The 230,686-nt window shown below is 42.8% G+C and carries 220 protein-coding genes, 3 tRNA genes and 8 pseudogenes (2 of these 231 running past the window's edge); 111 read left to right on the top strand and 120 right to left on the bottom strand.

Annotated features, from left to right (window positions below; translation table 11 throughout):
* The 4 genes in view from RAM70_RS01445 to RAM70_RS01430 are tightly spaced (at most 47 nt apart) and all read left to right on the top strand, a layout consistent with a single transcriptional unit that may run on beyond the window.
* Positions 1–784, top strand: the 3' portion of a protein-coding gene (locus tag RAM70_RS01445) for an ABC transporter ATP-binding protein (protein WP_288002173.1). It extends 158 nt beyond the left edge of the window; only the last 784 of its 942 coding nucleotides appear in the window; its start codon lies beyond the left edge, outside the window; it ends in the stop codon at positions 782–784.
* Positions 774–1,604 (top strand): ABC transporter permease, encoded by an 831-nt coding sequence (locus tag RAM70_RS01440; RefSeq protein WP_045360060.1) that lies wholly within the window; start codon positions 774–776, stop codon positions 1,602–1,604. Before RAM70_RS01445 ends, RAM70_RS01440 begins: the two co-directional genes overlap by 11 nt.
* 2 nt (positions 1,605–1,606) lie before the next feature.
* Positions 1,607–3,133, top strand: coding sequence for a GldG family protein (locus tag RAM70_RS01435; protein WP_312671994.1), 1,527 nt, complete (start codon positions 1,607–1,609; stop codon positions 3,131–3,133).
* 47 nt (positions 3,134–3,180) lie between these two features.
* Positions 3,181–3,801 (top strand): Uma2 family endonuclease, encoded by a 621-nt coding sequence (locus RAM70_RS01430; RefSeq protein ID WP_312671993.1) that lies wholly within the window; start codon positions 3,181–3,183, stop codon positions 3,799–3,801.
* A 21-nt stretch (positions 3,802–3,822) separates the two neighbouring features.
* Here the strand turns inward: RAM70_RS01430 and RAM70_RS01425 are convergent, their stop codons facing one another.
* Both RAM70_RS01425 and RAM70_RS01420 read right to left on the bottom strand, forming a co-directional pair.
* On the bottom strand, positions 3,823–5,301 hold the full coding sequence (locus RAM70_RS01425) for a protein kinase domain-containing protein (RefSeq protein ID WP_312671992.1): 1,479 nt from the start codon (positions 5,299–5,301) through the stop codon (positions 3,823–3,825).
* A gap of 90 nt (positions 5,302–5,391) precedes the next feature.
* On the bottom strand, positions 5,392–6,291 hold the full coding sequence (locus RAM70_RS01420; protein WP_045360066.1) for a J domain-containing protein: 900 nt from the start codon (positions 6,289–6,291) through the stop codon (positions 5,392–5,394).
* A gap of 346 nt (positions 6,292–6,637) precedes the next feature.
* Here RAM70_RS01420 and RAM70_RS01415 point away from each other — a divergent pair, with 346 nt between their 5' ends.
* The 3 genes from RAM70_RS01415 (at position 6,638) to RAM70_RS01405 (ending at position 8,018) form a co-directional block, all read left to right on the top strand.
* Positions 6,638–7,387 carry an NYN domain-containing protein gene (locus RAM70_RS01415; protein WP_012265277.1) on the top strand — a complete coding sequence of 250 codons (750 nt, stop codon included), beginning with the start codon at positions 6,638–6,640 and terminating at the stop codon, positions 7,385–7,387.
* 142 nt (positions 7,388–7,529) lie between these two features.
* Entirely contained in the window at positions 7,530–7,754 is a 225-nt protein-coding gene (locus RAM70_RS01410) for a DUF433 domain-containing protein (protein ID WP_125732512.1), read from the top strand.
* Positions 7,755–8,018 carry a DUF5615 family PIN-like protein gene (locus RAM70_RS01405; RefSeq protein WP_308417752.1) on the top strand — a complete coding sequence of 88 codons (264 nt, stop codon included), beginning with the start codon at positions 7,755–7,757 and terminating at the stop codon, positions 8,016–8,018. It begins immediately after the preceding gene.
* Between the two features lie 112 nt (positions 8,019–8,130).
* Here RAM70_RS01405 and RAM70_RS01400 read toward each other — a convergent pair whose 3' ends face one another.
* Together RAM70_RS01400 and RAM70_RS01395 are read right to left on the bottom strand one after the other, a co-directional pair.
* Complete coding sequence (locus RAM70_RS01400) at positions 8,131–8,433, bottom strand: element excision factor XisI family protein (protein WP_002784929.1); 303 nt, start codon at positions 8,431–8,433, stop codon at positions 8,131–8,133.
* On the bottom strand, positions 8,418–8,837 hold the full coding sequence (locus tag RAM70_RS01395) for a XisH family protein (protein WP_288002165.1): 420 nt from the start codon (positions 8,835–8,837) through the stop codon (positions 8,418–8,420). The genes RAM70_RS01400 and RAM70_RS01395 overlap by 16 nt, the downstream gene beginning before the upstream one ends.
* Before the next feature lie 525 nt (positions 8,838–9,362).
* Between RAM70_RS01395 and RAM70_RS01390 the strand changes: the two genes are divergently transcribed.
* The 8 genes and pseudogenes from RAM70_RS01390 (at position 9,363) to RAM70_RS01355 (ending at position 15,645) form a co-directional block, all read left to right on the top strand.
* Positions 9,363–9,977 (top strand): DUF1349 domain-containing protein, encoded by a 615-nt coding sequence (locus RAM70_RS01390; RefSeq protein WP_002734072.1) that lies wholly within the window; start codon positions 9,363–9,365, stop codon positions 9,975–9,977.
* Positions 9,978–10,092: 115 nt separating this feature from the next.
* Positions 10,093–10,491: a hypothetical protein gene (locus tag RAM70_RS01385; RefSeq protein WP_079209156.1), complete on the top strand. Its 399-nt coding sequence runs from the start codon at positions 10,093–10,095 to the stop codon at positions 10,489–10,491.
* A gap of 2 nt (positions 10,492–10,493) precedes the next feature.
* The gene (locus RAM70_RS01380) at positions 10,494–10,901 is read left to right on the top strand and encodes a hypothetical protein (RefSeq protein ID WP_002774524.1); all 408 of its coding nucleotides are present in this window, start codon (positions 10,494–10,496) and stop codon (positions 10,899–10,901) included.
* Positions 10,902–11,143: 242 nt separating this feature from the next.
* A pseudogene (locus RAM70_RS01375) lies at positions 11,144–12,378 on the top strand (RNA-guided endonuclease InsQ/TnpB family protein).
* Positions 12,379–12,478: 100 nt separating this feature from the next.
* Complete coding sequence (locus tag RAM70_RS01370) at positions 12,479–13,243, top strand: PD-(D/E)XK nuclease family protein (RefSeq protein ID WP_045360074.1); 765 nt, start codon at positions 12,479–12,481, stop codon at positions 13,241–13,243.
* Between the two features lie 688 nt (positions 13,244–13,931).
* On the top strand, positions 13,932–14,615 hold the full coding sequence (locus RAM70_RS01365) for a J domain-containing protein (RefSeq protein WP_045360078.1): 684 nt from the start codon (positions 13,932–13,934) through the stop codon (positions 14,613–14,615).
* Between the two features lie 74 nt (positions 14,616–14,689).
* The gene (locus RAM70_RS01360) at positions 14,690–15,301 is read left to right on the top strand and encodes a DUF3611 family protein (RefSeq protein ID WP_044000031.1); all 612 of its coding nucleotides are present in this window, start codon (positions 14,690–14,692) and stop codon (positions 15,299–15,301) included.
* Positions 15,302–15,303: 2 nt separating this feature from the next.
* Complete coding sequence (locus tag RAM70_RS01355; protein ID WP_080754312.1) at positions 15,304–15,645, top strand: DUF565 domain-containing protein; 342 nt, start codon at positions 15,304–15,306, stop codon at positions 15,643–15,645.
* Positions 15,646–15,720: 75 nt separating this feature from the next.
* Here RAM70_RS01355 and RAM70_RS01350 read toward each other — a convergent pair whose 3' ends face one another.
* From RAM70_RS01350 to RAM70_RS01325, 6 genes are all read right to left on the bottom strand, one after another.
* Positions 15,721–16,470: a Uma2 family endonuclease gene (locus RAM70_RS01350; RefSeq protein ID WP_045360080.1), complete on the bottom strand. Its 750-nt coding sequence runs from the start codon at positions 16,468–16,470 to the stop codon at positions 15,721–15,723.
* A gap of 145 nt (positions 16,471–16,615) precedes the next feature.
* Complete coding sequence (locus tag RAM70_RS01345; RefSeq protein ID WP_045360082.1) at positions 16,616–16,903, bottom strand: ssl2009 family thylakoid membrane protein; 288 nt, start codon at positions 16,901–16,903, stop codon at positions 16,616–16,618.
* A gap of 14 nt (positions 16,904–16,917) precedes the next feature.
* Positions 16,918–17,571, bottom strand: a complete 654-nt coding sequence (gene upp / locus RAM70_RS01340) for a uracil phosphoribosyltransferase (RefSeq protein ID WP_045360084.1) — start codon at positions 17,569–17,571, stop codon at positions 16,918–16,920.
* Between the two features lie 230 nt (positions 17,572–17,801).
* Positions 17,802–17,984 carry a 30S ribosomal protein S21 gene (gene rpsU / locus RAM70_RS01335; RefSeq protein ID WP_002738938.1) on the bottom strand — a complete coding sequence of 61 codons (183 nt, stop codon included), beginning with the start codon at positions 17,982–17,984 and terminating at the stop codon, positions 17,802–17,804.
* A 66-nt stretch (positions 17,985–18,050) separates the two neighbouring features.
* The gene (locus RAM70_RS01330) at positions 18,051–18,404 is read right to left on the bottom strand and encodes a metal-sensing transcriptional repressor (RefSeq protein WP_002781887.1); all 354 of its coding nucleotides are present in this window, start codon (positions 18,402–18,404) and stop codon (positions 18,051–18,053) included.
* A gap of 90 nt (positions 18,405–18,494) precedes the next feature.
* On the bottom strand, positions 18,495–18,758 hold the full coding sequence (locus RAM70_RS01325) for a hypothetical protein (RefSeq protein WP_045360085.1): 264 nt from the start codon (positions 18,756–18,758) through the stop codon (positions 18,495–18,497).
* A 345-nt stretch (positions 18,759–19,103) separates the two neighbouring features.
* Here RAM70_RS01325 and RAM70_RS01320 point away from each other — a divergent pair, with 345 nt between their 5' ends.
* Entirely contained in the window at positions 19,104–19,574 is a 471-nt protein-coding gene (locus RAM70_RS01320; RefSeq protein WP_045360086.1) for a hypothetical protein, read from the top strand.
* Positions 19,575–19,603: 29 nt separating this feature from the next.
* On the opposite strand, the gene RAM70_RS01315 is transcribed toward RAM70_RS01320, so the two are convergent.
* From RAM70_RS01315 to RAM70_RS01305, 3 genes are all read right to left on the bottom strand, one after another.
* The gene (locus RAM70_RS01315) at positions 19,604–21,493 is read right to left on the bottom strand and encodes an ABC-F family ATP-binding cassette domain-containing protein (protein WP_190381222.1); all 1,890 of its coding nucleotides are present in this window, start codon (positions 21,491–21,493) and stop codon (positions 19,604–19,606) included.
* A gap of 755 nt (positions 21,494–22,248) precedes the next feature.
* Positions 22,249–23,118: a bile acid:sodium symporter family protein gene (locus tag RAM70_RS01310; protein ID WP_045360089.1), complete on the bottom strand. Its 870-nt coding sequence runs from the start codon at positions 23,116–23,118 to the stop codon at positions 22,249–22,251.
* 255 nt (positions 23,119–23,373) lie between these two features.
* Positions 23,374–23,571, bottom strand: coding sequence for a hypothetical protein (locus RAM70_RS01305; protein WP_312671991.1), 198 nt, complete (start codon positions 23,569–23,571; stop codon positions 23,374–23,376).
* Positions 23,572–23,691: 120 nt separating this feature from the next.
* Between RAM70_RS01305 and RAM70_RS01300 the strand changes: the two genes are divergently transcribed.
* The 3 genes from RAM70_RS01300 to RAM70_RS01290 all read left to right on the top strand — a co-directional run bounded on the left by RAM70_RS01300 (position 23,692) and on the right by RAM70_RS01290 (position 26,107).
* The gene (locus tag RAM70_RS01300) at positions 23,692–23,820 is read left to right on the top strand and encodes a hypothetical protein (protein ID WP_312671990.1); all 129 of its coding nucleotides are present in this window, start codon (positions 23,692–23,694) and stop codon (positions 23,818–23,820) included.
* Positions 23,821–24,330: 510 nt separating this feature from the next.
* On the top strand, positions 24,331–24,804 hold the full coding sequence (locus RAM70_RS01295) for a CRR6 family NdhI maturation factor (protein ID WP_045360095.1): 474 nt from the start codon (positions 24,331–24,333) through the stop codon (positions 24,802–24,804).
* 94 nt (positions 24,805–24,898) lie between these two features.
* A complete protein-coding gene (locus tag RAM70_RS01290; RefSeq protein WP_312671989.1) occupies positions 24,899–26,107 on the top strand; it encodes a 4-hydroxy-3-methylbut-2-enyl diphosphate reductase in 1,209 nt (402 codons plus the stop codon).
* Between the two features lie 579 nt (positions 26,108–26,686).
* On the opposite strand, the gene RAM70_RS01285 is transcribed toward RAM70_RS01290, so the two are convergent.
* Both RAM70_RS01285 and RAM70_RS01280 read right to left on the bottom strand, forming a co-directional pair.
* Entirely contained in the window at positions 26,687–26,872 is a 186-nt protein-coding gene (locus RAM70_RS01285; protein ID WP_002798718.1) for a hypothetical protein, read from the bottom strand.
* Between the two features lie 16 nt (positions 26,873–26,888).
* A complete protein-coding gene (locus RAM70_RS01280; protein WP_045360099.1) occupies positions 26,889–27,722 on the bottom strand; it encodes a hypothetical protein in 834 nt (277 codons plus the stop codon).
* A gap of 459 nt (positions 27,723–28,181) precedes the next feature.
* On the opposite strand from RAM70_RS01280, the gene bchL reads away from it, so the two are divergent.
* The 6 genes from bchL to RAM70_RS01250 all read left to right on the top strand — a co-directional run bounded on the left by bchL (position 28,182) and on the right by RAM70_RS01250 (position 34,385).
* Positions 28,182–29,051 carry a ferredoxin:protochlorophyllide reductase (ATP-dependent) iron-sulfur ATP-binding protein gene (gene bchL, locus RAM70_RS01275; RefSeq protein ID WP_045360101.1) on the top strand — a complete coding sequence of 290 codons (870 nt, stop codon included), beginning with the start codon at positions 28,182–28,184 and terminating at the stop codon, positions 29,049–29,051.
* Between the two features lie 128 nt (positions 29,052–29,179).
* Complete coding sequence (locus RAM70_RS01270; protein ID WP_190380267.1) at positions 29,180–29,944, top strand: DUF5331 domain-containing protein; 765 nt, start codon at positions 29,180–29,182, stop codon at positions 29,942–29,944.
* 16 nt (positions 29,945–29,960) lie between these two features.
* Positions 29,961–31,361: a ferredoxin:protochlorophyllide reductase (ATP-dependent) subunit N gene (locus tag RAM70_RS01265; RefSeq protein ID WP_190380266.1), complete on the top strand. Its 1,401-nt coding sequence runs from the start codon at positions 29,961–29,963 to the stop codon at positions 31,359–31,361.
* A 170-nt stretch (positions 31,362–31,531) separates the two neighbouring features.
* The gene (locus tag RAM70_RS01260) at positions 31,532–32,824 is read left to right on the top strand and encodes an AAA family ATPase (RefSeq protein ID WP_045360106.1); all 1,293 of its coding nucleotides are present in this window, start codon (positions 31,532–31,534) and stop codon (positions 32,822–32,824) included.
* A gap of 1 nt (position 32,825) precedes the next feature.
* Positions 32,826–33,470 (top strand): RloB family protein, encoded by a 645-nt coding sequence (locus RAM70_RS01255; protein WP_190380265.1) that lies wholly within the window; start codon positions 32,826–32,828, stop codon positions 33,468–33,470.
* A 111-nt stretch (positions 33,471–33,581) separates the two neighbouring features.
* Positions 33,582–34,385 (top strand): nucleoside phosphorylase, encoded by an 804-nt coding sequence (locus RAM70_RS01250; protein WP_190380264.1) that lies wholly within the window; start codon positions 33,582–33,584, stop codon positions 34,383–34,385.
* Here RAM70_RS01250 and RAM70_RS01245 read toward each other — a convergent pair.
* From RAM70_RS01245 to RAM70_RS01230, 4 genes are all read right to left on the bottom strand, one after another.
* A complete protein-coding gene (locus tag RAM70_RS01245; protein WP_190380263.1) occupies positions 34,382–35,311 on the bottom strand; it encodes a DUF1350 family protein in 930 nt (309 codons plus the stop codon). The genes RAM70_RS01250 and RAM70_RS01245 overlap by 4 nt on opposite strands.
* Positions 35,312–35,531: 220 nt before the next feature.
* A complete protein-coding gene (locus RAM70_RS01240; protein WP_045360111.1) occupies positions 35,532–38,051 on the bottom strand; it encodes a glycogen/starch/alpha-glucan phosphorylase in 2,520 nt (839 codons plus the stop codon).
* 303 nt (positions 38,052–38,354) lie between these two features.
* Entirely contained in the window at positions 38,355–38,648 is a 294-nt protein-coding gene (gene rbp / locus RAM70_RS01235) for an RNA-binding regulator (RefSeq protein ID WP_045360113.1), read from the bottom strand.
* A 221-nt stretch (positions 38,649–38,869) separates the two neighbouring features.
* Positions 38,870–39,124, bottom strand: a complete 255-nt coding sequence (locus tag RAM70_RS01230) for a DUF3493 domain-containing protein (protein ID WP_008198594.1) — start codon at positions 39,122–39,124, stop codon at positions 38,870–38,872.
* A gap of 59 nt (positions 39,125–39,183) precedes the next feature.
* Between RAM70_RS01230 and RAM70_RS01225 the strand changes: the two genes are divergently transcribed.
* Positions 39,184–39,255 (top strand) — tRNA-Thr (locus RAM70_RS01225).
* 72 nt (positions 39,256–39,327) lie between these two features.
* The gene (locus RAM70_RS01220; RefSeq protein WP_190380454.1) at positions 39,328–39,495 is read left to right on the top strand and encodes a hypothetical protein; all 168 of its coding nucleotides are present in this window, start codon (positions 39,328–39,330) and stop codon (positions 39,493–39,495) included.
* On the opposite strand, the gene RAM70_RS01215 is transcribed toward RAM70_RS01220, so the two are convergent.
* Complete coding sequence (locus RAM70_RS01215) at positions 39,473–39,976, bottom strand: sll1618 family protein (RefSeq protein WP_190380455.1); 504 nt, start codon at positions 39,974–39,976, stop codon at positions 39,473–39,475. The two genes, RAM70_RS01220 and RAM70_RS01215, sit on opposite strands and share 23 nt — an antisense overlap.
* 39 nt (positions 39,977–40,015) lie before the next feature.
* A pseudogene (locus RAM70_RS01210) lies at positions 40,016–40,972 on the bottom strand (Rpn family recombination-promoting nuclease/putative transposase).
* Between the two features lie 248 nt (positions 40,973–41,220).
* Here RAM70_RS01210 and RAM70_RS01205 point away from each other — a divergent pair.
* The 5 genes from RAM70_RS01205 to RAM70_RS01185 all read left to right on the top strand — a co-directional run bounded on the left by RAM70_RS01205 (position 41,221) and on the right by RAM70_RS01185 (position 45,124).
* The gene (locus tag RAM70_RS01205; RefSeq protein WP_312671988.1) at positions 41,221–42,726 is read left to right on the top strand and encodes a Ycf46 family AAA ATPase; all 1,506 of its coding nucleotides are present in this window, start codon (positions 41,221–41,223) and stop codon (positions 42,724–42,726) included.
* A 12-nt stretch (positions 42,727–42,738) separates the two neighbouring features.
* Positions 42,739–43,257, top strand: coding sequence for an SH3 domain-containing protein (locus RAM70_RS01200; RefSeq protein WP_190380457.1), 519 nt, complete (start codon positions 42,739–42,741; stop codon positions 43,255–43,257).
* A gap of 209 nt (positions 43,258–43,466) precedes the next feature.
* The gene (gene ndhC, locus RAM70_RS01195) at positions 43,467–43,829 is read left to right on the top strand and encodes a photosynthetic/respiratory NAD(P)H-quinone oxidoreductase subunit C (RefSeq protein WP_002739390.1); all 363 of its coding nucleotides are present in this window, start codon (positions 43,467–43,469) and stop codon (positions 43,827–43,829) included.
* 47 nt (positions 43,830–43,876) lie between these two features.
* Positions 43,877–44,620 carry a photosynthetic/respiratory NAD(P)H-quinone oxidoreductase subunit K gene (gene ndhK / locus RAM70_RS01190; RefSeq protein ID WP_312671987.1) on the top strand — a complete coding sequence of 248 codons (744 nt, stop codon included), beginning with the start codon at positions 43,877–43,879 and terminating at the stop codon, positions 44,618–44,620.
* Complete coding sequence (locus RAM70_RS01185) at positions 44,621–45,124, top strand: NAD(P)H-quinone oxidoreductase subunit J (RefSeq protein WP_002738424.1); 504 nt, start codon at positions 44,621–44,623, stop codon at positions 45,122–45,124. It begins immediately after the preceding gene.
* Between the two features lie 347 nt (positions 45,125–45,471).
* Here RAM70_RS01185 and RAM70_RS01180 read toward each other — a convergent pair whose 3' ends face one another.
* Positions 45,472–46,977, bottom strand: a complete 1,506-nt coding sequence (locus RAM70_RS01180) for a UbiD family decarboxylase (RefSeq protein ID WP_312671986.1) — start codon at positions 46,975–46,977, stop codon at positions 45,472–45,474.
* Between the two features lie 180 nt (positions 46,978–47,157).
* Here RAM70_RS01180 and RAM70_RS01175 point away from each other — a divergent pair, with 180 nt between their 5' ends.
* Both RAM70_RS01175 and RAM70_RS01170 read left to right on the top strand, forming a co-directional pair.
* Positions 47,158–48,249, top strand: coding sequence for an AAA family ATPase (locus RAM70_RS01175; protein ID WP_190380459.1), 1,092 nt, complete (start codon positions 47,158–47,160; stop codon positions 48,247–48,249).
* Positions 48,227–48,931, top strand: a complete 705-nt coding sequence (locus tag RAM70_RS01170; protein WP_312671985.1) for a DUF3226 domain-containing protein — start codon at positions 48,227–48,229, stop codon at positions 48,929–48,931. The genes RAM70_RS01175 and RAM70_RS01170 overlap by 23 nt, the downstream gene beginning before the upstream one ends.
* Before the next feature lie 52 nt (positions 48,932–48,983).
* On the opposite strand, the gene psbV is transcribed toward RAM70_RS01170, so the two are convergent.
* Positions 48,984–49,469: a photosystem II cytochrome c-550 gene (psbV, locus tag RAM70_RS01165; protein ID WP_002785283.1), complete on the bottom strand. Its 486-nt coding sequence runs from the start codon at positions 49,467–49,469 to the stop codon at positions 48,984–48,986.
* Between the two features lie 128 nt (positions 49,470–49,597).
* Positions 49,598–49,804 carry a hypothetical protein gene (locus RAM70_RS01160; protein WP_002735525.1) on the bottom strand — a complete coding sequence of 69 codons (207 nt, stop codon included), beginning with the start codon at positions 49,802–49,804 and terminating at the stop codon, positions 49,598–49,600.
* Between the two features lie 495 nt (positions 49,805–50,299).
* On the opposite strand from RAM70_RS01160, the gene remA reads away from it, so the two are divergent.
* From remA to clpP, 3 genes are all read left to right on the top strand, one after another.
* Positions 50,300–50,569 (top strand): extracellular matrix/biofilm regulator RemA, encoded by a 270-nt coding sequence (gene remA / locus RAM70_RS01155; RefSeq protein ID WP_002737924.1) that lies wholly within the window; start codon positions 50,300–50,302, stop codon positions 50,567–50,569.
* A 12-nt stretch (positions 50,570–50,581) separates the two neighbouring features.
* On the top strand, positions 50,582–51,136 hold the full coding sequence (gene gmk, locus RAM70_RS01150) for a guanylate kinase (RefSeq protein WP_045360127.1): 555 nt from the start codon (positions 50,582–50,584) through the stop codon (positions 51,134–51,136).
* Between the two features lie 133 nt (positions 51,137–51,269).
* The gene (gene clpP / locus RAM70_RS01145) at positions 51,270–51,908 is read left to right on the top strand and encodes an ATP-dependent Clp endopeptidase proteolytic subunit ClpP (RefSeq protein WP_223210071.1); all 639 of its coding nucleotides are present in this window, start codon (positions 51,270–51,272) and stop codon (positions 51,906–51,908) included.
* 57 nt (positions 51,909–51,965) lie between these two features.
* Here the strand turns inward: clpP and RAM70_RS01140 are convergent.
* A pseudogene (locus tag RAM70_RS01140) lies at positions 51,966–53,240 on the bottom strand (RNA-guided endonuclease InsQ/TnpB family protein).
* Between the two features lie 451 nt (positions 53,241–53,691).
* On the opposite strand from RAM70_RS01140, the gene RAM70_RS01135 reads away from it, so the two are divergent.
* The 3 genes from RAM70_RS01135 to RAM70_RS01125 all read left to right on the top strand — a co-directional run bounded on the left by RAM70_RS01135 (position 53,692) and on the right by RAM70_RS01125 (position 55,609).
* On the top strand, positions 53,692–54,153 hold the full coding sequence (locus tag RAM70_RS01135; RefSeq protein ID WP_312671984.1) for a hypothetical protein: 462 nt from the start codon (positions 53,692–53,694) through the stop codon (positions 54,151–54,153).
* A gap of 143 nt (positions 54,154–54,296) precedes the next feature.
* Positions 54,297–55,421, top strand: a complete 1,125-nt coding sequence (gene tgt, locus RAM70_RS01130) for a tRNA guanosine(34) transglycosylase Tgt (RefSeq protein ID WP_045360131.1) — start codon at positions 54,297–54,299, stop codon at positions 55,419–55,421.
* A 50-nt stretch (positions 55,422–55,471) separates the two neighbouring features.
* Complete coding sequence (locus RAM70_RS01125) at positions 55,472–55,609, top strand: photosystem II reaction center protein K (RefSeq protein ID WP_002739211.1); 138 nt, start codon at positions 55,472–55,474, stop codon at positions 55,607–55,609.
* Between the two features lie 90 nt (positions 55,610–55,699).
* Here RAM70_RS01125 and RAM70_RS01120 read toward each other — a convergent pair whose 3' ends face one another.
* The 5 genes and pseudogenes from RAM70_RS01120 to RAM70_RS23050 form a co-directional block, all read right to left on the bottom strand.
* Positions 55,700–56,320 carry a PEP-CTERM sorting domain-containing protein gene (locus RAM70_RS01120; protein ID WP_045360133.1) on the bottom strand — a complete coding sequence of 207 codons (621 nt, stop codon included), beginning with the start codon at positions 56,318–56,320 and terminating at the stop codon, positions 55,700–55,702.
* Between the two features lie 137 nt (positions 56,321–56,457).
* Entirely contained in the window at positions 56,458–57,858 is a 1,401-nt protein-coding gene (locus tag RAM70_RS01115) for a DNA methyltransferase (RefSeq protein ID WP_312671983.1), read from the bottom strand.
* Between the two features lie 277 nt (positions 57,859–58,135).
* On the bottom strand, positions 58,136–58,798 hold the full coding sequence (gene hetL / locus RAM70_RS01110; RefSeq protein WP_045360136.1) for a heterocyst differentiation pentapeptide repeat protein HetL: 663 nt from the start codon (positions 58,796–58,798) through the stop codon (positions 58,136–58,138).
* Positions 58,799–58,853: 55 nt separating this feature from the next.
* Positions 58,854–59,216 (bottom strand): ArsR/SmtB family transcription factor, encoded by a 363-nt coding sequence (locus RAM70_RS01105; RefSeq protein ID WP_002784230.1) that lies wholly within the window; start codon positions 59,214–59,216, stop codon positions 58,854–58,856.
* Positions 59,217–59,322: 106 nt separating this feature from the next.
* Positions 59,323–59,476 (bottom strand): annotated as a pseudogene (locus RAM70_RS23050) (DUF6398 domain-containing protein); the annotation flags it as partial.
* 135 nt (positions 59,477–59,611) lie between these two features.
* On the opposite strand from RAM70_RS23050, the gene gatA reads away from it, so the two are divergent.
* Positions 59,612–61,063, top strand: a complete 1,452-nt coding sequence (gene gatA / locus RAM70_RS01100; RefSeq protein ID WP_045360138.1) for an Asp-tRNA(Asn)/Glu-tRNA(Gln) amidotransferase subunit GatA — start codon at positions 59,612–59,614, stop codon at positions 61,061–61,063.
* A gap of 302 nt (positions 61,064–61,365) precedes the next feature.
* Here the strand turns inward: gatA and RAM70_RS01095 are convergent, their stop codons facing one another.
* Together RAM70_RS01095 and RAM70_RS01090 are read right to left on the bottom strand one after the other, a co-directional pair.
* Positions 61,366–61,731, bottom strand: coding sequence for a type II toxin-antitoxin system death-on-curing family toxin (locus RAM70_RS01095; protein WP_238567844.1), 366 nt, complete (start codon positions 61,729–61,731; stop codon positions 61,366–61,368).
* Positions 61,732–61,748: 17 nt separating this feature from the next.
* Entirely contained in the window at positions 61,749–61,946 is a 198-nt protein-coding gene (locus RAM70_RS01090; protein ID WP_002739031.1) for a hypothetical protein, read from the bottom strand.
* A 596-nt stretch (positions 61,947–62,542) separates the two neighbouring features.
* On the opposite strand from RAM70_RS01090, the gene RAM70_RS01085 reads away from it, so the two are divergent.
* Together RAM70_RS01085 and RAM70_RS01080 are read left to right on the top strand one after the other, a co-directional pair.
* Positions 62,543–63,034, top strand: coding sequence for a helix-turn-helix domain-containing protein (locus RAM70_RS01085; protein ID WP_045359021.1), 492 nt, complete (start codon positions 62,543–62,545; stop codon positions 63,032–63,034).
* An 11-nt stretch (positions 63,035–63,045) separates the two neighbouring features.
* The gene (locus RAM70_RS01080; RefSeq protein WP_080754277.1) at positions 63,046–63,612 is read left to right on the top strand and encodes an IS630 family transposase; all 567 of its coding nucleotides are present in this window, start codon (positions 63,046–63,048) and stop codon (positions 63,610–63,612) included.
* On the opposite strand, the gene RAM70_RS01075 is transcribed toward RAM70_RS01080, so the two are convergent.
* The 4 genes and pseudogenes from RAM70_RS01075 to asnS form a co-directional block, all read right to left on the bottom strand.
* Positions 63,592–64,041, bottom strand: coding sequence for a hypothetical protein (locus RAM70_RS01075; RefSeq protein ID WP_312671982.1), 450 nt, complete (start codon positions 64,039–64,041; stop codon positions 63,592–63,594). The two genes, RAM70_RS01080 and RAM70_RS01075, sit on opposite strands and share 21 nt — an antisense overlap.
* A gap of 65 nt (positions 64,042–64,106) precedes the next feature.
* Positions 64,107–65,321: pseudogene (locus tag RAM70_RS01070) on the bottom strand (ISL3 family transposase).
* Between the two features lie 149 nt (positions 65,322–65,470).
* Positions 65,471–66,055, bottom strand: a complete 585-nt coding sequence (locus tag RAM70_RS01065; RefSeq protein WP_288001204.1) for a hypothetical protein — start codon at positions 66,053–66,055, stop codon at positions 65,471–65,473.
* Positions 66,056–66,396: 341 nt separating this feature from the next.
* Entirely contained in the window at positions 66,397–67,761 is a 1,365-nt protein-coding gene (asnS, locus tag RAM70_RS01060) for an asparagine--tRNA ligase (protein WP_045360148.1), read from the bottom strand.
* 142 nt (positions 67,762–67,903) lie between these two features.
* On the opposite strand from asnS, the gene RAM70_RS01055 reads away from it, so the two are divergent.
* From RAM70_RS01055 to RAM70_RS01045, 3 genes are all read left to right on the top strand, one after another.
* Positions 67,904–69,127: an RNA-guided endonuclease InsQ/TnpB family protein gene (locus RAM70_RS01055; protein ID WP_312675766.1), complete on the top strand. Its 1,224-nt coding sequence runs from the start codon at positions 67,904–67,906 to the stop codon at positions 69,125–69,127.
* A 76-nt stretch (positions 69,128–69,203) separates the two neighbouring features.
* Complete coding sequence (locus tag RAM70_RS01050) at positions 69,204–69,602, top strand: NINE protein (protein ID WP_002788179.1); 399 nt, start codon at positions 69,204–69,206, stop codon at positions 69,600–69,602.
* Positions 69,599–70,129, top strand: coding sequence for a ComEA family DNA-binding protein (locus RAM70_RS01045; RefSeq protein WP_312671981.1), 531 nt, complete (start codon positions 69,599–69,601; stop codon positions 70,127–70,129). The genes RAM70_RS01050 and RAM70_RS01045 overlap by 4 nt, the downstream gene beginning before the upstream one ends.
* 290 nt (positions 70,130–70,419) lie before the next feature.
* Here RAM70_RS01045 and gyrA read toward each other — a convergent pair whose 3' ends face one another.
* The 3 genes from gyrA to RAM70_RS01030 form a co-directional block, all read right to left on the bottom strand.
* Positions 70,420–72,972, bottom strand: a complete 2,553-nt coding sequence (gyrA, locus tag RAM70_RS01040) for a DNA gyrase subunit A (protein ID WP_312671980.1) — start codon at positions 72,970–72,972, stop codon at positions 70,420–70,422.
* Positions 72,973–73,178: 206 nt separating this feature from the next.
* A complete protein-coding gene (locus tag RAM70_RS01035; RefSeq protein ID WP_002777835.1) occupies positions 73,179–73,763 on the bottom strand; it encodes a DUF4276 family protein in 585 nt (194 codons plus the stop codon).
* On the bottom strand, positions 73,756–74,970 hold the full coding sequence (locus tag RAM70_RS01030) for an AAA family ATPase (RefSeq protein WP_312671979.1): 1,215 nt from the start codon (positions 74,968–74,970) through the stop codon (positions 73,756–73,758). The genes RAM70_RS01035 and RAM70_RS01030 overlap by 8 nt, the downstream gene beginning before the upstream one ends.
* 285 nt (positions 74,971–75,255) lie before the next feature.
* Between RAM70_RS01030 and RAM70_RS01025 the strand changes: the two genes are divergently transcribed.
* Positions 75,256–75,780, top strand: a complete 525-nt coding sequence (locus RAM70_RS01025; protein WP_190380706.1) for a hypothetical protein — start codon at positions 75,256–75,258, stop codon at positions 75,778–75,780.
* Entirely contained in the window at positions 75,780–76,592 is an 813-nt protein-coding gene (locus RAM70_RS01020; RefSeq protein ID WP_288001193.1) for an urease accessory protein UreD, read from the top strand. Before RAM70_RS01025 ends, RAM70_RS01020 begins: the two co-directional genes overlap by 1 nt.
* Positions 76,593–76,796: 204 nt before the next feature.
* Here RAM70_RS01020 and ispE read toward each other — a convergent pair whose 3' ends face one another.
* Both ispE and rsmA read right to left on the bottom strand, forming a co-directional pair.
* Positions 76,797–77,738: a 4-(cytidine 5'-diphospho)-2-C-methyl-D-erythritol kinase gene (ispE, locus tag RAM70_RS01015; RefSeq protein ID WP_190380708.1), complete on the bottom strand. Its 942-nt coding sequence runs from the start codon at positions 77,736–77,738 to the stop codon at positions 76,797–76,799.
* 17 nt (positions 77,739–77,755) lie between these two features.
* Positions 77,756–78,562: a 16S rRNA (adenine(1518)-N(6)/adenine(1519)-N(6))-dimethyltransferase RsmA gene (gene rsmA / locus RAM70_RS01010; protein ID WP_190380709.1), complete on the bottom strand. Its 807-nt coding sequence runs from the start codon at positions 78,560–78,562 to the stop codon at positions 77,756–77,758.
* Between the two features lie 124 nt (positions 78,563–78,686).
* On the opposite strand from rsmA, the gene crcB (RAM70_RS01005) reads away from it, so the two are divergent.
* The 3 genes from crcB (RAM70_RS01005) to RAM70_RS00995 all read left to right on the top strand — a co-directional run bounded on the left by crcB (RAM70_RS01005) (position 78,687) and on the right by RAM70_RS00995 (position 82,680).
* A complete protein-coding gene (crcB, locus tag RAM70_RS01005) occupies positions 78,687–79,076 on the top strand; it encodes a fluoride efflux transporter CrcB (protein WP_045360165.1) in 390 nt (129 codons plus the stop codon).
* Positions 79,077–79,234: 158 nt separating this feature from the next.
* Positions 79,235–79,639 (top strand): fluoride efflux transporter CrcB, encoded by a 405-nt coding sequence (crcB, locus tag RAM70_RS01000; protein WP_045360167.1) that lies wholly within the window; start codon positions 79,235–79,237, stop codon positions 79,637–79,639.
* A gap of 506 nt (positions 79,640–80,145) precedes the next feature.
* On the top strand, positions 80,146–82,680 hold the full coding sequence (locus RAM70_RS00995) for a glycogen/starch/alpha-glucan phosphorylase (RefSeq protein ID WP_312671978.1): 2,535 nt from the start codon (positions 80,146–80,148) through the stop codon (positions 82,678–82,680).
* Between the two features lie 85 nt (positions 82,681–82,765).
* On the opposite strand, the gene RAM70_RS00990 is transcribed toward RAM70_RS00995, so the two are convergent.
* Positions 82,766–82,839, bottom strand: a tRNA-Asp gene (locus tag RAM70_RS00990).
* A gap of 218 nt (positions 82,840–83,057) precedes the next feature.
* Here RAM70_RS00990 and RAM70_RS00985 point away from each other — a divergent pair.
* Both RAM70_RS00985 and RAM70_RS00980 read left to right on the top strand, forming a co-directional pair.
* Positions 83,058–83,273 carry a hypothetical protein gene (locus RAM70_RS00985; RefSeq protein ID WP_002761575.1) on the top strand — a complete coding sequence of 72 codons (216 nt, stop codon included), beginning with the start codon at positions 83,058–83,060 and terminating at the stop codon, positions 83,271–83,273.
* 23 nt (positions 83,274–83,296) lie between these two features.
* Positions 83,297–83,809, top strand: coding sequence for a TolB family protein (locus RAM70_RS00980; protein WP_002782737.1), 513 nt, complete (start codon positions 83,297–83,299; stop codon positions 83,807–83,809).
* A 7-nt stretch (positions 83,810–83,816) separates the two neighbouring features.
* Here RAM70_RS00980 and RAM70_RS00975 read toward each other — a convergent pair whose 3' ends face one another.
* Positions 83,817–85,160 (bottom strand): DUF3370 domain-containing protein, encoded by a 1,344-nt coding sequence (locus RAM70_RS00975; protein ID WP_312671977.1) that lies wholly within the window; start codon positions 85,158–85,160, stop codon positions 83,817–83,819.
* A gap of 435 nt (positions 85,161–85,595) precedes the next feature.
* Between RAM70_RS00975 and moaA the strand changes: the two genes are divergently transcribed.
* On the top strand, positions 85,596–86,585 hold the full coding sequence (moaA, locus tag RAM70_RS00970; protein ID WP_045360174.1) for a GTP 3',8-cyclase MoaA: 990 nt from the start codon (positions 85,596–85,598) through the stop codon (positions 86,583–86,585).
* A 4-nt stretch (positions 86,586–86,589) separates the two neighbouring features.
* Here moaA and RAM70_RS00965 read toward each other — a convergent pair whose 3' ends face one another.
* From RAM70_RS00965 to RAM70_RS00950, 4 genes are all read right to left on the bottom strand, one after another.
* Complete coding sequence (locus RAM70_RS00965) at positions 86,590–86,775, bottom strand: PCP reductase family protein (RefSeq protein WP_002771508.1); 186 nt, start codon at positions 86,773–86,775, stop codon at positions 86,590–86,592.
* 101 nt (positions 86,776–86,876) lie between these two features.
* Positions 86,877–87,464: a Uma2 family endonuclease gene (locus RAM70_RS00960; RefSeq protein WP_312671976.1), complete on the bottom strand. Its 588-nt coding sequence runs from the start codon at positions 87,462–87,464 to the stop codon at positions 86,877–86,879.
* Positions 87,465–87,544: 80 nt separating this feature from the next.
* A complete protein-coding gene (locus tag RAM70_RS00955) occupies positions 87,545–87,691 on the bottom strand; it encodes a PCP reductase family protein (protein WP_072925897.1) in 147 nt (48 codons plus the stop codon).
* 75 nt (positions 87,692–87,766) lie between these two features.
* A complete protein-coding gene (locus tag RAM70_RS00950; protein ID WP_312671975.1) occupies positions 87,767–88,354 on the bottom strand; it encodes a Uma2 family endonuclease in 588 nt (195 codons plus the stop codon).
* Positions 88,355–88,579: 225 nt separating this feature from the next.
* Between RAM70_RS00950 and ftsY the strand changes: the two genes are divergently transcribed.
* From ftsY to RAM70_RS00930, 4 genes are all read left to right on the top strand, one after another.
* A complete protein-coding gene (gene ftsY, locus RAM70_RS00945; RefSeq protein ID WP_288001181.1) occupies positions 88,580–89,935 on the top strand; it encodes a signal recognition particle-docking protein FtsY in 1,356 nt (451 codons plus the stop codon).
* Positions 89,936–90,029: 94 nt separating this feature from the next.
* Positions 90,030–90,830 (top strand): metal ABC transporter ATP-binding protein, encoded by an 801-nt coding sequence (locus tag RAM70_RS00940; RefSeq protein WP_045360179.1) that lies wholly within the window; start codon positions 90,030–90,032, stop codon positions 90,828–90,830.
* A 39-nt stretch (positions 90,831–90,869) separates the two neighbouring features.
* Positions 90,870–91,286 (top strand): DUF3119 family protein, encoded by a 417-nt coding sequence (locus RAM70_RS00935; protein WP_002751775.1) that lies wholly within the window; start codon positions 90,870–90,872, stop codon positions 91,284–91,286.
* A 201-nt stretch (positions 91,287–91,487) separates the two neighbouring features.
* Entirely contained in the window at positions 91,488–92,771 is a 1,284-nt protein-coding gene (locus tag RAM70_RS00930) for a DUF3086 domain-containing protein (protein ID WP_312671974.1), read from the top strand.
* A 4-nt stretch (positions 92,772–92,775) separates the two neighbouring features.
* Here the strand turns inward: RAM70_RS00930 and RAM70_RS00925 are convergent, their stop codons facing one another.
* Positions 92,776–93,861 (bottom strand): class I SAM-dependent methyltransferase, encoded by a 1,086-nt coding sequence (locus RAM70_RS00925; protein ID WP_190380955.1) that lies wholly within the window; start codon positions 93,859–93,861, stop codon positions 92,776–92,778.
* A gap of 269 nt (positions 93,862–94,130) precedes the next feature.
* Between RAM70_RS00925 and aqpZ the strand changes: the two genes are divergently transcribed.
* Positions 94,131–94,892, top strand: coding sequence for an aquaporin Z (gene aqpZ, locus RAM70_RS00920; RefSeq protein ID WP_238707244.1), 762 nt, complete (start codon positions 94,131–94,133; stop codon positions 94,890–94,892).
* 37 nt (positions 94,893–94,929) lie between these two features.
* Here aqpZ and tsaE read toward each other — a convergent pair whose 3' ends face one another.
* Positions 94,930–95,400, bottom strand: coding sequence for a tRNA (adenosine(37)-N6)-threonylcarbamoyltransferase complex ATPase subunit type 1 TsaE (gene tsaE / locus RAM70_RS00915; protein WP_190380953.1), 471 nt, complete (start codon positions 95,398–95,400; stop codon positions 94,930–94,932).
* Between the two features lie 476 nt (positions 95,401–95,876).
* Here tsaE and RAM70_RS00910 point away from each other — a divergent pair, with 476 nt between their 5' ends.
* Positions 95,877–97,076 carry a lipid-A-disaccharide synthase-related protein gene (locus RAM70_RS00910; RefSeq protein ID WP_312671973.1) on the top strand — a complete coding sequence of 400 codons (1,200 nt, stop codon included), beginning with the start codon at positions 95,877–95,879 and terminating at the stop codon, positions 97,074–97,076.
* Here RAM70_RS00910 and RAM70_RS00905 read toward each other — a convergent pair.
* From RAM70_RS00905 to RAM70_RS00885, 5 genes are all read right to left on the bottom strand, one after another.
* Complete coding sequence (locus RAM70_RS00905; protein ID WP_190380951.1) at positions 97,073–98,653, bottom strand: glycoside hydrolase family 3 N-terminal domain-containing protein; 1,581 nt, start codon at positions 98,651–98,653, stop codon at positions 97,073–97,075. The genes RAM70_RS00910 and RAM70_RS00905 overlap by 4 nt on opposite strands.
* Before the next feature lie 232 nt (positions 98,654–98,885).
* Entirely contained in the window at positions 98,886–99,278 is a 393-nt protein-coding gene (gene rbfA, locus RAM70_RS00900; protein ID WP_002751761.1) for a 30S ribosome-binding factor RbfA, read from the bottom strand.
* Between the two features lie 41 nt (positions 99,279–99,319).
* Positions 99,320–99,517, bottom strand: coding sequence for a DUF751 family protein (locus RAM70_RS00895; RefSeq protein WP_002737592.1), 198 nt, complete (start codon positions 99,515–99,517; stop codon positions 99,320–99,322).
* Positions 99,518–99,659: 142 nt separating this feature from the next.
* Complete coding sequence (locus RAM70_RS00890; protein WP_045360186.1) at positions 99,660–100,865, bottom strand: FtsW/RodA/SpoVE family cell cycle protein; 1,206 nt, start codon at positions 100,863–100,865, stop codon at positions 99,660–99,662.
* 71 nt (positions 100,866–100,936) lie between these two features.
* On the bottom strand, positions 100,937–101,881 hold the full coding sequence (locus RAM70_RS00885; protein ID WP_002783758.1) for an isoaspartyl peptidase/L-asparaginase: 945 nt from the start codon (positions 101,879–101,881) through the stop codon (positions 100,937–100,939).
* 1,183 nt (positions 101,882–103,064) lie between these two features.
* Here RAM70_RS00885 and RAM70_RS00880 point away from each other — a divergent pair.
* On the top strand, positions 103,065–103,445 hold the full coding sequence (locus RAM70_RS00880) for a DUF1830 domain-containing protein (protein ID WP_312671972.1): 381 nt from the start codon (positions 103,065–103,067) through the stop codon (positions 103,443–103,445).
* Between the two features lie 8 nt (positions 103,446–103,453).
* Here RAM70_RS00880 and RAM70_RS00875 read toward each other — a convergent pair whose 3' ends face one another.
* The gene (locus RAM70_RS00875; protein WP_312671971.1) at positions 103,454–106,081 is read right to left on the bottom strand and encodes a chloride channel protein; all 2,628 of its coding nucleotides are present in this window, start codon (positions 106,079–106,081) and stop codon (positions 103,454–103,456) included.
* Between the two features lie 824 nt (positions 106,082–106,905).
* Between RAM70_RS00875 and RAM70_RS00870 the strand changes: the two genes are divergently transcribed.
* Together RAM70_RS00870 and folK are read left to right on the top strand one after the other, a co-directional pair.
* Entirely contained in the window at positions 106,906–107,676 is a 771-nt protein-coding gene (locus RAM70_RS00870) for a sirohydrochlorin chelatase (protein ID WP_045360194.1), read from the top strand.
* Positions 107,673–108,137 (top strand): 2-amino-4-hydroxy-6-hydroxymethyldihydropteridine diphosphokinase, encoded by a 465-nt coding sequence (gene folK, locus RAM70_RS00865; protein ID WP_312675765.1) that lies wholly within the window; start codon positions 107,673–107,675, stop codon positions 108,135–108,137. Before RAM70_RS00870 ends, folK begins: the two co-directional genes overlap by 4 nt.
* A gap of 139 nt (positions 108,138–108,276) precedes the next feature.
* On the opposite strand, the gene RAM70_RS00860 is transcribed toward folK, so the two are convergent.
* Positions 108,277–109,464: an RNA-guided endonuclease InsQ/TnpB family protein gene (locus tag RAM70_RS00860; RefSeq protein ID WP_312671970.1), complete on the bottom strand. Its 1,188-nt coding sequence runs from the start codon at positions 109,462–109,464 to the stop codon at positions 108,277–108,279.
* A 315-nt stretch (positions 109,465–109,779) separates the two neighbouring features.
* Here RAM70_RS00860 and RAM70_RS00855 point away from each other — a divergent pair, with 315 nt between their 5' ends.
* Positions 109,780–111,093 (top strand): cytosine deaminase, encoded by a 1,314-nt coding sequence (locus RAM70_RS00855; RefSeq protein ID WP_312671969.1) that lies wholly within the window; start codon positions 109,780–109,782, stop codon positions 111,091–111,093.
* Here the strand turns inward: RAM70_RS00855 and RAM70_RS00850 are convergent.
* On the bottom strand, positions 111,070–111,411 hold the full coding sequence (locus RAM70_RS00850; RefSeq protein ID WP_045360200.1) for a DUF952 domain-containing protein: 342 nt from the start codon (positions 111,409–111,411) through the stop codon (positions 111,070–111,072). The genes RAM70_RS00855 and RAM70_RS00850 overlap by 24 nt on opposite strands.
* A gap of 235 nt (positions 111,412–111,646) precedes the next feature.
* Here RAM70_RS00850 and RAM70_RS00845 point away from each other — a divergent pair, with 235 nt between their 5' ends.
* Positions 111,647–112,642, top strand: a complete 996-nt coding sequence (locus tag RAM70_RS00845) for an L-lactate dehydrogenase (protein ID WP_045360202.1) — start codon at positions 111,647–111,649, stop codon at positions 112,640–112,642.
* A 371-nt stretch (positions 112,643–113,013) separates the two neighbouring features.
* The gene (locus RAM70_RS00840) at positions 113,014–113,373 is read left to right on the top strand and encodes a hypothetical protein (RefSeq protein WP_312671968.1); all 360 of its coding nucleotides are present in this window, start codon (positions 113,014–113,016) and stop codon (positions 113,371–113,373) included.
* Between the two features lie 126 nt (positions 113,374–113,499).
* Here RAM70_RS00840 and RAM70_RS00835 read toward each other — a convergent pair whose 3' ends face one another.
* Together RAM70_RS00835 and RAM70_RS00830 are read right to left on the bottom strand one after the other, a co-directional pair.
* A complete protein-coding gene (locus RAM70_RS00835) occupies positions 113,500–113,913 on the bottom strand; it encodes a pepsin/retropepsin-like aspartic protease family protein (RefSeq protein ID WP_045360206.1) in 414 nt (137 codons plus the stop codon).
* Positions 113,906–114,127, bottom strand: a complete 222-nt coding sequence (locus tag RAM70_RS00830) for a hypothetical protein (RefSeq protein WP_002755098.1) — start codon at positions 114,125–114,127, stop codon at positions 113,906–113,908. Before RAM70_RS00830 ends, RAM70_RS00835 begins: the two co-directional genes overlap by 8 nt.
* A 232-nt stretch (positions 114,128–114,359) precedes the next feature.
* Here RAM70_RS00830 and RAM70_RS00825 point away from each other — a divergent pair, with 232 nt between their 5' ends.
* Positions 114,360–115,115, top strand: coding sequence for a hypothetical protein (locus RAM70_RS00825; RefSeq protein WP_045360207.1), 756 nt, complete (start codon positions 114,360–114,362; stop codon positions 115,113–115,115).
* 147 nt (positions 115,116–115,262) lie between these two features.
* Here RAM70_RS00825 and RAM70_RS00820 read toward each other — a convergent pair whose 3' ends face one another.
* From RAM70_RS00820 to RAM70_RS00800, 5 genes and pseudogenes are all read right to left on the bottom strand, one after another.
* Complete coding sequence (locus tag RAM70_RS00820; RefSeq protein ID WP_045360209.1) at positions 115,263–116,531, bottom strand: glycosyltransferase; 1,269 nt, start codon at positions 116,529–116,531, stop codon at positions 115,263–115,265.
* On the bottom strand, positions 116,531–118,273 hold the full coding sequence (locus RAM70_RS00815) for an ABC transporter substrate-binding protein (RefSeq protein WP_190381183.1): 1,743 nt from the start codon (positions 118,271–118,273) through the stop codon (positions 116,531–116,533). The genes RAM70_RS00820 and RAM70_RS00815 overlap by 1 nt, the downstream gene beginning before the upstream one ends.
* 198 nt (positions 118,274–118,471) lie before the next feature.
* Positions 118,472–119,611 (bottom strand): citrate synthase, encoded by a 1,140-nt coding sequence (locus tag RAM70_RS00810; protein ID WP_045360212.1) that lies wholly within the window; start codon positions 119,609–119,611, stop codon positions 118,472–118,474.
* A gap of 444 nt (positions 119,612–120,055) precedes the next feature.
* Positions 120,056–120,559: pseudogene (locus tag RAM70_RS00805) on the bottom strand (Uma2 family endonuclease); the annotation flags it as partial.
* Between the two features lie 104 nt (positions 120,560–120,663).
* Positions 120,664–120,879, bottom strand: a pseudogene (locus RAM70_RS00800) (Uma2 family endonuclease); the annotation flags it as partial.
* Positions 120,880–121,437: 558 nt separating this feature from the next.
* On the opposite strand from RAM70_RS00800, the gene RAM70_RS00795 reads away from it, so the two are divergent.
* The gene (locus tag RAM70_RS00795; protein WP_190381682.1) at positions 121,438–121,833 is read left to right on the top strand and encodes a helix-turn-helix domain-containing protein; all 396 of its coding nucleotides are present in this window, start codon (positions 121,438–121,440) and stop codon (positions 121,831–121,833) included.
* Between the two features lie 378 nt (positions 121,834–122,211).
* Here RAM70_RS00795 and RAM70_RS00790 read toward each other — a convergent pair.
* From RAM70_RS00790 to sufB, 6 genes are all read right to left on the bottom strand, one after another.
* Positions 122,212–122,284 (bottom strand) — tRNA-Phe (locus RAM70_RS00790).
* A 296-nt stretch (positions 122,285–122,580) separates the two neighbouring features.
* Complete coding sequence (locus RAM70_RS00785) at positions 122,581–124,077, bottom strand: RluA family pseudouridine synthase (RefSeq protein WP_312671967.1); 1,497 nt, start codon at positions 124,075–124,077, stop codon at positions 122,581–122,583.
* A 157-nt stretch (positions 124,078–124,234) separates the two neighbouring features.
* Positions 124,235–125,497 carry a SufS family cysteine desulfurase gene (locus RAM70_RS00780; protein ID WP_312671966.1) on the bottom strand — a complete coding sequence of 421 codons (1,263 nt, stop codon included), beginning with the start codon at positions 125,495–125,497 and terminating at the stop codon, positions 124,235–124,237.
* A gap of 55 nt (positions 125,498–125,552) precedes the next feature.
* Complete coding sequence (gene sufD, locus RAM70_RS00775) at positions 125,553–126,878, bottom strand: Fe-S cluster assembly protein SufD (RefSeq protein ID WP_312671965.1); 1,326 nt, start codon at positions 126,876–126,878, stop codon at positions 125,553–125,555.
* A gap of 203 nt (positions 126,879–127,081) precedes the next feature.
* Positions 127,082–127,852 carry a Fe-S cluster assembly ATPase SufC gene (gene sufC, locus RAM70_RS00770; RefSeq protein WP_002778368.1) on the bottom strand — a complete coding sequence of 257 codons (771 nt, stop codon included), beginning with the start codon at positions 127,850–127,852 and terminating at the stop codon, positions 127,082–127,084.
* Positions 127,853–127,952: 100 nt separating this feature from the next.
* Positions 127,953–129,395 carry a Fe-S cluster assembly protein SufB gene (gene sufB / locus RAM70_RS00765; RefSeq protein WP_002758413.1) on the bottom strand — a complete coding sequence of 481 codons (1,443 nt, stop codon included), beginning with the start codon at positions 129,393–129,395 and terminating at the stop codon, positions 127,953–127,955.
* Positions 129,396–129,618: 223 nt separating this feature from the next.
* On the opposite strand from sufB, the gene sufR reads away from it, so the two are divergent.
* Positions 129,619–130,257, top strand: coding sequence for an iron-sulfur cluster biosynthesis transcriptional regulator SufR (gene sufR / locus RAM70_RS00760; RefSeq protein ID WP_002804342.1), 639 nt, complete (start codon positions 129,619–129,621; stop codon positions 130,255–130,257).
* A gap of 46 nt (positions 130,258–130,303) precedes the next feature.
* On the opposite strand, the gene RAM70_RS00755 is transcribed toward sufR, so the two are convergent.
* The 4 genes from RAM70_RS00755 to RAM70_RS00740 form a co-directional block, all read right to left on the bottom strand.
* On the bottom strand, positions 130,304–131,860 hold the full coding sequence (locus tag RAM70_RS00755) for a CPBP family intramembrane glutamic endopeptidase (RefSeq protein ID WP_312671964.1): 1,557 nt from the start codon (positions 131,858–131,860) through the stop codon (positions 130,304–130,306).
* A gap of 101 nt (positions 131,861–131,961) precedes the next feature.
* Positions 131,962–133,191 (bottom strand): glycosyltransferase family 4 protein, encoded by a 1,230-nt coding sequence (locus tag RAM70_RS00750; RefSeq protein WP_312671963.1) that lies wholly within the window; start codon positions 133,189–133,191, stop codon positions 131,962–131,964.
* 198 nt (positions 133,192–133,389) lie between these two features.
* Positions 133,390–134,655 carry a phosphoribosylamine--glycine ligase gene (gene purD, locus RAM70_RS00745; protein ID WP_312671962.1) on the bottom strand — a complete coding sequence of 422 codons (1,266 nt, stop codon included), beginning with the start codon at positions 134,653–134,655 and terminating at the stop codon, positions 133,390–133,392.
* A gap of 99 nt (positions 134,656–134,754) precedes the next feature.
* The gene (locus RAM70_RS00740; protein WP_312671961.1) at positions 134,755–136,023 is read right to left on the bottom strand and encodes a Sll1247 family protein; all 1,269 of its coding nucleotides are present in this window, start codon (positions 136,021–136,023) and stop codon (positions 134,755–134,757) included.
* 568 nt (positions 136,024–136,591) lie between these two features.
* Between RAM70_RS00740 and RAM70_RS00735 the strand changes: the two genes are divergently transcribed.
* Both RAM70_RS00735 and RAM70_RS00730 read left to right on the top strand, forming a co-directional pair.
* The gene (locus RAM70_RS00735) at positions 136,592–137,962 is read left to right on the top strand and encodes a UDP-N-acetylmuramoyl-tripeptide--D-alanyl-D-alanine ligase (protein WP_045360229.1); all 1,371 of its coding nucleotides are present in this window, start codon (positions 136,592–136,594) and stop codon (positions 137,960–137,962) included.
* Positions 137,963–138,108: 146 nt separating this feature from the next.
* Positions 138,109–139,059 (top strand): hypothetical protein, encoded by a 951-nt coding sequence (locus tag RAM70_RS00730; RefSeq protein ID WP_045360232.1) that lies wholly within the window; start codon positions 138,109–138,111, stop codon positions 139,057–139,059.
* A gap of 54 nt (positions 139,060–139,113) precedes the next feature.
* Here RAM70_RS00730 and RAM70_RS00725 read toward each other — a convergent pair whose 3' ends face one another.
* Entirely contained in the window at positions 139,114–139,704 is a 591-nt protein-coding gene (locus RAM70_RS00725) for a PAP/fibrillin family protein (RefSeq protein ID WP_045360233.1), read from the bottom strand.
* A gap of 180 nt (positions 139,705–139,884) precedes the next feature.
* Entirely contained in the window at positions 139,885–140,448 is a 564-nt protein-coding gene (locus RAM70_RS00720; protein ID WP_045360234.1) for a bilin-binding protein, read from the bottom strand.
* Positions 140,449–140,597: 149 nt separating this feature from the next.
* Here RAM70_RS00720 and rseP point away from each other — a divergent pair, with 149 nt between their 5' ends.
* The 3 genes from rseP to RAM70_RS00705 all read left to right on the top strand — a co-directional run bounded on the left by rseP (position 140,598) and on the right by RAM70_RS00705 (position 143,023).
* Positions 140,598–141,689, top strand: coding sequence for an RIP metalloprotease RseP (gene rseP / locus RAM70_RS00715; RefSeq protein ID WP_045360236.1), 1,092 nt, complete (start codon positions 140,598–140,600; stop codon positions 141,687–141,689).
* A complete protein-coding gene (gene nth / locus RAM70_RS00710) occupies positions 141,689–142,345 on the top strand; it encodes an endonuclease III (RefSeq protein ID WP_043997297.1) in 657 nt (218 codons plus the stop codon). The genes rseP and nth overlap by 1 nt, the downstream gene beginning before the upstream one ends.
* Before the next feature lie 69 nt (positions 142,346–142,414).
* On the top strand, positions 142,415–143,023 hold the full coding sequence (locus RAM70_RS00705; protein WP_002759790.1) for a rhomboid family intramembrane serine protease: 609 nt from the start codon (positions 142,415–142,417) through the stop codon (positions 143,021–143,023).
* Here RAM70_RS00705 and RAM70_RS00700 read toward each other — a convergent pair.
* Complete coding sequence (locus RAM70_RS00700; RefSeq protein ID WP_002759792.1) at positions 143,020–143,346, bottom strand: antibiotic biosynthesis monooxygenase family protein; 327 nt, start codon at positions 143,344–143,346, stop codon at positions 143,020–143,022. The two genes, RAM70_RS00705 and RAM70_RS00700, sit on opposite strands and share 4 nt — an antisense overlap.
* Positions 143,347–143,506: 160 nt before the next feature.
* On the opposite strand from RAM70_RS00700, the gene RAM70_RS00695 reads away from it, so the two are divergent.
* The gene (locus RAM70_RS00695; protein WP_312671960.1) at positions 143,507–144,049 is read left to right on the top strand and encodes an NADPH-dependent FMN reductase; all 543 of its coding nucleotides are present in this window, start codon (positions 143,507–143,509) and stop codon (positions 144,047–144,049) included.
* Here RAM70_RS00695 and folB read toward each other — a convergent pair.
* Complete coding sequence (folB, locus tag RAM70_RS00690) at positions 144,036–144,392, bottom strand: dihydroneopterin aldolase (protein WP_045360240.1); 357 nt, start codon at positions 144,390–144,392, stop codon at positions 144,036–144,038. The genes RAM70_RS00695 and folB overlap by 14 nt on opposite strands.
* Before the next feature lie 224 nt (positions 144,393–144,616).
* Complete coding sequence (locus RAM70_RS00685; protein ID WP_045360242.1) at positions 144,617–145,600, bottom strand: glycosyltransferase family 2 protein; 984 nt, start codon at positions 145,598–145,600, stop codon at positions 144,617–144,619.
* A gap of 245 nt (positions 145,601–145,845) precedes the next feature.
* Here RAM70_RS00685 and RAM70_RS00680 point away from each other — a divergent pair, with 245 nt between their 5' ends.
* The 10 genes from RAM70_RS00680 (at position 145,846) to RAM70_RS00635 (ending at position 153,911) form a co-directional block, all read left to right on the top strand.
* Positions 145,846–146,766, top strand: a complete 921-nt coding sequence (locus tag RAM70_RS00680; RefSeq protein ID WP_045360244.1) for a glycosyltransferase family 2 protein — start codon at positions 145,846–145,848, stop codon at positions 146,764–146,766.
* Between the two features lie 14 nt (positions 146,767–146,780).
* Positions 146,781–147,740: a GDP-mannose 4,6-dehydratase gene (locus RAM70_RS00675; RefSeq protein ID WP_045360246.1), complete on the top strand. Its 960-nt coding sequence runs from the start codon at positions 146,781–146,783 to the stop codon at positions 147,738–147,740.
* Positions 147,741–147,742: 2 nt separating this feature from the next.
* On the top strand, positions 147,743–148,960 hold the full coding sequence (locus RAM70_RS00670) for a glycosyltransferase family 4 protein (protein ID WP_312671959.1): 1,218 nt from the start codon (positions 147,743–147,745) through the stop codon (positions 148,958–148,960).
* A gap of 30 nt (positions 148,961–148,990) precedes the next feature.
* Complete coding sequence (locus RAM70_RS00665; protein ID WP_312671958.1) at positions 148,991–149,974, top strand: glycosyltransferase family 2 protein; 984 nt, start codon at positions 148,991–148,993, stop codon at positions 149,972–149,974.
* A gap of 27 nt (positions 149,975–150,001) precedes the next feature.
* The gene (locus tag RAM70_RS00660; protein WP_312671957.1) at positions 150,002–150,556 is read left to right on the top strand and encodes a phycobiliprotein lyase; all 555 of its coding nucleotides are present in this window, start codon (positions 150,002–150,004) and stop codon (positions 150,554–150,556) included.
* An 86-nt stretch (positions 150,557–150,642) separates the two neighbouring features.
* On the top strand, positions 150,643–151,035 hold the full coding sequence (locus RAM70_RS00655; RefSeq protein ID WP_045360250.1) for a heavy metal-responsive transcriptional regulator: 393 nt from the start codon (positions 150,643–150,645) through the stop codon (positions 151,033–151,035).
* Between the two features lie 5 nt (positions 151,036–151,040).
* Positions 151,041–152,261 (top strand): hypothetical protein, encoded by a 1,221-nt coding sequence (locus tag RAM70_RS00650; protein WP_045360251.1) that lies wholly within the window; start codon positions 151,041–151,043, stop codon positions 152,259–152,261.
* Positions 152,258–153,040, top strand: coding sequence for a hypothetical protein (locus tag RAM70_RS00645; protein ID WP_312671956.1), 783 nt, complete (start codon positions 152,258–152,260; stop codon positions 153,038–153,040). The genes RAM70_RS00650 and RAM70_RS00645 overlap by 4 nt, the downstream gene beginning before the upstream one ends.
* 230 nt (positions 153,041–153,270) lie before the next feature.
* A complete protein-coding gene (locus tag RAM70_RS00640) occupies positions 153,271–153,495 on the top strand; it encodes an AbrB/MazE/SpoVT family DNA-binding domain-containing protein (RefSeq protein ID WP_045360254.1) in 225 nt (74 codons plus the stop codon).
* Positions 153,495–153,911 carry a type II toxin-antitoxin system death-on-curing family toxin gene (locus tag RAM70_RS00635; protein ID WP_190357611.1) on the top strand — a complete coding sequence of 139 codons (417 nt, stop codon included), beginning with the start codon at positions 153,495–153,497 and terminating at the stop codon, positions 153,909–153,911. The genes RAM70_RS00640 and RAM70_RS00635 overlap by 1 nt, the downstream gene beginning before the upstream one ends.
* Before the next feature lie 185 nt (positions 153,912–154,096).
* Here the strand turns inward: RAM70_RS00635 and RAM70_RS00630 are convergent, their stop codons facing one another.
* Positions 154,097–154,276: a hypothetical protein gene (locus RAM70_RS00630; protein ID WP_045360426.1), complete on the bottom strand. Its 180-nt coding sequence runs from the start codon at positions 154,274–154,276 to the stop codon at positions 154,097–154,099.
* Between the two features lie 266 nt (positions 154,277–154,542).
* Between RAM70_RS00630 and RAM70_RS00625 the strand changes: the two genes are divergently transcribed.
* Entirely contained in the window at positions 154,543–156,783 is a 2,241-nt protein-coding gene (locus RAM70_RS00625; protein WP_312671955.1) for a glycoside hydrolase, read from the top strand.
* Positions 156,784–157,004: 221 nt separating this feature from the next.
* On the top strand, positions 157,005–157,181 hold the full coding sequence (locus tag RAM70_RS00620; protein ID WP_190380242.1) for a hypothetical protein: 177 nt from the start codon (positions 157,005–157,007) through the stop codon (positions 157,179–157,181).
* On the opposite strand, the gene RAM70_RS00615 is transcribed toward RAM70_RS00620, so the two are convergent.
* The 5 genes from RAM70_RS00615 to RAM70_RS00595 all read right to left on the bottom strand — a co-directional run bounded on the left by RAM70_RS00615 (position 157,182) and on the right by RAM70_RS00595 (position 161,459).
* Positions 157,182–158,372: a HEAT repeat domain-containing protein gene (locus RAM70_RS00615; RefSeq protein ID WP_045360260.1), complete on the bottom strand. Its 1,191-nt coding sequence runs from the start codon at positions 158,370–158,372 to the stop codon at positions 157,182–157,184.
* A 111-nt stretch (positions 158,373–158,483) separates the two neighbouring features.
* A complete protein-coding gene (locus RAM70_RS00610) occupies positions 158,484–159,260 on the bottom strand; it encodes an energy-coupling factor ABC transporter ATP-binding protein (RefSeq protein WP_045360262.1) in 777 nt (258 codons plus the stop codon).
* A 14-nt stretch (positions 159,261–159,274) separates the two neighbouring features.
* Entirely contained in the window at positions 159,275–160,048 is a 774-nt protein-coding gene (cbiQ, locus tag RAM70_RS00605; protein WP_312671954.1) for a cobalt ECF transporter T component CbiQ, read from the bottom strand.
* Between the two features lie 150 nt (positions 160,049–160,198).
* The gene (locus RAM70_RS00600; RefSeq protein WP_045360266.1) at positions 160,199–160,522 is read right to left on the bottom strand and encodes a PDGLE domain-containing protein; all 324 of its coding nucleotides are present in this window, start codon (positions 160,520–160,522) and stop codon (positions 160,199–160,201) included.
* A 193-nt stretch (positions 160,523–160,715) separates the two neighbouring features.
* Positions 160,716–161,459: an energy-coupling factor ABC transporter permease gene (locus tag RAM70_RS00595; RefSeq protein WP_312671953.1), complete on the bottom strand. Its 744-nt coding sequence runs from the start codon at positions 161,457–161,459 to the stop codon at positions 160,716–160,718.
* 453 nt (positions 161,460–161,912) lie between these two features.
* Here RAM70_RS00595 and RAM70_RS00590 point away from each other — a divergent pair, with 453 nt between their 5' ends.
* From RAM70_RS00590 to RAM70_RS00580, 3 genes are all read left to right on the top strand, one after another.
* A complete protein-coding gene (locus tag RAM70_RS00590) occupies positions 161,913–162,764 on the top strand; it encodes a zinc metalloprotease HtpX (RefSeq protein ID WP_288000551.1) in 852 nt (283 codons plus the stop codon).
* Between the two features lie 88 nt (positions 162,765–162,852).
* Entirely contained in the window at positions 162,853–163,389 is a 537-nt protein-coding gene (locus tag RAM70_RS00585; protein ID WP_043995593.1) for a deoxycytidylate deaminase, read from the top strand.
* Positions 163,390–163,468: 79 nt separating this feature from the next.
* The gene (locus tag RAM70_RS00580; protein WP_045360273.1) at positions 163,469–163,798 is read left to right on the top strand and encodes a BrnT family toxin; all 330 of its coding nucleotides are present in this window, start codon (positions 163,469–163,471) and stop codon (positions 163,796–163,798) included.
* A 196-nt stretch (positions 163,799–163,994) separates the two neighbouring features.
* Here RAM70_RS00580 and gyrB read toward each other — a convergent pair whose 3' ends face one another.
* From gyrB to RAM70_RS00540, 7 genes are all read right to left on the bottom strand, one after another.
* Entirely contained in the window at positions 163,995–165,917 is a 1,923-nt protein-coding gene (gene gyrB / locus RAM70_RS00570) for a DNA topoisomerase (ATP-hydrolyzing) subunit B (RefSeq protein WP_002781027.1), read from the bottom strand.
* 503 nt (positions 165,918–166,420) lie between these two features.
* Positions 166,421–167,131, bottom strand: coding sequence for a response regulator transcription factor (locus RAM70_RS00565; protein WP_190380733.1), 711 nt, complete (start codon positions 167,129–167,131; stop codon positions 166,421–166,423).
* Positions 167,132–167,394: 263 nt separating this feature from the next.
* The gene (locus RAM70_RS00560; protein ID WP_312671952.1) at positions 167,395–168,744 is read right to left on the bottom strand and encodes an ABC transporter substrate-binding protein; all 1,350 of its coding nucleotides are present in this window, start codon (positions 168,742–168,744) and stop codon (positions 167,395–167,397) included.
* Between the two features lie 11 nt (positions 168,745–168,755).
* Positions 168,756–169,475: a PspA/IM30 family protein gene (locus RAM70_RS00555; RefSeq protein WP_312671951.1), complete on the bottom strand. Its 720-nt coding sequence runs from the start codon at positions 169,473–169,475 to the stop codon at positions 168,756–168,758.
* Between the two features lie 107 nt (positions 169,476–169,582).
* Positions 169,583–172,192, bottom strand: coding sequence for an ABC transporter substrate-binding protein (locus tag RAM70_RS00550; RefSeq protein WP_312671950.1), 2,610 nt, complete (start codon positions 172,190–172,192; stop codon positions 169,583–169,585).
* Positions 172,193–172,224: 32 nt separating this feature from the next.
* Positions 172,225–173,589 (bottom strand): DUF1822 family protein, encoded by a 1,365-nt coding sequence (locus RAM70_RS00545; protein ID WP_190380729.1) that lies wholly within the window; start codon positions 173,587–173,589, stop codon positions 172,225–172,227.
* 16 nt (positions 173,590–173,605) lie between these two features.
* Positions 173,606–174,739 (bottom strand): sigma factor-like helix-turn-helix DNA-binding protein, encoded by a 1,134-nt coding sequence (locus tag RAM70_RS00540; RefSeq protein WP_190380728.1) that lies wholly within the window; start codon positions 174,737–174,739, stop codon positions 173,606–173,608.
* A 245-nt stretch (positions 174,740–174,984) separates the two neighbouring features.
* On the opposite strand from RAM70_RS00540, the gene RAM70_RS00535 reads away from it, so the two are divergent.
* The 3 genes from RAM70_RS00535 to RAM70_RS00525 all read left to right on the top strand — a co-directional run bounded on the left by RAM70_RS00535 (position 174,985) and on the right by RAM70_RS00525 (position 177,893).
* Entirely contained in the window at positions 174,985–176,079 is a 1,095-nt protein-coding gene (locus tag RAM70_RS00535) for a fatty acid desaturase family protein (protein ID WP_312675761.1), read from the top strand.
* A gap of 122 nt (positions 176,080–176,201) precedes the next feature.
* Positions 176,202–176,735, top strand: coding sequence for a CDP-diacylglycerol--glycerol-3-phosphate 3-phosphatidyltransferase (gene pgsA, locus RAM70_RS00530; protein ID WP_045360290.1), 534 nt, complete (start codon positions 176,202–176,204; stop codon positions 176,733–176,735).
* A gap of 135 nt (positions 176,736–176,870) precedes the next feature.
* Complete coding sequence (locus tag RAM70_RS00525; RefSeq protein ID WP_312671949.1) at positions 176,871–177,893, top strand: calcium-binding protein; 1,023 nt, start codon at positions 176,871–176,873, stop codon at positions 177,891–177,893.
* Positions 177,894–177,920: 27 nt separating this feature from the next.
* Here RAM70_RS00525 and RAM70_RS00520 read toward each other — a convergent pair whose 3' ends face one another.
* Positions 177,921–179,180 (bottom strand): RNA-guided endonuclease InsQ/TnpB family protein, encoded by a 1,260-nt coding sequence (locus tag RAM70_RS00520; protein ID WP_045360293.1) that lies wholly within the window; start codon positions 179,178–179,180, stop codon positions 177,921–177,923.
* A gap of 50 nt (positions 179,181–179,230) precedes the next feature.
* On the opposite strand from RAM70_RS00520, the gene tnpA reads away from it, so the two are divergent.
* Positions 179,231–179,662, top strand: coding sequence for an IS200/IS605 family transposase (gene tnpA / locus RAM70_RS00515; RefSeq protein WP_190381759.1), 432 nt, complete (start codon positions 179,231–179,233; stop codon positions 179,660–179,662).
* Positions 179,663–179,913: 251 nt separating this feature from the next.
* Here tnpA and RAM70_RS00510 read toward each other — a convergent pair whose 3' ends face one another.
* The 9 genes from RAM70_RS00510 to glpX all read right to left on the bottom strand — a co-directional run bounded on the left by RAM70_RS00510 (position 179,914) and on the right by glpX (position 192,731).
* Positions 179,914–182,166 (bottom strand): PBP1A family penicillin-binding protein, encoded by a 2,253-nt coding sequence (locus RAM70_RS00510; RefSeq protein WP_045360296.1) that lies wholly within the window; start codon positions 182,164–182,166, stop codon positions 179,914–179,916.
* A gap of 196 nt (positions 182,167–182,362) precedes the next feature.
* A complete protein-coding gene (gene ilvN / locus RAM70_RS00505; protein ID WP_045360298.1) occupies positions 182,363–182,887 on the bottom strand; it encodes an acetolactate synthase small subunit in 525 nt (174 codons plus the stop codon).
* 49 nt (positions 182,888–182,936) lie between these two features.
* Positions 182,937–184,148 carry an RNA-guided endonuclease InsQ/TnpB family protein gene (locus tag RAM70_RS00500; protein WP_045360299.1) on the bottom strand — a complete coding sequence of 404 codons (1,212 nt, stop codon included), beginning with the start codon at positions 184,146–184,148 and terminating at the stop codon, positions 182,937–182,939.
* Positions 184,149–184,381: 233 nt separating this feature from the next.
* Positions 184,382–185,044: a LapA family protein gene (locus RAM70_RS00495; RefSeq protein ID WP_045360301.1), complete on the bottom strand. Its 663-nt coding sequence runs from the start codon at positions 185,042–185,044 to the stop codon at positions 184,382–184,384.
* Positions 185,045–185,343: 299 nt separating this feature from the next.
* Positions 185,344–185,961, bottom strand: coding sequence for a flavin prenyltransferase UbiX (locus RAM70_RS00490; protein ID WP_149973923.1), 618 nt, complete (start codon positions 185,959–185,961; stop codon positions 185,344–185,346).
* Positions 185,945–186,688: a HEAT repeat domain-containing protein gene (locus RAM70_RS00485; RefSeq protein WP_312671948.1), complete on the bottom strand. Its 744-nt coding sequence runs from the start codon at positions 186,686–186,688 to the stop codon at positions 185,945–185,947. The genes RAM70_RS00490 and RAM70_RS00485 overlap by 17 nt, the downstream gene beginning before the upstream one ends.
* An 807-nt stretch (positions 186,689–187,495) precedes the next feature.
* Entirely contained in the window at positions 187,496–189,841 is a 2,346-nt protein-coding gene (locus RAM70_RS00480; RefSeq protein WP_312671947.1) for a BsuBI/PstI family type II restriction endonuclease, read from the bottom strand.
* 381 nt (positions 189,842–190,222) lie between these two features.
* Positions 190,223–191,509: a glutamyl-tRNA reductase gene (locus RAM70_RS00475; protein ID WP_288000209.1), complete on the bottom strand. Its 1,287-nt coding sequence runs from the start codon at positions 191,507–191,509 to the stop codon at positions 190,223–190,225.
* Positions 191,510–191,693: 184 nt separating this feature from the next.
* Complete coding sequence (gene glpX, locus RAM70_RS00470) at positions 191,694–192,731, bottom strand: class II fructose-bisphosphatase (protein ID WP_159297184.1); 1,038 nt, start codon at positions 192,729–192,731, stop codon at positions 191,694–191,696.
* Positions 192,732–192,832: 101 nt separating this feature from the next.
* Between glpX and RAM70_RS00465 the strand changes: the two genes are divergently transcribed.
* The gene (locus tag RAM70_RS00465; protein WP_312671946.1) at positions 192,833–193,003 is read left to right on the top strand and encodes a hypothetical protein; all 171 of its coding nucleotides are present in this window, start codon (positions 192,833–192,835) and stop codon (positions 193,001–193,003) included.
* Between the two features lie 206 nt (positions 193,004–193,209).
* On the opposite strand, the gene RAM70_RS00460 is transcribed toward RAM70_RS00465, so the two are convergent.
* From RAM70_RS00460 to RAM70_RS00435, 6 genes are all read right to left on the bottom strand, one after another.
* Positions 193,210–193,959 carry a DUF2272 domain-containing protein gene (locus RAM70_RS00460; RefSeq protein ID WP_045360310.1) on the bottom strand — a complete coding sequence of 250 codons (750 nt, stop codon included), beginning with the start codon at positions 193,957–193,959 and terminating at the stop codon, positions 193,210–193,212.
* A gap of 43 nt (positions 193,960–194,002) precedes the next feature.
* Positions 194,003–195,019, bottom strand: coding sequence for a hypothetical protein (locus RAM70_RS00455; RefSeq protein ID WP_045360312.1), 1,017 nt, complete (start codon positions 195,017–195,019; stop codon positions 194,003–194,005).
* Between the two features lie 36 nt (positions 195,020–195,055).
* Positions 195,056–196,729 (bottom strand): DUF4127 family protein, encoded by a 1,674-nt coding sequence (locus tag RAM70_RS00450; protein ID WP_312671945.1) that lies wholly within the window; start codon positions 196,727–196,729, stop codon positions 195,056–195,058.
* Between the two features lie 83 nt (positions 196,730–196,812).
* Entirely contained in the window at positions 196,813–197,235 is a 423-nt protein-coding gene (locus tag RAM70_RS00445; RefSeq protein ID WP_312671944.1) for a hypothetical protein, read from the bottom strand.
* 84 nt (positions 197,236–197,319) lie between these two features.
* Complete coding sequence (locus RAM70_RS00440) at positions 197,320–198,837, bottom strand: glycoside hydrolase family protein (RefSeq protein ID WP_288000199.1); 1,518 nt, start codon at positions 198,835–198,837, stop codon at positions 197,320–197,322.
* Positions 198,838–198,916: 79 nt separating this feature from the next.
* On the bottom strand, positions 198,917–200,026 hold the full coding sequence (locus tag RAM70_RS00435; RefSeq protein WP_045360316.1) for a T6SS phospholipase effector Tle1-like catalytic domain-containing protein: 1,110 nt from the start codon (positions 200,024–200,026) through the stop codon (positions 198,917–198,919).
* A gap of 520 nt (positions 200,027–200,546) precedes the next feature.
* Between RAM70_RS00435 and RAM70_RS00430 the strand changes: the two genes are divergently transcribed.
* Positions 200,547–201,260 (top strand): hypothetical protein, encoded by a 714-nt coding sequence (locus RAM70_RS00430; protein ID WP_045360319.1) that lies wholly within the window; start codon positions 200,547–200,549, stop codon positions 201,258–201,260.
* A gap of 73 nt (positions 201,261–201,333) precedes the next feature.
* Here RAM70_RS00430 and cysK read toward each other — a convergent pair whose 3' ends face one another.
* Both cysK and RAM70_RS00420 read right to left on the bottom strand, forming a co-directional pair.
* Positions 201,334–202,293 (bottom strand): cysteine synthase A, encoded by a 960-nt coding sequence (gene cysK, locus RAM70_RS00425; protein WP_008202905.1) that lies wholly within the window; start codon positions 202,291–202,293, stop codon positions 201,334–201,336.
* 57 nt (positions 202,294–202,350) lie between these two features.
* The gene (locus RAM70_RS00420) at positions 202,351–202,497 is read right to left on the bottom strand and encodes a hypothetical protein (RefSeq protein ID WP_002796632.1); all 147 of its coding nucleotides are present in this window, start codon (positions 202,495–202,497) and stop codon (positions 202,351–202,353) included.
* Positions 202,498–202,580: 83 nt separating this feature from the next.
* Between RAM70_RS00420 and RAM70_RS00415 the strand changes: the two genes are divergently transcribed.
* The 6 genes from RAM70_RS00415 (at position 202,581) to RAM70_RS00390 (ending at position 207,602) form a co-directional block, all read left to right on the top strand.
* On the top strand, positions 202,581–203,276 hold the full coding sequence (locus tag RAM70_RS00415; RefSeq protein WP_312671943.1) for a hypothetical protein: 696 nt from the start codon (positions 202,581–202,583) through the stop codon (positions 203,274–203,276).
* Positions 203,273–203,635: a hypothetical protein gene (locus RAM70_RS00410; protein WP_190381277.1), complete on the top strand. Its 363-nt coding sequence runs from the start codon at positions 203,273–203,275 to the stop codon at positions 203,633–203,635. The genes RAM70_RS00415 and RAM70_RS00410 overlap by 4 nt, the downstream gene beginning before the upstream one ends.
* A gap of 15 nt (positions 203,636–203,650) precedes the next feature.
* Positions 203,651–204,181, top strand: a complete 531-nt coding sequence (locus RAM70_RS00405) for an HNH endonuclease (protein ID WP_045360323.1) — start codon at positions 203,651–203,653, stop codon at positions 204,179–204,181.
* Between the two features lie 604 nt (positions 204,182–204,785).
* The gene (locus tag RAM70_RS00400) at positions 204,786–204,908 is read left to right on the top strand and encodes a DUF8629 family protein (protein ID WP_002737208.1); all 123 of its coding nucleotides are present in this window, start codon (positions 204,786–204,788) and stop codon (positions 204,906–204,908) included.
* Positions 204,909–204,932: 24 nt separating this feature from the next.
* Entirely contained in the window at positions 204,933–206,573 is a 1,641-nt protein-coding gene (locus RAM70_RS00395) for an MBL fold metallo-hydrolase (protein WP_045360429.1), read from the top strand.
* Positions 206,574–206,747: 174 nt separating this feature from the next.
* Positions 206,748–207,602 carry an Rpn family recombination-promoting nuclease/putative transposase gene (locus tag RAM70_RS00390; RefSeq protein ID WP_045360324.1) on the top strand — a complete coding sequence of 285 codons (855 nt, stop codon included), beginning with the start codon at positions 206,748–206,750 and terminating at the stop codon, positions 207,600–207,602.
* Between the two features lie 192 nt (positions 207,603–207,794).
* Here RAM70_RS00390 and RAM70_RS00385 read toward each other — a convergent pair whose 3' ends face one another.
* The 3 genes from RAM70_RS00385 to RAM70_RS00375 all read right to left on the bottom strand — a co-directional run bounded on the left by RAM70_RS00385 (position 207,795) and on the right by RAM70_RS00375 (position 213,118).
* Positions 207,795–208,796: a pentapeptide repeat-containing protein gene (locus tag RAM70_RS00385; protein ID WP_045360326.1), complete on the bottom strand. Its 1,002-nt coding sequence runs from the start codon at positions 208,794–208,796 to the stop codon at positions 207,795–207,797.
* 549 nt (positions 208,797–209,345) lie between these two features.
* Positions 209,346–210,857 (bottom strand): glycosyltransferase family 39 protein, encoded by a 1,512-nt coding sequence (locus RAM70_RS00380; RefSeq protein WP_312671942.1) that lies wholly within the window; start codon positions 210,855–210,857, stop codon positions 209,346–209,348.
* 23 nt (positions 210,858–210,880) lie between these two features.
* The gene (locus RAM70_RS00375) at positions 210,881–213,118 is read right to left on the bottom strand and encodes a sensor histidine kinase (protein ID WP_312671941.1); all 2,238 of its coding nucleotides are present in this window, start codon (positions 213,116–213,118) and stop codon (positions 210,881–210,883) included.
* A gap of 294 nt (positions 213,119–213,412) precedes the next feature.
* Here RAM70_RS00375 and RAM70_RS00370 point away from each other — a divergent pair, with 294 nt between their 5' ends.
* Positions 213,413–214,045 carry a response regulator gene (locus tag RAM70_RS00370; protein WP_002737320.1) on the top strand — a complete coding sequence of 211 codons (633 nt, stop codon included), beginning with the start codon at positions 213,413–213,415 and terminating at the stop codon, positions 214,043–214,045.
* A 19-nt stretch (positions 214,046–214,064) separates the two neighbouring features.
* Here the strand turns inward: RAM70_RS00370 and RAM70_RS00365 are convergent, their stop codons facing one another.
* A complete protein-coding gene (locus RAM70_RS00365) occupies positions 214,065–214,742 on the bottom strand; it encodes an alpha/beta fold hydrolase (protein ID WP_045360331.1) in 678 nt (225 codons plus the stop codon).
* Positions 214,743–214,948: 206 nt separating this feature from the next.
* Here RAM70_RS00365 and RAM70_RS00360 point away from each other — a divergent pair, with 206 nt between their 5' ends.
* Positions 214,949–215,701, top strand: a complete 753-nt coding sequence (locus tag RAM70_RS00360) for a Uma2 family endonuclease (protein ID WP_288002043.1) — start codon at positions 214,949–214,951, stop codon at positions 215,699–215,701.
* Positions 215,702–215,797: 96 nt separating this feature from the next.
* Here the strand turns inward: RAM70_RS00360 and RAM70_RS00355 are convergent.
* The 4 genes and pseudogenes from RAM70_RS00355 to RAM70_RS00340 form a co-directional block, all read right to left on the bottom strand.
* Positions 215,798–216,409, bottom strand: a pseudogene (locus RAM70_RS00355) (FkbM family methyltransferase); the annotation flags it as partial.
* Positions 216,410–216,466: 57 nt separating this feature from the next.
* Complete coding sequence (locus RAM70_RS00350; RefSeq protein ID WP_288002046.1) at positions 216,467–216,796, bottom strand: hypothetical protein; 330 nt, start codon at positions 216,794–216,796, stop codon at positions 216,467–216,469.
* A gap of 71 nt (positions 216,797–216,867) precedes the next feature.
* A complete protein-coding gene (locus tag RAM70_RS00345; protein ID WP_190381270.1) occupies positions 216,868–217,932 on the bottom strand; it encodes a pentapeptide repeat-containing protein in 1,065 nt (354 codons plus the stop codon).
* A 163-nt stretch (positions 217,933–218,095) separates the two neighbouring features.
* Positions 218,096–218,989 carry a ferritin-like domain-containing protein gene (locus RAM70_RS00340; RefSeq protein WP_045360336.1) on the bottom strand — a complete coding sequence of 298 codons (894 nt, stop codon included), beginning with the start codon at positions 218,987–218,989 and terminating at the stop codon, positions 218,096–218,098.
* A 174-nt stretch (positions 218,990–219,163) separates the two neighbouring features.
* Between RAM70_RS00340 and RAM70_RS00335 the strand changes: the two genes are divergently transcribed.
* The 4 genes from RAM70_RS00335 (at position 219,164) to ppsA (ending at position 225,596) form a co-directional block, all read left to right on the top strand.
* Positions 219,164–220,720, top strand: coding sequence for a M16 family metallopeptidase (locus RAM70_RS00335; protein ID WP_312671940.1), 1,557 nt, complete (start codon positions 219,164–219,166; stop codon positions 220,718–220,720).
* A 64-nt stretch (positions 220,721–220,784) separates the two neighbouring features.
* On the top strand, positions 220,785–222,233 hold the full coding sequence (locus RAM70_RS00330; RefSeq protein WP_312671939.1) for a M16 family metallopeptidase: 1,449 nt from the start codon (positions 220,785–220,787) through the stop codon (positions 222,231–222,233).
* Positions 222,234–222,532: 299 nt separating this feature from the next.
* Positions 222,533–222,787 (top strand): UPF0175 family protein, encoded by a 255-nt coding sequence (locus RAM70_RS00325; RefSeq protein ID WP_045360338.1) that lies wholly within the window; start codon positions 222,533–222,535, stop codon positions 222,785–222,787.
* A 367-nt stretch (positions 222,788–223,154) separates the two neighbouring features.
* On the top strand, positions 223,155–225,596 hold the full coding sequence (gene ppsA, locus RAM70_RS00320; RefSeq protein WP_190380685.1) for a phosphoenolpyruvate synthase: 2,442 nt from the start codon (positions 223,155–223,157) through the stop codon (positions 225,594–225,596).
* Between the two features lie 146 nt (positions 225,597–225,742).
* Here the strand turns inward: ppsA and RAM70_RS00315 are convergent, their stop codons facing one another.
* Positions 225,743–226,375 carry a Uma2 family endonuclease gene (locus RAM70_RS00315; protein WP_190380686.1) on the bottom strand — a complete coding sequence of 211 codons (633 nt, stop codon included), beginning with the start codon at positions 226,373–226,375 and terminating at the stop codon, positions 225,743–225,745.
* A 470-nt stretch (positions 226,376–226,845) separates the two neighbouring features.
* Positions 226,846–228,078 (bottom strand): bifunctional cobalt-precorrin-7 (C(5))-methyltransferase/cobalt-precorrin-6B (C(15))-methyltransferase, encoded by a 1,233-nt coding sequence (locus RAM70_RS00310; RefSeq protein ID WP_045360343.1) that lies wholly within the window; start codon positions 228,076–228,078, stop codon positions 226,846–226,848.
* A 224-nt stretch (positions 228,079–228,302) separates the two neighbouring features.
* Here RAM70_RS00310 and cobG point away from each other — a divergent pair, with 224 nt between their 5' ends.
* The 3 genes in view from cobG to cobI are tightly spaced (at most 1 nt apart) and all read left to right on the top strand, a layout consistent with a single transcriptional unit that may run on beyond the window.
* The gene (gene cobG, locus RAM70_RS00305; protein WP_312671938.1) at positions 228,303–229,727 is read left to right on the top strand and encodes a precorrin-3B synthase; all 1,425 of its coding nucleotides are present in this window, start codon (positions 228,303–228,305) and stop codon (positions 229,725–229,727) included.
* A 1-nt stretch (position 229,728) separates the two neighbouring features.
* The gene (locus RAM70_RS00300; protein ID WP_045360347.1) at positions 229,729–230,355 is read left to right on the top strand and encodes a precorrin-8X methylmutase; all 627 of its coding nucleotides are present in this window, start codon (positions 229,729–229,731) and stop codon (positions 230,353–230,355) included.
* Positions 230,352–230,686: the 5' portion of a precorrin-2 C(20)-methyltransferase gene (cobI, locus tag RAM70_RS00295; RefSeq protein ID WP_045360348.1), read on the top strand. 370 nt of this gene lie beyond the right edge of the window; the window shows 335 of its 705 coding nt (coding positions 1–335); it begins with the start codon at positions 230,352–230,354; its stop codon lies off the right edge, out of view. Before RAM70_RS00300 ends, cobI begins: the two co-directional genes overlap by 4 nt.

Raw genomic sequence — 230,686 nt, 5'->3', positions numbered from 1 at the left:
CACGACAGGAACAGCAAGGATAGCAGGATACGATGTGCATCAACAATCCTTAGAAGTGCGTCGTCGCATTGGTTATCTTCCCGAAAATCCCCCCTTGTATCCAGAGATGACCGTGGAAAGTTTTCTCGATTTTGTGGCACGGATTAAAGGTATCTCATCGGGGGATAGAAAAGCGCGGGTAGATTTAGTTTTAAGCAAATGTCAGTTACTAGAAAAAAGAAAAGTTATTATCCGCAAGTTATCCAAAGGTTATAAACAGCGTGTAGGAATTGCCCAAGCGATCATACACGATCCACCGGTAATTATTTTAGATGAACCGACAGTAGGATTGGATCCGAAACAGATTATCGAGGTGAGAAATCTGATTAAAAGTTTAGCGGGAGAACATACAATTATTCTCTCCACTCATATTTTACCAGAAGTGAGTATTACCTGCGATCGAGCGACAATTATTAATCGGGGTCGCATCGTGGCCAATAATATTACTACCGCTACCCCTGCCGGTTCCAGTTATGAAATTGAGATTGATGGTGATAGGGATTCCCTGCTAGAAATCCTTCAACAACTGCCGCAAGTCGAACAAGCAGCAAAAGTCGGCGATAACCTGCTCAAAATTGTTGGTCAAGCGGGGACAAACCTAGGGGCAGAAATTGCTAGAATAGTTGTCAACAATGGTTATAACCTATTAGAAATGCGTCGCACCCGTAAAACCCTAGAAGATATCTTTCTGGAAGTAATCGGCAGCGGGGAAAGTAATCACCAAGAGGAGAGGCATGATCAATAATATCTGGGCGATTTTTCGCAAGGAATTTCAAAGCTATTTTACCGCCGCCAATGCCTATATAATTATGGGCATATTTTGGTTAGTAGCGGGATTTTTCTTTAACTCCCTTCTCTACGGCATTATTCTCGATGTTAGTATCCAGGAACAATCGGGATTTCTGGTAGCCAGAGATGTGGTATCTGAATTTATGACCACTTTCATCGGCATGATTTTATCCTCTTTATTGTTGGTAATTTTGCCAGCCCTATCCATGGGATTATACGCAGAGGAAAAAAAACAGGGAACCCTAGAACTTTTAGCCACTTCCCCCCTGACCAATTGGAGTATAGCCATCGGTAAATTATTGGGAGTGCTGGCCTTTTTTACCGTGATGATTACCCCCCTCTGGATTTATGAAATAGTAGTTTTTAGTAGCGCAGTTCCCCCAGTGAATATAGCCAGTGTTTTAATGGCTCATCTAGGATTAATTTTACTGGCAGCGGCCATCCTAGCCATCGGGATGTTTATTTCTTCCCTTACCAATAGTTCTATCCTTGCTTACATCATCACCTTTATCACCATCTTATTTATCTGGATACTGGATGTAATTGCTAACAATGCCGAAACCTTTTTTCGAGATCGCATCGGAGGAGAAGTGGGAGAACAGATCGGATTTTTCCTGAAAGAATTGCTCTCCCATCTATCTTGGTATCAACCCTTTAACAATTTCGTGCGGGGAATTTTTGACAGTAGTAGTTTAGTCATTCTCCTCAGTTATATTCTGCTGGGAATCTTCCTAACTACTCAAGCGATCGAAGCGGACCGTTATCAAAGAAACTAACTATGATATCCTGGCAAAAATACAGTAAATTTCTCTATATACCCGCCCTATTTCTGGGTAGTGCCGGTCTAACCGTGGGGTTAATCTCCGGTCAATGGTCATCCCTCTCTCTGGGGTTATTAATTGCCGGGTCTATTCTGTTTCTAGGGTGGCTGTTGTTATTAGTAATCACCCAGAAAGAATTTTGGCAAAAAAGAAGTACCCGCACCGGCACTCAAACCCTTATTACTACTATTATTGTCCTCGGTGTTATCGGTTTAATTAACTTTCTTGCCCTCCGTTATCCCTATCGAGTTGATTTAACCGAAAACCAAATCTTTAGTTTATCCCCCCAAACCGAAAGACTATTAACCAATCTGTCAAAACCAGTCAAAGTCTGGATTTTTTCAACCCGGGGAATCAGTGCCAGCGAACAGGAACTTTTAGCCAATTATCAACGCAAAAATCCCCAATTTCAGTACGAGATAGTTAACCCAGAGAAAAAACCCAATATTGTCCAAGAATTCAAAAAACTAGCCAATGATAATCTAGCCAGAGTTTATGTACAGTATGGTGACAAAAAACAACCCCTGAAAACTATTAGTGAAGAGGAAAGTCTCACCGAAGCGAAACTGAGTAACGCCATCGAAACCGCTAAAACTGATCGCACTTTAACCGCTTACTTTCTGCAAGGTCATGGAGAAAATGCCATCAAAGAACCTCAAGGGGGTTTAGGACAAGCAGTCAATAGTTTAGAAGCAAAAGGTTATCAAGTAAAACCACTTAATCTAGTAGAACGTTCCACCATTCCCAGTAATGCCGATGTCATTATTATTGCCAGTCCCAAAAGAAAAATATTTCCCCAGGAAGTCACCGCTTTAAAAAACTATCTTGAGCAGGGGGGCAAAATTTTATTACTGATTGACCCCCAAACCGAAACCGGATTAGAACCCTTATTAACCCCTTGGGGTGTGAAACTAGATAATCGGATTATTATTGATGCTTCTGGTGCTGGGGAAATCATTGGTTTAGGTCCGGCTAGTCCCATTATTACCAATTACGGTAATCATCCCATTACTCGCGATTTTGCTAACGGTATTTCTATCTTTCCCTTTGCTCGTCCCATCGCCACCGTTCCCGTGGAAGGAATTGAAGCCGTATCTTTAATGATTACTAATGATAAAATGTGGGCTGAGAGTGATTTAAATGATCAGAATCTCCAGTTTAACCCTGAAAAAGATTTAGCCGGACCTTTTGATCTGGGAGTTGCTCTGACGGGAAAAAAAGGTAAATTAATCGTGATTGGTAATGCCAGCTTTGCCAGCGATGGACTGTTTGAACAACAGTTAAACGGAGATATATTTTTAAATTCTGTGCAGTGGTTAGCCAGTGGTGACACAGCCACCTTATCTATCCGGGCCAAGGAACCAGAAAATAGAAGAATTAATTTAAATCCCCTGCAAGCTAACGCTATTTTTTGGATAGCGATGGTAGTGATGCCTTTAGTAGGATTTACCCTAGCTGGATTGACTTGGTGGCAACGTCGTTAATCGAGTTAGAATCTAGAAAAATCATCTCTCTTATTCCCCTAACTGCCATGACCACAACCCAAACTATCCCCCAATTGTTGACTTTTGATGACTATATCAATCAATATCCCGATGATGGACAACAATACGAATTAATCGCAGGAAAATTATTGCCCATGATGCGACTGATCGGAAAACATGAAGAAATTGGCGGATTTATAAGCATGGAGTTAGGATTGGAGATTAGAAGACGGCAATTGCCCTATTTTATCCCCAATACTGCGGCAGTAAAACCCCTTCGCCCCCATACGGGTTATCTACCCGATATTATCGTCTTAGACAGAGAAAATCTAGTTAACGATCCCTATTGGGAAACCGCTTCCTCAATTTCTCTGGCAACATCAGCTAAATTAATTATTGAAATTGTCAGTTCCAATTGGCGAGATGATTATCGGAAAAAATTCGACGACTACGAACAATTAGGAATTGCCGAATATTGGATTATCGATTATTTAGCCAAAGGTTCGGCCCGATATATCGGCAGCCCCAAAGAACCCACCATTTCTATCTATCAATTAATCGATGGAGAATATCAAGGTAATTTATTTAAACAGGATCAACGTCTTATTTCAGGGATTTTTCCAGAGTTAAACCTGACGGCTAATCAAATTTTTCGTGCTAGAGCTTAAAGAAAAACCCGTATTTTTAGATTAATTACTATTTTCCACCGTGGGAAGAGGAGAAGGTGATAAAACGGGAGGAGCGATCGGTTCAATTTTATCCTCATTAACTGGGGGATTAATCACCTCTGGAACAGGGGAAGGAGAAGGAGAAGGAGAAGGAGAAGGGGAAGGAGAAGGGGAAGGAGAAGGAAGGGGAGAAACTTGAGGACTCGGCTCCGTTTCAGGAAGGGGAACAGGAATAGGAATTACTTCTTCTGGGGTGGGACTAGGAGTTAATTCTGGAGTCGCTTCTGGACTAGGAATCACCTCTGGGGTAGGAGTCGGGGATGGGGTAGGAGTCGGGGAATAAATAGGAATCCGTTGACGAGAAGGTCGTCGGATAGGGGGAAAATCTTGGGAGGGAGGAGGAATGATTTCAGGACTAGGAGAAGGTTCGGGGGTTGGTGATGGTTTAATTTCCTCATTTTTGGGTAAAAGAGCCATAAATCCCCGATATCCTAGGGCAAAAGCCCCAATTGTCACCGCAAAAATCAGCAAAATCCACAGCCAAGGATTCTTTTTTTTCCCGGAATTGGGTTGAATAACCACAGTGGGGGAGACGGTTGGTTTTGGGGGTGTAGAGGACTTTAATCGGGGACTATGGGGAGAAACCGCGATAGTCGGTTGGGTGGACAAATCGGGGGATATTTCTGCCAAAGCTGCCAACATTTCCCTGGCAGTAGCAAACCGATCGCGGGGATGAAAACGGATCGCTCGATCGATTACCATAGCTAAATTAGGATTAACATTTTCTGCCTCCTGTCGCCAGAGAATTTCCCCCGTGCGCGAGTCAGTTTCTAGATATTGGGGAGTTTTTCCCGTTAATAAAAAAATCGCCGTTAAGCCTAGGCTGTAAAGGTCACTAGAAAAGACTGGTCTCCCGGCGGCCTGTTCTGAAGCCATATAACCGGGGGTGCCAAGGGCGATCGAATAGGCACTTTTTCCCGTAGGATCGAGTAAGGTGGCCACTGCCTCTTTCATTACCCCAAAATCGATTAAAACGGGCAAATTATCACTATTTCTTAAGATAATATTATCGGGTTTCACATCCCGGTGAATAATGCGGCGACTGTGAATAAAATCAATAACAGGCAGTAAATTCTCCAAAATCGTCCGCACTGCTGAGGAGGATAAATTTCCCTGACGTTGCTGTTTTTGGGTTAGTGTCTCCCCTTCAATCCATTCCTGCACCAGATAGAAGTGATTATCTTGGGCAAAATAGCCGTACAAACGGGGTATTTGGCGATTTTGCTCCCCCAATTCCTCTAAAACACTTGCTTCTTTCTGAAAACGTTCTTTTAACCATTCTGGCATCTCCTCACTTTGAATAGCCGGCTGCAATTTTTTAATCACACAGCGCCGTTGAGAAGGCATATTCGTATCGATAGCGATATAAGTTTCCCCAAATCCCCCCCTAGCAAGGATACTAACAATTTGGTAGCGATTGTTTAAAAGCACTAGATTCATTACCCTGAGAGTGCAAGCGTGGTCATAAATTGTTCCTAGACTAACATTCTTTCGTTAAGGAAAAAGTCAAGGGAAAAACTAGAGTCAAGTCTAAGGAATCCAGCGACGGATTTTCGTCCACAAAGGTGCATTATCTTGACTACTCATCTCCAGAAAACTTTGATAACAATCGTAGGCGCGATTAAGATGGGCGGTGATTTCTGTAGCATTGGGATGAGAATTGCGATCGGGATGCCAATAACACAAGAGAGTTTTATAATTGTTCTCAATCCGGCTAGTCGTGCTAAAAGGAGTAATCCCCAAAACTCGCCACCAAGCGGGATTAGCCGACTCCATAATCATCACGGCCAAGGAACGGGGCGAAGGATAGAGAATTTGGGCGATTAATGACCAATCTGCCCCATAACACCGCCGATAAACCGCTTTAACCCGCTCTTTTCCCAACTGTTCACAAGCTTGTAAATGCCATTGACGAAAATCCCTCCGCATCTGCTGATGAGTTCGCAAATCTCGCCTGGCAAATCTGCCCTCAGCTAGTTTATTAGTGCCAATAGTGTTAAAGTTACCATTAGCGATCGCTTTTAGATCCCAGTAGAGATGATAAAAAGGATCTTGACCCAAGGCGAGACTTTCCAGAATTTCCTTAGCGTAACCTCTAGCCGGATTTAATTGCAATAATTCCCCTAATTCCCGACAAAACTGCTCATTTTCGGGCATACCGCGCCATTGCCAATAGTTAACATCCGGTTTTGCCAGAGACTGCCTATATACACTGCGCCACCCCTGGGGAACAGTACAGGCGATCGGGGTAGCCAAAGGAGTAGCCAGGGGACAAAATTGACCATTTAAAGAGCTTTCAGGAGCATCTTCTAGTAAACAGGCAAGATGATAGGCGGGATGACTACGGGGCGTTTTTTGGGGGCTAATAAACCAAAAAGCCGTTAAAATGAGAATTAGGTACAAGAGTAGAGAAAGAATTTGCTCCGCCATCGCCACTTTTAGTTAGTCTGCTCAGTTACCCGAAGAATTATAATTGGTGCTATGGTCGCTGAAAAGTTCTTTGTATCTCGGCTGATTGTCAGGAATCTGCCTAAAGGAGGTTGTTTGCAGTAGGTTAATCTGGCTAACAGGCTTCTGGGTTTGATATACGGAAAAGTTCGGCGCAATTCCGCTAAAACGGGGTGATATGCCGAAAGTTTTCCCATATCCTTACTCTGGTTATTCGGAAAGTTTCTGTATAATTAATAGTTGGATGGCTTAGGTTATCGGTTGGGGCATACTTGAAGAGTGTCTGTTCGAGTTCAAAAATTAAAGTGATCAGCACACCTGGAGCAATATGCGGCAATCAGAATCAAAAATTGCGCTGCTGATTGATGCAGACAACGCCCCTGCATCAAAAATTGAGGCGATCGTCTCTGAAATTGCAAAGTATGGAGTTGCCAATATTCGTAAGGCTTACGGAAACTGGAAAAGTCCTGCGCTGAAAGCCTGGGAGGAGTGTTTGCATGAATACGCTATTCGCCCCGTCCAACAGTTCGACTATACGAAGGGCAAAAATGCTACTGATGCTGCAATGATTATTGATGCAATGGATTTGCTGTATACACAACAGTTGGATGCTTTTGCAATCGTGTCGAGCGATTGTGACTTTACTCCTTTAGTGATGCGAATTTTGACAAATGGCTTAAAAGTCTATGGATTTGGCGAGAAGAAAACACCATTGCCTTTTGTTTATGCGTGTTCAACATTTTTATACCTAGAAACTATTGATCAAGCAGTAAATTCTGAGGAGACTTCCAAAGTTTCTGCAAGTGTGAAGAAAACTGGTAAAGAGTTGAAGCAAGACACCAAATTAATCAGTTTATTGAGGGGCGCTGTTTCTAGCACTCTAGACGATGATGGTTGGTCGAATTTGGCAGAGATTGGCGGACACATAGCAAATCAGACATCTTTTGACCCACGCAACTACGGATATGCAAAGTTGAGTGGCCTGTTCGAGGCTATTGACTTATTCGAGATTCAGCGAAAAAATAAGGCAGTCTTCGTGAGGAGCAAGCAAAAGAATGGCACTACTCCAAAAACGTAGTGCAGATCTGGTAGGGTGCGTTCCCTCATGCGAGTCCTACTGCTGCAGCGATCAATTTTAAGGAAACCCAACATCCTCACCTACTACCATGAAAGGATATAATAAGTTTACTTAAGGTCATCAAAGAGGTAACAAAACCTTAATGGAAAGTCGTATCCATATCCATCCAGATATTTGTAATGGAAGACCTGTTATAGCTGGAACCCGAATTCCGGTGCAAACAGTTATGGAATTTTTGGGAGCAGGGGATTCTATTGAAGAATTCCTTGAAGAATATCCTTCTCTGAATCGAGAAGATATTTATGCCTGTATGCAATTTGCAGCAAGATTGATGGCGAATCACTATGAAGTCAGAAAAATTGCATGAATGGTTTTTTCTTTGATGAAAATTTACCAGCTAAAATCCTCTTCACTCCATCTTTACCGATCATTTTTAGGGAGAAGTCCAAGGGATACGGAAATTTGGCAATATGCAAAGGATAAAAAACTGGTTATTGTTACGAAAGATACAGACTTTTCCGATCAACTAATGCTTAATTTTTTTTGCACCCAAAGTAGTACATCTCCGTTTTGGCAATATACGAAAACGAGAATTTCATCAGTTTTTAGCTCCTATTTGGCCAGAAGTTGAAGCTTTGGTTATTGAACATAAATTAGTTAATGTCTATTTAGATAGAATTGAAGCATTTAGATAATTTTTCCTAACATTCATTGCGATATCGCTAAGGTGGGTAATGCCTGCCTTACTCTAGGGAAAGTCCAGTAATAATATCTTCTGGGGGAATCCCAGCTTGAATTAAATTGGTTGTTAATCCTTCTTCAAGATTATCATCTTCAATGACAATTTTATTTTTCAATAAACGAGCGTGAAATAAAATTGTATTAATCCATGCTTCTTTTTCCCAACCAGTCATAATTATTAAAAAGTTGCCTGATTCTGGATCACAAACTGGGGTAATTTTAAGGGTTTGTAATCGAGGTTGCATCGCCGACTCTTTTCTGATAACTTGAGTCAGAATATCGGCATAATTTACTGTGTTATCCATTCGCAAATTATCTCCTTTTGAGGATTATAAATAATTAAATTGATTCTATTACGTTTAATAACCAGTTGGAAAATAGCTTTTTTGAAGTGTTTTAAATAAACCGCTTGACTAATGCCCAAAAAAAGTTTTCTTTCAGGTTCTTGTGAATCTAAAGCCCATTGGTATAATTGAAGTTGTCCTATTGTTTTTTCTAATTCACTGATAACTGAAGGCGTATCAAAGTCTTTGATTTCTACGGCAATTTTACGTTCTTCTTTTTCCGCAGCAAAAAACTTTTCTGCTCCTAAATCAGCTTTAAGCAAGGTTTGTTCTAAGGTTAGAATTAAAGGATCATCAGTGATTTTCCAACCCTCTTTTTCTAAAGTATGACGTAATGATAAATGTAGATCGTCTCGTCTGGACATCCTTATAAACCCTGCTTAAGAGGTTCGATTTCTATTCTACTACAGTTCGCCCTAATTCGGATTTATTATGACCGAAAAAGCGGTAAGGTGGGCAATGCTCACCCTACTATTTCTATTTTCGCTTGGTCAGGCTAGAGACTAACCCTAATCCTCCTAATCCTAACAAGGCAACAACGGAACTCAGTGCAGATCTGGTAGGGTGTGTTCCCTCATGCAAGTCCTACCGCTGCAGCGATAGATTTGAATGATTATAAGCTAAAAACGTCTAGGCACAGCGACGGACGGGAGTGCGAGTGCCGTCGAATAATTGTAAATTTTTGTTACGAAGTGCAGTCAGATTGAAGAATTAGTGATAGGGTCGCTGAAAAGTTCTTTGTATCTCAGCTGATTGTCAGAAATCCACAAAACGGGGTGATATGCCGAAAGTTTCCCCATATCCTTACTCTGGTTATTCGGAAAGTTTCTGTATAATCAATGGTTAGCTGGCCTCGTAATATCACGATGTATCTGATTAGGAGCGATATTATGCGACTTAGTGAAAATTTTTTACAGCCAGCATTGTCAGATGATTTTTACTGGCTCAACGAGCCGACGCATTATCGTTTGGGTAATGGCTTGGAAATTTCTACAGATGAAAAAACTGATTTTTGGCAAAACACGCACTATGGTTTTCAAAGAGATGATGGGCATTGCTTATTGATGCGACAAGTTGGGGATTTTTCCCTAATGACCCAAGTAGAATTTCAGCCTCGGGAAAAATATGATCAATGTGGCCTAATGGTGCGGATTGACAGTCAGAATTGGATAAAAGTTTCCACGGAATATGAAAGCGAACAAGCTAGTCGGCTTGGTTCTGTGGTGACCAATTTGGGATATTCTGATTGGGCAACGCAAGACATTTCTTCACGATACCGCGAAATGTGGTATCGCATCAGTAAACGGGGGAGCGATTTTCTGCTAGAGAATTCTTATGATGGGCAGGCTTGGCTGCAAATGCGGATCACACACTTACACAAGATAGCCGACGATTGCCAAATCGGAGTGTATGCCTGCAGCCCGATAGGCAAAGCGTTTCGCTGTTGTTTCAAAACCTTGGAAATCTCAGACAATCAGTGGCTGGCAATACCGGAAGCCAGCTAATAACTGTATGCACCTGACTGGCACTTATGCGCCTTAACGCCTGGCTTGTTGTGGTTGACGGCTTGTCTGTCTTATGCTAGAGTTTCATAATTACCCAAAGCTAATGAGGCCAAAAATAATGGACAAAAATAAGCCAGAAGAAGTTCAAGAGGCAATGATTTCAGTGGGAGTGGGTACAGCGATTGGAGCTAGTGCATCGGCAGTAGTTGGCGGTATGGGACTGGCTGTAGGAGGAACTGCTCTAGGCGTCGGCATGGCTCCAGTAGCAGCAGCAGGAGCAGTGGTCGGCACGGCAGTTTACGGAACCAAAAAAGCAATAGAAGAACAAGACGCAACGGCAATTGGAGCAGCAGCAATTGGTGCGGGTGCTGGAGCCGGTATATCAGCATTAGTTGGAGGTATGGGATTAGCAGTAGGGGGGACGGCAGTTGCAGTGACAATGGCTCCCGTCGCGGCAGTAGGAGCAGTAATTGGTTTAGCTGGATATGGTATCTCTAAATTATTCACTGAGTAAGAATGGCTAAACGGAAAAGACAGTCTCCCAATGCTGCTCAAAAATTAGTAAGAGGAGCAATTCGGGACTTTATTAATCAGGTTAATGGCATAGTTATTGAGCCGGAGATAAATACTCCTGTAAAGGGTACAGAGGCTTGGTATCGGGACAAACTGGCTAGAGAATTAGGAGGAAAAACCGAGGTTTACATTGATAAGGTAGGTAGAATAGATGTCTTAACTAATACGGAAATAATTGAAGTTAAAAATACAAAAGGCTGGAAATCAGCGATCGGGCAAATAAAGAGTTATGGACAGTATTATCCCAAGCATAAAATGAGAGTTCACCTATTTGGGAAATTGACTGAGAGTAAACTAGAAACTATTCAGAGAGTATGTAACCTAGAAGGTATCACTCTAACTTGGGAATAGTATGATCGCCGATCTGGCAGCACCCTGCTCATTGATTCAAGCAAATGATTACAAGTTAAAAACGTCTATGCACAGCGATCGATGGGAGTGCGATTGGCTGGTGAGCGTTCTCCGTCTCAAACAGATTTTACCGAAATTTTGGGTTAAAGCCCCGTCCTTTTAGGACGGCTTTTTAAACTATATCTTGTTAACTTAACTTTTATTGTGCTATACTGATTTTGTCTAAGTCCCCCCTGCGTAAAATGTTTGTCTTAGAGTTTAAAGTTAAAGCTAAAACTCAACAGTATCAAGCCATAGACGATGCTATTCGTACTGCTCAATTCATCCGTCACAAATGTGTAAGGTTATGGATGGATACAAAAGGTACGGGTAAGAACGATTTATACCGATATTCTAAAGAATTAGCTCAGGACTTTAAATTTGCCGATGAACTTAATTCAACTGCTAGACAGGCAAGTGCTGAACGTGCTTGGAGTTCAATTAGTCGTTTTTACGACAACTGTAAACGTAAAGTATCAGGCAAAAAGGGGTATCCTCAATTTAAAAAATCTCGCTCTGTTGAATACAAACAATCAGGATGGAAGCTTCTTAGCCCTAAAACTGTTAAGTTCACTGACAAGAAAAACATTGGTGTTCTTAAGTTGGTAGGAACTTGGGATTTAGGGTACTTTCAAGAATCCGATATTAAACGGGTTAGGTTGATTCGGAGAGCGGACGGTTATTATTGTCAATTTGTCCTTTCTTGTGACGTTAAAGAAGATGTTAAACCATCAGGTAAGTGTATTGGCTTAGATGTAGGTTTGGCTTCTTTCTATACAGATCACAATGGCGACAAGGTTGATAATCCTCAATTCTTGAGAAAGTCTGAGAAACGATTAAAACGACTTCAAAGGCGATTATCTAAAAAGAAAAAGGGAAGTAAAAATCGTCAAAAAGCTAGACAAAGATTAGCTAAAGCTCACCTTAAAGTAAGTAGGCAACGTAAAGACTTTGCTGTGAAATTAGCAAGGCTTCGGCCGTGAGCTCAGCCGAACGGTGCGTAGTTCACTCTAGCGATGTGATAGCCTACGAGGATTTAAGAGTTAAGAACTTAGTCAAGAATCATTGTCTAGCTAAATCGATCAATGATGCGGCCTGGTATCAGTTTCGGGAATGGATAGAGTATTTTGGGGTTAAATTCGGCAAGATAACGATTGCTGTCTCACCGAATTATACAAGCCAAAACTGTTCAAACTGTGGTGAAATTGTTAAGAAATCTTTATCGACTAGAACCCATCAGTGTAAATGTGGGTGTGTTTTAGATAGGGATGAAAACGCCGCTATCAATATCCTTAAAAAAGGGTTAAGTACCGTAGGGCATACGGGAACTTTCGGGCTAGATCCGATAAACGCTTGGGGAGAGAATACCTCTACTTTTTCAGAAGCGATTCTGTCTAAGCAAGTAATCTCTTTGAACCAAGAATCCCCGTCGCTTTAGCGCGGGGAGTGTCAAACCATCCACTTAGGGCTGATGGGTTAATCTATTCTCAATAAGCCCTGCTTGTTACTGTGACTAATCACATTAACGATAACCTATCATGTCTGAGATCTATCGTCTTGCCCAAGGCCATTTAAACCTATTGGAAACCTGTCCACCGAGGTTTCAAAAAGTCTATCTAGAGCAACTTAACACACCGGCTGATCCCGGGCAATTGCAGCGGCAAGAATGGGGCAGTCAGTTTCACCTATTATTACAGCAGCGGGAATTAGGGCTGCCGATCGCGTCTCTGTTACGGGAAAATGAACAGTTAGAACATTGTTTAACAGCCCTATTAAAGGCTGCCCCGGCAATTGCCCAAAATCCAGGAGAAACCAATCGAGAAGCGGAACATTGTCGCAGTTTAACTGTGGGTAATTATTTATTAACGGTTATCTATGATTTAATTTTATTAGAGAGCGATCGAGCGGTAATTTTTGACTGGAAAACCTACTTAAAACCGATCGATGCCGACAAACTAGCCAAAAATTGGCAGACGAGACTTTACCTGTATGTGTTGGCAGAAACTTCTGCTTATCCTCTGGATAGTTTATCGATGACCTATTGGTTTGTGCAGTTACCCCACAGCCCCGAACAAATTACTTTTAACTATAATCAGAAACTACACCAACGGACAGGGCGCGATTTACGCCGTTTATTGAAGGCTCTCGATCGCTATCTATCAGCATACCAAAATGATTTAGTTAATTTTCCCCATCGTCCCGATTGTCAGCTTCATTGTCCCTATTATCTTAGACAGGAGCGATCGGGCCAAATAGAGTTACCCTCGATCGATGATATCCCTGAAATCAATCCTTTTGTCTAATTATTGCCAATTTCGTCAGAACTCAGAATTCTGAATTCTGAAGATTATTGTTATTTATTCTCCCTTCTCCCCTCTCCCCACTTCCCCACTTCCTAATCCATACTTTGTGCTTTTTGTCAAAAAAACTTTTTCTTTGCAATAAAACTACACAAAAAAAAGATCATCGTTGTGGGTGAAATTGACTGATTTACCCGTCTTAATTAGGATCACTTTCTAGGTGTGGCAAGGGTTTCAACTATTGCTGCCCAAAAAAGCACAGAATAACCCATTATGAAATTGTATCAAATCGCTGTAACCATTGTAACATCGTTGTTAAATAAAAATCTTTCTCAATTAATTCTTAAGAATTTATAAATATTGCGAAATATTAATTTAAATATTCTCAAGTTTTTGGAGTTAATAGATAATTTTTGATTATCCTTGACCAACATTGGGTTAGAAGTCAGTATTCTCCGAGTCGGGAGACAGTATTCAGGAGATAGGAGACAGGTTTTAGGTGTTGGGGTGTTGGGGTGTTGGGGTTTTGGTTCAATTTCCCCACTTCCCCACCTCCCCAATTCATAATTCATAATTCCCACTTCCCACTTCCCACACCCCACTTCCCCCCACCCCATTCTCGACAATTCTCCTTCTCCGCCGCGTTAACCATGGTCGATAATAATAAAAGACAGATCGATCGCTTGCGCTCATGACCGGCAACCACTACCAAACCTTAGAAATCAGCCATAAATCGACCCCTGACGAGATTAAACAGGCCTATCGGCGTTTAGCCAGACAATTCCATCCCGACAGTCAAAACGATAGTGCCAGTCACGATAAAATCGTCGCTATTAACGCCGCCTACGAGATTTTAAGCGATCCGAGACTAAGAAAAGACTACGATAACCAACTAATCGGCAATTCTCCCCGCAGCCAACGTACTGCCACCGCTCAAGCAAATTACCATCGTTACAAAGAAGCGGTCAAGGAAGACGAGGTCTTGGTCAAACAGTGGTACAACCAGACCTATAGCCCGATTAATCGTCTGATTGGTCAAATTATCCGGCCCCTCAAACGTCAGATCGATCACCTCTCCGCCGATCCCTTCGATGATCAGTTAATGGCTGTTTTTCAAGACTATCTAGAAACCTGTCGCCAAAATCTCGATCGAGCCAAAACCCTCTTTTCTCAACGGCCCAACCCTGCCAAAATGGCCAAAGTGGCCGCTTCTCTTTACTACTGTCTCAATCATCTCACTGATGGACTAGAAGAATTAGAAACCTTTACCCTTAACTACGATGATCGCTCTCTCCACACCGGTCAAGAAATGTTTCGCATAGCCCAGGGTTTACAGGTGGAAGCTAAACAGATAGCCAGTCAGTGCCAAAATTAAATCTCTAGCCATGGGCAAAAAAAAAGACGAAAATAGATCAAGACCAAATTTACCCAATCCCTAGCTTAACCCCGATGAGAGACAAACAATCAGAAATTACCAATATATCCACCACTAGAGATTCTGATCTTTATTCCTTGCCTCCAGCCGTCCAACGGGCTGCTAATATCCTTTTACGTCAGGGAAGAATCGGTTTTTGGACGCAGATTGTCCTAGGCGTGATTTCAGGGGTTTTATTACTCATTGCTACCGCTAGTTTATTAGGGACGAGACAACGCACTTCTGGCATTGAAATCGGTGTTTTATGTGCCATTGGTGGGGCTGGTTTCTTGGTGGTCGCCATTTTCTTTTCTTCTCGTTACATGAAAATTGCCCGTCAAATGTTGAGGGGTGATCAAGATAGTCGCCCGAAAAAATCCGATACTATTCAGTTAATCCGTCAGGGTTTAATCGCTAATATTATCGGGATGTTTTTAACGATTTTGGGGGCGCAAGCGTTAGCGGGAATCGTCTTAATTAAATCCCTCAATGTTCCCCAAGGTACTTTTAATGTTGCCTCTAACCCCAGTCAATTTGTTAATTCTGTTGACCTGTTAATTGTGCAGGCCAATACTAATACAATTCTCGCTCACTTTACCGGTATCGTTACTTCTTTGTGGCTTCTTAATCGTATTACTTCTAAATAAATATGGCCATGCAACGCACCCGTTTAAGTACGCTGGCTAATGTCACCAGCAGTCGATTTAATAGCTTTTTTAGTAATCCTTGGCGGCGGATTTCCCTACAGATAATTTGTGTTTTATTTGGAATTTTTTCTGGTCAAGCAATTGTCACCACTGCCGGCCAAACTGCCCAATGGGATGTCACCGCTGCCGGTTTATTGCTGCTGTTTACGGAGACGATTAGCCGGATTGTTTACCGAAAAAGTTCTCAGGCTAAACCCGCACCGATTCTGCGAGAATCTTTCAATTTACTAAAAATTGGTATCACCTATAGTTTATTTCTAGAAGCCTTTAAAATTGGCTCTTAAATGTTTAATGATCGCTGCCGTTTTCCTGTACCAGTCCTAACTGTTATTTTTGTGCTATTTCTAACAGCACTTTTCTTACATTTCATCGGGGTTAATTCCAAGCAATCTCAGCCTTTCGGCCAGCCGTGTCGCTCTTTGTTCAGCCTCTTGTTTAGCCAGCCGTTCTCGAGCAGCGCTCGCCTCAGCCTGGTTCGCTCTTTCCTCCGCCGTTAGATAGCGATTTCCTGACTGGTCATACCAGTATAACCATTCCCGATACCAAGCAATATGTTCTCCTTTTTCATAACCCAGCGCCAAGCCAATTTCAGGCAACCAAACTCGATTATTCTCACTTTCTAGAAGTTCATATTTCCCTGAGATTAATTTATATACCTCTAATCTTTGTCGGTTTTTAAATCTTCCCCTTCTGCCACTCAAAGGATTGTAAATTACATAATACAGAATCCCCAGGTTTTGGTAATTTAAGAATTTTTCCTCATACTCACTATTATATTTCTCGGAAATTACCTCTAAAAACAAAATCGGCAAGATATACTTTTCTCCCCACAAAACATAGCTTAACCGACCTCTTTCTCCTGTATCATGGTTGACTCCAACTGCTAAGAAACCATCGGGGACAAAAGCTGATTCGTCTGGATTATAATAAACAGCCATATCTACCCCAAAATACCAATCATCTCGACCAGACCAAATTAAAGCTAATAAACTTAGCAGTAGGTTGGGCATATCATTCTGTAACTGATTGTCCACTGGAGTTTCGTCGGAAGAGGGCAATTCTTCGGCGCTGGGAAGAGGGCGATTTTTGTTATAGGTGAGGTTAACCATAGCTCCCGCAAGCGTGGTGTTTGATTACTGCTAATTCTAACGGAGAATCTTGTGCCTTGCTTTTTGCCTCATCTCCACAAGCAATTTAAATGCGCGGGCATAGCTTATCCAAAAAGGTTTTTAGATTTATTCAGCCAGCCCAATTTTAATGATCGCTGCCGTTTTCCTGTACCGATCCTAACTGTTGACGCACATCATCGATCGCTAGATTTAACTGGGCAATTTTATCTTCTAAACTGCGGCGGGCCATTTCCATGCCTTCCTCTGGAGTCAAGCGCCCATTGCGGATGCCCTCCAAAAAAGACTGATTGTCAGCAGCTGCTAAACTGCGACGGCTGCGATTAGCCAACACTGTCCCCAAAACACCGCCCACTAAACCACCGACAATCGCACCGGCTAAAAAACCGCCCGTAAACCCATCTCGCTGACTCATAATCCCTTTTTCTCCTAATAGGTTCCAAAAGCTCGATCGCCGGCATCGCCCAACCCCGGCACGATATAACCGCGGCTATTTAATCCTTCATCGATAATAGCCGTATAGATGTTCAAGCTGGGATAATTTTGACTCAATTTCTGTAAAGCCGGCGGGGCAGCCACGACAGAAATCAGGCGAATCAGGGCAGGATCAACGCCTCTGCCGGTAATTTCTGCCATTGCCATTGAAATTGATCCCCCCGTGGCTAACATCGGTTCAAGAATTAAGACTCTCGTGGCTGGATCAAAACTGGCCGGTAATTTATTTAAATAACAACTCACCTCTAGGGTTTCCTCATTTCTGGCTAAACCGAGGTGATAGGTACTAGCTAGGGGTAAAAGGCTTTGGGCCCCTTCCAACAGGGCTAATCCTGCCCGTAAAATCGGGACTACGGCGATCGGTACCCTAGGATCGATAAAAGTAGCCGGACATTCCGCTAGAGGGGTTTTAACGCTAGTTTCCAGGGTCGGCAACCATTGCCGCGCCGCTTCGTAGGTTAACCAGCGGCCTAGTTCCGTCATCGCTGTTTTAAACAGTACCGAGGGGGTATTTTGATCCCGTGCGATCGCCAACCAATGCTTAACCAGAGGATGTTCGGGAACATAGACGCGCAGTTGTAAAACCATGAAAACACTAGAACTCGATCGAGGGCTAAACTTTATCTTAAGCGAAAAAGCCTTCAGTAATCAGTGATCAGTAATCAGTAATCAGTGATCAGTAATCAGCTTTTTTCTCCCTATCTCCCCATCCCCTAACCCCACTTACCACTCCCCACTTCCCGCTTCCCAACCCCCAAAACAGAGGTTAAAATAAAAGCAAGCCAGAAGCTTGCGAGCGGCTTCTGACTTGGGTAATTTTAACGACGACGGGTTCTTTGTCGTCTCCGGGCTACTGCTTTACGCTTTCTCTTTTCTTGAGGGGTTTCAAAAAATTGATGCTTTTTGATATCCGCATAAATTCCCGCTTTCGCTACCTGTCGCTTAAAACGACGCAGGGCTGATTCGATCGCCTCGTTCTGACCAACTACCACTTGGGTCATTAACCTAATTCACCTCCTGTAATCGCTCTCTGCCTAAAAAATGCCAACTTCTCATTATAGCACAATCTAGGGTAAAAAGCGATCCAAGGCGGCCTTTAATTCTTCTATTTCTGTCTCGATACTACCTTCTTGGGCAGCCCGGGCAATACATTCGCTCAGATGTTCGTCGAGGATCATTCTGGCCACACGATCAATCGCCCCGCGAATAGCGGCAATTTGCATCAAAACTTCGGGACAGGGACGATTTTCCGATACCATCGTCTTGATGCCGCGAATATGTCCTTCGATCCGCGAGAGACGGTTAATAATTTGCTTCAGGGAAGCTTCGCTATGGACGTGGGGGGTCCCTTTTGACTCGTGGTCATGGCCCGTCTCGTCGTGGTTGTGAAGGGGGTCGAAAGGGGTAATTTGATTAGTCAAGGGCTTACTGTCAATTCAGTTATACTCTCTAGTGTGCCACAGTTGCGGACCCCGGCCCCTGGGATGGTTTTGTCCGGTTTAAATTTGCGTTCAGGGGTCTTCCCTTTGCCAATCGGGGCAATTTTCCTCTTGATTCCAACCGGAGGGATGAAATCCACAAATTAGACGCTGACGGGTTTCTCGACTCTGACCGTAGGATTGGCCGTGGTAGTGACGACAACCGATGCAGGTTTGGGGACGGGAGGAAGGCACTTGATTAAAACCAAGTTGCGATCGCAAAATCTGACACCGCGATTGATAATTGTGCCAGTTTTTGTAAATCGCTCTTTGTCGGATAAAATTAGCCCTATTCATGATGATCAGTGATACTAAATCCTGTTTAAAAGGTATAGTAAAGTGGGGAGAAGGGAGAGGGGTGTGGGGAGAAAAAAGCCGAAGTCTGATAACTGATCACTGATAACTGAAATAACCTACTAAGTAGTCGTGCAAAATTAATTTCCTAGTCGAGACAGGAGACGGTCGTCAGGAGACGGTCGTCAGGAGACGGGAGACGGGAGACGGGAGACGGGAGACGGGAGACAGCTATTAGGGATCGGATTTGAGTTTTCAGTTCACTGTTTCCTCACACCAGAAGTCTGACGGAGTAGTGGCTTAGATGTGTAATTAATTTTGCTTAGGTACTTATAGTTCAGATTGACCATGAAAAAGATGATATTGACTTTACTATTAGCTTGGCTTTTAGTTGCTAACATGAATAGCCAAGGGGTTTTAGCGGTGACGATCGATTTTCAATGGTCGGGGGAAGGGGGCTATACAGCTAAAGGTTCTTTTAGTTATGATGAAAAAACGGCCCCGACTATCTTTTCGGAAAAAGGTTCGGGAAAAACGCAAGTTTTAGAAGATTTTCAGGTATCTTTTTATGATAACAGTGGTCAAGAGATCGCTAAATACGATAATGTCAGCGAGGGAATTTCCTCGGCTAATTATTTTCAGTTTAATTTTAATACCAAAACCGGTCAAGTTTTCGGCTCGATCGATCTAGGGGGTGAAGGGATGGGGGAAATCTATCTTCAAGGGGTGGTTAACGATAATTTGGCACTCTTGCGGGTGGAGTCGGCAGATCTGATCATGGATGAGGATGATTCACCGGAAATTATCACTCGGTTTTAACTAAATTGATCGGGAAAATAGGGATTATCCTAGCCTAATTTTTCCGCTAATTCTAACCAGCGATCGGTTAAATTATCAATTTTTTGACTCAATTGAGCTAATTCTTCGGTCAGAGCGGTTATTTTGGTAAAATCTTCTAGGGGTTCTCCATAAAGTACCTGTTCAATTTCAGCTTTTTTTGCTTCTAAAATTGGTATTTGTTTCTCGATATCTTCGTATTCTTTTTTCTCTTTAAAAGAGATTTTCTTATTGACGGGTGACGGAGAAGCTTTAACAGTTTTTGGGGTGACTTTTTTTTCTTTTGGTTCCTCCTCCTCTTTTTTCTGATCGAGATAAAGGGAATAATTACCCGGATATTGACGGATATTCCCCCCGGTTTCAAAGGCAAAAATAGTATCAACTACTCGATCGAGAAAATAGCGATCATGGGAAACGACAATCACACAACCGTTAAAGTCCTCTAAATATTCTTCTAAAATTGCTAACGTCTGCACATCGAGATCATTGGTGGGTTCATCTAAGATTAAAACATTAGGCGCACTCATCAAAACTCGTAGTAAAAATAAGCGTCTTCTTTCCCCTCCAGAAAGTTTATAAATTGGTGCATACTGTTGATCGGGAGGAAAGAGAAATTTTTCTAACATCTGGGAAGCGGTGATCACGCTGCCGTCTAGGGTTTTGACTAATTCGGCCACACTTTTCAGATATTCGATCACTCTTTGATTTTCGTTGATATTGAGATCATCGGATTGTTGATCGAAGTAACCAATATGAATAGTGGAACCGATGTCAACCGTGCCTGAATCGGGGAGAATTTTCCCGGTAATAATATCCATGAGAGTAGATTTTCCTACCCCGTTACTGCCAATAATACCGATGCGATCTTCGGGAGTAAAAATATAGGTAAAATCTTTAATTAAAGTATGATCGCCGTAAGCTTTCGATATCTTTTCTACTTCAATAACTTTTTTGCCGATGCGTCTTCCTGCGGTGGCAATATCGACTTTTCCCTCCACCTGTTTAAATTCCTTATTACCCATTGCTTGAATGCGATCGATCCGCGCTTTTTGTTTGGTACTGCGCGCTTTTGGTCCCCGGGATAACCATTCTAATTCCCGTCGTAAAACTCCCGCGTGTTTGCGTTGACTACTGGCGATCGATTCTTCCGCTAAAGCTTTTTTTTCTAGATAATAGGCATAATTACCAGAATAAGTAGATAAATCTCCCCGATCGATTTCAATGATGCGATTAGTCACTCGATCGAGAAAATAGCGATCATGAGTAATTAATAATAATCCTCCTCGAAAACGGGACAAATAACTCTGTAACCACTCCACGGAAAGCGCGTCTAAATGGTTTGTGGGTTCATCCATCAATAAACAGTCAGGATCGGCTAAAAGTGCGGTAGCGATGGCGATTCTTTTGCGATATCCCCCCGATAAATCGCCCACGCGAGCATTAAAATTATCGATGCCCAGTTTACTTAAAATAACTTTAGCATTGGTTTCTAAATCCCAGGCGGCAAGTTGATCAATTTGTTGCGAAACCCTTGACAAACGTTCCATAATAGTATCCAGATTTTCTGGCTCATGGACAAGGCGATCGGACAATTCCTCGTATTCCTTGATTAAAGTCATACTTTCGCCACTATCGGCGAAAACCTGCTCTAAAACCGTTTTATCGTCGTCTAGATCGGGTTGCTGGGGTAAATAGACGATTTTCATCCCCGAATTGATTTGAATTTCGCCGCCATCGATCGCTTCTAATCCGGCGATCATTTTCAACAGGGTCGATTTTCCCGATCCATTCGTACCAATCAGGCCGACTTTATCGCGATCATCGAGACTAAAACTCGCATCTTTGAGAATTTCCTTGATACCGAAGTCTTTTTTGAGCGATCGAACCGTCAGCAGTGTCATGATTTCTGGGAATAATCCTTCTTTTCTATTGTAATGTCTAGACTAATGCAAGCGCTAGATTACGGCGTTTCCGATCAGTGGGAAATGTTCAGGCATCAAATAGGGTTGTCATACCTGAAATAAGCGCCTAGTAAAGTTTTTAGCACCTCGGCTGCCTAGAAAAGGTCAATCCCGACCAATCTTATAACTGTTTATGTGTGCCGATCTTTTGTACTAATGTAGTAGCAAACTCGGCTATTGAAGCGGGGAAGGGAAGGCTGCGAGGTGTAACCTATCCCTCTTCTGTTACTCTCGGGAACGGGAAAACAGAAATGACAAGTAAAAACGGATGACAACAGAGAATTTATCGATCGATTAAGTTGAGTATATAGAAAAGAAAAGTAATAAACCTCTTGCATAATTAATGTTTCAGGGTTCAAAAACGGCAAAAATAAGGATTAAATGGCATAAAATCTGTAAATAGATTATTTAATTGATTATTATTTATTCTTAATTCTCCTGACTACTGACTACTGGCTACTGACTCCGTTCGGCTGAGCTCACGGCCGAAGCCTAACCCTAACAACAATTTTTGATTTTCACAAGAGGTCTAATGAATTAATCGAGGAGTAAAGAAAACACAGAGCCAAGCTTTTAAGCGATTCAAGTAACCGAAAAACTCGGCCAATAATCGAATATTATTACTGAGTAATGTTTACTAATAACGGAAAAAGTATCCCGCTCCCTTCTCCCCATCACCCTATCACCCCATTTACCTATTTTACCAAAGCTGCTTTTTTGCGACCATAATAAACAGCAATAAAAGCGCTGACATACATCCATAAACTATAGACCATTGCGGGAATGGCTAGATCGGGATTCTTTAATAAACCGGCAGTGATAGCAATAGCTAAAGTGCCGCTTTGAATACCTACTTCAATTGCGATACAAATTCTTTGGGGAATAGTTAATTGAAATAAACGACCACTGAAAAACCCAATTAGGGAAGCAGTCGTGTTTAAAATGATCACTGCCAGGCCAGTTTGAGCGATAAATAAAGGTAAACGTTGCCATTCTCTCAGGATTAATAAGCAGATAATAACCGCTAGAAAAATCACGGCTAAACGATTAGTTATCGGTTCCAGACTTTTGGCCAGTAAAGGGAAGTAATGGCGGATAGTCATACCGATAATCATGGGTAAAACTATAATCAAAAATATCTGCGCCATAGTGGAACCAATGGGTAGGGAGATGGCGGCACTTTCACCCATAAAATGCTGGAGAATTAAACTAGCTAAAAAAGGTATTGTGAAAATGGTGATGATGCTACTAAAAGCCGTTAAAGTAACACAAAGGACCACATCTCCCTTAGCTAAATAGGTTAAAACATTGCAGGAAGGACTGCTGGGGCAAATAGCGATAATCATTAAACCGACGGCAATTTCTGGCTGGAGAGGCAAAAGAGAAGCAATAATAAAGCCGACGATCGGTAGAATAATAATTTGATTGACTAAACCGATCAGGACTGCTTTGGGATAACGGGTGATACGCTGAAAATCGGCGGGAATTAATCCTAATCCCATGCCTAACATTAAAACGCCTAGGGCAACGGGTAAGAGGATATTAGTAAAAAAGTCGGCCTGCATGGGATAAAAGCGGAGAAGATGCGCTTATTTTCCCATAAATTGACTAATTTATTCGTGTCCCTAGTTACCGATTTTGCCGACTAAAAAACCCCCAGTGTGCAGAGGGGGTTAAATTGTAGGAGAAATCCAATCATGAGGATTTTAGTCCAGTTCCCCTTGCCGCTCCGGGATGATATCCTAGTCATACTTCAGTTGCTTGGTGGCAACCATGGGATCACAGCCAGGGAACTGCTGATGCGACTGCCACTTTCGACATCAGCAATGCCTAGGAAATGTTGCCGCAGGACTTGCATCAAGAATAACGAGGGCAAATTTTCCTTCTAAATCCCACAATCCTTGAATTCCCTTCCATTGATAAATTGCTAGGGCGATCAAGGTGGTAGATTTTTGGTGGACGATAGGTGAATTTTCGCAGTGTTTTCCCTTCTCGATCGAGGGACAGTTTTTTGTCATCTAAGTTGTGTGTAAACATAGCAACCCTCCAGATCTCTACAGTTCTATTGTACCTTTATTCCTGGTTCGAGTGCCGGGGACTGTAATAATGTGTATTATTCGTCAGAGAAGACTCAACCGTTGTTTGTTTTAAAGGTAGTCGCAAGTGTGAGCGGATTAATTTTCCTGAGCTTGTTCACCGATTCCCTCACCACGATTACCGGTTTACTCTTTGCTTCTTTGCGCGATCGAGTTCGAGGATTTCTCTAGGGTAAAGTAATTGATAAAGTAGCTAATTTCCCCGATATCACTCTCTTTGATAATCCCGATGGATTGAACTTAATTAAGTTAAGGGAAAAAGGGTTAAATCCTCTAAAATAATTATCCTGAGAATTGGTCATTTTTGAGAAACCGACTGCCTCCCCTGCTGCTAATGCAGAATAGGAAATCTAGCAAATGTTTCGCACTTTAGCCACCGATAAAATAACCATAGTAATTAGTCATCGATTAGCTCTTTGTCAAGCGGAACTGATGAGCAAACGAGGACAATATCACCCTAATAGTTATCAATCTAAAAAACCCGGTGTGCAAGGGAGGTTAAATTGTGGGAGAAATCCAACCTTGGGGATTTTAGTCCAGTTTCCCTCTCTCACTCCGGAGTGAGAGAATAGTCATACTTAGTTTTTTTGTCCCGATCGAGAGTATTTTCTGAGATAGATCATTGCCGATCTGGGGATAAAAAACCGTAATTTCGCCCGATATAACCTTTTATTTGCCCCTATGACTGTCAAAATCGCTCTTAACCCCAATCAGATTCAAAATCTCGATCTCTCATCCTTAGAGACTATTATTCAAGATTATCAGTCCCGATCAGCGATCGCCGAACTAGAACAAGCTCTACAATTAGAGATAGATTATCCTCGCGCAGAGGGTGATATGCGGGAATTATCGGAGATACCAGAAGTCAGGCTGTGGTTTCTGCGTTTAGATGCGGTTTATCCCTGGTTAATCTTTATTCTTGACCCAAAAAAGGGAGAAATCGCCCGTTATGCTGCTATGTTGGTCCCCCATCAATTCCATCGCGGGGAAGGAATTCAATATAACCCCGAAGCTTTAGAGATTTTTGTGATGCAAAAACTCTTTATTTTGTCTGATTGGCTGAAAAGTCAGCAAATTCCTGCTTTATCTCGCTTAAAATTTTTCGCTCAACAGTTTGGTTACGATATCGATGAGGAATTTCTCTCTAGTCTCTAAAGACCCCCTGCGCTGACTAGATAAGGTATTTTTAATATATGGCAAGCTACTGTCTCGCCCAATTTAGCGCCACCAATACCCCTATCAGAGAATCATGGATACAAAATCCTTTAAACGCACCCTACAGCAATCGGATAACTATAACCGCAAGGGATTCGGTCACAAAGAGGAAGTAATGGATGCGATGACCAATGAGTATCAAAGCGACCTGATCCAAGAAATTCGTGAAAATAATTATCGTTTACAACGGGGGGACGTGACGATCTATCTCGCTCAAGCTTTTGGTTTTTGTTGGGGGGTAGAACGCGCGGTCGCCATGGCCTACGAAACTCGTCAACATTTTCCCCAGGAACGTCTCTGGATTACTAACGAAATTATTCACAATCCCTCGGTTAATCAGCGTCTGCGCTCCATGGCTGTGGGTTTTATTCCGGTGGAAAATGGCCAAAAAGACTTTAGTGTGGTGGAATCGGGGGATGTGGTGATTTTACCCGCTTTTGGGGCTAGTGTCTCGGAAATGCAAATACTTAACGACAAGGGTTGCATGATTGTGGATACCACTTGTCCTTGGGTTTCTAAGGTGTGGAATTCCGTGGAAAAACACAAAAAAAGCGCCCACACTTCGATTATTCACGGGAAATATAATCACGAAGAAACGATCGCCACTAGCTCTTTTGCCGGCACTTATCTAATCGTTTTAAATTTGGCTCAAGCTAATTATGTCGCTAATTATATTCTCCACGGTGGCGATAAAAACGAGTTTTTAGAGAAGTTTAAAAATGCCCATTCCCAGGGTTTCGATCCCGATCGTGATCTAGATTATATCGGTATTGCCAATCAAACCACGATGCTGAAAAGTGAAACGGAGGAAATTGGCAAACTCTTCGAGCATACTATGTTGAGAAAGTACGGACCGATCGATTTTAAAGATCATTTCATGAGTTTTAATACCATCTGTGATGCCACTCAAGAGCGTCAAGATGCCATGTTTGAACTGGTGAAAGAACCGCTTTCTTTAATGGTGGTAATTGGCGGTTATAATTCCTCTAATACCACTCACCTACAGGAAATAGCGATCGAGCGTGCCATTCCCTCCTATCATATCGATAGTGCCGAGCGCATTCTCCCTGGTAATCGCATCGAACATAAACCTTTAGGTGGCGATTTAATCATCACCGATAACTGGTTAAATGAGGGAAAAATTATCGTCGGAGTGACTTCTGGTGCGTCCACTCCCGATAAGGTGGTAGAAGAGGTAATCGAGAAAATTTTTGCGTTCAAATCTTCTTTAGTCCCCGGTTAAGTAGCCTAGGTGTGTTAGCCTTTGGCAATGGCTGCATCTCATATCACAAACAGGAGATGCAGCCGATATTTTTATCGATAAGATTGCTCAGAAACTGACGACCACAATCTTGACATTGACGTTAGAACCGTTGGATTCTTCTCGTTGAGTGTATCTCATATTTGCAGAAATACCGACAATCAGCAATTATCAGCTTCTGAAGGCAAGAGGCAAAAGACAGAATCTGACAATTCTCCTACCTAAAAAGAAGGTTAGAAACTAGGCACATCAAAGCTTTTAGCTTAACCAATTAGGTCTTAGATTCGGTCGAGTGACTTTTAAATTATTACAGATATATCAGCAGCTGCGTGTAAGCATCCCACCGAAAAACTAATGCGCGAGGGGTTTGGGGACGGCGCTTGCGTCCCCAACGGGGGGTTTGGGGGGTAGAACCCCCCAAAAGCTTGGATTGAGTGATAAAATCGAAAGTAACGCCCGACTTTAGCCGAGAGTTTCCCCTTAAAAATCCCAACTTAGTAGATTTACAAAAATGAGATGCAGCCTTCTCGTTTCTGTCTGGAAGGAAGAGCCAATATTTTCCTAAAAACGGCGGGTTTTATCGATTCCGTAGATAATTCCCGTCACCACGGAGGACAGAATTAATAACAAAATTAATCCTCCGGGTAAAAAAGATAATATTCCCATGCCGCGCAATATATAAACTAACACGGTGACTAATAGGAAACCGAAAAAAAGAGACTTTAAATAACTAGAATTTGAGCGCATTTACTTAGATTAACACTTACTCTTGAGTTAAGTTTAACTTTTCGGCAATCATTGCCAGGATTTTTTCTTCCCTTTTTCCGTTACTGATAGATTCCAGTAAACGGCTATTGAGAATAATTTTTTCCCCATTCGCTAGGGTTAAAATAATCCGTCGGTAATTAGACCCCAAAAAGCCTTTGTAATCTTCCACCTTTGCCTCAACAATTCTCCCTAGAAGATAATCACTTTCACTTCTAAAAATTAAATGTTGTCGCTTACGGGTTAGGGTAGCGGTACCCTGATTAAAGACATAACTCTCCCAATAGCTGACATCATAAAGTAACAATAAACCTGACAATAAGCATAACATACCCCAGAGATAATAGGGATAATTATGGTGCTGTTCTAGCATTGCTGACAAGGTATCTAGGGGACTTTTGGCAATAATTTCCTGAGCTTTATATCTATTCACAAAACTCTCAAATCGAGTTTTAAAATCACTAGCTGACTGCACATCTCGAAAATTCTCGATGTAGAGATAGTTATTTCTTCCCACCAACAAAACCGTGTTATTAACAGTTTTTTTCTGCTCAACACTGATAAAAACTTCCTGATAGACAGCCGTAGCTTTAATGTGAGTTAAAGAAAAATTCTCCCGACTAGAAACAGGAAAATTATACTCTTGGACATATTGACAATCTATTCTTTTTGTGCCTAACCTCATGCAGTTGAGATAAGCGCGCTGGAAAGAAACCAAATATGCTAAAAAGAGCAAGGGAAACCCAGCCAGAAAAAACGCCAGAAAAGGACGATATTTAGGAGCCTTATTCTCTAATAAGAGTGTAGTCAGCGTTTTCTGCTTAACTCGCATAGGAAACCCTACAGGTACTTTCCTCTAATTCTACTACAGGCTTTTTCGGCATCCTTCTCAGGATCGATTTATTTAATCTTCTGACGGGGAAAATTGTAATGATTATTCACGAAAATCTGACATCGGTCTCTAGGCTGCCTCTATCTTGACCCTTTTTGTCCTGGTTTGCCACGGTAAAACGCTGTTTATCGAGTTTTTGCAAAGCTTTGACGTTTTTTGTTTATTGTTTGTATTTAAAGTAAATATATAAACAAAGCTGTTTTTATAAGTTTTTATCAATTTCATAAACTCTATAAGCTCTAAAAAATTATTAATCTAATTTTTACGCTTTCAATCTCACTCTAGCTATAGCAGATAAAAATTGAGCCTCTTTCCAAGGGGTGGGGAGATGGTCAATAATTACGATCAAAGCACTGATAAACAAACTCACCATTCAAGCGTACATTTAGGAGAACTTCCATGCCTTTAACACTCGCAGTCTACGGAAAAGGTGGCATCGGTAAATCGACAACAAGCTGTAATATTTCGGCCGCTTTAGCCAAAAGAGGCAAAAAAGTCCTACAAATAGGCTGTGACCCCAAGCATGATAGCACCTTCACTCTGACAGGCTTTCTTATTCCCACAATCATCGATACCCTACAAGAAAAAGATTTTCACTACGAAGACATCTGGCCCGAAGACGTTATCTATGACGGTTACGGTGGTGTCAAATGTGTGGAAGCGGGTGGCCCTCCGGCCGGTGCCGGTTGTGGCGGTTACGTCGTCGGGGAAACGGTGAAATTATTAAAAGAATTGAACGCTTTTGATGAATTTGACGTGATTTTGTTCGATGTTTTGGGGGATGTGGTCTGTGGGGGATTTGCCGCACCCTTAAATTACGCCGATTACTGCATAATTGTCACGGATAACGGCTTTGATGCTCTTTTTGCCGCCAATCGCATCGCCGCTTCCGTCCGCGAAAAAGCGCGCACCCATCCCCTGCGACTAGCCGGATTAATTGGTAATCGCACCTCAAAACGCGATTTAATTAATAAATATGTGGATCATGTTCCCATGCCAGTGTTAGAAGTTTTACCCTTAATTGAAGATATTCGCGTCTCCAGAGTTAAAGGTCAAACTCTCTTTGAAATGGCCGACAAGGATCCGATGTTAAGTTACGTTTGTGACTATTATCTCAACATTGCCGATCAGATTTTAGCCAAACCAGAAGGAGTTATTCCCAAAGAATCTGCCGACCGGGAGTTATTCACTTTATTATCGGATTTCTATCTTAATGCCGATAAACCCAAAGTTAACGCCGAGGCAGAATTAGAGCTAATGATGGTTTAATTCCGGAAAAAATCTCGTCTGGTGGGTTAAGGAAAACCTGGCCCACCACCCAACTCGATGATGATAATTTTTCCCTCTTATTGGGAATTATAATAGAGAGAACATCATTATTCAGCCAAGGGGACAAAATGAGCAACTTTGAGGAATTAAAAGCCAACTTACCGAGGCAATGGTTAGATTACTACCAAAATAATCAAGCTTGGATTAAGTGTTTAATGAATTCTAGAGGTTCGTGGCGAAAAACTCCCGACGGAGGTAAACGTCCTAGTGCTGACATAATTATAGCGGCAGCAACAGCTTTAGAACCTAAGTTATCAGTGTGGATGTATCCCTTGTGTCAACTTAGTTCCGATGGGGACAAACTGCTAGAAGTCTTAGGACTAAATTTTGATTCTGAAAAAAAGGAGTTGGAAAAATCGGAAAAAGAATTACTGATTTCTACTTCGCACACTGAAGATCTCAACGGATTCCGAGAAAAACAATTATCAGTCGAAAAAAACAAAGTAATTATTTTTGAGGAATTGCTAAAAATCTTACCCGATAAATGGTTAGATTACTACCAAAACAATCAATCTTGGATTAAGTCTTTAATGGATTCTAGAGGCTGGTGGCGAAAAACATCAGACGGAGGTAAACGTCCGAATTTTTACATCATTATAGGTGCAATGACCGTTTTAGAATCTCAATTATCAGTGTGGATGTATCCCTTTTGTCAGCTTAATTACGATGGAGACAAACTTCTAGAAGTTTTAGGATTAAACTTTGATCCTGAGAAGAAACAACTAGAAAAGAAAGAAAGAGCATTAAGTAATTCTGTATATCCTACTGAGGATCCTGTACTGCAAAAAATCCGCCAAGAGTTACAACGAGAAAACCTAAATAAACCAAGTTAAAGGAGACCCCAAAAACATGACCGCTATTCAAGAACCGAGCGCTTTACAATTTGATTGTGAAACTGGCAACTATCACACCTTTTGTCCGATTAGCTGTGTCGCTTGGTTATACCAAAAAATCGAAGATAGTTTCTTCCTTGTTATCGGCACAAAAACCTGTGGTTACTTCCTGCAAAATGCTATGGGGGTGATGATTTTTGCCGAACCGCGTTATGCTATGGCTGAATTAGAAGAAGGGGATATTTCCGCTCAACTAAAAGACTACGAAGAATTAAAACGCCTCTGCTTACAAATTAAACGAGATAGAAACCCTAGCGTTATCGTTTTTATCGGTACTTGTACCACCGAAATTATCAAAATGGACTTGGAAGGATTAGCACCGAAACTAGAGTCAGAAATCGGTATTCCTATCGTGACAGCGCGCGCTAATGGTTTAGATTATGCTTTTACCCAAGGGGAAGATACCGTCCTCGCTGCCATGGTGCATAAATGTCCCGAAAAAGTTAAGCATGAAAACGACAAAGAAGAACGGAATGCCATCCAAAAACTCTTAACTTTTGGACGGAAAAAAGAAGAAATTAAACAGGAAGAATCGGAATATCAAGACCATACTCCTTTAGTTTTATTTGGTTCCGTTCCCGACCCGATTGTGACTAATTTAACCCTAGAATTGAAAAAACAAGGAGTTAAAATAGATGGTTGGTTGCCAGCAAAACGGTTTACCGAATTACCGGTAATTGAGGAAGGTTATTATGTCGCTGGTGTCAATCCTTTTCTATCACGAACTGCCACCACTTTAATGCGTCGTCGTAAGTGTAAATTAATTGGCGCACCCTTTCCCATCGGTCCGGATGGAACTCGCGCTTGGATAGAAAAAATCTGTTCGGTTTTGGGAGTACAACCCCAGGGATTAGAGGAAAGAGAGGCAAAAATTTGGGAAAGTTTAGAGGATTATCTGCAACTTGTGCGCGGTAAATCGGTCTTCTTTATGGGGGATAATTTACTAGAAATTTCTCTGGCACGTTTCCTAATTCGTTGCGGGATGACTTGTGATGAAATCGGTATTCCCTACATGGATAAACGCTACCAAGCAGCCGAATTAGCATTACTAGAAAAAACCTGTAATGATATGGGTGTTCCCATCCCGAAAATTATCGAAAAACCTGATAACTACAATCAGATTCAGCGCATTTACGACTTAAAACCCGATTTAGTGATTACAGGAATGGCCCATGCAAATCCCTTAGAAGCGCGGGGAATTAACACTAAATGGTCGGTAGAATTTACTTTTGCTCAAATCCACGGTTTTACCAATGCGCGAGATATTTTAGAGTTAGCTACTCGTCCCCTGCGTCGCAACAATAACCTCAAGGAATTGGGTTGGGATAAGTTAGTTAAAGAGTCAGCAAAAGTGTAAATTTGTTGTCAAAAGTGTACAATTCTTAGGTAAGGAAAATCAATTCCTTACCTTTTTTACTGTGATTGTTTGCTGATTCTGAGGACAATTCTTGTTCAAATGCTCAACAAGTGCATAAAATAAAAGTATCGTCTCCTTTATTCCTTAGAGACTGTTAGGGTTAATATGCAATGCTCATCGGATTTAGTGTCGGCAATTATCGCTCTTTTAAAGATGTAGTCACTCTCAGCATGGTAGCTGCGGAGGATGCCTGTGGTAATGATGAGCTTGATAAAAATAATGTTTTTAAGGTTAATCAACAAATTAGTTTACTGAAAAGTGCCGCTATTTATGGAGCAAATGCCAGTGGTAAGAGTAATTTAATTCTGGCATTCAATTTTATGCGACGGTTTGTCATGAATTCTGCAAAATTACAAATCACTGACAAAATAGATGTGGAACACTTTAGATTAAGTACCGAAACTGTTGATAAACCATCCTTTTTTGAAATAGTTTTTCAGCTAAAAAATAAAACTTATAGATATGGATTTGAAGTAACTCAAAAGCGAGTAGTTTCCGAATGGTTATTTTGTACGCCCAGAAGTCGTGAAACTAAAATTTTTAATCGGCAAGACGATAAAATAGAATATAGCAAAAATATTGAACAAGGTAATATACTAAGAGGATTGACCAAAAAAAATACTCTGTTTTTATCACTAGCGGCTCAATTTAATAATTCTCTAGCGGTGGAAATTGTCTCTTGGTTTAGTCACTTAGGTGTTGTGTCTGGGTTAAATGTGGAATTATTAAAAGAGATTACGCTTGAGTATCTTTCTGATAGACAAGATTTGATTTATGATGTGACTAAGTTAATTAAAAAATTAGATTTAAGTATTGACAATCTCAACCTAGAAACAGAAACGAGAAAAATTTCCTTAGATAGTTTCCCGCAAGATTTACAGGATGTTGTCAGAAATATCATCAGTGACTCTAGCGGTGAAATAAAGTCCGCTACCATAAAAACCTATCATCCAAAGTATGACTCAACAGGTAAAATGATTGAGTTAGAAATTTTTGATATGGACAATCATGAATCTGATGGAACTAAAAAGATTTTGGCTCTGTCAGCACCGATTTTAGACACTTTGCAAAGAGGGGAAGTTTTAGTAATTGATGAATTGGATGCCAGACTTCATCCTTTAATGACTAGAAGTATAATCGAATTATTTAATTCTCAGAAAACTAATCCCAAAAATGCTCAACTTATTTTTACTACTCACGATATTAATTTACTTAGTCATAAATTTTTAAGGAGGGATCAAATTTGGTTTACCGAAAAAAATCATCAAGGAGCAACAGATTTATATTCTTTGGTGGAATTTGCTGATATTAATAATAATAATACCTTTGAAAAAGATTATATTCAAGGTCGTTATGGAGCAATACCTTTTATTGGTAATTTAAGTACAATTATTGGTAATTAGTATGGGTAAAAATAGGAATACTTCCGATTATTTGCGTCGCCAAATTAAGACTAGAGAAACAAGAAAAAGATTTTTAATTGTTTGCGAGGGAGAAAAAACTGAAGTTAACTATTTTAAGGCTTTTACTGTTCCTAATAAAATTGAATTTATGGTGAAAGGTGAAGGTAAAAATAGCTTGAGTTTAGTCAACAAAGCTATTAAGATGATAGATAATCTAAAAAAAGATGACTCATTTGATCAAATCTGGTGCGTTTTTGATAAAGATAACTGTTCTAAAGAGCAATTTAATCAAGCGGAAGGACTGGCTAAACAAAAAAATATCAAGATTGCCTATTCTAATGAAGCTTTTGAAATTTGGTTTATTTTACACTTTCAATATCTGGATATTGCCACATCCCGAAGTGAATACCCAAAAATTTTAAATACTCAGATGAAAAAGTGTAAATTATTAAACGAAAAAGAACAATATGCAAAAAATCGAGAGGATATGTACGAAAAATTAAAGCCATACCAGACAACAGCAATCACTAATGCAGCAAAACTTATTCAAGATAGAGATGAAGCAAAAAAACATCCTTTTGATGCCAATCCCTCAACCACAGTACAGGAATTAGTGCAAGAACTTAACATCAATAGTCGTCCTTAAGCTTGATTCTCTTTTGTCAATAATTAAATATTTAATTTCAATTTAAACCTAAAGTTGTTATAATAACCAAAAGCCTATTTAACCAAAGTAACTGCTCTTAATTTAATTTAAATGTCCAATAACTTATCTCACCAAAAACCCTATCATCTCAACTTTAGCAGTGAGGATTTAGGCACAGTAAAACCGACTATCACCCTATTATCGGGGGAACCAGAACGCTCGCGCTATATTGCTGAAACTTATTTACAAAATGCACGTTTACTATCGGATTATCGCGGATTAAATAGTTATCTTGGCTACCTAGATAATTCTACCCCAATTCTTCTGGCTACCAGTGGCATGGGTGCGCCATCTTTGAGTATTGTAGTTAATGAATTAATACAGGTGGGAATTAAAACTATTATTCGTATTGGTACTTGTGGCGCAATTCAAAATAGAATAAAAATTGGTGATATTATTATCTCGCAAGCGGCTTTATGTAGGCAAGGTGCAGCTAATGATATTGCTCCTCCGGAATATCCCGCAGTGGCGGATCCTTTTTTGACAGTTGCTCTAGTCAAATCGGCTCAATTTTTGGGAGTAAATTATCATGTAGGTATTACCGCTTCTGTGGATAGTTTTTATGAAGGACAGGAAAGAATCCTGTCTTCTGCTAACCCTTATCTTCAGCGTCATTTAGAGGGAATTACGGAAGAATATCGACGTTTAAATATTCTCAATTATGAAATGGAAGCGGGAACTTTATTTAAAATGGCGGGGGTTTATGGATTTACTGCCGCTTGTATTTGTGCTGTGATTGCCCAAAGAAGCGAAGAGGAAGGGATTAGTTTAGAAAGCAAACAACAAGCCATTGAAAAAGCGATTCAGGTGGCAATATTGACCGTTAGCAACCTCTCCCTATCCTCAATTGATTAACTTTCAGAAATCATCTTCATTAAGACTTCCTCTTTTTCCTGACTTTGGGGATAACAGGAGATGAGTTTAGCTCGTAATTCCTGAATTGATTTAATCACATTATCGGCTAATTCTTGGTCGCCATTGCGCCAGCCAAGGGGTGCTAGATGGGTGCGATTGGCTAAGGGAACTACTGGTTTTAAGAGTTGTTGACTTAGTTCTTTAATGAACCAGGCTACCGTATCTTTAGCCTGTAGATCCTTAGCAAAGGCGATAATTTCCAAGAGTCGAAATAGCTTACTATTGCTAATTAAACAACGGGTTTCCTGCACGTTTGGCTGTACATCTAAACCCAAACTCTGCACTAATTTAGCTAGAGCAGCTATGGGAATTGCACTATCTATGCCAGCAATTACAGGAGCCAGTAAAAGCGAGGGTTGATTTTTCAAAGATACGGTATGGACATCGGTATTATTCAGCGATTTTTGGATATCTTCGGCTTGATTTTTGCCGACACAACCACTCAAAACCTTTTCTAGTTCTGTGTTTTCCACATCACTTAAAACCTCTAAAAGCGAGATATATTTACACCCTAAACTATGGCCCATCCCAAAATAATTAGGATTACCAGCAGTGGGATACTCTAAATACAAATCAAGGTTATCTTCATAGCCTAAAAACTTAGCTTCTTCATAAATAGCCTTTCTCAATCCAATCAAATCTTTGACCATTTCTATGGAAACATTCCAATGACGAAAAGTAAAACGATAGGGAATAGCAATAATAGTATAGCCTCGTTCAAAGACTTGTTTGAGTAGATAACGATAGAACAGATTGGGAAAAGCGCCGAAGAAAGCACCACCGATAAAATAAACAACCCCAATCGGTTTAGGATTGATAGCAACCCAGGGAAATTGTAGGGGAATAAACTTAAATTTTGATGTCATTGTTTTTCGGTATGTAATTGTTAATTTGGCAATTAGGGAAACAATCTTATAATGATTAAAAATCTCGGCGGACAAAATAATTTATCGCCTTGTCTAATCGGGGTACATTGATTTGCTCAAAAAAGTGTATTTTGTTGCGAATATGTAATTATTTTTGACAAAAGTAAATTCTCACCCAAAAAAATTTGGGGCGGAGATTAACCCACCCCGAAACGTCTTCTTAGTCTTCTAAACTAATCTTGACCGGATTAACTTTCCAAATCTCTTGACAATATTCCCAGATTGTGCGATCGCTAGAGAATTTCGCCATACGAACCGAGTTGAGAATCGACATCCGCGTCCACTTGTCCCGATCGCGATAAGCTTGACTTACCTGTTCTTGACAATCAGCGTAGGATTGATAATCAGCTAAAAGCATATACTGGTCATCGTAGAGGAGCGAATCAACGATCGGCCTGAATAATTCCGTGTCACCATGGCTAAAATAACCACTTTTAATTCGATCGATCACTCCCTTCAATTCGCGATTATTTTTGTAATAGCTCATCGGTTCATAACCGTGGGCCTTCTTAGCATAAACTTCTTCTGCTGTCAAGCCAAAAAGGAAGAAATTTTCTGCCCCTGCTTCCTCGCGAATTTCGATATTAGCGCCGTCCAGAGTTCCGATGGTGAGGGAGCCATTCATGGCAAACTTCATGTTACCAGTTCCGGAAGCCTCCTTACCCGCCGTGGAAATCTGTTCGGAAAGATCCGCCGAAGGATAGATGCGCTGACCCAAAGAAACGTTAAAGTTAGGCAGGAAAACCACTTTTAAACGACCTCTGACATCGGGATCCTTATTAACAATTTCAGCTACAGCATTAGTTAACTTAATAATTAACTTCGCCATAAAGTAACCGGGGGCTGCCTTACCACCAAAGATAAAAGTGCGCGGCACGATATCGACGTGGGGGTTCTGTTTAATGCGATTATAAAGGGCGATAATGTGCAGAACTGCCAGATGTTGGCGTTTGTATTCGTGAATCCGTTTTACCTGCACATCGAAAATCGAATTAACATCCACCTCGATATTGCGGGTTTTCAGCATATAAGCCGCTAAATCGGCCTTATTCGCCTGTTTAATTTCATACCAACGCTGACGGAATTCAGGATCATCAAGGTATTGTTCCAGTTTTCGCAATTCCTTCAGGTCTTTTAACCAATCATCGCCGATTTTTTCGGTAAATAGTGCCGATAATTGGGGATTGCTCAATAAAATCCACCGGCGCGGGGTGACACCATTGGTTTTATTGTAGAATTTTTCCGGCCAGAGCATGGCAAACTCTTTCAGGGTGTCTTTTTGCAGTAACTCTGTGTGTAAGGCAGCGACTCCGTTAATCGAGTGACTACCCACACAGGCTAAATTAGCCATGCGAATTTGTTTATTACCCCAACCAGCTTCTTCAACTATCGACAATTTGCCCAATAATTCCTCGTTATCGGGAAACCAAGTCCGCACATCCTCGAGGAAAAAGTGATTGATCAGATAGATAATTTCTAGATGTCGGGGCAGCAGTTTGCCGAGTAGAGCCGCTGACCAACGTTCTAGGGCTTCTGGCAATAGGGTATGATTGGTATAAGCGAAGGTTTTTTGGGTAATTGTCCAAGCTTTTGACCATTCTAAGCCGTTTTCATCCACTAACAAACGCATTAACTCAGCGATCGCAATGGCGGGGTGAGTGTCGTTCAGTTGAATAGCGGCGGTTTCGTGGAAGTTTTGCAGATTTTTGTGGCTTTTTAGGTGAATGCGAATTAAATCTTGCAGGGAAGCGGCCACAAAAAAGTATTGTTGGGCGAGACGTAATTCTCGACCGGCGGGGGTGTTATCGTTGGGATAAAGGACTTTAGAAATGGTTTCTGCGTCCATTTTTTCAGCCACGGATTGATCGTATAACCCGGCGTTAAAAGCCTCAAAATTAAACGATTCACTCGCTTCTGCTTTCCAGAGACGCAAAGCATTAACCGTGTTGGTTTTGTACCCCGGGACGGGGGTATCGTGGGGAATGGCTAAAATCCGACGTTCCGGCAGCCATTGGACCCGTTCCTGTCCCTTATCATCGTGATAGATTTCCGTCCGGCCCCCCAGTTTTACTTCCACACTTTCATCGGGACGGGGTAATTCCCAAGGATTGCCGAAGCGTAGCCAGTTATCGGGGATTTCCACCTGCCAACCGTTTTGGATGATTTGATGGAAAATGCCAAATTCGTAGCGGATCCCGTAACCGATGGCGGGAATTTCTAGGGAAGCGAGGGAATCGAGGAAACAAGCCGCTAAACGCCCTAAACCGCCGTTGCCGAGGCCGGGATCCGGTTCCTGTTCGATAATTTCCTCAAAATCAAGACCTAATTCCTCGATCGTCTCTTTGATTAGGTCATAAATACCCAAATTAGCCAGATTATTACCTAAATACCGCCCCATGAGAAATTCGGCGGAGAAATAGCAGACGAGTTTAACTTTTTCTTGTTTGTAGGTGTCGGTGGATTTCAGAAAACGACGCAGCAGGCGATCGCGAACGGTGTAGGCAAGGGCGACATAGTAATTGTAGGGACTAGCATTAGTGCGGTTAACCCCTTGCAAATAAAACAGATTGTCCAGAAAAGCCCGTTTTAGGGTTTCGGGACTCATGCCCGTGCGATCATCTTCAATTAAAGTGGGGCATTGAAGCGCTTCGCGCCCATCAGCTATATAGGTTGTCTCCATCGGTTTTTGTTGTCCATATATTCGGGAGTTGATCGCCGATCATACCTGATGACGATATCCTTTATAGTTTACTTGTTACCTTTTAGAGAGACTCAGACATTTAGATTTCTATTGGTTTTGAGCGAAACGGCGATCGTAATTAAGCTGCCCGCACATTTAAATTGCTTGTTGAGATGAGGCACTCTTGCAAGAGGCAAGGGGGGGTGGGCTAATCTAAGGATAGGCGGTTAAGATGCGTCTTAGCTTATGGACAAAAAAAGGGTGAACCCTGTCCACCCTCCCACAATTATTCACAAAAAAAGCTTAATAGCGTTTTTTTCTGTCACCACCACCACCATTGAAGGGTGCGCGCTCTTCACGCTCGCGGGCTTCGTTAACTTTAATTGATCGCCCCATCCAGTCAGCACCATCTAGTGCCTCAATTGCGGCGGCTTCCTGGGCTTTACTTTCCATTTCCACGAAGGCGAAACCGCGTTTGCGCTGTGTCTCTTTGTCAACGGGAATATGAACCCTCTTAACCTTGCCGTACTCTGCAAAGACATCGACCAGATCTTCTTGGGAAATCTCGTAAGAGAGATTACCAACAAAAATAGACATAATACTTGAATCCTCGATCAATACTCGAAACGGTGTGGAGACACAAAATTCAGGGAGAAGCCGAACAATACTAAAGTAAAAGACTTACCGAATTAATACTGAAAACGAACTTGAACACCAATCTTGACTCTCCCTCCGATCATAACACAGAAATATTGGAGTTAATGTTAACTTTTATTCTCTGGGGAAAGAGACCGTTTTGGCTATCAGCCGCTACTACCTCAACCGCCAGCTTTTTTTTCCCGACGAAATAACCAAATCATCAGGGCCACCACCCCGATTTGTAGGGCAAAATTGGGTAAGGCGGTGGCTACGTCCCTTGCTGCCGCTAATTGGGCCAGAAAAACCACCGCACCAATAAAACCAGAAGCACCTAAACCGAGATAGATAAACTGCCGCAGTCCTCGGTAGGGATTGGCCGCCTCCGCTTTCAAGCGGGCGTATTTTTGGGGATCGAGTCGAGGGGATTTGCTCATAAAAAAATTTTTCTAGCTGTGTATCTATTGTCCGTGATATAATCGGGAATTGGCAATGTGCCGATGTAGCTCAGTGGTAGAGTAGTTGATTCGTAATCAATTGGTCGTGGGTTCAAATCCCATCATCGGCTTGGGATTTTCCTGCCCAAAGTTGACTAGGAAATACCAGTACAGTGGTTAAATGCCTTGATTTTGTTCCAGCTATGCCAAAACTCCCCCAGGTTAAGGCCTTTGCTGGGGATTTGCTGAAACTAGGCCATTTTAGCACCAAACAAGAGGTAAAAGAGTTAATTGATCGGGCTGAACAGTCCCTATTTCAGGCTAAGGCTTTGGCCAAAAATCAGCTAGTTAGTGGAGAAAAGGTTGAATGATTTCTGCGATCGCCTGACGTTGGCAATCGTCATATCCCCAGCGCTCTAGAAAGGCTTGATATTCTCCTTGTCCTGTGTTTAAACTGGTGGCTAATTGTTGTAATTTTTCCCCTAAGGACGGCGATAATAACTGTTTAATTAGTTGACAGGTTTTTTCTTGGACTTTCTCAGAACCTTGGGCGTTTTCTTCGTCTCCTTGACCGCGATGATAGATGACCATTGCCGTGGACATAGCTAGATTTTTGACTAATAATTCATTGACCAATATCGGGGAAGTTTTTAAAGCAGTGATTACTTCTAAACTAGGATATTTCGTATAGGATAAATCGCTGGTTAAGTAAGTAACAAAAAATCCCCTAGCTCCATTTTCTGTCGAGACTAACTCAGTAAATTTCTGAGTGATTATATTGGTATCTAAAAACTCAATTTGACTTAGTAAATATTGAGTTTGTTCGATAGCATTTTCAAAAGTTATACTCATACCCATAAATAGCCTTCTGTGAAGTTTAAGAGAAAAATACTAAGCATCTAAAGCATTTAACCAATTAGTTAAATCCTCCCATGTCGAAAAATCTAATAAAGCTTCCCCCACTCGTTCCAGATCATCAATATTCAAGGTAATAATCCGACTCTCTATATCCACATCAATATCTCCTAACTTACGTTTAATCAGACGGACAATTAGATTTCTTTCTCTTGCTAAACCCCGTTCTAAACCCTGTTCTAAACCCTGTTCTAAACCCTGTTCTAAACCGCGGCGCATCCAACTGGTGGTAATCTGCATAACTCCCTCCTGTTCGGGTTGAATAAATGTGCTAATCTCCTGTTGAAATTCTATCTCCTCGGACGAGTTGAGATTGAGATAGGTATCGACAAAGCCTGAAATCAATTGCATTCTAGCAGCATCTAATCTTAATGTTACCAATAATCTTAGACATTGTGCCTTAACTTTTGCTCTATCGCGAGCAGCAATTTTCATCTTGGCCATCAAAGCGGCGGCGACGGGATTAGCTTGATTGAGAAAATCTCGCCAATGCAAGCGATTTAACTGGACAACTTGATAGTTAAATTCTAACACTTTTAAGTCAGGAAACTCAATTTTGTATTGACGAATTGCTTCTTTTTGCGGACGCTCATAGGAGAATATGACAATGGGATAAACTGGTAAGGCAAATTTTTGATGCAGACGAGCGAAATAAGTAAACATTCGCCGATTAAATTCCGGTTGAGAGCTAGACTGTGCTTCTAGATGAATTAAGAAAAATGATGATTATCCTCGAAATTGCACTTGGGCGACTAAATCACTTTCATACTTTTCTCCTTCCGTGACATCGGTAAAGACTTCTTTATCTAAAAATGTGATCTGATTAGGCTCTAAATAATTAATAATCTCGGAAAAAAACAACTGAATAAATTCAACAAAAAAAGTCGAAATTAATTCCTTAAATAAACGATCATGGTCAATAATATTATTCATACATAGCAGTTATCCTAATGGTGAGGTAGGAAGTTTTCCTTTGGGGGAGTCGGTCGCCGGCCGTCGATATCAAAATTAGGTTACACTTCATCTTTAGGAGAAAGGCGGTCAATTACTCGTTAAGACTACACCAGAACAGGGAGCTGCGGAGAAGAAGTCCGAGCATTTGTACTAAAATATCTAATAGACGGCTAACTGCTATATTTTCTGATGACGATATAAATAGCAAAAACTATAGACGAATAGCTATGAGCTTTGGTGAAGAATTTGAATTACTGCTGCGGGCCCGCTATCCTCTCATCTATGTTACCACCCTAGAAGAGGAACGTCTCGAAAAAGCGATCGCCGATATTGCCAAACAGAGCCATAACCGTGCTGTCTATGTCTGGGATTTTGTGGATGGTTATCAAGATAATCCCAATAATGAGAACTTTGCTCGGCGTAATCCCCTCCAAGCTCTTGAATTCGTCGAAAAGCTGCCGACTAACATCGCCGCGATCATAATTTTACGCGATTTCCAGCGCTTTTTAGAAGATATTTCCATCGCCAGAAAATTGCGAAATCTCGCCCGTTCTCTGAAATCTCAGCCCAAAAACCTAATTATCGTCGCTCCCGAACTGTCTATCCCCTCGGATCTAACCGAAGTAATCACCGTCGTCGATTTTCCCCTCCCCAGTGGCGAAGAAATTAAACAGGAAATCCAGCGATTAATCGCTGCCACCGGACAACCCGTCAAAGAACCACTCCTCGATGAATTAGTGCTTTCTGCCCAAGGATTATCCCTAGAGAGAATTCGTCGGGTTTTAGCCAAATGTTTAGCCAGTCACGGCAAAATTGAGCCAGAGGACGTGGAATTAATTTTGGCAGAAAAACGCCAATCAATTCGTCAAACCCAGATATTGGACTTTTATCCCGCCACAGAGCAGATTTCTGACATCGGCGGCCTAGATAATCTCAAAGATTGGCTGATTCGTCGCGGTGGTGCCTTTAGTGAACGCGCCCGCGCCTACGGTTTACCCAATCCCCGGGGTTTACTATTGGTGGGAATTCAAGGGACGGGTAAATCCCTGACAGCGAAAGCTATTTCCCATCATTGGCACTTACCCCTACTGCGTCTAGACGTGGGGCGTTTATTTGGCGGATTGGTGGGAGAATCGGAATCGCGCACCCGTCAGATGATTAATCTCGCCGAAGCTTTAGCCCCCTGTGTGCTGTGGATAGACGAAATCGATAAAGCTTTCGCCGGAGTGGATGGAAAAGGCGACGGGGGAACCACCGGGCGGGTTTTCGGGACTTTTATCACTTGGTTAGCCGAGAAACAATCGCCGGTTTTTGTCGTCGCTACAGCTAATAACATCCAATCTTTGCCCCCAGAAATGTTGCGAAAAGGACGCTTCGATGAGATATTTTTTGTCGGACTACCTAGCCAAAAGTCCCGCGAGGAGATTTTTAGCGTTCATTTGGGGAAAGTCCGGCCCCATAATCTAAAAAGTTATGATATAAAGCGACTAGCCTACGAAACTCCCGATTTTTCGGGGGCAGAAATCGAACAAACCATCGTGGAAGCGATGCACATCGGGTTTAGTCAAAATCGCGACTTTAGCACCGATGATGTGCTTGAGGCCGCTAGTCAGATTATACCCCTAGCCCGCACTGCCCAAGAACAGATTCAATTTCTACAGGATTGGGCTAAGTCCGGTAAAGCTCGTTTAGCCTCTCGCGATGATCGTTTTAATGTCAATCCTAACAGTTAATTTAGCACCAATATGAAGCGTTTATCTGGTTTATTGCAATTTATGCTCGGTTTTGTCATGGGAGTGGCGATTTTGGTCGGTGGGGCTACTGCTGTCGCCTATATGCTTCTCTCTGGCATGAATTCTAATCCTCCTAAACCCGTCTTTACCGAGGAGAAAAAAGAGGAAACTAAGGAGGAAAAAACCGCCGTCAAACCTTCTCCCATCCCTAATACTCCCGTCCAAGAACAATCCCAAGCTGCGGTGAAAGAGTCTCCCAGTGCCCCAGCGCCAAAAGCTGCCCCGAAACCCAGTCCCGGGGCAACAAAAAAAGAAACCACATCCGAGGGTTATCAAGCGCGGGTGACATGGCAAAGCGGTTTAAGTCTAAGGGCTGAACCTACCAGTCAATCGACTCGTCTCGGCGGTCTGGATTATAATACTAAAGTCAGCGTGGTGGGAACCAGCAGCGATGGCCAATGGCAGCGCGTACGTCTGTCCGATGGTCGCGAAGGTTGGATTAAAGCGGGTAATATTTCCAGAGTCCAGTAAATATTTAGCTACACTTCGCTTCTCATCAGGATTTTAGGCTTCTTTGTCACCCCGTCAGAGCAAGAGCAAAGCACAGACAGAAGCGAAGCATAAACATCTTCAATGCTGCTTTTGAGAAGGAGACGGGTGGCTAAAGCCTCTATAATAAGTAGCCATAGAGATGCCGACAACTTCCCCTGTCGATAGCGAATAAGGAGAAAAAAAACCCAGTGTTTGTCCTCAAAGGTTACGAGTATTTTCTAGGATTTCTGCTCGCTTGCAGTTTAGTACCAATCCTATCCCTAACTGCCTCCAAAGTCCTGCGGCCTAGTGGTGGTGGTCCGGAAAGACGCACCACTTATGAATCGGGGATGGAACCGATCGGCGGTGCTTGGATTCAGTTTAACATTCGTTATTATATGTTTGCCCTCGTTTTCGTGGTTTTTGACGTGGAAACCGTCTTTCTCTACCCTTGGGCAGTAGCTTTCAATCAATTGGGCCTATTAGCTTTTGTAGAAGCACTGATCTTTATTGCTATCCTTGTGGTTGCTCTCGTCTATGCTTGGCGGAAAGGAGCCTTAGAATGGTCATAACGGCCATAATTTTCCTTATTTTTGACTTTTCATAAGAGGATAACCCGATGAGTCCCAACCCTACCAGCGAATTTAAGCAAATTATCGAACAACAAAGCGAAAAAATCCTTAATCCCATCGAACGCACGAAAGTTACCCAGGATTTATCGGAAAATGTCATCCTTACTACCGTTGATGACCTGTATAACTGGGCGCGTTTGTCAAGTCTTTGGCCGATGCTATACGGTACAGCTTGCTGTTTTATCGAGTTCGCAGCCTTGATTGGTTCCCGTTTCGATTTCGATCGCTTTGGTTTAGTTCCCCGTTCTAGTCCCCGGCAAGCCGATTTAATCATCACTGCCGGTACAATCACCATGAAAATGGCCCCCGCTTTGGTGCGTCTGTATGAAGAAATGCCGGAACCTAAATACGTTATCGCCATGGGTGCCTGTACGATTACGGGGGGAATGTTCAGCAGCGACTCCACCACCGCAGTTAGAGGGGTAGATAAACTTATCCCCGTGGATGTCTATATACCCGGTTGTCCCCCCCGTCCGGAAGCGATTATCGACGCGATTATTAAACTGCGGAAAAAAGTCGCTAACGAATCTATTCAAGAACGCGGGACTGTCCTCCAGCAAACCAATCGTTATTACAGCACCACCCATAAAATGCAGGCTACGGAACCGATTCTTACGGGTAAATATCTGCAATCGGCCACCCGTCAAGCCCCTCCGAAAGAGTTACTAGAAGCCCCCGGGATGCCTGTTCCCCCCGCTCTTTTGACCACGAAACAAAAGGAAGAAATCTAAATGACTGAAGAAACGACAGCTATTGTGCAAGCTGGCCCCACTTCGATTTGGTTAAGCGAAAATGGTTTTGATCATCAAGCTTTAGAAGCTGACCATAGTGGTGTGGAATTGATTAAAGTAGAAGCAGAATTTTTAATTCCTCTGGCCACTGCTTTATTCGCTTATGGCTTTAATTATCTCCAATGTCAGGGCGCTTACGATTTGGGACCGGGTAAAGAATTAGTTAGTTTCTATCATCTGGTCAAAGTAACCGATAATGTCGATAGTCCCGTGGAAGTGCGCTTAAAAGTCTTTCTTCCCAGAGATAATCCCCGGGTTGCCTCGGTTTACTGGATTTGGAAAGCAGCTGACTGGCAAGAACGAGAAAGTTATGATATGTTCGGCATTATTTATGAAGGACATCCCCACCTGAAACGGATTTTAATGCCGGAAGATTGGGTCGGTTGGCCTCTACGCAAAGATTACGTTTCTCCCGAATTCTACGAACTACAGGACGCTTACTAAGTCGAGAAATTAATCACTAATATCGGGTTAGAAGATATTTCTAGCCCGATTTTTTTGAGATTTAGGGACAAGATAAGCTATTGACTATTTAGGGCTTGCTGAATAAATCTAAAAACCTTGTTGGATAAGGCTTTTAGACTTTTTTTCCCTCAAAAAGTGCCGACCATTGGAGTGATCGGGGGGAAAATTCAGGTGCTTTTTCCCTGAAAATTAGGTAACTGACTACCTCAAAATCGGTAAAACCCCACACCCTACACCCAACCCCCCCGATGTCGGGGGGGTTGGGGGGGCCACACCCTGCCCCCACCAACAAACTTTTTCAGCAGACCCTATTTAGTCGGTTAAATCTACATTTCGTAGCCAAACTTATTGGCATCTACTTCTTGTAAATTAATATCGATTAAACCGTATTCTAACCAGCGTTGGGAAACCTTGACCGCCATGGCCGGATCCGACTCCAACGGTTCCCCCCATTCGTGGTCGGTTTCGGGATACATTTTAGTGGTGGCATCAATTCCCATTCTCCCCCCCAAACCGACCTTTTCGCTGGCAAAATCGAGGCTATCAAAGGGGGTTTCCGGGAGAATAAACACATCGCGAACCGGATCCACTTTAGAACTAATTGCCCAAACCACTTGCCGGGGGTCGCGAATATTAATCTCCTTATCGACGACGATGACAAATTTAGTATAGGTGAACTGGGGTAAGGCACTCCAAAAAGCTAAGGCCGCTCGTCGCGCTTGCCCTGGATAGGCTTTATCAATGGAGATAATCGCCGCTTTATAGCTTAAAGCTTCCATGGGTAGGAAAAAATCCCTGATTTCCGACACCTGTTGCCGTAAAATCGGCGTATAAATACGATTAAGAGCGATCGCCATCATCGCTTCTTCCTTGGGAGGACGACCGCTAAAAGTGGTTAAATAAATGGGGTCGCGACGATGGGTCATGCAGTGGAAATGAATCAGGGGTGAATCTTCCACACCGCCATAGTAACCCATGTGATCACCAAAAGGTCCATCTGGCAATACCTCTCCGGGAGTAATTGTTCCTTCCAGGACGATTTCCGCGTCGGCCGGCACTTCCAAATCGAGGGTTTTACATTTGGCTAACTGTACCCCAGAACCGCCGTACAATCCCGCAAACAGCCATTCTGAGAGATCTACGGGGATAGGAGTGGCGGCGGCCATGATAATCAGAGGATCGACCCCTAAAGCGATGGCTATTTCTAATTTTTTGCCCATTTGCGCCGCTTTTCGCAGGTGACGCGCCCCACCGCGCACGGATAACCAGTGGACGGTCATTGTATTGTGAGACTGTAGCTGTAAGCGATAGACACCGACGTTAGGGGTTCCCGTTTCGCAATCTTTAGTAATTACTAGCCCTAGGGTGATAATCTGGCCTGCATCCCCCCGATAGGGGCGAATCATCGGAATTTTCTTTAAATCTACCTCATCCCCTTCTAAAATCACCTGTTGACAGGCAGGGAAAAAGTTACGGTTGGGTTTCGCTTTCAGGACATCAAACAACACTTTACCAAAATCGATCGCTTGGGAGAGTTTTTTCGGCGGTTTCGGTTGTTGCAAGAGGGCGAGTTTTTTGCCTAAATCTTCCAATTCTTCGGGTTTATTCAGGTTCATCGCCCAACAGATGCGTTCTACCGTTCCCATCAGGTTAATAGCGACGGGAAACTCGGCCCCTTGCACGTTTTCAAACAGTAGGGCTGGTCCCCCCACCTGTAGCATCCGATTAGCGATCTCGGCAATTTCTAAATCGGCAGAGACCGATGCACTAATGCGGCGTAATTGGCCACGATCTTCTAAAAGCTTAATAAATCCTCGTAAGTCTCTAGCCATGATGAAGAAATGTAAATAAATCCCTCTCTCTATTATCTCTTAGGGCGGCAGTTTCTGTCGGGGATAGTCACCGTTTTGAGAGTTTGAGGCGATTCTCGTCTAGAATTAAGTAAAAAAATCCCCATCTCGCCAGCTTCATTCCTACCCCTAAATTTATGCTTATTCAGCCAGGAGGTCAACATGATTAAGGATATTGAAATTAGTAATTTTAGATGTTTTGAGCATACCAAAATTGAAGGTTTTGAGCGAGTTAATTTAATTGGTGGTAAAAACAATTCAGGAAAAACTGCCCTATTAGAGGCAATATTTTTGTATAGTTATCCCTATCCAAATACTATTCATAACATCAGAGGAATTATTCGCAAGGAATCTTTAGCAGTTATTCGGGCTATTCCTAAAAATGCTTGGGATAATTTATTATTCAATCTTGATAGAGAAAATATTATTGAGTTAAAAGGCTCCCAATCTAATCAAGGGGATAAATTGGTAAAAATATCGATTTCCGATTCTCTTAAAGATACTGTTCTAGGCATCTCTGAAGATTGGCAAAAATTATATGATTTTATCGCTAAAAATAAATCAGTTATTTCTATCTTAAATATTCACACAAGTTTTGACCCTGAGAATGACTCAAAAGATAGTCAACTGAACTATTTTTTAATTGCTAGTTCTGAGGGAATACTCGCTTTACCTGATGCGGGTGATGATCAACCAGTAATCATTGCCGCATCTGTCAATAAATCTTTGGAAGAATTGAGCGAGTCTTATACCAAAATAGTTTTTAATGAACAGGAAGAAGAAGTGCTAAAAGCTCTACAAATTCTCGATCCTTCTATTAAAAAAATAGAAAGTTTTTTTCTGGGCGAACCAAATTTATATCTGAAAAGAAAAGAGACAAAACGCTTACCCATATCTCTGTTTGGTGAAGCTATTAATCGTCTGATAGAGATAATTATTACTCTGCTACTCAATCCTAAAAAAATTATTTTTGTCGATGAAATAGAAAATGGTCTTCACTATACTGCTTACCGAGACCTTTGGAAAACTTTATTCCGATTAGCTATCGAACTAGATAGCCAAATTTTTGCCACAACCCATAGTTTAGAGATGATCCAAGCTTTTGCCGATGTGGGGTTAGAATATTATCCAGAACAGGGGGCCTATTTTGAACTAGCAAGGAGTCCCAGAACTGATAAAATTATCGGTATTAAAAGTGAATTAGATATCTTAGATTACGCTCTCAAGCATAATGATCGAATCAGAGGTGAGTAGAATCGTGGCTAATGTAATAATTGTTGAAAGTCAAGATGATGCGGCTTTTTTACGAGCTATTATTGAGCATATTAATGAATCGAATCATTTAACGATAACTATTGTTGAATTTTATATTCTAGACGGAATAGAACGAGAAAATTATCGTAGCCTTGAACAACGACTGAAACGACTTAATAACACCCTGCTCAAAGATGATATTCAAAAGATAGGTATTGTTTTAGATTTAGACGAACAAACCAGACAAGAAAGACTTGCTGTGGTTAGTCAATGTATTCAAAGAGTTTTTAGAGAAGCAGCCAGGATAGATGATACCCAAAAGCTATTTCAATTAAATGCTTCTACGAATACTCAAATAGGTTGTCATTTTCTTCATGTTAATGAACAGGGGGAACTAGAGACAGTGTTGAGAGAAATTAAAACCCAAGATTCTCCCCATGCTGATTGTGTAGAAGCTTGGCGATCCTGTCTTGCACAAAAAAATATTGATATAAATCGTAAAAAAATTGATAAATTGTGGATTCAAAACTATATCAGGGAAGATACACCATCACAGAATGAAAAAAGAGCGGCTAAGAAATATTGTAATTTATCCCATGCTTTAACCAAAAAAGACATTTGGAACTTTGAGCATGAGGTATTAAATGAACTCAAAGAATTTTTACAACTATTTGCTGTCTAATCAAAAATCCCCCTAGAAATCTAGAGGGATCGAGGGATATATGGAGGGCAATTTAGAAGTAAATTGTACCACCCCAGCGCTCGTCTAGACGGGGAGCAACCAACATATAAGCGGCGACGTTATACACATCATCTTCGGTCAGATTGCGTAATTCTGGGAAGATATCGGGACGGCTAACATTGGGATGAAATTCGCTTAGATCATCTTCACCATCGTAACTGGTGGGATGTTCTAGATAATCAATCAATGCTAACAGATTATCTCTGGGAGGTTCCGCTTTTGCCAGATCACCCAGACCCAAACTGACGTTATTATTAGTTTTGGTTTTACCTTGCAGGTGACACTTAGTACAATTGGCGACAAAAAGTTTCTGTCCTTCCGTCGCTTGTTCAGAAGTCAAAGTCACCGATTCCCCTGCGTCATTGAGGGTGATGGTGAGGGTTTTTTCATTGAGTTCTAAGGCACTAGCGCCGTTAAGATTGAATTGTAATACAAAAAAGACTACAGCGATCGCTGCCACAATCAAACGTTTGATCATTGTTCTCCTACTCGCAATTGTTCCAAGAAAGGGAATTTTAAGGTGACTAAAAAATTTTCTCCTCTGGGAGGGTGTCGATCGATTCTAAGTGATCACGGACACCGAGAAGATCGCAGTGGGGAATAAAGTCAAGGGGACGTTTCCGTTTTCGAGGCGGTTACTCCTGAGCGTTGGGATAAAATCAGTGAGATAATTGCTTTAGCATCTTCTAGGGCGAGATTAGTCTGCCGATCTTTATAGGAGATGCCTAATTGGTCGCAAAGTGACAACACAGATTCATCGGCCAGATCGTACTCTGCCGCAATATCAGCGATCGATAGATCAGCAAAACCCATAGTCTGACGCACCCACCAAGGATAGAGAATACTTATTAGTTACCATAATTATCATGCCATTGCTGGGGACATTCTTAACAGTGATCAGTGATCAGTAAACAGTAAACAGTAATCAGTGAACTGAAAACTCACATCTGATCACTGATAACTGATCACTGAAAAAAGCTCCCATCACCCTACACCCTACACCCTACACCCCACACCCTACACCCCACACCCCATCACCCCATCACCCCATCACCCCACCCCCCCATCACCCCATCACCCCACACCCCACACCCCCTAATTCCCTAATTTTCCCGACTTTTGGACTATTTACTCCTTAAGATAGAGACCCGTGTAAACAAATTTAATTAAAATCGCAAAAAACCTGAAAAAATACTAAAATGTGATTAAGAATGTTATTTTTAGCGTTGTAAGGCTAAATCTTTCTCGATAACATTGTAATCATACCTCCACACTCTTTTGTACAAAGGACTACAGCTTTGTTAACTTATGGATATACAACTGATCAACATTGGCTTCGGTAATATTGTTTCCGCTAATCGGGTTATCGCCATCGTTAGCCCAGAATCGGCTCCTATCAAACGCATCATCAGTGATGCTCGGGATAAAGGCTGTTTAATCGATGCTACATACGGAAGACGGACTCGTGCGGTGATCATCACCGATTCTAGTCATGTGGTGCTGTCGGCCATTCAACCGGAAACCGTGGCTCACCGTTTCGTGGTCAACAAAGAAGCCCCTGTTAATAGTAGCAACTAAGTTATTAACCCCATGCAACCCGGTCAATTAATCGTCATTACCGGCCCTAGCGGTGTGGGCAAGGGTACGCTAGTCCGGCATTTACTAACTCGTTTCCCTAACCTCTACCTGTCCGTATCCGCTACTACGCGTCCACCTCGACCGGGTGAAATTGAGGGGGAAGACTACTATTTTCTCGACCGTCCCAGTTTCGAGGAGAAAATGGCAGCCGGAGAATTTCTAGAATCGGCCGAATACGCGGGCAATTATTATGGGACACCCCAATCAGCGATCGCCGCTCAATTAGCAACAGGCCAGACCGTAATTCTAGAAATCGAATTAGAGGGAGCCAGACAGGTCTGTCAAAGCTTCCCCGAAGCGAGGAGAATCTTTATCCTACCCCCCAGTTTCGAGGAATTAGAACGTCGTTTGCGCGGCCGGGGCAAAGATGCCGAAACTGCGATCGCCCGTCGTCTGGAACGCGCCCGAGAAGAATTGGCCGCCAGCGGGGAATTCCCCGATCAAATCGTCAACGATGACCTAGAAACCGCCCTAGATGCCATCGAGAAGATTATTTTTAGCCGTTAGCCATCAAGGGTCAGGAGCCAGGGGTGGGGAGATTATTTTTATTTATTCTCCCCACCCCCCAATTCATAATTCATAATTCATAATTCATAATTCATAATTCCCCTAATCCCTATCCCCCATTCCCTAGGTTACAATCAAAAAACTAACCGCAGCAGCAAGACAAGAAAGCGCAATGATTCCTACCGTTATTGAAACCACAGGCCGGGGCGAACGCGCCTTCGATATCTACTCCCGACTACTCCGGGAAAGAATCGTCTTTTTGGGACAAGAAGTAACCAGCGACCTAGCTAACCTAATCGTCGCCCAATTACTCTTTCTAGAAGCAGAAGACCCTGAAAAAGATATTTACTTGTATATCAACTCCCCCGGGGGTTCCGTTTCGGCCGGATTAGGGATTTTTGACACCATGAATCAAATCCGTCCCGATGTCAGCACCATTTGTATTGGTTTAGCTGCCAGTATGGGGGCTTTTCTCCTCAGTGCCGGCAAACCGGGCAAAAGAATGAGCCTACCCAACTCGCGGATCATGATTCACCAACCCCTCGGCGGTGCCCAAGGTCAGGCCACCGATATTGAAATTCAGGCCAAAGAAATTCTCTATCTCAAACAATTACTCAATCAACACCTAGCTAGTCATACGGGTAAACCTCTCGACCTCATCGCCGAGGATACGGAGAGGGATTTCTTTATGTCCGCGGAAGAGGCTCTAGACTATGGCTTAATCGATCAGGTGATCGATCGCAGTCCTTCCGCTTCCAACCCTCCCCAGTAAATAATTATGATTGGGTAGGCCCTGTCTACCCAGATTTTTTGGACACTCCCGTCGCGCTCATGCGAGGGATTCTTGGTTCATTAACTTAAGTTGTCTTGGCAGGAGTTCGGCGAGGCTCACTCGATCCGTATTACTACCAACCAAGATAGAGCTTAAATCTCCCCAAGCGTTCGGTTCGACTAGGCTCACCGAGCGCAAGTCGAGGTGCCAGCTTCCGATATGCCCTATCGTAGCTTTTTTGAGTATATTCAATGCCGCCATCTTGTCTCTATCTTCTACATACCCACATAAACAAACATGAGTTCTAACTGATAGAGACTTTTGGATTAACCGACCACAATTAAAGCATTCTTGACTTGTATAAGCTGGATTAACTGCAATAGTTAATCTGCCGTATTTAATGCCAAAATACTCAATCCATTTTCTCAATTGTGACCAACCAGCATCATTTATACTCTTGGCTAGTTTTTGATTCTGCACAAGGTTCTTGACTTTTAAATCGACCTGGGCTATCAAGTCGTTTGACTGAATTAAACGGAGTGCCAATTTTTTAGCAAACTCTTCTCGTTGCCTACTTACTTTTAAATGTCCCTTAGCGTACTTTTGTCTAGCTTTTTTGTAGTTATTAGACTGCTTTTGTCCTCTCTTAAACTTTTTAGACTTTCTTCTATTCAGTTTATTAAGACGCTTCTCTGCTTTTCGATAATACTTAGGAGGCTCTATTGTATTACCGTTACTGTCAGCATAAAGATATTTTAATCCCATATCTAGCCCTACACATTGTTTTGTCGGTTCTAATGGTGGGGTTATATCTCTAATATCGAGTTTTAGCATTAGCTGGCAATAATATCCATCAGCCCGTTTAACTATTCTCACCCGTTGAATTTGCCATTCTTGGAAATAGAATAAGTCTCGACTACCAATTAGTTTTAACTCTCCAATGTTTTTCCCATCGGTGAAAGTTATTCTCTTAGTATCTCGATTAAGTTTCCCACCTGACTTTTTCAACTCAACAGAATGAGTACGTTTAGAGTATTTAGGATAACCTTTCTTACCAGCAATTTTGTTCTTACAGTTGTTATAAAACCGAAGAATAGCAGTCCAAGTCCGTTCGCAAGCCTGTTGACAAGCCGTAGAGTTAAGCTCTTTGACGAAAGAATATTCATCTCTTAATTGAGTTGTATATCGATAAATATCTTTTTGTCCTACACTCCTATTTTCTTGTCAATATCTAAGACATTTATTCCGAACAAACTGAACTGTCCGAATAGCCTCATCAATGGCTTGATATTGAGATGGTTTTCCTCTAAGCTTGTACTCTAAAATAAACATTTTGCGTTATCGACTCAACGATCGCAAACCACCCTAGCATACTAAAATTAAATTGTCAACTATAGATCAGACTTGTTTTTAGCTGTGCTTTGCTGTTCTATACTGGTCGGCCTTTCATCCCTCGGTAAAACCGAGGGATGAAAGGCCGACATTTTAGGTAAATATTTAGTAAGCAACGCGATGTGCAACTAAAAACGACAGAATCAGGGTTCCAGAGGATACTTTATCTCTGCTAATTTCTGAAAGCCTTGTAAATCAAGACTAAAAATATAGTTGCACATCGCGTTAAGCAGAAATTAATCATCGCTCATCGTTATTAATCTTAAGTAACAGTGAAAAGTTCTAACGGATTGGGTTAAGATCGAGACGTAACCCGAAAAAAATTGCAACAGGAATCGGTGGACCCCCCCCCGGTGGGTTATTAACGGAAATTTTTTTACTGGCAATCCCTATGAACTATCATCCACCCTCACAGCCCCTGCCCGCCCCCTGTATTATTGATTCTGGCGTGGTCATCGCTAAAGAAGATATGCGTCGTCTCCTCTATGATCTCGGACGAGTTCGCTACATCCACAGCCTCGAAGGGGTGATTCAGAGTGAAGGGGAGGGATGGATAGTGGAAGTTTTCGCCGATTATCAGCAAAGCACCCTAGTTGCTAACTACAGTCTTTATCTCAATACCTATAGCTTCGATTATCTGCGTTTAACTCGCTCTCCCGACGGTGAAACCTATTTTGATCTGATCCAAGACAATCGCCAATTACGGCTGATTCCCCTGAGTAATCCACTGCAAGACCCGGATATGAAAGCCCGTCTCAATGCTGATACCCTCGAAGCCATGGTTACTCAGGTACTTTCTGCTAAGTGGGATGTGCAGTTTGAAGACGAAGACGACAACGATTGCCCCTTTTAGGCAGCGAGAAAAAATACTGGTTACTGATAACAAGGGACGATTTTTCGGTAGGAGAATTGCCAGATTCTGTCTTTTGCCTCTTGCCTCTTGCCTCTTGCCTTCAGAAGCTGATAACTGATAACTGATAACTGATAACTGAAACAGTGGGATTTTCCTTTGAATTAATCGCCCAGTGTCCCCGAACTGGTGCGCGGGTTGGGGTTTGGCATACTCCCCACGGACCGGTAGAAACGCCCCGTTTTATGCCCGTGGGAACTTTGGCCACGGTGAAAGGTTTGACCCCTGCTCAAATTGCCAGCACGGGGGCGCAAATGATTCTCGCTAATACCTATCACCTGCATCTGCAGCCAGGAGAAAGTATTATCGAGAAAGCGGGAGGTTTACACGAGTTTATGGCATGGAATCAGCCAATATTAACAGATTCGGGTGGATTTCAGGTGTTTAGCCTTAGTCAACTCCGGCAAATTAAAGAATCGGGAGTCACCTTTCGATCGCCCCGGGACGGTAGAATAATCGAAATTACGCCGGAAAAATCGATTCAGATTCAAAATGCCCTCGGTGCCGATGTGATTATGGCCTTCGATGAATGTCCCCCCACGGGAGTCAGTCATGAGACCATGAAAGCATCCATAGAACGCACCTATCGCTGGTTAGAGCGCTGTCTGAGGGCCCATCAACGACCCCAACAACAGGCTTTATTCGCCATAGTCCAAGGGGGAATTTATGAGGATTTACGGGCAGCGGCGGCGGAATCTTTAGTAAAACTCGATTTACCCGGTTATGCTATCGGGGGCGTGAGTGTGGGGGAAGAAACGAGCCTAATTCATCGCATTGTCCAGATAACTGCCCCTTTACTCCCCGAAAATAAACCCCGTTACCTGATGGGAGTGGGAACCTATCGAGAAATGGCCAAGGCGATCGCTAGTGGCATAGATCTCTTTGATTGCGTCATTCCCACCCGTTTTGGTCGCCATGGCACGGCTTTGGTGCGGGGAGAGCGTTGGAACCTAAAAAATGCCCGTTTTAAGCAGGATTTCGCCCCTTTAGACGATACTTGTCCCTGCTACACCTGTCAACAGTTTAGCCGTGCCTATCTGAATCATTTAATTAAATCGGGGGAAATGTTGGGTTATATTCTCTTATCTCTGCACAATATCGCCGAATTAATCAGATTTACCCGCGAAATTCGTCAATCTATCCTAGGGGGGACTTTTGCCCAAGATTTTGCCCCTTGGCTTGAGGATGCCGTAGATGTTACCCCAACGTGATAAAATTTCAGGAAACGTTGAAAAATTTTCTTGTCAAGGTAGATAGAGAGATGGAAACTGCACTTTTGTTCGCCAAATTGCCGGAAGCATACCAAATTTTCGACCCCCTAGTCGATGTGTTGCCCCTGATTCCCCTATTTTTCCTCTTGCTGGCCTTTGTTTGGCAAGCATCCGTCGGTTTTAAATAAATCGACTCTCAATTATCTGATTAAAAAGAGACGTTTTTTAGAGCGTCTCTTTTTCAATTGCAACTGCCATCAAAAAGAGGCAACACCCGATTAAACTTTACGGCGACACAAAGCCAGACCAAATGTACCTGCAACCAATAACCCAATAATACCGGTCGATTCAGGAACAGATTTGAAGGTTAGCTGTATATCAGTCAAACCACCGATCGCACCACCTTGTGCTGGACCATAGGTCCCCAACTTAAATTGGGTAATGTCGAGAGGAAGGAGCAAAGTCCCTGTCCAACTAACCAGATCTCCAGTAATGATATTAAGGGGCTGGTTGGCAACCCCGATTCCAAAATCATCATTATTACTACTACTACTATTGCCATCATAATCTATCCCGATCAAACTGATAGATCGAGTCTCCTGACTATTGGTGATGCTGGCACTTCCAGAACTAGGGGAGATGGATATTGCATTAAGTAAAGTATCGGCAACGTAGTCGCCAACATTACGCCACTCCTCGGGGGAATCGCCTGGAGTAAGGCCAAATACACCATTAGAAGAAGCTGTAGAAGATCCAGAAAACACCCAAATCGTCTGTCCACTGCCGGCAGTTCCCGTTACATTGACGAGCAAACTCGCTTGTGCGGTTTCAACAACTCCCAAGCTTAAACCAATGGCAGTAGCTGTTATTAGAGTTAATGAGTATTTGAAGTTGATCATTCCGATTTATTATCTAACCATAGGACTATTGCACAGTACCTTAGATGGGGGCGATAGTCAAGGAATTTTCGCAGGGTAAGCGCATCTTAATAATCCTTAACAAAATGAACTTACGAATAATTCGCTGAATTACACTATCAGTGATTGTTATCATCTTCTTGTTCCTGACTCAATTGTGAGAATTCTGCTAAAGATAAAAATTTGGTTAGTTTGGGTTCAAAAAGCATTGGCTGACCCAAATCTATCTTCATTCTATCCACATAGGTAGATTCCTGTTCTGTTAAGAAAAAATATCTACCTAAATTTCTAGCGGCCCTTCCTACAGTGCCACTACCACCAAAGGGATCGAAGACTAAATCGCCTTTATAGGAATAGAATTTAATCACCCGATTACATAATTCTATAGGAAATACTGCTGTATGAATTTTATCAAAAGTCGGATCAATTCGCCAAACGTTAGAACTTTCATAATCTCCACAAACCTTGCTTTCCTCTATAATATCTTGATCGTATTGTTTCATATTCCAATCAAGCAGTTTATCGGTTTCTTTCCGATAAATTATTAAATATTCGGTGACAGCATTAGGTTTATAAGCTAATGGTTTACGCTGTTGTAAAAAGCCTCCATTGCGGTTTTTGACACTACTTTCTGGCTTTAACCAGATAATATCATCGATAAATTCCCAACCATGATTAACTAAATAATAGTGTAGATCAAAAGATATTGGATACCGTTTACTAGCATGGGCGCGACTGGTACGAGGGATAATAATCGGGGAAGTATTGACAACTAAAAAGCGACCTTCTTTAGTAATTCGATGGGTTTCTTGGAAGACTTGACAGAGAAAATCTAGGTAAGCTTGATAACTGGTATAAATGGAGTAGTCGCGAGCGTTGTAGTAGGGGGGGGAAGTAAAAGTTAGATGAATAGATTGATCAGGAATATAGGGAAATACTTCTCGCACATCGCTATTAACCACGACATTTTTCATAAATTCTGGGGATAAGGGATGGGGTAGTTGATCGGGAGAAGATTTTTTATTGGTGAAAGCTTTTCTGATAACTGATTGAATAATTTCATTGGGATGATCTGCTAATTTAATTAGAGATTGTTTGACTATATCATTGTTTTTAAAAACCAATAAACCTCGAATTGCCTGTAAGATAATTTTCGGGTCTTTGTCGGTTAAAAATTGGAGTAAAAAGGGAATAGTTTCCCCATTCCTCAGACGACCAATTGCCGATACCGCTTCTCTTCTTACTAAAGATTCTGGATCATTAACCGCAAGCTCAAAGAAAAAATTAAGTAAATTTATATCCGCTAGTTTAGCCAGATTTTTAATTGCCAAAAATCTGATCTGCTCTTGGGAGTGTTGAGCGAGATTCATGAGGATATTTTGATTAAAATTATCGGGGATTTGTCCGAGATTTTCTAAGATAAATACCAGATTTTTACTATCCTCCGTTTGGGATAATATTTCGCCGAGAAAGTCGGGATTAGTTATTTTTAATTCCTGGATACTTTCTTTAGTGAGCATTTTTGTTTAATCTTTGGTTACAGTCTAGAGTTTCCCGTTAACATCAGTCAAATTCTCGATTCTGAAAAGCCGACTAGCAAAGGTTTAATTGTGCCTGACAGAGGCGAGAATCAGTATAATTGAATTATAGCACCATTTAATTTACAGCCAAAAGCTCTGGCTGATTGAGTTATCAAGCCCAACCGGCAAGTTTTTGGGAATAATTGAATCTCCGATCGATTAAGATATTTTCCTGAGGTGGAAAATGAGAACTTTTTCCCGTTATTCATTGCCTAAGTTAAAACAAAGTCCCAGTTAAATCCGCATCAGTCAAGTCCACATCTTCTAAAACTGCCCCGCGCAAATCGGCATAACTGAGATCCGCACCCCGGAAACTGGCCCCGGTGAGATCGGTAATAAATCCATCTCTTTCGGGACTAGCACGAAAATTAACCCGGCAAAGTCGGCAATCGGCGAAATTAGCTCGATATAACAGGGAGCCGCTCAGATTGGCATAGTTGAGATCGGCTCCGCAAAAGTTAGTTTTGCCCAAGTCCGTGCGTTGGTCGGAAGTGGAGCGAAAATCCGCATCGATTAACACGGCCTGCTGGAGATTAGCACTGTTGAGATTAACCCCGTTTAAGACGGCTTTGGTTAAATAAGCGGCTTCTAAATTGGCTTCGATCAGATTAGCTCCGCTTAGGTCTGCATCGCGTAAACAAGCTCGATAAAAGTCCACTTGACTTAAATCTGCTCCCCAGAGAATCGCCTCACTTAAATCCGCTTCTCTCAGCAGCGATCGCGAAAGGCGTATCTTTCCTAACCGGGCCTGTCGCAGATCTGCACGGCAAAAATCGACTCCTGGGAGGACAATATTAGTTAAGTCGCCTTCCCGCAAATTAATCCCCCGAAAATCTCTTTCTCCCTCCCGATAGCGTTGACAAAGTTCTTCTAGGAGCATGGAATTTTTTTTTCTTTATCATAATTGAGGCAAAATGTCAAGGGTTTGGTAATTTTTATTTGGGGAGATGGAAAGCTGGCAGACTCTCGAATTCTCGGGCCCGTTGACGCATTTGCTGACTAATGCGATCGCAAACCACCTGACAGAGATCATAGATCACGGGGTCGGTAATTTGATAGTAAACGCTGACTCCTTGGGGTTGCCGCGAGATAATTCCCGCTTGGGTTAAAGCTTTCAGGTGTTTGGAGAGATTGGCCTGACCTAGTCCGGTAGCTTCGGCGATTTCTTTACCATTCATCGCGCCTAATTGCAAGCAACTGAGAATCTGTAGGCGACTGACTTCCGACAGGACTTTGAAATAGTCCGCCACCGAAGCGAGGACGAGGCTAGAGGTTTGGGGGGAGAAACTGTCTAACATAGGTGGGTAATAAAGTGACCGGTTAAAAAGGCTGACAATAGGTGATCGTTTAAAACTTTATAACTATTGACTACTATAGTTTAACTGGAGAGGTCACTAGAGTCTAGTCGGCAAACTCGATCGAGAGCGGTAAAATCTTCTCCATTAAGATTTGCACATCTGCCTTAGTCATGGTACTAAGGGCATAACCTTGATAGAGATAGCCAACTCGATCAAGGTGTGTAGTCTAAATTATCTAATTGTCGGATATTAAAAGTCATAACTCTAGTTTTCCTGCGAGGCTTTCCTTTAATTTTAGGGGATTAGCTGACCGACGGCCAAACTGACGCTAAAATGGTCTTTGCTGTCCGGGGTTGTTGCTTGCTCCTGACGGTGGTTGTAACCGGTAACTGAACATGACTTCGATTCGTCAACTGCATCAACAACTCGTTAATAAAGAAAAAACAGCCGTCGAAATCGCCACAGAATTTCTCGCTCGTATTCAAGCGATCGAACCACAAGTAAAAAGCTTTCTCCATTTAACCCCGGATTTAGCCCTCGCACAAGCCCAAAAAGTGGACGATAAAATCGCCAGGGGTGAGTCTCTGCATCTGTTAGCAGGTATTCCCATCGCATTAAAAGATAATCTCTGCACCAAGGGTATCCCCACCACCTGCGCTTCCCGGATTTTAGAGAATTTTGTCCCCCCCTACGAGTCCACCGTTACCCAAAAATTACGAGATTTAGGGGCAGTTATCGTCGGTAAAACCAATTTAGACGAGTTTGCCATGGGGAGTTCCACCGAAAACTCCGGTTATCACGTTACTGCTAATCCTTGGGACTTATCCCGGGTGCCGGGGGGATCTTCGGGGGGTTCGGCTGCGGCTGTGGCCGCTCAAGAATGCGTGGTGGCCCTAGGATCGGATACCGGGGGGTCAATTCGTCAACCGGCTTCATTTTGTGGCGTGGTCGGGCTAAAACCGACCTATGGCTTGGTTTCTCGCTTTGGTTTGGTGGCTTACGCTTCTTCTCTCGATCAGATCGGTCCCTTTGGTCGTACTGTGGAAGATGCGGCGATTTTATTACAAGCGATCGCAGGTTACGATCCCCAAGATTCTACCAGTCTCAATCTGCCGATTCCCGACTATAGCCAATTCCTGAAAACCAGTTTAAAAGGGCTAAAAATTGGCGTAATTAAGGAAACTTTCGGGGAAGGTTTGGATCAGGTCGTTGCCGAGGCAGTTAATCAAGCTTTAGCGCAGTTAAAGGCCCTGGGTGCCACGATTAAAGAGATTTCCTGTCCCCGTTTCCGTTACGGATTGCCCACCTACTACATTATCGCCCCCTCGGAAGCATCAGCGAATTTAGCCCGTTACGATGGGGTTAAATACGGTATTCGGGAAGATGCCGATAGTTTGATTGATATGTACACCAAGACTCGCGCCAAGGGTTTTGGTGCGGAAGTCAAGCGCCGGATTATGTTGGGAACCTATACCCTCTCGGCGGGTTATTATGATGCTTATTACCTGAAAGCGCAAAAGGTGAGGACTTTGATCAAAGAGGATTTCGATCGAGCTTTTCAATCGGTAGATGTGTTAGTTTCTCCCACTTCACCGACCACAGCTTTTAAAGCTGGGGAAAAAACGGCGGACCCTCTGAGTATGTATTTATCGGATTTAATGACTATTCCCGTCAATTTAGCCGGTTTACCCGGGTTAAGTCTTCCCTGCGGTTTTGATGGGCAAGGTTTGCCGATTGGTTTACAATTAGTGGGTAATGTGCTGCGCGAAGATCAATTATTTCACGTCGCCCACGCCTACGAACAGGCCACCGATTGGCACAAACGTCAACCATCTTTTACAAATTGATACAATTGCTGGTGGCTATCTTTTGCTGGTAAGTAGTCGTGCAAAATTAATTTCCTAGTGAAGATAGGCACTCATGCACTCTTGCAAGAGGCAAGAGGTGTTTAGATATGTGTAATTAATTTTGCTTAGGTACTTAGCCATCAAGTAAAAATCAGCAACACTGAAAATGTCTCAAGTCTTCTCTTAATTGGGGACAATTTGCCAAAAAAGCGTTTACCTCATCATCCCATTCTAAGTTGAGCGGCAGCCGCCAAACTTTGGCTTTTATAAATCACTTTGGTAAGGTCGAATCCAACACGGTGTTAGCTTGCTCCAACGTTTTGCCGTAACCAATTGGTAAAGGCAACACGTTCTAATTCACCAGAGGCTAAAGCTAAAATGACTCGTTCTTGCTCATCTACAAAAGCATTAATCTCCAGTCCATTCAACACCAGAAATGTTTCCATTGCCCCATGACCAGTGCGCTTGTTGCCATCAAGAAATGGGTGATTCATCACAATTGAAAATCCCAAAGCTGAAGCTTTATCAACAATTGTCGGATAAAGATACTGCCCGCCAAATGTCATGCGTGGTTGAGCAATAGCAGACTCTAAAGAACCTAGGTCACGAATACCCATAGCTCCTTGGGACTGTTGAATAATTTGATGATGTAAATCGAGGACTTCCACTAATGTTAGATAGCGTATCATGCTAAACGACGATAAAGTTCAGCGTTTTTCTTGAGTACATAGCTTGATGCTTGAGTAAATTCGTTTTTAGGACCAACCAACCAATCTTCTATGCTGGCACTGAGTAAGTCTTCAGGGGAAACTTGGCTGTTCTGAGCTAACTGTTGTAATCGTCGAAACTGCTCATCTGAGATATTAACAGTAATGGAAGCCATCAAAAACCTCTCAATAGTCTAAATATTTAACATTATAACCTCCGTAAACCTAAATATGGAACCTGTTACAGTTAATTAACGCACCCCTCAAGTCTTCTCTGTGGCCCAGCAATGCTCTAAAGTTGATATAGCGTTTTTCAGTCTGCTGAGGTACAAAAGTTATGGGTTTTAGGCAAAAGGCAAGAGGCAAAAGGGAAGAAAAATAGGTGTACCTCACTAGCTTAGGAAACGCTATATTTTAATTGGGGACAATTTGCCAAAAAAGCTTTCACTTTGTCATCTCACTCTAAGGGTGAAGTTGTGCGGCGGCAGACAAGCTTGAACTCTCGTCAATAACCTCTGTTCCGTCCGCACCAACGCAGTGTTAGCTGTCTGGCAATAACGCAACTGCCAACTTGACCGGATTATCTGCTGGTAGATGTGACCCATTTTTTAGAGTTCTTCTACTTGATATCCCTGTCTCTTGGCAATTTCAAGGATTGGGTTGATGTTATCAATCCCCCACTGATTACAAACGGCAATTGTCTGATACCAATTCTCCAAAATCTGACTACAAATAGTGTAGAATATCATCTTAGTAGAGTTAAAGGAAAAATATGGCAGGAGTTTCTAAGATAGAAATCAGAGAAAGCGAAGCAGAACTCAAGGAACTGCTCAGACAAGAAAAAACTGGTTCAGGAAAAGAAAGAATACAAGTATTGTACTTATTAAAGACAAAAAAGGCAAAAACGGTGACAGAAGCCGCCGAAATGATCGGGAGAAACAGAGTCACCGTACAAGATTGGGTAGGAAAATACCGTCAAGGGGGATTAGAAAAATTATTGTCGAAAAAAGTGGGTACAGGAAGACCAAGAAAAGTTCCCCAATGGGCAGAAAAAGCCTTAGAAAAAAGATTAAAAGAAAACCAAGGGTTTGATAGTCAGGTCGAGATTTGTGAATGGTTAGAGAAAAAAATAGGGATAAAAGCAAAGTATAAAACCGTTCATAAATTAGTATATTATAGACTAAAAGCGTCACCAAAAATAGCGAGACCAAAAAGCCTAGAGCAGTCAGAAGAAAGGTTAGAGTATTTTAAAAAAACTTCTTAGAAAACCTGGCAATGCTGAGTTGGGTGGCAATGATAATGATGGGATTAGAGGGAAAAATTCGCTTTTTATGTGAAGATGAAACTCGAATAGGACTGAAGACTATCAGTGGCAGAAAAATCACAGCAAAAGGGATAAAACCTTATGGGAAGGTGCAGTGGAAATTTCAAGCAACTTATATATATGGAGTGGTAGAGCCGAAGACAGGAGAGCATTTTTTTTACGAATTCACTCATTTAAACAGTCAATGTTTTCAGATATTTTTAGAGTTAGTTGCTGAACATTTTGCCGATAGTATTTTAATCATCCAGTTAGATAATGCTCGATTTCATAAGGCGAAAAAGTTAAAAATTCCCGACAACATTATACTGATATTTCAACCGCCCTATTGCCCTGAATCCAATCCAATTGAACAGATTTGGCAATACTTAAAGAAGGGATTGAGATGGAAATTACCAGCTTCTTTAGATGAATTAAGAGAATTAATTACCGAGAGACTGAAAGTTATGACCCAGAAGGTAATTGCTTCGATTACAGGACGTGCTTATATTCTTGAGGCTTTATCTGTAGTCGGTATTTAGAGAATTGGTATGACCATCTCCGGTTTGGAGTAACTGCTCCTCGTTTAAGAAGTAGCGTTTAGCCCCTCCCTTTTCCGTCGCTTTTTCTAGTAGGGCAACAACACCAAAGCTACGATGAATTTCATCAGGGAATATCTGGCGTAATTGGTCGAAAGTTGTGTCCGGATTTGTTTGGAGGTGATGAGTAACGATAGCTAGTACGAGCTGGCGCTTATTGTAAATATTTCCAAGGAACTGATATTGCGTCTTATCTTTACTAAAACTGGCAGCCGTTCTCTGAGCCGATGCTTGCTCTCTCACCTTCACTTGGTACTCTTCTGCTTCTGGCAATGGGATAATTTGTTCAATGTCAAGCAGAAGCTCTTCCCCAAGCTTATAGGGTTGTAGCCGAACACAACGGATATCCAAATCTCGATCGTTTAGCCACATTACCGTTGTGGTTAGCTCTCTAGAAAAGTTAGCCGATGCGGCTCTTCGTTACTCTTTATGCTAAATCAACAGACAAGATGCCAAGATAACATACTTCTAACCCAAAAATTCCGAAAGTTTCTAAAGCCATAGCCTCGCCGTTTTATTAGTTTAAGTTTATTGTTGATCCCCTCGACTACCCCATTCGTTGTTCTTCGCTCGAAATAACTAATGATTTCTCCAAACCAGTTTCGGATTGTTTGACAACTCTTGGTAAAAACACTGGAGGATTTTGCCAACCATTCCGAGATAGATAGCAGTCCTTCTGTCGGATTCTCTGAGGTTTCATAAATCTTTCTGAATTCTTCCTTTAATTCCTGCATCTTTTTCAAATTTGGCCAATTTTCTTTGATAGCTTCTCGTTTAATTTTTTGGGGTTCCGTTCAATCTTCTTCATTTTTTAATAGGCTATATTTACTTCGCTTTAAAACTTCTAGCTTCGCTTCTTTTTCCGCTTTCTGTTTTTTATTTTTCTGCGCTTCTACGGCTCTTTTTTCTGCTCTTCTCTGTTCGTCTAACTCTTGATTAATTTGTTTCATTACATGGAATCTATCGGCGACTAATTCAACCGATGACATCAATTCTTTCACCAAATTTTTATAGGGCAACCAAAGGTCTATGCTCACTTCTTCAATTGGCTCTAACACCTCTTTTCCCCAGCCTGTAAGCGTTTTTCTCAACTCCTCTTGTGTTCGCTTCTCTAGAATAGCTATTAGTTTTCCCGTATCTAAATTTACTAAAACCGCACAGTAATTTTTTTGTCCTTTGACTAGAGCGATTTCATCAATTCCTAGTCTTTTTAATTCCGATAGGTCTGGCTCGGTAATTTCTTCAGCAATGTCCTCTAGCATTCTTTGAATCTCTTCTTCCGTTACGTCATTTCTTCGACTAACATTTAAAATATCTCCTGATTTTAATTGTTCGAGTATATTTTCGGCTAGTCTTTTCGTATAGGTTCGTTTACTGGCGACAAAATCTAACTCTTCGCTCAAGGGTTTTCGACAATTATCGCACTTAAATTGACGACGATTAACTTGTAGGTACACTGGTTGTCCTGAGATTGGTAAATCTTTGACTAAATATCGATGATTTTGGTGTAGTTTATCGCTCTCTAACCCACAACGAGGACAGATTGCTTTTTTCTTTTTCGATTCGACTGGTCAAACTATACCGACATTTTCTAGGTGTCGATAGCCTTGAATAGAGGTTCCTTCTAGGTTCAAAAATTTGTCAAGTATCATAAGTAAAATACTCTGGTTTTTGGCTATTATATCAAATCTTAACTCGATTGTCTATCTTTTGGTATTAACCTGTTTGTGTCTAAAATCTCTCCCTGTATAAATTTCAGCTATTTTTGAGCGTAGGCACTATCATCGAATTTTATTTTAAGTTAATTATTTGCATAACAATTACCGAAGAGCCTCGGATCTTGTAGATGAGGTTTAGGGGCCAAAGCGCGAATTTGATGCGTTGTGGAGCCTTGTTTAATTGTGCAATCCATGACAATACCAAAAAGATTACCAGTTACAGAATAATCATAGTCGGTATTTTTTATTTCACCCTTGTAGGAAAAGTCATTCGTTTCCATGGCAATTTTCATCATCTTCTGAATGATAACACCCTGGTTTTCAGGGCTAAGCTCCCACTTTTCCATATTGCGTTTGGTGTCGCTGTATGAAGCTTTAACACCACCCGAAAGAAAATCAAAAAAACTCAGACCACCACTAACGTCTGTTTTGGCTAAATCACTATATAAATGCTGTTTTGATGCATCCAGAAGTGACTTCACCAAATTATCGAGATTTATGATATCGGCTGGCGTAACGCATAGCAGGTGAAGCTCAAAATCCACGTTGATATCACCATGTGCGGGAACAGTGTAGGTAACACCGGTAAGTTGTCCTTGGCCGTAGGAATCCACACTAACGCCGTCTTCACTAGAATCTAAAGCAATTAAAGGGAGTCGAATGTACATTTGATGACCTCACTATCTTTGAAAAAAGGGCTGTGGCGAAAGCGAAAGTCCGCCCCATAAAGGCCTAACTGTGTGATCGCCCTCTAGCACCCAGGTCAAGCAACAGCCCAACCCAACGCCAAAGGCGGATAGCAAAACAATACACATTCACCCCCACAACTGTATTAAAAGATACAATTTTATAAATCTTTACATTCTCCTCCCTTCAGATTTTGGGGTTTTTGGGGAGTTCAAGAGCTTGGACTTGTACAATAAAGTTGTACAAGTCTCCAAAGACCAAGCAAATTAGCGCTGAAAGCTTAAGGATTACAACCTTTCTCCTGTCGATCCTAGACATCATTCTAAAAGTCGGCACTTAAAGGGGTACGGGGGAAAGGAATCACATCGCGAATATTGGTCATTCCCGTCATGAATTGTACCAGACGCTCGAATCCTAAACCAAAACCGGCGTGGGGAACGGAACCGTAGCGACGCAGATCCAAATACCACCACAAATCATCGGGATTCATTCCCTGTTCCTGCATTCTTTGGATTAATACATCTAATCGTTCTTCCCGTTGGGAACCGCCGATAATTTCGCCGATCTTGGGCGCTAAAATATCCATAGCGGAAACAGTTTTATTATTGTCATCTAGACGCATATAAAAAGCTTTGATTGTCTTGGGATAATTGGTGACAATCACGGGTTTTTTAAATAGTTCTTCCGCTAGATAACGTTCGTGTTCTGACTGTAAATCTACGCCCCATTCTACGGGAAACTCGAACTGACGATCGGCTTTTTCCAATAACTCGATCGCTTCGCTATAGGTAATCCGGCCAAACTCACTATTAACGATATTCTCGGCCGTACTTAACACCGTTTTATCGATACGTTCGTTAAAAAACTGCAAATCTTCGGGACAATTTTCTAGGACGAATTTAAAGATATATTTCAGAAAAGCTTCCGCTAAATCCTGATCCCCTTCCAGATCACAAAAAGCCATTTCCGGTTCCACCATCCAAAACTCGGCCAGATGACGGGAAGTATTAGAATTTTCGGCGCGAAAAGTCGGGCCAAAAGTGTAAACATTAGATAAAGCCATGGCCATTACTTCCGCTTGTAATTGTCCACTGACGGTTAAATAGGCCCGTTTACCAAAGAAATCCTCGGCAAAATTGGCGGGTTTTTTTAAATCTAAACTGGTGACAGTAAATAATTCTCCCGCACCTTCGCAGTCGTTGGCGGTAATAATAGGAGTATGTACCCAAATAAAGCCCTTTTCTTGGAAAAAAGTGTGGATAGCGGTAGCGCAAGCGTTTCTAACCCGCATTACTGCTCCTAGGGTGTTGGTTCTTGCTCGCAGATGGGCAATAGTTCTCAGAAATTCAAAGGAATGACGTTTCTTTTGTAGGGGATAATCCGGGGGACAGTCACCATAAAGGGTGATTTCGGCCGCTTTTAACTCGATATTTTGCCCTTTACCCGGGGAAGGAACCAAATTTCCCGAAACAGCGATCGCCGCTCCTGTACCAATTGTCTTTAGTACACTTTCATAGTCGGGTAAAGTCGGTTCGAGGATAACTTGTAAGTTGGCCAGGGATGAGCCATCATTAACTTCCAGGAAAGTAAATTCTTTTAATTCTCGTTTTGTTCTCACCCAACCCTGCACGGTGACGGATTGATCCGGTTGTCCTGTTTGAAAGATTTCCTTGATTCTGGTAGTCATCGCGTATCCCTATGTTAGAACCAAAGAGTATTTTAACTGAATGTCAGCAAAAGTCCCTCGCTTTTATGGACTTCTGCTGACTTTGTATATAGACAATTCTCGAAAACCATGTTATCATAGTTATAGTTTCTTGATAACTCTTATGTACAAAGCGTACAAATTCAGACTTAAGCCTAATACCGAGCAAGAAATAGCCTTAGCAAAAAGCTTTGGTTGTTGTCGTTGGTTTTGGAATTATTCCCTGAATTTATGCCAAGAAACCTATAAAACCACAGGAAAAGGACTGACACGAAACTATATTCAGGGACTATTGCCTAGTCTCAAAAAAGAATATGAGTGGTTGACAGATGCTTATTCCCAGTGCTTACAGGTTGTCGCTTTGAACTTATCCCAAGCTTATCAAAATTTCTTTGAGAAACGGGCGAGATTACCAAGATTCAAATCTAAACATGGTAAACAATCAATTAGCTATCCAGCTAATGTCAAATTTGAAGGTGACTACCTCAAATTACCGGGTAAAGTTGGATTAGTTTATTGTGTTCGTCATCGGGAATTTGCAGGAACAATTAAAACCGTTACTATCTCAAAAAACCCAGACGGTAAATACTACGCTTCTATTTTAGTTGATGACGGGCAATCTCCCCCTGATCAAGGGGAGCAGGGGGGTGACGAAGGCGGGGGGATAGATGGAAAAGCCATAGGAATTGATTTAGGATTAACTCATTTTTGTATTACCAGTAATGGTAGTAAATATGATAATCCTAGACATTTAGCCAAACATCAACGTAATCTAAAAAGGAAACAACAAAAGTTATCGCGTAAAAAGAAAGGCAGTAACAACCGTCAAAAAGCTAGAGGTAAAGTAGCTAAAGTTCACTCTAAAATCTCAAGATGTCGTGAGGATTTTCTCCACAAGCTATCCCGTAAGATAGTTAACGAAAACCAAGTTATTGCGGTAGAAAATCTCAATGTCAAAGGCATCGTACGCAATCATAATTTAGCTAAGGCTATTAGTGATTGTAGTTGGGGAGTGTTTTGTACAATGCTTAAATACAAGGCAGAATGGGAAGGAAAAACTTATATCGAAGTTGATAGGTTTTTCCCTAGTTCTAAAACTTGTCATGTCTGTCTGAATCAAGTGGGTAGTTTATCCCTTGATGTTAGAATATGGACTTGTGAACATTGCAAAACAATCCATGACCGGGACATAAATGCGGCGATAAATATTCGAGATGAAAGCTTACGGATACTTGTACTGAGCAAAGCCGAAGTATTGTCGTTAGGAACTAGCGATACTGCCTATAGAGGGGATATAAGACCAAAAGCTGGGCGTAAGTCCGTCTTGAGGCAATCCCCTGTGAAATAGGAAGCTCTCAAAGACCTTGAGAGTAGTTCACGATAGAAAGTTCAGATCAGGCTAAAATCAATCTCGAACAGGTCTCATGCTTCTGGTGGAAAAATTATTAAGTAAGCCCAAAAGCCGTAAATTAGCGATTTTTTTGGCTTTTATCGGCAGCATTCTCGCTTTACCCTTTCCTATCGCCGGTATTCATAAATTCTATCTCGGTCAACCTCTCTGGGGAATTATTTATCTTCTCCTCTGGCAAACTCCGATTCCCCGGGTGGCTTGCGCGATCGATGCAGTGTGGTATTTAATCCAAGATAACCAATTTTTGGCTAACTATTTTCCCACTGCCACCGCTGCTGCCACTGTCCCCAGTTTAGAGCCTAAACAAGTAGAGGCGATCGGGGCAGCTTTAAGGGAATTAGAGCGCCTCCGGCAAGAAGGATTAATTTCTGAGTACGAATTTGAAGAAAAACGGCGACAATTACTACAATGACACCGCAAAACTGGTTAGGGCGCACTTTTAACCCTTTAAAAGCCAAAATTAGCAATGATCCCTATTATCGCTTTCGTTCCCTCGATGAGATCGCTATGGCGGCGCAATTGGGCATTAAAATTAATGTCAGTCAAGCGGGTGTGGATGATTGGCTGCGATTGCCAGGGATATCCATCCATCAAGCGCGAATGTTGGTGGAATTGCTGGGGATGGGGGTAGAATTGCTTTGTCTTGAAGATCTAGCGGCTGCTTTGAGTGTTCCTGTGGCTAGATTGAAAGCTTGGGAACCGATTCTAGAATTTGCCTATTATAGTCCCGAAAGTCACCTCGCACCCCCTAAAATCAATCCTAACACTGCCTCGATCGAGCAGTTAACTACCCTGCCCCTGATCAGTGATAATTTGGCAGCTGCCATTATTAAAAATAGAGAAGAACAGGGATTATTTAAGAATATTGTGGATTTTAAAGGGCGTTTATCCCTAGGCGCTCAGGAAATCTCCCAATTAATGCACTTTTTCCAGTTTTAATCCCAAATCCTCAGGAAAGGAGACAGCAGATAGGAGATAGGAGTCAGGAGATAGGAGTCAGGAGATAGGAGTCAGGAGTCATACTAAATCTGGTTATTAAAGATTGATTATTTATTCCCCTTTTTGCATGAGTGCATGAGTAGAAAACGGGTTTCTCCGAGAAACCCGTTTTCTGTGCGTTACTCAACGGATTTAGTATCAGGAGATAGGAGATAGGAGACAGGAGATAGGAGTCAGAAGATTATTTTTATTTATTCTCCCCACTTCCCACTTCCCACTTCCCAGCAAATCTAAATGTCTTCAGATTCCTCCGCATCACTAGGGGGAACTAGGGCCACCGCAGCGATCGCATCGTCCTCATCGAGTTTTTGCACCCGGATGCCTCCGGCCGATCGCGATTGGGGAGTAATAGCATCGACGGATTGACGGATGATAATGCCCCGTTCGGTGATAATCATAAATTCCTCGTTGGGGTTAACAACGTGCAGAGCCGCTAATTTATCGTTCTTTTTGCGGAATTTAATCACTCTGACTCCTAATCCCGCCCGATTTTGCAGACGTAGGAGGGTAACGGGAACCCGTTTTCCTAGTCCTGCCATGGTAATTGCTAACACCCAGGGGCCATTATTAGCCACTTCGGGGTTAATTTCTTCGCTTTCGTCCTCGGTTTCTTCTTGGTTAGATTCAGCGATTTGGGCGACAATTTGACTAGGCAGAATGTCCATACTGATTAATTCGTCACCTGAGCGCAATTTCATCGATTTTACGCCTTTAGTTGCCCTTCCCAGGGAGCGCAATTGTTGACTATCGGCCTTAAAATGAATTGCCATCCCCTGACGAGAACCGATAATGACGCTATCTTCCTCTTTGGCCAAGCGAACCCAACGTAGTTGATCACCGTCTTCGAGAGAAATGGCGATTAAACCGTTCGATCGAATATTACTAAAGGCAGCGAGGGCGGTTTTCTTGATAAATCCCTTTTGTGTGAGCATAATCAGGTAATTATCCTCGCTGAACTCGCTGACTGCCACCACCGAGGTAATTTTCTCCCCTTTGGGAATCTCTAACAGTTGCACGATGGGAACCCCGCGAGCGGTACGGGAACCGGTGGGGATATGATAGGCATTGAGACTATAGACAACCCCGCGATCGGTGAAAAAGAGAACGCTATCGTGATCGCGGCAGGTGATAAAGTGATCGATGCCGTCGTCTTCTTTCATTTTCGCGCCAGCTTTGCCCCTTGTTGCCCGATTTTGGGACTCAAAGGTATTAACGGGCATTCTTTTGATGTAACCCTGTTCGGTGACGAGAATTAAGGCCTGTTCGTTGGCAATCAGGTCAGTTTCGGCGATTTCTCCTTCCCGTTGTTCAATATGACTGCGACGGGGGGTAGCGTGAATCGTTTTGATCTGTTGCAGTTCTTCCTCGATAATGCTGTCGATCCGTTCTTTTTTGGCTAGAATATCCTGAAGATCGCCGATTTTTGTCAGTAATTCCCCGTGTTCTTGCTGAATTTTCTCCGATTCTAGGGCGGTTAACCGTCGCAGCTGCATTTGTAGGATTGCGTCCGCTTGCACCTCTGAAAGACCAAAATTCTGCACTAATCCCTCTTTTGCACTAGCTGTGTCGGCAGCACTGCGAATCAGGGCAATGACTGCATCGAGACTAGCGAGGGCAATTAGTAAACCCTGAAGGAGATGATCTCTTTCCTCGGCCTTGCGGAGTTCATAACGGGTACGACGGGTGATAACTTCTAGGCGAAAATCGAGGAAAACGCGGAGAAACTCCCTTAAAGTCAGTAATCTCGGTTCGTTATCGACTAATGCCAACATATTCGCCCCAAAATTGGACTGGAGGGGCGTTTGTTTATAAAGATTGTTGAGGACCACGCGGGGATAGGCATCTCGTTTCAGTTCGATCACCACCCGGATGCCGTCGCGATCGCTTTCGTCCCGCACATCAGAAATACCGTCTATTTTGCGATCATTGACCAAATCGGCGATTTTTTCGATTAATGCCGCTTTATTGGTTTGATAGGGTAGTTCGGTGATAATAATCGCATCTCGATCAGGTCTTCCCCTTTGTTCGATGGTTTCAATGGTGGCGACTCCCCGCAGGGTAATGGAACCCCGGCCGGTGGTGTAAGCTTCCTGAATGCCGTCTCTGCCAAGGATATGCCCCCCGGTGGGAAAGTCCGGCCCTGGGATATAACGCTGTAATTCCGTATCGGTGAGATCGGGGTTATGGATGAGGGCAACGGTTCCATCGATAATCTCGGCCAGGTTGTGGGGGGGGATATTGGTGGCCATACCGACGGCGATGCCGGATGAGCCATTAATTAGCAGTTGCGGGACTCTAGAGGGTAAAACCACGGGTTCCTGTTGGGAACCATCGAAGTTATCGGCAAAATCGACCGTTTCTGACTCGATATCCTGTAGTAGGGCGTTGGTGGCCAGGGTGTGCAGACGACACTCGGTATAACGCATGGCTGCCGGGGGATCGTTATCGATCGATCCGAAGTTACCATGACCGTTAATTAGGGGATCGCGCATGGAGAAATCCTGGGCCATGCGGACGAGGGCATCGTAAACAGCAGTATCCCCGTGGGGGTGGTATTTTCCTAATACTTCCCCGACGACTCTAGCGCATTTCCGGAAGGGGCGATCGGGGGTTAATCCTAGTTCGTACATCGCATAAAGAATGCGCCGGTGTACGGGTTTCAGTCCGTCCCTAGCGTCGGGCAAGGCTCGCCCGACGATGACGCTCATGGCGTATTCTAGGTAGGAACGGGACATTTCATTGCTTAAGTCTGTGGGGACGATATGATCCTGGGCGGCGGTCATAGGGGGGTTAACTCCAATAACAAGGCAAAAAAAGCGTTTTTGTGATTAAATTCGCTAAAAGTCGGGTTTTTACCCTTTTGATGTGCAGAATATGCCCATTTGTACGACTATTTTACCATAAAATCCCTCTTTTTTGGGGTTTAGAATAGTGTCAAGTTAGCAGCGATCGCAGATACCTTGGCTGGGATGGACAGGTTAATGGTTTGCTATCCTCTTGACAGAGATTGCAGAAAGTCGAGAAGATCTTTAAAAGAAGGACAACAAGTGGCACAAAGTTCTAAATTTAGCTTTTGGGCTAGTTCAAGATTCATGTTGGTACTATAACGGGGTTTTCTATTTTCACCGATTGACAATTTGATCAATTCTTCTTTCGGTTTGATAATTAGGTGAGGGTTTGGGTGAGCTTTTCCCTTGCCTCGTCCCACATATTTAACAACTTCTGGATCAGACCAAAACCAAGCCTCTAATTCTTCTATTGGGATGCAGATATATTTCCTGATACCATTAATATTAGAACAGCTTAATTCTAAGTGATCTCGCAATTGTTTTTCATCGTTAAGAGAGTTATTCTTGGGATTACGATCTAAATCATGAACAATGATAAAAGCATCACATCCTTCCCTTGTCATCACTTTAAGTTTTGCTGACAGTTTTCTCTTTAATGTACTAGAGGATTTAGATGCCCAAGATTTTGTCCTAGTATTTGTCCCCAGCACGCGATGGATAATTTGACGAAACACATCGCAGTCCGTCTCATCTTCGGCAATTATGGCGATCAAGTTACTACTCATCGAGAATACCACTGTAAATCCAGTCTCCTAAATCTCCTTCTTCACAGAGGTACTCGACAACTTTTTCAATCTCTCCTTCTTCTAGTTTCCTAACACTTGTCCGTCCCTGGTTACGATAAACTAAGCTAATATTTTCTGGCTTTGTCCAAGCTACTACTTGTGGTGAATGAGTTGATATAATTAAATGTTCAGCCCAAGTATAGGATTTAATTTCATTTAATAATTTTGCTAACATTGCGGGATGTATTTGTGTTTCTGGCTCCTCAATTATGGTTGTTGCATTAGGATGGTGAGCAATTATTTCGATCAGAATTGATAAAACTCGCAAGGTGCCATCGGAGAGTAATCCAATATTGACTCCATCTAATAATACTGAAGCGATGTACTCTTCGTCTTTATCTTGGCCTGTCTGTCCAGAATGCTCACTCAAAACGAACTTCTGCACAGTGATTTTCTTGGCAAGTCTTATTCGTTGACAAACATTTTCTAGTTCATCAAAATCATCCGTACCCACCCAACGAAATATTCTCCGAGCTAGAGTATCTGCTAGATCAAATCGACTGGCAGAAATCTTCTTACTTGCCACCTTTAATAAGGAAGGCTGTCGTCTTGATGTGCGACGGATAGGAGCTTTGCCAAGAAGACGAATCCCTTTTAAAATAGCATAAACCCACTGCATTTCTGGAGGTAAATTTAGCGATGAATTTCCAGGTATATTTGACTGTCGCAGCGAGGTAGTATTGCCAAGAATAGCAAATATTGGCTCACCATTATTATTAAAGCTTGTTAGTCCAAATTCGGTTTTCCAGAGAAGTTCTTGATCTCCATCAATATACTGACAAGAATCATTCCAAGAAAAGGAATTTTCCAAGGAATTATCGTTAGTGGTATCATCTATGTCTGTATCTAGATCGTCCATAGAAAAGGGGATGATTAGCTCATACCTGTATCCTAAGCGCCGGTTAGTCGGTGTTAGAATTTCAACCTGCAAAATTGAGGGAATGCTATCACTATCAATCATCCAAGAGCCGATCGATCTACCGATAGCACAGGATGAGATGGCTTCAAATCCTTCTAGGATAGCGGATTTCCCCGCACCGTTTCTCCCCACTAATACCCCAACTTGGTTAACTAGGGATAGGGAAACTGGACCACCTAGCACACCCCAACCATCGAGGGTAAAAGATAATAGTCTAGGCTGGTTCATATTAAAACAATTCTAGTTTTTGGGACCATACAGGGCTTTATTAGTTAATTATATCCAATCTATCTGATCTTCCCTCAGTTTTCTGGGCTGGTGGCTGACGATCGCCGATGAAGACCACTTTTAGCAGTTTTTCCCTCGATAATTAGGATAAAATAAAAATGCGATCGAGAGTTAATATTATGGCCCGATCAGCAGCTCAAGAATCGATGATGATTGAGCTTAATGATCCCTTAACTCCAGCGAAGACTATTAACCTGATTTTCCCAGCGCAAAAATTCCCCCAAAATGCTTACTCCTCTCCTCTGGCAAAGTGCCAATCCCCACCCCGATAATCTGGAGAATTTCCAAATTATTAGCCAATGGTGGCAAGATTTAAATCTTAAGGAAGTCTTCTGGCAACAGCGTTTAATTCCCGCTCCTGGCTCTCTGGAAGATATTAATTGGGAGCAGCAAGGTTTTGATGAAAAATTTATCATTCAACTGCCCCAAATTCGGGGGATTACCCTCTATTGGCATAAATCTACTTTTGCTGACGAAAGAAGCATGACACCTAAACAATTAATTTTAGATCGGGAACGGGAGCAATTAGACATTTATCCCCAATCCCAAGCTAGTTTAGTTATTCGGGTGACGAAACCCCATCTGGTTTATCAAAAATTCGAGCTAAAAAATCCTCTCCTGGTCGGCAAAAAAGCAGAAAGTGAATATATTTTACTGTTCAGGGATAAAGAACAGCAAATAGAAGTTAAAATTAATCTCAGTCCTGAAAATTATCGGCAATTTCTAGAAACCATGACCGAGGATCAATAATGTGGCAGGGAAACCTAGAACTAATTTACACGCAAAAAAATCTCGCAACCGAGATTAATCACGTCTATGCTACCGCCCCTTTAAAAGTACAAAGACCTTTTTATCCCGAGGGAAAAAATCTTTGTCATACGGTGATTTTACACACGGCGGGGGGAATAGTTGGGGGTGATGTTCTGCAACAAAAAATTCATCTCCAAGCCGCTACTAATGCCCTGATTACCACTGCTTCTGCCGGAAAAGTTTACCAGAGTAATGGTCAGATGGCACAGCAATTAATCGAGATTAAAATTGATGACAATGCCGGTTTAGAATGGCTACCCCAAGAAACAATTATCTTTAATGGTGCGGTATTTCGCCAACATTTACGAGTGGATTTAGGGGAAAATAGCAGTTGGCTGGGATGGGAAATTACCCGTTTTGGCCGCAGTGCGCGAGGGGAGAAATTTTTAGCGGGAGAATGGCATTCTAATTGGGAAATTTGGCGATCTGGACAACCTTTATGGCTCGATCGATCCTGCCTGTTAGGTGGTAAAATGATCGAGGGATTTTCTGGTTTAAATGATAGCGCCCTGATCGGTACTTTAGTTTATATCGGTCAACCGGTGGACAGAAATTTAATTGAGAAAGTGAGAGATTTTTCCCTAGAAGGAGAGATGGGAGTTACTAGCACTTTAGGAGATGGTCTTTTATGTCGTTATCGGGGTAATTCTAGCGGTGAAGTGCGACAATGGTTTCAGCAGGTTTGGCAAATTTTAAGGCGAGAAATGAGCGATCGAGAGGCAATTATTCCGCGAGTTTGGTTATCTTGGTAAAGGCGGTCAATTAAACCTCTTGCATAATTAATTTTTGAGGGTTCAAAAACGTCAAAAATAGGGATTAAATCGCATAAAATCTGTAAATAGACCATTTAACTGATTATCATTCATTCTTAATTCTCCTGACTACTGACTACTGGCTACTGACTCCTAACCCTAACAACAATTTTTGATTTTTACAAGAGGTTAATTGTCATTTTTTCAAGTCACTTGAATGCCTGTATCGGTGATTGGGGCTATCCAAAATTGTAGATCGGGAGCGACGAGAATTTCCCGGGCCTCTTTAACGATAGTTTCCGCCACTTCCTGAGATGAACAGAGAGTAAAAACCGTCGGGCCAGAGCCTGACATCATCGTTCCCAAGCCGCCTAAATCGCCCATAACCTGTCTTAACTCGGCTACGAGGGGAAATTCGGGTAAAACCACCTTTTCGAGGTCATTATGGATAAATTTGCCGATAGCGGCTGGTTTTTTCTGGGCAATCGCTTGTACCAAAGCCCCGGAACTCACCTGCTGACGACGGTGATGAAATTCCTCTGGAGAAGACAGATAGGTATCTTGAAATTTTTGCCGATAGCTTTGGTAGGCCCAGGGTGTAGAAACGGATAAATGATCGTATTTAGCTAAAATCACCCATAATCCGGTCAGAGGAGCGATCGGATCGAGAATTTCTCCCCTTCCCGTACAGATAACCGTTCCTCCTGTCACACAAAAGGAAGTATCGGAGCCCAATCTTGCCGCTAAAGTTTCTAATTCCGGACGGGTTAACCCTAATTCCCAGATTAAATCGATGCCGACTAACACCGCCGCCGCATTGGTGGACCCCCCCGCTAAACCGGCAGCCACGGGAATATATTTCTCGATGCTGATATCGATGCCGCCGTAATTGGCAAAGATGCGGGGGAATTCCCTCGCCATCAAAGTGGCGGCGCGATGGGCGAGATTACTGCTATCTTGGGGGACGAGGGGATGATGGCAAAAGAGACGGAATTCCTGCAATCCGTTCGGCCGGAGAGTGATGCGATCGCATAATGCCACCGTCTGCATCACCATCACTAACTCGTGGAAACCATCAGGACGATCGCCAACGATTTCTAGATATAAATTAATTTTAGCGGGGGCTAGAAGGGTATAACTGTGCATTTGTCAAGAAAAAAAATCTAAAATTTTGGCAATTGATCTAATTTTTCCGCCAAGTCAATCCATTGCGATAAACTGAGATCTTCGGCGCGAGCGAGGGGATTAATTTCTAATTGTGTCAGGATTTGGCTTAATCGATCGCTATCCAGACAATTTTTTAGATTATTGCGTAACATTTTGCGCCGGTTGGCAAAACCCCAGCTAATTAAAGTGGACAAAAAGGCTGGATTGCTGACATTATTCGGCAAAACACGGGGTAAAAGCTGAATTACCGCCGAATCCACCCGGGGAGAGGGAGAAAAGGCCCGCCGGGGTACGTCACAAATCCATTGACAATCGGCAAGGTATTGAATGCGGACGCTGAGAGCGCTGTAAGCTTTGGTGGAGGGGACAGCGACTAATCTTTCGGCGACTTCTTTCTGGACTAAGAGGGTAATACTCTGGTAAGGGGGGGTGAAGGGATGGGCGATCGAACCGAGCAGCTTTTCGAGAATCGGACCGGTGATATTATAGGGAATATTAGCCACTACTTTATTAACCGGCGGCAGTTGCTCCGGTTTAAGGGTAAGAAAGTCCCCCGGGATGAGATGAAAGTTATCTTGTTGGCCAAATTTTTTGTTTAAAATTGTCCATAGATCTCGATCGATTTCTACAGCGACAACCAATCGAGCGCCATCGAGAAGATGACGGGTTAAAATGCCTGTACCCGGGCCGATTTCTAATACCCGATCCTCTGATTGTAAATTAGCAGCGCCGATGATGCGATCGAGTATCGATTCATCTTTTAACCAATGTTGTCCAAAACGTTTACGCGGTTGAATTTTCATCCCTTTATTTTAAAGTCAGAGGGTTGTCCTCAACAATAACACCCCTGAAAATATGGGCCATGCGATCGATAACCGCATCAATTATCATAGAGCCTAGACAAAGATAGCAAAAAAATTAGAGACAATGTCAGATTTGAACGATGTTTTCGCAATTGTAGCCGGAGCGGTTCCGGGGGCGTTATCTCGTTATCATATTACCGAATGGACAAAAGCGAAATTCGGCTTACGCTTTCCATCTGGAACTTTTATTATTAACTTAACTGGCTGTCTAGCTATCGGCTTTTTTTGGGCTATTTTACCCAGTTTTCCCTTTTATTCCCACGAACTAGATTTAATGGTGAGAACGGGATTTTTAGGAGCTTATACGACCTTTTCTACCTATAGTTTAGATATCCTGATCCTCTGGCGCAATCAACAAAATTTTCTCAGTCTTTTTTTTGCCGTTGCTAGTATCATTTTCGGATTGATTGCCGTGAGAATTGGGGCAGCTATTGCCCAAGTTTTTCTAGGTTAAGTAGGTAGGCGTTAAAAACTATCAGATCCCCCCGCCTATCGGCACCCCCCTTATTAAGGGGGGCAGGGGGGATCGAACCTAAAATCCATTTTTAATTTAATTATAACCAGCTACTTAATTCTCCAATTTATTGACTATTGAAGGGCAGGAGAGACAGCATGGATTGTTTCAGAGGACGTTATGGTCTATCCGTGGCGATTGGGGCTATTTTTGGGGCTTTGAGTCGTTTTTATATTGCGAAATTAGTTGAAAGTCTTTTCGGTCAAGAATGGCAATTTTTGGGGACATTTTTTGTTAATGTTTCTGGCTGTTTAATTATTGCCTATATCTTTACTATGATTAGGGAAAATATTCGCATAATTGCCCCAGAATTAGGATTGATGATTGCCACGGGTTTTTGTGGTTCCTATACAACTTTTTCCGCCTATAGTTTGGAGTCTAACAAGTTTTTAGAGCAGGGAAACGTGACTTTCGGTTTAATTTACTGGTTGGGCAGTGTTCTTGGGGGGATGATGGCGCTTAAAATTGGAGTTATTTTAGCAAGAACAGGTTTTCCTAGATGAGTTATTAAATAGATTTTGCGTCTGATCCCCCCTGCCCCTAGGGTTGATTCATAGTAGGGTTGATTCATGAATCAACCCTACTACCTTGATCAGGGGGGTGTCTGACAACTTTTAACACCTAACTACTTAAGCATCTCAGCACAATTGAGACTATCTTTTTCCTTTCCTACTCAGTCTTAACAAGTGATGTCTCGATTGGTTTGAAACCAACTGCCTTCGAGTAATCTTAGTATATGGACTGTTTTGACATTTTCACGCCATCAAGGGGTATAGAGGGCGATTTTCCCAAGATTATCGCCCCGATAAAACCCGCTCCACCCGTCACAAAAGCACGCACTGCTCAGACTTTCCCCTATTTTCACTTCCTATCGGTAACTGAAATTTAATCACCTTAACTTTATTATTACTATACCTTAATCTTAGTCAAGATTTAAGCTTTTCTTGATATAATTTTGGGTCTGGTTATCTTAAACTAAGAGCAGCCAATCTTCAGTAAAAACACTCCTATGGATACATCTCCAGACACGAGTTTTGTTTGTCCGATTATCATCGAAGACGACAGAACAGGATTAGACACAGAAACTATCCGACGGGCTTTAAGGGATAATTTACTCTATATTCAAGGTAAATTACCGGAATTAGCCAGCAAAAACGATCTTTACATGGCCCTGGCCTATACCATACGCGATCGTTTATTGCAGCGTTGGTTAACCACCCAACAAACCTATCTAAAAAAAGATGTCAGAACCGTTTGTTATCTCTCGGCAGAATTTTTAGTCGGTCCCCATTTGGCCAATAATTTAATTAATCTCGGTATCTACGAACAGGTCCAGAAAGCTGTCAGCGAATCGGGATTAAAACTAGAAGAATTAATTGCCCAAGAAGAAGAACCGGGGTTAGGAAATGGTGGTTTAGGTCGTTTAGCTGCCTGTTATCTCGATTCCCTTTCTACCCTAGAAATTCCAGCTATTGGTTACGGTATTCGCTACGAATTTGGTATCTTTGATCAAGAAATCCACGACGGTTGGCAGGTAGAAATAACCGATAAGTGGTTACAGTATGGAAATCCCTGGGAAATTGCCCGACCGGAATCATCGGTAGAGGTAAAATTTGGCGGTTATACCGAATCCTATACCGACGAAAATGGTAATTATCGCAGTCGTTGGATTCCCGATTATGTAGTCAAAGGAATTCCCTACGATACCCCAATTCTCGGCTATCGAGTTAACACCGCTAATACCATGCGTCTCTGGAAATCAGAAGCTTGTGAATCTTTTGATTTTGGTCGCTTTAATCGCGGCGATTATTATGGTGCGGTGGATAATAAAGTTCACTCGGAAAATATCAGTAAAGTTCTCTATCCTAACGATGAACCAATTCAAGGCAAAGAACTGCGTTTAGAACAGCAATATTTCTTTGTTTCCTGTTCCCTACAGGATCTGATTCGTATTCACTTATATGAGAACCCTAGTCTCGATAATTTTCATCAAAAATGGTCAGTACAATTGAATGATACTCACCCTTCCGTCGGGGTGGCTGAGTTAATGCGCTTGTTAATTGATGTGCATCATTTCGATTGGGATAAAGCTTGGTTTATTACTCAAAATACCTTCGCCTATACTAATCATACTCTTTTGCCAGAAGCTTTAGAAAAATGGCCTTTGAGTATTTTTGGTCGTCTTTTCCCCCGATTAATGGAAATTATCTATGAAATTAACTATCGTTTCTTGGATAAAATTCGCATTATTTATCCCCATGATGACGGCAAAATGTCCCGTTTGTCTATAATCGATGAAAGCGGCGAAAAATACGTCCGTATGGCTCATCTCGCCTGTGTGGGTTCCCAGGCAATTAATGGGGTGGCAGCCCTCCATACAGAATTACTGAAAAAAGATGTTCTGCGCGATTTCTATGAACTCTTTCCCGAAAAGTTTAGCAACAAAACCAATGGAGTTACTCCCCGGCGCTGGATGGTTTCTAGTAATCCCCGCTTGACTTTTGCGATTACCGAAAAAATCGGCGAAAATTGGATTAAGCATCTGGAGGATTTACGCGGTTTAGAAAACTATGTGGATGATGGGGGATTTCGGGACTCTTGGCGACGAATTAAATACGATATTAAGGCAGATTTAGCGAATTATATCGATAAAAAAGTCGGCATTAAAGTTGATCCTAGTACCCTCTTTGATGTGCAGGTAAAACGCATTCACGAATATAAACGGCAACATCTCAACGTTTTACATATCGTCACTCTCTATCATCGTCTCAAAAATAACCCCAATCTCGATATTACCCCCCGTACCTTTATTTTTGGTGGGAAGGCAGCCCCGGGTTATTTTATGGCAAAATTAATCATTAAATTGATTAATTCTGTGGCGGAAGTGATCGATAATGATCCGACGATTGGAGGACGTTTAAAAGTGGTTTTCCTACCTGATTATAATGTCACCTTCGGTCAACGGGTTTATCCAGCTGCCGACTTGTCTGAACAAATTTCCACCGCCGGGAAAGAAGCTTCGGGAACTGGTAATATGAAATTCTCTATGAATGGGTCCTTAACTATCGGCACTCTCGATGGGGCAAATATCGAAATTCGTGAAGAGGTGGGGGCGGAAAATTTCTTTCTTTTTGGCTTGACAACCGAGGAGGTTTATGCTAAGAAAGCCGCCGGTTATAATCCCCAAGAATACTATTACCATAACGAAGAATTGCGGGCAGTATTAGACCTCATTGGTTCGGGATTTTTTAGCCGGGGTGATAGTAGTTTATTCCGCCCGCTTGTGGATAATCTTATCTACAATGATCCCTATATGTTACTGGCCGATTATCAGTCCTATATCGATTGTCAGGAAGGAGTCGGTTGGGCCTATAAAGATCAAGAACATTGGAGTCGTTTAGCAATTCTTAATGTGGCCCGCATGGGTAAATTCTCTAGCGATCGCTCGATTCGGGAATACTGCGAGGAAATCTGGCGGATACAACCGGTAAAAATTGAATTACCCGATTATATTCAAGCTAATGCTGGTTTATCGGTAAATTAGAACAAATCTAGGCAGTAGGATCCTGTTTATTTGTCCTACTGCCCACAGGATAACGAGTCATGGGCGACTCTAATCTAGATTTTTACGGGATTGACGGGGCTCGAACCCGCAACTTCCGCCGTGACAGGGCGGTGCTCTAACCAATTGAACTACAATCCCATTTTTGCCACATTTCTGATTGTAACTTCATCATTAGGGTTATGTCAAGCACCTCTGGGAAAATTTTTTTGAGGGAAGTGGGGAAGTGGGAAACAATTCATAACTGGGTTTTTAAAGTTGGATTGGTATCAATACTGAATTAAAGCCAAAAAATCCCCAATTAGGGATAGACCCTCTTTACAATGGGATTGTAATTAAGCTTGTTGGGAGCCTGAGCTATGACTAACCCGAATTCGATCGAACAGCTATCGCAGGAATTACTCGATCTAGACCAAGTAGATGCCGATACTGGGGCAGATTTGCGCCAAAAAGCCCAAGAAATCCTCGCTGAAACCACTATTGACCTGCCGATTCGAGAAGCGATCGCCGATAGTCTCAGTCAAGGCAATCAACTACTTACCCTCAAAACCGTCGGCAAGGAAGAAAGTTACTAGCACATTTGGGGTCAAAAGTCAAGATGAAAGAAAAAAATTTTTTTGTCTGGCTGGGGCGATTTTTGGCCTCTTTTGGGCTGTTATCGGGGATAAGTGGCTGTAATTCCCCTCTTTTGATCACTCCTCAAGTTCCCGCCGGTGGTTTAAATAGTTTTGCTCCCGATCAATTTCCCAGTTATAGTGCTGATGGTCGCTATTTAGCCTTCGCTTCCGATCGCTCCGGTCGTCGTAGTATATATTTATTCGATCTGCAAGAAAAGCGCTTAGTTAATCTCCCTAACCTAAATCGTGGCGATTCTAGCCAAGATCAGCCATCTCTAAATGCTGACGGTCGTTTAATTGCCTATATCTCCAGCGAACGCGGTAAAAGTGATGTCATGGTTTATGATCGTTCCCAGTCCCGTGCAACCCTGTTAACCGCTAACCTGCGGGGAAGCGTCCGCAATCCCACCATTAGCGGTGATGGTCGCCAAATTGCCTTTGAAACCAACCAAGACGGTCAATGGAATATTGCGATCGTTAACGGCCAATTTTAAACTTGTTCTACTCGGTCTTAATCGTTAAAACTTGCGGAGGAGTTGCATCTGGTGGATATAAAAAATTTACCTGTACTATATGCCAATCCCCGGGAGGAATAGTCAGAGTCACTAAAGATTGCCCCTCTTGTCCGCGTCTTTGGACGAGATGGAAAAATCTGCTTTGTGCCTGTCCTTGGTCATCGCTATAATTGACGGCTACTGTTCCCCGAAAAAACACTTGTGGGGCAGCCGGATCGAGAAAACGCAAACCCTGACCGATAATATTCTCTTTAATCGGTGTTTCTAGCGCAATAGTCACCGTTTTCGCCTCATCACTTCGATTAAATAGAGGTAAACTTAACCTATATTCCACACCGTAATTACCATGAGCTTGATAGGCCGTATCGGGATAGCGAACTAACATACTAGCACTTTGATTTTGTTCCGTTCCCAGTTTGCCCCCGGGTAGGGTGCTAATCCCATAGGCTATAGATTGACCAGAATCAGGAATATTTAACCATAAAGAAGCTCGATCGACCAATCGGGCTGGCCAAGCTGAACCTTGGGACACCCCCGCTACCCGTCCATAAATTATCTGTCCTTGACTATGGGGAGGAGTGGGCGCTCGATCGCGCGGAGTCGATAAATCGCCTTTTTCTAGCAAATTTTGCCACTCTGTCAGATTTGGGGGTCTTTCCTGCCCATTTTCGTCTAGGGGTGCATAAAGAGCTAAACTAGCAGCGTAGAGAAGACCGTCACTTTCCAGACGGAGATAACTGGATCTCCCGTTTAAGGGTGGAGTCAAATCGCGCACGGGAATCGCCGCATTTAAGACCATAAAACTCTCCCCCGCCGGAATAATAATCCTATCGGGAAAAATATCCTGACGCTGCCCGATTAAAATATCCCCCATTACCCGACTTCCCGGCCCGGCAAAAACCGTCCCCTGATTATTTTCCACTTGTGCAGGTAAATCGATAAAAGCTGCATCCGGTTGACTCAAATAACTGGCCCCTTGCAGAATTTTAACGGTCACGGGATTAGAACTAGGATTGTGGAGTAATATACCCAGATAAAGGGTGCGTAAATTATCGGGAAAATTCCCCCTGGCTATATGGTGGGCAAAAATATCAAAGCGTCCCTGAAAAGCATAATTTAAATGGGCCGAGGGGAAACTTTTCTCTTGGGGGGGAAAAGTCGAAAGTAAAATCCCTTCTCCTAGCAATAATTCGGGACTATTGCTATTAAAAACGGGAACTTGATCTAGTTGATTCGGTAAAGGACGCACCTGCACCGGTCGAATTATTTCTACACTAGGGGGAGTTTGGGCAATGGGTAGCAAAACAGGCAAGATCACACAAATTACCATCTCAAGATAATTAATTTTTGATCATAGCATTACTGGCTCGCTCAATTTAGATAGTATCCTGTTTGTCCATATCTAGAGGATTGGTTAATATTTCTTTTGGGTGTTAGCTGACCTTTTTAGTTAAGTAGTTGGTTATAATTAAATTAAAAATCGATTTTAGGTTCGATCCCCCCTGCCCCCCTTGATAAGGTAGGGTTGATTCATGAATCAACCCTACCCTTAATAAGGGGGGCATCTGACAACTTTTAACGCCTACCTACTTAAGTACAATCAAGAAAAATTATCAAATTTCCCAATCGTTATTGGCTCTTGCCATTGAGCAAATCTATTGTCATCATAGACTAAAATCTAGATGTAGCCGATGTCTAGATATCGATCGAGCCGGAATTGTTATGATAAATTCATGAAGTTTTATAACAGTATTTCCCCGTGAACATGAACCAAATTGACTATCTCAGGATTAGTTTAATCGATCGCTGTAACTTTCGCTGTCAGTATTGTCTGCCTGAAGATGCAGAATTGGCATCTGTTCGACCGCAAGACTTACTCACCCGGGAGGAAATTCTTACTTTAGTCAAAAATGTCTTTATTCCCCTCGGTTTCCGCAAATTTCGCCTTACTGGTGGGGAACCTCTCTTACATCCCGAAGTAGTGGAGATTGTGCGCGATATCGCCTCTTTATCTGCTACTAGCGATTTAGCCTTGACCACTAACGGCTATTTACTTGACAATTTAGCCGAAATGTTGTATGAAGCCGGACTAAGACGGATTAATATCAGTTTAGACTCCCTCGACCCCGACACTTTCGATAAAATTATCGGTAATCGCGGCCGGAGTCGTTGGCAAAAAACTTGGGCAGGTATTCAAGCAGCCCAGAGGGTGGGTTTTGACCCCTTAAAATTGAATGTGGTGGTGATTCCGGGGATAAATGAGGCAGAAGTGGAAGATTTAGCGGCTTTGACCATCGATAAGCGTTGGCACGTCCGTTTTATCGAGTTTATGCCCATCGGTAACGGTGATTTATTTCAAGAAAAAGCTTGGATTGCGAACGAGGAATTAAGGGGGCGAATTCGGGCAAAATGGGGCTTAAATGAGGGTCAAGTGCGGGGAAATGGTCCGGCCGATGTTTTTCAAATTCCGGGGGCTAAGGGTACAATCGGCTTTATCAGTCAGATGTCGGAGTGTTTTTGCGATCGCTGTAACCGCCTACGTCTCTCGGCCGATGGTTGGTTGCGTCCCTGTCTCCTCAACGAAACCGGACAAATTGACCTAAAAACTGCCCTCCGTCAGGGAATTTCGCCGGCAGAAATCAGGGAAAGAGTGCGGGAATTAATAGAACTGAAGGCAGAAATAAACTTTAAACTGCGTGATTCCGGCACATCAAGTGGCATTTATACCCGTACTATGTCCCAAATTGGCGGCTAAAAATCTACTGTCCGAATTCTACTCTCGCCTGTTCTACCATTTCCACGGTAACTCGATCGGAACCAGCATGACGAGCTAATTCTTCTATCCTTTGACGCGCTTGGGAACGAACAAAGTAGGGAATATTTTTCAGTTTTGCCTTGGCTTCTGCGGTCCATTGTAGTTGATCGGAAAAATCTAGAGCTTCCATAGATTTAACATATAGTAGTCCGTCTATTATACCAAAAAAGATTAGCTATTTTGAGATAATGAGTTTCTTGATAGCGACTCTTTTTGACCTTTCTCTTAATTTTAGGTTTCTGCTAGGTCGAAATTTACTCTTTGATATAAATCTTGAAAAGAAATCTGCCAATCTACCGACAGCAATTGTAAAACCGCATTTTCCCCCGTGACGAAATCAATTAACCATTGATCATCCTTTTGTTTAGAGTAACGTTCCACACTATAACTAGATTGTTCGATCAGAATATATTCCTGAAAAGTTGGCAAGGAACGATAGAATTTAAACTTATCCCCTCGGTCATAAGCTTGGGTGGAATTAGAGAGAACTTCGACAATAATTAAAGGATTGATCACGTTAGATTGACTATTACCTTGATAGAGAGGTTGACCTTGAATCACCATCACATCAGGATAGGTGTAAATGCTATAATCTGACAGCCATAAACGCACCGTTTCCATGTAGGTATAATAATCTTGATTATTGATAGTCAGAGGAAATCTTCGATAGAAGTTTCCAGCAATCTGATTGTGATTAGTGGTAGCTCCTACCATTGGGATAATTTCTCCTTGACGATATTCATTTTTATCTTCGGACGTTTCCTCTAGGGCGAGATATTCTTCGGGAGTATAATATTTAGTTTCGGTAGCGCTTAACATTTTTGACTCTCCTTCCTATTCTATTTTCTAGGATACAGCATTTCCCTAAAAAGAGACAAAGTTATCCTTGAGGAAGGTTATCAATTGAGTGGCTCGGAAAAGTGTATCTTAAATATCTCAGTAATCCGCTGACGCGCTTGGGAACGAACAAAGTAGGGAATATTTTTCAGTTTTGCCTTGGCTTCTGCGGTCCATTGTAGTTGATCGGAAAAATCTAGAGCTTCCATAGATTTAACATATAGTAGTCCGTTTTGAGATAATGAGTTTCTTGATAGCGACTCTTTTTGACCTTTCTCTTAATTTTAGGTTTCTGCTAGGTAAAAATTTACTCTTTGATATAAATCTTGAAAAGAAATCTGCCAATCTACCGACACCAATTGTAAAACCGCATTTTCCCCCGTGACGAAATCAATTAACCATTGATCATCCTTTTGTTTAGAGTAACGTTCCACACTATAACTAGATTGTTCAATCAGAATATATTCCTGAAAAGTTGGCAAGGAACGATAGAATTTAAACTTATCCCCTCGATCATAAGCTTGGGTGGAATTAGAGAGAACTTCGACAATAATTAAAGGATTGATCACGTTAGATTGACTATTACCTTGATAGAGAGGTTGACCTTGAATCACCATCACATCAGGATAGGTGTAAATACTATAATCTGACAGCCATAAACGCACCGTTTCCATATAGGTATAATAATCTTTATTATTGATATTTAAGGGAAAATTACGGCAAAAATTTAGACAAATCTGATTGTGATTAGTGGTGGCTCCTACCATTGGGATAATTTCTCCTTGACGATATTCATTTTTATCTTCGGACGTTTCCTCTAGGGCGAGATATTCTTCGGGAGTATAATATTTGGTTTCAGTAGCGGTTAACATTTTTGACTCTCCTTCCTATTCTATTTTCTAGGATACAGCATTTCTCTAAAAATAGATAAAGTTATGCTTGAGCAAGGCTATCAATTGAGTTACTCGCATCATATTTTTCCCGTAATCTCTGGCAAAAAATGCTGAGAAATCCATAATTAAAAATCTAACTATCAAAATTGCTCACGCCAAGGGTTAAAATAAACTAGATAAATAGTTTTATGTTTAGTTTCTCCTATGTTTAACTGGTTCCGTCGTCAGAAACTCCAACCCGAACAAGAACAAGCACCCCCCGCACCCGTAGAGGAGACCCCCAGCGAGGCAACCCCGACGACTAGCGAGGCAACCAGTCAGGAAGAGTATTTAGATTGGGCCAAAAAAGCCTTTAAAAATATTCAAGAGAAAAAAGCCACGGCCGAGGCCGTCGTGAGCGAAACCCCTGAAACATCTATTGCTGAAACAGAACCTCCGCAAGAGGAAGAACCAGTTAAAGAAGAAGAAACCGAGTATAATACCCCCGCATGGCTGAAAAAATCCGATCGCCTCGAAATTCTCAAAGAAACCGCCATCGAAACCCCCACAGAACCGGATGAGGACTTTATCTGGTCAGCCAAAGTTTTAGCCAATCAGGGACGACAAGCAGAGGACGTTTCGGAAGAAGAAATCACCTGGTTAAAAAAATTGCGTCAGGGTTTAGGCAAAACGCGCCGCAGCTTGGTCAATCAGCTTAAGGCCGTGGTCGGTCAGGGTCCCCTCAATCAAGATGCGGTGGAGGAAATCGAAGCTTTATTGCTTCAGGCTGATGTGGGGGTAGGTGCCACCGATTATATTATCACTACCCTCCAAAATAAGCTAAAACAGGAATCTTTACCCCCCGAAAAAGCGATCGAATATCTCAAAGAAATTATCCGCGAGATTTTAGATGCACCTTTAGCAAATTATAGCAACCCCGGTTTTGAGCCAGAAAAAGGTAAATTAAATATCTGGATGCTCACAGGAGTTAACGGAGTCGGTAAAACGACGACTATCGGCAAATTAGCCCATTTATCTAAACAATCTGGCTATAGCTGTATGATCGCCGCTGCCGACACCTTTCGCGCTGCTGCCGTGGAACAGGTGAAAGTTTGGGGAGAGCGATCGCAAGTCGAAGTAATTGCCAACCCGGGCAAAAATACCGACCCGGCCGCCGTGGTGTACGATGGCATCGAAGCCGCTAAATCCAGGGAGGTAGAATTACTCTTAGTGGATACGGCGGGAAGATTGCAGAATAAAAAGAACTTAATGGCAGAATTAAGCAAAATTCGCCGCATTATCGACAAAAAAGCCGAGAGTGCCGTGGTGGAATCCCTTCTAGTTCTCGATGCCACTTTAGGACAAAACGGGCTGCGACAAGCAGAGGTTTTCTCGGAAGCTGCCCAATTAAGCGGCGTGATCCTGACTAAAATCGATGGTACAGCTAAAGGGGGTGTTGCCCTTGCCGTGGCGCGTCAGCTTAACCTACCGATTCGCTTTGTTGGCGCTGGGGAAGGAATCGAGGATCTGCGGCCTTTTTCCAGTTACGAATTCGTGGAAGCTTTACTGAGTGGCGATTAATCTCACCCTAGCTATCTTTCATAATCTTTTCATGGTTGCTTCATAATTGTCTCATTTTTAGCTATGCTAGAAATGGAGACTCGGGATAACAACTATGCAAAGGACAATTACAGTTAGTCATCTAGGAGTATATTATCGCGGCGTGGAAGCCCTACGGGATATCACCCTGAAAATTTATCCAGGACGATTAACCGGTATTATCGGTCCCAACGGTGCGGGCAAAAGTACCCTGATCAAAGCCATGCTAGGATTAATTCCCGTACAACAGGGAAGCGTTAACTATCAAGGGCAATCTCTACAGCAACAACTGGATAAAGTCGCTTATGTTCCCCAAAGATCTCAAATCGACTGGACCTATCCCGTCACCGCTTGGGATGTGGTGATGATGGGGAGAGTCAGAAAAACGGGTTGGTTTCGTCCTTTTTCCCATATTAGTCGTCAACAGGCTTTAAATGCCCTAGAAAGGGTGGAAATGGCTGATTTACGCCATCGTCCCCTCGGTCAGTTGTCGGGGGGACAACAGCAAAGAGTCTTTTTAGCCAGATCTTTGGCCCAAGAAGCGGAGATTTTCTGTTTTGATGAACCTTTCGTTGGGGTAGATCAAAAAACCGAGGGGATTCTTTTTAATATCTTTGGTGAGTTAGCCCAAGAAAATAAAATTGTCATGGTGGTTAACCATGATTTAGGCGAATCTATCACCCATTTTGCTGATTTAATCCTCTTAAATAAAGAATTGATCCTCGCCGATCAACGATCTAAGGTCTTAACTGATTTTAATCTCCGGCGTGCATACGGGGGTAAAGTCTCCTTCTACGATGCCATGACACCACCAGATCATCGCCGATCGAGTCTCGATTATCTCGATCGCCTATCGAAAAACAATGCGATAAACTAGAAGCGAAGATATTTTGGCTGACCGCCGATAGGGACACCAATGACAACTATTTCCCCGCAAGAAGTAACAGGAACGATCGAACTGGCTCCTAACTATCGAATTCCCCTGTTTTTGGTAATTTTATCGCTGCCATTGCTCTTTTTACAGGTCTGGCTCGGAATAATTTTCTCCCTGTTAGGCCTATTCTTGATGTTCCAGACTACCCGCATTCGTCTCCAGTTTACCCCTACCTCCTTAGATGTCTATCTGTCCGGGCAACAAATTCGCTCCTTTCCCTACCAAGAATGGCAAAATTGGCGGATTTTCTGGAATAAAGTCCCGATACTATTTTATTTCAAAGAAATTAACAGCATTCATTTTTTGCCCATTATCTTTGACAGCGCAACCCTGAGACTCTGCCTGGAAAAATACTATCCTTTAGCAGCATCGCAAGCGATCGACTCAGAAGCGAACTAAGATTGAGATAAAATAAAATCTGGCAATTAATAGCGTCTTAAGTAGGTAGGTGTTAAAAATTGTCAGATCCCCCCGCCTATCGGCACCCCCCTTAATAAGGGGGTAAGGGGGGATCAAAGGCAAAATCTATCTTCTATTAATCAGAACCACTTACTTAATTGCCTGCCTTGGCCCTCTGTTCGCTCTGCATTTCTAAAGCCGATGAATTCAGAAGATTTTAATGTTTTACCCCTTGACAAAATGACAGACTTACCCAATGAATCTGTCGAAGAATTTAGTTTTGATGATCTCTGGAACGATCGCCCAGTAGAGAATCCCCTGCCATCGGCAATCGCCCCCGAAGGCGAATTAGTTCCCCCAGCGCAGGCGCAACCCCTGCGGGCAGAAATCGAGGCTCTAGAACGGCAAAAACAGAGCCTAGCGGCAGAAATCTCGGCATTAAAAGCGGAAAGAGAACGCTTGATCGCCGAAGAACTCGGGGATATCAAAGCTCAAATCGAAAGAATGCTCAAGGAAGGCGTAAAAGACCTAGAACAACGCAAACAGGCTTTAGAATTGGCGATCGAACAGTTAGAACGCCGTCGTGAGCGCATTCGGCAGGAAATGCGGAGTAATTTCGCCGGAGTCTCCCAGGATCTAGCCGTGCGGGTTCAGGGATTTAAAGACTATCTGGTGGGCAGTTTACAGGATTTGGCCGCGGCTGCCGAACAGTTGGAATTACCCCGTTTTGAAACCCCCGAAAAATCCCCCCGACCCGTGGAACCTCCCCTGCGGACCGAACGGGAGGAAAACCCGCGCCGATCCCGTGGCAGTCAAGGCCGGGATGATCGCGAAGAAAGTCCCCGTCCCCCCCGTACCAGTAACCAGGGCCGGGATAATTGGCAAGAACCCCGTCGTTCTAACCGTTCGGGTTATGAATCGGAACCGGTGGGGCAATCCACCCCTAGACAGGGCTTTTCTGACCAAAATCAGCGCATCCAAGCTCTTTTAGACCGTTATCGCAGTCGTCCTGATTATTACGGTCCCCCTTGGCAACTACGGCGCACTTTTGAACCAATTCACGCCGAACGGGTGCAACAGTGGTTCTTTAAACAGGGGGGACGGGGTACTGTTCGCGGTATGGGCAGCCGTCTCCAGAATATTCTGGTGGCTTCGGCAATTATCTCGATTATGGCGGAATTACAGGGCGATCGCTTCCGTTCTCTCGTTCTGGCGAATAGTCCCGAACGTTTAGGCGAATGGCGGCGCGGTCTCCAAGATTGTCTCGGCATTTCCCGCGCCGATTTTGGACCAGACCGCGGCATCGTTCTCTTTGAGTCTCCCGAAGCTTTAATCCAAAAAGCGGAACGTTTAATCGACGATAAGTATTCACCGCTCATTATCATCGATGATACCGAAGAACGACTGAATTTCGCTCTTTTACAATTCCCCTACTGGTTAGCTTTTGCCCCTGAACCTCAACAAAGTTCTAGTTATTGGTATTAACTAATTAGCCCTTGAGTATTGCGATACATTGGGCTAAAGAAGCGTTAGTTTTCACCGCTTGCGGGTTAATATGGGTGGCAGCGGCTCGATAACCTTGTTTTAAGAGAGCTGCAATTAAATCTTCCCTTTTGGGTAGATCTAATTTGCCCCTTCTCCCAATTTCCCGAAAGCTATAAAAGTAGGGAGGAAAATCGTTTTCTTCCCTCATTATTTCTAGCAATTTAACTACCTTTTTCCACTGCCATTGCTCGGCTAAATCTGCCATTTTTTCTAGATAAAAGCGATCGTGTAAACTGCCTAACCACAAGGGTCCAGTTAAGGTTAAAGGTTGCCCGTCCCCAGAACAAACTATCTTGCCTAACTTCGGCCAAGGCACTGATTGATATTCCCCGCAGCTATGACAATAACCGAGAAAACCGTAGTTATGACTATTTAATTGTCTATTAGCCGTTAACCGCACCATCACCCGATAACTTTGACCGAAAAAAAAGGAAAAAATCGGCGTAATTCCTAAACCTAACCGGGCCGATTCTAATTGCAAACCGGCGATAATTAATCTTAATCCCTGTTCGTGGGCAGCCGGATGATTGCGAGCAGATGCTCCATAATCAGCTAAACTATTTTCTAGATTATGACCCGTCAGCGTCCGTCCATCGGTATTAGTTAGATAAATTAAACCACCGATTTTAGTGGCTAAAGGAATGGCACTAAACAGAGATGCAGGAGAACCAAAAGCATCAATATCAACTAGATCGTAATGGTCTTTTTCAAGATAACATTCTAGGAGAACTTCTTGAGCAGATTTATAGGTTATTTTGCCTTTTTTCTGTTGTAATAAATTCTCTAAATTAGCTGCTAAAGTTGGCTTAATTTCTGGATTACCATCATTAACCCACAGCCAATCCGCACCACTTTCTAACCAATACCTGAGCGCTCGCACACCAGAGCCGCTCATTACTTCTAAAACGCGCAAACTGCCCCGCTCTTTTTGGGCAATTGCCGCCGCTAAAACTCCTAAATCTCGGACGATTTTACTCTCCAGTCTATAGAAAGTATTGTTGATATTAAATATCGCTTTTTCTTCCTGCATCGCTCATCTCATAATTAGCCCTCGGCGGAAAGGGTCAACCACTGCCAAAATCCATCAGACATCAAGATAGAAGATAAATCTAAAGAAAGTGTGAAATTATCAAAAATTCCCGATTTTTTTACTATTATATCCCTAAAAAGCTGATATTTTCCCCATAAGAACGGCAAATTGAAGATAAAAAAATAACTATTTTTTAATATCCTATAACAGTTTAATCCGGTTTGATGGGAGATAACCTAAAAGCAAAATCATTCAACCTTGATATAGAGATGAAAAAGTATCTAGCAGAGTTCATCGGGACGTTTTGGCTCGTTCTCGGTGGTTGCGGTAGTGCCGTTTTAGCGGCAGTATTTGTGGGTAAAGCCAAGAGTGTCGTAGATGGTGCTGATTTTAATATCCATCTGGGGATTTCTTTTGTGGGTGTGTCCCTTGCCTTCGGTTTAACCGTCCTCACTCTTGCCTACGCTTTCGGGCATATTTCGGGGGGACATTTTAATCCCGCCGTTTCCTTCGGTCTCTGGGCAGGTAAACGCTTCCCCGGTTCGGAACTACTTCCCTACATCATCGCTCAGGTTTTAGGGGCGATTTTAGCGGCGGTAATTATCTACATTATTGCCAGTGGTCAACCGAGTTTCGCTTTGGGAGGCAGCAATCCTCTGGCCACCAATGGTTACGGAGAACATTCTCCCGGTGGTTACAGTTTATTCGCCGCTTTGGTCACGGAAGTGGTCTTGACCTTCATGTTCTTAATTATCATTTTAGGTTCTACCGATCGACGCGCTCCGGCCGGTTTTGCTCCCATCGCCATTGGTTTAGGATTGACCTTAATTCACTTAATTAGCATTCCCGTGACCAATACCTCCGTTAACCCCGCTCGTAGTACTGGTGTCGCTCTTTTATGCGGTAATATGGCTCTCGTTGGTCAATTATGGTTATTCTGGATTGCTCCCATTGTGGGGGCCGTGGCGGCGGGTTTCCTCTACAATAGTTTCTTTGAAGAAACTTTAGAAGAAAGACGAGTTAGAGAATAAGTGGAAAGTTACCGCTAAAGTTTGATTGCTTCAAAAGTCAAGTGCTGATAGCGATTCCTGCGGGGTCGCTATTTTTTTCGTCCCCACCGACAAAATTGAGCAGCGCTCGTCGTCCCTGCTCACCTCGATCGAGTAAAGTAATCTCTAGATAATTTTCCGGTAAAAAAGTTAAACGTTCCGACCATTCGATCGCCACTATCCCTAAATCTACCTCGATTCCCTGCCAATAATTTTCTAGGTACAGGGCCTCGATATCTTGACCCTGCAAACGATACAAATCCAAATGATACAAAGGAAGGCGGCCTTCGCTATACTCGTTAACGAGGGTGAAGGTAGGACTAGCTATAGGCTCTTGAATGCCCAATCCTAAGCCAATTCCCTGTACTAAGGTGGTTTTTCCCGCTCCCAAATCGCCTTTTAATAAAATTACACTGCCAGAGGCCAAGGTTTGCCCCAGTTTTTCCCCTAAATTGACAGTAGCTTCTCGATCGGGTAAGTCGATAATCATTTTTTCCGCTAGGATGCCAATTAATCACTGATTTTAATATGAGTAGGTAGGCGTTAAAAGTTATCAGATGCCCCCCTTATCAAGGGGGGACTAAGGGGGGATCGGCACCCCCCTTATCAAGGGGGGCAGGGGGGATCGAACCTAAAATCCATTTTTAATTTAATTATAACCAGCTACTTAGCGATCAGAGCAGGTTTCTGACCTTCTTGGCCCTGGTGGGCTAAATCTGGTCTTTTGAGCGAGAAAAATAGAAGCAGTTAAACTCATCTCTTATCTCTTAGTCTTGCCTTTGGTCAAATGGTCGCCATCAAGACAGAGATAAGCGATCGGCGAAACCTTCCGGTAGATTAGACTAAATGGGAGTTGGTTAACTGCTTTTATAAAATTGATTGTTCCCTAACCATCAGCATTGTCTAGGGTCGAAGGGAATAAAACAACCGAAGTTTAGGACTTTAAGCCAGAAGTTAAGAAAAACAGTGAAATTATTATTTTTGAGTAATGGCCACGGTGAAGATGAGATCGCAATCCGGATTATTAAAAGACTGCAATCATCTCCCCACTGTCCGGATATTACTGCTTTACCCCTAGTGGGTAACGGTTATGCTTATACTCGTCTGGGGATTCCCCTTCTCGATCGAGGTCAAAAAATGCCCTCTGGGGGTTTTATCACTAGCGATCCCAAACAATTATGGCGAGATCTGCGGGAGGGATTATTGGGATTAACCTCCCGTCAATACCGTCTGGTCAGAAATTGGGGCCAAGAAAGGGGAAAAATTGTCGCGGTGGGAGATATCTTACCCCTTGCCCTTGCTTGGTTGAGCGGGACAGATTATGCTTTTGTGGGAACGGCTAAATCAGAATACTATCTCCGGGATGAGCAGGGATGGTTAGATAGTAGCTCGATGATCGATCGCCTCTGGGGTTCCTATTATTATCCCTGGGAACGCTGGTTAATGGCTCATCCTCGCTGTCGGGGGGTTTTTCCCCGGGATAGTTTAACTAGCAAAATTTTACAACAGTGGTCAATTGCTGTTGTCGATGGGGGTAATCCGATGATGGATGACCTTTTACCCTCGATAACGGGCGATTTTCCCCAAGATTGCCTAAATATTCTGCTACTACCCGGTTCGCGCTTTCCCGAATCTCTCCACAATTGGCAGCAAATTCTCGCAGCTGTGGCGGCCATGATCGGCCGTTTTCCCGATTACAAGCTGGAATTTTTGGCAGCGATCGCTCCTTCTCTCCCCCCGGAATCTTTTACGGCTGCTTTAACTTCCCAGGGTTGGCGAGAACAAAGCATAAATAAGTTTATTTGTCAAGAAGTATTTATAACTATTTCTCAAAGGGATTACGCCGAATATTTAGGCCGTTGCCATCTAGCGATCGCCATGGCAGGAACTGCCACGGAACAGTTCGTCGGTTTGGGTAAACCGGCGATCACAATTGCGGGATCTGGACCACAATTTACTCCCCATTTTGCCAAACTGCAACAGCGTTTATTAGGCTGTTCAATTCTCTTAGGCGATAGTGCCGAGTCAGTGCCAGACAAGTTAGAATATTTATTACAAAATCCCCCAAAGTGGCAAGAAATCGCCGTTAATGGTCGTCAGAGAATGGGATCGGCCGGTGCATCCGATCGCATTGCCCAATGGTTACTAGGCAATTTTTGCCCTTAAACGAAAGTATCGGTCTGATTTTCGCCGCTAGTGGGCCCCTCAAAAATAGTTTCTAGGGCGATTTTTTGGGCGCTTGGTTGTTGTCCGTAGCTGAAAAGATAGGGAATTTCTCCGCTTTGTTGACGAAACCACTGGAAAACGTAGGGACTACCATAAATAATCAATGCTTGAATTTGTCCGGTTTTCAGCAAAGCTTGATAGATAGCTTTTGTTTCCTCCCCTAATCCGGCACTACCCCGAAAAGGATTACCACGGATAAATACTTGTAGGAGAGTCGTTTCTGGGGAGACGAGGGACTGATTAAAGGTGCTACGGTCGATTATTTGGGTTTGATAACCCCATTGTCGGGGAATTGTCACCGCCGGACAAGAGCGATCAAGAAAGTCACAGTTGAGTAAATCATCGATAATGATTAAATTGCGGCCTTGAGTGGCTTTAATCGGTAAATTAGCGCTAACTGTTTGGGAATCTTTTAAAATATCCCTGACAATCTCTAGAGCTTGCGGTGCCGCTAAACTGCTTAAGGATTCTAAGGATGGCTGTCTTTGCCCTAATTTCTCTTTTGCTCGTTGAATACGCTGCCAAGAATCATTAATTCTGGCTTCGCTAATTGTACCCGCTTGCACGGCACTATACACCGCTTCGATCGCTTCGATCGGATCGGGAGGCATTAACAGTATATCGGCCCCCGCCTGTACCGCCCTCACTGCTAGGGCGGCAGCGCTGGCAATTTTGGTCACTCCTCCCATAATCAGGGCATCGGTGACGATTAAACCCTGAAAACCGAGATTTTGGCGCAGTTTTTCCCCGAGAATTTTCGAGGAAAGAGTGGCGGGAAACTCGGCATCCCAAGCGGGAATTAACAGATGGCCTGACATAATACTATCAACCCCCGACTCGATCGCCGCTTGAAAGGGCGGCAATTCGATCGCTTCTAGGCGATGATGATCGTGGTTGATGATAGGAAGATCAAGATGGGAGTCATTGCTGGTGTCACCGTGGCCGGGAAAATGTTTGGCCGTGGTCAAAACTGGATAGGAATCGGCCCCTAAAATAAAAGCTTGAGCTAGATTAGCGACGATTTCGGGAGTTTCAGCGAAGGAACGAATATTGATAACGGGATTGTCGGGATTATTGTTCACATCGACAATTGGGGCTAAAATCCAGTTAATCCCGATCGCTAGGGCCTCCTTAGCGGTAATTGCTCCCATTTCCCTAGCATATTCTGTGGCTTTTGTCAAGCTTTTTTCGGCTATTTTTCCTAAAGCCATTGGGGGGGGAAACCAAGTGGCGCCGGAAAACCTTTGGCCGACCCCCTCCTCGATATCGGCGGCGATGAGGAGAGGATTATCGCTGGACCAACTTTGTAATTGTTGGCTGCGGAAAGCGATTTCGGCGGCGCTGCCTCCTAATAGAATCACCCCACCGAGGTGGAGGGTTTCTAACCAATGTTTCAGGGTGGCGTTGACGGGTTCCCAAGCAGGATAGCGGATTTGTTGGTCAAAGAGATAGCCGGAAGCGCGGACTACTATCATCTGACCAATACGTTCTTTTAGGGATAAAATGCGATCGCTCACTATTCAGTTATCAGTTATCAGTTATCAGTTATCAGTTATCAGTTTCTGAAGGCAAGAGGCAACAGACAAGAGGCAAAAGGCAGAATCTGGCAATTCTCCTAGCTAAAAAGAAAGTTAGAAACTAAGCACATCAGAGATTTTAGCCTAACCAATTAGGTTTTAGTTTCTGGAAATTTATCAGGTTTAAGTTTTAAGTTGCCAGTTTTGCCTAAATTTAGTTATCCTCTACTGTTCACTGGTCACTGATAGCGGAATCGTCATCTTCTGGGGGTCGATCGCTTTTAATATGATCAAGAAGGTGTAACATTCGATCGCCGCGTTCGAGGGAAGAATCTTCTAGGAAGACCACTTCGGGGGTACGTCTGAGACGGATGCGTTGACCCAGTTCACGCCGGACGAATCCCGCGGCCGCTTTTAACCCGGCCATAGTTTCGGCCTTTGCATCTTTGTTGCCGTAGATAGACACAAAAATTCTAGCGTGTTGCAGGTCGTGGGAGAGATCCACATCGGTAACGCTAACCATACCAGCACCGACGCGATCATCTTTAATTTCCATTAATAACATTTGGCTGACCTCGCGCTTAATTAGCGAGGACACGCGAGATACTCGACGGTCGTTAGCCATAATTTTTGTCCCCTAAAAACAGCGAAACCCTTACCATTGTATCAAGCTAATCCGAGCATGGCTTTGAGGGTGAAATAAAGAAAGGCGAAAGTTCCCCCCAGAAAGCCCACAAGTGCGATCGCTGTGAGGGGATTTTTTAATAAAGGGGCTAACCAGCCGAAAAAGGCGAAGAAAATCCCTAAACTAAAGCTAATCAGATAGCGGGGGTAACGGCTCACGTTATCAAAAAAGTCGCCCATAAATTTTGTTTATTATCTTTGTCCGTAAGCAATTATAGCAGTAAGCTCCGATGCTGCCACGCCCCCCGATTAACGGGACTTATCCCATTTTTCTTTAATTACCTAAGCAAAAGCGTCAATTCATTGTGCAGAGATTCAACGATTAGAATCCATCTTTTGAAAAAGATGGAGACTTCAAAGAGACAGTTTTCTGAGGACTTTTTCTGCTAGTGGGAACTAGATCGGGGTCATTTTCTTCCCTAGCCACCCGGATTAAGAGGGCTGCTAAAAAGAGACTAGCTAAACTGGAACTGCCGCCATAACTAAAGAGAGGGAAAGGTAAGCCGGTAGTGGGTAAAGAACCAGTGGCCACACCGATATTTAACAGGGATTGACCGATTAAAATTACCATCGCCCCGATCGCCACTAATTTTTTGATGCGATGACGACATTTAACCGCCACAATCAGAGCGAGAGTAGCGTAGATAAATAGCATGATTAACAGTAAAATACCGCCAATAAAACCAAATTCCTCGCCAAAGACAGCGAAAATAAAATCCGTATCCGGGAAGGGTAGATAAAATAATTTTTGTTGGGATAAACCGTAACCGCTGCCGGTGGTTCCGCCAGAACCGATCGCCAGTAAACTCTGCACTAATTGATAACCATCACCCCGGGGATCCTGCCAGGGGTCTAAGAAAGATAAAATCCGTTTTCTCTGGTATTCGCGGAAAGTAACACTAACCACGGCCATAGTTACACCCAGTAAAGCGCTGCTGGTCATGTAGGATAAAGGCAGACCAGAGGCAAGAGCGATCAGCCAGAGAGTTATACCACACAGAGCAGTGGTACTCAAGTTAGGTTGTAAGAGGATGCCCGCTAGAATTAGCCCGAAAATAGCGATCCAAGTTAACCGTTGATTGACATTTAAACGCGGCCAACCACCGAAAACCGCCGCCCCTTGCAGGACGAGAAACGGTTTCATAAATTCCGACGGTTGCAAGAGAATCGGCCCGATTTTAATCCAACGGGTGGCTCCGTTGATATTCGCTCCCAAACCAGGGATGAGAGTGATCAAAATTAATCCTAAAACTAATAAAATCATCCAGGGTGCGATTTTGAGCAGATTCTCGATCGGCAATCGCACCAGGAAATTAAAGCCAATTAAGCCAATCCAAAGCCAGATTAATTGGCGGATAAAATAGTATAGTCCGTTATCAAAGCGACTGTCAGCCAGAGCGTAGGAAGCCGAAAAAAGCACGACTAACCCGACTGACAGCCACAAAAAAGTCATCCAGCGCAATAATCGCGCTTCGGCTGACCAGTTTTTCACATCGGGGTCAAAAATAGGAATAATATATTGCCACACGGAGATTTTTCGAGAAGAAGTATCTTGTACAGATTAACCGAAAAGACTAGGCTCGATCGCGGTTTGTTCCACTATCCGACGGCTACATGACCGATTAAACCGACATTTTCACCGTGCCATTCTAGGGTATCACCGATCGCCTGACCGTCGTGATAGGCAGCCAAGAGAATTTCCGCCGTTTTCCCCCAAACAATATTCCCCTGACGATCAAGGGAAATCATGCCCAGATCCCGACCATTAGTTTGGGATTCGCGCATGGATTTCTCCACGGCAGCGGCGAGGGAAAAACCATCGGTGACGCGAATGACCACCTTAGCGGCTAAACACTCATCGATAATATCTTCCCCGACCCCCGTACAGCTTACTCCCGCCCATGGATTCGCATAATTGCCGGCCGGCATGGCACTGTCACTAACGCGACCGATTCTTTCTAATCCCTTCCCTCCGGTAGAAGTTCCGGCGGCGATGTCTCCTTGTTGATCAAGGGCCACTACCCCGATAGTTCCCCGTTGTGCTGACGAATCGGCGAATAAACGGGCCATTTTGCGATTAAAATTCGTCTTTCTTTCCTCCATCCATTCTTGAATCCGATAATCGGTGAGGGGATCATAGAGGGGAATTTGTAATTCTCTGGCCAGATCCGCGGCCCCAATTTCCGAGAGAATGCGATCCTCTTGACTTTGGAGAAATTGGGCGAGGCTAATGGGATTCTGTACCCGCGAGACGTTAATGACACCGCTTAAACGCTGGTGACGACCATCCATCAAGGCTGCACTCATTCGCACCTGACCGTCCGATTGCACCACTGAACCGGTCCCGGCATTAAATCGCGGTTCATCCTCCAGTAACATACATCCTTTTGTCACCGCTTCCACAGCACTAGCACCATTGTCAAGGAGATTGTAAATATTCTTAACAATCCCCCGGAGAGAATCGCGGACTGATTCTAAACCACCTTTGTCCTCTAGGGAACTCGCTCCCCCATGAATAATTAACTTCGGATTTACTCTGGTCATTATTGTCCCAACGTCACATTACCGATCGGATCTAAACTATCACGTTTAAGCTGTCCGCACATCTAAATTGGTCTATGGGAAGTGGGGTGTGGGGTGTGGGGTGTAGGGTGTGGGGTGTAGGGTGTAGGGTGTGGGGTGTGGGGTGTAGGGTGTGGGGTGTAGGGTGTGGGGTGTAGGGTGTGGGAAGAATAAATAAAAATAATCTCCTGAATCCTGAATCCTGACTCCTGACTCCTGACTCCTAACTCCTGAATCCTGACTCCTAACTCCTAACTCCTAACTCCTGAATCCTGACTTCTAACCCCATGGTAGATGTTGGATTTTTGCAGGAGTCCTATTTTCCGACAAAGATAAGCAAAAATTATTGATTGACTCCAAAAACTTGAGAATATTTAAATTAACATTCCGCAATATTTATAAATTCTTAAGAATTAATTGAGAAAGATTTTTATTTAACAACGATGTTACAATGGTTACAGCGATTTTACTGAATTTCATAATGGGTTTTTCTGTGCTTTTTTGGGCAGCAACGGTTGAAACCCTTGCCACACCTAGAAGGTGATCCTAATTAAGACGGGTAAATCAGTCAATTTCACGCACAACGATGATCTTTTTTTTGTGTAGTTTTATTGCAAAAAAAAAGTTTTTTTGACAAAAAGCACAAAGTATGATAAGAACCCAATGGATTTCTGGCTGCGAGTAGTTATTGCAGAGTGGGGAGAAGGGAGCAGCGAGCAGGGGAGAAAAAAGCGTTCGACAAAAGCTCACGCGGCGGTTCGACGGATTCGACAAGCTCACCGTCCACAGGCTCACCGTCCGCTCGACAAAAGCTCGCCGAACGTCCGAAGTCTGACGGCTGATGGCTAAAAAGCTGATGGCTAACTTGACAAAAATTACCTCGGTTTCTATAATCCTGAAACCGTCAATAAAATTCAGCGATAAATAGCTGGGCAGAAAATCAAGAAAAACAGCAAAAAAACGCAGTTACCCCCTTGACAAATAGATAAAACTAGGCATTAGTTAAATTTAATGATTTTTTAATAAAAACCGCTTTCTATCACCAGAAAAAGCGATCGGTAGATTTTTATCAAAGTATTGTAATCATCTTTACAACTATCGGGGATCAAAGGATGTTAGGGTGAAGGAGCGATGACAAACCCACTTTAAGATCACCCCAATTGCTATGGCACAAATTCTCGATCCCCTCCCCAACGGCAAGAAAAATAGTATTCTTTGTTGCTATGTCAATGCGACCAGTCATATTCAAATTGTTCGCATCACCAATATTGCTAACTGGTATTTTGAAAGGGTGGTTTTCCCTGGGCAGCGTTTAGTATTTGAGACCCTAGGGGAAGCTTTCTTAGAGATTCATACGGGTATGATGGCCAGTGCCATCCTTTCCGATAACATCCCCTGTGAGCGCCTTTATATCGGCGATGGGGATGACGATGACTCCGATGGTCAACTAGACGGGGAAATATTCTACCCCCATTCCCTAGAGGAAAGTCAAGGGGCGAAAATTGACAATACCGTACCCTTCGGTTTAAGTTTAGCTTCCGCCTAGCTAATAAACTAATCTGATAATTCCCCTCGCACGAGAATCACAGTGCAATTAACGGCACGGGCAATCGTCGAGGGGATATTGCCATTTAATAACTGATTGAGCAGACTCTCTCTAGATGCACCCAAAAGCACCAAGGAACAATCTTCCGATTCTACCAGATTAATTACCGCCTCGGCCGGAGAGGCCGAACGAATCGGTAAAGGCACGACTGGCTGTGCGATCGCTTTTTGTAAAGATGCTTGTAAAACTTCCAAAGTGGACAGATCTGGCAGTAACTCCGTCGGAGAATAGATTTTACATAACCAAAGTTTGGGATAGTCCGAGGACTCGGACAAAGACAGCAAACTAGGCAATAATGCTAAAGCGCGTTGGGCATTCGGACCGCCGGCGGTGGGAATCAGCCAAATCCTTTCCCGATTAGGATCGTTGGGAAAACAATCCTTTGTTCCCAATTTTACCAAGATGGTTTCACAGGGAGCTTGAGCAATCAGAGTATCGACTAAAAACCCAAAAATCGCCCCAGTGGTGGATTTTTCCCCCGTCCAACCCATAATTAATAAATTGCTGTGTCGTTCGCCAATCGTGGCCAAAATCCCGTCGGCGATATCCTGAACAACGGAAATTTGTGTATGAACAGAGATATTCTGCTGTCGGGCTAATCTTTCCAGACGATGAAGTAATTTGCGTCCTTCCCGCGTATCTACCCTGACTTCCGCCGGAGAACTAAGACGAGGCACAGTAATCATATAGAGACAATCTATCTCATAATTGCGTTGACGGGCGACAGCGGCGGCAATTTTAAACAAAGCGGTAGCGGTGTCGGGATTGGCAATAGGTAATAAGATCCGGCCCGTTCCCACGGCTGGGGAACGAGTTTGATAAACCACATAGGAAGGGGTACTGCGTTGGGGCAGTTGACAAACTCCCCCCAATTGATCGGCTTCCACCCGGATAATATCGGTACGGGTGATAATCCCCACCAGTTTTTGACCATCGGTAACGGGTAAACGGGAAAGCTGATAGCGATTTAAGAGAAATAAAACATCGCTTAAAGCTGCCTGGGGGGCCACAGTAATCGGATTGGGAGTCATCATCTCTCGTAGGACTGTTTGATTGTTTTTCGATCGCCATTTATCCAGATCACTTTGGGTAAAAATCCCCAATAGTCGCCCCTGATCCACCACGGGAAAACCGCGATGATGGGAACGGGACATAATTTTCACCACTTCCCCCAGGGGTAAATCTGCCGCCAGAATTTCCACCTGCGATTGCATCACATCTATAGCCGACAGATGGGCCAACACATCATTAGAAGGGGTTTCTTCGTTGAGAATAATACCACTAGCGGAAAGTAAATGCTGATAGAGGGAACCGGGGTGAATGCTTTCGGCAGTGATATAAGAAACGGCACAGGTCAACATCAGGGGCAGCACAATATTAAAATTGCGATGCAGTTCAAAGACAATCACGATCGCCGTTACCGGAACCCTGACTACTCCCGTAAAAAAAGCCCCCATACCGGCTAAAGTATAACTAGGTTCGCTGCCGAAACCCATCATTTTCGTCTCGATTCCCCCCACCAGAAACCCCAAACAGGATCCCAACACCAAAGCGGGGGCGAGGAGTCCTCCAGGGGCGCCGGAACTATAGGAGATCATCGTCAGGAAAAAATAGACCACAAAAGCGAGGGCGGTATTCTGCCAACTTAATTCCCCTGCCAGCAAAAATTCGCGTAAACCGGTATTATCTCGAAAAAAGTCGGGTAAAAAAGCCACCACCGTTCCCGATAAGCAACTGACCAGACCGATGCGCCAAGCTAAAGATAACCGCCAACGCCGCTGCAGCTGACTACAAAAAAGGATGCCTTGATTGAATAAAGCCCCCAATAAGCCCGCTAAAACCCCCAAAAGGCAATAAATGGGTATTTCTTGGGCAGAGAAGCTAATATTGGCATATTCAGTGATGATCGAGGGGGTATTCTGCAGCATCATCGAAACCACGGCCCCGGTAAAGGAAGCCACAATCGCCGTTTCTAGGGTCATACTGGAGACATCGCGCATTAATTCCTCGATCACAAAGAGGACCCCGGCGATGGGAGTAGTAAAACCGGCCGCTAACCCCGCAGCCGCCCCGGCTGCGATCATCTGACGACGGTGATCGGGACTGGTGGGCAGCCAGACGCTTAATTGGGCCGCTAGGGCTGCCCCGATGTGTACCGTGGGGGCCCGACGACCAAGGGTTAAACCACCGCCAAGGATCAGGATCGCCCCGATCATTTTTACGAGGGCGACGCGCCAAGACAGGGGCAAAGGGTATTTAGCTAGGGCTGCTTTTACTTGGGGAATACCCCCCCCGGCGGCTGCGGGGGAGAAGTGTTCGACAATCCAGCCGGCGCTGTAACCAAGCAGAAAACCGCCGAGGGGCAAAACTAGGAAAGGAGAGGAATTGGCTACTAGATGCACCCGCCAACCACCTAACCAACCGATGCCCAATTTCAGGATAATAGCGGCAAGGGCGGAGAGAATTCCGATTAAACAGGCGACCAGTAAAGCATAGCGACTATCGGTCGCGCTACGTCCGAAGTGTTGGGATTTGAACCACTGACGGAGGTTTTGGTAACGGGCAAAAAGTCCCATAATAATGAGGGAGAATCAAGGCAATGGCGGGGCGAGGATTTTTTTAGGGTTCTGATTCCTCGTCTCTTTAATCATAGGCCGTTAAGTTCTGTAACCGTTCACCTTGTTGTTACCAGTGGACCGAATAGTAGTTTTTCGATCGATGGGTTAGGATCAAAGGTTGTCGCTGTCTTTTTAAAAAAGAAGCGTAAAATAGTCGGCGGACAGCTGCCGCTAACCTGACTTGATTTTAAGGTTCTAATGACAATTTCTTGATCAGTAAATAAAGATAAATATTAGCAGATGAATTACGTTAGTTAAACTTGACTAACTTCAACTTTATTTACTTTTTATGATGATGAGAACAAAACTATTAATTAGATAGGATTTGCTGAATAAATCTAAAAACCTTGTTGGATAAGATGTGGGTTGATTTGCTCACACTTCACATCGCGTAAAATGGTAGTGCTTGGGGCTAGTGGGTAGGGTCGTTTCATTCTCTGAAATGTCATTCTCTCAAATCCTTATCTGGCAACGTTTTTAGTCGATTTCTCGGAAATACATATCTGAAAATTTTTCAAAACGTCGTGCTTTGTAGGTTGATTCATGAATCAACCTACTATGAGAGCAAAAACCTGTACTTCCCTGCTCCCTAGCTTACCTCATAAGCGATTAAGGGTAGCAAAAAAAAGAATTAGATTCGGAGAATGAATCAGCCCTAGGCTAGTGGGGGCCTTTCTGCTTGCCAATCCAGATAGGCTAAATGGAGAATATCAAGGGCATTTATGCCTAAAGGGAGACAAAATATATTAGGCTAAAAGCTAAACTATTTTGGCAAGATTTCTTTGAAGACCTCCTCAGCCTACTTATTGGTTTTCCACGGTAGTCGCGATCCGCGTCCAGCCCTGGCGGTGACACGATTAGCAGCCTTAGTTCAAGAAAAAATTAGTCAACCCGCCGAAAGATTGGCGAGTAAATCGGAGTTTAGCCGATCTATAGCGGTTCTAGAAGCAGATAATCGGGTATTAGTAGGGACTGCCGCCCTAGAATTAGCGATAACACCTCTCCATCAACAAATAGAAGCTTTTGCCCAACAAGCGCAAAGCCAAGGATGTAACCGGTTGCAGATTATCCCCCTGTTTCTCCTGTCGGGGGTTCACGTTAAAGAAGATATTCCCGCAGCCGTGGCCAAAGTGCGATCGCCGATTGAGCTAGAGTTAAAGCCCCATTTAGGCAGTTATCAGGGCATAAAATCGCTGTTATCCCGACAATTGGCTGATTTAAGCCCGCAAAAACCCATTTTACTGTCCCACGGTAGTCGTCGCCCTGGCGGTAATCGGGAGGTGGAAAACCTAGCGGCGTTTTTTGGGGCAATTACAGCTTATTGGTCGATAGAACCGAGTTTATCCCGACAAATCGAGATTTTAATCGCTCAAGGTAGCCAAACAATCCCTATACTGCCCTATTTCCTCTTTGCCGGTGGAATTACGGCCGCGATCGAAGCCCAAGTTTTTGAACTATCACAAAAGCATCCAAATGTCAATATATTTTTAGGTAAATCTTTGGGGGCGACGGGGGAATTAGCCGAGATTATTGTTGAGGAAGGATGTGGATGAAGCGGGCAGCGATCGCTCTGGGCAGTAATTTAGGAGATTCAGCGACAATTTTAGGGCAAGCTTTAGGGGAATTAGAGCGAGTCAAAGGAATTAAACTAGAAGCTCATTCCCAATGGTATCAAACCGCGGCCGTCGGGCCGCCTCAGCCCGATTATCTCAACGGTTGCGCCATTGTGCAAGTGGATTTATCGCCCCTAGATTTACTGGATAAATTATTAGAAATCGAGCAGTTATTCGGGAGAGTTCGACGGGAAAGATGGGGACCGCGTACCCTCGATTTAGACTTAATATTTTATGATGACCTGATCTTAGAAACGCCCGAATTACAGATACCCCATCCCCGCTGCCGAGAACGGGCCTTTGTACTGCTTCCCCTGGCAGAAATTGCCCGCGATTGGCGAGATCCTGTAACTGGAAAAACTGTCCTTCAGTTATTGGGGGAATTGGGATTGGGAGAGTAGGGTGTCAATGAACCTGCGGGAGTCCCGACCCGAGGGCGTAGCGGGATAGGCACGATTTGGGTTTCTGTTTCTTGACATCCTCACCGCCGTGAACGGACGGTGATTCCCAAACCTCACGATTTAGGCTTCGGCCGTGAGCTCAGCCGAACGGTTTCTGTTTCTTTCCCGAAGGATTTTTCGCACCTGCCTTAACAGATTTACTCTGTTCTGGTCTTATAGTCGCTCCACAGACTGACACCGCAAGCCCTGCGGCCAAAATATTTTTACTGGCGTTAATATCTCGGTCATGGTGAGTCCCACAGTCTGGACAGTCCCACTCTCGAACATTTAACGGCATTTTCTCAGCAATATACCCGCAATTACTACACCTTTTAGAGCTAGGAAACCATCTATCTATTTCGATGTAGTTTCTCCCATACCAACGGCATTTATAGGCTAATTGTCGGGTAATTTCTCCCCAGCTTACATCAGATATTGCCTGAGATAATTTCGGGTTTTTGACCATATTCTTGACGGCTAAATTCTCAACCACAATCGTTTGGTTTTCACGAACTAATTGAGTGGTTAGCTTATGTAAATGGTCTTTTCTGCTATCGGTGATTTGAGCGTAAATCTTGGCTACTTTGATTCTTGCTTTTTCCCGATTTTTTGACCCTTTCTGTTTTCTAGAAAGATTTTTCGATGCTCTTCGCAGTCTCCGATAATGCTTTTTAAAATGCTTAGGATTAGATACTTTGTCACCATCGCTGGTAATCACAAGGCTACTAATTCCTAAGTCAATTCCGATGGCTTTATCTGTTACTGGTAAAGGCTTAATCGTTGGGTCATCAAATCTTATTGAGATATGCCAACGTCCAGAAGGATGTAATCTGACTGTTACTGTGCTTGGTTCACAGCTTTCTGGTATTTGTCTTGACCATCGAATAGGTAAAGGTTCTGTGCATTTGGCTAAATAGATTTGTTTGTCTTTAAATTTAAAGGCTGATTTGGTAAATTCGGCACTTCCTCCTTGATGTTTTTTCTTAAAGTTAGGATACTTAGTACGACCAGCAAAGAAGTTAGTAAAAGCTGTTTGTAAATGTCTTAACCCTTGTTGTAAAGGTACACAGCTAACTTCGTTTAAAAACTCTAATTCTTCTTGCTTTTTCCAATCAGTTAGCATTGAAGAAGTTTGAGCGTAGCCTACTCTTTCTTGCTTTTCGTACCAAGCTTGTGTTCGTTCGTGGAGAGCTTTGTTGTAAACTAATCTTACACAGCCCAAAGTGCGCCGCAATAGCGACTCTTGTTCGGGTGTGGGGTAAAATCGAAACGAATAGGCTTTTTCCATACCTCACAGCATATATTTCGTAAACGATGCTCATATTTAACAGTAAAGCCGTCGTAGAACGACGGGGTTTCAGACCCAAAATTTTCGATGAGACCTCCGGCAAAAGTAAGTTCTCGAGCCGCTATCAGGTCAAAATATCCAAAAACTCAGATAAATTTGATATGATCTTAGGTTTTATGGATATTATGCTTGTCTCTTGTCTTTTTTCTCCTCCTGTCTCCTATCTGCTGTTTCCTCACCTAAGGTCAGATTTTTGATTTTTGCAGAAAATCTATTGTCGTCGTCAAACTACGGGTTTCAGACCCAAAAATTTCAATGATTCCCTCAAGCAAGCGCTACTGGCTCAAAAATGCCCATATTCCCGTTTCCCTCCTAGAAAATGAGAGTTTCTCTCCCCAAACCGCCGAGGGATTAACCTTAGTTAATCTGGAAATTAATGACGGTAACATTAATCGCATCACCTCAACCATCCCCCCCGAAGATAATATTCCCGTTATCGACCTCAAAAAAAAGATTGTTTTTCCTTGCTTTATCGATATGCACACCCATCTCGATAAAGGTCATAGTTGGCATCGTTGTCCTAACCGTGATGGCACTTTTGACAACGCCTTAAAAATGGCCCTAGAGGATTCCCGACGGGAGTGGCGCTTAGAGGATGTGTATCGTCGCATGGAATTTGGCGTTAAATGCAGTTATGCCCACGGAACCGCCGCTATTCGCACCCATATCGACTCTTTTGGTCAACAGGCACAGATTAGCTTAACCGCTTTGGCAGAATTGCAACGACAATGGGCCGGTAAAATCACCCTGCAAGCGGTTTCTCTAGTTTCCCTTGACTATTATCAAACCTCCGAGGGAGCGGCCTTAGCCGATAAAATAGCCGAATTTGGGGGCATATTAGGGGGAGTAGCCTACACAAATCCCGATTTACAGGCACAAATTGATATTACCTTCAAATTAGCCCAAGAAAGGGGTTTAAATCTCGATTTTCATCTGGATGAAAACGGCGACCCCGATTCTACCTGTTTAGCAGCGATCGCGCGTACTGCTATTAAAGAGCAATTTTCTGGACAAATCATCTGTGGTCACTGTTGCAGTTTAGCGGTACAATCCCCTGAAATAATCCAAGAAACCCTAAATTTAGTCAAAAATGCGGGCATTGCTATCGTTAGCTTGCCGATGTGCAATCTCTACCTACAGGATCGTCAAGAGGAAAAAACCCCTTTTTGGCGCGGGACAACTAAGGTAAAAGAGATGAAAAAAGCGGGAATTCCGGTGGCTTTTGCCAGTGATAACTGTCGCGATCCCTTTTATGGTTTTGGGGATCACGATGGTTTAGAAGTCTTTACCCAAGCGGTGCGGATTGCCCATCTCGACACACCCTACGCTGACTGGGTAAATAGTGTCACCCTCACCCCGGCAAATCTGCTCGGATTGCCCCATTTAGGGCGCATTAAGACGGGTCTAGAGGCAAATTTGTTAATTTTCAAGGCTCGCTACTTTAGCGAGCTATTATCGCGACCACAGTGGGATCGCCTCGTGATTCGGAGCGGGTTGAGCATCGATACTACTCTCCCCGATTACCAAGATTTAGATGATTTAGTTCTAGGAATTGAGCAACTCCTGTAAGGGTTTGACAAAAACCACCGATTCTAGGTTGATAGCACCGTAAATATGGGGAAAGGTCTCTTTTTCTAGCTCTGAAGTGGCATTTTCTGGGTTAGGATGCTGGGGCTGCTCCCATTTGACCGGGGACTGCAATTGTTCAGGAGAAATGGCTAAAACCAGCAAGTCTGGCTGATTTTGATAAAAAGCGGCCACAACTTTCGGAATTTGTTCTAAGGTGGAGCAATGGATAAATCCCTCATTTTTTAGGGAATACGCCCGATATTCCCCCATTTCACGAGCTATTTGCCAACCTCTTTCTGTAGTGATGTGATAGATCATCGGTTCGCCTCCTACTGTCACTTTATCCCTAATTTTAGGATATAGCCTGAAGCTGTCAGCGGCCCTCAATTCTCTTAAACTAGGGGTCAGGGAATAAAGACAAGAAATTTGTCCGACCAATTACCAGAAAAAAATTGCCGATAACGGCCTCAAAATCTGTTTATAGTCTCTTTTTACCTGATATTAACCTTTTCCCCTTAAAATGAGCTTACCGAGCCAGTAACTGCAAAAATCTATGCTAGATAAAATATTTACTCCCAATCCCTACGCTGAAAAACCCGCGCCGCTGCGTCCTCGCAAGGGGGTAATTATCGGTGTTGGTCAGGTGGGGATGGCCTGCGCTTACTCGATGTTAATTCAAGACTGTTTTGATGAATTAATTCTGCAAGATATCGCCACGGATAAAGTCGAAGGGGAAGTGATGGATTTAAGGCACGGAATGCCTTTTATTGAACCCACAGACTTGAAAATGGGAACCGTGGCCGATGTGGGACAAAATGCCGATGTGGTGATTATTACTGCCGGGGCTGCCCAAAAAGAGGGAGAAACCAGATTACATCTTCTTGAACGAAATGTGGCGATTTTTCGCCGTATTCTTGCGGATGTGGCTGTTTACTGCCCCAGTGCTTTGATTTTGGTGGTGAGTAATCCCGTCGATATCATGACCTATGTTACCCTGAAAATAACCCATTTTCCGCCCTCTAGGGTGATTGGTTCGGGTACGGTGCTAGATTCTGCCCGTTTACGCTCTCTTTTATCCACCCAACTCCATGTAGATGCGCGTAACGTCCACGCTTATATTATCGGTGAACACGGGGATAGTGAGCTTGCTGTGTGGAGTTCGGCTAATATCGGAGGAGCAAGGTTACTAGAAGGAGATTGGCAGGATTTAAGCGCAACCGACCAAGAAAGCTTAACAGAAATTTTTCTTCAGGTTAAAAACGCCGCCTATGAAATTATCAAACGCAAGGGTTATACTAGCTATGCGATCGGTTTAGCTACCACGGATATCGTTAAAGCGATTTTACGTTCCCAAGAAAGAATTCTGACTATTAGCACTCTCCTTGATGGTCAATACGGTCTCAAAGATGTGTGTTTAAGTATTCCCTCGGTGGTTAATGAGAAAGGAGTGATTAAAACTCTGAATCTTGCTCTCAGTCCCAGAGAAACCCAACAGTTACATAATTCGGCCAAAATTATGCGCGATTTAATCGATCAACTCAAAATTTAACTTAGGGTTGGCTGAATAAATCTAAAAACATTGTTGGGTAAGATTTTTAGATTTTTCTGCCCTGAAAAAGTGCCGAACATAAGAGCGATTGGGGGCAAAATTTTGGCACTTTTTCCCCGAAAATTAGGTAATTGTGGGGTGGACTGAAGCAATTAGTGCTAGACCCGCCGAAAAGTCTATTTTATTGCAGCTTGTTGTTAGGAATCTACTTAAAAGAGGTTGTTGGCATTGCGCTAATCTGGCTAATATGCTCTTGGTTATGATATGGGTAAAAGTTCTGGCGATGGCCCTAAAATGGGGTGATATGCCGACTGGGTGAACGGCAGCGTTAGGCCCACAAAGCAATTACCCCTGAACCACAGGAGAAATAAATGGAGACAGATGAAGTTATCGCTCTTCTAGATAAGCATAAATACATAGTTGAGTCATACGTACTCGTTCGAGAATTGGAAATCTTCCTAAATGTAGGAGTAGACGACTTTCATCCCAAAATTAGAATCAAGATTTGGAAAAGTAGCGTAAATTCAAGGGAGCCATTTCACTTTACAGTCAGTCATAACGTACATACGCCAACACAATTTGACCCATATTATCCATCAGTAACTCAGGCAGTAACTGAGTCACAAGCAATTCACAGTGCTATCTCAGCAATCACAAAGTTCTTGGTTAGTGCGATTGACGGAGGTCATGAACCAAGTGACGACTGGCTAGTTCCAAATAAACATTTTTAACTCATGTTAATTTGAGAATATAAAAGCGATCGCTTTTGGGTAATTGCGATGCCGAAGGCACTGCGTAGCAGTACGCCGCTCTGGTAGTTAATGAAATGTAACGCACCTCTTTTTTCTCTAGTCAAACTATTTTTGACTAATCTCGAATGCTAAGTCGTATCTGTAAAAACAGACATCAAAGGCAAGAAAGAAGTTCATCTGTCCTAGTATTAGCGGCGCATATTTATCTTGTGTCCAAGCAAAGGCTAAATCTACGGCGGGGAATTGCTCAACAGTGGCTTTAACAACCAATGCACGAGCTTCAAATCTAGCTAGATTACCTCCTAATGGCAGAGATAGCCTTTGGTTTTCCCAGACTGCACCTAAAGCTAAACCCATTTCATAGGGCAACACATTAACACTAGAGCCAGTATCCAAGAGACCCGAAACATTCAAGGATTGACTTTGATAAGTTAATGTCAATGGTAAATAAGGAAGCGCACTTAATGCCCCAAGACTAGAATCTACCTCGGTGAAAGCAAATCTTACCTTATTAGCCATGAGTCAATTCTTGTTTCTCTTTTAATGCTTGAGCAAGAATGGCGGCAGCCTCAAAAGAGTCATGTAAACCTTGTCTAGGGAGATCATCTTCAATAGACATCGGTACAATACCAGAATCCTTGAGCAACTCGGCTACAAGAAAGTTAAGTAATAAGAGCTTATCGGAGTAAGACAATTGCTTTAGCAGGGGCGCAAATTGAGTAGTTGTCAGCATGGATTCAAGAAAGTTACGGATTTTGACTTTCTGCACTTTGTCTGAGTATAACACCACCTTTGCGCTAATCCCTGCCCCAAAAGCAGGCTAACTTTGCCGTTGGACAGAAATCACAGAAATGTTCAATCTAATCTTTATAGTTCTTCGGTTTGTGTTAGGCCATGGACGGGGTTATAACAGCAAACCCTAATTAGCGATAAAATGGCTGTGATCTTCCAATTTGACCTGTTATATGACTAATCGCTTAGAAGTTGAGTCGGCTATTAAGCAACTGCCAGAGAGTGAAGTCCGCGCCCTGGCAAACTGGCTTCAAGACTATCTTGATGAGATGTGGGATAGACAAATTGAAGCGGACCTAGCATCGGGAAAATTAGATCGCCTCAGCGCTCAGGCGGAAGAGGATATGGCAACCAACAACGTCAGAGATCTCGATTTACCATTAATCATGGATGAACCGATAGATATTGAAGTAGTTAGGACTGAAGCACTAAGAAAGCTGGGTAGAAATATAGTTAATTTTTCAAAGATTGAAGGTATTTTAAAGTATCTACTTTCAGTGACTCAGATCGAGGGATTATCAACATCAACTCGTAACCAGTTGGTTGACAATTATGAGAGCTTTCGTAAGGACACATTAGGTCGCCTAGTTTGGAAATTACATGACACTGTGCTGGTGGATGATAGTCAGTCTGAAGCTCAACTAGACTCTTCTGAGTTAGGTATGTCTTTGTCATTTAAGGTTTCCTATAGTGACTCAGATTTCTTAAATGCTCAGAAACAGGCTCTCTTAGACATTGTGGCGGAACGAAACAAGTTGATTCATGAATATTTAGCGCCACTGGATACTAGCTCTATAGAAGACTATTACAAGTTAATCAGTCTTTTAGATGAACAAAACCCTCGATTATTAGCTCATCTTGAAGAGCTTGGGTGGATGCTAACCTCATGTATAGAGTTAGTAAAAGACCTTCAATCATTCATTAAATGACCAGACTTTCACCAGTTTATACACTCTAGCCAATCCGATGCCTAACAAGTGCGTGTATAGGGAACGGCGGCAGACACTATCGGTTATGATGCAGACAGTTGGTCACATCCTGTCCGCAGGAAAAACTTTTTCAGCAGACCCTAGCCATTATACCGATAGGACGGGTTGGCCAGTAGAAATGGCTTTTTCGACGATATCGGCGGCCATTTTCACTCCTCCAGTCTTCTGTAGTGCTTTTTGCATTCTCAGGGCATTTTCTCGGTAACTGGGGACGGATAAGACCTTTTCAATCGCCTTTCGTAAACGGGGAGCTTCTAGACGGGAAATCGGAATCACTTCCCCTGTCCCCGACCATTTTATCCGAGCAGATACCCCCGGTTGGTCGTTAGCGATGGGAATGGCCACCATCGGTACAGCTTGGGCAAGGGATTCTAGGGTAGTATTTAAGCCTGCGTGGGTGATAGTAAGAGAGGCTCTGGTTAAAAGCTCTAATTGGGGAGCGTAGGGAACAACTAGGGCGTTTTTTGTCGTTATTTGAATGTTAGAGTCGGTGTTGCCCAAGGATAAAACTAATTGTACCGGCAAATCGGCACAGGCTTCGGCGATCGCATTAAAGGCCGATTGTAGGCGATTTTGAATTGTACCGAGGGAAGCATAAATCAAGGGTTGTCCGGTTAATTTTTCGTAGGGAAAAGGAATCGTTTTTCTGGTGGAGGAATCGTGAAAGGGACCAGTAAAGTGGAAGTGAGCGGGTAAATTTGACCGAGGAAACTCGAATTCGGCGGGTTGTTGGCTAATTTGGGCAAGGGGGGAATAGCGTTGATTGATGTTTTGATAGGGAATTAACCCCCATTCTTGACGCTGCCGGTTGATTAACTCATTCAGGGGACGAGTCAGAGAGTCAAGGAGTTTATAGCCAAGTTTATTGCGAATAACCCCGATAAATGAGGGATTATAGTCCCAACTGGTCATAAAGGGCGGAATAAGCGGATCGCGATTTAAAACCAATGCCGAACAAAAACTGATAAAGGGAATAGCCAATTTTTCTGCGATTGTACCCCCTGAGGCGGAGACTTGATCGACAATTAGGGCATCAATTCCCAAGCGACGCATCTCTTCAGGGATAGTTTCAAAGAGGGCAGCGGTAGAATCACTTACTAATTGTACCGTGCGACGGACGGCGGCTGTTCCCTGTAATTGACCAATTTCGGCTAAAATTTTGGCTGATGTGCCTTTCGGATATTGGTCGGGTGCAATTGCCTGAAAATCTAACCCGGCTGCTTGCACCATTTCTTCATCATCAAGAGTTAAAAAACAGGTAACTTTATGACCGCGTTTTTGTAATTCTTTTCCTAAAGGTAGGAGAGAATAAATATGTCCAGAAGTTGTAGGACAAAGGATGCCAAAATGAGTCATTAAACACCTCCACAGGTTTTCTTTAATTCTTCTAGATTCCAGAATGCACCACCCAAGGCGGAGAATTGTATTCCTTCAAAGCAGTTACGCACGGCCCCCAAAGCGAGGGGATTGACAAGATAAATAAACGGGACGTATTCCTGTTGAAGTTGTTGAATTTCATTATAGATAACTTTGCGCTTCTCAAAGTCTAATTCTTGGGAACCTTTGACGTATAAATCGGCGATTTTTTTCTCCCAATCCGCCGCTTGCCAGCCTTGAATTGGCGGGCTGCCGGGTTGAGGTTGTTGGTTAAAAGCGTGGAGATTTCCATCTACATACCAAATATTGGGGGCGTGGGGTTCGTTATCGCCGGTAAAACCTAAAATATGGGACTCCCAATCTAGACTATTACTTAGTTTATCAACTAAATTGCTAAAAGCGATCGCTTGAAAATCCACTTGAATTCCTATGGCGGCTAAATCATTTTTAATTTGTGCGCCTATTGCTTCCCGGATTTTGTTACCCGCGTTAGTAATCAGGTTAAATCTAACGGGATTATTATCGGCATCGACTAGGAGATTATCACTATTATACTTAAATCCGGCCTCTAATAATAATTCTTTGGCTTTTTCGGGATTATAATCGTAACCTTTCAGGGTTTGATCGTAAAAAGGCGATTGGATAGAAAGAAAAGAATTTTGTTCTTGTCCTAACCCTCGATAGATATCATCAATCATTCTTTGACGATTAATGCCGTAGGCAATAGCTTGACGGAAATTTAAGTTATTAAACCACCTGGATTTAATCGGACTTACTAGGGGTTTTCCGTCGCGTTTGCCTTGGTTGAGATTAAAACTGATAAATTGGGTTCCGTAGGCAGGTCCCCCGTTAAAAATCGTGAAATTTCCTCTTTCTTCTTCGGTTTTTAATAGGGAGAAAAATTCGGGAGTTACCGCAATAGAATCTAAACTTCCCGAACGAAATTGTAGTAAAGTTGTATCCTGAGATTCAACAATTGCCCAAATTACTGAAGTTATATGAGGTAATTGTTGTCCCTGAGCATCTTTTTTCCAATAGTAAGGGTTATTCTCAAAAATAATCCTTTGTCCCGTTATATATTCTTTTAGTTTATAAGCACCGTTAAAAACAATTTTATCGGGAGGAGTATCTAACCCCCAAGTGGAGAGAAATTCTAACCTACCATCGGGGCTTTTTTTCTGAATAGTTTTTTCTAAAGCGTGTTTAGGTAAAATCGGTGAACTGACAGCATCTAAAAAAGGAGCAAAAGGTTCGGGGAGTTTAAATTCGATTCTGCGATTATCTAGTTTAGTGATAACTGGAAATTCTTTTTTTAATCCTATTCTTAAACTATCGCGGTAGTTGTTAGGAATATCAGGATTTAGATATAAGTCTTTATAGGTAAAAACCACGTCATCAACGCTTAAGGGTTGACCATCCGACCATTTTAAACCCGCTCTGATAGTAAAAATAATGCTCAAATTATCATCGGAAATTGTCCAAGATTCTGCCAAGACCGGTTCTTTTTTGCCAGTAATGGGATTTTCTGTTAATAGTCCTTCGTAGGTTAAACCAAAAATATTCGGGGATTCGGCCGATAAAACAGCATTAAAGGTTTTTGGGTCACTTAATACCGATATGACCACTTGATTGCGTCTAACTTGATTACCACAAGCAGTTAGGGAAATCAGCAATAAACAAGAAATTAAAAATACCGTTAATCCCCGCCAAAATTTCACCATAATCTTTAATATTTTTCTGTCTGACTACCTAGAAGTAAAGACCTTGTCTGACTATATACACCGAAACTGACCAAGGGGAAAGCCGCTGGACTGTTTCCTTGCCCCATCAATATAACAGGAAATGAGACAAAAAATCTCGCCTAGGAAAGATTGACAAAGGCGAGAAACCGTGTTTCCATCAAGAATGGGAGATAAAATCTAAGAACGTTGTTCGATCGGTGTATAGGGGATATCGTGTAGTCCGGTGTAGATTTGGGTAGGACGGAAAATGCGGTTAGCATTTAATTGTTCTTTCCAGTGGGCTAACCAACCGGCCACCCGGGAGATGGCAAAAATCGGGGTAAATAAATCACTGGGGATGCCTAATTTCCGATAGACCAATCCCGAATAGAAATCCACATTAGGATAGATACCTTTTTCGCCGTAGATATCCACCATTGCCTGTTCTAATTCTAGGGCTATATCGTAGTATTCATCGGAACCTAATTCCGCGAATAATTGTTCGGCAAGATTTTGTAAAATCGTCGCCCGGGGATCCTTAACTTTATATACCCGGTGTCCAAAACCCATAACTTTTTGTTTATTAGCGATACATTTTTCCACATAGGGACGAACATTAGCCACCGAACCGATTTCCTCTAACATTAACAATACTTCCTCGTTTGCCCCACCGTGGAGGGGGCCGGCGAGAGTTCCCACTGCTGAAGCGATGACACCGTAGGGGTCGGTTAAAGTGGAGGCCGTGACCATGGCCGAAAAAGTCGAGGCATTCATGGTATGTTCGGCGTGGAGAGTCAAACAGACATCGAAAACTTTCGCCGCTAAATCCGTTGGTCGTCTTTCCGTCAACATATAGAGGAAATTGGCCGCATAATCAAGACTATCGTTGGGCTGAATGGGATGATTACCTTTGCGAATTAATTGAAACGCCGCCACCATGGTGGGGATTTTCGCTAATAGCCGGACTACTGCCTGACGGATATATTCGGGATTATCCAAAGCCCGACGGGCATAGTATAACCCCAAAGCCGCCGCCGAAGTTTGTAGCGCATCCATGGGATGGCCTTTTTCGGGGAAGCATTTCATCATGTCTTCGATACGGTACTTGATGCGTCGATGATAACGGATTTCATCGGCAAATTCTTCCAGTTCCGCCGCCGTGGGCAGAACACCCCAGATAAGGAGATAGGCGGTTTCGAGGAAGGTACTTTTTTCGGCGAGTTCCTCAATCCGAATGCCCCGATACTCTAAGATTCCCTTTTGCCCATCCACAAAGCTGATACTCGATTGGGCGGCGGGAATTCCTTCTAAACCTGGCCGATATTCACAAACTGTCATAGTTCTACCTTTCCGTGGCGAAGATTAAGCCCTAACGCTAACTTACTTGATCTTTCCACCCTTACCGAAATTTTATAGAAATTCTTCGGTTCTGCCTCTCCTGTTCAGGATTGGGGAGAAGTGGACGGAAATTACCCCTATTTAGCGATTGCTTCGTCGATTTAGTCCAACCCTGCCCTAGCGCATTTTTTCTGGGCTTACTGTTGCGACTCTAGCTAGAGGACTTGATATTTATCTACTTTTATTGTAGCGAGACTATCTCGATCGATTGAGTCGATCAATAATTTTTTTTAAGTTTCTTCGGGATTAAGTAGTCGTGCAAAATTAATTTCCTAGTCGAGACAGGAGACGGTCGTCAGGAGACGGTCGTCAGGAGACGGGAGACGGGAGACGGGAGACGGGAGACGGGAGACAGCTATTAGGGATCGGATTTGAGTTTTCAGTTCACTGTTTCCTCACACCAGAAGTCTGACGGAGTAGTGGCTTAGATGTGTAATTAATTTTGCTTAGGTACTTAATATTTAACTCCCGCAGTTTTGCCGCCAATCGTTCGGCCCGTTTTCGTTCCGCTTCGGCCCGTTGTCGTTCCGCTTCGGCCCGTTGTCGTTCTTGGTTGTAACTGGTGAAAGGTTGACCATCGGGATAATACAAGAGTAACTCTGGTTCGGCCAATTGAAAACGAATGCCCAAGCGAGGACTGACCCAATTATCGAGATTTTCCAGACTTTCGAGGCGATTTTCCCGACGAATACAGCCGCCCAAATCATTTTTATCGGGATTATAAATGTAGTATTCTTCCACGCCATAACGGTCATAAAACAGTAGTTTTCTGGTTATTTCCGTTTGGGTATTACCCGGAGAGAGAATTTCAAAAACCACTTGCGGGGGGATATTTTCTTCTTGCCACTGTTGATAGGAACCTCTTTCCCCTTTCGGTCTGCCAAAAGCTAAGTAGTCGTGCAAAATAAATTTCCTAGTGAAGAAAGGCAAAAGGCACTCTTGCAAGAGGCAAGGGGGGGTTAGATATGTGTAATTAATTTTGCTTAGGTACTTACCATGACATCGGGTGCTTGCCGAGTTTTATTATCTCCCTCCACGGGATACCAGAGTAAATCACCGGCGACAAAAACATAGGCATCATTGGCAAATAACCAGTCTAAATTCGCTTTAATCGTCGTAATCCAGCGAAATTGTCTTGTATTGTCGGCCATCGGTTTCCCGTCGCTATCGGGATAGACTATCTGAGTTGGATTCGGTGATGTAACCATAGGTTCACCCCAGTTGTTTCTTTAAGACTAACAGCAAAAACCATTCCCCGATCGTTAGCCATCCCGCTTCCGTCTTGACTACCCGATCACCTATCGCTAGAGCTTGCCAAAACCCCGCTATCTTATCATAGTTCAGTTCGATCGATCAGATTTTTTAATTAGTTTTGCTGATGAATAAAAAAAAATAATAAACGGGACTTATAACTATTCGCCTCTACAATCTAAGCATCAGCCCTAACCGGTGCTAGATTTTCTGACATCCAAGCCTGATTAATGGTTTTGGTGTCTCTAGGCGTAGTTTTCTCCAGCATTCGCCTATTTATCAACTCTATCTAACTCGAACTAGGTTTCGGGCGGATATTCCCTATCGACTCTGTACTATCCTTCTGTCGACCGTCTCCTATCTCGGAGTCTCCTCACCTAACAGAAGATTTTTGATTTTTGCAGAAGCTCTAGTGTAGCTCAAGCAGTAAGACTGAATGTCAATGCTCAGTCAAATATAGAGCCTTTCTCACAAATATGAAGTATAATGTTATCGATAGCTAAATTGCACAAAAAATGAAATCCTATCCAGTAGAGTTCCGTCAAAAAATTCTAGACTGTTATTATAACGAGCCGATCTCCCAGCGTCAATTAGCGAAAAGATTCTGCGTAACCTTAAGTTTCGTCCAAAAGCTTTTGAAACAATCTCGGGAAACGGGAGATATTCGACCGAAAACTTATCGATGTGGACGTCATTTAAAACTCACGCCAGAACAAATGATCGCCCTCGGCGAGTTAATTGAAGAAAATAATGACGCAACTCTAGCCGAACTATCGGAACTATTCTGGCAAAGAACTGGTATAGTTTTAAGTGTAGCGACAGTGGCAAGAATGGCTGAACGCTTGAGAATGACCCGCCCAAAAAACTCTACACCCTCCCGAAAAAGAGCCGGAAAGAGTACAAAAACTTAGACAAGAATACAAAGGATAAAATTCGGGACGTAGACGAGAAAAACCTGATCTCGATTGAGGAAGCAGCTTCAAATCTAGCTATGACTAGAACCCAGTATCGCTCGATTAAAGGAACTAGAGCGCACGAGACTCGACCTCTTTAAAAAGGACAAAATGTCTCAACTATTACGGCGATTACGACCAAAGAAATTCAGGGTAAGCGTAGGGTAAAGTGTAGCAATTTATACAGACAAACTGGACGAATTAACAGATAAAAGTAACAAGCATCAACCATTGGTTCAAATTATTGACAACGTTTCTCACGGATGAGAAACCCTGTATTTACAAAACTTAGCAGACTAGAAAGCAAATACAGGGCAAGCTTTAGTGTTTTCTCAATGCCAAGACGCGGATTTGAACCGCGGACACGAGGATTTTCAGTCCTCTGCTCTACCAACTGAGCTATCTCGGCGTTTTTAAGTCCTTTATTAATATAGCACGCTCTCAAAATAATTGCAAGGTTTTTTTCTAAAAACTTTTCTGCTCGACTAGGGCCTGTCATCAATTAAGCCAAATGACGCAAACCCTAGGGTTTGCCGAAAAAGTTTGTTGGTGGGGTTAGGAGTCGGTCGTCGGTCGTCAGGATTGAGGAGGAGAAGTCAAAATAGGTTGAAGGGTGATCTCATATCTATTTTCTGGCTGACCTTGTACCCCTGTCAGTAAATCGGGTTACTATAGCTAATTAGTTGCTGTTAGCAATTATAGCTCTCAAAAGGGGGTGGGAATGATGAGATCAAGTTTAGTTTTGGTCTGAGGATGACGAAAAGATAATTGTTTAGCGTGTAGGTGTAAACGGTCGGACTGCTTACCATTGTACAAGCGATCGCCTAAAATTCCTATCCCTAATCCCGCTTGACTATGAACGCGAATTTGATGGGTTCTTCCCGTGTAGGGAATAAATTCTAGCCGAGAATAATTGCCTTCTTTACCGACAACTTTAAAATAGGTTTGACTAGCTTTTCCCCTTTGCCAATCCACAGTTTGATAGGGTCGATTTTGCGGATTTCCCCAGAGAGGTAGGTCAATTATACCCGATTCTTGCTCAATAATTTCTGATAATATAGCTTCGTAGATTTTCTCCACTTCTCGCCGTTGAAATTGTTGGGATAAACAACGATAAATATCTAAACTTTTAGCTAGTAATAATATACCGGAAGTTTCTCGATCTAAACGATGAACGGGAATGAGATTTTTTCCCTGACGACGAAAACGATTGACCACGGCATCTTGACTGTCTTGATAACGTCCTGCTACCGATAATAATCCGGCAGGTTTATTAATAGCAATTATTCCCTCGTCTTCATAGATAATTTCTAGAGATAAACGTAAACCAGAGAGTAAAAAACCCATGAGAGGTTGACATCTTTCTTGACAAGCACCATAAAATTCTCCCTGTTTTCTATCTCGATTCGATTCTCCCCACCAAAATTCGGCCATGGCGATAGGTTTTAATCCTTTCATGGCGGCATAATTTAATAATTTCGGGGCGCAACATTCCCCTGTTCCCGTCGGTAACAAATTACTGCCCATCAATTTAGCTAAGGAGAGAGATTGTCCAGAAAAGTTATGTAAACAGTAGGATTGATACAGCAATTCCTGTAACTGTTTGGAGAGGTTCCTACGCTGTTGCTTAAGTTCAATAATTCTCTGATTGGCGAAGTTTATTTTCTCAATTAATGGTTCTAAAAATTGTTTTTGTTCCTGTTTTAATTGCTTTCTTGCTCTTTTTTCCTGACGACTGATATTATTTAAATTCTCTAATTCTTCTGGCTTTAAATTCCCTAAATTTCTTAACCTATCTCGTTCCTGTTTATGGTTTTGATGTTGTTGCTGTAAAGCTTGTATTTTGCGCTCAAAATTTGCTTGATTGAGTCGATATAAATTATGTTCTGGAATTGATTGTAGGGTGATAATTTCCTGTTTAATTGTTTCTAAAATTTGCAAAACTCGCTTTTCTTCCAGCACAATTTTTTCTCTCCCCACTAGGGACGGAACCCAGCCGGTGGCTTCTCCCTGTCCAGAAAAAGCTTTTAAAATTTCTATTTCGCCAGCAGCATTTTCTCCTAACAAAATTCCATACATTTTACCTTCAGGATTGGTGATAGTTGTCATCAAATCTCGGGCAATTTTTTCAGCCAAAAGAGTACGGGGCAAGCGCAATAACTCCCCCGTTTCAGGACAAATTCCTTGATAATAATATAGCATTTCCTAAGCTAGTGAGGTACACCTATTTTTCTTCCCTTTTGCCTTCTGCCTCTTGCCTTTTGCCTAAAACCCATAACTTTTGTACCTCAGCAGACTGAAAAACGCTATAAGTAACTTCCTTCACTCTTTAAGAACAGGAAAAGGGCTAGAAATCCCCCTAAGAAAAACAATTGGCAAAGAAATCGATAGTTTCCTGTAGGGCGACAATAAAGCGCTCGATTTCTTCACGGGTATTATAAAAATATAGACTTGCCCGCGCGCTGCCAGAAGCATCAAAAAGGCGGTGTAGAGGTTGGGTACAGTGATGACCAGAACGAATAGCGATTCCTTCGTGGTCTAATAAAGTAGCTAAATCACTAGCATGAATCCCTTCCACATTAAAGGCGGCTAAACTAGCCCGACCCTGGCCCGTTAAACTAGGTGGCGGTCCGTAAATTCTTAAACCCTCAATTTCTCCTAATTTTTTGAACAAATGGGCGGTTAATTCTTCCTCGTAGGCATGAATATTATCCATACCTAAACCCATTAAATATTCTACTGCAGCACCGAGAGCAATCGCTTCGCCAATAGCGGGGGTTCCAGCTTCAAATTTGTGGGGCAGTTCGGCACAGGTAAAATGGTCTAAATAGACTTCTGCAATCATTTCGCCACCACCAAAAAAGGGCGGCATTGCCTCTAAAATCGCCTCTTTGCCGTACAAAAATCCAATACCGGTGGGGGCGCACATTTTATGACCACTAGCCACCAACCAATCACAATCTATGGCCTGCACATCAATGGCTAAATGGGGGACACTTTGACAGGCATCAATTAATACTTTCGCCCCGACTTGATGGGCAAGGCTGACTATTTCGGCAACGGGATTAATACAGCCTAATGTATTAGAAACATGAAGGACAGCAACTAATTTAGTTTTGTCAGATAACAAAGATTTATATTGTTCTAAATCAAAGCTTTCTTCGCTGGTTAATGGCACATATTTAATCACTGCCCCCGTCTTTTGGCAGACAATTTGCCAGGGGATTAAATTACTGTGGTGTTCCATAACCGAGAGAATAATTTCATCCCCTGCTTTCAGGGTATTTAACGCCCAACTGTAGGCGACTAAATTAATCGCTTCCGTGGCGTTGCGAGTATAGACAATTTCCTGACGAGAAGCGGCATTAATAAACCTAGCCACCTTATCTCTGGCTCCTTCGTAGGCTTCCGTTGCCCGGACACTTAAAGTATGCGCCCCCCGATGCACATTAGCGTTATCTTTTTCGTAATAGTTTCGCAGGGTTTCTAATACTTGAATGGGTTTTTGGGAAGTGGCGGCACTATCGAGATAGATAAGGGGTTTATCGTGTACGGTTTGATGGAGGATAGGGAAATCGGCGCGGACTTTTTGGGCGAGGGTTTTTTCTTGGATAATTGTCATTTTAGTCAGGAGTCAGAGGGGTACTTTGGGCAGGTTGACACCCACCCCGGTAGAGTTATTCCACACTGCGACAGGCGACACATTGCCCCAATCTTTGGCGGAGGGATTCTAGAGGAATTTTAGCTAAAATCTCGGCCGAGAAAGCATCAATTAACAAACTGCGGGCGGTGTCGGCGCTTAAGCCCCGGCTTTGCAGATAGAATAAATCATCGGCTTCCAGTTGGCTAACGGTTGCCCCGTGGGAACATTTGACGTTATCGGCGGTAATTTGTAATTCCGGTTTGGTGTTGACTCGTGCCTTGTTAGAAATTAACAAATTCCGATTTAACTGGGAGGCGTTGGTTAATTGGGCGGGTTTGGGAACAAACACTTTACCATTAAAGATGGCGTGAGCGCTACCATCAACGATACATTTATGCAGTTGGTTGGCGATGCCGTGGGGATGGTTGAGATAGATGGCGCTGTGGGTATCGGCGGTTTGTTGTCCGGTAATCATGGCTAATCCGTGCAGATTTGTCTCGGTTTGTTCGCCTTTTTGCAGTACATCGAGGTTATGACGGCAGAGTTTAGCTCCTAGATTTATCTCGTTGAGAGTGTAACGGCTATCGCGCCCTTGTTCAATTATCGTGCGTCCGATGTGAAAACCATCTCCCGATTCCCGTTGTACTCTGGTATGGATGACCTCGGCGTTGGCTTCGAGGTAAATTTCCGTGACAGCATTGGTGAAATAAGAGTAATTTACAGGTAAATCGGAGCAATGTTCGGCTAAAGCCCCGTAATTCTCGATAATATTGACACTAGCTCCCGTTTCCGCCACGATTAGGCTATGGGGCTGATAAAAGCGGGGAATTTCCTCCACAACGGTGATAAATAGGAGATGTATCGGGGTTGTGACGACGGTGTTAGCGGTGACGTGAATTACTGCCCCATCGCTTAGTCCAGCTTGGTTGAGTGCGGTAAAAAATTCGGGGGTTTTTTCTTTCCCTAGATAGTTGACAAGAACATCTTTTTGTGCATTGGCGAGATTGCTGACGCTGACACCGGGGGGTAAAGCGGAAATATCGGACAATTCGGGCTGATAAATGCCGTTAACGAAGACTAGGTGGCTGTTTTTGGCTTCAGGCAGCAAAAAAACAGCTAGGGCATTTTTATCGATTGTAACGGGTTGGGGAGCGCAAAAATCGATCGCCCAGAGTTGACTTAAATCGGTGAATTGCCATTCTTCATCTTTTCTGCCAGGGATGGCTAATTCTTGAGCTTTACTGGCTCCCGATTCTCTTAATTCGAGAATTTTACCGTTATCGATAGTGGGAACCGTTTCTCGCGACAATTTTAACAATAATTCTCCTGATTGTTCAGGTTTCGTGATTATGGCTGTCATTGGTAGGAGGGGATGTGGGGATTTTTCAGTTATCAGTTATCAGTAAACAGTTATCAGTAAACGGTAATCAGTAAACAGTTATCAGTGAAAAGACAGCACTGTTACTGCCATTTGATGATGCTCACTTAATACATACCGCTCACTTAATACTCAAAACTGACTACTGATAACTGATAACTGATAACTGATAACTGATAACTAGATTACTTAACGGCTAATAATTGTTCGTCGAGGAAATCGTAGCCAGTTCTTTCTAATTCGAGAGCTAATTCTTTACCGCCACTGGTGACAATGCGCCCATCGTACATAACATGAATAACATCGGGTTCAATGTAGTTGAGCAGACGCTGATAGTGAGTGATAAGTAAAAAAGCGTTATCGGGGGTAGCTAAGTGATTGACTCCCTGGGCAACAATCCGCAAAGCATCGATGTCTAAACCAGAGTCAATTTCATCGAGAATTCCTAAAGTAGGTTCTAATAAGGCCATTTGTAGGATTTCATTACGTTTTTTCTCACCACCGGAGAAACCTTCGTTTAAACTTCTGCCAAGAAAGCTAGGATTCATCTGGACAACTTCTAGTTTTTTCTCGACTAATTCCTCAAAGTCAAAACTATCTAATTCTTCCGAACCTAAATATTTTTGTCGGGCATTATAGGCAACGCGAAGAAAATCGAGGTTACTAACGCCGGGGATTTCTAAGGGATATTGGAAAGCGAGAAAGATACCCATAAGCGCTCGTTCATCGGGTTCTTTGTCTAAAAGATTTTCACCTTTATAAATTATTTCTCCCCCAGTTACTTCATAATCGGGATGTCCAGCGATTACTTTGGAAAAGGTACTTTTTCCTGAGCCATTGCGTCCCATAATTGCGTGGGTTTCACCCGCTTTAATTTCGAGGTTAACTCCTTTAAGAATCTGATTTCCATCAATACTAGCGGTCAGATTTTTTACCGATAAAATTACTTCACTCATGTTTTTTGTTGGCAACTGCAAATATTTCTAGAAACTAATTATATTTCAGCGAACACTGATAACTGATAACTGATAACTGATAACTGATAACTGATAACTGTTACCCGACGGTTCCTTCGAGCTTGAGACTGAGGAGTTTATCAGCTTCGGCGGCGAATTCCATCGGTAATTTACTGAGGACATCCTTACAGAAACCACTGACTAACATAGAGACAGCATCTTCCTCGGAAATACCCCGTTGTGCGAAGTAGAATAATTGGTCTTCACCGATTTTAGAGGTAGAAGCTTCGTGTTCTACTTTAGCACTGTTGTTATCCACCTGAATATAGGGAAAAGTGTTAGCTTCGGCATTATCTCCAATCAGCATAGAATCACACTGGGAGTAATTTCTTGCTCCCTTGGCTTTCGGTCCCATTTTCACTAACCCGCGATAGCTATTTTGGGAGTTACCCGCCGAAATTCCCTTAGAAATAATTGTACTCTTGGTGTTGCGGCCGATGTGAATCATTTTCGTACCTGTATCGGCCTGTTGTTTATTATTAGTTAGGGCAATTGAGTAGAATTCCCCAACGGAATTATCGCCGACTAAGACACAACTGGGATACTTCCAAGTAATCGCCGAACCAGTTTCCACCTGCGTCCAAGAAATCTTAGAATTAACTCCTTTACACAGACCCCGTTTAGTGACGAAATTGTAAATACCTCCCTTCCCATTGGCATCGCCAGCATACCAATTTTGTACCGTCGAATATTTAATATCCGCATTATCGAGGGCGACTAATTCCACGACGGCGGCATGAAGTTGATTACTATCGTACATCGGAGCGGTGCAACCCTCTAAATAACTTACCGATGCCCCTTCTTCAGCGACAATTAAAGTTCTTTCAAATTGTCCCGTCTCACCGTTATTAATCCGAAAATAGGTGGACAATTCCATCGGACAGGCGACACCTTTGGGGATAAAAACAAAGGAACCATCGCTAAAAACAGCAGAATTAAGAGCGGCAAAATAATTATCCCCCACGGGAACTACACTGCCGAGATATTTCTGCACCAAGTCGGGATGTTCCTGTAAAGCTTCCGAAATAGAACAGAAAATAACCCCCTGTTCTGCTAGTTTTTCTTTAAAAGTTGTGGCGATAGAAACGCTGTCAAAAATAGCATCGACGGCCACGTTAGACAGGCGTTTTTGTTCCGAAAGGGGAATGCCTAATTTTTCAAAGGTTTCGATTAAAGTGGGGTCAACTTCTTCAAGACTGTTGAGTTTTTCTTTTTTCTGTTTGGGTGCAGAGTAGTAGATAATATTTTGATAATCAATGGCAGGATAGGAAACGTGCGGCCAACTGGGTTCGGTCATCTTTTGCCATTGATGATAGGCCCGGAGACGAAAATCGAGCATGAATTCCGGTTCCTTCTTTTTTGCCGAAATTAGGCGAATAATCTCCTCATTCAAACCGCGGGGGATGGTTTCCGATTCGATATCGGTGATGAAACCGTACTTGTAGGGTTGGTTAACGAGGTTTTTAACGGTGGTTGCACTCATGGGGGTTAGTGTTCTCTCTACGCGGTAGGCAGGGGAGGCAGTTAAACAACAATAAAGTTGTTTAAATTGATTATATAATAGATTAACAACAAAGCTGTTGTCAAAGTCAGGGAAAATTTGAGAGGATGCTGATAAACCTCTGTTATTCAAGTTACTCTGTAGGGGTAATCGGCCGCTCCTTGACCCTCAGCAATTGTACGCTAAAGCCTCTGTTTTTGGTATCATGACCACGACTCAACCCGCCTCGACGAAAGACGATATTCTGCAATATTTGCTCAAAAACGGTCAATCTACCGCCCAAGACTTGGCTGAAGAGTTAAGTATTAGTCCGCAAGCGACGCGCCGCCATCTTAAGGATTTGGAGGAGGAAGGACTGATAGAATATTTTGCCGTACAAAATAAGATAGGACGGCCCCAGCACATTTATCGTCTCAGTCGTCAAGGTCGTGGCCGTTTTCCCCATAATTACGATAATTTCGCCGTTTCTTTCCTCAATACTCTCGTGGAGACGGTGGGAGAGCAACAGGTGGGGGAAATTCTCAAAAAACAGTGGCAACGCAAAGCGGCAGAATATCAATTGCGCCTCGGCAAGGGGTCTTTAGGGGAAAGAATGAGAAAATTGCTAGAAATTCGCCAAGAGGAGGGTTATATGGCAGAATTAGTGGCACTGGAAGCAGAAAATAGTTATATCCTGGCCGAGCATCATTGCGCTATTGCTGAGGTCGCCGGTTCCTATCCCAGTATCTGTGGCCATGAATTAGAAATGTTTGCCATGCTGCTTCCCGATTGTACGATCGAACGGACTCACTGGATCAACCAAGGTGAGCAACGATGTGGTTATCTAATTAAGTGCAAGGGTTGAAAGGGGGAGATTAGTTATCTCTAGACTAAGAGACTTTTGACCTCACCTAACCCGCACCGCTGCCCAATAAAAATAAACTTAACAGGGTGCCACCATTCCAGAGACTATGAACCAACATCGAGGATAATAAATTTTTCGAGCGGGTGTAAACAAAGCCAAGAACACAACCTAGCACGGTTAAAGGCAGCACTTCTGACAAATTTTGGTGAGCCAGGGCGAAAATCAAACTACTAAGAGCGATCGCACCCCAGACAGGCAGATAACGAGTCAAAGAAGCTAGTAAAAAGCCGCGAAAGACAATTTCCTCGAAAAAAGGAGCGGCAAGGGAAGCAGTAAAGCCAAAACAGACTAAAGCGAAGGTATTCTGGGATTCTAGGGCTAAAGTCAGCAGCGGGTTACTACCCCCCTGTCCTTGCCAAATTAGTTGATTAAGCAAAGAAACGATAATAACCAGGGGTAAAGCGACAAAATAGCCAGCTAACCCCCAGAGAAGCCAAGGACTAAAGAGTTTAAAACGAAACCAATCGGGAGGTAAAGGGCGAAAAGGCTTGATCGCTAGGTATAAAACCGATAAACTGCTCAATGTTAAGGCTAAATAACTAACTACAACGTATATTGCTTTAGCTTCTAGATTGAATTTTTCGGGATTGAGACTCAAGAAACTCGATAAAATCCCGAAAATTACCGGTAAAACAATTTGTCCGACGAAAAAGAAACCGATAATTATTCCCCACCAGAGGGTTTCTCCTCCCCACTTAGTTTGCCAAGCGAGACTATCATCTAAAAAGAGCAGCGCTCGCTGTTGGCGGAGCAGCCACTGCACTAATAAAAAGACCAACAGCACAACACCGATTAAACCGCCGATAAGAGGCAAAAAAGCCAATAAAATTAGTTTAATTAAGGCATTAGCCGCCACTTCACTCTGTTCTTCCTCTAAAGCGAGTAAATCCTCTTGACGATTTTCGAGACTATATAATTTTTCCAGAATGGTATAACGAAACCATCCTTGAAAATTGCGCTCGATTCTCGCTTCAGCATCGGCAGCAATTTCGGGGGGTTCACTGTACAATCCCTCTAACAGCAGCGCATTTTTTAAAACAGCAGGTTTATAATTCTCAAATGCTGATTTTTCCTTGATCTCTTGCCAGATTTTCCGTGCCGAATCCAAGTCACCTTGACTAGCTTGAATGAGACTTAATTTCAGTTCTAAATCTTTTAAGGAATTTATGTCGCGCTCAAGGGATTTTTTTTGTTCGGGATTAACTGCTGATTTTTCTAGTTCGGTGATTGTTTTTTTGGCACTTTTCTGGGCTGATAAATACTGTTCCTCGGCAGTGTTATAAGTATCTTCACCGATCAGGGAAGTTTGAATTAATTTAAGATTAGCAAATTCCTCACTATTAGGATCAGCATCGGTGCTGAGAGTCGTGGCTTGTAGGTTGAGATTGGTTTGATACAGTTGAATATTCGATTGGATTTGGGGCTGATTAACACTAGAAATTAAAGCTGTAACCACTGGAGTTAAAGCAATAATTGTTAAGACAAAAGCGATCGCTTGTTTGAGACTTTGCCAGGGGAGTTTTTTTGAGAAATTATCGAACATGAAAATAGGGAATTGGGAGTTAGGGGTGATATGATGGGGTGATGGGGTTGGGTAATAGGTGTCGTGGAAAATTTTCCCTATCCCTATTCCCTATTCCCTAATTATTGACTAACTACTTGAGAAAAAAGATTTTCGTATTGATCCAACGTCTTTTCAAAGGCATAATTTTCTTCTGCGTATTGTCGTCCCTTTTCTCCTAGTATAGTTGCTAAATCTGGGTTTTTGTATAGCTTTAAAATAGCCGTAGCTAATGCCTCCGGCTCTTCGGGAGTAACCACCAAACCACCACCACTACGCTCGATCGCCCTAGCGGCGGTTCCATCGGCGGGAACAGAAGCAATAATAGCACGACCACTAGCTAATAATACCTGAATTTTGGACGGCATATTAAAGGAAATAACATTATGTTTTTGCATCACCATACCCACATCGGCTGCCGCTAACATTTCTGGTAATTTTTCCCTGGATTGAAAGGGTAATAAAAGCACATTACTGGCCCCCTGTTGTTGGCGATACTTTTCTAGGCGATCGAGTGCTTCTTTTTTACCAACAATTACCACTTTAATCTCAGGAATGTCAACTAAGTGAACCGCAGCATCGATCAGGGTTTCTAGGGGTTGGGTTAGGGCAATATTGCCAGAATATAAAACAACAAACTTGCCCTCAAGATGATTTTCTTGACGGAAATAATTATTGTTTTTTGACAGGGGTTTAATAAAGCTCACATCCACCCAATTAGGAATCTCAATAATTTTCTGACTCGGCACATTTTTAGTGAGGAGATTTTTGGTAAAACCATCGGCAATAACTGAGATTTTACCGGCAGTTTTGTAGGCAAATTTTTCGAGACTACTAAAAACCTTAATCATTTTCTGATTAGTTAATAATCCCACATGAACTGCCGCATCAGGCAGAATATCCTGCAAATTTAGAATGATCGGCACCCCGTATAATTTACTCAATAAAGCGGCGGGAACGCAAACGGGTAATCCGGGGACAGTTAAGAAAATTAGATCGGGTTTTTCACCCTTGAGAGCCTGAAAGAAACTCAAAAAAACAAAGCTCAATTCAAAGAAAATTCGATTTTTTAAACTTCTTTGGGGACGCGCCCAAACGTAGGAACGTTGAATTTTAACACCGTTGCGTTCTTCTTCTAGATAGATTTTTCCTCGGTATTCGGGATCGATTTCACTATTAGGATACCAAGGAAAAGCGGTTAAAACCCTGACTTGATGACCTCTTTTAACCAATCCTTCCGCTAATTCTGTCATCAGGGGAGCGATGCCGATCGGTTCGGGATAATAGTTATAAGAATAGAGCAAAATTCGCATAGGGATGGCAATTTGGTTGGGCGATTCAGTTTCATGATTTTATCAATAGTTACTGGTTTTTTGACAAATCAGATTCGCCTTTGTCAGGGATTATCCTAGAAAGATGTGAGGATTAGCGGTGAGAGATGCGGAAAAAAGGGGCAATTGGCTGCTAAATTAATGCTCAAAACCCCCTTACCCCTGCCTAAATACTGACCCTTATTTTTCCCTTACCCGGTGGCCGATATCGCGACGATAATAGATGCCCTGAAAGTGTATCCTGTTCACCGATTGATAGGCAAGTTCGATCGCCTGATTAAAATTAGACCCCATAGCAGTGACACCCAAAACGCGGCCGCCATCGGTGAAGATATCGCCGTGTTTTAAAACCGTGCCAGCGTGGAAAACGAGCGCTCCCTCGGTTTCAGCGGCCTTAATTCCAGTGATTAACTGGCCTTTTTCGTAGTGGTCGGGATAACCGGCAGACGCAGCCACCACACAAACAGCACTACCGGACCGCCATTGTAAAGAGGGGAAATCAGTTAATTTTTGTTGAGCGCAAGCCAGCAGTAGGGGTGCGAGGGGAGTTTCCAGTAGGGGTAAAACCGCTTGGGTTTCGGGATCGCCAAAACGACAGTTAAATTCGAGAACTTTTGGCTCTCCGGCGGGGGAAATCATTAAACCCGCGTAGAGGACTCCCCGATAGTCAATGCCGCGTTTTTGCAGGGTGGCGACGATGGGGGCGAGGATGTCTCGGTCCACCGCTTCGATAATGGCGGCGGTGGCTATGGGTGCGGGGACATAAACGCCCATACCGCCGGTATTTTTGCCGGTATCGCCTTCACCGATGCGCTTGTGATCTTGGGCGGGTAGCAGGGAACGGAAGCTGATCCCATCGGTGAGGGTGAGGATGGACACTTCTTCCCCTTCTAGGAATTCTTCCACCACGACTTTAGTAAAGCCACTGGTAAAAAGATCATCGATCGCTTCTAGGGCCGTATCTACGGTTTCGGCGACAATTACCCCTTTTCCTGCGGCTAATCCGTCGGCTTTCACCACGATGGGCGCTCCTTGCTCTCGGATATAAGTTTTCGCTAATTCTGCATCGGTAAAGGTTTCCGAGGCGGCAGTGATCACTCCGGCTTCGATCATTAATTCTTTGGCCCAGGATTTGCTCGATTCAATTAAGGCCCCGGTTTGTGTGGGGCCAAAAACCGCTATTTCTTGGGCGAGAAGATGATCGGTAATACCGAGGGAGAGGGGATATTCTGGACCGACAACCACCAAATCGACGCTATTTTCCTGGGCAAAGCGGCTAATTTCGGCAAAATCCTCCATTGCTAGGGGGATATTTTCACATTGAGGTAAAATTGCCGTTCCCCCATTACCCGGAATACAGAACACTTGTTCTAGTTCGGGCGATTGCAGCAGTTTCCAAGCCAGGGCGTGTTCTCGACCACCACTGCCGATAACGATAATTTTCACGGATAAACGCAGCCTAAATGACGATGGTTTAATTATCCCTTAGCTCCGGGGCGCCATTGGTTAGAAATTGAGATTACTTAACTTTTTAATCCTCGCTCGTCACTGGATTTGACGGAGACAGGACAAATCAGCTTTACCGAAATGAATACTAAAAGCTACTTGTAGATTTTCTAGGGATTTAACCAACCAAAGCACCTGATCGCGAGAAAAACTCTCGTAATGGTTAAACAGAATCGAAAAACGTTTATCTAAGTGGGGTTTTACCTTGGGACACACCAAAACCAACTTGAGCAATAACCCCACAGTCCGAGTTACCCCCATATTGGTGATCATATCGATAAAAATGTAATGATCAGGTTTTTGGCTGCTTTCCACCACCAGATAATTGAACAATTGACTAGAAGTACGCAGGATGAGAAATTCACTCGGTTTTTGTTGATCCCACTGGGGTAGGGTATTTTGCAGGACATCGTAGAGTTTTTTGTTAAATTGCCCCTTGCCGTGGTCTACGGGGGTAATCAGATAATCGTAGAGATCATTTTTAAAATCTTTATAGGTAGAGCTATAAACTGTATTCGCCAGAAAATTTTGCGAGAGAGCTTTATAAGTATAATTTCCTTCTATTGGACTCACATAATACTTGAGGGCGCGATTTAGTTCCTTATCATTGAGCAGGGTGGGATTTTTCACTGGTTGAATGATTCTCCCCGCTTCTTCGCTGGTTTTTGGGGTATGAGCAACCTGTCCCAAACGTACCTGATAGGTAACATAATGAGAGAGATTTACCTCGAAACAGCGCTCGGTTTTCACTTTAATACGTCTAACGGTTTGTCGCTGTTCTCGGGGACTTTCATCACTGAGTAAACAGTGATCATAGAGATAGGGATAACGATTAATCAGGGTTCCCACGCAAGGGGCGGTTTCTTCGCTGTATTGGCTGCTAATAATTCGCGCCAGACGCTGCAGCTTAACGTAGTCATCCGAGAGGGTAAATTTTTTGACCAGATGGCGCAAAGTATTGGCGGTGCTGTAATGTCCCGGACCTGGAGAGGGCAGATTATCCAGCAGCGATACCAATTCGAGAATTGCTGGCTGACAAGTCGACTGCATTTGCCATCGGTTCACTAAAATGTGACAGCAGCGGTTAAAGAAATAATAAAAACGAATTTCGGCATCTTTAGCCTTGACAAGACGCTCTAGGGCTAAATAAATAGGAGCTTCTTGATAGCCCCGACCTTCGATAAACAGACGACGAAAATCCTCGATTAACTCCTCAGGGGAATCGGTCCGTACGCGGTCGAGCCAATAATCGTACAGTACCTGTTCTTCATCTTTTGTTTCTATTTGTCGATCGTTTAGACTAGCCATCGTTATTTGAATCAGCCCTCCTCAATCAGTAAGCGGATGGATTTTCGGGCCATCACCATAAAGGGTTTAATTGTGATTAGATAGTAGATGCTCGCTTTTTAGGATGCCCCTATTTTGGGTCATTCCACTTATCGAGTTGAGCCATTTTAGCCTTGCCAGTTTGGGAAAATTCCTGTTGGCTTGCCCGGCCAAGCTTGCCGACCATGCCCAGATTACTAAAAATTTAGGCAGCTCCCCCTGCTAATTAGGTTAGCGAAAAAAACACCGCTTTGATGTGATCTAAGTCACAGCTTGTCGTTAATTTGTGTGGTAGGGAGTGCCTGGAAGTCTTGCTAGGCAAGGCTTTAAAGACTATATTTCCCGAAAATTATCCCTATTCTTCTTCCTTCCACACAAAAACCAGAAGAGCGGCGATACTGCCTATAGAGGGGATGTAAGACCAAAAGCTGGGCGTAAGTCTGTCTTGAGGCAATCCCCCAAGAAATAGGAAGCTCTCAACGACCTTGAGAGTAGTTCACATCTATCTTCTAGATGATTCGGAATTTACTCCTAAGTATTTTTATTGTCTATGCCCTGTCATTTATCCCTCAATCAACTAGCTCAATTATTGTCCTTACAAGATAAGGGTGACATAAGTTTGAGCCATGATAGTTTAGTATCTGGCATTAATACTGATAGCCGTAGTATTGAGTCAGGACAAGCATTTTTGGCCTTAAAAGGTGATAATTTTAATGGTCATGATTTTATCGATATGGCTATCGAAAGAGGAGCGGCGGCATTGATTGTCGAGCAGCCAGTTTCGGTAAATTACTCTAGTAATATTCCTGTATTCCTAGTCCAGAATACCCAGGAAACCTATCAGCAATTAGCCCATTGGTGGCGGAATCAATTTACTATACCCGTGATTGCTATTACAGGATCGGTGGGGAAAACCACGACTAAAGAATTAATCGCCTCGGTATTAGCAACCCGGGGAAAGGTACATAAAACCCTGGCTAATTATAATAATGAGATCGGAGTGCCGAAAACTCTCCTCGAACTGGACGAAACTCACGATAGTGCCGTAATCGAGATGGGAATGCGGGGACGGGGAGAAATTGCCCTGCTCGCTCAAATCGCCCAACCGACGATCGCAGTGATTACTAATGTGGGAACCGCTCACATCGGTCGTTTAGGGTCGCAAGCGGCGATCGCAGAGGCGAAATGCGAGTTATTGGCCGAGTCTCCTTCTAGTAGTATAGCTGTTCTTAACTACGATCACCCTTTACTTACCGAAACAGCTAAACGGGTATGGCAGGGGGAAACAATTACCTATGGCTTCTCTGGCGGCGATATAGTCGGAGAATTACTAGATTTAACTACTTTACGAGTCAATGGACTAGATTTTAACTTACCTTTATCCGGTCGTCATCATGCTTTAAATTTTATGGCGGCCTTGGCCGTAGCGAAAATTTTAGGCATCGATTGGACTTCTTTGCAACAGGGAATTAAAGTTAATTTACCCAGTGGTCGGGCCAAACGTTACCAATTAGCACCAGATATCCTACTCCTCGATGAAACCTATAACGCGGGTCTAGAATCAATGTTAGCGGCCTTGGATTTACTGAAGGCTACCCCCGGCCAGCGTCATATTGCTGTTTTAGGCACGATGAAGGAGTTAGGGTCTTTTTCGGAGCAATTACATCGCCAAGTCGGTGAGAGGGTGCAAAAACTAGGCATAGATCGCTTGTTTGTCTTGGTAGATGACCCGGAAGCTAAGTTTATTGCTGAGTCCGCTACTGGGGTCGATTGCGAATGTTTTCAAACTCACGCAGATTTAATTAATCGTTTAAAGGAAGTGATCGATTCAGGCGATCGCATTTTATGCAAAGCTTCCCATTCCGTCGGTTTAAATCGGGTGGTGGAGGAGTTAATCAGTGATAAGCTGTTCGTAATTTAAATTGCTTGTTGAGACGAGGCAAGAGGCAACACCCCCCCTTGCCCCCCACCCCTCGACCCCCCCGACATCGGGGGGGTCGGGGGGGTGGGCTAATCTAAGAATAAGCGGTTTAAATACGTCTTAGCTGATTGGGGGTTAGGGAATATATGTTAGATAATAGAGCATTTTTTAGGAAGAATGGCCTACTAAAAACTGTTTTTTCAGGGATTTTAGTGCTAGTTTTCTTTTTTTCGGCCGTGCAAGTCTCTTTTGCCCAACAATCGAGACGACTGGAGACTTATCTCCCGACTATCAGTGGTTTAGCTTGGGTGGAAGGAGATGTTTTTCTAGGGGTTCACGATGCCAAAAATAAGGGCAAAAATAGTGATCCATCTCAACCAAGGCTGAGTCTTTTACAGCTACCTACAGAGGAAAAACCCCTATTATGGCAGGTTTTAAGGGTAGATTGGCCAAATCCAGAGGGATTGAGTAACGATCTCGAAAGTATTACTCATATCCCTGAAACTAACTTATTTTTGTTGGCTGAAAGTGGCGACAAAAAACCTTTTCAAAGACTATTTTTAATAGCATATAACCAGCAAAAAGTCAAGATAGTTGAGCAAATAAATTGGCCGATTGCGGTGGAAAATGTAGAGGCGATCGCTGTTAGTCGGCAAGGCGATCGTTATCTATTTATCTACGCAGAACGGGCCGATAGTCAAGAGAGTACCAAAATTCGCTGGACGGATATCTCGTTCAATCCCTTAAAATTCGGGGAATTTCAGTCAGTAACTTTTCGGAGTCCTTTTGGTAGTGGTGAAAATATTCGCCCCATCTCTGATTTAGCCGTAGATAAGCAAGGTAATATCTACATAGCTTCCGCTTACGATCCAGATAATGCGGGAGTGTTTAGAAGTGCTGTTTCCCGTATTGGTCAAGTTACAGCCGATAATAGCCTAATTCTTGCTCCTAATCCCCAAAAAATTGCAGAAATCGACGGAGCCAAAGTGGAAGCGGTGACCACCAGAGAATCTCCTAGAGGTAAAATAGAAGTCTTTATCGGTACAGATGACGAGAATTATGGCGGTTTTCTGCGACCTTTGCTGTTAGATAATTAGATATCAGGAGTCAGGGGAGAAGGGAGCGCCGGAGCTTGGCGGATGACTCTTAAGTTAGGTTTTTTCCTTAGCGAGAATAAAGACGCTGCCTTCGCTGCCGCGGCCGATGCGGAGATCTTCATCGAGATAGGTGATATCGAGCCAACCTGTTTGTTGGCGATTATTGAAAGAAAAATCGAGGGGAGGAAATTTTTTGCCACTCTCGATCGCTTCGATAAATTCTTGGGGAGAATGATAATTGAGAAGACGTTGCAAACCGAGGATCGATCGCTCAAATTTGACCATGACCCGACGCTCGGATGTGGGTTCAAAGGTAGCGGAGACGATTACTGCCCCTTCTAGCCCAGGTATGCCGATAATTTCGGCGATATTGTAGAGTTTAGCCTTGTTCAGGTCGAGATATTGATAAATTTGCCCTAATTGAAAAAAAGGTAGGCGATCTAGTCCCAGAATGCCGCGGCTGCTGGTGAATAGTAAACGCCAATTGCCCCCTAATAGTTGTTTAACTTCGAGGGGATGAGGATGGGGATTGTGATCCTCCAATTGTTCAATCGCCGCTAAAATCCGCACGCGGTCGCTTTCCGTGGCCAGGAGTCCGCGATTTCTACCAGCGATCAATTCTAGTAATTTCGCTTTGGCATCCATAGAATCTCCCTTACTTTTATAAACTACCTCGACCCCCTAGGCACTCGATCGAGGTTTTTGGGGGTCCCAAGAGGCCCACCTGCGCCGATGATTTCAGGGTTTCAACGGAGTTTTCACCTCGGTGAGCGGCATTTTCAACCGTTGACCTCACTATTTTAACACAGATTAAATGCCGCAGTTTTAAAACTTTTTCATAACCGTAATTAAGTGATCGAAATAGGGAGCAATTGCGGTTTTTTCTGGGTCGCTAAAATACTCTAAACTGTATGCTTTTAAGGCTTCTAACCCTGAAATCATCGCCCCTAATGGTACTTGCAATTCTTGATAAAGAAGACGCATATTTTCCAATCCCTCGGCACTGGTATAGGGAATCTGCTGTCCGGCGACACCGTAGGTAATACAACGTAAAAAGTTCCAGAAATCACGCCAACAAGCTTCAGCGCGGTGGGGTGGATGAAGATCGCCCCCGGGTTGGAGAATGGTAGGAAATTGGCTTAAGACAGTCTGACGGGAGTTATCGACGATACTATTAGCATTATCCCGCAGTTTTCGAGTTTGCTGACTAGAAACCAGTAAATCAGGCTCTAAATTGACGATAGTATCTAAATCGCTGTCGCTGAGATAGCGAGTTTGATCATCCGCTTGTTGCCAAATAGCGATCGCTGCTTGGTGGTAAGGCCAATTAGCGAAACTGATGATTCTCGCTTTTGGGATTAATTGCTGGGCGCGCTCACTCAAAGGCATCGATCGCTCTCTGTCGGGTCAGATTAGGCGGTTAAGATCTCTTTTACCATAAATGATCGAAAAATTAGCGATAACTAAAGATTTTTTGCAATCTGCCCGGGAGGATCGCTTACAATTAACAAAAGCTAAATCATTATAATTTAATCATCATGTCAGTTTTAATAGCGATCGGTGTACTTGCCCTATTAATTGTCGTTCACGAATTAGGTCATTTTGCCGCTGCTCGTTGGCAATCTATCCATGTTAATCGCTTTTCCATCGGTTTTGGTCCAGCTTTAGCTAAATATCAAGGTAAAGAAACAGAATACGCTCTCCGCGCCATTCCTTTAGGGGGTTACGTTGGTTTTCCCGATGACGATCCCGATAGTCAAATTCCCAATAACGATCCTGATTTATTACGCAATCGTCCTGTTTTCGATCGAGCTATCGTCATTAGTGCGGGAGTAATTGCTAATTTAATTTTTGCCTATTTTTTGCTTGTTACCCAAGTCGCTACCGTGGGTTTTCCCCAAATTAACTATCAAGAAGGGGTAATTATTCCAGAGGTTTTCACCTCGGAAAATTCCGTCGCTAAACAAGCGGGAATGCAAGCGGGGGATATTGTTCTCGCTATCAATGATCAGCCCCTTGGTGCTTCTCAAAATGCCGTTATTGACTTCCGTGACATTATTCAATCTTCCCCCGATCAACCCCTAAAATTAACCATCAAACGTCCGACAGAAACGATCAATTTAATCGTTACTCCTGAATTGGGAAGTGATGGTCAGGGTAAAATTGGGGTTAGATTGGCTCCTAACGGTGAAGAAACTCGCCTGAAAGCCGATAATTTTGGGCAAGCTTTTAGCTTAGGTGCGGGTGAATTTCAGCGATTAACCCTATTAACTGTTCAAGGTTTTGGTCAGTTAGTTAGTAACTTCAAAGACAGTGTTCAACAGGTAGCAGGACCAGTCAAAATTGTCGAATACGGAGCGGCGATCGCTCGTAATGATGCGGGTAATCTTTTTCAATTTGCCGCCCTAATTAGTATTAATTTAGCGGTGATTAATATTCTGCCTTTACCTGCTCTTGATGGTGGTCAGTTGGTATTTTTATTAATCGAGGCTTTAGTAGGTAAACCTCTCCCAACTAAACTGCAAGATAACATCATGCAAACAGGTCTAGTTTTACTCTTAGGATTAGGAGTTTTCTTAATCGTGCGCGACACGGCTAACCTAGCAGTTTTTCAGGATTTATTCCAGTGATGGCCCCTCGAAAAAAAACTAAGCTTCAACTGCGCGCCCTAGAGATTTTAAGCAACTTAAAGCGATTATATCCAGAGGCAACCTGTAGCTTAAATTATCAAACTCCCGTGCAGTTATTGGTGGCAGTGATTCTCTCGGCACAATGCACTGATGAGCGGGTAAATAAGGTGACTCCTGCTTTATTCGCTCGTTTTCCCGATGCTAAATCCTTAGCTTTTGCCGAGCGAGAGGAGTTAGAAACCCTGATTCGTTCCACGGGATTCTATCGCAATAAAGCCAAAAATATTCAGGGTGCTTGTCAAAAAATCCTCAAGGATTTTCAGGGGGAAGTACCCAAGACAATGGCGGAATTATTAACTTTACCCGGGGTAGCTAGAAAAACGGCTAATGTGGTACTCGCTCACGCTTACGCGATTATTGAGGGGGTGACAGTCGATACCCACGTTAAGCGCTTAAGTAATCGTTTGGGTTTAACTACTAATAACGATCCGGTGAAAATTGAACGGGATTTAATGGCTTTACTACCTCAACCGGATTGGGAAACTTTTTCTATTAGTATTATTTACCACGGCCGGGCGGTTTGTAAAGCAAGAAATCCCGCTTGTTTTTCCTGTCAATTAGCCCCTCTTTGTCCCGCAGCAAACAGTAAACAGTAAACTGAAAACTCACACCTGATAACTGGTAACTGAATCACTGATAACTGATAACTGATCTGGGGGGCTATAATGGGAAAAAATAACTCATCCATCAATCTTATGAGTCAAGGATCACGGCAAGAAATAAAAACCCAAGCAATAATCCTCGCTACCTTTGTGGCGATTTTTTGGCTATTAGAGATTTTAGATCAATTTGTTTTTCGGGGCAGTTTAGACATTTTCGGGATTATTCCCCATCAAGTCATCGGATTGCGGGGTATTCTTTTTGCACCTTTCCTACACGGTGACTTTCCCCATCTTATTGCTAATACGGTTCCTTTCCTGATTCTCGGTTGGTTGGTTATGTTACAGGAAACCAGTGACTTTTTTATTGTGACTGGGTTGACTATGCTGGTGGGGGGGTTAGGAGTCTGGTTATTTGCTGCTCCCGGATCCATCCATATCGGGGCAAGTATCTTGATTTTTGGCTATTTAGGTTTTTTATTACTGCGGGGCTATTTCCAAAGAAATATTCCTTCTATACTCTTGTCAATTCTAGTCTTTTTACTCTACGGTGGCACAATTTGGGGCGTTTTGCCTTCCCGTCCGGGGATTTCTTGGCAAGGACATTTATTCGGTTTTCTAGGCGGGGTTTTAGCCGCCAAATTAATCGCCACCGAAAAGAAACATTATCCCTAAATGGGGGAACCTTCTATCTCGCTACATACTTCGTAAAAATCGGTGACAGGCGGTTTCGCAAACAGAGGAGCCATGGATTTCAGCAATAATTCGTGGGCTTCGCTTTTATTTGCCTCCATATCATCGATTTTATCCCAGATGATCACGGCAATTCCTTCATCGGTTCCGGGTTTTTGCAACAGAAAAGCCCCTTGGAATCCCGTGGAATAGGTGGAAACGGCCTTTTCGTAGAGTTTTTGGGCCTCGGAAAAACACCCCGGTTTAAATTCACCAATAGCCACATAGGCATATTTATGTTTGAGAAAATCGAGAAATTCTGGCATGGCAATGAGGGGAAATGGAATAAATCTTTCTTTCTACTCTCATTAAAACTTAGATCGATCGCTCCCTCCGCCCCATCGACATATTTTTTTAACTAAGCTTCCCCAATTGTCTCTTTTTTTGTTAGCTTATATGTAGTCGTTATGAGTTTGTATAAGTTCTATGATCAAAATCGTTGGTATTAATGGCAGTTTACGCAGCGGATCTTATAGTGCGATGGCGTTAGAAGTTGCTATCAGTCGAGTAGGGGCGTTAGGAGTAGAAACGGAGATAATTGACCTGAGAAAACTCTCTTTACCCTTCTGTAACGGGGGAGATGACTATTCTGACTATCCCGATGTGGCCAAAATGCAGCAAACGGTTAAATCGGCAGCGGGATTAATTTTGGCGACACCAGAATATCATGGCAGCGTAAGTGGCGTGATGAAGAATGCCCTAGATTTAATGAGTTTTGAGGAGTTATCGGGAAAGATTGCTGGGTTAATCAGTGTTTTAGGCGGCCAATCCAATAGTAACGCCCTAAATGATTTAAGAATCATTCTCCGTTGGGTTCATGCTTGGGTAATTCCCGAACAAATTAGCTTAGGACAAGCGTGGAAAGTCTTCAACGAAGAAGGAGAAATCCTTGACGAGAAGCTTTCCCAACGTTTTGACGCTTTTGCTGAAAGTTTAGTCGATAATACCCGTAAACTCAACGAGATCTAGTAATATCGATGGTGATTTTACCAGTGAAATGGGGTATTGGGGCGGCGGGTTTCGATAATTGTACTCTTACCTGTCGCACGCCCTCGAGTTGTAGGATATCCTCAGCGATAACCGTGGCCAATTTTTCCACTAGGGCAAATTTGCCGGTTTCAATCTGGTGTTTGACAATTTCGATCGCCTGTCGATAATCTAGGGTATCTTCAATCGCGTCACTTTTGCCAGCAATGCTGATATCAACTTCTAGGGATAAATCTACCTCAAACCATTGACCTAAAACCTGTTCTTCGGCCAGATATCCTGTGTAACCGTAGGCACGAATTCCTGTAACGTGAATAGTATCCATAGATAGTTAAATTTAAAAACTGGCAGCGTTGGTCACAAAGATGAAGTGTAACCTAATTTGGTATCGACGACCCACTCCCCAAAACGAAAACTTCCTACCCGACCATTAAGATAACTGCTAAGTAAGTGGTTCTAATTAAATAGAAGATATATCCCCCCTTTATCCCCCCTTGATAAGGGGGGTGTCTGATAATTTTTAACACCTACCTACTTATAAGTTATAGTTTATACGGCTCTGACCTGTTCGGCGTAATCTTTAGGACGTAGTTGACGGAAACCTTGAAAAGCCAATTGTCTCAAGTTTAGAGGTAAATAGGAAAGCAGTAAACCCAGTCTGGCCCGTCGGGATTTTCCTAACAATTGCGAGGCTTTTGCTATTAAAACTCGCCCAGCTTCGTTTTCTCCCTTTTCAATTAATTTTATTCCCAAAGATTCCTGTAAAAAAGCCGACTTTTTAACTCTTTCTTCCTCTAATTTTAGATCATTAAATTGATAACTTTCCGTACAAAACAATTTTGCTTGCAAAAAGTGAACCGCTTGTTTTAAGCTAGTTTGACCGCCATGAAAACGATATTCCATTAATAATTCTGGCAGAAAATAAGCTTGTTTTCCCGCTAAGGCTAAACGCACTAATAAATCAAAATCTTCACAACCATCCGCTTGAGGGCGCATATAATCCACATCGGCTAAAGATTGATAACGAAAAAGAGTCGAACCCACCTGTAAACTTTGATAGGAAAAAGTTTGTCTTTCTAAATCGGTAATAATCCCTTGTTGTAATCTGTCTTTGCCCCATTTGGCTGAATTTTCTTGGGTAGCCGCCGTAACTTTTTGTCCAAATTTATCAATAATCCAGTGATCGGTACAGACAAAATCAACGTTTTTTTCTTGATCTAAAATAGGGACAGTTTTCCCTAAAAATTCGGGAGTTAGTCCATCATCATCATCGAATTTAATAAAATATTCTCCCCGAGCAGCCGTAAAACCCGATCGCATATTTAAACTTCTGCCAAGATTTTGGGGATGACGCAGATAAATTATTCTCGAATCCTGAAATGCCGCCACCACTTCTGGGGTATTATCAGAAGAACCATCATCACAGACAATTAACTCAAAATCTTCATAAGTCTGCCGCAAGACACTATTAATCGAATAGGTGAGATAATCGGCGCGGTTATAGGTGGGAATACAAACAGTTACTTTCGGCATAATATTTTCAGTTATCAGTTATCAGTTATCAGTGATCAGTGATCAGTGATCAGTTATCAGTGATCAGTGATCAGTTATTCGTTATTAGTGAACAGGGATATCGGGATATCGAGAGAGAAAAGCTAACGGCTGACGGCTGATGGCTAAAAAGCTGACGGCTGACGGCTGACGGCTTTAAAAGTATTTTTACATTTTTGCAAAGGAATGTTAAGTTTTAGGGTATTGAATGAGTAACCTTGATAGCCATGGCTCCTAAAATAGCAGGGATTATCTGTACCCACAACCGCGATCACTACCTAGAAGGAGCGATCGATAGTCTTTTGGCGCAAACTTGCCCAGATTGCGAGATTTTAGTGGTTGATAACGCATCCACCGATAAAACCCGTCAAGTGGTCGAGTCACGTCTGGGAGATGGGCGGCTAAAATACGTTTACGAACCTATTTTAGGGCTATCTACCGCCAGAAATCGCGGGGCGAAGGAAACTAGAGCGCCGATTTTAGCTTATTTGGATGACGATGCGATCGCTAGTCCTCAATGGTTGCAAATTCTGTTAAATGCCTACGAAAATAACCAAAAACTGGCAGTAGCTGGGGGAAAAGTCACCTTAATTTGGCCGCAAGGCTACAGTCAACCCAATTGGTTATCCGATGAGTTAGCAGGGGGTTTAGGGGCTTTCGATTTGGGCGACAATGTGGTATATATCAGCCAAGCGGATTTAACTCCGCGAGGGGTTAATTACTCAATCCGGCGGGATTTCTGGGAGAAGATTGGCGGTTTTGACCCTAATTTGGGAAGAATTGGCAAAAAACTTCTCTCTAACGAGGAATTATACACTACAGAACTGGCACTCGCCCAGGGATGGCAAGTGGGCTATTTTCCCGAGGCATTGGTGGAACACAATGTTGCCCCAGAAAGAATCGATCGTCAATGGTTTATGCGTCGCAGTTGGTGGCAAGGCATCAGCGAACACTACCGGGAAGAAGTGGCAGGAAAGACGGGATTGGCTCAATTTGGGCGAGGAGGTGAGCGTTTGGTGAGAGGATTGGTTAAATCTGTCAAATTTATCAATGATCCTGCTAAAAGCTTTGATAATCTTCTCTATGCCTATGGACAAATCGGTTATTTAAGCGAAGCCGCCAAGGCGATGTTAACCCCTCAAAAGTAAATTATTGTAAATAAATGGGTAAAAAAGCGTTAATTTGTGGTATATCGGGGCAGGATGGAGCCTACCTAGCCGAATTACTGTTAAAAGCAGGCTATACAGTTTGTGGCACCTCCCGGGATGCCCAAATGTCCTCTTTTAGCAACCTGAAACGTTTGGGAATCAAGGAACAGGTAAAACTAGAATCAATGGCACTAAATGACTTTCGCAGTGTCCTACAGGTGTTAATTAAAATTCAGCCGGATGAGGTCTATAATTTGGCTGGACAAAGTTCTGTGGGTTTATCCTTCGAGCAGCCAGTGGAAACCTTAGAAAGTATTGCCACGGGAACCTTAAATCTCTTAGAAGCAATTCGATTTACCGGAGCAAAAATTAAATTATATAATGCCGGATCGAGTGAATGTTTCGGGGATATCGGCGATAATTCTGCCGATGAGAATACCCCTTTTCGTCCTCGCAGTCCCTACGCTGTTGCCAAATCGGCGGCTTTTTGGGAAGTAGCTAATTATCGAGAAGCCTACGGAATTTTTGCCTGTTCAGGCATACTTTTTAATCATGAGTCTCCCCTCCGTCCCGAGCGCTTTGTTACCCAAAAAATTATCGCTGCCGTGGCTAGAATTGTTCAGGGAAGTCCTGAAACTTTGCACTTAGGAAATATGGATATTCAAAGGGATTGGGGTTGGGCGCCGGAGTACGTTGAAGCGATGTATTTAATGCTGCAACAGGAGCAACCCGATGATTACGTCATTGCCACGGGAGAAAGTTCAAAACTGGAGGATTTTGTCGCCACAGCTTTTGCGACTGTTGGTTTAAATTGGCCAGATCATGTAATTTCTGATCGAAGTTTATTAAGACCAACAGATTTAGCTATTAGTCGCGGCAATCCCCGCAAAGCTAAGGAAAAATTAGGTTGGCAAGCACGATACAAAATGACTGATATTGTGCGTATGATGGTAGAAAATCGTTTAGAGAAATAGCTATGAATATCTTAATGATTAGTTCTACTTTTCCCTATCCCCCAACCAGAGGGGGAACTCAAGTTAGAACCTTCAATCTTTTAAAACACCTAAGTAAGAATCATGAAATCACGATCATGACTCGACCAAATTCGGATGTTAGTAGGACTGATATTGAAGCTTTGGAAAGATTTGTTAAGGAGGTAAAGGTATTTCCCTATTCCAATTCTACCCACCCTAGTATTTTAGGCAAAATAAATCGTTTTTATGATTTTATAATGCAAGGTACTCCTCCCAACGTTCGACAAGTATATAGTGCTGATATTCAATTTTGGCTTGATCGTGCCATTGATAGTCAAAAATTTGATGTTATTACTTGTGAGCATAGCGTCAATGAGATCTTTGTCCGCCCCCATTGGCAAAAAAAGCTTAAAACTGTAGTAAATATACATAGTTTAGCCTATAGAACCTGCAAAAATCAATTAGAAATAGGAGTCAGCCCTAATCCTATTCGAGATACATTGTATCTGCCACTTCTCGAACGTTATGAACGGAGATTTTGTCAGAAATTCAACGCTATAGTTGTCACCACTTCCGAAGACAAGCAACAGATGGAAGAGTTAAACATTAATCGCCCTGTTATTGTAATTCCCAACGGCGTTGACTTGGAAATGTTCCCCTATCGACAAAGGGATCCCAGTGGTTATCAAATCATTATGACGGGAGGCCTAGATTACAGTTCTAATATAGACGCAGTACGCTTTTTTAGCTTAGAAGTTTTCCCTATTTTACAACAAAAATATCCTGAGGTTACTCTGATACTCGTTGGCTCCAATCCTGCTCCATCGGTGATAGAATTGACAAAAAATTCTCAAATCACTGTCACGGGTCGAGTTCCATCTATGGCCGAGTATCTTCATCATGCTACTATTTGTGTTGTGGCAATGCGTTCGGGTTTTGGGATTAAAAATAAAACCCTAGAATCTATGGCTGCGGGGGTGCCGGTGGTGGCCAGCGATCGAGGTTTAGAAGGGTTAACAGTGGAGGGAAATAATGTTCCTTTAGCAGCCTTAAGGGCTAATAGTATTGAGGAATATTGTACGGCGGTTAGTAGTCTTTTTGAATCGGCAGAGTTGCGAGAAAAATTATCTAGAAATGCTCGCAAATTAATCGAAGATAATTATACTTGGCAGCAAGCGGCAGCTAAGTATGAACAAGTTTTGATTGCTGATATTTGTTAGAAAATTTCTCTAATTTTTTTGTAAATTAATATGCTATCAAATCAAATACCGGTGAAAATATCTGTTGTTGTTCCTCTTTATAACGAAGAAGAAAACATCGATGCTCTCTTTAGGCGACTTTTAGCGGTTTTAGAGGCACTAAATACCAGTTATGAGATTGTTTGCGTCAATGATGGTAGTCGTGACAATACTCTCAAAAATCTCCTGGAATATCATCAACGTTACCGACAAATTAAAGTGGTTAATTTATCCCGTAATTTTGGTAAAGATATTGCCATGTCAGCAGGAATTGATTACAGTCAAGGGATGGCAGTAATTCCTATTGATGCTGATTTACAAGATCCCCCCGAATTAATTGCCGAAATGATCGAAAAATGGCAGCAGGGTTATGATGTGGTTTATGCGTCCCGTCGGGTTAGAATTGGCGAAAGTTGGTTTAAACGTTTAACCGCTGGGGGGTTCTATCAAGTCATTAATAAATTAAGTCGGGTTCCTATTCCCCCTAATACGGGAGATTTTCGTTTAATTGATCGCCGAGTGGTAGAATCAATTAAAAAGATGCCCGAACGTCAAAGATTTATGAAAGGAATATTTGCTTGGGTGGGATATAAACAGACATCAATTTTATTCGATCGAGAACCCCGGTATCAAGGACAAACTAAATGGAATTACTGGAAATTATGGAATTTTGCCATCGATGGTATTACCTCTTTTAGTTTTTTACCCCTGAAAGTCTGGACTTATGTAGGATTTATCATTGCACTTGTTAGTCTTGTTTATGCTAGTTTTTTAATTCTCAGGACTATTATTTTAGGAATCGATGTACCCGGATACGCTTCTCTGATGGTTGCTATCTTATTTTTAGGAGGAATTCAATTACTGACTCTTGGGATTATTGGCGAATATATTGGCAGGGTTTACGAAGAAGTAAAGGGCCGGCCACTTTATCTGGTTCGAGATTGTTATGGTTTTGAAAATAGGGAACAAGTTACTGATAAAATAACTCAAAATTAAGATACTGACAAGAGGAGAATTAAATCTATGAATACCGAAGTTTTTCAGCAATTTTTTGCCTATTGTGTCGGTAGTTGGCAAACGGAAAGAACCTATCATTATCTAGCTGCTCAAGAAGTGGAACGTTCCCGTACTGAATTCCTCATTCAACCCCTGACTAGGGAGATCAAACAGAAAGTTCTGACAGATAATAACTATGCTGATATTGCGGATTTAGAAAGTATGCCCGGGTTTAATTTAGGTTTCTATACCATCTCGGAAAAAGGGGAAGAAGTGCGACAGAATCTTAATCTTTTATTTGTGGTTAAAGCAGAAAATAACGGTTATTTAGAAGGGGATTATCTTCGTGATCGCGCCTACGAAGAAGCAAGACCAATTATCTCCGCTTTTCGCTTTGATTCCACCACCAGAGAGTTATTAATGACCACCAATTACACTCGCAGTGTTTCCGTGGATTCAATTACTTTAATCAATCCAGACCTGCGAATTCGCAAAATTATTAACTATCAACGTCCCCAGCAGGGGGAACCCTTAGAAAAAGTTCTCTTGGTGGGTTTTGGGGTTGAGTGTAAAGTCAGTTAAAAAAAAATATTTCTTCTCCCCCCTTGATTCTCCAGTCAAGGGGAGATTTTATCATGGAGAAACGATATGATTAAGGAGCAAAAATAATGCTCAAAATCGGTCAACTTTCCCTAGAAAGTGGTGTTTCAATTAAAACAATCCGTTATTATGAGGAATTAGGACTAATTCAGTCCCCTGAGAGGACAGAGGGACAATTTCGCCTATTTACTCCCGATACTGTCCATCGCTTGCTATTTGTCAAGAGATTGCAATCTTTGGGTTTAAGTCTGCAAGAGATCCGCGAATGTTTAGTAATTCATGACCATGGTGAGTTACCCTGTGGAGATATTCAGGAAAAATTAATTAAACATATTGCTGAGATCGATCGACAAGTGGAACAATTGCTTTTATTGCGTCAACAATTAACCGAAACCCTGCAAGGATGGACGGATACACCTGTAAAAGACGATCAATTTATTTGCCCTAATCTCAAGGTTTAACTATCATGAAAAAGTTAATTTTATTGGCAACTTTAGCAATGATTTCTACTCCTGTCATTGCTCAACATCTACATCCTCAGTCACCTCAAACTCAGACTTTACAAGCAATTCCTGACAATATACCAGCTTGGATGTATAACAAGCAACGTAATCATATTTATCCCCAAAGAGGGGTTTATAACAATGCAATTTATAATGTCAGAGATTTAGCTTTAGACTTGAATGCGATCGCTGTTGGTCATGCCTTTGCCTACGAAGATATCGTAACGGGAAAAGCGAAAGATTTAGAAACTAAGACATACCAAAAAATTAATTGGGTTTTAAAAAATCCGCCTAAATTTATGCCCGACGAGGGGAATATTTCTCCAACTTTTGGCAGAAAATACGGTGTTTTAGAACAGGTTTTCGAGTGGGCGCATATTTTCCATGCTCAAACCGTTGATGTTTTAGCCAGCAGCAAATTAACCAACGAGGAAAAAGAAGCAGAAATTGAAAAATTATATCAATTTTACTTGACAAAAGTTCCCTATGCGATTACGGGATTACCGATGAATATGGGTTATCTGGATTCCCAGCCCTATTCTAAAGCTTTTCGGCAGAAATATCCGAAAGTAAATGGCTTATTTTGGGGCTACCATTGGCTACAAGGAACCATGTATGACTTGCTTTATGAGAAAACTTTAGAGGAACAAAAACAGGCTTATAAACAGGTGGGTAAACAATACCATACTAAGGAATTATATCGCACTGATCGAGCTTTTATGCCGATGTTTGCCGGACTTAGTCCCAAGTTTGCCCGACGTTTTCCCGAAATATCTAACACCTTTGATAACCTGCATATGTTGCACGATATGGTTAATGATATTCTGGCATCAGATTGGCTAACTCCCCAACAAAAAGACGAACAAATTACCCGCGCTATTTGGTTAGTAATGGCTGCTAATCATCGGGAAATGGAAGCAGGAAAAAATTATGGTGGTCAAGGACTACATGATCATCGTTTTCAGTCAGGAATTCCGGGGATGGGATTAATGCCAGCAGATATTTCTCATGAGGGTCATAATCACGAAAATCCTGATAATTCTGAGAAAAAACCAGATAATTCTCAGGGACATGAGGAAGAAGATCACCAACACCATAACCACGAAAATCACTCCCCAGAAACCCCTGCTAATACGGAGAAAAAACCTGACCACAGCAATGATCAAGAGGAACTGAAAAAATGAGAAGATTTTTATTAATTGCTGTGGGTTTAGTTGCCAGTTTTACTAATCCAGTTTTTGCCAACGATCATAACAATCTTGATTCTGGTCGTCCCCTTTCTTTTGATGATGCTGAGAGTATCGGTTTTGGAGAACAATCGATAGAATTTGGAGGAAGTCTAGTTTTTCCTGAAAACAGTAATCTCGGTGGTGAATTTGATATTGAATACCTCAACGGTATTATTCGCAATGGTCATATTCTTATCGGCATCGATCCGCAAGTGGGAGGACGAGTTAATAGTGATGATACAAGTTTTGATGTGGGAAATTTATCTGTAGGTTTTTTCTATAATTTCAATCGTGAATACGATAATGTTCCCGCTTTTGCTATTCGTACCGATTTAGGATTACCGACGGGAAATAATGCCGGGGGATTAGATTTTCGTCTGCGGGGAATTGCCAGTAAAACTGTTGGTCAATTCGATCGCTTGCATCTTAATCTCGATTTAAACATAAAAACTGACCCCGATAACGGCGATCGATCTTTTTTACCCGCTGCAATTCTCGGTTATTCGCGACCGATTGGTTATCCAAAACGTTTTGATCGCAGTTTTTTGGCAGAATTGGGCGTAATTACCAGCGATAATAGTAATGGTGGGGCGTTGATTCGCACTGGAATGGGAATTCGTCAGCAAATTAATCGTCAAGGTGTGATCGATTTCGGTATTGAGGGAGATATTTCTACTAATAGCAATGATCAAAGTCAATTAAAGTTAAAAATCGGTTATTCTTTCGGATTTTAGCGTAGCATACTAAAGATTAATCTTCAGGTCATAGGATGCCATGATGATAATAGTATGGAAAAATACACTTTTTTCTCTGGCAAAAATGGCTCAAAGTCTTATCTAGAGAAACTTCCGGGATTATGTCCCTCAAGTGTTACCGTGCAAGGCTTTCAAAGGTTTTGTCTATAAAAAAGATAATGTGTTATAACATTTGTATAATTCCCAAAAATAAAGAGAGGAAATAAGTTATGACAACTTTAACACTCCGAAAAATCGGTAATTCTATAGGGGTGATCTTACCGAAAGAGGTTTTATCCAGGCTGAATGTAGAAGAAGGGGATTGTATTTATATAACTGAATCGGCAAACGGGTACAGCATTTCGAGCTTCGATCCCGATTTTGAGGAAACTATGAAAGCTTTTGAAGATACTTACGCTCAATACCGTAACGCATTCAAGGAACTTGCCAAATAATGATTGAGGAACCGAAAGGGTTATCAAGCAAGGCAATCCGATCAATTCAGGACATTTTAATCGCTCGAACTGGGGGGATTGCCGGGATTTTAAACCCTACCTTACTGGAATCGACCATCGATAAACCAAAATTCTTTTTCCAGTACGAACCCGAATCATCGATTTTTAAATTAGCGGCAGCTTACGGTTATGGTTTTCTCAAGAATCATTGCTTCTGCGACGGGAATAAACGTATGGATCTAGCTGCCGTTTCTACTTTTTTGCGAAAGAATGACTATCTTTTAACCGCCAGTGAGGTAGAAGCGGCAAGCTTTTTTCTTGATCTCGCTGGTGCTATTGAAACCTATGAAGATGGTTTCGAGAGATTGACCGATTGGATCGAAAAACACGCAATTAAGCTAGAGAGAGAGGATTAACCTCAGTCTATTTTTCCTCCTTGATCTTGTGATGACCGTCAATTCTAGCTGTAATAATATGTAATGTTGTAATTAAGTTTATATCTTTTCAAGAAATTAAGATCAATGTCGAGTGTATTAGCACGGCGTAATGCACTTATTTAGGGTTAGAGGTAAGATTAAATTTGTCGATAAATTACCTAAGTTTAGATCTTAATTTTCTCTCGAAAACCTGAGTTAACCAAATCTCGTAAAATGAGGCGCGCTGTCCCTGGTTCTCCATTTAAAAAGAGAATCAGTGCTTCATCTAGCAAAGCTTTGGCGAATTCGGGGTCTTTTTGAACTCGTTCGTTGATTGTCTCTTGATAGTCTCTCGTTAGTGCCATAATCTCTTAAAGTTTTATCGTGGTGGGTTAGGGACAAGATTAAATTTGTCGATATATCACCTAAGTTATTCTTGCCTAACTCACTCTGCTAAACCGAATCCGATCCTTTAACAAATACAAAGAGACGATACCCCTTCAAAACCAGTTGATAGGATTATGGTAGTGACCGAAATCAATTTTTAAGAATCTAGAATGGGCTTTATTGTCTATTCTCATCCAAATAACGGCTAAATAGCCTGTTATATGCACTTTTTCTCGGTATTATCATGGCCTATCCTCTCTACGTCGCTTTTATTTGGCATCAACACCAACCCCTCTACAAATCCTCTCAAACTAGCAGTGACGCTTCGGGACAATATCGCTTACCCTGGGTGCGACTGCATGGGGTGAAAGATTATCTCGATTTAATCCTGATTCTAGAACGTTTTCCCAAATTACACCAAACCGTCAACCTTGTCCCCTCTTTAATCCTGCAATTAGAGGATTACGTCAACGGACTAGCTATAGACCCCTATCTTGCCCTCACCGTCACCCCGGAAGCGCAGTTAACCCCAGCACAAAAACACTTTATCCTCGAACACTTTTTCGATGCTAACCATCGTACCCTGATCGATCCGCACCCCCGTTACGCCCAATTATACGCACAGCGTCAAGAAAACGGTCATAGTTGGTGTATTAGCCATTGGAATCTGCAAGATTATAGCGATCTCTTGGCTTGGCATAACCTCGCTTGGATCGATCCTATCTTTCACAGTGACCCGGAAATCGCAGCCTGGTTAGAACAGGGAAAAAATTTCAATTTAAGCGATCGCCAGCGAATTATCTCCAAACAGCGTCAAATTCTGCGTCGTATCTTGCCACAACACCGGTTAATGCAGGAAACCGGACAACTAGAAATCATTACCAGTCCCTACACCCATCCGATTTTACCCCTGCTGGCCAACTCGGAAGCCGGCCGGGTAGCAGTGCCGAATATGACCCTTCCTCGGCAATATTTCCGCTATCCTGAAGATATTTCGCGCCATCTCCAGAAAGCTTGGCAAATCTATATCGATCGCTTTGATAAACATCCTCGAGGACTTTGGCCCTCGGAACAATCCGTTAGTCCCGCGATTCTCCCCGCTGTCGCTAAACAGGGTTTTCAGTGGTTATGTTCCGATGAGGGGGTGTTAGGTTGGTCCCTGGGACATTACTTTCATCGCGACGAAAAAGGCAATATTAGCGAACCGGAATTGCTTTATCGTCCCTACCGTCTGGAAACTAGCAACGGCAATTTATCGATGGTTTTCCGCGATCATCGTCTCTCGGATCTGATCGGATTTAGCTATAGTGGCATGAAAGCGCAAGAGGCCGCTACAGACTTAGTTAAACACCTAGAAGCGATCGCCGAACAACTGAAAACCAACGCAGAAACCACGACCCTAGAAAAACCCTGGTTAGTTACCATTGCGCTAGATGGCGAAAACTGTTGGGAAAACTATCATCAAGACGGTTTACCCTTCCTAGAGAACCTTTATCAACTTTTAAGCGACCACCAAGCGATCGAATTAGTCACCGTCTCCGAATATCTCGATCGCTTTCCGGCTAGTGCAAAAATACCCAGCAATCAACTTCATAGCGGCTCTTGGATCGATGCCAATTTTACCACTTGGATCGGCGATCCCGCTAAAAATAAAGCTTGGGAATATCTAATTTTAGCCCGTCAAACCCTCGCTAATCACCCGGAAGCGACGGAAGATAATAACCCCGATGCGTGGGAAGCATTGTATGCAGCGGAAGGTTCCGATTGGTTTTGGTGGTTTGGTTATGGCCATTCTTCTAATCATGACGCAATTTTTGACCAACTTTTCCGCGAACACCTGATCGCTCTTTATCAAGCTTTAAATGAGCCAATTCCCTCCTATTTGCTCGAACCGGTGGAAGAACACGGGGATAAACAAGGTAATCGTCCACTGGCTTTTATTCACCCCATTATCGACGGTTTTGGTGACGAACAGGATTGGGATAAAGCCGGACGGATCGAAATTGGCGGCGCCAGTGGTACAATGCACCGGACTTCCTTAGTACAAAGGCTCTTTTTCGGTTGGGATCACCTCAATTTTTATCTGCGTTTCGATTGGAAACCGGGGGCAGAATTAGGCAAAGATATACCGCCTGAAGTGCATTTATATTGGTATTATGATGAAGTGCATCGTCTGCAAAGTCCAATTCCCCTAACAGATATTCCTCCTCGATCGCCCCTCGATTACGGTTATCATCATCATCTAGGAATAAATTTAATCACGGAATTTACTTGGTTAGAATTCGCTCAAGAATATTTTACTTGGCAGCGAGTTCCTAGTAATGCCAAAGCTTCTTTTAATCAATGTTTGGAGATTGCTGTCCCCTGGGAAGGATTACACATTGAACCCGATGATCGTCTCCATTTAATCGCAGTTTTAGCTAATCAAGGTCAATACTATGATTTCCTCCCCGTTGAAGAATTAATCTTCCTGCAAAGACCTTAAATCAGTAATCAGTTTTCAGTTATCAGTAATCAGTTTTTTAGTTATCAGCTATCAGCTAGAATCATACTAAATCCGTTGAGTATAGCCTACATATCAGACAGGCGAAAGGCAAGAGGCAAACCCCCCCTGCCCCCCCGACATCGGGGGGGTCGGAAGAATAGATAATCAGTCTTTAATAACCCGATTTAGTATAAATCCTAAGTCCTGAAGGAATCACGGCGATGAAACAGGAAATTAAGCCCTTTAATCCTGATAAAATCTATGGAATAGTGCTTTCTGTCAATTTTTCCATTAATGCCCAATTTGCTCAAGAAGCGCAGGAGAAATTAAACGCTATTCTTGGGGAAATTGATGCGGATCACTGGCAAATTCACCACATCTGGGCAGCGGGAAATTAGCTATATAGTCCCATGATCTAGCTTTTTCAGGGCGCTGAGAGCATGGAGACGGACAATCGCCTCCCCATCGGCTGCTAAAGTCAGCAAAATACTTTTATTGTCCCGATCTAATTCTCCTAAAGCGATCGCTAGAGACTGTTTAACTCCCGTATCACCGAGGATCGCAGGACGGGAGTGATAAAAATTACCGAGAATTTCCCCTGCTTGTCGGCGTAATTTCTGGCAGGTTTGCCGGCCGAGAATAGCGATTATTTCCCGACAAATCAAGACATTTTCGCTATATAAAGCCTTTTCTAAGTAATTTAAAGCTTCCTCATCCTCGATCCAGCCCAATGCTCGCACTACAGTTAATTTTAAACTATCGGGAGTTAAGGAAGATTGCAGCAGTGGATTTAAAGCTTTGGCTGAGGTTGCTGTGCCGATACGACCGAGAGCGATCGCCGTTTCTTGACAGATATCGAGGTGGATATCGAATAACAGCGGTTGCAGATACTTAACTAAATCTGCTTGGGGATAATTTGGCCCCAGGTAACTACTAGCTTTAATTGCTTCCCGTCGCACCTCGATGGCCGGATCCTTTAACCCATCGAGGATAATCGCAGTAATCTGGGGATGGTGAAAACTGCTTAAAGCTTCCATCGCCATGGCTCGAATGGCGCTAGATTGATCCTTAACTACGGTTAAAAGCGGTTCGACAATTTCCGGCCGGCGAATTTGTGATAAAGCTTGTACGGCTAAAAAACGGGTGTTCGAGTCGGACAGTAATTGTCCTAAACTAGAGATCGCAGAACTGCCGATATTGGCTAAAGCGGCCGCAGCCATTTGGCTGAGTGTTTCCTCCTCCGATCTTTGCAATAATTGACTGAGAGCGAGAATACAGGCTCGATCGTCAAATTGACTGAGAATTCTCACCAGAAACCAGCGCATTTCCCCATCTTGTTCCTCGGATTCTAACAGGGCAATTAAAGGAGCGATCGCCGATTGGCCGATTTGGGGAAATAGTTTCGCTATCTCCCATCGCTGTTGAAAATCGCATTTTTGTAAAGCTTCTAGGGCTAAATCGAGGATTTCATCGTTAATAATCGGTTCAATCGCATCTTTTTGGTTTAAAAGTCGCTGTATGCTGGCGTTTACTGTCTCCCAGTCCTTTTTATTCAACGCTATCTGAGCTTTTTCTAGCAGAGCTTGCATCGTCAGAAATGGCCTCGATTTTCGTGCTACCTATCCCAAGAATGTCAGACTTTCTCGCTTTTGTCTTCTCTCATAATGCAAGAAACCGATAATAAATCTCTAAATTGTGCATCAGACATCAGTAGAGGGCGCATCAGCGATCGCACAGTAGGGACGACTATAACAAAGGGGTATTTCCAGGTCGTGTTGTTCCAAAAATTCCCGATTACTTAAAATCTTAGCGGTTTCTCCCTCTCCCACCACCTGACCACGACTTAACACCACCGTGCGATCGCATAGTTCTAAAGCCAGATCGAGATCATGGGTGGCGATCACTTGAGTTTGGGGTAGAGTGGCCAACAGTTGTATTAATTGCCGACGGGATCGGGGATCCAGTTGGGCGCTAGGTTCATCAAAAACTAAGACCTGGGGCAACATGGCTAAAACCCCCGCAATCGCCACGCGTTTTTTTTCACCCCCCGATAGATTCTGACTGTTTCTCTTACCGTAATGCTGGGAATCCAATCCCACCGCGTGTAAAGCATGATGACAGCGATGGTTTAAATCCTCTCCGCGAATGCCCTGATTCATCGGTCCAAAAGTCACATCTTCCCAGACAGTGGGCATAAATAGCTGATCGTCGGGGTTTTGGAAGACTAAACCGACAAAATTGCGGATATTTTCTAAATTCTCCGGTTTAACTTGGTAGGGACCGACGGTGATTTTACCCGTTTGCGGCGGGAGAATACCGTTAAAATGCAATAATAAGGTGGATTTTCCCGATCCATTGGCCCCGACTAAAGCCACCTTTTCCGTAGCTTCAATGGCTAAATTAATACCCTTTAACGCTTCTGTACCGTCAGGATAGGTATAAACTAGGTTTTCAATAAAAATCGGGTTGTGGTGCATGAAAAACGAGACTTTTACCTGAGTAGATGTACCATTTGACCCCAGAGGATCAGAATTACTATGCAAATTATAGCGAGATAATCTTTCAGCTTGCTTTGGGGAACCTGTACAGAGGGCAAGGAACCGGTGTAACCCCTCGATAACATGGCTTGATAAATGCGATCGCCACGTTCGTAGGTACGGATAAATAAAGCGCCGATTATATGTCCCACTAGCAGCCGTTGCCATCGGGGACTACTCATTAAATTGCGCGCAATTGCTGCCCTTCGCATGGAATTAAATTCAGCGATCAAAACAGCTAGATAACGGTACATAGAAGCCAAAATTGCCACCAATAAAGGGGGAGTTTTTAGGGTAACTAAGGCCTGCAACAGGTCGGGAATTGCTGTGGTTAAAACCAGAATATTGACCGTACAAAGACAGAGAAAAGCTTTTAGGGCGACACTGCCTAAAACCAGCAATCCCTCGCTAGTTATCCGCAAAAATCCCCAAGACCAAAGAATTTCGCCGCCATCACGAAAAAGAGTTCCCAATAAAACCACACTGATAAAGACAAATTCGATCGCCACTCTTTGTAAAAGTATGGGAATAGTCACCCGACTGATCAGAATTAAAATAATTAATCCTAATCCGTAAATCGCCCAAGTTTCCCAGCTACCATTCGGGGTTAAGGCTGTGGCAAAAACTAACAAAAGAGTAACTAAAACCCGGGTATGGGGCGCGAGTCTCTGCCAAAAACCGCAATTTTGGCGCTCATTTTGGTGAGAAAAAGTGGCAATGTGTAGCATTTATTCAGTGATCAGTGATCAGTGATCAGTTATCAGTTATCAGTTATCAGTGATCAGTTATCAGTTATCAGTTATCAGTGATTTAGGTATTTAGGGATTTAGGGAAATTTCAGCTAAATGCCCCACTTCCCCACTCCTGATTCTGATTCCTTACTCCTGATTTTGGGATTTTGGCATCACTAATTTACCGATACCCCAAGCGATGCCGAAAGTGGCAAGAGTTCCCAGAAAACCGGCGAGGGGAGTGGCGACACCTTCGGGAACACCTTTGAGGGCATAACCATCAAAAATTCGGGCGAAGGGTAATTGACTACCTAGGGCGTTAGGGTCTTCTTTTTTGCTAAATTGCAAGTCTTCCGCCACTCGATCGAGTCCGTCGGGATCGGGACTGGCAAAGGGAGAAAGAAAAACGGCGATAATTAGGGAGCATACCAGACCAATCAGAAAAAATTGGCTATTTCTGCGAATATTCATGGGCTAATCTTTATTAAACCTCTTGCATAATTAATTTTTGAGGGTTCAAAAACGGTAAAAATAAGGATTAAATTGCATAAAATCCTTAAATAGACCATTTAATTGATTATTATTCATTCTTAATTCTCCTGACTCCTGACGACCGGCTACTGACTCCTGACCCTAACAACAATTTTTGATTTTTACAAGAGGTCTATTGACGAGGAGCGTAGGCAGGAGGAACAGAAGTATTAAGGGAATGGGGCGGATTGTAGAGAAGATCGGGACGAGTTCGCCAGATATAACCGACAGCGAAAACGGTAATCACCGCTTCCCCGATGCCGATGAGGATATGCCAAGATAACATGGCAAAAAGGGCGAATAAAGGCGGTACAGTCCCCGATAAAGCCAATTGCAGGGCGCAAGCCAACGCAGCCACCACCACACTTGTCCAAGCGGCCAGGGCAACAGCGATCGCCATACCGCGCCAACTATGAAAACCGAGGGCTTTCCTAATCCCCAGATAGAGATAATAACCGCCAAAAGTCCCGATCAGACCCATATTGACGATATTTGCCCCTAAAACCGTTAAACCGCCATCTTGAAAAAATAAAGCTTGAACGATAAAAACCACCGCCATCACCAGAGAACCCGCCCAGGGACCGAGTAAAACCCCCGCGAGAGTCCCCCCTAATAAATGTCCGGAGGTTCCGCCCGGAATGGGAAAATTAATCATCTGGGCGGCAAAAATAAAGGCGGCACAAACTCCCATCAAAGGTACAGCCCGTTCAGCGTAGTGACCGCGCACTTTTTTGAGAGAAAAACCAATCAGGACAATGGCAATTATCCAAGTAAATAGACTCACCGATGGACTCAAAAAGCCGTCGGGAATATGGAGGGCGAGATAAGGGGTAAGGAGAGGGTGAAACAAACCAACTCCCAGAAAATTAACAGACATTAAAATTCAGTCTCCTTGGGAATTTGGGTTAAAGATTTGCAGAGAATTGTCTCGCTAGGACGGAAAAGTCCTCTCTTCTAGTAGATAACTAACCGCTTCATTCTACAATGCCCTCTCTGGGGATTTAAACCCTTTAGCTTCTTAAGAATTTCTGTTATTTTTCCGGTCGTCAGGGTTTAGCTATCAGCAAAAATCTGATTATTCTCAAGCAATCAAATTATTTAAATTATTATTAAGTTTTCAAGGTTTTTTCAGTTTTTATGCTAGGCATTAATCATTGAGCAGTGAGCAGTGATCAGTTAGAAGAGGCTGGTGACTATTAACCAGTATTCACTAACTAAGGTGATCAGTTTTAAGTAATATTATTCACCGATCACCGATTACTGTTAACTGATAACTGAAATGTCCCCCCCCCACATCTCCTCTACCTGCCACTTCCTAACATAAATAAAGATGAATCAGCTTAAAACTGTTGCTTTATTGGGTTTACTAGCCGGTTTACTTGTCGCTATTGGCTATGCGATCGGTGGTCAGGGTGGTGCTTTAATTGGTTTAGTAATCGCCGCCATTACTAATATCGGTTCTTGGTACTTCTCCGATCGCATTGCTCTGGCCGCTTACCAAGCCCAACCGGTCAGCCGCCAACAAGCCCCCGAACTCTACCAAATGGTGGAAAATCTCTCTCGTCAAGCCAATATTCCCACGCCGCAACTCTATATCGTCCCCACCCCCGCCGCTAATGCTTTCGCCACCGGCAGAGATCCCGAACACGCCGCCGTCGCCGTTACCGAGGGGATTTTAAACCTGCTGCCCGCCGACGAATTAGAAGCGGTTATCGCCCACGAATTAACTCATGTGCGTAACCGGGATACCTTAACCCAAGCTGTTGCGGCTACTGTTGCCGGGGCGATTTCCTACCTGGCCAGAATGCTGAGTTATGGTTTCCTGTTTGCTGGCAATTCTCGCCATCGTCAAGGGGGCAATCTCATCGGTTTACTACTTACCATCTTTCTGGCCCCCCTTGCCGCCACTGTGATTCAGATGGCTATCTCTCGTACCAGAGAATTCGAGGCTGATGCTGGTTCCGCCCGCTTGACCGAGAATCCCGAAGCTTTAGCCCGGGCTTTAACCCGTTTAGAATCGATCGGTCGTCAAATGCCCTTAAATGCCAATCCTGCCTTTGAACCGCTGTTAATTAGCAGTCCTTTTTCGGGGCAGTTTCTGGCTAATTTATTCGCTACTCACCCATCCACCGAGGCAAGAATCGAAAATCTCCGTCGCATTCAACAGGAATTATTAACCTGATCCCGTTCTTAATTTTTAGAGGTTATCTAATGATAAGCTATCAGAGATGACCCCCTCTTTTTCGCTTTTTCTAGCTTGGTATGAAACCGTGATCAACTCTGAAGAAAAAAGACCGACTTGGGACGAATATTTTTTAATGATCGCTAAATTAGCCGCCACCAGATCCACCTGTTTAGCTTTTCCCGTCGGCGCGGTAATTGTCAAAGATCGGCAGGTTTTAGCTACGGGGTACAATGGTTCCCCATCGGGAACGGTTCATTGTACTGCCCAAGGTTTTTGTTATCCCGGTTTGGGAACCTGTCGAGAATCCGGAGAAATTCCCTCTCGGGCAATTCATGCTGAAGCTAATGCGATCGCTCAAGCGGCTAAACACGGTATTTCTACCCAAGGGGCTAGTATTTACGTTACTTTAGAACCCTGTATTTCCTGTCTAAAACTAATTATTTCTTCGGGAATTAAAGAAGTTTTTTACGAAGCGGATTTTAATAGTGGGACAAAAGCCATGTTAAGGGATTCTTTTCTGGAAACGGGGATTATTAAATATAAAAAGATTTATTTATCAGCAGAAATGGCTAGTCATGCGGCCTTATTTTTATTAAATCCCATTTCGATCGATCTCAGGTAGTTATCCTCAACGGCGACATCCCTCGACTTGATACGAGTGCAGCCTCTATAATCAGATTATAGGCGATCAACTATCGATAATGACGACCCCGCAACTTTTCGAGTGGGATGAAAATAAGCGTCAGGCCAATATAGAAAAACACGGCATAGATTTCGCCGACCTGGAAGCGATTTTTAGGGGTCCAATAATTGAGCGCGTGGATACCCGTCAGAATTACGGCGAAATTCGAGTGATTCTAGTGGGTACAATCGATAATATCGTTTTGGTGGTGGTTTATCCATGGCGTGGCTCGGTTCGTCGAATAATTAGTGCTAGGAGGGCTAACAACCGTGAACGAAGAACATATTACCAGAGTCACCCGCGAACAGTGGGCGAAGTTGAAAGGCAAAACGAACTGGGAGAAAGTTAAAGGGATGAGTGAGGCGGAAATTGCCAAAAACGCCCTAGAAGATGCCGATAATCCACCGCTGCCGGCTGATTTTTTCGATGAAGTTCTGGAATGCGCCCCGGGTTCCTTGAATCCCTAACCCTCCGATTAGTAACTGGATTTAGGGATTTTATCGGGGGCTGTATTAGCTTAGACTAACACAGCCCAAAGTTACTCTTTAAATGTCCAAATCCGTAAGATTTAAACGTGATCCGTGGGTTTCGATAAATTCTCGCCGGGGGGCAACTCGATCGCCCATAAGAATGGTAAATAATTCCTCTGCTTTGGCTGCGTCTTCGATTTCCACCCGTTTTAAAGTGCGAGTTTCGGGATTCATGGTGGTATCCCAAAGTTGTTGGGGCATCATTTCTCCTAACCCTTTAAAACGTTGGATTGTGTAGTTAGCATTGGAGGGAAATTCCGCTATCTTTTGCTGTAATTCTCGATCGCTATAGCAGTAGGAATGATTTTTACCGCGTTCCAATTTATAGAGAGGAGGACAGGCGATATATACATAACCTTGGTCAATTAAATTCTTCTGATAACGATAGAAGAAAGTTAACAACAAAGTTCGGATATGTGCGCCATCCACATCAGCGTCAGTCATTAAAACAATGCGATGATAGCGCAATTGTGAGGGGTCGAAATCTTCTCCTTTAATCCCTAAACCGAGGGCCGTAATCAAGGATTGAATTTCCGTATTTTTGTAGATTTTGGCATCATCGGTTTTTTCGATATTGAGGATTTTTCCCCGCAGAGGTAGAATCGCTTGAAAACGACGATCGCGCCCTTGTTTGGCACTTCCGCCGGCGCTGTCACCTTCGACGATGTAAATTTCTGACCTTTCTGGGTCTCTTTCGCTACAATCAGCCAATTTACCCGGTAAAGGTGAGGATTCCAAGACCGATTTCCGTCGTACTAAGTCCCGCGCCCGTCGGGCCGCTTCCGCCGCTTTGTACGCTTGTACTGCTTTTTCGATAATCGTGTCGGCCACTTGGGGATTTTGTTCTAAGTATTCGTTGAGAGTTTCCCCCACCAGGGAATCGACAATACCCCGGACTTCGGTGTTACCCAATTTGGTCTTGGTTTGTCCCTCGAATTCCGGTTCGGGGACTTTTACGGAAATAACGGCGGTTAACCCCTCGCGGACGTTTTCCCCCGCTAGATTAGGCTCGTTTTCTTTAATTTTATTGCGTTTACGAGCAACATTATTTAAAGTACGAGTCAGAACTGCCTTTAATCCTTCTAGATGAGTTCCCCCGTCAATGGTGCGGATGTTATTAGCAAAACCGAGAATATTGTCGCTATAGGCATCTATACACCACTGAAACGCCACTTCGATATTAATTCCGTTCTTTTCCCCCGATACATAGATAATATCTTTGTGCAGGGTTTCTTTTTCCCGACACATATAGGCGACGTATTCTTTAATACCCCCCTCATAACAATAGGTTTCGATGTGGGGTTCTTCGGGACGGTAATCGCTAAAGGTGATTTTAACACCGGCATTTAAGTAGGCTAGTTCTCGTAAACGTCCGGAGAGGGTACTGTAATCAAATTCGATGCCTTGGCTAAAAATTTCGGTGTCCGGCAGGAAATTAACCCTAGTTCCCGTTTTTTCCTCTTGACTGGGACTGCTGACCAATTCTGTGACGGGGATACCTCTTTCGTAGCGTTGGGTATGTACTTTATGATCGCGCCAGACTGTCACATCGACCCATGCAGAAAGGGCATTAACGACGGAAATCCCGACTCCGTGTAACCCTCCCGACACTTTATAACCACCACTGCCAAATTTACCGCCGGCATGAAGTATAGTGAGAACGGTTTCGAGGGCAGATTTACCCGTGGTGGGGTGGACATCGGTGGGAATACCCCGGCCATCGTCAGTGACGCTGACGGAACCATCGGCCTTGATATCCACTTCGATATGAGTACAGTAACCCGCTAGGGCCTCATCGATCGAGTTGTCCACCACTTCATAGACTAAATGATGTAGTCCCCGCGGCCCAGTCGTACCGATATACATCCCCGGCCGCTTCCTGACTGGTTCTAACCCTTCGAGAACTTGTATCTGTTCCGCGCCGTAGTTACTTGTCATAAAATTTCCCTGAAAAGGCTGTGATCCCTGATTGAACCTAAATGAATGGCAAAATCTTCAAAAATTGTAGCACATAAGGGTTAAAGACTGCTTAAATGGCTTTAGGGAGAATTTTTTATTGGGGTTGGGGTGTGGGGTGTGGGGTGTGGGGTGTGGGGTGTGGGGTGTGGGGTGTGGGGTGTGGGGTGTGGGGTGTGGGGTGTGGGGTGTGGGGTGTGGGGTGTGGGGTGTGGGGTGTGGGGGGAGAATAAATAAAAGCCATCTCCTAAGTAGGTAGGCGTTAAAAATTATCAGACACCACCCTTATCAAGGGAGGACTAAGGGTAGGGTTGATTCATGAATCAACCCTACTATGAATTCACCCTAGGACTAAGGGGGGATCGAACCTAAAATCTATTTTTAATTTAACTATAACCAGCTACTGATCTCCTGAATACTGCCTCCTGAATACTGACTCCCGACTCCTGACTACTAACCCCACCAACAAACTTTTTCAGCAGCTCCTAAATAAGGTCATCCTCAAATTTATAACCGACACCGACTACAGTTTTGATAAAGATGGGATTAGCAGGATCGGGTTCTACTTTTTTGCGTAAGCGTCGGATATGGGTATCTACTACCCTTTCATCGCCAAAAAAATCATTTCCCCAGAGATTATCGATTAATTGGGTGCGACTCCAGACGCGATTGGGATAACTGACAAAGGTAGCGAGTAGATTAAATTCTAAGGTGGTTAAATCGAGGGTTTCCTCCGGCATTCCCTCCAATTTACGAAGAGCAGAATGTTGATCTAAGTCGATAATAAAATGACGGCTGCGATGGAGTTGTTGGGGTTGACTATCGTGTCTTAAACTACGTCTTAATAAGGCTCTTACCCGAGCGGTTAATTCCCTCGGACTAAAGGGTTTGACCATATAATCATCGGCTCCCGTAGATAAACCGATAATGCGATCGATTTCTTCTCCCCTAGCGGTTAACATTAAAATATAGGGGTCTTTTGTCCCGGGTTTTTGGCGAATTCTAGCACACAATTCTAGTCCGTCTAATTCCGGTAACATTATATCTAAAATCACTAATTCTGGTTGCTTTTGATAAAATAGTTCTAGTCCTACCCTACCATTATAAGCCAGATGACAAGTAAAGGACTCCCGCTCTAAAGTTTGCTGAATCAAATGGGCGATTTCAATTTCATCTTCGATAATAACGATATCCATAAGTAAGTAGTTATAATTCAATTGAAGATAGATTTTGCCTTTGATCCCCCCTGCCCCCCTTAATAAGGGGGGTGCGGATGCCCCCTGCTCCCCTTATTAAGGGGGGATCTGACAATTTTTAAAACCTACCTACTTAGGCATATTTTAACATATTAGCCATTCATTTCTTTCTCAGGGTTGAACATTGAAATAATTGTAATTTTTGCTCATTTTTTGGGGGGGAGAGTTGGCAGCTCTCCCGACTTTTGTGGACTGGGGACTTTTCAAGGTAAAGGGACAAACTGCTCACCGGAGGGAGTCGATCGCACTTGAATTAACACCGGTTGACCGATGCGATCGCCAGTATTAGGATCAAAGCTAATTTTTCCGGTGGCCCCTGTTTGATGAAAATTGGCGGAACGCAGCAGGGATTGTAGGCCCTGACGATGGGTATTTTCCCTTAAACCGGCAATAATCACCCGTGTAGCGTCAAAACTGGTGGCTGTGCGCCAACTGACCGGACCGCGCCACTGTTCCTGCATAAGATTGGCAAAAGTCTGGTTAACCGAGGGGTGCCAGGGTGCGGCAAGGGTTAAACCTTGGGCGTTTTTGCCGCCATCTTCGAGGGTACGAATATTGTAGAGGGTGGGACTACTAAACAGAGGCAAACGCTGACGATTGGAGCGAATAACCTCAAAAACGGGATCGAGACGATCAACATGAGCGACGACAAATAGACCGTTAGCACCCCCAGAAATCGCCTGATTAAGAGCTTGATCGGCCTTAAAATTGGGGACACTCAGATCACAGACTATCGGCACAATTTGACCGCCTTTTTTCGCCACATTAGCCATCAACTCATCTTTAAAGGAAATATTATCAGGAGCTTGAGAATCGTAGCAAAAAGCAATTTTCTGGACTTTAGCAGTATTTACTATGTAATTTGCTAAGGTTTCCGTAATTTTGCCGTTAGAAGCCACCAGACGAAAGATATAATTTCCCGCACCGGAGAGATTATTAGCCAGGGAGGTGGGAGAAATCATCACCAAACCGCCTTTTTCGTAGATAGGAGCGGCGGCTAAACTGGCATCGGAGGCATTATGACCGATAACGGCGATAATATCGGGATTTTTGACTAATTCACCGGCTACCTCTTTCGATATCTGCGGCTGATTATCGTCATTAACCACGATAACCATCAGTTTTCTGCCGTTGATCCCTCCCTGTTGATTGATCTGGGTTTGTGCGCTGGCGACTCCTCGCAATATTTCCTGAGCGACGTTGGGATTAGTTGTTGCTGGCACAACAACGGCGATTTTGAAGGGATTTGAGCCAGTTTGCAGGTTGCTTAGATAAATTACGCTTTCGGGATCGTTGGGATGTTGAGCGAGGGATTTTTGCAGGAGTTGCTCTGCTTCTTGGTGATCACCTTGAGCAATGGCAGCGATCGCTGATTCTTTGGTGGTGTTAGAATTAGTTTTGATCAGGAGATGATTGCCGTAACTCATGCGGGGATTATTATCGGCTTTTGGGGCAAATATTGCCAATATTTGGGGAAAAAGAAACCAACCGATCAACCCCAGTAAAACATAGAAAATTGGCGGTAAACCCGCTTTTTTGCCAGTCTTTGTCATTGCTTTACTCCTTAACTTTGCTGATTGAATTCGGCTAAACGGCGGTTAATTTCGTCATCAAGGCTTAATAAATCGATTTCTTGAGCTAATTTCTCGCTATAGTTCTCGCTTAATTCACTATAGGCGTTTTCTTTTCGATAACGGTCTTTAATCGCTTCATTGGCATCCTCAAAGCGATCGCGGGAGGTATTGAGGTTGAGACTACTATCAAATTCGTTTATTTTGCCTAAAGCCTCATTCATGGAACTAATCGCTTTTAAGTTGCTCATTTCTAACTTATAATGCTCGATTTTTTCCTGCTCTTTACGAAGTTTTTCCTTAGCAGCAATGACTACTTTTTCGGCATTATCGACCCGATCTTTCATAGCGGGTAGAATTTTTTCTAGGGAGAGAACCTTAACCATAGCTAGTCTTGCCGCTTCTTGAAGACCTTTTTTTTGAGCGGTGACAGCCTGTTGCAAGTAGTTTGTGTGTTCCTGTTTTTTTGCCTCGTATTGTGCTTGGGCCGATTGCTGGGCTGCTACTACTTGCGCCACCGATTCTGTTAATTCCGCTAGGGATTTTTGCATCGATTCTAGGGATTCTCTGGCCGATTCTACGGCAATTTTGCCGCCGGATTCGATGGGAATACCCCACAACCAATTCCAGATCGCAACGAGAGAATTTCCTGCCTTATCACCGATCAGCCAAAAAATCAAGGCTTTTGGGGTTAATTTTTTTAACAATTTCATGCCGTTTGTCTCCTAGAGGTGTTACCTGTTAATTAGGAGTGATGGCCAACTTTAATGCAGTGGGTAAGGTTAAGTTTTGTAAAAAGTCTTGACAAGGATAGGAAGGTTTAGACTGAACCGGCAGATTTAATGGGAGCGAGGGGGACAAATTGACCCTTTTTGACCTGTAGAATCAAGTAGCGGCGATCATCAGGATTATTGTTCATGTTGCGGACACCATTCTCATCGAATCTAACAGTGCCAGTCATTCCTTCGATAGAAAAATCGTTTCTTAAAACTTGATTTAATAATTCTCGATCGAATTTTTGTCCTTGTTGGTATAACTGTCGCAAAGCGGTGAGGATAACTTTAGTCGCATCGTAGGCCATGGGAGTGCGCCAAACATTGATCTTATTTTGCCAAAAACTGTGGATATAATTATCTTGTTTGAGATCATACCAAGGCACGGTGATAACTAAATTTTCTACTCCTTGTTTACCTTCTGCAAGGGTGAGATAACTTTGAAAGGTGGGGGAACCTAAAATCACTAAGTTTAACTGTTGTGCGGGACGTTGCTTAAAGATACTGACGGCTCTTTTCAGATCGTCAATATAGGGAGCAACCATGAGAATATTTACTTGGTATTGAGCGATTTTTTGATAAATTTTCTCTTGATCTAAATTATTTTTTGGTTCGATATTGCAGTCAAAATCTGCATCTTTAATGACTTTTTGAAACTGCTGACCGAGAAGAATGTTTCTATATTTTTGAGCGAAGTTATAATTATCCCCAGAGCGATTATCGTAACAAATTAAATTAGTGGGGTTTTGGATAATTAGCTTGTCAGTTTGTTTGCGGATGTATTCACTTAAGGTTGTGGCAAAAGTTTCCAGATCGGGAACCATCTTATACACATAGCCATTACCGGAGATTTTCGGGGAAAAGCTGGTGGGAGATAGGGCAACAATTTTCCCTTGTACATAGATATCTTTGGCCGCTTCACTAGCAGCAGAAGCATTATGACCAACCACTGCTAAGATTGACGGATCTTTAACAAATTTTTCGGCTCGATCTTTGGCATCTACGGGGCTATTATTATCATTAGCGACCACTACCTGTAGAAAGTGAAAATCGGGGTTTTTGGCCTGTTCATCGTTTAAATCCTCTTGGAATAAAGCAATACCTCGTAAAATTTCCTGAGCAGTTTCTGGATTATTACCAAGCGGAACACTGGTGGCAATTTTTAAGGGATTTCTGTCTTGATAGGCCGCACGAGCGTTATTATAATAGATGCGAATCTCTGGATTATTTGGCAAGCGATCGAGGGATTTTTTAAAAAGCTGAATTGCTTGTTTATATTCTTTATTTTTAAAAGCTTGTCTTCCCCGTTCAATAATGTTATCTTGTCGGTTTGTCTTTAATAATATTTCTTCACCTAGGCTAATTTCTGGGTATTTACTAGCATCATCGGAAAATACTCCTCCCCAATATAAAACTGATAAAGTTACCAGAATACTTAAAATAAATAACAGAGCTTGTTTCCAGCGACTAGATAGACGTAAAGGCCAACTTTGCTCATAACTATTTTGGTGATTTTCCTCCGTATTTTCAGGGGGTAAAGGTAAAATTAACGGTGGTTCTTCAGGATTTTCTATCAAACGAGGCAGTAAAGAAGAACTAGCAGCATCCTTCTCAAATTCATGTAATCTTAATTCTTGTCGAGCGCTTGTTAAGGATTCCTGTAGGGATTTATGTCCAAGAAAATTGGGAAGAAAAACTTCTAGAAATCTCAAAGCAACCCGCACAGCGATGGGTTCTTTCATAACAATAATATGCGGTACTCCGATATTAGCCAACTGACGACCGATACCTAACCCATCGCAGGAGTTACAGATAACAAGTTTTAAGCCTTTTTTAACAGCTATTTTCAGGGAATTTCTTAAATTATGTTCAGGAGATAAAGCCGTATCATTATCAATGATAAAAACTCCATCATGTCCGTCGCTACTGGTTTGACTATGACCTAAATAAACTACAATATCCCATGGATTTTTGATCAACTCATTCTGAATATTTATCGTTGAAAGAGGAACTTCTGAACTGGGACTTAATATTTGTATATAAACCTTATCTGGGTTTCCTAGGACCGTTTGCAAACTGGATAAACCCAGGTAATTATGCTCGTTTTCGATGTCAATATTACCCAAAATTACTAAAACATGAATCGGAGGAGTAAGGTTAATTATCGGAGGATTTCTCTGGATAGTAAGAGCAATTTCCACATCATTCCACCAATCCCGTAAAAAATTCCAACACTCCCAGGGAATTTGTTGTAAATCAAAGTGGGTAGTTTGGATAAAAAATCTTACTTCTGACTCAGTACCTATATGGAACAAGATACGATTTTGTATCGAACTCAGAGAACTGGAATTTAGCCATTCATTTAAGCTATCTTTTAAAGTTTGAGTGGCTTTTCTGAGGTTGTCTCTAGGATCACCTACCGCTGCATGGGTGATCATACTATGAGGAACGGTAATTCCTAAACTGGGTTGACTTTCTACCCAATGATAATAAGCTCGACGATAATTTTGCAAAGCGGCAGCAATGTCAAGGTTAGGGACTAATTTCCCCTCGGCAAAAGGTGCTATCAAGAGATGATTGTCACGAATTTCTAGAGTGACGGAAAATCCCGTTTCAAAACTGCCATCACCAATTTTCAGAATCACAACTCTGCTCATGTCTTTACCCTTGACATTTTCTGCTATCTCTATTAAATACTAAACTGCTCGGTAATGCTACTGTCCCCTAAACTTAGGTTAACATTAAAGCGATCGTCGGCATCAGCTAGAAAATAAAGTTGCAGATAGCTATCTAGGGGTTTCTCCCTTGCTATTGCTTCTAAACCGGGGATTAATTGGCCTATTTCATCGCTAATTTGCAAAGATAAACCGGGGGGTAGCTTGGCAAAATTGTCCATGGCATAGGCACGAATTAAGACAGCAATTCTCTGGTCACTGGTCGATAAAACTCCCACCATTAAAGCGATTTTATAACCCATTAATTGACTACCCACATCGAGCATTTTACGAATAGCAGCATTGGGATAATGAGGATCAATATTCCAGAGATATTCGGCCGCTTGCCAGCGAATAGTTTCATCTTGGGTTTGATGTTGCAGTTTTGCTAAAGCTTCCTCTGGGGTTAAATGTTCCGAAAATTCCACCTCTTTTTGACTAGCATACAGTTGTCTAATTTCTCGCTGAATATCTGTCGGAGATTCTCGGCTGCTGATTTTTTCAGCAGCCAACAAAAACCCTGGATTAATTGGACGATAATTGTCGATAGTGCTGAGGATTTCCTGCCATTTATCGCTAATAATTCCCTGCAACCATTGACTAAGTTTAGTGGGGATTATTTCTAGACGCTGCTGATAAAGTTTTTCTCGCCATTGTTGATTATTCAACAAAGCTAACCACTGCTGACAACTAATATCTAATCTCGGAGAATAGGGTGAAACTTGACTTAACTTTTTAATTAAATTTTCTGCTGTTGCTGGCGATAAGTTTGCTAAAGATTCCAGTTTTCCTTGTTCACTCTCTCCCTCTAAACAACTCTGCCAAAGAATATCTAAATCATCAATTATTTGCTCACTGTCCAAATAATATTGATGGTAAATTGGATCGTATTCTGCGAGATTTTTAACATCTTGTCTGGATATAAAACCCCAGATATTGAGGAATTTTTCTGCTAAATCTACCTGCACCCCTAGATAAAAATCTGCCGCTAAATCGGGAATATCAACCCATTCTTGCTCTATTGTCAATCCCTCAATGTCAATCGCTTGACTGGGAATAGTGGTAACTTTTTTATCTTGAATTTGCCAAGTAAAACCGTTAATAAACTCCCAAAGATACTGATGGTTTTTAGGTGTTATTTGAAGGGAACAATCAAGATTATCTTTCAGCCAATTACTTAGGCATATTTGCACCAAGTAATTAATCAAAGCCTGATTTTTGGCGGTTTGATTAGAGTATTGACCGAGAATCGATCGAGCTTGTTTAATCTCTGTTTCCGAAAAAGTTAGCCAAAGGGATTTCGGGTTAATTTGTTGCAAAATATCGAGGTTGACTTTCATGGTATCTCCTAACAGATTAGATTTGAGTTAAGTAGGACTGACAAAAATATTCTAGATAAGCATCGATCTCTTGTTTTTGCCGAGATTGTAATTTAATCTCATTTAACAAACTAGGACAATCTTTGCCTTCCCTTGCACAGAGTAGCTGATAAAATTTTTTACATAATTGGGTTATTTCTCGACTAATAGTAGATGAGTGAACTCCCAATCGATTAGCGATCTGTGCTTGCGTCATCTTTTGATGATAGTAACAATATACAATCTGTTTAACTTCATCCTCAAGAGTGATTAATAACTTATTAATATCTTCCTGGATTTCTTGCTGTTGTAGTAAATCTTTACTTGGCTTCTGACTGGGGAGATTTTCCCAAAAGTAATTGCTATTATCGTCATAATTATTAAGCTCAAATCTAGAGTAAGAAGGATCGATATGATTACGCATTATCTCCCCTATTTGATTGAGTTTTGCTTGCACTTCCTCAACGGTGAGAATAACTTGCGGTTGTAACTGCTGCAAGCGATCGATTACCTGTTGCCAATCTTCCTCTTGCCACTTATCCAATGATCTAACAGAAGCTTTTTTAACCTCTCGAAAACAGTTAAATATTAGCAGGTGATTCTCGGTAAAGATACCCGATGTTCGTAAAATTTTTTGAATTTTATTCGCACTAAAAAGACTGACTATACCGAGATTAGTCCTGCCGATAGTTTTATACTCTCCTCGCAGGAAATTATAGAGAGTATTTCTCAATTTTTTATCTGTCCATTTTTCTAAGATTAAGCGAAAAAATCCCGGTTTGGTCTTGTTATCCTGAAAATTACCGTAAAAAATAATTGCCGTGGCAAGCAAATTCAGCAAATAGTAGAATAGGGTTTCATAATCAGCATCGATCCGATGGCCAACATTTTGATAGACCCTTTGAGTTACCATACAGGAGCGATATTGTAAGAAAACCATCCAATGAGACTTGACTAATTGGTTATTAGGCTCATTCTGTAACCATTGCCACAGATAAAAATACACCGCTTCATCATTGGCTACGCTTCGAGCGATCGCATTGATCGATTTTCTTAATTGTGGTACTTCGCACCAGAAAACTCGATCGCCTTCAATCGCTTTAATAGTAGTATAAAAGTACCTAACGCTCATTTCTATCACCGGCTACAGGTATCTGATATCTGATTAGGTAAAAACCGAGGATTTTCTGCAAGAGTAGCAAATAAATTGAGCGATTCCCTTGCCAAGCGCACCTCTTTCTCTGACAATAGATGAGGGACTGATGAGAAATTATCAGTTATGCTGAGACGGCTTTAGCAAACCAGTAAAAGACTCATAAATTCACTCTGAGCTGCCAAAAATTGCCGTCGGATCAACTTCTAGGACAAAAATTAGGAATGCGAGTAACTTTTACCGAAAATCAGGGTTTTAGAAAGGAATTGAATAAACGGGTTGATGCTTATTTTACCGAAAACGGCATCCCCACCAGAGATAATTTTGCCATGTACCTGAAGACGATCACGATTTTAACTTGGGTAATTGCCGCTTGGCTATTTGTGCTTTTTGGTCCCGATATCTGGTGGCTAAAAATTATCGGTTGCCTGGTTTTAGGAGGAGGATTAGCAGGAATCGGTTTTAGCATTGGTCATGATGCAAACCATGGCGGCTATTCTAGTAAAAAATGGGTTAATTCTCTCCTTGGCATGACCTACGATTATATCATCGGTACTTCCAGTTATCTCTGGCGTTTTCGTCATAATTATCTCCATCATACCTACACCAATGTTTTAGGGTACGATGTGGAAATTCACGGCGATGGTATCGTGCGAATGACTCCCCATGCCGAGCATAAATGGTATCATCGTTATCAACATTTATTTATCCCGATTCTCTACGCTATAATTCCTATCTATTGGTCATTCTCCGATGTGCGCTCCATCCTCTTTTGTAATCGTTTTGGCGAGATTAAAATTCCCAATCCTAAACCGATCGATTTATTCGTTTTATTGAGCGGAAAAGTTGTTTATCTCTTTTGGTTTATTGGCATTCCTCTCTTAGTTGGTTATAGTCCCCTAGAAATAGCGATCGGTTTTCTCATTGCTTTTATGACCTATGGAGTGCTTGCCTGTCATGTATTTATGTTAGCTCACGTTTTGGAACCCGCCGAATTTATTCAACCCTCGGCAGCTAACCAAATCGAAGACGAATGGGCAATCTTTCAAGTGCGAACTACCGTAGATTTTGCTCCTAAAAATGCCTTTTTAAATTGGTATTTAGGGGGATTAAATTATCAAGTTGTTCACCATCTTTTTCCGCAAATTTGTCATATTCACTACCCCCAAATTGCCCCAATCTTAGCGGAAGTTTGCCAAGAATTTGGCGTTAATTATGCCGTTTATCCCACCCTGCGAGGTGCTTTAGCTTATAATTATCGTTGGCTCAGACAATTAGGCAATAAACAAAGTAATTTCGATCTCAAATTAGCCAGCTAAAGATCAGTTATCAGTTATCAGTTATCAGTTATCATTGGTTAGTGATTGGTCACTGTTTACTGTTTACTGGTCACTATTTACTGATTACTGATTACTGTTTACTGTTTACTGATCACTGAAAAATGAACCTACCCAACTCGATTACCCTATCGCGACTCTTGGGACTGCCATTAATTTTATACTGGTTGCACCAAGGCACAGAAATCGAGCGCTGGTTAAGTTTAATTATCTTTCTAATTGCTGCCAGCACCGATTGGCTCGATGGTTATCTAGCGCGAAAATTAAATCAAATCACCGAATTAGGTAAATTTCTAGATCCTTTGGTCGATAAATTGCTGGTTCTCGCTCCTCTTTTAGCTCTGATTGAAATGGATTTAATTGCTGCTTGGGGAGTATTTTTGATTCTTGCTCGGGAATTAGCGATCGCTGGTTGGCGCATTAATCCGAATTTAACAGGAAATAGCGACATAAAAGGGGCTAATTGGTGGGGAAAAAGCAAAACAGTCAGCCAAATTGTCGCTATCGCTCTCTTAATTGCTCCCTTGCCTTCTGAATATAACTTAATTTCTCAGTTCGCTTTTTGGCTATCAGTAACATTAACTTTAATTTCTGGGGTGATTTATGTCATACCCAGCCAAAAATTAACCCAAAATTGATAAAAACTTAACCATTAGCAATAATTCAGGAAACAAGCCTCGCAAACATGATTGCATTTTTTTTCTCGGTATATAATGATCGGAGGAAGACTGTCAAACTCTTCAAGTTCAAACATATCACTCAAAGAAAAAACTATGCCTATCACCATTTCTGCTCCGATTGGCTCCACCACGGGTTTTAATATCACGGCTCCAACAGCAACCACATCTCTAACAGCTTTTTGGACAGCTAATGCAACAAATATCAACCTAGCCGTTTCTATCCCTACCACAGTCACCGGTAGAAATCTTACTTCTTTAGGCAGATTTTCTGGACGTGCCACTTGGAGACTTCGCAACGGAGTCGGTCAGACTGACGTGGCGAGTGCTAACCTAACTGGTTATAATAGCTCTTTTTCACAAAATTATTTTCTTGCTGCCGGAACTGACACTTTCGTCTCCTCCACTTTTTTAGGAACCCATATCCTCGACTTTGGTGGTGGTCAAAGCTTTACTAAAGCAGAAAACACGGCTAATTCCAGTAACAGTATTGCCTCTTTGAGTGGCACTGAAAATTACGTCCTCAGAGGTGCCAATGGAAACGATAGCATAACTGGCAGCAACCAAGCTGATACCCTATTCGGTTTCGACGGAGACGATATCCTGAGTGGTATCGGGGGTGCGGATTCCCTAGTTGGTGGCGCGGGAGCCGATCGCCTAGTTGGTGGACTGGGAGCCGATACCCTAACCGGTGGCGACGGAAACGATACCCTAACCGGTAACGGGGGAACGACGAATACCCTGGATGGTGGTAATGGTGCTGATAGATTTGTATTTACCAATCAGGGTGGTCAGATAGTTTCCCAATTCATTACCGGTGACAATGATGTCTTTGCATTTACTGTTACTAATTACTCGGGCGCTCCAGCAGCAGGTACGCCGCCAGTTGTTAGTAATGCGGCTACTGCTGCCAATCTTTCTAGCAGTATCATTGTTGATATTTTTGATAATATCGAGGCCTTGGAGACTACTAAACCATTAATTCGTTTTGCCTTCGCCACCGATACAAAGACCCTCCTCTATGACAATGACAGTGACTGGTCAACCGCCAACATCCCCGTTGCGACAATTACCTCGATTACTGGTACATTAGCTGCTGCTAATTTCGCCTTCATTTAATTTCCTTGTTTGATTGACTCTCCCCCGCTAACCGCTCGCGCGGTGTAGCGGGGGATTCTCGGTTCTTAGGCTTTTAACTAGATCGACCTGGTTTAACTGGAGGATCCCCGTCAAATCGCCTCCGCGAGCGTTTTCTAACACGGTCAGTCCGACCGCGTTTTTTCCTCGGTTCTCGATTACCTTTGCTGATGCTGTATCTCTTGGTTCTATGTGACCGCAAGAATCACACCGGTGAACTCTTTCCGATAATGCTTTTTTACCAGTAATTGCGCCACAATTCGGACACTCTTGCGAGGTTCCGTTTTTATCAACCTTAAGATAATATTTTCCCCGTTTCCAAATAACAAACGGTAGTATCTCGTTAATAAAACTACCGATGCCCGAATCTAGAGATTGTTTTCTAACGATACCCCTAGACCAGGAAACGAAGTTAATATCCTCAACAAAGATATTATCAGCAAGATCACAAAGATAATGAGCTAGTTTAAAGTGCCAATCTCTACGAGTATTAGACACTTTTTCATGTAATCTTGCTATCTTCTCCTGAAGTTTTAACCAACTGTTTGAGCCTTTAGTTTTCCGTTTCAAGCGTCTTTGTAGCAATTTAAGCTTACTCTGTACTTTCAACAAAAATCGAGGGGCTTTGATTAAATCTCCTCGTGAAGTAGCGACAAAACTTTCAATTCCCGCGTCAATTCCTAAACAGGTCTTCCCCACTGTCATATCGGGAACTAATTCCGTAGATTGGAAAGAAACCGAAACGTAAAATCCCGACGCTTTTTGGATAATTCGAGCTTGTTTAGGCTCAAACCCAGACGGGTACTCCCTAGATTTCCTAATCCGAATTTTTCCCAATTGCGGAAAATTTAAGTATTCGTCACCTAAGAAGTTTTTTGACAGCGCAGGAAAAACAAAACTCCGCATCTTTTTCTTAAATCTAGGAAAGCCGAAGCCTTTCGATTTCATGTCAGAAAAAGCTTTATCTACAGTTTTTAAAACTTGCTGTAAAACTTGAGCGTTAACCGTCTTTAATATCGGGTAAACTTTTTTAGCTTCCGTTAGATTTTTGGCTTGAACGAAGTAATTAGGATAAGGTTCATCCGCAGGAATTATGTACTCGGAAACTAGCGAACAGTGATCCGCAAGAGACTTTCGAGAGTTTAACCAATCTTTCCGTTCCGAGAGAGCGTAATTATAAACGCTCTTGCCAACATCGAGAATATGTACAATCTCCCGTTCCTGTTGCCTATTTACCTTTAGTTTGTACTGGTAGGTAAGCGTTATCACTGTCGTTTGTTTCGTGGTATATAATTAGATTATAACACTTACTGCCTAATATGTCAACCGATTACAATCATGGATTTCGCTCTGTTTATAGACTTACCGCTCAGGTCGTATTCGTCATCAAATACCGGCGAAAAGCTATTAACAATGAAATCTTAGCTCGACTTAAAGAAATCTTTGCGTCAACGCTGACGAAATGGGAAAGCGTGTTGCTTGATTTCAATGGTGAATCGGATCACGTTCACCTGATTATTGATGACAAGCCTGACATCGCTTTATCCAAATTAATCGCTAACCTTAAAACAGTTAGTAGTAGCTTAATTAGACAAGAATTTCCGTATTTGGCGGCCAAGTATTTCTACAACAAACCCTATTTTTGGGCGGGAGCTTATTTCGTGGCTAGTTGTGGTGGAGTAACTGTTGAACAACTAAAAAAATATGTTGAGAATCAAAACTCCCCGAAAGTGGAAACGCTACTGCGTTAGTTTCATTCTGGTGGCGATTTATCTCCCGTTAAACCGCGTAGCAGTTAACGGGAGTCCTCTCGCTCCATTGAGATAGACAGATACTGGGTGTGTTAGCTAGGGCTAGGACACCCTTATTACTGTGAACCATTTAAATTGTTAGTTGAGATGAGGCAAGAGGCAAGACCCCCCGATGTCGGGGGGGTTGGGGGGATTCCACTAATCTTAAGGATAGACGGTTAAAATGGGTCTGAGCTTCAGAACTATTGGGGTTAGTTTTGTGTGGTGATTAACTGACGGTGATAATCGCCCCATAACTTGGCTGCCTGTTGACTACTGCCCGCAGTGGGAGAATTATTATCATTACCTAACCAAATGCCTGTCACCCAGTGGCGACGGGGAAGATAACCGATAAACCAGAGGTCCACATAATTATTCGTAGTTCCCGTTTTACCCGCTTCTCCCATGCCAATACTGGCAGCGCCTCCTGTACCATTAGTTATCACCCCCCGCAATAAGCTATTCATCGTTTCGGCGGTTTTAGGGGAGATTACCCGCTGATTTCTATCGCTATCGTCGCCATAGTCATAAATAACCCGACAGGTACTCAAATCCTCCACATTTTTACAGTCGGAAGCGTCGAGAATGCGTTTAATGGCGTGGGGACGATTCCAGCGCCCGCCATGGTCAAAAACCCCATAAGCGCCAGTCATTTCCAAGACATTTACCTCGCTTTGCCCTAAAATTAGCCCCGGTACAGGATTTAAAGGTGATTTTACCCCCAAACGTTCCGCCACATTGACCACATTACTTAATCCTGCCTCGCGAGCAATGCGAAGGGCGACGCTATTTTCCGATTGCGCTAAACCTTGAAACATATTGACCCCCCCGCTACTGCGTTCACAGGGAGAATAGGCTTGTCCTTGCCAAGAGAGTCCAGCGCAGGTATAGGTTTTATAGGGCGATATTCCCTGTTCCAGGGCGGCAGCATAAGCAAATACCTTAAAAGTGGAACCGGGTTGACGTTTAGCTTGGATAGCGCGGTTAAATTGGCTTTTTTGATAATCAACTCCCCCGACTAAAGCGAGAATTTCCCCGGTTTGACTGTTTAAGGTAACTAACGCCCCTTGGGAGTAACGATAGCGGGGGCCTTGGTTTAAGACATTATTTTTTAGGCTTTTTTCTGCGATCGCCTGCAGCCGGCGGTCTAAACTGGTTTCAACGATAAAATTGCCCTCTTTCGCCACTTCCTCCCCTAAAAGAGCCTGTAATTCCTCGAAAACGTAACTATAAAAATATGGTGCAATCGTACTAGATAGGGATTTTTTGGCTTGGGGACTGATTTCAATGCGGGATCTGCGGGCGCTGGCGGCCGCTTCCGGGGAAATCATGCCTAATTGGGCCATGCGATCGATGACACGATTGCGATATTGTACGGAAGTGTCGTAATCTTGAATGGGATTAAATAAATTCGGGGCGGGTAACATAGCCACAAGGGTAGCAGCCTCGGAGATATCTAAATCTCTAGCGGATTTATCGAAATAAAAGCGGGCCGCGTCTTCAAAACCGTAACCGGCCAGACCGAGATAAACTCGATTGAGATAGGTTTTGAGAATTGTATCCTTACTATAGACCGCTTCTAATTGTAAAGCGACAACCATCTCCCGGAGTTTGCGATCGGCAGTATTTTGGCGACCGACTTCGGGGAATAAACTACGCGCTAACTGTTGAGTTAGGGTACTGGCCCCTTGACGAATGCCTTGACCTTGCCAATTAATCATAACAGCCCGGACAATCCCCAAAGGATCAACCCCAAAATGCCAGTAAAAACGACTATCTTCGGAAGCGACAACCGCCTGGGGCAGATAGGGAGAAAAATCGCCCAGATTATCTAATTCTTGGTGAGTTTCCTGTCGAATGGGATTGAGGGGAGTTTGACCATCCCTAGGGTAAACCACCACCGGACCGCTCACCCCGGAAGGGAGTGGATAAACATTAACTCTACGACTTTCCCAGATAATCGCTAAAACTAATAAACCGAAAATACCGCCCGCACCGTAGAAACCATAGCGCAAAAGTCGCGCCCACAGGGGAGGGGGACAGTAGTAGGAGATGGTGACACAATTGGCTAAGTCTGGGGGGGCCAGGGTAAAGGTATCACCATGACGCAGGGAAACGCTTTTGAGACGACGTTTACCCATATAAACCCCGTTGGTGGAGTTTTCATCTGTAAGCAGGAAATTATGGGGATTTTTTGGGTCACGCTGTAGGGAACAATGAATCTGACTGACCACGGTATTACGGATAGTAATATCACAGGAACTGGAACTGCGGCCTAACAAATAGCGATCGCCAATGAGGGGATATTTGCTTTCCCCACTGCCATTCTCGTTTTTAAGGCGTAATTCAGGAACTCTCGCCCCTTTTTTGAGATTTACCGCCTGAAAATTCACCTTTCCTTGCAATTTCTGCACGGCAACGGTGACAAGTTGACTAATTTGGGTTTTCGGCGACTGCTTAGACATAGTTTTTATCAGTTATCAGCTTCTGGAGGCAAGAGACAACAGGCAATAGGCAATAGGCAATAGGCAATAGGCAATAGGCAATAGGCAATAGGCAATAGGCAATAGGCAATAGGCAATAGGCAATAGGCAAGTGGGGAAGTGGGGAATTTCAACTAAAACCCTAAAACCCCAACACCCCAATTCATAGCCAATATCCCTAAATTGCCATTTTAGCCTCTAAAGCTTTGAGGTATTCCGTATTGACTCCCGACTCGCGAATCAGAGCAATTTTACCGGTACGCGCCACCTCACGAACGCCAAATTTATTCAGCATTTGCATAATCGCCACCATTTTACCCGGATCCCCCACCACTTCGATGGTCAGGGTTTCCTCGGAAATATCCACAATCCGCGCTCGGAATACCTGCGCTAATTCGATCACTTCCGCTCGGCGATCGGCGGTAGCATTAACTTTAATCAGCATTAATTCCCTTTCCACACAGGGGGTTTGGGTGATATCCTGCACCTTGAGGACGTTAATTAATTTGTAAAGTTGTTTGGTTAACTGTTCGATGCTGTCCTCGTCCCCGGGTACTACCATCGTAATGCGAGAAACTCCCATCTGTTCGGCCGGACCCACGGCCAGACTTTCAATATTAAAGCCGCGACGGGCGAATAATCCAGCAATACGGGTTAAAACTCCCGCTTCATCTTCAACTAATACGGATAATGTGTGTTTCATGGCGCTCTGTCTGCACAACCTATATTTCACCATTTTGACACTCCCCGCGCTAAAGCGACGGGGATTCTTGGTTCAAAGAGATTACTTGCTTAGACAGAATCGCTTCTGAAAAAGTAGAGGTATTCTCTCCCCAAGCGTTTATCGGATCTAGCCCGAAAGTTCCCGTATGCCCTACGGTACTTAACCCTTTTTTAAGGATATTGATAGCGGCGTTTTCATCCCTATCTAAAACACACCCACATTTACACTGATGGGTTCTAGTCGATAAAGATTTCTTAACAATTTCACCACAGTTTGAACAGTTTTGGCTTGTATAGTTCGGTGGGACAGCAATCGTTATCTTGCCGAATTTAACTCCAAAATATTCTATCCATTCTCGAAACTGATACCACGCCGCATCATTGATCGATTTAGCTAAACAATGATTCTTGACTAAGTTCTTGATTCTTAAATCTTCGTAGGCTATCACATCGTTAGAGTGAACTACGCACTTGGCTAACTTTACAGCAAAGTCTTTACGTTGCCTACTTATTTTAAGATGAGCCTTAGCTAATCTTTGTCTAGCTTTTTGACGATTTGTACTTCCCTTTTTCTTTTTAGATAACTGTCTTTGAAGTCGCTTTAATCTTTTCTCAGACTTTCTTAAGAATTTAGGATTGTCAACTTTATTACCCTCGTGGTCAGTATAGAAAGAAGCTAACCCCACATCTAAGCCGATACACTTACCCGATGGTTTAACATCTTCTTTAACATCACAAGAAAGAATAAATTGGCAATAATAACCATCGGCTCTACGAACTAATCTAACCCGTTTAATGTCAGACTGTTGAAAGTATCCTAAGTCCCAAGTCCCTTTTAGTTTAAGTGTTCCAATCTCCTTTTTATCACTGAAATGAATGGTTTTAGGGTTAAGAAGCTTCCATCCTGTTGTTTTGTACTCAACGGAACGGGAAAACTTCTTAAACTGAGGATAGCCTTTCTTTCCTGCTACCTTCTTTTTACAGTTATCGAAGAAACGGGAAATAGAAGACCATGCTCTTTCAGCCGATGCTTGCCTTGCTTGGGAATTTAACTCACCAGCAAATTTAAAGTCGTGCGCTAAAACTCGACAATAAGCCGATAGGTCGTATTTATCCACACCCTTGTTATCCATCCAATACCTTAAACATTTATTACGGATGAATTGAGCGGTGCGGATAGCATCGTCTATAGCTTGATATTGTTTTGTTTTAGCCTCAACTTTAAACTCTAGGACAAACATTTACGCTAGGCTTGACAGGATAAACTTATTCTAACACATTAAATATTAAACTGACAACCTATTATCTAAAAGCCGCCCGGTCGTGCGGGGAACCTTAAACCCAAATTTTCGGTAAGACAGGAGACAAGGCCAGAAAAGTCTATCTTCTCTGAGGGATTCAGGTAGAAACCTCCACTCTGTCCTTGCCCTGAGCTACGTCGAGGGGCTTGCCCTGAGCTACGTCGAAGGGAAAGTTAAATCCACTCCTCTTCATCCGCTTTGTTTACCTCCCGATCTTGGTTTTGATCCTGGGTAGGGGGCTTAATAATCCGATAATTGACATCGTACACTTGATCGGCTTTTTCCCCGCGAGTCTGTTTGGCTGTGCGGTAACTATAGGAATAAACTGAGCCAGTTTGAGAACTGTCACTTGGAGGCTTGACAAAATCCGCCCTTTGGCTTCGCTCAGGGTCAACTTTTTCACAATCGGCAACCCTAGGCGGGAATTCTTCCCGATCCTGAATGGTCGTCGGTTTTTCGGCTTGCCCTGAGCTACGTCGAAGGGGGGGTGTATCAAAATTCCAATCATCACCGCTATCTCTTTCCCAATCGTTACCCCGTGCAGAAGCAGTAGTATCTTGAATATAGGTAGGTCGGGGAGATGGGGGTGGAACTGTAGGATTATTGGCTATAGGAGGGGAAGCTTTTGGGGCAGCCAAAGGACGACCAAAACTATAGAGAAATTGCAGGGTTAAACCACTGATAATTCCCGCTAGGGTGAAAAGTAACACCCAGACCGCTAGGGGCAGTTTTACCGTCATAATACCGCCAAAAAAGACCAAAGTGATCACCCCCAGATTCTGCCAGATCAGTAATCCGCCCACAGCGATCGCAAATAAGACCATAATCCAGCCCATTTTTACCTCCCTTGATTCAGTGATCAGTAAACAGTGATCAGTAAACAGTGATCAGTAAACAGTGAAAAGATGGCAAGAAACTGCTATTTAAGTAGTTAGGTGTTAAAAACTGTCAGACACCCCCCTTATTAAGGGGGGATTAAGGGGGGATCGAACCCAAAATCTATCTTCAATTTAATTATAACCAGCTATTTAATACTGCTCACTTAACACATACTGCTCACTTAAAACTCCAATCTGATAACTTACCCACTGATAACTTACCCACTGATAACTTACCCACTGATAACTGATCACTGTTAATGTCCTTGCCAGCGATTAATGGCCACACAATCGATATCTAACTGATCGAGAGTACGAGCGATGACAAAATCGACCAAATCCTCGATCGATTGGGGATGGTGATACCATGCCGGTATTGCTGGCACGATTCTAACGCCCGCCTCGGCTAAAGTGGTTAAATTACGCAGATGAATTAAACTAAAAGGGGTTTCTCGCGGCACTAAAACCAATTTTCTGCCCTCCTTAATCTGCACATCGGCCGCTCTTTCTAGCAAATCGGAACTTAACCCCCCCGCTAATTTAGCCACTGTACTCATGCTACAGGGAATAATTACCATACCAAGGGTGCGATAGGAACCACTGGCAATTGTTGCCCCCACATCCCCCCAACGATGACAGCGTAATTTTCCCCCTTCCATCACCCCGCATTGGCCGCGCCAAAATTGTTCTTGCAGTTCCGGTTCTGGAGGCATCCGCGTCTGATCTTCCGCTTGCCAGACAGTGTAAGCTGATTTGGAAGCCACTAGATCGATCGTGTAGTCGGCTAAAAGTAGATATTTGAGAGTACGGACGGCATAAATCAGCCCCGATGCCCCCGTAACGCCCAAAATTAGCGGTTTAGATAATTCCTTCAAGCTCTAATTCCTCGATCAATTGTAATCCTCTCGGGTCGCCCACTTTTAATAAAGCACCTCTCGCATCTTCCTTGACACCTAAATCCTCATCTTCCACCAAGGCCTCGATCAAAGCATCGATCGCCGTGGCATAAATAACATTGAAGGGCAATTCTCGGCATAATTGACCGATTGACCAGGCGCAATTACTCCGCACTGCGGCGATTAAATCTCGGCGCAATCCTTCGATTAAAGGCGGCAAGACGGTGATGATATCTTCATAATTGACCTTGGCAATCTGGGCCAAACTACTGGCCGCCCATAATCGCACCGCCGAAATATCAGTTTTAAGAGCATGAACCAAAGGCTCGATCGCTCTGCGATCGCCACAGTTGCCCAAGGCCCAAACTACTCCTTTTCTGACGTAACCATTCCAATCTCTGGTCAGTAAATCGATTAAGGGTTCCACAGAGTTAAGACTGGGATTTCTGCCCAAAGCGTAGGCGACACTGACACGCACTAGGGGACAGACATCGTTTAACATTTCTAGTAACGGGGCGATCGCTCTTTCATCACGCAATTCACAAAAGGCGCGGGCGGCGATCATTCTCTCGCTGACATGAGCAGAAGTAAGCAATGACAGCATTTCCTCTGGATCGGGGGGGATTTCCGCTGCTTGATCCGGAGCGCTCCCATCGAGAGGATTATTTAAGGAGTTGCTAGAGTCTAGGATTTCATTGTCGTACATACTTGTTAGATTATCTCAATCCCTGACCGCTTACGTCAAGTTAAAAATAGACCTCTTGTAAAAATCAAAAATTGTTGTTAGGATTAGGAGTCAGGGGTCAGGAGTCAGGATTCATGGCTCTTGTCGGGTTTGTGTGATAATTTTTGCTTATGGAATCGTGAAGTGCTTATCGGGCAAAACTTTTAGGACTATTTCGCCGAAGAAACTATTCAGTATAGACCTCGTTTTCACACAGAAACCAGAAGAGCCGAGTCGGTCGTCAGTAGTCAGGAGAATTAAGAATGAATAATAATCAATTAAATGGTCTATTTGCAGATTTTATGCAATTTAATCCCTATTTTTGCCGTTTTTGAACCCTCAAAAATTAATTATGCAAGAGGTTTAATGAAACTTAATAGCGCACTGCGGGGTTTAATCACCTCAATATTGGCATAATCACCGCAGAAGGTTTCTAGTATTCCACTCAAAAGGTGCTTTACATTTCATGCTTCGCACCCGACAAGATTGACGTACTGTTAGGCAGTGGCTTCGACATCGCACTCTTAGACTCACAGCTTCAATGAATGAGCATGGTGCGTTCCCAAAAATCTATTGGTGGAGCAGTAGGACTTGCATCAGGGAACGCCCCCTACAGCGATCGCACTGTCGTGTACTGTCACTTATGATTGATTGTTATCAGCTTTGCAAAACAGGATTTAGGATCAAAAATAACCTAGAAGCACTGTCCCAATAGAAAACCTAAGCCACCTAACGGTGAAGTTAGGTGTACTTTCACAACTGATATCTTTAAGAACGCTTTTCTGGGTTCTAATATGGACCTAGGAATCTCTCTCCATTGAAGTGAATCATGTGATCGGGCTGATCAGCTACCCAAACTTCTGTTTCCCAGGAAATTTCAGCAAGATAACGAGTCATTTCCCTACGACTGGGAAAAGCAGTAACAAAGACAAGACCCTTACAGCTTAATTGAAAAAGTTGCTTTAGTTCATTGTGGCGTTTCAAATTCACTGGACCATGACTCGTCACCGCTTCTATAAGGACAAGCCAATCTTGGTATCTATGATAGATAACAAGATCAGGCATTTTCCCGTGAGGATCTAATTCAATCCCCATTTCTCGGAATTTTTGTGTTTCGTTGATTATAAATTTATCACCAGCATCGCCAATATATAGAACTACGCCCCCTGGCGTAAATCTTGGACAAAAGCTTTCTAAGATGTCTTTAATTAAAATATTTTGCCCACCTGATGAAAGCTGAATCGCCCGACCATCGGGTAAGGTTATAGGAATCATGGGCAGATTTCGATTCCTGGCTTGCAACCAATTAGTCACTGAAAGCGCATAATTTCTACGAGCTTCTTCCCACTGCTCAGAGCCATAAACTTGAAGCAGTGATAACGCTTGCCGATCAAGTTGGTAGCACCACCTAGGGCTATTAATTGGTCGGTCTGGTTTGTCTGGATTCTGAACCACCAGTCCCATCTGCACAAATTGATGCATTGTCTGTTTTCGAACAGTTTCGCGTGTGTTTGGTGCATATTGTTTTCCGTAATGATCACGGAACCAATCCATCATTTCTTCTGTAATTCCGCGTTTTGGTGCAGTAGCTTGGCTCCAGGGTTTATCAGGTTGAATATCTGCTAACGCAAGTAAGCATAGTGCAGACCTTTCATTCTGTTGCTCTCTAGGAGCAGAGATAGCCTTGAGAATTGTAAGTGCTTCTTCGATTCGTTTGTTTGCTTGAACTGCGGTGCTTGCTTCATCCATAATTGATAGAACTTCATGTACAACTTGATCGATTTCTTCTTGGTTTAAGTCATTGTCCCCAACTTGAACTCCTATTTGGATTAAGTCATTTTTACATGGATACTTAACCCTACGAAGGTCGGTAGCATTGACTTGTGTATGTCCACTAAATTGACGAAAGTAGCTATCAAATAAAGTTGAATTAAGAAATGCGGCTAACCCTTTAGCTACATCAGGAGGCATTCCTCTGCCTTTAGCATGATAATAATTAAGATGATTTTCGACACCTAGAGATTTTGAACCAATAGGAGAACACACAGCAGCAACAACACGACGCTTTTCTTCTTTGGATGAAAAACGTTTTGTCAAAACATACCAGCCAGGCTCAATTAACCATTTTTCTGTTTCGTTATTTTTTTCTACCGCAATGGGCTTGCGGGGATTATCAGGAGGAAATACTACTTTCCTGACTTTTACAGATTCTGGATAAAGTAGGGGAACAGTTCTATCACTCAAATGGTTTCTTAAAGACGATTTCAGGCGAAAATCAACAACTGGACCAGTGGAAACTTCTAAGCCTATCTCATCTAATGTACAGGGCATTTTATTCATTTGAACTCTCAAGGAATTCTTGAGAGAATTTGTAACAATATGAATAAACTGTTCAGAATCATTCGGCTCAATCACTTCGTCATAGGGGGCATATCTAGATTCTGAAATCTCGTCTAATGCCATCTCAGAATTACTGGTTATTTTTACAGTGCTAGGTTTTTGTTTAGATCTTAGGGCGTGAAAAATAATATTTTCCTGTAATACCTCATCTTCTGAGAAGGTTGCTGATCTACTCTCAAATATATGAATTTTATCTAGTTTCATATATTCTAGGAAGGCTTTTCGGAAAGGGCGAAAATACTTGCCATTGCAAAAACTTCTCGGCGTAATCGCAACCACTTCGCCATCGTCTATAAGTTGTACGATGGCAAGCCAAACAAATGCGCTGTAGAGATTTACAGTATCAATCCCAATACTTGCAAGAACTTTCTTTTCTGCTGATTGGCTGTGAATCTTCTTATAAGGTGGATTCAGAATCGCATGAGTAAAGCCCGGAACTACCTTCTTAAAGAGTGGCAAGTTCATTTCACTACTAGCTTTGATGAAATTCTCCCCCCGCAAGCAATAATCTGCTTGAATTCCTTTTCCGTTCAAAGCGGCACAGCATTCTGTGAGGGTTTGATTTAGCGAGGGGAAGAAGACTGGTTCGACTTCATATGCTGTAATGCTGCAACTACTAACCTGATCGGGGTTTGCCAGTAACCGCTCTACTACAGCAGCAGTTAAAGTTCCAATTCCAGCCCCAGCATCTAGAAGGTGAATAGGACCAGACAGGTTGTTGAATTGTCCTGCCATGAAACGCGCAACAGTTGCGGGGGTCAAGAACTGACCCAACTGACTACGCTGTTTCAAGTTCAATCTTGAAGAGTAGTAGACTCTGGCTATATCAGCAGAATCAGTAAGGAACGTTGCCATCTGGTCATTTAGTAGCAGTTATGAATCAATACCACAGAACTCCTTCCAGGTACACCTAACTATCAATTATACCGCTCCCTGCTGCCAACTCCGGCACTCATGGACAGCCTTAACGAGTGATTTAGAGAGTCAACAGCTTAGTGGTCTGTCAATCTTGAAATTGTGGATAGGGGAATGCTGCCAAATTATCCGCTCCCAATCCCTCAAAATCACCTTGACAGACCAATAGAATCGCCCTTAATTTTTGTGGATTACCAGTCCCTAACTATATTCCTCCCCGACACTGAGGTTAAAGAGCATTTGCAGGGATTGTAAACAGCGCTTGCGGGCTTCGATATCCTGTTGGGCGCGTAGTTGTACCATGGGTTCGTGAAGGATTTTATTGACGATACCGCGGGTCATTGCTTCGATAACTTCTTGGTGTTTTTCGGCGAATTCCGTCCCCAGACGGGAGAGGGCCTTTTCTAATTCCTGTTCGCGAATATCTTCAATTTTGCTTCTTAAACAGCTAATTGTCGGTACAGTGTCCAAAGAACGCCACCAAAGCTCGAAAGCTTCCACTTCCTGCTCTAGGAGTGCCTCTGCTTCCCTAGCCATCTGACGGCGACTTTCCTGATTGGCGGCAACCACCGCTTTGAGATCATCGACGTTAAAAGCTTGCACTTGTGCCAATTCCTTCACGTCGGTATGGACGTTGCGGGGAACGGAAATATCGATTAACATCAGCGAGTTAGCAGAAATCGTCACTTCTGTCAATAAAGTTTTAGTTAAAATTGGTTCCGTGGCTCCGGTACTGGTAAAGACGATATCCGATGCCGCTACGGTAGTCATCATCTCTTCTAAGCCATATAGTTGCAGCGGTAGGTGAGGAAATTCACGGGCCAACTCCTGGGCCCGTCTTTGGGAGCGATTGACGATCGCAATTTGCTGAGAACCCTTAGCCAGAAGGTGAGTAACTAATAATCGGGACATTTTCCCTGCCCCGATAATAGCGATTTTCTTGCCGCTGAGGTCTGCCACCTTAGCATGGGCTAACTCCACCGCCGCCGAACTGATCGATACGGCTCCCGTGCCGATGCTGGTTTCCGTGCGGACGCGTTTACCGGCAGTCATCGCTTGTTTAAACAGGCGATCGAGTAATTGACTGATAGTATTGTACTTTTGAGCTAATTTATGGGTATTTTTAACTTGAGCGAGAATTTGCCCTTCACCGAGGACAAGACTTTCTAAACCAGCCGACACCCGGAGCAGATGACGGACAGCATCCTGATGCAGTAGGGTAAACAGATAACGACGCAGGACATTAAGGGGAATATGCCCGATTTCAGCGAGAAACTGGGTAATTTCCACCACGCCCTTTTCCGTATCCGTAACCACGGCGTAGATCTCCAAACGGTTACAGGTACTGATAATAGCCACCTCTTGGATGTGGGGATAACCCTTGAGGTGGGTAAGGGCGGACTCGATTTTCGCTTCCGGGATACTCAATTTTTCGCGAATTTCCACAGGGGCTGTCTTGTGACTCAAGCCCACTACAGCAATATTCATTTATGTTCTCCTACAAATGTTGCTCAGGCTACAAAAATTATTGATAAAGATCAGTGCGTTATGTCTCTAATTGTTGCAATTTAGTCCCCATCGGGATGCAAATAAAAGATGTTTGAAAAAAAACTTTATATATTTTTACCAATGGGGGCGAGGTGAGCCATACCCACCCCACCCGGTCAGAGAATTATCTCAGTTGAATGTATTTGGGTTGGTCGAACAGGTGAACGGTATCGACAAAGCGGGCGGTTTTCGATTGGGTGGAGATAACCAAGCTTTGGGTACGAGCGCCACCGTGGAAGAAGCGTACCCCTTCCATCAGGGTGCCGGGGGTGATCCCACAGGCGGCAAAGAGGACGGTTTGGCCACTGGCTAATTCTTCGCAACCGTAAACGCGATCGGGATTAGTGATGCCCATTTCTTGCAGACGAGCGAGATTACCCTCTCTGCTTTCGCCGATTAAACCGGTTTTGACCACTTCGGGATCATAGATTAATTGTCCCTGGAAGTGACCGCCTAGACAACGCATAGCCGCCGCCGAGATTACCCCTTCCGGAGCGGCACCGATACCCATGAGAGCATGAATATTAGTTCCCGAAAAAGCGCAGGAAATAGCGGCCGATACGTCACCATCGCTGATCAGACGAACTCTGGCCCCGGCGTTGCGGATTTCTTGGATTAATTCCTTGTGACGGGGACGATCCATAACCACTACCACCAGTTCTTCGATCGAACGATTGAGACAATCGGAAAGAACTTTCAGGTTTTCCGTCGCCGATTTATTAATATCCACATGACCTTTAGCTGCTGGGGGAGCGGCTAATTTTTTCATATAAAAGTCAGGAGCGGCGAATAACCCACCTTTTTCGGAGATCGCTAACACGGCCATAGAACCATTTTGACCGTAGGCAACCAAGTTAGTGCCTTCGCAGGGATCGACGGCGATATCGATTTCGACTAATTCGTCGGGATTACAATATTGTTTGGCATCAGCTTGGGTACAGATACCCACTTCTTCGCCAATATAGAGCATGGGAGCTTCGTCTCTTTCCCCTTCTCCAATAACGATGCGACCGCGCATATGGATTTTATTCATCCGTTCGCGCATCGCTTCTACAGCGACGTGATCGGCGGTATTTTTTTCGCCTTTACCCATCCACTTCGAGGAGGCAATGGCAGCCTGTTCGACCACTTCGATAATTTCTAACCCTAGCGTACTTTCCACTCGATGATCCTCCCTACAACTGAATCTATGATTTATCTAGTGAGTTTGTTTCCTTAACAGTCAAAAGTCTATCACCAGACGGGGATCATTCTTAAATTTTTATGCAGATCATCTCGATGAGACCGGCATGGCTAGGGAGTTTTTGCGACTATTATCGCCTAATCTTGGCGATTGGGACTTTTATCGCTGATTTTGTCGTTAATATAGCCCCTGTCATCATTCTGGTTGGGATCGTTAAAGATAATATTTCCTCTCCCACTGGCGATCGTTAGAATGGTGGTTTTGACCGCTGCTGTTAGTGCCGGACAATGGCAGCAGGAATATTTCCCTCAATCCATTGAGCTATCGCTGGGAAATAATAGTCTTATCAAGCTACAATACGCTTAACTATAGGGGAGGAAAAGCGCAGGATTCTCCCATTTGTATCGCCTTTTCTCCTTAAAGATTTCAAGTTTGCCATCACTTCAAGGGTTGCACCTTATCTGAGATTATTTTTGATAACCACAAACCAAGGTCTGAAATCAGGTTTGGTGACTTTGATGTGTCCCTGAGCGTCTAGAGAAACAATCGTTTTTGCCACACTATCTCCTACATTCCCACCGATGACTTCTAATTGATTGTTATTTTTGGCAACCACAATATCACAATGAGATTCAAAATCTCCTTTATCAATAATCTGTGGATAGGTTAAACCCGCATTTTTTCCTCGCGGCGCACAGATTAGATCGCCAACAGATGGACGAATCCAATCAATGGGATAGCCTCGAAAAGAAGCATGAGGATTGTCCCGATTTCTGACAGCATCAACGATGTAAGTAGCGTGACGGACACTATATTTAAACTGATCACCTGCCCCTGATTGTTCCATAATAAAAGAAATAAAAGCGGCTGACCAAGGATAATTATCCCAGCCTCCTTGATTTTTATTTGCTATTTGGGGTAATCTACAAAAGTCACCTCTAGGGGGTGTTTGTACACTGCGCCAGTAACGATTAACTATGTTGCATTGAGCATATTCTAGAGGTCTTTCAGCTGTTCCTGTATCTCTGCGTATTTCAGTATCTGCTTTAGCTCTGACAACAATGGGTGGATTATGAAAATTTTGCCATTCTTTAACAGCGTTTTCAGCCACTTTTTCTTGAAAGTTCTGAGCTTTGGTTGCCACAGGAATGACTAAAAAGCTAATAGTTAATAATCCACCAGCAATTAGAGTATTGAGCAGTTTCATAACTCCCTCCTTTCCCTTATTTGAGAGATAGAAAAAAAGATAATTAAAACAATGAACAAAGATTCAATTGATCAACAATCTTCTGAACCTCCTGTAACATAGCATCAGCTTCAGGACGAATTTCCGCTTCTAGGCGGTTAATTGGCCCCCAATGTTTTCGGAGATTTCTTAAGCCAATAGCAGCAAATTCTGCGGCAAAAGCCGGACAAGCTTTCGACAAGCGTTGAAATTCTTTTCCTTTCCCTTCTCCATAGTTTTCCCAGTCTTGAGGAGGACAAGTAACCCCTTCCTTAAAGATTTCGATAAACCCTGATGAATTGGCTAAATACTGCTCGAATAACTGTGGTAATAATGGACTAGCACTGCGGGCATTATAGCTTGTTTGAAATAATCCAGCTTCCGCCGTTTCAGCAGTGGTATTGCTGGCTGAACGATCACGTCCTTCACAGTATTTTCCAGAACTTTCCCGCATTCCTAACCCTATTAGCAAGACAAATAAATGTCTGAGGGTATCAACCCCTGCCACGCTATTATTCATCTCTAAATCACGGAATTTTTGAGCATAGTGTGCTAAGGCATCTTTATCGGAGTTTCCTGTGTTAGCTTTCGCCATTTCTTTGGCAAAGGGATTACCTGCTTTCAACTGGCAATAAACTTTAGCGTAGACAACTGCCATGCCTTTAATGTAACCTTTGGGGGCAACTCCTCGATCGAGCCAGTGATAACGGGCTATTTGGGAATTAGCGGCAATCTGGATAATTTTATCAAGTCCATCCGTGGCGGAAACAACATTAATATAGATACTGGTTTCTGCCTTTTTTTGATTTCCTTGATCAAAACCGATGGCGGTAATTTTGCGCCCACCGATATTGGTAAATCCTGAATAAGTAATCGACCAAGAACCATCCGCTTTAACCTGACCACTGCCCAGGGGATATTTTTCGTCTGCTTTGAGTTCTACAGTGACCATTTCAGTGGGGACTTTGCCTGTAAAAGTAACAGGTTTTAGACATTCAAATCGAGCATGATTGGTAGGATTGATAATTTGTAAGGAAGTCATGGCATTTCTCCTATGGGATTGTTGAAAAATTTACTGTTAGACGAATTGATCGCCCAATGAAGGATTAAAAGCGATCGCTTCCAGATCGGTACGATAGATACCAACTTTATGAATTTCCTCTGGTAATCTTGGCCAGATGTGGATTTCACTCTCAAAAGTGCGCCAAAATTGCGGGGTAATTCGGAAGACTCGGTTATTAACAAGGGGAAGTGCTGTAAAATGTTCCTGCATTCTGACATTAACGTGCCGATTTAAGACCTCAAAGACTTTTTTGACCGTAGCAGGATTATCATATCCTTCGTAATGATTGAAAGTGATTCCTGTTTGATTTTTTAGCTGATTACAGAAGCTTTTAGGTTCTTCGGGTCGTTGAACTTCTTTATAGCCATTAGCAAAAACATCATGAGCAATGGCTTCTAAATAAAGTTGTCTTTGAGCGGCGGGATTTTTAGCGTAGAAAAGAATTTTTGCCACCGCCAAAGTTGAGCCAACACAATTGCCAAATGTTCCCCAACTACCGAAGGCCAATAAATCATCATAAGGTAACACAGAAGTGGCATTCCAAGCCCCATTAAAAAGTCGGCCATCAATGATGACTAATTTAGCGCGCTGCTCGGAAGAATAGTTCTTGTATTTAGCCAGAAATTGCTCATCTAATTGGGCTTGTTTCTGGTCGTCTTTCTGATAATCATCAATACTACCATTTTGACGACGAGTTAGGATAGCGACCTCGAAATCCCAGTCAGTTTCTGATTCTTCTAACCCAACTGCTGGTAATTTTTCAGTCACAAGTTCTCGCGGTGGTCGTCTCCCGTCGTACCACATTTCAGTCTCCTTATTAGAGATGCGGACACGCACTTTAGTTTTAGGGAGAGTTTGAGCGATTCCCATTGCTACTAATTCATCTGCTCCCCAAGTAATTGGCTGTTTGAGAGCCGAGAGATTATACTTATCCAGAAGATTGTATAATCTTGTTTGCATTGTTTCTCGCACATCTTTGGATGAATGTTTTTGAGAATCTCCCATCGCACAAACGACAGCTGAGATTTTTCGATTCATCGACTGTAATAGACGGATAGATTGTTCGAGTCTCCACAACTCTTTGTCGTGTCTTTCTTTTGCCCAATCCGGATAAGGAGTTGGATCCGGTTGAGGAGGACCGACACCAACAAAAGATTGGACGATGACCGCTTTTTCAAATTGAGAAATAGTGGGGAGATAATCTTCGGGATATTGTACCAATCGTTCTGCAATAATGAACGCTGTATCCTTGACCCGAAGCAGTGCAATCAGTTGTCTAACTAAAGAATCTGTCTGTCTTCTGGGACTAAGAACGTAAACAGGACAAATTCTTTCTGAACGGTTGTCTTGTCCATTAGGGGGAATCCCCACTCCATCTCCATCTTGTTCTGTTGGTCGATGATACACCTTAAATTGAGACTGCTTAATATCTTGCAATATCTTGGCCACAGGGTCATTACTTTTAATTTCGACATGGGGCATATAAGCGAACCATTTCGTCATCTGATTAACAGGAGTTGTTAATTCTAATTTCCAGTGATTATTGTTCGCAGATTTGTAATTATTAATCTCAAGTTCATCTCCTGCTGTCAAGGAAAATTTTTGAGTAAGATCAGTAATCTGACTGCTATCTAGGGTAGATTGTTTGATAACAGTATTGACTAGAGCTTTCAGTTTTTGGTTAGTCATCATTTTTGATCCTTTTTTGCCTGATTCTGGACAGGTTACTTTAACAACAGCATACGGTTCACAAATAGGATATTTTCCCTTTATCAAGTTAAGGAAGTTACAGTGAGTTGGATGCTATCTCGATTATTGCCATAGGCGATGATCACATCGTTAGCAAAGCAGTAAAGCCGTCCTGTTTTTGGTGCTGTAAACTGTTTATTTGTGCCAATGAGGAACAAACTATCTTGATCTTTATCAATTGAACCAATCAGTGAAAACCAAGGTGAATTAGGCATTCGTCGTAGTCTTTCACATAGTTTCAGAAAGAAATTAGTACTTTCATAACCATCAGCATTAGAGGTAATTGTCCAGTCTGTCCATTGACCTGTTGCTTGAAAATGATATTCTTGTCCAGCGACAAGATTAATTCCTGTATCGTTCCAGATTAGTTTTGAGTCTATGTTTATAGGGAGATTTGTGTTTTGCATTACCTGTTGTAAGGCTGATGCCAGTAAAAGTTTGTACATTGTTCGTGAGTAAATCACCGAATCAAAAAAGAGTAGGGTGATCACTATAAAAGATCATTATGATCACCCTTGAGTGAGTTATTATTAAGGTTGAGGACAAGTTCCTAGACCCCAATCCACATATAGATCATGGGGATTAGTATCTCCTAGCCAACTAACTAATTTCTTGTAATCAGCAATATCGTAGATACCAAGGCAACCTGCCGTTCCTGGACAGGGACCATGACAATATTTTCCATTCCAATCAATATGGATTTCAATAGCACTTCGCCGTGTGGAATTCGGTCCGACATATTTGATAGGGGTAGTAACTGGACCCAGACCATTACTAAAAACAGTCGGTCCATATTTATCTTTGCCACCTGCCCAGAGAATGTCATTAATGTACCATTTGCCTTCAGGCAGCGGTTCCATGGAACCCGATACACTTTGAGGACCTGTACGGAATAGTTGGTTACTCGGTTGTCCAGAGCAAACTTTAAGATGATCTTTTACCTGTCCATTCTTGATATATTCCAAAATGAGAATATATAAACCATCACCGTCTTTCTGGTTAGTTTTAGTCAGTCGGAGATAAGTTCCGTGAGCAGGTTGAGGAGTAGGTGGGGGTGTTGTTTCTTCTCCCCACAATTTAGCCCAAGTTTTTGGTCCGACTTTCCCATCTGCTTCGGAGTGACCAAAAACATCTGCTTGGAATCGTCTGACAGCATTATCAGTACCACTGCCAAAATCCCCATCAATTTCTCCGTTATAGTAGCCTAAATCTTTCAAACGTTGTTGCATTTCTGCAATATCTTTGCTAGAGATTCCTGCATCATTATCAGTCATTCCTTTTAACAGTAATCCTCGCTCTAAAGTAGGCGGATTGGCAACCCTCGATAGAGCTTGAGTACGCCCCTCAAATTCAACTCGATTACCTGCTGGAATTTGCTCATTTGGTGCGGCGATATGGAAATTCTGAGCATTAGGATATTGTCGCAATACATCAATTAAATCTTCTTTAAGAGGACTTTTTAGGGTAATAATTTCGACAACTTGGTCAGCCTTATACGCCACAACAACGGTATTTTGATTTTCTAAGAATCCTTTAAGCCAAGTAGCGGAACTTTGGGGAGAGGGTTCTAGATCAATAGGTTCACCAAACCCATCTGTTTTACGAAATAGTTCTTCTTCATCTTTACGGCGATTAACTAACCCTTCAAGAACCACTCTTTGTCCGTTTACGGTTGCTTTATTCCATTCTTTAAACTGATTAGCCGCTTCGTTATAATTTGGCTGATTTAACAGACGTAGTAAGGTACTTTCTTTAAAAGCTCCGATGCCTACGTTATAAGCAAAGGAAACTAAAGCATCAAACTGATTTTGATGAAGATCAACATTTACTAATTTATCCACAGCTTTGGCTTTTTCCTCACATTCATTGATAAGGAAGCCTTCCGCCTGTTGATCAGTAATCTTATCCCCTTCCCGAACACGTCGTCCATCAGGATAACAAGTTGTTCCAATCCCAATTGTCCAAACGCCAGCCGGACACTTATAAGCGGTAAGCTTGCAACCTTCCCACTTTTTGATCAGATCAATACAGTTCTGTGATACTTTCATGGCAAATCCTCCTAATTAGTTCAGATTATGAGTGTTTATGTAGGTAAAGTGTAGGCGACATTTTTGAGGTAGAGAGGTGCTAAACAGAGACTATTTCTTTCTTTCTCAAAGCACCAATATCTTGCTCAAGCATCATTTGAATTTCGGGAATAGCGGGTTTATAAGGGGGATTAAGATTCAGGTTTGTCCAGCGATTTTTAACACTTTCATGCAAATTGCTAACATCCCCTTCAAACTGACGAGGTGCTGTTCCTGCTATATTAAAAGGGCATTTTGACGTATTATCAAAACGCTCACTAGAATTGGGATGAACTTCATGTTGAATATAACTTTTATCTAAGGCCAAACCCAATGCTTCGACTTGTTCCATCATCCACAATAAAGCTCCATCGGATAGGCCAGATTCTTCCTGAGAACCTCCACCAACACAACCATGACCCCCCGGAAACCAAACCTGAACCACTTGTTCTTTTTGTTGTCTGATGTGGGTAGAATGGGGACGCATTAGTGTTACATCAAAGACCTTACGAATTTCATCAATGGCAACTGCATGAAACGCCTTTTCAATTGTAGGATTGATGGTCGAATCATAAAAGCGATAACGTTCGTTGAACTTTTCATCCAAGTGCAGAGAATGAACGATATCAGGGATACCTAAAGAAGCAACCGTATCCCAACAGCATAGGGCCTTAATGGGAACCCGTCGTCCATACTGATTACGGAAATCAATGGCATTTTTACCGTTAGGTGCGTTATTTGGGTCTTGTTTTTCTCGGTAAATTTCGTAGGCTTTGGGGATTTGTCGGATAAATTCTCGATACAACAAACCACAATTATAAATTAACCCAGCTAAACAGCGTACAGTGTAAGCCCCCCGACTAAACCCAAAGAGATAAATTTCATCTTCAGGTTGATAGTTTAAGCACAGAAAACGATAGGCATCTTCAATCTTATGATCCATGCCAATGCCTAAAGCACCTCCAGCAATTTTAATTAAAGTATCAGTCACCTCGGTATTAGATTGTTTTGTCCCAATCCCTTCGTCATAGTAGATGATTTGACGGATGGGGTTGCCCTTACTATCATCAAGTGGTGTGATAGCTTGCACCATTTTGACAACATTGGTAGGATAACCTTGTCCTAAATCTTGCCAAGTTCCATCACAACAAACAATAAGACGGCTTTTCATAGCGATGAACCTACTAGGTTTCTTAAAACTTGCCAGTTTACGGAATCTTTGAGGATTCTAGTGAATCATGACTCAAAATTATTGAGATTTTCCTTGAGGTAAAAGTACTGCAAGACTCAACCGAGACAAAGGACGTTTTAACTCTGTGCGGAAGTGATATAGATGAGTTAGATAGCTGGCGTGACTAGGTAAAATTAGTTGCGGTATTTATACTTAATACTTTAGATCGTCTATCGGAACTTGTTACCCTAAAAACTGCAAATTAATATATTTCTTGAGGTTTCTATATATAAGTTTACAGAATATTGTTGAGCTATTTATTAATAAAAAAAGTTGAGTTTGATTGAAAACCATCTTAACACCTAAGCCCGCCAACCTGAACTTTAGCCGATTCTCGATCGCAATTTTAGCCCACCCTAGCACTGCGCTCTTTTCCCACGAGGATTTTTACCAAGAAAAATGATCTGTCTGCCTGAGAACAGGCTATAGTGATCATCAAACCCTCAGTGAAAAACTTCCCGTGTCTTCAGTATTCCGCCTTCCTCCCTATTTTTCTCCCGCTCTGCAGCGTCGAGTCATGAAAACTCTCGCCGCCAAAAAAACCCGTCAATTCTTGACATGGGCGGCAGCTTGTGCTAGTTTTTTGATCCTCTGGGCGTGGAATTGGCAGTTAGTTTTGGCCACTTTAACCGGGGTGGGGGCGATGATTGGAGTTTACCATCTCCAGGGTCAAAACTGGCCATCGCTGTGGCTGTGGGGGCGTGCTTTTTTCAGCGCCGATAGCGGTAAGTTAACTTTAGCGGTAGTCTGTGGCGGTTTGGGCAGTTTAGCCACCTATCTCGCTGTAGCAATTTGGACCTATGCCGAAAATCGCTGGTTGGCCCTGGCCTCAATTTTGCAAGGATTTGGCACGGTTTTGACCTTAATCCTACTAGGATGGCATTTTCTCGACCATCGCGGTCAAAATGAGTCCAAAAACTTTGATCGCTGGTTAGAAAAATTAACAGTCAATGATCCCTTAATGCGCTTAATGGCAGTCCGACGTTTAAGTGAAATGCAACTTTCCCCCAGTCGTCGAGAACAATGCCAAGAATACTTCCGCTATCTTCTCTCACGAGAAACCGATGCACAAGTGCGATCGGCTTTACTGGATAATTTTTCCGGCAAAGAAGCAATCAAACCGCAACCTTTACAAATACCCCTACAGGTGAAAAAATCCCTCTTTAAAATATGATTAAAAAGCTCTCTGCTATTAGCAATCAGCCCTCAACTAAAGCTGACTGCTAGAGGCTGAGGAGGATATTTTTTTACACCAAAGTTAACTCGCGCTCCTCGATATTTTGGAACATCAGCGTACTCAGATAACGTTCTCCAAAACTAGGCTGAATCACCACAATTAATTTACCCTCATTTTCCGGTCGTTGGGCCAGTTGAATCGCAGCGCAAAGATTGGCACCGGAAGAAATCCCCGAAAGTAAACCCTCTTCTTTTGCCAAACGACGACCAAATTGAAAAGCTTCCTCATCACTGACAGTAATTACCTCATCAATCAGATCTGTGCGTAAAACTTCCGGAATAAAACCCGCACCGATACCTTGAATTTTATGGGGACCGGGATTACCCCCAGAAATCACCGGACTATTGAAAGGTTCCACTGCGACTACTTGAAAACTAGGTTTACGCGATTTAATCACTTCAGCAACTCCCGTAATCGTGCCTCCAGTACCCACACCTGCAACAATAAAATCTACCTGTCCGTCGGTATCTTGCCAAATTTCCTCGGCAGTGGTGAGACGGTGAATTTCTGGGTTAGAAGGGTTGCGAAATTGTTGCAACATATAAGCGCCTGGGATACTATCAACGATTTCCTGAGCGCGTAAAATTGCCCCTTTCATACCTTGGGAACCGGGGGTAAGTTCTAGGGTAGCACCGTAGGCTTTTAACATCGCCCGGCGCTCTAAACTCATCGTTTCCGGCATAGTTAAAATCAAGCGATAACCCTTAGCTGCCGCAGTCATCGCTAGGGCAATTCCCGTATTGCCAGAAGTGGGTTCCACTAAAACCGTGGTTTCTGGATTGATTAAACCCGCTTTTTCGGCGCTATTAATCATGTGAGTGCCAATGCGATCCTTGACGGAAGCAGCGGGATTCATCCCTTCTAATTTCATCACAATTCGGCCAAGACAGCCCTCCGCTTGGGGAATCCGATTCAATTGTACTAAAGGTGTGCGGCCAACCAATTCGGTGACATCGTGAGCGATACGCATGATATTTTCTCAGTCTGGGTGATTTGTGCGCTTAGTTATAGCGGTAAGCTCTCAGCTTTAGCGTTTGAGAATTTCCTCACTAGCTAAGGAGGCGCTATATAGCTCACTTATAGCAAAGGCCAGCCCTAGATCGGCAAAATTTCCATTTTCTTTTGTTTCTTTAGTCAGTCCGAGTTGATTCCCAGAGACAGGCAAAACTACCATGACCGATAAGATTGCTTTTTTCCAAAAGCTTATACTTGTACTAAAATAACTATGGATAGTTTACTAAAGTCAGAATTACGGTCATGACCATTAAATCTAATCTAGCCCTATTGAAAGAACAACACATAGAAATCAAGGGCTATTTGAGCGATAGGTTAAAAGCACGTCATCTAGAATGGATTGTAGAACATCTTGATGATCCTGTAGCGGCGGAATTGTTCCAGATTATCATACAAGAACGAAATGATAGAGCCAAAGTTAATTCACATCAGTCCTTGCAAATATCCAGACACGAGGGCAAAATTGAACAGTTAGGAAAAAGTAATCAGAATTTATACAACCAGAATGTTGAGCTTAAACAAGAAGTCAGTTATTGGCAAGAAAAAGTTAATGAATTGCTACAAAAGTTAGAGCAGTTACGTCAAGATTTATTAGACTTTGATCAATCTGAGATTTATCGTTTAGGTCAATGGTTAAAGGCTAGTCTATCTAAAACTGGCCAGGAACGTCAACAGGCTTTACTGGAAAAGGAATTAGTTCATAAAGACAGTTATAATCTAGCGGTGAGCGATCTAAAAAATACTATTCAGCAACAACAGCATGGGATTACACAAATAAAAGAGCGAGCCATCTCTACAGTTGAATCTCTGGAAAAAACTAATGATAAACTACGAAGACAACTGGGGGATATTAAAAAATATATTATTAATAACTATGGCGAGAAAAAGTGGCAAGAAATCACTCGTTACTTTGCAGATGACCAGGAACTGAAGCCATGAAGTTACTAGAAGAAATAAACTATCGCCAATGGCAAAAAAGAAATAGTGAACTATTTCATGGCCTTTCCCTAGAGCAACAAAGACAAGCGAGAAAAAAGGGCTATTATAATAGCGGCTGGGGAAAGGTTAAAAGCTCTTGGGAGCTTCTTCAGGATTTTAAAAATAATACTTATAAAGTTGTCAGTTTATTTGAGCATGAATTAAATAAGGGAAATCTTGTCAAAGCCATTGATTTAGCCATTATTGAGTCTGAAAAAGCCCAAAAAATATCTGAAGAAGGAAAACAAGAGTTAGAAAAAATCTCAAAAAATGTGCATGAAACAGCAGATAAAGCCTTGGCTAAATATCCTTTATTATGATTATTATGTACTGCCATGACTAAAATATCAAAATCAAAGTTGTCTCAATTATATAGCTCCGATGAAATTGCAGAAATCTGGAATGCTAATCAACATCTAGCAGTTATCGAACATCCCCAAAAAGGATTAATTAGCCCGAATCAATATCGAATAATGGCCAAAGAAAAACCCTGTCCTTTTTGTGGCAAAAAGATGAAACATGGCGAAGAATTTAAAACTTCTTCCCAGTCAGAAGCTATCAAAAGGGGTTACGAATATAATAATTCTCAAGGGGAAAAAGTTATTAATCAAATCAATCAGATATTTTTTCATCCCAATTATGTGACTATTGATCATATAATTAATAAAGCCCGCTGTCCAGAAAAAATGTTTGATTTTGACAACTTACAACCGGTATGCTGGCAGTGTAACCAAGCAAAAAGTGATGATAATGCCTATGAACTTCGTCACACTTATGAGTATTTATCTAGCCTAGTCGATCAAACAGCAATTCGTTATCCTCTTCTGGAAAAGACCAATGACTTAGCCGAGTTTAACAAACTTTAATTTTAATAAACCTTAATTGAGTTTATAATCTGAGCAAATAGCCTTCAACTCTAATCGAAAACTCCTAGTAAAATTCAACTATAATTGAATTGAGCTAATCTGAATCAAAATGAATAACTTGTTTGCTTTTGCCTCATGTCTAAAAGGGAAAATTTACACCTATCATTACGTCGCACTTTAGCAAAGGAGAATTTAAAGTCAGGCTAAATTTTTGTGAAATTTTCTTGACTATTATGACAAAAGATGCTAGGTTTTTAGATAATTTTCAGTAGTTTTTGATGAAATCATCACAAATTACTGGCAAGTTTAATAGACCTCTTGTAAAAATCAAAAATTGTTGTTGGGGTTAGGAGCCAGTAGTCAGTAGTCAGTAGTCAGGAGAATTAAGAATGAATAATAATTAATTAAATGGTCTATTTACAGATTTTATGCAATTTAATCCTTATTTTTGCCGTTTTTGACCCCTCAAAAATTAATTATGCAAGAGGTTTAATTATGAAAAGAGGTGGAGCGGCCATGGACAAATTCAAAACCTAGCTGCTAACAACCGAAAAAGTTGGGTTAGTATGAGGGGAGATACCCTCTGAGGAGTTGCACTAATTATATGGACATCAAATTAATCTTGTTGGCATTAACGGCTGTATTCACCGTCTCTTGTCTCTTTTTCGGCACCCGCAACGGTTTTTACGATAGCGATAACTACGATGGCAATGGTTCCGCTCACTAACCAGTCATCATGATCAGGGTTGCCATGGTTCAACACTCTACTGCTATCTGGGGGTCAAAATCCCTTTTATCCTGTTTACCTTTTGGTGTCGGTCATGCGTCGGAGGGAGTTTGTCTCCTACTGAAAATCGGTCCCTATCGCATACTTTTAGATTGTGGTTTGGCCGATATGCAACCCCTGACCCAAAACAAAAAACCACCTGTAGATCTGGTGTTCTGTAGTCATGCCCACAGCGATCACATCCGTGGGTTAATGGCTCTCCATCAGACCTATCCCCAATTGCCAGTTTATGCCAGTGAGGTGACAGTACAACTGCTGTCCCTACAATGGCCTGATTCTACCGAGGAAATCGGCAGTTTCTGTCAGGGTTGGCCATGGCGAGCGCCGATCGCTCTCTTTGATGATCTCACCGTCGAGATTTTTCCAGCTGGCCACCTCCCTGGGGCTGCTGTGGTTCTCTTCACCTACAAAACCCCCAAACGCACCTATAAGGTCCTCTATACCGGCGATTTTTCCCTGTCTAATTTTCAACTGGTGGAAGGATTATCGATCGATCTGCTGCGGGGAGTGTCCCCCGATGTGCTGATTATTGAAGGCAGTTACGGCACAGAGCGCCATCCCCACCGACGACAGCAGGAAAAACAGTTGATGAATCGCATCTATCATGCGATCGCTGAGGGTCAAAATGTCCTACTACCCGTCCCCGCTTTGGGATTGGGTCAAGAAATTTTAAAATTACTGCGGTCGCACCACCAATTCACAGGCCGCGACATTGATATCTGGGTTGGGGGCAAGATCGCTAAAGCTTGCGATGCCTACCTAGAAATTTTACCACAATTTCCCGCATCTGTCCAGAATTTTGCCAAACATCAGCCCTTATTTTGGGATGAGCGCATCTGTCCCCGGTTGCGAAGGTTGCCAGAAAAACCGACACCTCTAGGGGGAACCACTCCGATAATTTTACTAATTGATCGCCTAGAGGAGGTGAGTAAATATCTGCAAGGGGATAAACCTTGGTTAATGTTAGCTCCCCAACACCTGCACGATATCAACCTGGAGAATCCCCGATTAAAAGCGGCACAGCGTTCGGGATTAATTAGCCAAGAAACCTATCTACTGGCCGAACATAGCGATAGTCGCAACACCACCCAACTGATCCATAACCTGCGGCCGCAGCATATCATGTTCGTCCATGGCTCGCCCCTATATCTAGCGGATTTGACCAGTTTAGAAGAATTACAAAGCCGTTATCAACTCCATTCTCCGTCCGTGGGAACCCTGGTGGAATTGCCTATTGGCGATCGCTTTATGCAACCGACACCCCCGGCCCCCAGTCACTATGAGGGAGAATTAAATGAATCGGATTCGATCGTCACTATCACCTTACCAGATCCGATCACCCGGGATCCCCGGTGGAGTAATTTCGCCGATACGGGACTGGTGGAAGCGCGCTGGCAAGGGGAAGAATTATTATTGCGGGGAGTCTCCCAACGGGAATTATTAAGCGAGAGTCCCAATCGTATCACCAAAGCTTTAGAGGAGATGGATTGCTGTCGTGTCTGTGTCCACTACAAAAGTCAGCGCTGTTGGAATCCCGCTTCTCCCCTCTACGGTTTTAAAGTGGTTGCCGAAGGCTATTGTCCCGTTTTTGAAGCCAATATATAATTAGGGTCTGCTGAAAAAGTTTGGGGGTTAGGAGTCGGTCTTTAGGAGTCAGTATTCTTGGACTTGATCCATACAGAAATAATAAAAAATTAACAAAGAAGATTTTACTCAGGCTCTCCAAGACTTTTAGCCATAGCTAGTATATTCCTAGGGGGGAGGTTCAGAAATAAAGGCATGAAAACTGACACGATTTTTTATCAACTCTTTCAATCATTCCCCTCTATCTTCTTTGAATTAATTCAACTCCCTATCAGCGAAGCCAATAACTACCGCTTTGACTCAGTGGAAGTAAAACAACTTTCCTTTCGTCTTGATGGAGTCTTTCTGCCTCAAAATAATAACCCCCAGACTCCTATATACTTTTGTGAGGTACAATTTCAGGAAGATGAGGCTTTTTATCAGCGCTTTTTCACCGAAATATTCTTATATCTCAGTAAAACTGACTTAACCAATGATTGGCGGGGTGTGATTGTTTATCCTAACCCTCAAGTAGAAACCAATCAAGTTCAACGCTATCGGGAACTGCTCAACTCCGAGCGAGTCAGACGGATTTATCTGAATGAATTAGAAAACATTCCTCAAACTTCGATTGGTTTAGCTACAGTGCAATTAATCACCCTATCTAAAGCAAAAGCGATTGATAGCACCCGAAAATTAATCCAAAGAGTGAGGCAAGAATTAACCCCCGACCAAAAACCGCAAGAACTCTTACAATTAATAGAGACGATTCTCGTTTATAAGTTACCGCTTCTCAATCGTCGGGAGATAGAAACTATGTTTAGTTTAGATGAATTAAAACAAACTCAGTATTTTCAAGATGTGCGCGAAGAAGCGCGTCAGGAAGGTCGTCAGGAAGGTCGCGAGCAAGGTCGTGAGGAAGGTCGCGAGGAAGGCATTGAGCAAGGCAGACTAAACAAAGCATTAGAGGCAGTCCCCCGTTTGTTAGCCTTAGGGTTAAGTGTTGAGCAAGTCGCATCCGCCTTAGAGTTAGAAGTTAAACAGGTTAGAGCTATACAAAAAGGGACATAATACACAAGGCCTGCTGAAAAAGTTTGTTGGTCGGGTTAGGAGTCAGCCTTGAATCAGTTATCAGATGTGAGTTTTCAGTTCACTGTTCACTGTTTACTGTTCACTGAAAATACTCCCATCTCCTTGGGAAAAATCCCACGGTTATAGAAATCTTGGCGGAAAAGTCTCTACAACCGGGTTTTTCTAGGAATATTAGGAAAGGAGATTACCGCGACTACCGTTAGGAAGAATAGTTTCTTCGAGGGAAGCGGAAAGAAGATTATTTTCGGTTAAAATCGCCCCAATTAAGTTAGCTCGTTTGAGATTAGCTCGTTTAAGATTGCTTCCCACTAAATAACTCAAGAGTAATCCCGCTTGGTGTAGATTAGCACCAGAAAGGTTAGCGGAGGCTAAATTCGCGCCGAGCAGATTACAACCGGTTAAGTTAGCCTGGCGAAAATTGGCTTTATTAGCGTCAGTTTTACTTAAATCGGCTCCAGTTAAGTTAGCCCCCTCAAAATCGCTACAATTGAGGTTAGCTCCCGTCAGATTAGCACCTTCGAGGTTAGCACAACGTAAATCCGCCCCCCGTAAATCCGCCCCGCGCAAATCGGCATAGCTGAGGTCGGCGTATTGAAGATGGCAGTTTTCCAGATTAGCTTGATAGAGATAGGCTCGAATTAGGTTAGCCTCTTTTAAGTTAGCATGGCTAAGATTAGCAGAGCTAAGAATAGCACGAGTGAGAATAGCCCGTTTTAGGTTAGCTTTCTCCGCCATGGCATGGGTTAAAGTGGCTGAGGTGAGATTAGCGGCTTCGAGATTTGCTTTCAACAGTTGGGCAAAAAGTAAGCTACTGTGAATTAAACAGGCAGAACTTAAATCAGCCTTTTTGAGAATGGTATTACTCAAAATTGCGCCGCTTAGGTTACTTTGGTGCAAATTTGCCCCGGAAAGGTCGGCTTTAGTCAGGTTAGCATCGATAAGACAAGCTTTGCTTAAATTAACTTCTTCCAGGGCAGCAGCTTTGAAATTAGCGTTAATTAAACAAGCTTCGGCTAAATTGGCTCGTTTTAAGTAACTATGACTTAGGTTAATCTGGTTTAAACACTGTCTCTTTAAATTGACTCCGCTAAGTCTGACTTCGGCAAAGTTGCGTTCACCTCGATTATACAGTTCGATTAGATGTTCACGATCGGTTAAGGCATTGCTACTCATAAAATAACTAAATTGTTCTGGAAGGTGATTTCCAGAGAATGGGTTGGGGAAAATTACTGATCATGAAGTCGATCTCTAGGATTAGTACAGGGAGCGACTGGGGATTTTTGCGAATAAATAGAAATTTTTAACCAATTACGGGCTTAAAATCCCTATTGGCAATCACTAAAACCGGTAAATAACTACAAGAATCGGGGTTCAATACCAAAAACAGCCTCTACCTAAACCCGCCACTTGTTGCCAGCCAGGTCTAGGCATTAAATTAGAGAAGTCTTGTGCGTCAGTTTTCCTGACTGAATCTACTGCCTCGCCGATGTCTTGACTCGGTATCATACAGTTGAATTGGTTAGGTCTGCTTAGTCAGTCCAGTAGCCAAAAGGCTAAAACTCTTAATCACCAGATTTCGGGGACTCTCCAGTTGAGCGAGCATAAAACTTTGTAAAAGTCAATCCCTCTTAGGGATGAACTGCCCGATCCTATTCCCCGAAGCCTTGATTTATTAATTCTATCGGGTTGTGGTCTGTTTTGGCAAGAGGGGTTAATGGCTTTTTAATCAATTCGCCAAAAGGCTTGATTTTCCGTAGGGGATAATTGTATAGACCGGTCATCTAAATATTGTTTGAGACTGGGGGAAGGATTGAGGAGATAAATATCGGTAAATTGATTTTTTAAGGATGGGATGGAAACTCTAATATCCGACTGAACAAATAAATACTTTGTCTTAGCATCAGTGGTATGAATAAGGGGCAAGGTATCTAACCAATGTTCTGAAATAATTAGAGGTTTTTGACTGCGATTAATCATTGTATAAGCGTTGGGAATATTACTACCATAGCCCACATATCTAGTTGCCGGCGGTGGATAGGGAATTTTGGCAATTAATCCGAGAACTAGCAATAATATTAAGAGAATTTTTGCCCAGCCTTGGCGCTGCTGTAATCCGTTGCTTAGTAAAAAGGTAACTGCCAGCAGCATACCGAGAAAACTCGGTAGGTAAAATCTGCCCACAGCCGTGTAGCGAAATCCTCCGATTAGATCCCACGCTAAAAGAGAGAAAAAGGGGATAATTGTCAGGAGAATGATCAGGGTAAAAACTTTTTTATCGGCTTTTTTTCCCAGATAAATAAAGGAGATGAAGACGAGGATAATTAGGCAGTATTCAATAATAGGGGTAATGGTGGGATTGGCTAAACTAAAATTATAAAATAAACGAGCGATCATTCCTCCCCATCTTTGCCAAAGTACCTCTAGGGGTAAACTGCCTTTTGACCATCCAAAGACAGTAAATCGACTGGTAAAAATCCGGGTTAACCAAATTGAATAAATACACAGGGAAGCAAGTAAGCTGATGCTATAGTATTTTTTGGTTAAAAAGTTAAAAGAATTCAGCTGCAGCAGAAAATATAGGCTATGGACTACTAGAACAAAGATAAAGAAAACATGGGTATATAAACCAGCGATTAGGGATAAACTATAGAAAAACCAATTTTTTTTCGGTTGCGAGGAATCAATAGCTTTGAGAAATAACCAGCTAGAAAGTATCGAAAAGAAAACATATAGTCCGTATTCCCAAATTCCCAGCGCATAACCAGTAAAACGTGGAGAAAAGAAGATAAGTGTAGTGGCGATTAAAGCGGCATTTTTATTTTTAAACAAAGTCAAAGCTAAATGGTAAAAACTCCATAAAATACCAAACCAAATAATTACCGAAAATCCCCTTAATACTAGATAAGAATTGCCCAATAATCTTGCTAAAAACCAGAGGAAAATATAATAGAGAGGTAGATCGTAATTCGAGCTAGTATAAAGAGAGGCTATGGTATCGGGAAAACCTTTCACGTAATTAACCCCCTGAAATTGCCAGAGTTGTTCCGTGGATTTAATTTGCCCGTCGAAGAGATAGTTAATTAACTGTTCGGGTGTGTAACCAGAAAGATGCAGTAAGACCAAAGATTCATCGTGCCAAACATAGCTATAGTAGGCGAGATGGACAAAATAGAAAATATTGAAAATAATCAATAAAACTAAAGCAAATCTAACCCCAGATTGACGAGTAAACATAATTATCTCGATCCTGTTAAAAATCACTGATTACTGTTGACTAACTCCTGCTTAATCACTCTAGAATTTTGATGAGCAAGAGGTAAAGTAAACCAAAACTGTGAGCCAACCTGCGGGGTACTTTTTACCCCAATTCTCCCAGAGTGAGCCTCGATTATTTGCCGACATTGGTAGGAACCTAAACCGATTCCCGTTAGGTGTTGATTATGAAGATTTCTTACATATAAACGGAAAAGATGTTGACATTGTTCCTCATCCATGCCAATGCCATTATCGCTTAAAGTGCAGTAGAGCATATCTTGGTCAATACGAGCATCTAAAGCTAATTGAATCGGTGAAGGGTTATGTTTTAAGGCATTATTTAATAATTGTTCAAAAACACTTCTTAGCTGACAAGGATCGACATCAATAGCGGGTAAGTCATCGGGGAGAAGATTAATAAAAGTAGCTTGGTATAAATCAAAATCTTTTTGCCAATCTTTCAGCCAAATTTCCACCTGTTCTTTTAAAGATAGAGGTTGACGATGCAAGATTAAAGGCCGTTCTTCAGCAAAATGATTTTCTGATAAAGCATTAATTAAAGTTAATTGTCGATCGCAACTACGCACCACCTGATCGAGCATTGCTCGCGAGATAGTTACTTTTTCTGTTTGCCGACACTGTAAATTTTTTAATAACATCACTAATCCCATAATCGAAGTGCGAAGATCGTGGGATACTGCCTGTAAAAAAACCGTTTTCATTTCGTATAAACGCTGAATTTCCCGGACTTTTTCCCGTAGTTCCAGGGTTCTTGCTGCCACTTCCCGTTCTAAATTATTATTCAAGCTTTGCACCCTCTGATATAGTTGCGCTTGGCCGATAGCGATACAAACTTGGGTGGCTAACTGTTCTAATAATTTGACCTCGCTTTTTTGCCAATGACGGGGATGGGAATATTGATGGACAACTAAAGCGCCTAAATGTTGATTATTAACCGTTAGAGGTAAAACTAAAGAGGATTTAACTTGCAGGTATTCGTAATAACCCTTGAGAGTGGGCAGCGTTTGCACCTTAGCGGTATTATCAGCAATAATTAACTTATCTAAAGAAAATAATTGTCCCAATTCTTCCAGTAATTCTGGTTCGGGAAACCAACCCATCAGCGAGGGAATCTCGGGACGACGGGACTCAGCGATTACCTTAGACCAACCCCGCTCTTGACAGTGACCGATATAGACTTGATCGGCATCGAGAAAATTTCTGATTTCCTCAACAATGGTATTTAAAACCTGATCTATATCTAAAGATTGATGGACTTTTAAAGCAACTTGTGTTAGTAAATGTTCTCGTTCTAAAGTTTCATTTAAAGCTCGATCGATCTGTTGTCTTTCGCTAATCGCCGCCGATAAAAACAGAGAAGTTGACATGACAATGACTAAAAAGATTTGTAAGATCAAGACACCTCTGGTATAATCGGGAGCCTGTAGGATAAAAGGGCTGACTCCCCCGGCCAATCCCATCAAAGCTAAAATAGACACCAAAAAATTCGCTATTACCGCTCCCCAAGTCTGAAAACGCATGGCGGCCCAAACCACAAAGGGAAAAGGCAGATATTCGAGATACTGCACCATACTCCAATCGGGGTTAAGAAAATTCTGTTGACCACCAAAAACCACGGAAGTCACTCCCGTTAGCAAACTCAGACAAAGTAAGGCCTCGCCAAAGCGTTGAGGTTGCCGTGGTTCCCGCAGGGAGTGACGATTGAAGCAAAAACGCAACAGCAGCGGCGTGGTCATTAATATTCCCGTACTATCTCCGAGCCAGATAATGCCCCAAGACTGTCCAAATTGCCGCCAATCCCAAGTATTTAGCCAACTACGGGCAAAAGTATCGATAGTGGCATTGACTGCCGAGGCTAATAAAGCCGCTAAAAATACCAGTAAAAGGATATCGCGAATGCGCTGTAAAGTGGCGGAAAATCTCAGATAATGCAGGAATTGCGCCCCTAACAGAGCCGATAAACTGCTACCGATCGCCGAAAATAGAGCTATGGGCCAACTGGCCCCTAAAAAGAAGGTCAGAAGCAAATCCCCGATAAAAACGCCGAAAACTAGCCTTTTTCCCCCTAAAAAAACAGCAGTTAAGCCAATACCAGCACTCATCCAAATTGGGGCAGGTCGCGACCCTAAATTTAAGCAGAGATAGCCTAGCCAACCAACACCCAGATAAACTAGGGCAACAAGCACAATTTTAGACCGATCTGATGAAATCCGTAGCATTTTCAGTTATCAGTTATCAGTTATCAGTTATCAGTTATCAGTTATTAGGTTTAAGTTTTAAGTTATTAGGTTTAAGTTTTAAGTTATTAGGTTTAAGTTATTAGGTTTAAGTTTTCAATTTTCAATAAATTTAGTATCTTTCACTGGTCACTGGTCACTGGTCACTGGTCACTGGTTACTGGTCACTGGTCACTGATCACTGTTAATCTATCTCCAGATTGCCTAAACTAGGAGTAGTTCTGCTTCATGCAGATGGGTGAAAACCGTACATTTTCCTGTTAGGAATCAAAGATCATGCGGATTTTAATTGTTGAAGACGATCCCTTAATGCAGTTGGGTTTAGAACAAGCGCTCGGTGAACAGCCGGATTTTGAGATTGTCGGTCAAGCTAGTGATGGTCTAGCGGGGGTACAATTAGCCCTATCCCTACGGCCAGATTTAGTGGTCATGGACATCGGTTTACCCCGTCTTGACGGCATTGCGGCAACTAAACAGATTAAGGAAGGTTTAGCTAATGTTCATGTGGTCATGCTCACTTCCCACACTCTCCAACAGGAAGTGATCGCAGCTCTGGCTAGTGGTGCTGATGCCTATTGTATCAAGGGAGCGAGTCTCGATCGCCTTTTGGCCGCCATTGAAGCGGCCAAGGATGGGGCCACCTATTTAGACCCCCAAATTGCCCGTTTAGTCATGGATAATCTCAAACCGCCGGCAGTGCAACCTAATCCCAATCTAGCACTTTTATCGGAGCGAGAAATGGAGGTTTTAAAGTTAATTGTTGAGGGCAAAAGTAACGCTGAAATCGCCGAACAACTCTATTTAAGCACCAATACGATTAAAACCCATGTGCGGGGCATTATGAATAAATTGGCCGTGGACGACCGAGTACAAGCGGCCGTAATTGCCCTGCGTTCCGGTATTGTTTAAGGGGAAAATGGCGATTTACTTATCCCCTATTCGAGGCTTCTCTAATCACCTCTAAAACCTCTGAAGCATGGGAAATAGTCGGGACGTGACCGGATGCCAAAACCACTGTCTTTGCTCCCATTCTCTCGGCCAAATTAAACTGTAATTCTGGAGGTAAGGCTTGATCTTGACTAGAGACAATATACCAGTTCGGCTTATTTCTCCAAGCGGTTGTAGTGGTTTTTGCTGTTAGTAAAGAGGCTGCTGCTGGGGTTTGGGTGGCATAAATTAAAGCAGCTTTTTCGGCAGGCAAATCATTGGCGAGAATCTTCTCTATTCCCTCTTGAGAAATCCAGATAAATCCCTCTTGTTCTTGAAAATACTGTGATGGTTTTTCGTATTCACTAAACAAATCTACCATCGATTCCCCCGCATCAGGAGCCAACGCTGCAATATAAACTAAACCGGACACTTTTTCATCGTTGCCTACTTCTGTGATTACCATACCGCCCCAAGAATGACCGACTAGAATACATTGTCCTTCGATACGGTTTAAAATTCTTTTCGTAGCAGCTACGTCATCGGCCAGAGAAGTGAGAGGATTTTGCACGGCGATCGCTGCGTATCCTTCGGCTAATAACTGGGCAGTTATCTGATTATAACTAGAACCATCGGCCCAAAAACCGTGAACCAAAACAATATTGTTAATTCTGTTCATAAGACCTCTTACAAAACTCGAAAAGTGCTGGTTTTTAGCATTTTTTAACTCTCACAAATTAATTAGACAGGAGAGCTATTAATATTCTTACATTGTAGCCATTAAGTCCATTTTAACTTTTTAACTCCATTGCCGGTGCTATAATCATCCAAAAAGTATATTCAATCACTTATAATAAGTTATCGACCTATCTCTGTTGGAAAACCATGACTATCGCTGAAAGCTTACCCCTAGTCGAGTCTCATGTAAACCCTGAGATAATCTTCCCAGAAGGCGAATTTTGGAGTGATGAACCCCCTTTGGAAAGTAACCTACATCTACAACAAATTATTTTACTAATTCAGTGTTTAGAATGGTGGTGGCGCGAGCGAGAAGATTATTTTGCCACTGGCAATTTAACTATCTATTACAGTCCCAACCAGAAAAAGTCAGAATTCTTTCCTGGTCCTGATTTTTTCGTCGTTTTGGGGACAAATTCCAACCCCAACCGCAGAAGTTGGGTAGTTTGGCAAGAAGAGGGCAAATATCCCAATTTAATTATCGAAATTCTCTCCGATAGTACCGCCAAAGTTGACCGAGAGGAGAAAAAACAAATTTATCAGGATATATTTCGCACTCCCGATTATTTTTGGTTTGACCCAGAAAGCTTAGAATTTCAAGGATTTACCCTAATTAGCGGTCAATATCAACCGATTGCCCCCAATCCCCAGGGATGGCTCTGGAGTCAACAATTAGGCTTATATTTGGGTTTATCCGCCAATAAATTGCGCTATTTTACCCCCGAAGGTGAATTAGTACCCACTCCCGCAGAAGCGGCACAACAGGCAGAAAACCGGGTTTTAGAGGCAGAAAATCGGGCTGTAGAGGCAGAAAGCCAAGTCCAGCAAGAAAAGCAAAAAGCTGCGAAATTAGCGGCTAAACTGCGGGAATTAGGCATAGATACCGAGGAAAATCTCTAGTCTTCTTTTTTGATTAATAGTCAACAGCTTACCGCTCCTCAATTGTTGAACCACCTAAGCTAACTGGTAATCTCTAGAATCGGTGAAAATTTAACTTTATTTCCAGAAATTTTCGGCTTCGGGACTAAGGAAATCCTTAAGAATTTGGAAAATTTCTAAATTGGCTAGTCCTTGCTTAATTAAGTCAGGAAATTGACTCAAAACTTCGATAATATTATCGGCAAAATTATAATTTTTATCTTGTCCACAATTAACGGTTAAATAAGCCAGTAACTCCACTGCATAATCGGTAAAATCCATCACATCGGCAATACAGGCTAGTTTGAGAATTTGTTCGGGGGTTTTTAGAGACAAGAAATCAGCCGATAAATCTGGGGCAATTAAGTCTCTGTAGTAATAAGCTTCCCCCCAGAGTATTTGCCCTGGTCGCCGAGATTGAATAGGAGAAATACTGCGAATTCGATGGGAAGTTGCTAAATGAAATAGGGAAAAAGATTGTTGTCTTAAAAACTTATCAATATCAGCAAAAAGAGGTTGATCGAGATAAAGAGGTGAAAATTCAACTTCTATTTGTATACCCAAAACACTGCGGGATAATATCTCTAAACCTCCCTGTAAAACATCTAAATCTGCCCCTTGCACATCAATTTGTAAAAAATCTATAGATGGGATATTTTCCTGTTGACATAATTGATCTAAAGTAGTTGTTTCTAGGTCAAAAGTAAAGTCTAAGTTAGCAAATTATGGTAAATTTTTAAACCGGTTTTAAAAATCTTCATTGGGAGGATAAAGAGAACTACACATCGGATGTTTAGTTACATATAAAGTCTTTTCTCCCTTAGATTTTGCCAGGGCAATGGCTAGATGTTTTTCCTGCCAATTAATATTTCGTCTGACCAATTCTTCATTAGCTTCTTCACAAGCATCTCCATCGGCATCTACTCCCAAAATTGTTAAATTGGGGGCGAAAATCTGCCATCCGCTGCTACCATAATCGTCTTGAGTGCTAAGTTTTCGTGAACCAACATTACAGACGGTAATCGAAATTTGATCGAGATGACCGCTTTGTTTGAGACTTGGAGTAAATAAGGGCATATTTTTTCTATCTGGCTATGGAGAAATAGGGCAATTGCTAAGATATTCCTGGTCTATAGGTAAGGAGGATACTAATCGCAGAAAGCTCCGCGCAAGCGTAAGGTTTCCCGCAATTCCTCGGTCATACCCACGTTATCGGCAAACTTTGTCCCCTTCACTTTTGCCCCGCTAAAATTCGCTTGAGTGATGTTGACTTCAACTAAATTAGCTCCTTCTAAATTGGAGCCAATTAAATTAGCTAAAGCCAAACTAGAACGGTAAAAATCAGCATAACTTAAATCGGCATTAGCTAATAAGGCTCCGCTTAAATCCGCTCCTTTGAAACTAGCATGACTGCCATTAATTTCGCTTAAATCAGCATCGGTTAAATTGGCCCCCCGCAGATTCGCTTGATAAAGATTAGCCATGCCTAAAGATATACCACTTAATTCCGCTGCTAGAAGATTTGCCCCAGTAAAATCCGTCAGGGGATTGAGTTCAGCTAATTGGGCTAATTCCCGAAAATCATCAGTAACAGCAGCATAAATTCCCTCGATTTGTGTCTGCAATTTCTCTAAATTTTCTGATGCTGCCGGTTGCGGTTCAACTAGAACAGTATCTAATTCTACCTGGGATGACCCTAAAGAAATACGACTCAAAAAAGCATCAAATTGATTTTCTATCAGGAAAAATGCCAACTTTCGCTCTAAAATACTATGTTTATTGGGACTTATATCGTGTTTCCATAATCCCGATGTTTCCGTAATACAGATATCGGCAGCTGTCAGGGAAAATTGCACCGTGAGATGATAAGGTTCTTCCTCCACACTCACAGTTCCTAGGTTAATCCTTTCGATCGCTCCTGTAAATATTGACTGAGGACTTTTGAACGATAACCGCCATTGATGATTATTAATACGATTTATGTATAACTCTTGACTAGAAAGAGGATTTGGTGTTAGGTGACAATTAACTAAAAGAAAATCTAATTTTCCTCCTTTTAGTCCCCATTTGATTTCCCCGCCGAGGAGAGATTGAATTTGAGCTTGTAGGTGTAAAGTTAAATATAAATCAAATTTTTGCGAGTCGGTGGCTACTGGTTCTAGGGTTAACGATACACTATCGGGATAGCGATCGAAGGCAGCTAAAAGACGCATAATCCAAAAAAGAAAAGCCAAAATAAACAGTAAAAAAGTGGTGTTTCTCTGGCCCTAAAGCCGAGAACTCACCCCTATTTAAAACAATAGCTGATTTTCTCGATCCTCGCTGAACATTTCTTCAGCGATCGCTGAATGATTGCCCCAGAAAATCAAGGTTAAATTAGTTGACTTTCTCTTTTTTGCCGATATTGCCGTCCGCATTAAAAAACATCGGCAAAAAGCGTTCCATAAACATTTGTGGATCACGATTCCAGGCTTTTTGAGCCGCTTCTACCCGGAATAATTGTAATTTCGGGTCGAGAAGGGATTGGGGTAAACGTTCCATCAGATATTGAGGACGTTCCCAAAGCGGCATAGTGGCGGCGATTTCCATTAAGTGACCGACGCGGCGCAATTCTGCCCCCAGGGTGATGTCCATACCCGATTCATAGGCGGCCTGTTCGATCGCTGAGTATTTGGCCTTGGCTTTTTCGACTTTTTGCCGATGTTGGGGGCTTTTTTGGGCAATTTTGGCTAACCAACGATTACCCCAACGCACATGACCCGCTTCTTCGGGAAAGATTTTGGCGATCGTTTCCTGAATTTTCAGATTTTCCGGGGTTTGTTCCCCTGCTTTGAGGGCATAAATATGGGCGGCAAAGTATTGGCATCCTCGTTTTTCCGTGACGTTAATTGCCGCTAGGGCCGCAATCAGTCCATCTTCCCTTTGTTCTTCGCCTTGGAATTGATCTTGATCGAGAAGACGTTCAAATTCATCGATATAGGACAACCCTGGCGGTTTCCCCACATCGGCCCCCAATTCGATCAATAAATCGGTTAACCAGTAGGCATGGCGGGCCTCATCGGCAACGTGATGGGAAAGATCCTGGATCAGTTCTTGCGGTTGTCCGTCTAAGGTTTCGATCAGTTCGGTCAGGTCTTTACAGCTACGTTGTTCGTTGTAGCGGTAACGGTTGAGGGTGACAAGATGAATTTCGCGATCGCTAATGACACGCTTCATGATGTCGCGAGCGCTCATCGTCTTCTTGAATTTACGAGGGTAAGCAACGGTCATGATTTTGTATCGTTTTGTAAACGGCTTTCCGTATTCTAACGGAGTTTTCCCCCAAGCTGGCAAGGGAGCGGGGAGCAGGGAGATGGCCTCTCACTCCCCTCTCCTAACAATCGACTGCTAAGATCGAACATAGCGATCGATCTCTCGCTCCCACGATACCTGATAAAACTATCTATGATCATTAAAAATAACCCCTATTATCGGGCTTTCACCGGCTTTTTGGTCGCTTTCCTTGTGTTTTGGGGTTTTGGGAGTTTCTCCCCCCTTCTTGCCCAAGCGAAAGAGCAATCAGCCGATGTGCAATCGATTACCCCCTACCTTAAGCAATTTCAACAAAAAATTACCGAATTTCGCCTCGATAACGGACTAAAATTCATTATCCTAGAAAATCGCGATGCCCCGGTTATTTCCTTTGTCACCTATGCAGATGTGGGAGGTGCCGATGAACCGGACGGTAAAACAGGAGTTGCCCACTTTTTGGAACATTTAGCCTTTAAAGGCACAAAAACCATCGGTACTACCGATTATCTTAGCGAGAAAAAAGTCCTCGATCGCCTTGAAGCTATAGACAAAGAACTGCAAGCGGCCAAAAAAGCGGGTAAAAGCGCAGAAGTGGCTAAATTAACGGAAGAATTTCAAAAAACTAAGGCAGAGTCCGAGAAATTCGTCCAACGCAACGAATACGGGCAAATCGTCGAAACTCAGGGAGGAGTCGGTTTAAATGCCACCACTTCCAGCGATGCAACTAGCTATTTTTACAGTTTCCCGTCGAATAAATTGGAATTATGGATGTCTTTGGAATCGGAACGATTTTTAGAACCGGTATTCCAACGGGAATTTTACAAAGAAAAAGACGTAATTCTGGAAGAAAGAAGGATGCGGACGGATAATAGCCCCTTGGGTTTATTAATCGAAGCTTTTCTCGATCAAGCTTATACTGTCCATCCCTACAAACGTCCCGTCATCGGCTACGATCGAGATATTCGCAATCTGGAACCCTCAGATATCCAAAACTTTTTCGATAAATTTTATCCTGCCAGTAATTTAACCATAGCTATCGCCGGAGATGTGGACCCAGAACAGGTCAAACAGTTAGCTAAGGTTTATTTTGGTCGTTTTCCCGCTAAACCGAAACCTCCCCAGGTGAAAGTAGTGGAACCGAACCAAACCAAAACAAAGGAAATTACCCTAAAATTAGCCTCGCAGCCTTGGTATTTAGAAGGATACCATCGTCCCGCCCTCAATCATCCCGATCATGCGGTTTACGAGGTTATCGCCACTTTAATGAGTGAAGGAAGAACCTCGCGACTGTATAAAGCTTTAGTGGAGGACAAACAACTTGCCCTCGCTGCCCAGGGATTTAACGGCTTTCCGGGAGATAAATACCCGAATTTGCTGTTATTCTATGCTCTTACCGCTCCTAATGTCAGTGTGGAGGAAGTAGCGCAGGGTTTGAATTGGGAATTGGAAAGATTGAAAAATGAACCGGTTTCGGAACAGGAATTAGAACGGGTTAAAAATCAATTACGGGCAGCCCTATTAAGAGGTCTTGATTCTAACATGGGCATGGCGCGATCCTTGATTGAATACGAGGTAAAAACCGGCGATTGGCGTAATTTATTCGCCCAATTAGATGCTTATAATGCTGTCACCGCAGCCGATATTCAACGGGTGGCTAAAGAGACTTTTACCACCGAAAATCGCACTATTGGCCGAATTTTACCAAAGTAAAAAGCGGCAAAGTTTGCTTTTTGCTCCCTCTTATCTATTTCTTCCGATAATTTTGACTCAAATCATGAAAAAACGCTTACAATGGCTAGGTTTAATCCTGATCACCCTGATAGGTGTCCTCGCTTTTCGTTCCCCAGCAATTGCCCAAACCCCGCGACATTTTACCGATTTAACTTTTCCTCCCCTTCCTGAAGTTACAGTTCCCGAATACGAACGTTATCAACTAGATAATGGTATGGTGGTTTATTTAATGGAGGATCGGAGCTTACCTTTAGTGAGTGGTACGGCGATGATTCGGACGGGAGGAAGATTAGAACCGGGGGAAAAAGTTGGATTAGCCGATATTACTGGAACCGTGCTGCGTAGTGGTGGCACGGAAAAACATCCTTCTAATGTCTTAAATCAATTATTAGAACAAAGAGCAGCCCTAGTAGAAACCTCGATCGATCTTAACGCTGGAACTGCTAATTTTAGCGCTCTTAGTGAAGATTTAGAAGCAGTTTTTAATCTCTTTGCCGAGGTTTTGCGTTCCCCAGCTTTTGAAAATCAGAGGGTGGAATTAGCCAAAGTTCAGGAAAAAGGAGCAATTGCCCGACGTAATGATGATCCCGATGATATTGCTAGTCGGGAGTTTAAAAAGCTAGTCTATGGTGATAATAGCCCCTACGCTCGTACTGTAGAATATAGCACTTTAGCTAATATTGACCGTCAGGATTTAATCGATTTTTATCGTACCTATGTCCGTCCCGACCAAATAATTTTAGGAATTGTCGGTGATTTTGATTCTCCGTCGATGAAAGCATTAATCAATAAGACTTTTAGCGATTGGAAAAATCCCGCCACTGCCACTAAAATTGTCACCCCTTCGGCAACTCAAAAAAATCTTCAAGGTGTCTTTGTCGTCAATCAACCCCAATTAACCCAGAGTACGGTTTTATTAGGTCATCTTGGTGGTCGTTTGGATAGTCCTGACTATCCGGCTTTAACGGTATTAAATGAGATTTTAAGCGGTTTTGGTGGTCGTTTATTTAATGAAGTGCGTTCCCGTCAAGGATTAGCTTATTCTGTCTATGGTGTCTGGAATAGTCGTTATGATTATCCCGGTTTATTTATTGCTGGAGGTCAAACTCGCACCGATGCTACCGTACCTTTTATTAAGGCAATTTTAGGCGAAATCGAGCGCCTTCGCAATCAACCCATAACCGCAAAAGAATTGGCAGATGCTAAAAATGCTATTCTCAATTCTTTTGTTTTTAAGTTTGAGAAACCTGCTCAAAATTTATCGCGATTGATGACCTATGAATACTATGGTTATCCCCAAGATTTTATCTTCCGTTATCAACAAGCGGTAAAAGGGGTGACAATTGCCGATATTCAACGAGTGGCCCAACAATATCTACAACCGAATCAAATTGTGACTCTAGTAGTGGGTAATGAACAGGAAATTCAACCTCCTTTATCCAGTTTGGGAACTACGGTTAAAACTGTTGATGTCACCATTACACAACTATAAATAGGGTTTGCTGAATAAATCTAAAAACCTTGTTGGATAGGGTTTTTAGACTTGTTTTCCCTCAAAAAGTGCCGACCTTTGGAGTGATTGGGGGGAAAATTCAGGTACTTTTTCCCTGAAAATTAGGTAATTGACCCCCTGAAAATGGGTAAAACCCCACACCCCACACCCCACACCCCACACCCCACACCCTGCCCCCAGGAAAAGCTTTTTCAGCAAACCCTAAATAAATCTAGGTTGGATTGAGCTAAACTAGGTGAAATCCAACCTAAAAAAATGAGATAAATATAGCAGGAGATATGACTTTACAACTCACCATAAATTATCCTGAAAATTTACCCGACTTTCTTCAAAAAATGCGCGAGGAATTCGAGAGAGAAGCAACCTGGGCTATGGTAGTAAAACTCTTTGAGATGAAACGTATTTCGTCCGGTATGGCTGCCAATTTATTAGGAGTGGATAGGGTTAATTTTTTATTGAGATTGACCGATTTTGGCGTAGGGATGATTGACTTGACAGAAGAAGAACTATTATCAGACCTTGAAAGTGCCTAAAACTGAAGGTGACGTATTGCTAAATTACAGCCCTTCTCGTAAAAAAAAGTATAACCTAATTTGGTATTGACTCCTGACTGCTGACGACCGACTCCCCAAAACGAAAACTTCCTATCTCACCATTGAGATAACTGCTGTAACTATTTTGAGATAACTAAGGCTATCATTGAGGAAAGTTACTGTTGAGACTCCTGATTAGTTTATTAATTTTTGTGTTAAGTAGCTAGACAATTAAACCCTTTAGAGATAGGGTGATCGTGGCTGAGTTTGCTATTATATAGTTTTGTAAATAAATATCAAACTCAAGGGTTTTTGAAGATGGTATCTCGCTAAACTGAAAGTATAAAGTACAGAGGTAAAAATACTTATGATGCTACTACAAGATGTTGCGAGAACCTCTAGAGAACAAGCATTAATTCTGTGGTTTGAAGAAGTAGACAGCAAAGACGTGGGATTAGTCGGTGGGAAAAACTCCTCCTTAGGCGAAATGATCCAACAATTAACCCCGAAAGGGATTAATGTCCCCACAGGATTCGCCACCACCGCTTACGCTTACCGTCACTTTGTCGAAAAAGCCGGACTAGACGCACAATTAAGACAAATTTTCCAAGATTTAGACGAAAATGATGTGCAGAACTTGCAAGAAAAAGGTAAACAAGCACGCACATTAATCCTCAATACACCGTTCCCCGATGATTTAAGTCATGCGATCGCTATTGCCTATCGCCGACTCTGTGAACGTTATGGCGATGATCTCTATCATTCCATAGATGTGGCCGTTCGCTCAAGCGCCACCGCCGAAGACTTACCAGAAGCGAGTTTTGCCGGACAACAGGAAACCTATCTCAACGTGCAAGGGGTAAGGGGAGTTTTAGAAGCTTGCCATAAATGTTTTGCCTCTTTATTCACCGATCGCGCTATTTCCTACCGTCATCATAACGGCTTCGATCACTTTGCCGTCGCCCTTTCCGTCGGTGTCCAAAAAATGGTGCGTTCAGATCTAGCCACCTCTGGGGTGATGTTTTCCATCGATACGGAAACAGGGTTCAAAAATGCCACTTTAATCACCGCAGCCTACGGTTTAGGGGAAAATGTCGTGCAAGGAGCCGTTAACCCCGACGAATATCTGGTTTTTAAACCCACTCTTAAAAACGGTTACAAACCCATCCTCGACAAACGCCTCGGCAGTAAAGCCATCAAGATGATCTACGATGATGGAGGATCGCGTCTAACCAAGAATATCCGAGTTAACAAGCTAGAACAGGATCAATTCTGCATTAGTGACCAAGAAATCCTCACTTTAGCCCGTTGGACGACCCAAATCGAGGAACATTACTCGCAAGTGCGCGGAACCTACACCCCCATGGACATCGAATGGGCAAAAGATGGGATCACGGGAGAACTCTTTATCGTTCAGGCGCGTCCAGAAACCGTACAATCGCAAAAAGCAGCTAATATCCTTAAATCCTACGAAATTAAAGAAAGAAGTCAAGTTTTAGCGGTGGGACGGAGTGTAGGTGCGGCAATCGGTCAAGGAAAAGCCAGAGTCATCCTCAGTGTAGATAAAATCAACAACTTTAAACCGGGAGAAGTTCTCGTCACCAATCGCACGGATCCCGACTGGGAACCGATTATGAAACAAGCAAGCGCGATCGTTACTAATCAGGGTGGTCGTACTTGTCATGCCGCTATTATCGCGCGAGAAATGGGCATTCCGGCGATCGTGGGTTGCAATAATGCCACGGAAACGATTAAAACCGGTCAGGAAGTCACCGTTTGCTGTGCGGAGGGGGATGAAGGGAAAGTTTACCTCGGATTGCTACCCTTTGAAATTATTGAAACTCCCCTGGACAATTTGCCCCAAACTCGGACAAAAATCCTCATGAATATCGGTAATCCCGAAAAAGCCTTCGCTTTTGCCGATATTCCTGCCCAAGGTGTCGGTTTAGCGCGTCTAGAATTCATTATCGCTAACCATATTCAGGCCCACCCCAGCGCCTTGCTGAAATTCCACGAATTGGAAGAAGGAGACGTAAAAGACCAAATCGCCGAATTAACCAAACACTACGAGGATAAACCCCAATTTTTCGTCGATAAATTGGCCCGGGGAATTGCCATGATTGCAGCCGCATTCTACCCCAAAGATGTAATTGTGCGGATGTCCGATTTTAAATCCAATGAATACGCTAATTTATTGGGTGGCAAACCCTTTGAACCCAAGGAAGAAAACCCGATGATCGGTTGGCGCGGCGCTTCCCGTTATACTGATCCTAATTATCGCGAGGCTTTCGCTTTGGAATGTCGGGCGCTGAAAATGGTACGGGAAGAAATGGGATTAACTAATGTGATTCCGATGATTCCTTTCTGTCGTACCCCCGAAGAAGGGATGAGAGTCCTCGAAGAAATGGCGAAAAATGGTCTCGAACGCGGGGTTAATGGTTTGCAAGTTTATGTGATGTGTGAGTTACCAAGTAATGTAATTCTTGCCGACCAATTTGCTCAGGTGTTTGACGGATTTTCGATCGGTTCTAATGATTTGACCCAATTAACCTTAGGATTAGATCGGGATTCTGCCCTAGTTGCCCATCTTTTTGATGAACGGAATGAGGGAGTTAAACGCATGGTGAAAATGGCCATTGAAACCGCTAAAGCCCATAATCGCAAAATCGGTATCTGTGGTCAAGCCCCCAGTGATTACCCCGAATTTGCTCAATTTTTAGTGGAATTAGGCATCGATTCTATCAGTCTTAATCCTGATTCTGTCCTCAAAACTTTATTGATGGTGGCAGCAGTGGAGCAAGGACAATAGTTTAGTGATAAAGGTGGGACTTGCCCACCTTTTTTTGTACTAAGCCAACTAACTTCATCATACTGAAAATACATATAGCCCACTATGGCTATTTTTTACTTGTCTCTTAACAAAGATTAACTGTAAACTGCGATTAAGAGATAAACTTAGATTTCGTCAGGATTAAGGCCTAATTCCCGCAGTTTATGGGCTAATCTTTCCGCTCGTTGTTTTTCCTGATTATAGCTAGTGAAAGCTTGTCCATCGGGATAAAAAAGCAACATTTCCGGTTCTCCTAACTGAAAACGTATTCCTAAACGGGGACTAACCCAATTATCGAGAGTTTCTAGAATTTCTAGCTGATTTTCGCCTCTTATCCAAGCACTGGCATCGTTTTTATGGGGATCATAAAGATAATATTCCTCGACCCCATAACGCTGATAAAATAGCTGTTTTTTGGCCATTTCCGTGAGGGTGTTACCCGGAGAGATGATTTCAAAAACCACCTGGGGACTAATATTATTTTCGAGCCATTGTCGATAGGAACCCCTTTCCCCTTTTGGTCTCCCAAAAACCACCATGATATCCGGTGCTTGACGCAGTTTATTATCATTTTCCACAGGATACCAGAGTAAATCACCCGCAACAAAGACATCAGACTGCTGGCGAAATAGCCAGTCTAAATTAGTTTTAATTGTCGTAATCCAACGAAATTGCAGGGTATTATCCGCCATGGGTTGACCATCGCTATCGGGGTAGATAATTTCAGTGACGTTAGTTTTATCTAGTTGCGAAACCATGAGACTAAGTAAAAAGTGAAAACTAGAAAATGTCAACAACTTAATTCTATTATAGCGAGCATTTGTATTATGTAGCAATTATGACAAAAATATTGACAAATAAGATAATACTAAATCCGGTTATTAAAGAATGATTATTTATTCTCCCTTTTGCCTATTGCCTATTGCCTATTGCCTATTGCCTTTTGCCTGTCTTGATATGTAGCATATACTCAACGGATTTAGTATAACTTGTGCATTGGACAATAAAGATTGAATTTTTTTGATGATAACGATTGAAAATTTCGTTGGTTCCTAGAAAATTTTTGTCTAATTTTGGTAACTATAATTATAATAAGACTATCAACTGGAATTAGGACAAGAAGATGAGTGGCGGTTTAGTCTATCGACAAAGCCCAGAAGAAGAGGAATTAGAGCAAAAAGTTCTATCTACAACTTTTACAAGAGAGATCGAGGACAAAATCAAGGATTTACAATCTCGGTTTCAGAACAGTCCACTGGGTTACGGGGGCCATTGCTTTCCAACCTAAAAACTTGCCGACTGGTTCGGCTTTTTCAATGCCAATTCGCAGCAGTTCCCCTCCTAATTTACTATGCCATTGCAAGAGGACTAATTCGCTTTCAATTGTAACAGTGTTGGCAACAAGACGACCCCCGGGACGCAGGGCTAACCAACAGGTTTCCAATAGGTGCGGTGTGGTGATACCGCCACCGATAAAAATAGCGTCTGGTTGCGGTAAATCTTCCAGGGCGCTCGGTGCGATTCCGGCGACGATTTGCAGATGGGGCGTTCCCAGGGCGGCGGCATTATCGGCAATGTATTGTAATCTGGTGGGATGATGTTCGATCGCAATCCCCTGGCAACGGCGATCGCTACGCAGCCACTCAATGGCAATGGAACCACAACCCGCCCCCACATCCCAGAGCAATTGTCCGGGTAGAGGAGCCAATCTACTCAGAGTGATAGCACGAACTTCTCTTTTTGTCAACTGTCCGTCATGATGGTAGGCAGAATCCGGCAGTCCTGGAAGGCGCGGCGCCCGGGTGGGGGGATGGGAGGAGATGCAGCTAATGGCGATGACATTTAGATCCGCCAGATCTGTAAACTCCCAATCGTTGGCGATGCCTTGAATGTGGCGTTCTAGGGTTCCCCCTAGATGTTCTAAAACCGTGATGCGACTTTCGCCAAAACCTCCCTCCCTGAGCAGCCGAGCAGCGATCGCAGGAGTCTGGGCATCGGCACTCAGTACCAGCAGTTTAGCGCCGGGATAAAGCACCCCATTCAACCAAGCCGGAGGGCGACCGCACAAACTCAAAGTTTCCACTTCACTCAGAGGCCAACCCAAACGACTACAGGCAAGACTGAAGGCAGAAGGAGAGGGAATAATCGTCATTTCCTCAAGGGGAATCTGACGGGTGAGGGTGACACCAATTCCGTAGCACATGGGATCACCACTGGCCAAAACACAGACGGATTGACCACGAAGGCGGATAATCTCGTTAACAGAGTCTTGGATGGGAGAAGTCCAGAGCAGTTTTTGCCGTTGATCCTCTGGGGGTAACATTGCCAGATGACGTTCACCACCGACAATAACTGATGCTAAAGAAAGCAGACTTCGCCCCACCGAACTTAACCCTTCTAAGCCATCTTCGCCAATTCCTATGATCGATAGCCATTTCGACTTACAATTGCGATCCGCCATGTCTAAAAAACTCAAACTGTGGTATAATCCTTAAACTTGTCTTTGGGAAAATCCGGTGCGATTCTGGTACTGTGCCGCAGCTGTAATCAAGTAAAAAGAAAACACTCTTGAGTGTATTTTACCTTTTTCCTTGCGAGTCAGAATGCCAATTACAAGTTTTTAATCGGTAGATAGACAACTAATTTTCTAACTACTTCTCTGCGTCGCATGGAGAACACACAAAGGTGAATTGGTTAGTTGAAGCAAATGCTTGTCCCGGTTTGTTTTATGGAACTGCTGCCCAGGATGGGTTTTTAATTCGTCTCCGCACCCCCGGTGGATGGCTCAATTCTTCACAGGGAAAAGCGATCGCCACTTGGCTCGAACAATGGCAGACGACAATACAAGTTACCAATCGGGCAAATCTGCAAATTCGCGGACTGCAAAAATCCCCCAGTTTAGAAGAATTTCAAACCCTGCAAAAATTAGGGTTAGCTGCCCATAATCCCAGTATCGATCATTTGCGTAATATCATGTCCAGTCCCACGGCTGGAATTGACTGTCAAGAATCGATCGATACTCGTCCATTAGTCCAAGAATTAGATAATTTTATCCAAAATTATCCATCAATTGCCCAACTAAGTCCTAAATTTAGTATCGGGATCGATGGCGGTGGTGCAGTGGGAATTGGCACTGGTTCAACTATGGCCTGGCAACACCGCTATAATGAGATTCAGCTATCGGCAATTACCGTCAATAATCCGACAAATTTAACTTCTATTGTTTGCTTTCGATTAGCCCTCGCAGGAGATAAACAATTCTATGACACGGACTTATTAATTGACCCAGAAAACTGTTTAGCTGTGGTCAAAGCTTTAGTAAAGGTTTATGTCGATTATGTTCAACAAACCCCCAATATCAAGGGGAAAAAACCGCGGATGAAACACCTGCTCAAAGATTGGGGATTGGCCAAATATCTCGAACAAGTTAACTCTCAATTAAATCGGACTTCTACTGGAATAATACACCGGCAAGAATACCGGCAAGCTGCCCATTCTACTCAACCCTATTTTCATCTGGGAATTCATCCTCAAAAGCAACCCGGATTATCTTATATTGGTCTATCATTAAGATTAGGACAATTGACGGCTAATCAACTATGGGGATTAGCGGCACTATCAGAAACTTTTGGCAGTGGTCAGTTACGATTAACCCCTTGGCAGACTGTTATATTACCCGATATTCCCGATGAAAAAGTGTCAGAATTGTTGCCAAAACTGGCATTCTTGGGATTATCCGCTTCTCTTGGATGGGATGCGGGGATGGTTGCCTGTAGCGGTAAACCGGGCTGTGGGGCGGCGGCCACTGCAACTCAAATTCATGCTTCTCTCCTAGCAGATTATTTGAAGGAACGCTTAACCTGCAATTCTCCTGTTAATATTCATTTGACAGGTTGTGCTAAATGCTGCGCTCAACCGAGTCCGGCCGAAATTACCCTTTTAGGAACTACCATCGAGGAAAATGGCCAAATACTAGAAGCTTATCAAGTCTATGTGGGTGATAGTCAAAAGTTCTTAGAAACACCCATATTTGAGGGAGAATTTACCAAGATTCCCCCCCTCATAGCCCAAATTTTAAGCTCCCAAAAATCGAAAAATTTAGATAAATAGAATGGAATACATTAAGAATGGTGAGGAAATTTACCGCAAATCTTTTGCTATTATTCGGGCTGAAACTAACTGGGAAAATCTCCCCGATGATTTAGCTCCTGTGGCGGTTCGTCTAATTCATTCCTGCGGGATGACAGACATAACAAAAGATTTAGAAGCATCACCAGACGCGGTTAAAATCGGACGAAATGCCCTCGCTGGGGGTGCAGCAATTCTTTGTGATTCTCAAATGGTCGCTAATGGCATTACCAAAGCCCGTTTACCTAAAGATAATCCGATTATTTGTACCCTCAATCATCCAGAAGTGACCGAGTTAGCACGACAAATTAATAATACCCGATCCGCTGCCGCTTTAGAACTTTGGCGACCTCATTTAGCTGGAGCAGTGGTAGCTATTGGTAATGCACCAACCGCACTTTTTCGCCTGCTAGAATTGCTCGATCAAAATGTAGCTAAACCAGCTTTGATTTTAGGCTTTCCCGTGGGATTTGTGGGAGCGGCAGAGTCGAAAATAGAATTAGCAACTAATAGTCGTGGTGTGCCATTTATTACCCTGCACGGACGTAGGGGAGGCAGCGCAATCGCGGCAGCAGCAGTCAATGCCCTAGCAAAAGAGAACGAATTATGAATAAATTAGGCAAACTTTATGGATTAGGAATCGGGCCTGGTGATCCCGAATTGTTGACGCTAAAAGCACACCGGATTCTCACAACTGTTCCGGTAATTGCCTATCCTACCTTAGAAAGTGGCAAAGTTTTGGCACGGGCAATTGTGTCGGATTTTATCCGTCCCGAGCAGATAGAAATTCCCATGCCCTTACCTTTTAGTGTCGAGCGCAGTTCTCAACCTCATTATGATATTGCCGCCGAAAATATCGCCGAACAGTTAAACTTAGGTCGAGATGTGGCGGTGCTATGTGTGGGCGATCCGATGTTGTATGGCACATTTATGTATATCTT

This window comes from Microcystis wesenbergii NRERC-220 (assembly GCF_032027425.1).
GTDB classification, from domain to species: Bacteria; Cyanobacteriota; Cyanobacteriia; order Cyanobacteriales; family Microcystaceae; genus Microcystis; species Microcystis wesenbergii_A.
Note: the sequence above shows the minus strand (reverse complement) of the source record. Positions and strands in the feature narration are given on the sequence as shown.

Bases quoted from the DNA above. Each gene is read 5' to 3' on its own strand.
- RAM70_RS01440 (WP_045360060.1), top strand. From the start codon at position 774: ATGATCAATAATATCTGGGCGATTTTTCGCAAGGAATTTCAAAGCTAT.
- RAM70_RS01435 (WP_312671994.1), top strand. From the start codon at position 1,607: ATGATATCCTGGCAAAAATACAGTAAATTTCTCTATATACCCGCCCTA.
- RAM70_RS01430 (WP_312671993.1), top strand. From the start codon at position 3,181: ATGACCACAACCCAAACTATCCCCCAATTGTTGACTTTTGATGACTAT.
- RAM70_RS01425 (WP_312671992.1), bottom strand. From the start codon at position 5,301: ATGAATCTAGTGCTTTTAAACAATCGCTACCAAATTGTTAGTATCCTT.
- RAM70_RS01420 (WP_045360066.1), bottom strand. From the start codon at position 6,291: ATGGCGGAGCAAATTCTTTCTCTACTCTTGTACCTAATTCTCATTTTA.
- RAM70_RS01415 (WP_012265277.1), top strand. From the start codon at position 6,638: ATGCGGCAATCAGAATCAAAAATTGCGCTGCTGATTGATGCAGACAAC.
- RAM70_RS01410 (WP_125732512.1), top strand. From the start codon at position 7,530: ATGGAAAGTCGTATCCATATCCATCCAGATATTTGTAATGGAAGACCT.
- RAM70_RS01405 (WP_308417752.1), top strand. From the start codon at position 7,755: ATGGTTTTTTCTTTGATGAAAATTTACCAGCTAAAATCCTCTTCACTC.
- RAM70_RS01400 (WP_002784929.1), bottom strand. From the start codon at position 8,433: ATGGATAACACAGTAAATTATGCCGATATTCTGACTCAAGTTATCAGA.
- RAM70_RS01395 (WP_288002165.1), bottom strand. From the start codon at position 8,837: ATGTCCAGACGAGACGATCTACATTTATCATTACGTCATACTTTAGAA.
- RAM70_RS01390 (WP_002734072.1), top strand. From the start codon at position 9,363: ATGCGACTTAGTGAAAATTTTTTACAGCCAGCATTGTCAGATGATTTT.
- RAM70_RS01380 (WP_002774524.1), top strand. From the start codon at position 10,494: ATGGCTAAACGGAAAAGACAGTCTCCCAATGCTGCTCAAAAATTAGTA.
- RAM70_RS01370 (WP_045360074.1), top strand. From the start codon at position 12,479: ATGTCTGAGATCTATCGTCTTGCCCAAGGCCATTTAAACCTATTGGAA.
- RAM70_RS01365 (WP_045360078.1), top strand. From the start codon at position 13,932: ATGACCGGCAACCACTACCAAACCTTAGAAATCAGCCATAAATCGACC.
- RAM70_RS01360 (WP_044000031.1), top strand. From the start codon at position 14,690: ATGAGAGACAAACAATCAGAAATTACCAATATATCCACCACTAGAGAT.
- RAM70_RS01355 (WP_080754312.1), top strand. From the start codon at position 15,304: ATGGCCATGCAACGCACCCGTTTAAGTACGCTGGCTAATGTCACCAGC.
- RAM70_RS01350 (WP_045360080.1), bottom strand. From the start codon at position 16,470: ATGGTTAACCTCACCTATAACAAAAATCGCCCTCTTCCCAGCGCCGAA.
- RAM70_RS01345 (WP_045360082.1), bottom strand. From the start codon at position 16,903: ATGAGTCAGCGAGATGGGTTTACGGGCGGTTTTTTAGCCGGTGCGATT.
- upp (WP_045360084.1), bottom strand. From the start codon at position 17,571: ATGGTTTTACAACTGCGCGTCTATGTTCCCGAACATCCTCTGGTTAAG.
- rpsU (WP_002738938.1), bottom strand. From the start codon at position 17,984: ATGACCCAAGTGGTAGTTGGTCAGAACGAGGCGATCGAATCAGCCCTG.
- RAM70_RS01325 (WP_045360085.1), bottom strand. From the start codon at position 18,758: ATGAATAGGGCTAATTTTATCCGACAAAGAGCGATTTACAAAAACTGG.
- RAM70_RS01320 (WP_045360086.1), top strand. From the start codon at position 19,104: ATGAAAAAGATGATATTGACTTTACTATTAGCTTGGCTTTTAGTTGCT.
- RAM70_RS01315 (WP_190381222.1), bottom strand. From the start codon at position 21,493: ATGACACTGCTGACGGTTCGATCGCTCAAAAAAGACTTCGGTATCAAG.
- RAM70_RS01310 (WP_045360089.1), bottom strand. From the start codon at position 23,118: ATGCAGGCCGACTTTTTTACTAATATCCTCTTACCCGTTGCCCTAGGC.
- RAM70_RS01305 (WP_312671991.1), bottom strand. From the start codon at position 23,571: ATGACAAAAAACTGTCCCTCGATCGAGAAGGGAAAACACTGCGAAAAT.
- RAM70_RS01295 (WP_045360095.1), top strand. From the start codon at position 24,331: ATGACTGTCAAAATCGCTCTTAACCCCAATCAGATTCAAAATCTCGAT.
- RAM70_RS01290 (WP_312671989.1), top strand. From the start codon at position 24,899: ATGGATACAAAATCCTTTAAACGCACCCTACAGCAATCGGATAACTAT.
- RAM70_RS01285 (WP_002798718.1), bottom strand. From the start codon at position 26,872: ATGCGCTCAAATTCTAGTTATTTAAAGTCTCTTTTTTTCGGTTTCCTA.
- RAM70_RS01280 (WP_045360099.1), bottom strand. From the start codon at position 27,722: ATGCGAGTTAAGCAGAAAACGCTGACTACACTCTTATTAGAGAATAAG.
- bchL (WP_045360101.1), top strand. From the start codon at position 28,182: ATGCCTTTAACACTCGCAGTCTACGGAAAAGGTGGCATCGGTAAATCG.
- RAM70_RS01270 (WP_190380267.1), top strand. From the start codon at position 29,180: ATGAGCAACTTTGAGGAATTAAAAGCCAACTTACCGAGGCAATGGTTA.
- RAM70_RS01265 (WP_190380266.1), top strand. From the start codon at position 29,961: ATGACCGCTATTCAAGAACCGAGCGCTTTACAATTTGATTGTGAAACT.
- RAM70_RS01260 (WP_045360106.1), top strand. From the start codon at position 31,532: ATGCTCATCGGATTTAGTGTCGGCAATTATCGCTCTTTTAAAGATGTA.
- RAM70_RS01255 (WP_190380265.1), top strand. From the start codon at position 32,826: ATGGGTAAAAATAGGAATACTTCCGATTATTTGCGTCGCCAAATTAAG.
- RAM70_RS01250 (WP_190380264.1), top strand. From the start codon at position 33,582: ATGTCCAATAACTTATCTCACCAAAAACCCTATCATCTCAACTTTAGC.
- RAM70_RS01245 (WP_190380263.1), bottom strand. From the start codon at position 35,311: ATGACATCAAAATTTAAGTTTATTCCCCTACAATTTCCCTGGGTTGCT.
- RAM70_RS01240 (WP_045360111.1), bottom strand. From the start codon at position 38,051: ATGGAGACAACCTATATAGCTGATGGGCGCGAAGCGCTTCAATGCCCC.
- rbp (WP_045360113.1), bottom strand. From the start codon at position 38,648: ATGTCTATTTTTGTTGGTAATCTCTCTTACGAGATTTCCCAAGAAGAT.
- RAM70_RS01230 (WP_008198594.1), bottom strand. From the start codon at position 39,124: ATGAGCAAATCCCCTCGACTCGATCCCCAAAAATACGCCCGCTTGAAA.
- RAM70_RS01220 (WP_190380454.1), top strand. From the start codon at position 39,328: ATGCCAAAACTCCCCCAGGTTAAGGCCTTTGCTGGGGATTTGCTGAAA.
- RAM70_RS01215 (WP_190380455.1), bottom strand. From the start codon at position 39,976: ATGAGTATAACTTTTGAAAATGCTATCGAACAAACTCAATATTTACTA.
- RAM70_RS01205 (WP_312671988.1), top strand. From the start codon at position 41,221: ATGAGCTTTGGTGAAGAATTTGAATTACTGCTGCGGGCCCGCTATCCT.
- RAM70_RS01200 (WP_190380457.1), top strand. From the start codon at position 42,739: ATGAAGCGTTTATCTGGTTTATTGCAATTTATGCTCGGTTTTGTCATG.
- ndhK (WP_312671987.1), top strand. From the start codon at position 43,877: ATGAGTCCCAACCCTACCAGCGAATTTAAGCAAATTATCGAACAACAA.
- RAM70_RS01185 (WP_002738424.1), top strand. From the start codon at position 44,621: ATGACTGAAGAAACGACAGCTATTGTGCAAGCTGGCCCCACTTCGATT.
- RAM70_RS01180 (WP_312671986.1), bottom strand. From the start codon at position 46,977: ATGGCTAGAGACTTACGAGGATTTATTAAGCTTTTAGAAGATCGTGGC.
- RAM70_RS01175 (WP_190380459.1), top strand. From the start codon at position 47,158: ATGATTAAGGATATTGAAATTAGTAATTTTAGATGTTTTGAGCATACC.
- RAM70_RS01170 (WP_312671985.1), top strand. From the start codon at position 48,227: ATGATCGAATCAGAGGTGAGTAGAATCGTGGCTAATGTAATAATTGTT.
- psbV (WP_002785283.1), bottom strand. From the start codon at position 49,469: ATGATCAAACGTTTGATTGTGGCAGCGATCGCTGTAGTCTTTTTTGTA.
- RAM70_RS01160 (WP_002735525.1), bottom strand. From the start codon at position 49,804: ATGGGTTTTGCTGATCTATCGATCGCTGATATTGCGGCAGAGTACGAT.
- remA (WP_002737924.1), top strand. From the start codon at position 50,300: ATGGATATACAACTGATCAACATTGGCTTCGGTAATATTGTTTCCGCT.
- gmk (WP_045360127.1), top strand. From the start codon at position 50,582: ATGCAACCCGGTCAATTAATCGTCATTACCGGCCCTAGCGGTGTGGGC.
- RAM70_RS01135 (WP_312671984.1), top strand. From the start codon at position 53,692: ATGAACTATCATCCACCCTCACAGCCCCTGCCCGCCCCCTGTATTATT.
- RAM70_RS01125 (WP_002739211.1), top strand. From the start codon at position 55,472: ATGGAAACTGCACTTTTGTTCGCCAAATTGCCGGAAGCATACCAAATT.
- RAM70_RS01120 (WP_045360133.1), bottom strand. From the start codon at position 56,320: ATGATCAACTTCAAATACTCATTAACTCTAATAACAGCTACTGCCATT.
- RAM70_RS01115 (WP_312671983.1), bottom strand. From the start codon at position 57,858: ATGCTCACTAAAGAAAGTATCCAGGAATTAAAAATAACTAATCCCGAC.
- hetL (WP_045360136.1), bottom strand. From the start codon at position 58,798: ATGCTCCTAGAAGAACTTTGTCAACGCTATCGGGAGGGAGAAAGAGAT.
- RAM70_RS01105 (WP_002784230.1), bottom strand. From the start codon at position 59,216: ATGTTAGACAGTTTCTCCCCCCAAACCTCTAGCCTCGTCCTCGCTTCG.
- gatA (WP_045360138.1), top strand. From the start codon at position 59,612: ATGACTTCGATTCGTCAACTGCATCAACAACTCGTTAATAAAGAAAAA.
- RAM70_RS01090 (WP_002739031.1), bottom strand. From the start codon at position 61,946: ATGGCTTCCATTACTGTTAATATCTCAGATGAGCAGTTTCGACGATTA.
- RAM70_RS01085 (WP_045359021.1), top strand. From the start codon at position 62,543: ATGGCAGGAGTTTCTAAGATAGAAATCAGAGAAAGCGAAGCAGAACTC.
- RAM70_RS01080 (WP_080754277.1), top strand. From the start codon at position 63,046: ATGCTGAGTTGGGTGGCAATGATAATGATGGGATTAGAGGGAAAAATT.
- RAM70_RS01075 (WP_312671982.1), bottom strand. From the start codon at position 64,041: ATGTGGCTAAACGATCGAGATTTGGATATCCGTTGTGTTCGGCTACAA.
- RAM70_RS01065 (WP_288001204.1), bottom strand. From the start codon at position 66,055: ATGTACATTCGACTCCCTTTAATTGCTTTAGATTCTAGTGAAGACGGC.
- asnS (WP_045360148.1), bottom strand. From the start codon at position 67,761: ATGACTACCAGAATCAAGGAAATCTTTCAAACAGGACAACCGGATCAA.
- RAM70_RS01055 (WP_312675766.1), top strand. From the start codon at position 67,904: ATGTACAAAGCGTACAAATTCAGACTTAAGCCTAATACCGAGCAAGAA.
- RAM70_RS01050 (WP_002788179.1), top strand. From the start codon at position 69,204: ATGCTTCTGGTGGAAAAATTATTAAGTAAGCCCAAAAGCCGTAAATTA.
- RAM70_RS01045 (WP_312671981.1), top strand. From the start codon at position 69,599: ATGACACCGCAAAACTGGTTAGGGCGCACTTTTAACCCTTTAAAAGCC.
- gyrA (WP_312671980.1), bottom strand. From the start codon at position 72,972: ATGACCGCCGCCCAGGATCATATCGTCCCCACAGACTTAAGCAATGAA.
- RAM70_RS01035 (WP_002777835.1), bottom strand. From the start codon at position 73,763: ATGAGTAGTAACTTGATCGCCATAATTGCCGAAGATGAGACGGACTGC.
- RAM70_RS01030 (WP_312671979.1), bottom strand. From the start codon at position 74,970: ATGAACCAGCCTAGACTATTATCTTTTACCCTCGATGGTTGGGGTGTG.
- RAM70_RS01025 (WP_190380706.1), top strand. From the start codon at position 75,256: ATGCTTACTCCTCTCCTCTGGCAAAGTGCCAATCCCCACCCCGATAAT.
- RAM70_RS01020 (WP_288001193.1), top strand. From the start codon at position 75,780: ATGTGGCAGGGAAACCTAGAACTAATTTACACGCAAAAAAATCTCGCA.
- ispE (WP_190380708.1), bottom strand. From the start codon at position 77,738: ATGCACAGTTATACCCTTCTAGCCCCCGCTAAAATTAATTTATATCTA.
- rsmA (WP_190380709.1), bottom strand. From the start codon at position 78,562: ATGAAAATTCAACCGCGTAAACGTTTTGGACAACATTGGTTAAAAGAT.
- crcB (WP_045360165.1), top strand. From the start codon at position 78,687: ATGTCAGATTTGAACGATGTTTTCGCAATTGTAGCCGGAGCGGTTCCG.
- crcB (WP_045360167.1), top strand. From the start codon at position 79,235: ATGGATTGTTTCAGAGGACGTTATGGTCTATCCGTGGCGATTGGGGCT.
- RAM70_RS00995 (WP_312671978.1), top strand. From the start codon at position 80,146: ATGGATACATCTCCAGACACGAGTTTTGTTTGTCCGATTATCATCGAA.
- RAM70_RS00985 (WP_002761575.1), top strand. From the start codon at position 83,058: ATGACTAACCCGAATTCGATCGAACAGCTATCGCAGGAATTACTCGAT.
- RAM70_RS00980 (WP_002782737.1), top strand. From the start codon at position 83,297: ATGAAAGAAAAAAATTTTTTTGTCTGGCTGGGGCGATTTTTGGCCTCT.
- RAM70_RS00975 (WP_312671977.1), bottom strand. From the start codon at position 85,160: ATGGTAATTTGTGTGATCTTGCCTGTTTTGCTACCCATTGCCCAAACT.
- moaA (WP_045360174.1), top strand. From the start codon at position 85,596: ATGAACCAAATTGACTATCTCAGGATTAGTTTAATCGATCGCTGTAAC.
- RAM70_RS00965 (WP_002771508.1), bottom strand. From the start codon at position 86,775: ATGGAAGCTCTAGATTTTTCCGATCAACTACAATGGACCGCAGAAGCC.
- RAM70_RS00960 (WP_312671976.1), bottom strand. From the start codon at position 87,464: ATGTTAAGCGCTACCGAAACTAAATATTATACTCCCGAAGAATATCTC.
- RAM70_RS00955 (WP_072925897.1), bottom strand. From the start codon at position 87,691: ATGGAAGCTCTAGATTTTTCCGATCAACTACAATGGACCGCAGAAGCC.
- RAM70_RS00950 (WP_312671975.1), bottom strand. From the start codon at position 88,354: ATGTTAACCGCTACTGAAACCAAATATTATACTCCCGAAGAATATCTC.
- ftsY (WP_288001181.1), top strand. From the start codon at position 88,580: ATGTTTAACTGGTTCCGTCGTCAGAAACTCCAACCCGAACAAGAACAA.
- RAM70_RS00940 (WP_045360179.1), top strand. From the start codon at position 90,030: ATGCAAAGGACAATTACAGTTAGTCATCTAGGAGTATATTATCGCGGC.
- RAM70_RS00935 (WP_002751775.1), top strand. From the start codon at position 90,870: ATGACAACTATTTCCCCGCAAGAAGTAACAGGAACGATCGAACTGGCT.
- RAM70_RS00930 (WP_312671974.1), top strand. From the start codon at position 91,488: ATGAATTCAGAAGATTTTAATGTTTTACCCCTTGACAAAATGACAGAC.
- RAM70_RS00925 (WP_190380955.1), bottom strand. From the start codon at position 93,861: ATGCAGGAAGAAAAAGCGATATTTAATATCAACAATACTTTCTATAGA.
- aqpZ (WP_238707244.1), top strand. From the start codon at position 94,131: ATGAAAAAGTATCTAGCAGAGTTCATCGGGACGTTTTGGCTCGTTCTC.
- tsaE (WP_190380953.1), bottom strand. From the start codon at position 95,400: ATGATTATCGACTTACCCGATCGAGAAGCTACTGTCAATTTAGGGGAA.
- rbfA (WP_002751761.1), bottom strand. From the start codon at position 99,278: ATGGCTAACGACCGTCGAGTATCTCGCGTGTCCTCGCTAATTAAGCGC.
- RAM70_RS00895 (WP_002737592.1), bottom strand. From the start codon at position 99,517: ATGGGCGACTTTTTTGATAACGTGAGCCGTTACCCCCGCTATCTGATT.
- RAM70_RS00885 (WP_002783758.1), bottom strand. From the start codon at position 101,881: ATGACCAGAGTAAATCCGAAGTTAATTATTCATGGGGGAGCGAGTTCC.
- RAM70_RS00880 (WP_312671972.1), top strand. From the start codon at position 103,065: ATGGCACAAATTCTCGATCCCCTCCCCAACGGCAAGAAAAATAGTATT.
- RAM70_RS00875 (WP_312671971.1), bottom strand. From the start codon at position 106,081: ATGGGACTTTTTGCCCGTTACCAAAACCTCCGTCAGTGGTTCAAATCC.
- folK (WP_312675765.1), top strand. From the start codon at position 107,673: ATGAAGCGGGCAGCGATCGCTCTGGGCAGTAATTTAGGAGATTCAGCG.
- RAM70_RS00860 (WP_312671970.1), bottom strand. From the start codon at position 109,464: ATGGAAAAAGCCTATTCGTTTCGATTTTACCCCACACCCGAACAAGAG.
- RAM70_RS00855 (WP_312671969.1), top strand. From the start codon at position 109,780: ATGATTCCCTCAAGCAAGCGCTACTGGCTCAAAAATGCCCATATTCCC.
- RAM70_RS00850 (WP_045360200.1), bottom strand. From the start codon at position 111,411: ATGATCTATCACATCACTACAGAAAGAGGTTGGCAAATAGCTCGTGAA.
- RAM70_RS00845 (WP_045360202.1), top strand. From the start codon at position 111,647: ATGCTAGATAAAATATTTACTCCCAATCCCTACGCTGAAAAACCCGCG.
- RAM70_RS00840 (WP_312671968.1), top strand. From the start codon at position 113,014: ATGGAGACAGATGAAGTTATCGCTCTTCTAGATAAGCATAAATACATA.
- RAM70_RS00835 (WP_045360206.1), bottom strand. From the start codon at position 113,913: ATGGCTAATAAGGTAAGATTTGCTTTCACCGAGGTAGATTCTAGTCTT.
- RAM70_RS00830 (WP_002755098.1), bottom strand. From the start codon at position 114,127: ATGCTGACAACTACTCAATTTGCGCCCCTGCTAAAGCAATTGTCTTAC.
- RAM70_RS00825 (WP_045360207.1), top strand. From the start codon at position 114,360: ATGACTAATCGCTTAGAAGTTGAGTCGGCTATTAAGCAACTGCCAGAG.
- RAM70_RS00820 (WP_045360209.1), bottom strand. From the start codon at position 116,531: ATGACTCATTTTGGCATCCTTTGTCCTACAACTTCTGGACATATTTAT.
- RAM70_RS00815 (WP_190381183.1), bottom strand. From the start codon at position 118,273: ATGGTGAAATTTTGGCGGGGATTAACGGTATTTTTAATTTCTTGTTTA.
- RAM70_RS00810 (WP_045360212.1), bottom strand. From the start codon at position 119,611: ATGACAGTTTGTGAATATCGGCCAGGTTTAGAAGGAATTCCCGCCGCC.
- RAM70_RS00795 (WP_190381682.1), top strand. From the start codon at position 121,438: ATGAAATCCTATCCAGTAGAGTTCCGTCAAAAAATTCTAGACTGTTAT.
- RAM70_RS00785 (WP_312671967.1), bottom strand. From the start codon at position 124,077: ATGCTATATTATTATCAAGGAATTTGTCCTGAAACGGGGGAGTTATTG.
- RAM70_RS00780 (WP_312671966.1), bottom strand. From the start codon at position 125,497: ATGACAATTATCCAAGAAAAAACCCTCGCCCAAAAAGTCCGCGCCGAT.
- sufD (WP_312671965.1), bottom strand. From the start codon at position 126,878: ATGACAGCCATAATCACGAAACCTGAACAATCAGGAGAATTATTGTTA.
- sufC (WP_002778368.1), bottom strand. From the start codon at position 127,852: ATGAGTGAAGTAATTTTATCGGTAAAAAATCTGACCGCTAGTATTGAT.
- sufB (WP_002758413.1), bottom strand. From the start codon at position 129,395: ATGAGTGCAACCACCGTTAAAAACCTCGTTAACCAACCCTACAAGTAC.
- sufR (WP_002804342.1), top strand. From the start codon at position 129,619: ATGACCACGACTCAACCCGCCTCGACGAAAGACGATATTCTGCAATAT.
- RAM70_RS00755 (WP_312671964.1), bottom strand. From the start codon at position 131,860: ATGTTCGATAATTTCTCAAAAAAACTCCCCTGGCAAAGTCTCAAACAA.
- RAM70_RS00750 (WP_312671963.1), bottom strand. From the start codon at position 133,191: ATGCGAATTTTGCTCTATTCTTATAACTATTATCCCGAACCGATCGGC.
- RAM70_RS00740 (WP_312671961.1), bottom strand. From the start codon at position 136,023: ATGGCTAGTCTAAACGATCGACAAATAGAAACAAAAGATGAAGAACAG.
- RAM70_RS00735 (WP_045360229.1), top strand. From the start codon at position 136,592: ATGCCCTGTCATTTATCCCTCAATCAACTAGCTCAATTATTGTCCTTA.
- RAM70_RS00730 (WP_045360232.1), top strand. From the start codon at position 138,109: ATGTTAGATAATAGAGCATTTTTTAGGAAGAATGGCCTACTAAAAACT.
- RAM70_RS00725 (WP_045360233.1), bottom strand. From the start codon at position 139,704: ATGGATGCCAAAGCGAAATTACTAGAATTGATCGCTGGTAGAAATCGC.
- RAM70_RS00720 (WP_045360234.1), bottom strand. From the start codon at position 140,448: ATGCCTTTGAGTGAGCGCGCCCAGCAATTAATCCCAAAAGCGAGAATC.
- rseP (WP_045360236.1), top strand. From the start codon at position 140,598: ATGTCAGTTTTAATAGCGATCGGTGTACTTGCCCTATTAATTGTCGTT.
- nth (WP_043997297.1), top strand. From the start codon at position 141,689: ATGGCCCCTCGAAAAAAAACTAAGCTTCAACTGCGCGCCCTAGAGATT.
- RAM70_RS00705 (WP_002759790.1), top strand. From the start codon at position 142,415: ATGGGAAAAAATAACTCATCCATCAATCTTATGAGTCAAGGATCACGG.
- RAM70_RS00700 (WP_002759792.1), bottom strand. From the start codon at position 143,346: ATGCCAGAATTTCTCGATTTTCTCAAACATAAATATGCCTATGTGGCT.
- RAM70_RS00695 (WP_312671960.1), top strand. From the start codon at position 143,507: ATGATCAAAATCGTTGGTATTAATGGCAGTTTACGCAGCGGATCTTAT.
- folB (WP_045360240.1), bottom strand. From the start codon at position 144,392: ATGGATACTATTCACGTTACAGGAATTCGTGCCTACGGTTACACAGGA.
- RAM70_RS00685 (WP_045360242.1), bottom strand. From the start codon at position 145,600: ATGCCGAAAGTAACTGTTTGTATTCCCACCTATAACCGCGCCGATTAT.
- RAM70_RS00680 (WP_045360244.1), top strand. From the start codon at position 145,846: ATGGCTCCTAAAATAGCAGGGATTATCTGTACCCACAACCGCGATCAC.
- RAM70_RS00675 (WP_045360246.1), top strand. From the start codon at position 146,781: ATGGGTAAAAAAGCGTTAATTTGTGGTATATCGGGGCAGGATGGAGCC.
- RAM70_RS00670 (WP_312671959.1), top strand. From the start codon at position 147,743: ATGAATATCTTAATGATTAGTTCTACTTTTCCCTATCCCCCAACCAGA.
- RAM70_RS00665 (WP_312671958.1), top strand. From the start codon at position 148,991: ATGCTATCAAATCAAATACCGGTGAAAATATCTGTTGTTGTTCCTCTT.
- RAM70_RS00660 (WP_312671957.1), top strand. From the start codon at position 150,002: ATGAATACCGAAGTTTTTCAGCAATTTTTTGCCTATTGTGTCGGTAGT.
- RAM70_RS00655 (WP_045360250.1), top strand. From the start codon at position 150,643: ATGCTCAAAATCGGTCAACTTTCCCTAGAAAGTGGTGTTTCAATTAAA.
- RAM70_RS00650 (WP_045360251.1), top strand. From the start codon at position 151,041: ATGAAAAAGTTAATTTTATTGGCAACTTTAGCAATGATTTCTACTCCT.
- RAM70_RS00645 (WP_312671956.1), top strand. From the start codon at position 152,258: ATGAGAAGATTTTTATTAATTGCTGTGGGTTTAGTTGCCAGTTTTACT.
- RAM70_RS00640 (WP_045360254.1), top strand. From the start codon at position 153,271: ATGACAACTTTAACACTCCGAAAAATCGGTAATTCTATAGGGGTGATC.
- RAM70_RS00635 (WP_190357611.1), top strand. From the start codon at position 153,495: ATGATTGAGGAACCGAAAGGGTTATCAAGCAAGGCAATCCGATCAATT.
- RAM70_RS00630 (WP_045360426.1), bottom strand. From the start codon at position 154,276: ATGGCACTAACGAGAGACTATCAAGAGACAATCAACGAACGAGTTCAA.
- RAM70_RS00625 (WP_312671955.1), top strand. From the start codon at position 154,543: ATGGCCTATCCTCTCTACGTCGCTTTTATTTGGCATCAACACCAACCC.
- RAM70_RS00620 (WP_190380242.1), top strand. From the start codon at position 157,005: ATGAAACAGGAAATTAAGCCCTTTAATCCTGATAAAATCTATGGAATA.
- RAM70_RS00615 (WP_045360260.1), bottom strand. From the start codon at position 158,372: ATGCAAGCTCTGCTAGAAAAAGCTCAGATAGCGTTGAATAAAAAGGAC.
- RAM70_RS00610 (WP_045360262.1), bottom strand. From the start codon at position 159,260: ATGCACCACAACCCGATTTTTATTGAAAACCTAGTTTATACCTATCCT.
- cbiQ (WP_312671954.1), bottom strand. From the start codon at position 160,048: ATGCTACACATTGCCACTTTTTCTCACCAAAATGAGCGCCAAAATTGC.
- RAM70_RS00600 (WP_045360266.1), bottom strand. From the start codon at position 160,522: ATGAATATTCGCAGAAATAGCCAATTTTTTCTGATTGGTCTGGTATGC.
- RAM70_RS00595 (WP_312671953.1), bottom strand. From the start codon at position 161,459: ATGTCTGTTAATTTTCTGGGAGTTGGTTTGTTTCACCCTCTCCTTACC.
- RAM70_RS00590 (WP_288000551.1), top strand. From the start codon at position 161,913: ATGAATCAGCTTAAAACTGTTGCTTTATTGGGTTTACTAGCCGGTTTA.
- RAM70_RS00580 (WP_045360273.1), top strand. From the start codon at position 163,469: ATGACGACCCCGCAACTTTTCGAGTGGGATGAAAATAAGCGTCAGGCC.
- gyrB (WP_002781027.1), bottom strand. From the start codon at position 165,917: ATGACAAGTAACTACGGCGCGGAACAGATACAAGTTCTCGAAGGGTTA.
- RAM70_RS00565 (WP_190380733.1), bottom strand. From the start codon at position 167,131: ATGGATATCGTTATTATCGAAGATGAAATTGAAATCGCCCATTTGATT.
- RAM70_RS00560 (WP_312671952.1), bottom strand. From the start codon at position 168,744: ATGACAAAGACTGGCAAAAAAGCGGGTTTACCGCCAATTTTCTATGTT.
- RAM70_RS00555 (WP_312671951.1), bottom strand. From the start codon at position 169,475: ATGAAATTGTTAAAAAAATTAACCCCAAAAGCCTTGATTTTTTGGCTG.
- RAM70_RS00550 (WP_312671950.1), bottom strand. From the start codon at position 172,192: ATGAGCAGAGTTGTGATTCTGAAAATTGGTGATGGCAGTTTTGAAACG.
- RAM70_RS00545 (WP_190380729.1), bottom strand. From the start codon at position 173,589: ATGAAAGTCAACCTCGATATTTTGCAACAAATTAACCCGAAATCCCTT.
- RAM70_RS00540 (WP_190380728.1), bottom strand. From the start codon at position 174,739: ATGAGCGTTAGGTACTTTTATACTACTATTAAAGCGATTGAAGGCGAT.
- RAM70_RS00535 (WP_312675761.1), top strand. From the start codon at position 174,985: ATGCGAGTAACTTTTACCGAAAATCAGGGTTTTAGAAAGGAATTGAAT.
- pgsA (WP_045360290.1), top strand. From the start codon at position 176,202: ATGAACCTACCCAACTCGATTACCCTATCGCGACTCTTGGGACTGCCA.
- RAM70_RS00525 (WP_312671949.1), top strand. From the start codon at position 176,871: ATGCCTATCACCATTTCTGCTCCGATTGGCTCCACCACGGGTTTTAAT.
- tnpA (WP_190381759.1), top strand. From the start codon at position 179,231: ATGTCAACCGATTACAATCATGGATTTCGCTCTGTTTATAGACTTACC.
- RAM70_RS00510 (WP_045360296.1), bottom strand. From the start codon at position 182,166: ATGTCTAAGCAGTCGCCGAAAACCCAAATTAGTCAACTTGTCACCGTT.
- ilvN (WP_045360298.1), bottom strand. From the start codon at position 182,887: ATGAAACACACATTATCCGTATTAGTTGAAGATGAAGCGGGAGTTTTA.
- RAM70_RS00500 (WP_045360299.1), bottom strand. From the start codon at position 184,148: ATGTTTGTCCTAGAGTTTAAAGTTGAGGCTAAAACAAAACAATATCAA.
- RAM70_RS00495 (WP_045360301.1), bottom strand. From the start codon at position 185,044: ATGGGCTGGATTATGGTCTTATTTGCGATCGCTGTGGGCGGATTACTG.
- RAM70_RS00485 (WP_312671948.1), bottom strand. From the start codon at position 186,688: ATGTACGACAATGAAATCCTAGACTCTAGCAACTCCTTAAATAATCCT.
- RAM70_RS00480 (WP_312671947.1), bottom strand. From the start codon at position 189,841: ATGGCAGGACAATTCAACAACCTGTCTGGTCCTATTCACCTTCTAGAT.
- RAM70_RS00475 (WP_288000209.1), bottom strand. From the start codon at position 191,509: ATGAATATTGCTGTAGTGGGCTTGAGTCACAAGACAGCCCCTGTGGAA.
- RAM70_RS00465 (WP_312671946.1), top strand. From the start codon at position 192,833: ATGCAGATCATCTCGATGAGACCGGCATGGCTAGGGAGTTTTTGCGAC.
- RAM70_RS00460 (WP_045360310.1), bottom strand. From the start codon at position 193,959: ATGAAACTGCTCAATACTCTAATTGCTGGTGGATTATTAACTATTAGC.
- RAM70_RS00455 (WP_045360312.1), bottom strand. From the start codon at position 195,019: ATGACTTCCTTACAAATTATCAATCCTACCAATCATGCTCGATTTGAA.
- RAM70_RS00450 (WP_312671945.1), bottom strand. From the start codon at position 196,729: ATGACTAACCAAAAACTGAAAGCTCTAGTCAATACTGTTATCAAACAA.
- RAM70_RS00445 (WP_312671944.1), bottom strand. From the start codon at position 197,235: ATGTACAAACTTTTACTGGCATCAGCCTTACAACAGGTAATGCAAAAC.
- RAM70_RS00440 (WP_288000199.1), bottom strand. From the start codon at position 198,837: ATGAAAGTATCACAGAACTGTATTGATCTGATCAAAAAGTGGGAAGGT.
- RAM70_RS00435 (WP_045360316.1), bottom strand. From the start codon at position 200,026: ATGAAAAGCCGTCTTATTGTTTGTTGTGATGGAACTTGGCAAGATTTA.
- cysK (WP_008202905.1), bottom strand. From the start codon at position 202,293: ATGCGTATCGCTCACGATGTCACCGAATTGGTTGGCCGCACACCTTTA.
- RAM70_RS00420 (WP_002796632.1), bottom strand. From the start codon at position 202,497: ATGGTAGTTTTGCCTGTCTCTGGGAATCAACTCGGACTGACTAAAGAA.
- RAM70_RS00415 (WP_312671943.1), top strand. From the start codon at position 202,581: ATGACCATTAAATCTAATCTAGCCCTATTGAAAGAACAACACATAGAA.
- RAM70_RS00410 (WP_190381277.1), top strand. From the start codon at position 203,273: ATGAAGTTACTAGAAGAAATAAACTATCGCCAATGGCAAAAAAGAAAT.
- RAM70_RS00405 (WP_045360323.1), top strand. From the start codon at position 203,651: ATGACTAAAATATCAAAATCAAAGTTGTCTCAATTATATAGCTCCGAT.
- RAM70_RS00400 (WP_002737208.1), top strand. From the start codon at position 204,786: ATGGACATCAAATTAATCTTGTTGGCATTAACGGCTGTATTCACCGTC.
- RAM70_RS00395 (WP_045360429.1), top strand. From the start codon at position 204,933: ATGGTTCAACACTCTACTGCTATCTGGGGGTCAAAATCCCTTTTATCC.
- RAM70_RS00390 (WP_045360324.1), top strand. From the start codon at position 206,748: ATGAAAACTGACACGATTTTTTATCAACTCTTTCAATCATTCCCCTCT.
- RAM70_RS00385 (WP_045360326.1), bottom strand. From the start codon at position 208,796: ATGAGTAGCAATGCCTTAACCGATCGTGAACATCTAATCGAACTGTAT.
- RAM70_RS00380 (WP_312671942.1), bottom strand. From the start codon at position 210,857: ATGTTTACTCGTCAATCTGGGGTTAGATTTGCTTTAGTTTTATTGATT.
- RAM70_RS00375 (WP_312671941.1), bottom strand. From the start codon at position 213,118: ATGCTACGGATTTCATCAGATCGGTCTAAAATTGTGCTTGTTGCCCTA.
- RAM70_RS00370 (WP_002737320.1), top strand. From the start codon at position 213,413: ATGCGGATTTTAATTGTTGAAGACGATCCCTTAATGCAGTTGGGTTTA.
- RAM70_RS00365 (WP_045360331.1), bottom strand. From the start codon at position 214,742: ATGAACAGAATTAACAATATTGTTTTGGTTCACGGTTTTTGGGCCGAT.
- RAM70_RS00360 (WP_288002043.1), top strand. From the start codon at position 214,949: ATGACTATCGCTGAAAGCTTACCCCTAGTCGAGTCTCATGTAAACCCT.
- RAM70_RS00350 (WP_288002046.1), bottom strand. From the start codon at position 216,796: ATGCCCTTATTTACTCCAAGTCTCAAACAAAGCGGTCATCTCGATCAA.
- RAM70_RS00345 (WP_190381270.1), bottom strand. From the start codon at position 217,932: ATGCGTCTTTTAGCTGCCTTCGATCGCTATCCCGATAGTGTATCGTTA.
- RAM70_RS00340 (WP_045360336.1), bottom strand. From the start codon at position 218,989: ATGACCGTTGCTTACCCTCGTAAATTCAAGAAGACGATGAGCGCTCGC.
- RAM70_RS00335 (WP_312671940.1), top strand. From the start codon at position 219,164: ATGATCATTAAAAATAACCCCTATTATCGGGCTTTCACCGGCTTTTTG.
- RAM70_RS00330 (WP_312671939.1), top strand. From the start codon at position 220,785: ATGAAAAAACGCTTACAATGGCTAGGTTTAATCCTGATCACCCTGATA.
- RAM70_RS00325 (WP_045360338.1), top strand. From the start codon at position 222,533: ATGACTTTACAACTCACCATAAATTATCCTGAAAATTTACCCGACTTT.
- ppsA (WP_190380685.1), top strand. From the start codon at position 223,155: ATGATGCTACTACAAGATGTTGCGAGAACCTCTAGAGAACAAGCATTA.
- RAM70_RS00315 (WP_190380686.1), bottom strand. From the start codon at position 226,375: ATGGTTTCGCAACTAGATAAAACTAACGTCACTGAAATTATCTACCCC.
- RAM70_RS00310 (WP_045360343.1), bottom strand. From the start codon at position 228,078: ATGGCGGATCGCAATTGTAAGTCGAAATGGCTATCGATCATAGGAATT.
- RAM70_RS00300 (WP_045360347.1), top strand. From the start codon at position 229,729: ATGGAATACATTAAGAATGGTGAGGAAATTTACCGCAAATCTTTTGCT.